Here is a 230,686-nt window from a genome sequence, read left to right as displayed (position 1 = left end):
GCTGGTTACGGCCCGGGCTTGGCTGCAGGGCTGCTGGCAGGCAGTCAAACGATTTCGGCCTCGATAGGCCTGGCGACTGACGCGATCGCTAGGTCCGGCATGAGCGCCGAAGAGATCACGCAGCAAACCGATCTGATTCCTGTCGCCTATGCGATTTCCTATATTTTTGGCACGGTTGGCACTGGTTGGATTTTAGTTTTCCTCGGGCCCAAGCTGCTGCGTATCGATCTGGCTGCGGAGTGCGCCCGCTACAAGCGTGAGATGTCGTCTGGGGAGCCCGAGTCAGGCATGGAAAGCGCTTGGCACCAGCATGAAATACGCGCCTACCGCATCCATGAGGGTGGCAAGGTTGCTGGCAAGACAGTTCACGACGCCGAGGCGCTCGCCGGTAACGAAAGGTTGTTTATCGAGCGGCTGCGCAGCGACGGTAAGCTCATCGAATTCGACGATACCACTGTTCTAAAACCGGGCGATGTGGTTGCCGTGTCCGGCCGGCGTGAAGCACTCGTACACCTGTCGCATGCCGCCGATGAGGTCGAGGACCGAGAGCTTATCGACATTCCCGTTGAAGCAGTCGAAGTGCTGGTCACCACGAAGTCGGTTAATGGCTCGAAGCTGATCGATCTCGCTTCTGAACCATTTGCCCGAGGGGTTTATGTCAATTCGATCCGCCGTGGCTCGAACGCAGTCAACATCCCTATCTTGCCGCAGACGCAGCTACACCGAGGCGACATTGTCCGCATCAGTGGTACCAAGGTGCACACTGACCGAGTCGTCGCAGCGCTTGGCTATGCTGATCGACCGGCCACGGTGACCAATATGGTGCTGGTTGGTCTGGGCATTCTTTTGGGGGGGCTCATCGGTTCGGTGGTCATTCCGGCCGAGGGCATTCCGATCACACTAGGCACCTCGGGTGGCGCATTGATCGCTGGCATCCTGCTCGGTTGGTACCGCACTGTGAACCCGAAGATTGGTAATGTACCGCAGCCAACACTGTGGTTCATGAACTCAGTTGGACTCAACGTTTTCATTGCGGTGGTCGGCATCACGGCAGGCCCGACCTTTATCGCCGGACTGCAGCAGGCGGGCTTTGCTCTGTTCTTTTGGGGCATGTTCGCCACCGCTGGGCCGATGATCCTCGCACCTCTGGTCGGCAAGTACCTCTTTCGCTTTGATCCCGCCATCAATCTCGGTTGCTGCGGCGGGGCGCGCACCTCGACCGCAGCCGCCGCGATGCTCTCCGAGCAAGCCAAGAGCGATATCCCCATGCTTGGCTACACGGTGCCTTACGCAGTGGGTAATACGCTCCTCACCCTCTGGGGCATGGTGATCGTGATGCTTATCAACTGAAGGGGCGTCTAATCCTGAAGCAATTCACCAGTTGAAGGGACAGAATATGGACAACGCTCAGTATGTATCGCTTGAAGGTCTCAGTCCTTTCGAGATTAAGGACGAACTTATCAAACTCGCTCGCGAGGAGGCGCAGCGTTCCTCTAGGATGTACCTCAATGCTGGACGCGGAAATCCTAACTGGATCGCAACCCGCCCACGCGAGGCTTACTTTCTGCTTGGCCAGTTCGCGGTCACAGAGTCCAAACGGGTACATGACGCAGCGTTTGGTATCGGTGGCATGCCGGCAGCGCCTGGCGTGGCCGAGCGGCTCGATACCTGGTTAGAAGAGCATAGTGACATGCCGGGCGCCGATACACTTAAGGCCTGCGTTGATCATGCAATCGCCGCTTTCGGTTTCGAGCCTGACGCCTTTGTACACGAACTGGTTGACGGGATTATTGGGGACAACTACCCAGTGCCGGATAGAGCCTTGTTGCATACCGAGCAGGTCGTACATGAATACCTGATGTGGGCGTTGTGCGCCGGTCATCGCCCAGAAGGCCGGTTCGACCTCTATCCAGTGGAGGGCGGCACGGCCGCGATGTGCTATCTATTTAAGACGCTCAAGGCCAATCGTCTGCTCAACCCCGGCGACACCATCGCTCTGGGTACGCCGATCTTCACGCCCTATATGGAAATGACCGAGCTTGAGGATTATGCGTTGAATTCGATTCATGTCCCAGCGATCCAGGAACATGGCTTCCAATTTACCGAGGAGGCCTTCGCCCAGCTCGAGGATCCTAAGGTTAAGGCATTCTTTCTCGTCAACCCAGGCAATCCGTCAGCGGTCGCGCTCAACAGTGAAACGATTGCGCGACTGGTCAAGCTGGTTCGAGAAAAGCGCCCCGATCTGATGATTCTGACCGATGACGTCTACGGCACCTTCGTACCCGACTTCGAATCGGTCATGGGGCATCTGCCACAGAACACCATCGGCGTTTACTCTTACTCCAAGTACTTCGGCTGTACTGGCTGGCGGCTCGGCGTGATTGCCGTACACGAGGACAATATCTTCGATCGTGCCCTTGCCGCACTGCCGGAGGAGATCAAAACTGAGCTCGACCGGCGCTATGCCACCCTCTCACTGACACCGCGTGCCATCAGGTTTGTCGACCGGGTCGTGGCCGACAGTCGCGATGTGGCGCTCAACCACACTGCTGGGCTATCGCTACCTCAACAGATCATGATGAGCCTGTTTTCTCTGGTCGAACTGGTCGACACCGAGAAGCACTATCAGAAGGCTTGCATGTCGATCCTCAAGCGCCGCTTCGACCTGCTCGTCAAGGGCATGGGCATCGAAGTCAGCCCGAGCAAGCGCTACGACGCCTACTATGGGATCATCGACTTCGAGTTTTGGCTGCGTCGCTACGTTGGTGAAGAGGTTGTTGACTGGGTAAAGACTAATATCCACCCTCTCGACATCAGCTTTAAGCTTGCCGAGCACCACGGGATCGTGCTGCTCAACGGTTCTGGGTTCGATGCGCCAAACTGGTCGGCGCGGGTTTCTTTCGCCAACTTAAACGATGAGTCTTATGAAGCCATCGGGCGCTCGGTACGGGCTATCGCCCGGGGCTACGTCCAGGCCTATCAAGCATCTAAGGGGGAAGTGAAGGCATGATTTTAGCCAGTAGGGTAGGCCACCCTCTTCATTTTTGGTCGGCGATCCTGCTGGTGCCAATGATGCTTTCGGGGTGCTCAATACATGCTCATTCGCCGACACTTTCCTTGTACGGTTCGTTCTTTCCTGTCTGGCTAATGGCGGCCCTGCTCGGAGTGATCTGTACAGTCGTCCTGCGGCTACTGTTCATCCGTGCCGGATTGCACGAGCATCTGCCGATGCCGCCGCTGACCTATCTCTGTGCGGCAATCTTCAGCGGCATCATGATATGGGCGTTTTGGACTGGAGTGCTGGCGCTATGAGCAACCAGAACGACATGGGTAACGAGAATGATACACCCGCACCACGCGGGCCCAGAATGCGAATGCTCCTCGCGCGCCTGATCGGCTTCGCGCTGATCGCTAGTGCCATTGTTGCTATCATCTTTGTGGCTATGCAGCGCACAACTACCCTGCGTACAGACCATGCCGAGGTGAGCGCCACGATTGTACCAGTATCGACCAACGTGCCGGGGCATGTAACTGAGGTTTTCATTGAGGACAATGTTTTCGTAGAAGCTGGAGATCTACTGTTTCGCATTGATCCAGAACCTTACGAGCTGCGAGTGGAACAGGCGCGCGCAATGCTACGCACTGCCGAAGCCGAACTCGAGACCGGTGGTCGCTTACTCTCCGTTCAACAGACCAATGCTGAGATTGCCAGTCGCCAGATCGATCGTGCCCGCAATCACGTTGATCTCACTCGTCAGTCGCTGCAGCGACTGGAGAACCTGCTGCCGCGAGGCATGGTGACCGCCCAGCAAGTTGATACCGCGCGCACGGTTCACGGGGATGCCTTAATCTCGCTTGATGAGTCATTGAGCCAGCAGTTGGCAGCGCAAACCATGATCGGGACGCTCGATGCCCCTCAGGCTCAAGTGGATCTGGCACGCACCAGCCTGGCACTGGCCGAACGCGAACTGCGCAGAACCGAAGTGCGCGCACCTATCTCGGGTCGCATCACTGGGCTTGATCTCGGTGTCGGCACGTATGTGGTGACCGGTGTTTCGCTGTTCTCGCTCATTGACACCGAAGACTGGGTGGTCACGGCTCTGTTTCGTGAAACCGAATTACCGCGCATCCGTGTCGGCGCGCCGGTCGATGTCTTCGTAATGTCGGCGCCAACGCAGCGCCTGAGCGGTCGTGTCCAGAGTCTCGGCTATGGGGTCAGAACCACTGATAGCATCAGTATTCTTGGCCTGCCGATCATTGACAGCTCGGTCGATTGGGTACGGGTCGCGCAGCGGTTTCCAGTCACCATCCGTCTCGAAGAGCCACCTGAAGCGCTAATGCGCGTTGGTGCCTCCGCTTCCGTCATCATTCATTCGGCTGAAGAGCATGAGTAGCCACGCTGCTACATCGTCGAACGGTATGTTGCAGGCAATTATCGACGACCTACGCCCCTATGACGGGCGTTTGGAGATGACGCTGCACATTGCGTTGCTATGCGGACTGACGGCGGTTGTTGCAATGGCGCTTCAGGTGCCTCTGGCGCTGCTCTCGTGTTATCTGATCTTCCTGATGTACCGAGACAATGCGGGCGAGAACATTGGGATTGGCGTCGGCCTGATCCTTGCGGCGACAGTCCTCATCGCTTTAAGTATCCTCCTCATGATGTTCGTCGCCGATGCGCCTGCACTGCGGCTGGCGATGATGGGAGCGGTGACCTTCGTCTTTATGTGGCTGGCACGGGCTAGCAAGCTGGGTGAGCCCGCCGGTCTACTGGGTTTCATCATCGTGTTTATCCTGACGTTCTACGACTACATCTCTATGCCGGAGTTGGTGTTGCGTGGCTTGGCCTGGGTATGGATGGTGGTCTTTGTGCCGATGGTACTGCTGGTTGTCCTCAACGTGTTTGTCGGCCGCAGCCCGCTGCGCCTTGTGCGCAAGCGGGTGCGTGAGCGGCTGTGCGAGTCGGCGCGCCTCATCGAAGGTGGTGATCCTGCACCGACCGACCGGTTGTTACGGGAAGGCAATGAGGCGGCCGAAAAGCATGCTGGTATGGCGCGTCTGCTTGCTTTGGTGTCGAAAAATGAGCACGACCGGCTCGTCGCGGAGCTCACGGCGAGCTTCGATTTGCTTGCTACCGCGCAGGCGGCTACAGCAGCAGGTCGATCCGAGCCCGAACTGGCTCCCTTGCTACGCCGGATGGCCGAGGGCTCGGTGCCGCCCCTGCCTGTGGGTGGTGGCCCGGTTGCCGATGCCGCCCGTACTTTCGTTGCCGCCCGCAGCGCCGCTAACGTAACTGGCCTCGCTCCCGCCGAGGATAAGAGTTCATTTCTGCAGCCGGATGCTTTCGAGAATCCTATTTACACTCAGTTTGCGCTCAAGGTGTTGCTTGCTGTCTTTCTGACCTATGCCTTGTACACCAGCATCGGCTTGTTCGAGATCCATACGGCGATGGTCACTTGTTTCGTCGTCGCCCTCGGCACCTCTGGCGAGACCTTTCACAAAAGTACCCTGCGTATTATTGGCTGCCTGATAGGGGCGGCGATGGGAGCCTTTGCTGTTATCTTCGTGATGCCGCACCTGAATGACCCTGGACACCTTTTCCTGCTCATCGCCACGGGCAGCCTGATTGCGGGCTGGGTAGCGATGGGGTCGTACCGCGTGCAGTACGCAGGCTTTCAAATGGCACTTGCCTTTTTCATCTGCGTACTGCCTGGATCACCACTGGAATTCGGGCCGAACTACGACCTCTCTGACGCGGGCTATCGAGTGCTCGGTATTCTCGTGGGCATCGGTATCATGGGGCTAGTGTTCTCGTTGGTCTGGCCGGAGAGTGCAAAGGATACCCGTGATAGTGAGACTGACGCAGCGCTCGGGGTTATGGTCAAGGTGCTACGCGGCGAGGATCGTCTTGCTGATGTTTATCACCATATTGGCGCGGCACACCATGCCCAGGAAGTGATGAGATTCGAGTGGCTTGGGCCTGCTGCTGGTCAGCAGACAGCGGGCGCCAAGCGACTCGTTGCCACTGAGCAGCTAGCACGACTGCTGCCGCTCATGAGTGGGCAGAACGCAGCTCTCCTTGCCACTGCTCTAGAGACAACTGAACACCCATCGGCGGATTCCTACACAGCCAATGGTACCAGTGACGCCATATATGACCGTGCACGAGTTCTGGTCGGGATACTGACAGGGGAAGGGAAAGTGAATGAGAGTTAAGCTTCATCGAATAGCGTTTTCCGCCATCTGTGCCGCAACAGCGGGCTGCGCGCAACAGACTATCCACCCGACCTCGCCCGACGCCTCGACTCCCCTGGGTTCGATGCAAACGGCAACCGGTGCCATGGATTTTTCTCTACCTGCCGATCTGTCGCTGGCAGGGGGGCAGGCCTCCACGCTCATCGGCCAGCAGCTGCCGACCGAACAGTTGGTCGCCATCGACCCAGAGCGGATTTACACTCTACCGGAGTTGATCGACATCGCTCAGCGCACTAAACCGGCCACACGCGCTGCTTGGCTGCGTGCCCGTGAAGCCGCACTTGCTGTGAATGTCGTCGAAGCTTCCTACTTGCCACAGTTGTCAGCCAATGTGCTAGCGGGTTATGAAACCGTGTCACGTCCCGAACAGGCAATTCCGGAACTCGGAATCGGAACAGGGCGATTGACCGCGACCGGATACCAAGTGATACCCAATCTTGCCGTGGAGTGGCTGCTGTTCGACTTCGGTGCGCGTGATGCCGCTATGGAGATGGCAGAGCAGGCTGCTATCGTCGGCAATATCGCTTTCCACGGCGCTCATCAAAGGGTCATCTTCGAAGTCAGCGAGGCCTATTTTCAATACTCGGCAGCACGTGCGGAAACACGCATCGACCGAGAGCGGGTGGAAGATGCCCGAACCTTACTCAGCGTTGCTGAAGGTCGATTACGAGAAGGCTTGGCGATTAGGGCGGAAGTTGCCCAAGCACGCCAGATCGAAGCCCGGGCCCAGTTCGATCTGACGCGGGCCGAAAGTCGCGAGGAAAGCACCCAGGCGGCGCTGATGCACGCCATGGGCTTGTCGCCAGCAACCGATATGCAGGTGGCGGAGCTCTCTGATCGGCGACTGCCGGAAGAGGTGCCGATGCCGCTCGAGGAACTGATTGAGACCTCTCTGGCTCAGCGGCCCGATATTCAGGCAGCGCTGGCCCGAGTGCGAGCTACCCGGTCCGAGGTGGATCTGGTGGCCGCGTCTTCTAGGCCTAAGATCGCGGCGGTAGCAGAAGTGGGTAGGGCAATTGGCGGTGTTAGCCTACGTGATAGTCGCTTCGGCGGGAGTGCCTCGATGAATAGAACACTTGACGAGGCCATCGCTGGCGTTGTGTTTACCATGCCCCTTTTCGATGGCGGTTTACGCCAGACACAAGAGCGGCAAGCGCGTATACAGGCCGAGGCCGCTCAACAGGATCTCCTTGAGATCCGCAACTTGGCTGCACAGGAAATTGTCGAAGCCTACAGCCTTCTTCACAGCAGTCTAGCGGCCTACACGGCCTCGGGCCCACTGCTCGAAGCCGGCCGAGAGACCTATGAGACTGCGCTTGGGCTTTACGAAAATGGCCTCGCGACGCTGGCTGAGGTCAGTCAGTCTAAAATCGGTCTAAACGACGTTCGTCTGCTACGTGAGCAAGCCTTTGCTGATACCTTCGCTGCTGCGACAGCCCTGGCCTTCGCGACGGGGCGGCTCACCAATCGCGATGTGCCGACCCAATTGTGATGTTGCGTTCGATGTGTGGATTAGCGCTCTGGTCTACAGTGTTGATATAAGATGCGTATACACTGTGCCCAGACGGATCATTAACAAGCATTGGAGTGCATGAGATGAAACAGTTTTTGTGGGTAGCTGCAGTTGTATTCCTCGCTGCTTGTGGCGGGGAGTCTGAACCGGAATCGGAACCGGCAACGGAGGTCGAGATCACCGGTGAGGCGCATTACATGGAACGGATTATGATGCCACCCGACTCGGTTCTCGAGATTGCACTGGTCGATGAGGTTAGCGGTGACCGTTTGGTTGTCGAGCGAATGGAAGATGTGGGGGCCCCACCTTATCCGTTTGACTTGCGCATCGACCAAGACTTGATGAGCTCGGATAATCAATATCTGCTGCAGTTGACCCTGTACTTGCCCGATGCGACTCCCCGGTTTTCGGCTGAAGTGCCGGTTTCATCAAATCAGACCAACGTATCGGAGGTCAGGCTGATCGGCGTCGATTCCAGTGCACAGGGAATGGGCTCAGAAACGTTGGCCGTCGAATGGCACTCTTTCCAGTGCGGTGATGTTGCCGTGGACGCAAACTTTGAGATGGACGATCAGGTCACCCTGTCCTTGCCCTGGGGCAAAGCCGAGCTGCCTTTGGTGCCCGCTGCATCAGGGGCTCGATATGACGACGGTGAAATTGAGTTTTGGACCCGGGGTACCGATCAAGCCCACTTGACCATTGCCGATGATGACAGCGTCGAGTGCTCGCTGCGCGACAGCATGTCTCCTTGGACCCAGGCGATGCTCGATGGTGTTGATTTCAGGGCCGTGGGTAACGAGCCGGGTTGGCACGTCGAAGTCATGGAGGAAGAAGGAACCATGCTCCTGACACTTGACCATGGCGCCAATCGCCACGTTTTCGAGGATGTCGAGGTGTGGGCTGACCAGGCAGGCTACCACGCTGAATCTTCGGATCATGAAGTCACGGTCACGCTTGCCCCAGAGCCTTGCCAGGACAGCATGGTGGGGTGGACCTTCCCCTTCACGGTCAGTCTTGATATCAACGGGCAGGCACTGCAGGCGTGCGGTCGCTTTCTGCACTGAGCTCCCTGAGGGGAATTCTTAGCCACGGGTATCTTGGGCGTCTCAATCTCGTCCCTATTTCTCTTGGTTCGACCCCGGAGCGTGGCGTTTACCACAGACTGGAGATGAGCAATGACAAATCGTTCCCACAGCATGAATGATGAAATCTACGGTTCTAGCACGCTGGCGCAGCCGCTCCCCAAATCTGGGTTCCCCGACGATGAGCAATCGCCGCGCTGGGTCTGCGCTGCCGTGCGCGACGAATTGATGCTGGACGGCAATGCACGCCAGAATCTCGCAACCTTCTGTCAGACCTGGGAAGAGCCAGAAGTGCACGAGCTGATGGATGCATGCATCGACAAGAACATGATCGACAAGGACGAATATCCGCAGACTGCCGAGATTGAGGCACGTTGCGTCCGCATGCTAGCTGATCTCTGGAACGCGCCCGAAGGGCCGGCGACGGGCTGTTCGACGACGGGCTCGAGCGAGGCCGCTATGCTCGGTGGGCTGGCCATGAAGCGGCGCTGGGAGGCCAAGCGCCGCGCGGATGGTAAGCCAACCGATAAGCCCAACCTCGTGACTGGTCCGGTTCAGGTCTGCTGGCACAAATTCACCCGCTACTGGGATATCGAGCATCGTGAGATCCCGATGGAGCCGGGACGGCTGCTGATGACCCCCGAGGAAGCTTTAAAATACTGCGACGAGAACACGATCGGCGTGGTTCCGACCCTCGGCGTGACCTTTACCGGTGAGTACGAGCCTGTGAAGGCCGTTAGCGACGCGCTCGACCAGCTGGAGCGCGACACCGGTCTTGATATCCCGATCCATGTGGATGGTGCCAGCGGAGGATTTTTAGCGCCATTCTGCGCACCAGATATTGAATGGGATTTCCGCCTTCCGCGGGTGCGCTCGATCAACGCGTCAGGCCACAAGTTTGGTCTCGCGCCCCTAGGGGTGGGATGGGTGCTGTGGCGTCAGGAAAGTGACCTACCTGAGGAGATGATTTTCTGGGTCAATTATCTGGGCGGTAACATGAAGGACATTGCCCTTAATTTCTCACGGCCCGGCGGTCAGATTGTGTGCCAATACTACAACTTCGTCCGGCTTGGCCGCGAGGGCTACGAAAAGGTGCATGGGGCCTGTTATGACAGCGCGGAATACCTCGCTGCTGAGATCGCTGCATTGGGCTCGTTCGAGATCGTTTTCGACGGAGATCGCAGCCGCGGCATCCCTGCGGTGTCTTGGAAGCTGAAAGATGGCAGTGATCCAGGCTTTACGCTGTTTGATCTTGCCGACCGCTTGCGGGTGCGTGGTTGGCAGGTGCCAGCTTACACACTGCCCTCGAATTGCGAGGATCAGGCAATTCAGCGCATTCTTGTGCGCAACGGCGTCAGCGGGGATTTATGCTCGCTACTGATCGATGACATGAAAGCGGCATTGGCGCATATTTCGGCCCATCCCAAGCAGGTGCCCCTCGCAGAAGAGGACGCCTCAGGATTCCATCACTAATATCGAAACCTGATAACGTTTGAAGTTACTGTTTCTGAAGCGGATCGCGGGTTTTCAACGGATCCGCTTCAGAGTGAAGGATAGAGTGAAAGCAAGCGTCTGCACGAGGTTGCACGGCAAGCCAACACTGAATAGGGCTTGCGTGTCTTTAAAGGATGTCGACCTCGATGGTCTACTGCTTGGCCTTCGCCGCAGCCGCGATCAATTGTCTTTCGAGTTCGAGAGTGAGGAAGTTCAGCGTGCCGCTGTCAGCGAACTTGCCGCTGACTTCGCCGGCGATTCCGTGCTCGACAGTCAGTTCGTTCACTAGGTTGAGCTTCAGCTGGGGGGCACCCTCGGTGAGGTCTAGGTCGCCCAGGTCGACCCAGACAATGTTAGGGCGGGTGGTCGACTCAAAGACGAAACGCTTGTTGGTCAAATCGCTGACAGTCTGCCAAAGGGTCTGGGACGCATCGGGCTTGCCGGGGTCTGGGATACGGAACGGCTGTGCGGCGTTACGGATGACGCTAAACATGGCCGCGATGGCCTGTAGCTGTGTCTGAGGCTGGTCCAGGCGACTCACGTAATACGTCGCACGGGCGAATCGGTCGCTTGCGAGGGTCGACCCAGGAAGGGGTTGGTCGCCACCAAGTCCACTGATGGTCCTGACCAGCTCAAGTTGCTGATCGTACGTAGGTGAGTTCGTCATCACGCGGTATTCGCGGCTGTGGTAGACCTTGGGCTTCCCATCACTGTACTCGATGATGCACGAATCGCCGGTGGCGTCATCAAGGGCCAGGTGGATCGCCGGCGGTGCCCCACCGGTGGGGTCCATCATTTGCACCACTTGAACGTCCGACTTTTCAATCCATTCGACGGCTTCTGCTACGGTGGCGTAGTTGTCGAGGAAGTACTGCATCCAGATGGCCTGACTTAACTGAGTGCGGCTGTCTTCTGGGGTGCCGTAGTCCGACTCCGCCAGCCACAGCACATGACCTGCCAGGCCAGCCTCATTCAGGCCATCGACCGAGATCATGTCGAAGGCGGTCGCAACGACGCTCCCGTACTTCGATGTCCACGTCAGCTTTCTCTGCACCCCATCGTCGCGTGTGATGCCTTTCGGCTGCGTCCACAGGTTTGTCATCAGGTCTTTGTGAAAGTCCATATTACGGCCGACGATGACCGCCCCGTTGGCATCTGGCCACACCACTCGTGTGCACATACGGCTACTCCTCTCGTTACATTGCAACTAACACATTGCCAGAATAGGCCCGACATTGCCCCTCCATGTTGTATAGGCAGTATACGTCACCTGCTGGGCGGTCGGCTTTAAAGGATTGGCCCCAGCATCGCGATGGTGTTGTTGATTAACCGGCGGTGACGGGGCCAGTTGGCAACATCATCAGGGTCAACACGCACAGCGCTGTCGAGGTAGTGCTGCTGACGTTGGCGGATCTGCTGGGTCAGCTCTGAGTCGTAGATCAGGATATTGTTCTCGTAGTTGAGCTCGAAGCTGCGTCGGTCCATGTTGGCGGAGCCGATGAGGCTGATCTCACCATCGAGAGTGAGTGACTTGGTGTGCAGTAGGCCACCGACGTACTCGTAGATTTGCACGCCGGCGGTAAGTAGTTCGGCGTAGTAGCTGCGGCTGGCAGCGGCTACTACGCGGCTGTCATTGCGTTGAGGGAAGATAATGAGAGTCTCCACGCCGCGACGGGCGCTGGCACAGAGCGCGGCCTGTAAAGGTTCATCCGGCACATAGTATGGCGTGGTGATAACTAGGCTACGGCGGGCACTGTATATCAGCGCTTCGAACATCTCTGGCATAGCCGAGTCGCGTACCGTGGGGCCGGTGCCGATTACCTGGGCGCTGATGCCAGGCTGGGTGGTGGGGAGCGGCCTGAGCAGTAGAGCGCGGATGTCGTCGTCGACATGCGTCATCCAGTCGCTGGCGAACAGGTGCTGGTTCTGTCGCGCGATCGGCCCTTCGAAGCGGATCATAAGATCGACCCAGGGGGCGTACTTGGCCTTGACGAGAAACTCAGGGTCGGCGCAATTTTGGCTACCGCAGTAGGTAATGTGGTCGTCAATGACGACGACTTTGCGGTGATTGCGCAAATCGATGCGACCGCCGAGCACACGCAGGATCGGATTGCCGATGGGCAAGGCGCGTGCTAGCCGAACGCCAGCAGTTTGCATCGCCTGCCAGTGCTTGGAGTGGATCATGGCTCGCGCGCCAAGGTCATCGGCCATGGCGCGGCATGTGACGCCACGCGTGGCGGCACGCATTAGAGCCTTGGCGACTTTGAGGCCGTTGCCATCGGGCAACCAGATGTAAAACAGCAGATGAACATGATCCTGGGCGGCGTCGATATCAGCAACCAGCGCCTCGATGACGTCATTGGAGTCATGCATGAGTTGGGCGTGGTTACCGCCGACCGGTTTAAACCCGCTGATGGAATGGCCCACCTGAAACAAGTGCTGGTAGCGTTTCGGGATCTGAGGAGCTAGGTTGGGTGAATCGTCACCGGGCACTGCCTGTGATGTTGGTGTTTGCGCGAGTACCGCGCGCATCCGCTCGGCGCGCTTGCGGCCAATGTTGGTCTCGCCGAATAGTAGATAGGCGATGATACCGCCAATGGGAAGGGCGATGATGACTACCACCCAGGTCAGCCTTGCCCTTGGGTCGCGGTGTGGCTTGAGCAGAACACGAATGATCAGCAGCCACTGAATCATTAAATGCAGCACAACGCTGAGAGCAGTGAAAACGATAGAGTCGCTGATGCCATTCATTTTAAGTGTGCTTCCTCATGTCGATACGGCAGGGAAATCAACACTAACCGCCTATTCGTCCCCAGGCGGCCTGCGCTGGTCTGACACTGAACCGTCAGTGACTCATTGTTCCTTTAATTGCTTTATTGGCCACCAGCCAGCCTGTCGGTACCCTGGAAGGTAGCAGTCGCTGCCTTGGTTGAGAGTACGGAGTGTCGTTAAGTTTAGCCTAATAAAGAAAAAGGGTGCCCGCGATGGGCACCCTTTTTCGGTGACGGTTTTACTAACGACATTAAGCGCGTTTTTTAACCGCTTTTTTGGATTCGCCCTCTTTGCTGTCGTTGGCATCGCTTGGCTGAGGTAGCGAAGGCAATGATTTTGCAAGCATATCGACACTATGGCGATAGTAGAGCTGGCTCTTGTTGTGCTCCCCCAGGCTTGCATAGAGGCGAGCAAGTTCGGCGCATACTTCACCATTGGGGCGTTGCCGCTGGCTGGCTTCGAAATACTCTAGAGCTTTTTCCCATTGGCCAGTACGTAGTGAGAGGCGGCCACAGGCCAACAGTAGCTCTGGGTCATTGGGACGCTCTTGCAGCCACTTTTCCGCTTTTGCTAGCTGGCGCGCAGCATCAACGTTAATCAGGCCATAGCGCTTAACCAGACGGGCATCCCAGTGGTTATCCAGTGAGTGGTTAAGCAGGCGCTCAGCAATCGGCTCTTCGTTTGCTTGTAAAAGCGCTTCTGTGTAGAGCACGATCAGCTCGGTATTGCCGCGTAGGTACTCCGGCATATCGGCCCACAGGCCGCGCACCCGTTCGATATTGGTCGGGTTTTTAGCTTCGAAAATAATCAGTTCACGGTAAGCTTTGAATTCCAGCTGCTCGCGTTCTTGCTGGGCAATCAGCTTTTGTGCAGCCAGACGCGGGATCAGGCGGCGTAAGCCTTCCCAATCATTAACGCTAAGGTGTACTTGCTTAAGCAGCTTCAACACTTGGGGATGGTTGGTCAGCTTCTTATCCAGGCGGCTTAGAATGGCAAGCGCTTCTTCGGGTTGCTGGCGATCAATCATCAGTTGGGCCTGCATCAGGCCAATGGCGGTGTCAGCACCGTCGGTCGTGAGCTGAGCCTGGTTCAAATGCTCCTGGGATTTCTCATGGTGGCCTTGGTAGTGAGCTGCCAGTGCAGCAGAAAGGTAGTTCACCAAAGGGGTGCTTGAGTCGCCAGCAGCACCGACCAAGGCTTTCTCTGCTTTTTTCCAGCGGCCTTCCGTTAGGGCAACTAAACCATACACGGTACGCTTCATCGCACGACGGTTGCGAGCACGGCTATTCCAGGTACGAAAGCGGCCTAACGGGCGAATAATGCCGGCAAGTAAGCGTAAGGCAAAGTGCAGTACGATGAAGGCTCCCAGCAGAAGCACCAAGCCAAACCAGAATGACGTTTGTACAGAGGTGTCACCTACCCGTATCAGCCAATAACCGGGCACTGACATCATCAGGTGCCCGAACAGTGCGCCGACCGCCAGGCCGGCAACAATTAGCAGAATAAGTTTTCTCATGCACCACCTCCACCTTGGCGACGCGACTCAAAGCGGTTTTCAATGAAGCCAGCCATTGCTTGTTGAGATGCACTGATGTCCGGTAGCTCAGGCTGTACCTGGACCTGCTTTAGCTCTTGCAGCCTCGCAATAACCCGTTGGGTAGCCTCGCTTTCGGTGTCGTAGTACCCGTTTAGCAGCGTCAGCGCTTTATCGATACTTGCTTCGAAGAGTTCTTGCTCTTCTTTCAGCAGTGCCAGCTGTGACTGCTCAAGAATTAAACGCACGCTCTGGCGTAAGTAGGACTCTTGTTCTGGTGTGACTAGCGTTTCCAACGCGCCGTCATGTTGGCGGATAACAACCAGATCTTTCAGTTCTTCACCGAAGCGAGCCAGTTGACGCTGGAAGGTGCCGGAGGGCGGCTGCTCAATGCTGGATGTGACAGCGCGCTCTTCAATCTCTTGTGAAAGACGTAGGCCAGCAATGCGCTCTTGCTGAGCATTCAGTGCGAGATAAATACCGGTGCGATCTACCTGCGGAACGTCATCCAGGGCGGCAAGCTCATTGGCGATTTCACGACGTACAGGTGTTAAGGCTGGGTTGTCGGCATCTACTAAGCGAGCATCAGCGGTGCGTAGCAGGGCAGCTGCACCATCTACGTCACCCTCTAGCTGCAGTCGCTGGTTCGCCAAACGTAGCAGGTAAGCGGCTTCTGCATGGAGCCAGTCGCGTTCGTCAGCGTCCTGCTCTTGGGAAAGCTGCGCTAGCACGTTGTCTAGTGTGTTATTGACGTCGCTGCGGTAGCTGTCTAGCTCACTACGCAGTTCACTCAGCGTGCTGTCCAGCGCTTGGTTGCGTTCAGTCTCGCTACTTTCAATACGCGCTGCTAAGTCGCTGACAGATTGCTGTGTGGCGCTGTTTTGGGTTTGCTGGGTAAGTTCGTCAATACGCTGTTGCTGACTATCCAAGCGCTCCCAGCCTTGCCAAGCGACAAAGCCAACGGCGAGTGCCAGGATAATCACCAGCACAATGGCGATAGCACCGCCTTTACCGCCACCTCCGCCACTGGCGGGTGGTGTGGGCGGCACTGCTTTTGCTGTGCTGCCAGAGGCGGATGTGTTGCTATCGGCCTTCTTGGTATCTGACGGTTTGGCATCCGTTGATGATGAGGTCTCAGCGGTAGAGGTGGGCACTGTATTGGCGTGAGTCGCGTTGTTGCCCCCTTTATTGTTGCGGCGACGCGAGCGGCTGTTCTTAGCGGCATAAGAAGACGCAGAGGTGTTGCCTGGCGCTGTCGTCTCACTGTTCGCCGAGGCTGACGCTGGTGTGGCGTCGCCTGAAGATGCATCGGCAGACGCGTTGTTGACGCCTTCCTGATCGTTTGGTTGTTTGCTCATCTGTCGCTAGCCCTTATTAAGTTCCTTGATCGACATCGGCACCCTTAGGGTTGCAGAACCGACTCAACACCGCTGCCAGCGCAGCCGGCGTTGCTCCCGACGCCACTTTTAAGTCACAAAAACCCAGTGTACCGGCCAGTTTAGCTAAACGGTGACTGGAAACGATTAGCGGTTGGTTCAACGCTGCTTGTTCACACCATTTTGCCAGATGTTCAAGCAGTTCGCCGCTGGTCGCGATTAACGCTCGGTAATTGCCTGTTAACAGGCGCTGTTGCATAGCGGGCGTTGGTGGTTGATATACACGTCGATAAACGGCTAGCCGGGTAACGTCGGCGCCTCGTGCTCTTAATGTATCGGCTAACAGTGTGCGACCTCCTTCTCCAGCCACCAACAATATCCGCTGACGTGTCAGCGTTTTGAGTGAGGCAAGTGACAGCAGCGCTTCACTGGTGTCCTCACCGTGACTTAGTGGAGGAATATGCACACGCACGCCTAGTTGCTCAAAAAGTACACTCGCCGTTGAACGACCTACGCTGTAAAAGTTCATGCCGATAGGCAATTGCGGCCAATAGCGGTCAAGTGCGTCGCTTAAACAATAAGCGGCATAGGGACTCACTACCACTATCTTATGGTACTGATCGATATCCATCCACACACGACGCTGAATGTGATCTTCAGGCAGCGGCTCTAAGCGCATGACATCCAACTGCTCAACACAGGCTCCTTGTTCACGCAGTAATGCCGCTAACGCATTGCCACGATCGCCAGGTCGGCAGATCAGTACCGGTTGACTCATACGTTGTTGCCATATACCTCAGCTAAAATATCACCTGCCCCTTGGTCTAGCAGGTCTTCGGCGATACGGATACCCAGGGCTTCTGGCTCATGGATGGAGCCGCTGCCTTCAGCACGTAGCACCTCAGTGCCCTCTGGGTTGCCCACTAACCCTCGTAGCCAAATGGTCTCATTGGCTTTATCCAGCACCGCATGCCCCGCAATAGGCACTTGGCAGCCGCCTTCCAGGCGGGTGTTCATGGCGCGCTCGGCGCGAACACGGGTAGCGGTGTCGGGGTCATCTAATGGGGCTAGTAAACCAATTAACTCTGGATCGTGCAGGCGACACTCGATGCCTAGTGCCCCTTGACCACATGCGGGTAAGCAAACTTCAGGAGGAAGGGCTTGGGCAATGCGTTCATCAAGCCCTAAGCGCTTTAAACCAGAGGTGGCTAAAATAATGGCATCAAAATCACCCGCGTCTAACTTTGCCAAGCGGGTCTGCACGTTGCCGCGTAGACTTAGGATCTGTAGATCAGGGCGCGCTTCGCGCATTTGCAGACCACGGCGTAAACTGGCAGTGCCGATTCGCGCACCCTCAGGTAGCTCTTCTAGGCTGTTATAGTGGTTCGAAACAAATGCGTCAGTGGGATCAGCACCCTCTAAAATAACGGAAAGGCCTAGTCCTTCGGGAAAATGCATGGGGACATCTTTCATCGAATGAACGGCGATGTCGGCGCGGCCATCGAGCATGGCGTCTTCTAATTCTTTGACGAAAAGACCTTTACCGCCGATTTTTGAAAGAGGGGTGTCGAGAATTTTATCGCCTTTCGTGGAAAGCGCGATGAGCTCGACTTCCAAGCCGCTGTGTGCCGCCATTAAACGGTCGCGGACGTACTCTGCTTGCCACATGGCTAACTGGCTTTTACGCGTAGCGATGCGCAATTTAGTAATGGATGACACGTTATTCTCCCTTTGTCGCTGACACTGTGCGACGAACTATGATAAGTCTCATCATAAAGCACCCAGGCACACAGTAAAAATAACCGGCCTAATTTATGACAGCGCTGTGGGTCATTCACATGTTTAGGTAATGCCATGCCCTTTGTTAAACCTCAAGGCAAGCTAGACCACTTTTTCCTGCTGTCACAAGACTTATTCTGCTGCATTGATTTCGCGGGCACACTACTTAATGCCAACCCGATGTTCGAAACGTTATTGGGCTATGCAGCTGGTGAGCTGGTGGGCAAGTCATGCGGCACGGTCGTTGAACCGAGTGATATTGCGGTCATTGAAGCAGCGTTAGCACGTTTGCAGTCTCACGAAAAAGTAACGCCGTTTGATGTGCGCGCCTTAACGAAAAGCGGAAACGTCTTATGGCTAGAAGTCACGGCCACCGTGGGCGACCAGGTTATCTATGTCATCGCCCGAGATATTTCGCGTCGAAAAACCATCGAGAAACAGCTAACTCGTAATCAGCGGCTTTTTCAAATCGTCGGAGAGACCGCGCTGATTGGGGGCTGGTATGTTGATATGTCCGAAAGGCTGCCCATTTGGTCGAATGAAGTGTGTCGCCTGCATGGGGTTCCTGAGGGGTTTCAGCCCACCATTGAAGAAGCCATTGGCTTTTATGAACCGAGCTCTCAGCCACGTATCCGTCAGGTATTTGAAGCCTGTTGCGAACAAGGGCTTAGTTTTGATGAAGAGTTGGAAATCATCACTCGGCAAAAGCAAAGGCGGTGGGTAAGAGTGATCGGCAAAGCCATGCGGGACGAGTTGGGGCGGATTATTCAGGTGCAGGGCTCAACCCAAGACGTTACTGAGCGCAAAGCGACCGAACGACAGCTCACGCTGCTTGAGCGTAGCGTTGAATCAAGCACTAACGGTGTTGTCATAGTAGATGCCCAGCAGCATGATTTACCCATTGTCTATGTGAACGCGGCTTTCGAGCGCATTACTGGGTATTCGCGCGATGCGGCACTTGGCCAAAACTGCCGTTTTCTTCAGGGTGAAGGGACAGATCCCACTACCCTGAAGAAACTGCGCAAAGGGATCCATGCCCAGCAAGAAGTGCATGTCGTTATACGTAATCATCGCCGCAATGGGATGCCATTTTGGAATGACCTGTATATCTCTCCCGTGCGTGATACAGCCGGTATTGTGACGCACTTTGTTGGTGTGCAAAACGATATCACGACCCAGCGTGAGTATCAGGCCCAGCTTCGACATAATGCCAGCCATGATGCATTAACGGGGTTACCTAATCGGCTGTTACTTGATCAGCGGCTGGCGAAAGGGTGCCTACTGGCGAAGCGATATCACCGCTACATCGCCGTGCTATTTGTTGACCTCGATGACTTCAAGCCGATCAATGACACGTTAGGACATGATGTAGGCGACTACATTTTAATCGAGGCCGCCAAGCGTCTTGAAGAAGAGCTGCGTCCTTGGGATACCGTGGCGCGTTTTGGCGGTGATGAATTTATCGTTTTGCTGCCTGATTTAGCTTACGAGAAAGATGTCATGCAGGTGGTTGAGCGGCTTCTCGCTTGCCTTTCAGCGCCCTACTGGTATCGAGGCAGTGAACTGCGCATTACCGCGAGTATGGGCATTGCCACCAATGACGGAACAATAAGCGATCCCCGCCAGCTTATTCAGCAAGCTGATTTGGCGATGTACAAAGCCAAACGGCAAGGGCGGAACACCTACCAATGGTATACCGATGAGCTGAATCGCAAGGTCGCGGAGCGGGTCAATTTACGTCATGCACTGCAATACGCTATTGAGCAGTCGCAGTTTGAGCTGCACTACCAGCCACAAATACATGGCCCTTCCAGCCGAGTGACAGGTGTGGAAGCACTGATCCGCTGGTACCACCCTGAGCGTGGCAACATCCCTCCTGGGCAGTTTATTAGCTTGGCAGAAGACACTGGTCAGATTATGCCGATCAGTGAGTGGGTCTTGGAGAGAGCCTGCCTTGATGCAGTCAAATTGAATGCGAATGCCACGACCCCAGTGACCATGGCGGTTAATATTTCGCCCATGCAGTTTCAACGGCCAGGGTTTTTGGCATCTATTCAACAAGTGCTAGAGAAGAGTGGCTTAGCGCCTGAGCTATTAGAGCTGGAGCTGACCGAAGGCGTACTAATGGATAGCACCGAACACGCCATACAGACGTTGAAAGACTTGGGTTCGCTGGGTGTGCATATTGCGCTGGATGATTTTGGAACGGGGTTTTCGAGCCTCAGCTATCTGAAGCGTCTACCGATCAACAAGCTTAAAATCGACCGCTCCTTTATTCGCGATGTCGTCAACGATTCCCGAGATGCTGCAATTGTCGATGGCGTGGTAACCATGGCAGCCAAGCTGGGTTTGGAGGTGTTAATCGAAGGCGTGGAAACAGCAGAGCAGTATGCGTACCTCAATGCCCGCCATAGCACGCATTTCCAGGGCTTCTACTTTGCCCGTCCGATGCCATTGTCAGCGATCAGCACCTACCTACAGGAATCTCAGCATCCCCATAATGATTCAGAGCCACACCCCACTTGAAAAACGACTAAAAAACGGCATGCCGCTGAGTGCGGTGACTCTGGTACACTTTCTTATAACGAATCCCTTAGTTTTGTCAGCAGGATATGTCTCCGATGAGCCAAGCTACGAACCAGTCTTGGGGCGGTCGCTTTAGCGAGCCCACCGATGCTTTTGTTGCACGCTTCACCGCGTCTGTGAATTTCGACCAGCGCCTGGCGCGCCAGGATATTCAGGGCTCTATTGCCCACGCCACCATGCTGGCTCGGGTCGGTGTGCTGACCGACGATGAGCGTGACGCTATCATCAACGGCCTCACCGAGATTCAAGGCGAAATTGAGCGAGGCGAGTTCAACTGGTCGGTACCGCTTGAAGACGTGCATATGAATATCGAAGCACGACTGACTGATAAAATTGGCATTACTGGTAAAAAGCTGCATACCGGCCGTTCGCGTAACGATCAGGTGGCAACCGATATCCGTCTGTTTATGCGCGATGAGATCGACGTGATTGAAGCGGAGTTGGTTCGTCTGCGTGAGGGCATGATTGAGCTTGCCGACCGTGAAGCCGATACTATTATGCCGGGCTTTACCCACTTACAAACGGCGCAACCGGTTACCTTTGGCCATCACCTACTGGCGTGGCAAGAGATGCTAACCCGTGACCACGAGCGCCTGCTGGACTGCCGCAAGCGAGTTAATGTCATGCCTCTGGGTGCAGCGGCGCTGGCAGGCACCACGTATCCCATCGATCGTCACGTGACGGCAGAACTGCTTGGCTTTGATCGTCCAGCAGAAAACTCGCTAGATGCTGTCTCTGATCGCGATTTCGCTATCGAATTCACCAGTTTCGCCAGCATTCTGCTAATGCACTTGTCACGGATGAGTGAAGAGTTGGTGCTATGGACCAGTGCTCAGTTCGACTTTATTGATCTACCTGACCGCTTCTGCACCGGTTCTTCGATCATGCCGCAAAAGAAGAATCCAGATGTCCCCGAGCTGGTGCGTGGCAAAACAGGCCGAGTCTATGGCCACCTGATGGCGCTGCTAACGCTGATGAAGTCTCAGCCCCTGGCTTACAATAAGGATAACCAGGAAGATAAAGAGCCGCTGTTTGACGCCGTTGATACCGTGCGCGACTGCTTAAAAGCATTTGCCGACATGGTGCCTGCTATTGAGCCGAAAAAAGACAGTATGTATGAAGCCGCACGGCGCGGATTCTCGACCGCCACTGACCTTGCGGATTACCTGGTACGCAAAGGAGTAGCCTTCCGCGATGCTCATGAAATTGTCGGCCAGTCAGTAGCTTATGGCTTAAAGACCAAGAAAGATCTATCGGAAATGACCCTTGAAGAACTGCAGCAGTTCTCTGCCACGATTGAGCAGGATGTGTTTGAGGTGCTCACACTGGAGGGTTCAGTGGCCGCCCGGAATCATATTGGCGGTACGGCGCCTGACCAAGTGCGTGCTGCTGCCAGCCGTGCCCGTGGGGCGCTGGCGTCGCTGAAAGGTGCCGCATGAAGCGTTGTGTCACCACGTTTAGTGCGGTGCTGCTGATCACGCTACTGTTAGTTGGTTGTGGTCAGAAAGGACCGCTTTATTTGCCAGATGAAGCGACTGCTGAGCAGGAGGGGTAATGGATCACTTTAACTACCGCGATGGCGTGCTATTTGCTGAAGACGTCCCGCTTACTCAGGTCGCCGAAGAGCTGGGCACGCCCTGCTATGTCTACTCAAAAGCGACGTTAGAGCGCCACTTTCGAGCCTATACCGAAGCACTGGGTGGCCATCCTCATCTGATTTGTTATGCGGTAAAGGCCAACTCTAATTTAGCGGTACTGGGCCTGCTTGCTCGGCTGGGCGCTGGGTTTGATATTGTCTCGATTGGCGAGCTTGAACGCGTGCTGAAAGCGGGCGGCGACCCGTCAAAAGTGGTGTTTTCGGGCGTTGCCAAGCAGCCTCACGAAATGGCGCGTGCGCTAGAAGCAGGCATTAAATGCTTTAACGTTGAATCTCGTCCCGAGCTTGAACGCCTCAACGCTGTGGCGGGGGAGCTTGGCAAGGTGGCACCCGTTTCCCTGCGGGTCAACCCGGATGTAGATGCAGGCACCCACCCGTATATTTCGACAGGGCTAAAAGATAACAAGTTTGGCATTCCCGTCGATGAAGCGCTGGATGTTTACGCGCTGGCCGCCAGCTTGCCCCACCTGCGGGTGAAGGGTCTTGATTGCCACATTGGCTCTCAACTAACCGAAACCGCCCCGTTTTTGGATGCCCTAGAACGCCTGTTAGTGCTGATGGAGCGGCTGCGTGAGCGGGGTATTGAGATCGATCATTTGGATCTAGGCGGTGGCTTAGGTGTGCCTTACCGTGACGAGACGCCTCCCCAGCCGTTTGATTACGCTAGCCAGCTACTAGCGCGCCTTTCCCGTTGGGAAGGTGGAGAAACACTCACGTTGCTCTTTGAACCAGGGCGCTCGATTGCGGCTAACGCTGGTCTGATGTTGACCCGCGTGGAGTTTTTAAAACCCGGCGAAACCAAAAACTTCGCGATTGTTGATGCCGCCATGAATGACCTGATCCGCCCAGCGCTGTATCAAGCATGGCAGGCCATTGTGCCGGTGGATACTCGGCAAACGCGCAGCAGAGCGGTATACGATGTGGTTGGCCCTGTCTGCGAAACCGGTGACTTTCTCGGCAAAGAGCGCGAACTGGCAATTGCCGAAGGCGATTTACTGGCCGTTCGATCGGCGGGCGCTTATGGCTTTGTGATGGCATCTAATTACAACAGCCGCCCGCGTCCGCCGGAAGTGATGGTCGATGGCAGCAGCATCCACGTGGTGCGTGCACGGGAGAGCCTGGAAAATTTGTGGGCCGGTGAAGCGCTGCTACCAGAAGGGGAGCGCTGATGCTGCTCCACTTCACCAAAATGCATGGTCTGGGTAACGACTTTATGGTGGTGGACCTGGTCACTCAGCGTGCTCGCTTGCGCGATGAGCAAATTCGCCAGTTGGCGGATAGGCGCTTTGGTATTGGCTTTGATCAGCTGTTGATCGTCGAGCCGCCCCGAGACCCCGATATGGATTTTCGCTACCGTATCTATAACGCTGACGGTAGCGAAGTCGAAAATTGTGGTAATGGCGCGCGCTGCTTTGCACGCTTTGTTCGTGATCAACGCCTGACCCATAAGCACGAAATTCATGTAGAAACCGCTGGAGGGCCGCTGGTGTTGAATGTGCAGCACGACGGTATGGTGCGTGTTGATATGGGCAGGCCGCGCTTTAATCCTGCCACACTGCCGTTTGAAGCGGCGGGTGATCAGCCATTGCATCGTGTTGACGTGGAAGGCGACACGCTGGCGCTTGGGGTGGTGTCAATGGGCAACCCTCATGCGGTGCTACAGGTCGAGAACGTTGATAGTGCCCCCGTTGAGCGTCTAGGGCCGTTGCTGGAGTCCCATGCCCGCTTTCCCAAGCGAGTGAACGTGGGCTTTATGCAGGTTGTGTCACCCAGCGAGATTCGTCTGCGGGTGTATGAGCGTGGTAGTGGCGAGACGCTGGCCTGTGGTACCGGTGCCTGCGCAGCAGTGGCCAGCGGCATTCGTCAGGGGCTTTTAAAAAGCCCAGTAGACGTTCACCTGCCGGGCGGCCAGCTAAGTATTGAGTGGCCCGACCCAGAAGGATCGCTGGTGATGGTTGGCCCTGCCACCCGCGTCTTCGACGGCCGTGTTACTCTCAACTAATTCGAGGAGAACGGCGATGTCTCAAGCCCCCGAGCCACGCAAAACGCTTGACCCTGATCAAGTGGCGTTTTGGCTAGCTCGTCACCCTGATTTTTTTGTGGGACGTGAAGGGCTTCTTCAACAGCTCACGGTGCCGCATCCCCATATTGATGGGGCAGTGTCGTTGTTAGAGCGGCTGGTGTTTGATTTACGCCAGCGTGCTGAAACGGCAGAAGGTCGCCTGGAGCACCTGCTAGAAACTGCACGGCATAACGAGTCTCAATACCGCCGCCTGCGCGAAACGCTGCTGGCGCTAGTCGAGGCGCAAGACCGCGATGCGCTGGCCCAGGCGCTGGCAACTCAGCTAAGTGAGCACTTCCAAACACCTATGATGGCATTATGGTGCCCTGCCTCACTCAGCGATAATGAACCAACGCCGCCACAGCCACCGCGCCATGTATTAGATCAGCACGCTAGCGCACGTTTGGCGGCGTTGCTAGATGGCCGCACTAGCCGCTGCGCTAAGCTAAGTGTGAGCGATTGGAAGTGCTTGTTGCCGCATACCAAAGCCCCCCGCAAAGCTGGCTCCTGTGCCATCTCACGGCTTTCCGCGGGTGAGCAACTTGGTTATTTGTTACTTGCCAGCCCTGACCCCGACTGCTATCGGGCCAGCATGGACACCTTATTCACTGAATACCTTGGTGATTTTGTGTCGCGGCTGTTAATACGCCTTGGGCACCATGGGTAGTAACCCACTTGAAAGGCAGGTGGCGAGCTACCTAAGCGCACTTGCTGCCCATGCAAGCCCTGCGACGGTGGCAGCTTATCGCCAGGACTTAACCGCGCTATGCCGATTCGTTGAGCAGCAGGGCGTGACCGATGGTGCGGCTTTAACTACAGCGCTGCTCAGGGCTTTTCTCGGCGCAGAGCGCAGCCGTGGACTCGCGCCCAGAAGTCTTGCACGCAGGCGCGCGGCGCTATCGCGCTTTGCCGACTACCTTGTGCAGCAGCAGGTGCTCGCTGATAACCCTGTGGGATTGCTACGCACGCCAAAGCAGCCCAGCCACCTTCCTCGGCCGCTGGATGTTGATGCACTGTCGCAGTTTTTGGATATGCCCCATGATGGCACTCCCCTGGCCGTACGTGACCAAGCGATGCTGGAGCTGTTTTACTCCAGCGGTCTGCGCCTCGCTGAGCTAGCTGCGTTGGATCTTGGCCACTTAAATGCCCACCATGTGCGCGTCATAGGTAAAGGAAGCAAGCCGCGCCAAGTACCGGTGGGCAAACGTGCCGATCAGGCATTAAATGAGTGGCTGAAATGCCGTAGCCTGCTGGCGGCTGACGCTGAAATAGCACTATTCGTGAGTCAACGTGGCCAGCGATTAGGGCATCGTGGTATTCAAAAGCGTTTGGCACAGCTTTCCGTTGTGCGTGGCTTGCCCGAGCATTTGCATCCCCACCGGCTGCGCCACTCATTTGCTAGTCACCTGCTGGAGTCTAGCCAGGATTTACGCGCGGTTCAGGAATTGCTTGGCCACGCTAATCTGTCGACGACACAAGTCTACACGCGTCTGGATTGGCAGCACTTAGCCGAAAGCTATGATGCCGCCCACCCTCGCGCTAAACGCCGCCCTACCCGGAGTTAACCATGGTTTCTCTACAAGCGATTACGTTTGATTTGGATGATACGCTGTGGGATAACCAAGGGGTTATGCTGAAAACCGAAGAGGGCCACTACCGCTGGTTGCTTGAGGCTCTCGTGGCGTGGCGCGCTAAACGCCAGGAAGCCCCCTTAGCGTTGGGCTATGAACAAGGGCTGGCAGATTATCTACAGCGCCGCCAAGCGTGGGCGCAACAAGTACCGGAACGCCGAGGCGACTTTACTTGGTTGAGGCTGCGCGCGTTGGAAGAGCAACTAGAAGCTCACGGTCTGACGCGCAGTGCTGCACTGCTGTGGGCCGCGGCGGCGATGAACGAGTTTCATCGCCTGCGGGTACAGGTCACGCCGCATCCTGAAGCTGCAGGGCTATTATCCACGCTAGCCGAGCGTTACCAGCTAGCCGCTATTACCAACGGTAATATACATTTAAAGCGCCAGCCGTTAGCCGCGTACTTCCCTGTGGCCATTGCCGCTGGCGAATTGCTGGCACCGAAACCAGACCCAAAGCCATTTCTCACGGCACTTGAGAGGCTGAATGTCGTGCCGCAGCGTGCTATGCATGTGGGTGACTCCTGGCAAGAGGATGTGGTACCCGCTCAGCAATTAGGTATGCATGCCGTGTGGATTGCCCAGCAAGGCGATCAGCCACTGCCCGCACGGGTTCACCGAATTGCCCATGTAAAAGAGTTGCCAGAGGTCATTCAGTGGTTAGAGAAGCGCCATTAATACGTGGTTTATTCCTGTCGCGTGGTTTCTTCCGCTGGCGTATGTAACCAGTGGTCGAGTTTCTGAGAAAGCGTGTCGACGCCATCACGTTTCAATGACGAGAAGAGCTGTACCGAGACGAGGTCTTCCCACTCTTTTAAGCGCGAACGCACTTTTTGCAGCGCAGCGCTAGCAGGGCCTCGTTTCAATTTGTCCGATTTGGTGAGCAGAATATGCACAGGCATTTCCCGCTTATCGGCATAGCTGAGCATCATTTGGTCGAACTCGGTCAGCGGGTGGCGCACGTCCATTAGCAGTACAAGGCCACGCAAACTAAAACGGCCGCGTAGATAGTCAGACAGGTGCTGTTGCCACTCTAGTTTCACCGCTTCAGGCACTTTAGCGTAGCCGTAACCGGGTAAGTCGACCAAGCGACGCGATTCGTCGTTCATGATGCTGAAAAAGTTGATCAGTTGGGTGCGCCCAGGCGTGCGCGAGGTACGCGCCAGCGCTGTTTGCTGAGTCAGCGCATTGATCGCGCTTGATTTGCCAGCGTTGGAGCGCCCGGCAAACGCCACTTCCGCGCCAGTATCGTCTGGGCAAAGCGCAAGGGTCGGGGCACTGACCATAAAGCGGGCAGTGGGGTAGTTTAGTCGAGAGACTGGGCTATCATGGGGGGTAGGCATGGATTAATCCTGAAAAACAGACATATAGAACGGCCCCGCTTCACCATTTTAGGTAGGTGAAGAGTGGTACCGCGACGAATTACCCCAAAAGCAGTCCTGGACTTGCATTCCCGCCGCTAGGGTGATTCGTTATAATGCAAGCGGTTTATAACTGCGACCTGGGGCGCTAGTGTACCATCGCGCTCTAGCCTGCAGCGACCAACACGACATGTTGTTCGTTTTGGCGGAGCTGACCCTGGTAAAGTGCTGAACCTGGGCAGCGCCCAGGGTGCGTACCAGTCAATAATCAAACGGCATAGTGGAATAGCAATGAGAAAGTTACTGGCAAGCCTGGCAATTACCATGGGTGCCGTTGGCACCGTATACGCTCAAACCGACTACCAAGCCGATGCAGACTCGGCAGCTGGTCGTGAACTCGCCCAGACCTGCGCAGCCTGTCATGGTCAAGCGGGTGTCAGTCCATCGGGCGCTTTTCCAAACCTGGCAGGGCAGCAGATGTCCTATCTGGCCAAGCAGATCAAGGATATTCGTGACGGTGATCGCATGGTTCCCACTATGGCAGGGCAAGTCGATGACTTCTCCGATCAAGATGCCTGGGACGTAGCGGCTTTTTATGCGGGGCAAGATGCTAACCTCGGCCAGACCAGCGATGAGGATGCTGAGCTGCTTGCGCGGGGCGAAGAGCTTTATCGGGCGGGTGACATGGCGAAAGGCATACCGTCGTGTAGCGCCTGCCATACACCTACCGGCGCAGGTATTGGCAGCGCAGTATACCCAGCGCTTTCAGGCCAGCATGCTGAGTATACCATTCAAACCCTACAGGACTTTGCTTCCGGTGAGCGTTCAAATGACCCGAACAATATCATGCGTGATATTGCGTCCAAAATGAGTGACAACGATATGGAAGCCGTAGCGAACTATCTGTTAGGGCTGCATTAAACGCGATGCGTTAGGTTCCTCATCTAGCCTAACTAACTTGGCAGGGTGGGGAACCTGTGGCTGTTATCTGCAGTCACAGCCTTCGCTTATCCTCGGAGAATTCTCGCTATGTTTAAAACGTTAATGACCGCGTTGGCTGGTTTAGGTCTTTCTGCTGCTGTGAGTGCCCAAGAGTTAGTTGAAGGGCAGCACTACACACTCCTTGAGTCACCTGTGTCGACCCAAGTAGAAGAAGGGCAGATTGAAGTGACTGAAGCGTTTTGGTTTGGTTGCCCTCACTGTTACCGCCTGCAGGCACCAGTAAGTGAGTGGTTCGAGACGCTTGAAGATGATGTTAGCGTTGTGCACTTACCGGCCACTATGGGTGGTGACTGGAATACCCATGCAACGGCGTTTTATGCAGCTGAATCTTTAGGTATCAGAGACGAGTTACATGCGGATTTCTTCAGCGCTATCCACGAAGATGGTCGTTCGTTAACGGAAGCTGATGAGATTGCTGAGTTTTTCTCGAATTATGGTGTGAGCACCGAAGAAGCAAAGCAGGCGCTGGGCGCATTTAGTGTACGCAGCGACGTTAATAAGGCACATAGCCGCATGCGTGAGATGCGCCTGATGGGCGTGCCAGCACTAGTCGTGGATGGCCGCTATGTGATTACTCCTAGCACCGCGGGTAGCCTCGAAAATATGCCGCAAATTGCGGATGCCCTCGTTGAGCGGGTGCGTGCCGAGCGCGCAGAGTAATAGTGTTGGAGCATGGACATGCAGGTGGGCCAATACGCTCGCCTGCATCACCTACTGCTTCCTCTCTGGTTGAGAGGGGCCATATACGCCTGTTGACATTTAATCTGCAGGTGGGCATTCAAACGTCGGCCTATCATCACTACCTGACGCGTAGCTGGCAGCATGTGTTACCCCATCCGGAGCGGCTTAAGCGCTTGGCGTTGATGGGTAGCGTGTTGGAGAAGTTTGATGTTGTCGGGTTGCAGGAGGTTGATGGTGGTAGCTTTCGTTCAAGCCGCGTCAACCAAGTGGAATACCTCGCTGCACAAGCTAGATTTCCCCATTATTTTCAGCAGCTAAACCGCAACTTAGGGCAGTTTGCTCAGCATAGTAATGGGTTACTTTCCCGTCTGGTGCCGTGTCATATTGAAGAGTATCGGCTACCGGGCATGTTGCCCGGGCGAGGAGCGATTCACGCACGCTTTGGTGAAGGCCCCGACGCCTTACATATCTTTGTCGCCCATCTGGCACTTAGCCACCGTGGGCGGGTGCGCCAGTTGAACTATCTGAGTGATATTATCGAGCCTCTGCGCCATGTTGTTGTGATGGGAGACCTGAACTGCACGCCTGAGCAGTTGCACGCTCACGAACGGTTTAGCACCTCGCTGCCGCTTCACCCAGTAAAGCCGCTGCTCAGCTATCCATCTTGGCAGCCGCGCCGCGCCCTGGATCATATTTTGCTGTCGCAGACCCTTGAAGCCGCCGACGTGCGCGTGCTGGATCACCTGTTTTCTGATCATTTGCCAATTGCGGTGGATTTACCGCTGCCTAGCGCCTGTCTTGACGCGTTGGCTAAAGCCGATGCTAGGCGTTTGGAAAAAAAATCTAGCGAGTAGCCTCTCATGTAGAGTATGGCAGACGCATATGGCGAACCTTCATTTCGAAGGTCAGCTCAGAGGGTGACGGCAGGCCCAGAATCAGCGATGATTCTGGGCCGCTGCTTATTTATGTAGGGATTCTTCTAATGAACAATAATACCCTGGAACCATGGTTACTACGTTGGCTTGACGGTTTAACCGAAGGGGTTGGCCGAGCAGTAGCCTGGCTAGTGATTATTATGATGGTGGTGCAGTTTGCCGTTGTCGTTATGCGCTACTTCTTAGGTGTTAACAGCATCGTGATGCAAGAGTCGGTGATGTACATGCACGCTGCCGTGTTTATGTTGGGAGCCGCATGGACACTGAAGCGTGATGGGCACGTCCGTGTAGATATCTTTTATCGTCGTTTAACTGCCCGGGGTCGAGCCTGGGTCGATTTTTTGGGAACGCTACTGTTATTGATCCCTGTTTCACTGTTTATTGCGGTGAGCAGTTTTCAATACGTGCGCAGCAGCTGGGTCATCATGGAGCGTTCGCCAGATGGCGGTATCCCGGGGGTCTTTCTGCTGAAAACACTCATTTTGGCGATGGTTGGGCTGCTGCTTGTTCAGGCAGTGGCGCAGCTAATACGCCAATTGCTTATTATTTGCGGCAAATTACCCAATGTACCCCACGGGCATGAGGAGGTTATCTAGTGCTAGCACTTTTATTAGACTTCATGCCGTTGGTGCTATTTGCGACGGTATGCGCGGTGCTGATGCTAGGTTACCCAGTGGCTTTGTCATTGGCGGGAACCGCGCTGGCGTTTGCAGGCCTTGGGTTATTGCTTCAGTCGATGGGGGTTGCTGTTCCCTTTGAGTCGCGCATGATGAATGCGATGCCTAATCGGCTATACGGCATTATGACGAATCAAACGCTGCTTGCGGTACCGCTATTTGTCTTAATGGGCGTTTTGTTAGAGAAGTCACGGGTCGCTGAAACGCTGCTAGATGCAATGGCGATGGCGTTTGGTGGGCTGCGCGGCGGTCTGGGGATTTCGGTTGTGATTGTCGGTATGTTGCTGGCGGCATCCACCGGTATTGTCGGCGCAACAGTCGTCACAATGGGCTTATTATCGTTACCCACGATGTTAAAACGTGGTTATTCGCCCGCCTTGGCAACCGGCACTATTTGCGCGACTGGTACGTTGGGTCAGATTATTCCGCCTTCCATTGCATTGGTGTTATTGGGCGATGTGTTATCAAACGCCTATCAGCAAGCGCAACTTTCGATGGGCGTGTGGAGCCCAAAAACGCTCTCCATTGGTGACCTGTTTATTGGCGCACTGGTGCCGGGGTTACTGCTGGTAGTGGCTTATATTACTTATCTGCTCATCGTGGCATGGCTAAAGCCTGATGCTGCCCCCGCTGCGGATCGTGCCGCTTTAAAAGCAGAACTTGGCCATACTGGCAGTATTTTGCCGCTGTTACTAAAAGGCTTACTGCCACCTGTCTTATTGATTGTTGCCGTTTTGGGGTCCATATTAGGCGGTTTTGCGACGCCCACGGAAGCCTCTGCGGTAGGTGCGTTTGGCGCACTGTTATTGGCAGCCGCCAACCGTCGTTTGAACCTTGTCATGTTGAAAGAGGTACTCCACTCCACGGCACAAGTGACCAGCATGGTATTCCTCATTTTGATTGGGGCAACGCTGTTCTCATTGGTATTCCGTGCTTATGGCGGTGAAGACCTCGTTACCGAGTTATTTGAATCGATGCCTGGCGGCGTTGTTGGCGCCACATTAGTGGTCATGCTGGTCATCTTCTTGCTCGGCTTTATCCTCGACTTTATTGAAATCACCTTTGTTGTTGTACCTATCGTAGGCCCAGTGTTACTTGCCATGGGAATTGACCCTATTTGGCTTGGCATCATGATCGCGGTGAACTTGCAAACGTCGTTCTTGACGCCTCCTTTTGGGTTTGCGCTGTTCTATTTGCGGGGCGTCACACCTCATAGCGTGCCTACCTCCGCCATTTACAAAGGGGTGATTCCGTTTATCCTGCTGCAGCTAGGTATGCTGCTGGCGCTGGCATTTTTCCCGGGAATTGCCACTTGGCTGCCGTCTATCATGTAAGAGGTGTGTATGACCCAGATAGTCAATGTACTGACCATTGCTGGTTCTGACCCTTCGGGCGGCGCTGGCATTCAGGCGGACCTGAAAACCTTTTCTGCACTGGGCACTTACGGCACCAGCGTAATTACTGCGCTCACGGTGCAAAACACCTGCGGTGTTGCATCGGTGTACCCTGTGTCGCCCCAGGCAATACGGGAGCAGCTAGAGCATTTGCTTGGTGATGTTGCCATTGATGCAGTCAAAATTGGCATGGTAGCCAGTCGTGATGTCGCTGAGGTAATTGCTGACGTGCTTCGCCAGCACCGTCCTCGCTGGATTGTATTGGACCCGGTGATGGTGGCTAAAAGCGGCGATATTCTGGTCGATGATGCTGGCATCCGCGCGGTGCGAGATATTTTGGTGCCTCTGGCGGATGTTGTGACCCCGAACCTGCCGGAAGCGGCCGTCTTACTAGATGTTGAGCCACCAACAACACTCGATACGATGGAGGCGATGTTGCCTGGCTTGCTTCAACTGGGTGTGCCCTATGTGGTCCTTAAAGGCGGACATTTGCGTGGTGAAACCTGCCCTGACCTATTGGCAACGCCGAGCGGTCACACCTGGTTGCCCGCCTCGCGAATTGCCACCGACAATCTCCATGGCACCGGCTGCGCACTTTCGTCTGCGATCGCGGCTTGTTTAGCGAAGCTACCCATGGATGCAGGTATCGATGCTCCGACCCAGGCCATTAGCGAAGCAAAGCAGTGGCTACATGCCGCGTTAGAAGCGAGCGTCAGACTAAGCGTCGGTAATGGTCGAGGGCCGGTACATCATTTTCATGCTTGGTGGTGAAAACATGTCGTCGCTTAGGAAACGCGCTGTTTGGCACAGCAGAAGATAGAAGATGCCTTGCGATATGCGCAAACGGGCACCATGCTGAAGGTTGCCCGTTTGATTGCCTGTCAGGCTGAGCTGTTCGGCCAAGGAGTTGCCCAATGTCTCGCACGCTGCTTTTTGCCACAGACCTTTCCGAGGATAACCGAGCCGCATTCGCTCGTGCCCTGCGTTTAGCTTACGCCCAGGGCGCGCAGCTGGATATTCTTCATGTGCTCGATCCCTACCTGCCCCACCGCATGCTTCATGACCTTGAACGCGCCGTTAATGAGGATATCAGCGCTACGCTGACGGATTTGCGCGAGGACTACGCCCTGGAAGAGCCTTCGCTGATGATCCAAACGGTGGTGGGTTCTCCTCATGTTGAAATTGTTCGTGAAGCCCATGAACGCCATGCATCGCTGATTATTTTAGGGATGCACCGCAAGCGTGGCCAGAAAGACTTGCTCGCGGGCACCACCTTAATGCGTGTACTGCGCAGCGCGCCCTGCCCTGTGGTTGTTGCGTCTTACCTGCCTACTCAGCCGTGGCAGCATATTGTCGTGCCGGTTGATTTCTCGCTGACGGCTCGGCAAACCATTAAAGAGGCGCTAGTTCGGTTCCCCGAAGCCAAGTTGACACTGCTGCATGCCTGGAGCCTGCCTGGAGAGCGGGAGCTGGGTACCCAAGCTTACTATGCCCACTGGCGTGACTACGAAGTGACGCGTCTGCGCGAAGCACTAGATAGCGAAGTGGAAAGCCTAATGCGAGAGTTAGATAGCGTTCCCGATATCGAACTGGTACTGGAGCCCGGCCAGCCCTGCGATGTATTGCACGACTATGTGAAGTGTCGCTCGCCTGACCTTGTGATGCTCGGCAGTCGTAGCCGCCCGCATCAGCCTAACCCGCTTATCGAGATGTTGTTGAGTGAACCTCACTGCGATCTTATGTTGTGCCGGCCTTGGTAAATGTTATACGGAACCTTTATGTGTCTGGCGTGTATGTATAGCTAGCAGGTGTTAGCGAACATGCCGCGCAACTGGGAGGTTCTGACTGTGTTTTTACGTGAAAAAATAGGTGAGAGAAAAAGTATCGGTTTAGGTGTCATGCTCTTTGGAGCCTCAGTGCTCTTCGCGCCGCTGGCGTCAGCCGCGAGCGTGACTGAGCGAGGCGAACGCTTCGACCGAGTGGTGGAAGATAATGGCCAACGTTATGCATTAATCGGTAGCGGTGTATTCCGTTATATGATCTGGACCGCTTATGCAGGAGCCTACTATCAGTTGGAGGCAACGCCTGAGCCCCAGCCACTAAGCAATACGCCTCGCCGTTTAGAGCTGGCTTACTTTCATGACATCGATGCGAGCGATTTCGCCGAAGCGACCGAAAAAACGCTCAAAGAGTCACTTACGTTGTATGAGTTTAACCAAATCCAGGAGCCTCTTGAGCGACTTAACCGGCGCTATCGCGATGTGACGCCCGGTGACCGCTATCTGCTTAGCTGGGACGGTGAACTGCTGCAGTTAGCACTCAATGGAGAAACGTTGCTTGAAGAAGACAGCGCTGAATTTGCCAGCGCCATGTTTGGTATCTGGCTAGGCGAGCGTCCGCTGAGCAAAGGCTTTCGCGACGCGTTGCTCGGGCAAAACTAAACGAAAGCAATGCTTTGCCTGAAAAGTTAGCTTGTGCTTACACTAGTGCCAACAGCGGATAATAGGGCAAGGAGTAAGCGTGAAAGCACTGATTCAACGGGTCAAAAATGCCAGCGTAATAGTAGATGGCATGGTGGTAGGGGCAATTGATCAAGGGTTGCTGGCGCTGGTAGGCGTTGAAAAAGGTGATAATGAAGCAGATGCTGAAAAATTACTTCATAAGTTGCTTCACTACCGCGTCTTCAGCGACAACGACGGCAAAATGAACAATAACTTACAGCAGGCTAATGGAGGCTTACTGCTAGTATCTCAGTTCACTCTGGCCGCCGATACTCGAAAGGGGCTGCGGCCTAGTTTCTCTAGCGCAGCACCGCCTGAGGAGGGAGAGAGGTTGTTCGATTATTTGGTGGCTAATGCCCGCGCCGGTTGGCCTAACGTTGCCACCGGCCAGTTTGGTGCTGATATGCAGGTGGTGCTGGTTAATGATGGGCCTGTGACCTTTTTGTTAGAGAGCTAGCTAGCAGCGTCCGAAAGGTTAAGCACTGTCGCTGGCCAGTAGCTCAGTCTCCATGGTTTCTAGTGCTTCTTCAGCGGCAAGCCACGCTTGCTCGGCGCTATCCAGTCGGCTTTTAATGTCCGCTTGTTTAGCGAGCACCTGGGTGAGTTCTGTTTTACGTGTACTGTCGGTATAGAGTTCTGGGTCGGCAAGTAACATCTCTACTTCTTCAAGTGCTTGCTGCGCCTTCTCCATGGCTTTTTCAGCGTGATCACGCTGCTTTTTTAGTGGGCGTAACTTTTCACGCAATTCCGCTGCGGCCTTCCGAGTGGCCTTGCGGTCACCGCTGGGTTGTTGGTTCTGACGCTCATTTTTCTCGCTGCGCGAATCTCGGCGGCTCTCTTCCAAACGGGCCTTCAGCCATACTCGATAGTCGTCGAGGTCGCCATCGAAGGGTTCTACCCGATGGTCGGCAACCCGCCAGAACTCATCGACCGTGGCGCGCAAGAGATGTCGGTCGTGGGACACCAGAATGACGGTACCCTCAAAACTTGCCAGCGCCTCGGTCAGCGCCTCGCGCATTTCCAAGTCCAAGTGGTTGGTTGGCTCATCGAGTAGCAGCAGGTTGGGTTTTTGCCAGGCGACCAGAGCCAGCGCCAAGCGCGCTTTTTCACCACCGGAGTAGGTGGCCACTTCGCCAAAGGCGTCATCGCCTTTAAAGCCAAAGCCACCGAGGAAATTGCGAATTTCCTGGTCGCTAGCGGTGGGAGAGAGTCGCTGTACATGGACAAACGGCGTCGTGGTCACGTCCAGGCTTTCCAGCTGGTGCTGGGCAAAATAGCCAATGGCCAAATGTTCGCCAGGCACCCGCTTACCCGCCAACAGCGCAAGCTCACCGGTCAGTGATTTGATCAACGTCGATTTACCCGCGCCGTTGGGGCCTAGCAGGCCGATGCGGCTACCGGGTAATAGCGTAATGTTGACCTTCTCTAATTGGGCGACATCGCCTGCTTCCCCGCGATAGCCGAGGGTGGCTTGGTCAAGCACGAGCAGCGGGTGTGACGTCTTATCAGCGGCGGGCAAGGTGAAGTGAAAGGGAGAGTCTGTGTGGGCGACGGCGATATCCCCCATACGCTCCAGCATTTTTACACGGCTTTGCGCCTGCTTTGCTTTCGTTGCCTGGGCGCGAAAGCGCGCAATAAAACGCTCAATTTCTTCGCGGCGGGCCTGCTGTTTGGCCGCTTCGGCTTGCTGTAGGGCGAGCTTTTCAGCTCGTGTGCGCTCAAAGCGGGAGTAGTTACCACGGTAAAGCTCGAGTGTTTGGTGATGCATGTGCACGATGTGGTCGCACACAGCATCGAGAAAGTCGCGGTCGTGAGAAATCAGCAGCAGTGTACCTGGGTAGCGGGTTAGCCACTGTTCTAGCCAAAGCAGGGCATCGAGATCCAGGTGGTTGGTCGGCTCATCCAGCAGTAATAAATCAGAAGGCATAAACAGCGTGCGGGCTAGATTCACCCGCATACGCCAGCCGCCGGAAAAGTCTGACAGGGGGCGTTGAAGATCCGTCTGCACAAAACCGAGCCCCACCAGCAGTTGTGACGCCCGTGATTCGGCGGTGTAGCCATCCAGGGTTTCGATAAGCCCGTGTAGCTCGGCTTCTCGGTGCGCATCATCTGCTTTGCGCGCGGCCAGCAGATCCGCTTCCGCTTGTCGCAACGCATGATCGCCATCCAGTACGTACTCCACAATAGGACGATCCAGGGCTTCAACTTCCTGTGCCATGTGGGCAATCCGCTGGCCACCGCTCATTTCAACATCGCCTTGGTCGGGGCCGAGCTCGCCTAGCAGGAGTTTGAATAAGCTCGACTTACCGGCGCCGTTTGCCCCGATAATGCCAGCCTTTACGCCGTTGTGGAGCGTAAGGTCAGCGTTATCGAGTAGTGTTTGTGTGCCCCGTTGCAGGGCGACTTGGCGCAGTGCGATCATGCATTCTCCCGAAAAAGTGGGTAAATCAATGTTCGATTCTAACCGATTCCAGCGCTTACAGCAGGCTCCGCTATGGGATTTTGCACTGACGTTTTATGCCCAGCCCGAGGTAGAGCAGGCAAGCCTCGTTCTGCAGGACAGTGCAGCAGTTGATGTGTGTGAGCTTCTAGTGCATGGCTGGCTCTACCAGTACGGTCTTCAGACAACGCCAAACGCGCTGGCAGTGGAGCGCAAAGCGCGTGAGCGTTGGCAGCAAACGGTCACTGTTACGTTGCGGCAGCTGCGTCGTGATCTTAAACCGCAGGCAATCGGCAATGAGGCCATTGCCGAGCTGCGAAAGACGATTAAGCAGGCAGAGCTTCAAGCCGAGCGTGAAAACCTTCAACGCTGGCAGCAGTGGGCACTGCAAGCTTCAGAGAATAACCACCGATTAACAAACTGTGCCATAAGTAAGCACGATGTTGCGAAATGGCTGCAGAGTAAGCTGTTTTATCGCCTACTTGATTCCGATGGCTCATTCGTGTCACCCGTGCGCGAGGAGTGTTGGGAGGCACTTAATACGCTAGCGAGGCAGCTTGACCACCACGAGCGACCGCGCTAGCCTGAAATTAAGCTATTTTTGAATAACGCGTGTTACATCATTGTCCTGATAGCTGAATTCATAGCTGCGCTTCGTTTTTTACTATTCTGGGAAACACAGTTTTAAGAGGTGATTTTCTGGACGTAATTAGCGATGAAAGCCATCAATAAAAAGCTATCGGTAATGTGTAGCGTGTTAAAAAGTGGCACGCATTATACAAAAATTAGATTCTTGCGCACTCGTATAGCGCGCTTACCACTGCAAGGGGAACTCTGCATGAAGGCAAGCAAAACTGTTTCTACTCGTTCAGTAACTACCAAGTTAATGACCACCGCAAGCGTTGGTGCCTTGCTGTTCGGCCTAAGTGCTGCTGCCCAGGCGGACAACTGGCGTTACGCTCATGAAGAGTATGAAGGCGATGTGCAAGACGTTTTCGCCATGGCGTTTAAAGAATATGTTGAAGATAACTCTGACCACACCGTTCAAGTTTACCGTTTCGGTGAGCTAGGTGAGTCTGATGACATTATGGAGCAGACTCAGGCGGGCATTCTTCAGTTTGTTAACCAATCACCTGGTTTTACCGGTGCGTTGATCCCTGAAGCGCAAATCTTCTTTGTGCCTTACTTGCTGCCAACCGATGAAGAAACCGTTATCGAGTTCTTCAACTCAAGTACCGCCATTCATGAAACCTTCCCAGAACTATATGCCGAGCAAGGCTTAGAGCTTCTAAAGATGTACCCAGAAGGCGAGATGGTCGTCACACTGGATGAGCCGATTACGACGCCTGAAGAGCTGCGCGGTAAAAACATCCGTACTATGACGAACCCGCTACTGTCGGAAACATATCGCGCCTTTGGAGCCAGCCCAACACCGCTCCCATGGGGTGAAGTATATGGCGGCTTGCAAACCAACATTCTTCAGGGCCAAGAAAATCCGATCTTCTGGATTGAGTCAGGTGGTCTTTACGAGGTCTCTCCGCACTTGATCTTTACCGGTCACGGCTGGTTTACCACCGCAATGATGGCGAACCAAGACTTCTATAACAGCCTGTCTGAAGACGATCAACAGCTAGTGCGTGATGCCACTGAAGCTGCTTATGAGCACATTCTGGAGCACATTTCTGGCTTGGCAGATGAGTCGCTAGAGAAAATTCAGGCGGCATCGGATGAGGTGACGGTGACTCGTCTGACTGAAGAGCAGATTCAAGCCTTCCGTGATCGTGCGCCTCAGGTTGAGGAGCGCTTCGTTGAACTGACCGGTGAGCGCGGCGCCGCTTTGCTGGAGCAGTTCAAGCAGGACTTGGAAGCCGTACAGAACGACTAACCTTAAGCGTTAATCAGCATTGTTTGTATAGGGGTAGCCGTTGGCTGCCCCTTTTTCATTAAAGGCCCCTGCGGCCAATCAGCGTTGAATGGTTGGTAGTGGTTAGTCGTTACAGTGTAGAGGGTTATGTATTAGCAACATATGCCTTAAACATGTCGACGCTAGACAGACGCTGACGTAATAAACAGGGCGCAGTAGCGTCAGGGGAACCAAGAGGAGCATTTGCGATGGATATGAGCGAAGACGATATTGCCGAAAAAAAATATCGCTCGATGCTGCCTGGTCCACTTGGAGTGCTAGATACCTGGATCAGTAAGGCAGAGGCATTTATTTTAGCCTCTGGGGTAATTTTGATGGCGATTAACACCGTAGCCAATGTCATTGGACGGTTTGCCTTTGGAGAAAGCCTCCACTTTTCCGAAGAAGTCAATCGGATGCTAATCGTTCTGGTGACCTTTGCCGGTATTGGCTATGCAGCTCGTCATGGGCGACACATTCGCATGTCAGCCATTTACGATGCCTTACCCACAGGGGGGAGGCGCGCGCTGATGATCTTTATTAGCCTGTTTACTGCACTGGTGATGTTTGTGCTGTGTTACTACTCCGTCGGTTATATCGACACCATTATGGGTCGTGGCCGCAGTCTTCCGTCTACCGGTATACCTGCTTGGTGGATGTACGTCTGGGTGCCCGTCGGTTTTGCAGTAACCGGTATTCAGTACGTCATGACGGCCTATACCAATATGATCTCGAAAGATGTCTATCTTTCGACCCATGTGGTGGACGGTTACAAAGATACTGAAACGGAAGTTTAGCCAGCGAGGAACGACCCATGACTGCAACAATCATTACCATCATGATCGTGCTGCTGCTGCTCGGCTTCCCGATGATGATTCCTCTTATGACTGCCGCTTTTGTCGGCTTCTTTATGAGCTTTGGCGGCTTGGGGCAGATGGAAACGCTGATTCAGCAGATGATGCGCGGGATCAGCCCCACGGCATTAATCGCGGTGCCAATGTTTATTTTGGCGGCAGATATAATGACACGTGGCCAGTCGGCGAACCGCCTGATTGATATGGTGATGTCGTTTGTAGGCCACATCAAAGGCGGTTTAGCGGTAAGTACGGCAGCATCCTGTACGTTGTTCGGTGCCGTGTCTGGTTCTACTCAGGCCACCGTCGTAGCGGTGGGTTCTCCACTGCGCCCCAGAATGCTCAAGGCGGGTTACAAAGACCCCTTTACCCTTGCACTGATTATCAACTCCAGCGACATCGCTTTTTTGATCCCACCCAGCATTGGCATGATCATTTATGGGGTCATTTCGCAAACCTCGATTGCTGAATTATTTATTGCAGGTATCGGCCCAGGCTTACTTATTCTTGGCATGTTCTCGATCTACTGCATCATTTATGCAATCGTCAATAAAGTACCTACAGAGCCAAAAGCGTCGTGGAGAGACCGCTTAGTCGCGGTTCAAAAGGCGTTATGGCCGCTAGGCTTCCCTGTATTGATTGTCGGTGGTATCTACGGGGGAGTGTTCAGTCCTACGGAGGCTGCCGCTGCATGCGTGCTATACGCAGTTCTGCTTGAGTTCGTCATTTTCCGCTCCTTGAAACTGCCAGATATGTTCACTATTGCTAAATCAACTGGCTTGATTACGGCGGTGGTCTTTATTCTGGTAGCCGCGGGCAATGGGTTCTCGTGGATTATCTCATTTGCTCAGATTCCCCAGGCGGTATTGGGCGCTTTTGGCATAAACGAAGCAGGGCCAGTAGGTGTATTAATCGCTATTTCGATAGCGTTCTTCGTGGCCTGTATGTTTGTTGACCCGATTGTGGTGATTTTGGTGCTGACGCCGATCTTTGCGCCGGCCATTGCCGCGTCAGGGCTTGATCCCGTGTTGGTGGGTGTGTTGATTACGCTGCAGGTAGCCATAGGCTCGGCGACTCCGCCCTTTGGCTGCGATATATTTACCGCGATTGCGATATTTAAGCGACCCTACTTGGAAGTGATAAAAGGGACGCCGCCTTTCATTTTCATGCTGGTATCGGCGGCGGCACTGATCATCGCATTCCCGCAAATTGCGCTATTCCTGCGTGATCTTGCCTTCCGCTAAGCAGTCACAAGGAGAACGCGGATGTTTAACCGCATTTTAATTCCAGTGGATGGCTCGAAGGGGGCGATCAACGCGTTGGAAAAAGCCGTTGGCTTGCATATGCTCACTGGTGCGGAGCTGTACCTGCTGTGTGTATTTAAGCATCACAGTTTGCTTGAAGCGTCGCTTTCCATGGTGCGCCCTAATAAACTGGATCTTCCGGATGATGCACTCAAAGAGTACGCGACAGAAATTGCAGTACACGCAAAATCCTATGCCGTCGAGATGGGAGCAGACAGTGCGCGAGTAAGGGCGTTTGTGAAAGGTGGGCGCCCGTCCCGCACTATTGTGCGTTTTGCTCGCAAGCGAGAGTGTGACCTTATTGTGATAGGCGCCCAAGGCACCAACGGTGATAAAAACCTGCTAATGGGCAGTGTTTCTCAACGCGTCGCGGGTGCGGCACACTGCCCCACGCTGGTGGTGTAATACGCTAAACCTCCACTCACTTCTGTGGTCTGAACAACACCCGTCGTTTCAGGTAATGCAGCCTGAAGCGGCGGGTGTTAGTCTTTGAGGCATTCAACACATTTGGCGCGTAGCGCATTGGATAAGGTTTTTTTCATGAAAGTATTGTTCTCTTCAACCGCTCTTGCGGGCTTGCTACTGGTTGCTCCGTTTGCAGCAGCGGCACCTGAAACTGATGAACAGCGTTTGGCCTACAGCTTGGGTGTGACCCTGGGCGAAAGTATGCAGGCAGACATTGAAGATCTCGATCTCGATGCCTTCACGGATGGCATGCGTGACGTGTTTGATGGCAATGAACTCGCGCTAAGCGAAGAAGAGATGATGGAGGCGCTAGTTGTTTTCCAAGAGCGTTCTATGGAGGCACGCGAGCAAGAAGCAGCGGCAATCGCTCAGTTAAACCTGGAGGAGGGGCAAGACTTCCTGGCAGAAAATGCTGAGCGTGATGATGTTGAAGTCACCGAGTCTGGCTTGCAATATGAAGTGATTGAGTCAGGTGATGGCGCATCCCCCGGCCCAGAAGACACCGTCGAAGTTAACTACGAAGGTATGCTTCTGGATGGCACTGTATTCGATAGCTCCTTTGAGCGTGGCCAGCCGATTAGCTTCCAGGTGAATCAAGTCATTGAGGGCTGGCAAGAAGCCCTACAGCTGATGAGCGTTGGTGACAGTTGGATACTCTATATTCCTGCTGATCTTGCCTATGGTGAAGGCGGACAAGGCCCCATTGGCCCGAACGAAATGCTGACGTTCCGCGTTGAACTACTAGGCGTCGAATAAATGATGGCTTCCGCCGCGTGCAAGTCTCGCTTGCTGAGTGTGCTGGTACTGCTGGGTAGCAGCGCTGCCTACGCAGAAACAGGTGAAGAGCCTAGAGGACTGCCTGCATTGAGCGCCGCAAGCGATCATGCCAGCGTCGTCGGCACTTCCTCTGGTGGCTATATGGCCACTCAGTTGGCTGTTGCATGGCCTGAACGCTTTAGTGGCGTCGGTGTACTCGCGGCGGGACCTTGGAGCTGTTCCCAGGGCGCATTAAGTTTGGCACTTAACCAATGTATGAGCACTCGCCGCGGCCCTCCCTCTTTGGATACGTTAGACCAGAGGTGGGAGCGCTATGCGTCGCTTGACCAGGTCGGGGATCAGGAAGCGCTTAGTCAGCTGCGTGTCTTTGTATGGCACGGAGAAGCGGATGATGTCGTTTTGCCTGAACTGGGTGGCCTGCTAGCCGAGCAGTGGCAGCGCTGGCTCGTTTCACCTAAGCAGTTGCGCTATGTACGTAGCGAAAATACGGGACATGGCTGGCCTATCAGGCTACCAAAACATGTGGACGCTAACCCCCAGGCATTTGGCGGTTGCCGCCAAGGTGGGGGAAGTCATGTGCTGGCCTGCGATGAAGACGTGTCGGGCGATATGCTAACGTGGCTTTATCCTGATCGCGAAGCTAATGCCAGCGAAGGCGAGTTAATGGCGTTTGACCAGTCCGACTACGCTGTTAAAGGTTTTGCTGACGTGGGCTACGTTTATATTCCCAAGGCCTGCGAAGAGGGTGGTTGTCCGGTGACGGTTGCACTGCATGGTTGCCAAATGAGCGTTGATGCCATTGGCGATACTTTTGTACGTCACAGTGGACTGAACCATTGGGCCGCGGAGCATGGCCAGGTGGTGTTATATCCACAGGCGAAAAGCAGCATGGCCAACCCCCAAGGGTGCTGGGATTGGTGGGGCTTTTCAGAAAGTACGTGGCAAATCAATCCGCTTCATGACACGCGAGAAGGCACTCAAACTCGTGCATTAATGAAAATGTTGGATCAGCTGCAAAGTGCTCCATAACAGCTGCACGTGGCTAACCTCCCAGGGTGTTCTCCAACGCCGACACTAGACCATGAGGCGTTGGAGAATACAGCACTCGCTGCAGAACATCGCCTTCACGGTTTACCAAAAATAGCGATGCGCTGTGATCGATGGTGTATGCCATAGCGGAATCTGGCGCTTCAACCCGCCGCCAAATAACGCCATAGCGTGCGGCGACTTCCTCTAGCTGTTCTTGGCTGCCCACCAAACCGATAAACTCATCGCCAAAGTACTGCATATACTCTTCCATGCGAGCCAACGTATCGCGCTCGGGGTCAACGGTGATCAGGATAGGCACCACGCGCTCCCGCTGTGCGTCGTTAAGCTGGTTCAACGCCTGGCGCTTAACGGCTTGGTTCATTGGGCAAACGTCGGGGCAGTAGGTATAGCCGAATGACACAATGGCTATATCGTCTTCATCTAGCTGAAAGAGGGAGAAGTCACCCTGAGTAGACGGCATTTCTATAGGGCCGCCTACCACGTCGCCGTCGTCGGTTTGGAATGCAAACTGGTAAAGGCCGATAGCGGAAACGGCCAGCAATGCGAGTAGTAGGACTAGGCCCAGCCATAGCAGTTTACGATTGTTTGATTTAGCGGCCATGCGCATTAACTCCTGATCACGTCAAAGTCGAACCAGCTACCCAGTTTGCCTTCTGGTGTTTCTAAAATGACCCGCGCCCGCCAGGGCATCACTTCTTGGGTACAGATACCGACTTGCCCTTGGCCATGGAACCGGCCGCTCGCAGCAGCTGTTAACCCAAAACGATGCAAGCCCATGTCCATATTGCGGCCAATAAAGTCGACGGTTACTTGGCTTGGCGAGAGTCCATTCACTTCTACTTCCAGCGGTAAGATATCAAGTGCCTCTATGCGGCCATCAGCACCAATGGTCAGCGTTAGCTGACCTTTAGCACCTAGCGTTGCTGAACATGGGCCTGTATGCAAGTCACAGTTCGCATTTGGGCTAAACCACACAACATCACTGTCATCGCGTAGCCAGTTGGCGAACACGTACCAAGTGCAAGCCGCCAGCGCGAGGCCGGTGATCAGAATGAACACTTTTAGCGCTGGAAAACCCGTAAAGTAGACAGGTTTAGACAATTTCTTCATGGCAGAATGGTCGCTACGCAGGCCGAAAGGCGGAAGTTCGTTTCATGGTAACAGCAATTGTACAGATGTCGCTGTGCTGGGATGTCGCAGTCATTGAGGAACACTAATGGAGAGCATTACTGGGGCATTGGGGCCGCTGTTTTTATTAATTTTGCTGGGTGCCGCCATTGGCTATGGCCGCTGGCCAAACACAACGTTCTGGCCACAAATTGAACGGCTGATTTACTTTGTGTTGTTTCCCGCGATGCTGGTGGGGATCTTGGCAACCGCCGATGTGAGCCAAGTGCCGGTTGGGCGCTTAGCGTTGGTACTGCTCGGCACTATGGGGCTTTTTGGACTGCTGCTATGGTACTTTCGTGGTTATCTGGGGCTAACACCTTCAGCGTTTACCTCAGTGTTTCAAGGTGCCGTGCGTTTTAACACCTACGTGGGAGTAGCAGGAGCAGCGTCGCTGCATGGCAGTGTGGGGGCGACTACTGCCGCCGTGGTAGTGGCAATCATGGTGCCGGTAGTGAACGTAATGTGCGTTGCAAGCTTTGTAGTGGCGGGCACGCTGGGAAGTGGAAGTCTTGGTCAAAGTACTCGAGCGCTGGCCAAAAATCCGCTGATTTTGGCCTGCTTGGTGGGGATTGGGCTCAATCTGTCTGGGGTTGGCTTGCCCGGGTGGAGCCGAGATACAGTAGAACTGTTAGGTCGTGCGGCGTTGCCGCTAGGACTGGTTGCCGTGGGGGTGGCGCTGCGCCCAGCGGCACTGCTGCGGTTTGATCGTGGCGTGATAGCTACCAATGGTATCAAGCTGCTGTTAATGCCTGCGTTAGTGCTGCTATTGGCATGGATGGTGGGATTAGATCCCATCAGTCGTGATGTGGCACTGCTGTTTGCAGCGTTGCCTACCGCCACATCTGCCTACATTCTTGCTCGCCAGTTGGGTGGTGATGCAGAGCTGATGGCGGCGATTATTACGGGGCAAACATTATTAGCGATGTTGACGCTGCCCTTTTGGTTGCAGTTGGTCAGTTAATACACACGCCTAGTCTAAAAATAAATAAAAAGTATTCGCATTTGGGTTGACGGAGTAAATGAGAATGATTATATTGTGATTGTCAGCGTTTGATGAGACGTTGGCAACCACGACAGAAACCGCCAGTTTCCTGTCATGGTTTCTCCCTCTCATTGCTAGTCACGGTCTTTTGCCGCTCCCCTTGGAGCGGCTTTCTTTTTTTCTAGTGACTGTGTTTGCTGAAACATTGGCAACCACGACGCTATTGCAAAGATCAGCGCCAGTTTCCTTTTATGGTTTCTCCCTCTTCTCATTGCTAGTCACAGTCTTTTGCCGCTCCCTTGGAGCGGCTTTCTTTTTTTCTAGTGACTGTGTTTGCTGAAACATTGGCAACCACGACGCTATTGCAAAGATCAGCGCCAGTTTCCTTTTATGGTTTCTCCCTCTCATTGCTAGTCACGGTCTTTTGCCGCTCCCCTTGGAGCGGCTTTCTTTTTTATAGCGACATCTTTCTTTGACCTCGGTGAATACTGTCGGCGTTGTTTAGGCAGACAATAGGCAAATTGCCTATGCTGACCTTTAGTTCCGAGCCAGGAGAGCTGACATGCGCGTTGCCGTTTTTAGCGCCAAACCTTACGACCAAACCTTTCTTACCCGTGCCAATGCCGCGAAGCGTCATGAACTCTGCTTTTTTGATGCGCGCTTAACCGTCGATACGGCGCCTCTCGCGAAAGGGTTTGAAGCTGTATGCGCTTTTGTAAATGACCATTTGTATGCGGATGTTCTAGAGCAGCTACACAATAGCGGCATACGATTGATAGCACTGCGCTCGGCTGGGTTTAATCATGTTGACTTGGCGACGGCCGAGCGTTTGGGAATTACCGTGGTGCGGGTGCCCGCCTATTCACCCCACGCGGTGGCCGAGCACGCGGTCGCCCTTGTGTTGAGTCTGAACCGCATGACCTATCGCGCTTACAACCGAGTGCGCGAGGGTAACTTCGCTCTGGATGGCCTACTGGGGTTTGATCTGTTTGGGAAAACCGTTGGGGTGATTGGTACTGGGAATATTGGGCTGATTTTTGCTGACATCATGCATGGTTTTGGCTGTCGCATCGTTGCCAGTGACCCATTCCCAAACCCACAGGCGAAGCCGTTTGTGGAGTACGTGCCGCTGGAATCGCTTTACGCTCAGGCGGATATTATCTCGCTGCACTGCCCGCTTACCCCTGACACCGACCACCTGATTAACGCCGATGCCATTGCGCAGATGAAACAAGGCGTGATGCTAATTAATACGGGTCGTGGGCGAGTAGTGGACACACAGGCGGTGATTGCCGGGCTAAAAAACGGTCGTATTGGTCGCCTGGGACTGGATGTCTACGAAGAGGAGGAGCAGCTATTTTTCGAGGACCTATCGGACAAGATGATCGATGATGATCAGTTCATGCGTTTGACAACCTTTCATAACGTGCTGATTACTGGGCATCAGGCGTTTTTCACTAACGAGGCACTGACCAATATTGCCGAGACCACATTGGCGAATATCGACGCCTTCGAAAGTGGTAGCGGTACGCTGCATCGCGTCGTTTACGATAAGCGAACATAAACGACGCTTAGCTACCTTTAATTGCTACTTTTAAACGTCACGGCGGTAGATCAAATCCCACACGCCGTGGCCAAGTTTTTCGCCACGAGCTTCAAACTTGGTGAGCGGCCGGAAGTCTGGGCGCGGCACGTAGGGCGCTGTTTCTGAGCTAGCGGTATTCGCGTAGCCGGGTGCGGCGTCCATCACCTCGGCCATCCACTCGGCGTAGGCTTCCCAGTCGGTTGCCATGTGGAAGGTGCCACCAAGCTTTAAGCGCGTACGAATAAGCTCAACAAACGCGGGCTGTACAATGCGTCGCTTGTGATGCTTCTTCTTCGGCCACGGGTCGGGGAAAAACAGCTGCAGTGTGGTTAGCGAGCCTTCAGGCAGGCACTGCTCCAACACCGCTAGGGCATCTTCGCGGTACACGCGCAGGTTGGTTAGGCCGCGTTTATCTACCTCATCTAGCAGCTTGCCCACCCCTGGTGCGTGAACCTCAATGCCAATAAAGTCAGTATCTGGGTGGCGCTCAGCCTGCTCGATGAGTGAGTTGCCCATACCAAAGCCGATTTCCACCACCCGTGGTGCTTGGCGGCCAAACAGGGCGTCAAGATCCTGACGCCCATCGGCAATCGTCAGTCCTAAGCGTGGCCAGACATCTTCTAGGCCACGATTTTGTGCTGGTGTCATGCGCCCTGCGCGAATCACGTAGCTCTTAATGCCCCGCCGGTGCAGTGGGGCATCGGCGCTTTCAGGGCCAGTAGCGCTGCTTTCGGGTGTGGTGTCGTTCGTATCGGTCATGATGTCTCTGTATCAGCCGTTAATCCGGCCTGCAAAAGGCGAAGAGGGGTCGGCGCTCTGGCGGCGCGGCATACGACCCGCTAAGAAGGCATCGCGGCCAGCTTCTACGGCCAGTTTCATGGCGTTAGCCATACGCAGCGGATCGCGGGCGTGGGCGATAGCGGTGTTGAGCAGCACGCCGTCGCACCCTAGCTCCATTGCCATGGCGGCGTCAGATGCAGTGCCAATGCCAGCATCCACTAGTACGGGTACACGGCTTTGCTCAACAATCAGGCGTACATTATGCGGGTTTTGAATGCCGTGCCCCGAGCCAATCAACGAACCTAGCGGCATGATAGCGCAGCAGCCCATAGCTTCTAATTCACGTGCCACAATGGGGTCGTCGCTGGTGTACACCATCACGTCGAAGCCGTCAGCCAGCAGTGTTTCGGCGGCTTTTAGCGTCTCGACCACATTGGGGTAGAGCGTATGATCGTCGCCGAGTACTTCCAGCTTGACTAGGTTATGGCCGTCTAACAGCTCGCGCGCCAAACGGCAGGTGCGCACAGCATCTTTGGCGTTGTAGCAACCGGCGGTGTTGGGCAGCAATGTGTAGCGCTGGGGGGAAACCACATCGAGTAGATTAGGCGCGTCGGCGTCCTGACCTAAGTTGGTGCGGCGTACGGCAAAGGTGACAATTTCTGCACCGCTTTGGGCAATGGCCGCGCCGGTCTCAGTAAAGTCTTTGTACTTGCCAGTACCCACCAGCAGGCGGGAGCTGAACTCGCGTCCAGCAACGGTAAACGGTGTATCAGTCAGTGACGTCATAGCGGTTCCTTGTGAAAGCAAAAACGGGTGACGGGCTACGCTAGCCGCCGCCGATGGCGTGAACGACTTCTATTTGGTCGCCATTGGCTAACTGCGTTTGAGCAAGCTGGCTTTTAGGCACGATCTGTTCGTTAATTTCCACAGCGATACGGCGTCCGGTCAGGCCTAGTTGCTCAATCAGATCGGCGGCACTAAGTCCGGCTGCCAGCGTATGCGATTCGCCATTGAGCGTCAGTTGTATCGACTCATTAGGAGTAGGCATAACGGTAAGTGTCCCATTCGGTGAGGCAAAGCAGTGTCTATTGTAGCGGTTTCGTACCGCTCAAGGTATGTAACAACGTTAATCATGTCAGTGAAATATCGAGTGCGTATGTCGAGGACTTATCCAAAGCACTTATCCCAAGTACTTATAGTAAGTATTTATAAACAGGAGTAACGCATGCAGCGAGCAGACAAACCCTGGTGGTGTTTAGTGGCCCTCTCGGGGGCGTTAATGGTGATAGTAGGGGCCTATGCGGCTCACGGGTTGGCATCGCGTACCAGTGCTGCAATGGTCGACATCGTCGAAACCGGCGTGCGTTACCAAGCTTGGCATACCCTAGCCATGTTGGCGGTATTGGCTTGGCGCAATCACTCCCCGCAACGAGGGCAGCACATAGTGTTGGCGCTATGGGCGTTAGGCATCACGGCGTTTTCAGGCTCGCTTTACCTAATGGCACTGGCAGGCCTGAGCGCTGGTATTGTGACGCCCATCGGTGGCTTGCTGCTGACAGCAGGCTGGTTAGGATTAGCCACCACTGCGCTATTCAGCCGCTAGCGCGGCGGTTGGCCAGCTGGGTTGTCTGGCAGCGCATAGCTGGCGGTAATATGCGCAACGGGTTTAGTGTCATCGCTAGCAGAGAAAATCTGCACTTCGCCTACCGCTAAGCGGCGGCCTAGCTTGATGAGTTTGGCGTGAGCAATAATATCGTGCTCGCCTGAGGCGGCGCGCAAGAAGTGGCAGTTCAAGTCGCTGGTGACCGCCATCGCTTCAGGACCTATTTGTGCCAAAATGGCCACATACAGCGCCACATCTGCAAAGCCCATCATGGTAGGGCCAGACACCCGTGGGCCAGGGCGAAGGTGCTCATCGCCGATGGTTAGTCGAAGTGTGGCTGTCATCTCGCCGACGCGTTCAATACGCCCCATTCGCTGGGGAAACACGTCATCAAGAAAGTGCTCAATCTGCTCGGCGGTCATAACAGTCATTGTTGTTTTCCTTATATAAAAAAGCCCCGAGGCATGCGCCTCGAGGCTGATGACAGCGTAAAGCGCGCTTACTTCGCCTTATGCACCTGACGCCACTCGTGGAGTAGTGGCTCGGTATAGCCAGAAGGCTGTACGCGGCCTTTGAAGATCAGGTCTGAGGCTGCTTTAAAGGCTGTTGAGTCCTCAAAGTTGGCGCTCATGGCAGTGTAGGTGGGGTCGCCAGCGTTCTGCTCATCCACCACCTTGGCCATCCGCTTGAGTGTTTCTTCCACCCGTGGCGCGTCAATAATGCCGTGGTGTAGCCAGTTGGCGATATGCTGGCTGGAGATACGCAGCGTGGCGCGGTCTTCCATCAGCCCCACGTTGTGGATATCCGGCACTTTTGAGCAGCCTACGCCGTGTTCTACCCAACGAACCACATAGCCAAGAATGCCCTGGCAGTTGTTATCCAGCTCTTGCTGAATTTCTTCATCCGACCAGTTGGCATTTGCCGCCACTGGCACAGTTAGCAGGTCATCTAAAAAGTCGGGTTCGCCCTGGGCTTCCAGCTCGCGCTGAACGTCCGTTACGTTGACTTGGTGGTAGTGAAGCGCATGCAGTGCCGCTGCCGTGGGAGAAGGCACCCACGCGGTATTCGCACCTGCCTTCGGGTGACCAATTTTCTGCTCTAGCATATTGTGCATCAGGTCTGGCATGGCCCACATGCCTTTACCAATTTGGGCACGACCACGCAGGCCGCAGGCTAAGCCCACTTGCACGTTATTCTTCTCGTAGGCGGTGATCCACGCAGCGCTCTTCATATCGCCTTTGCGAACCATCGGGCCTGCTTCCATGGCGGTGTGCATTTCATCACCGGTGCGGTCAAGGAAGCCGGTGTTGATGAACACAACCCGAGAAGCTGCTTCAGCAATACACGCCTTCAAGTTGACGGTGGTGCGGCGCTCTTCATCCATGATGCCCATTTTCAGGGTGTCACGGCTCATGCCTAGGATGTCCTCAACGCGACCAAACAGCTCGTTGGCGAACGCGACTTCTTTGGGCCCGTGCATCTTCGGCTTAACGATATACACGGAACCGGTGCGCGAGTTGCGCGGCTGGTCGGCGTCTTTCTTCAGATCATGCAGCGCCAGCAGTGAAGTCACCACCGCATCAAGGATGCCTTCTGGCAACTCGCTGCCATTCTCATCCAGAATCGCCGGCGTGGTCATCAGGTGACCCACGTTGCGAACGAACATCAGCGAACGACCGGGCAGTTTAACGGTGTTGCCATCGGTAGTTTGCCAAGTGCGATCAGCGTGCAGCGTCCGCTTGAAGGTCTTACCACCCTTGTCGATGCTCTCTTCCAGATCGCCCTTCATCAGGCCGAGCCAGTTGCTATAAACACCGACTTTATCTTCAGAATCGACGGCGGCAACGGAGTCTTCACAATCCATAATCGCAGTCAGCGCTGCTTCCACAACCACGTCTTTTACGTGAGCGGGGTCGGTTTTACCGATCGGGTGACTGTCATCAATCTGGATTTCCAAATGCAGGCCGTTGTTGGTCAGCAAAATGGAGTCAGGGGCCGATGCATCGCCGTTAAAGCCGATCAGTTTGCCGGAATCTTTCAGGCCGGTTTCGCGGCCACCGTCCAGACTAACCACCAAATGGCCGTCACGAATAGCATATTTCACCGCATCTCGGTGAGAGCCAGTGGCCAGCGGGGCAGCACGATCAAGCACGCCGCGAGCATAAGCGATAACTTTCTGACCACGCTTCGGGTTGAAACTGGTGCCTTTTTCAGCGCCGTCTTCTTCTGAGATTGCATCGGTGCCGTACAGGGCATCGTACAAGCTGCCCCAGCGCGCGTTGGCTGCGTTAAGGGCGTAACGGGCATTGCTAACGGGTACAACCAATTGTGGACCCGCTTGAGCGGCAATTTCACGATCCACATTGGCGGTGGTGGTTTTAACACTGTTCGGCGCTTCAGCCAGATAACCTGCTTCTTTCAGGAAGCTGCGGTAAGCGGACATATCGCTCACCGGGCCGGGGTTTTCACGGTGCCAAGCATCAAGTTTTTCTTGAAGCGTTTCGCGCTCTTCGAGTAGTTGGCGGTTTTTTGGGGTCAAATCGTGAAAAAGGGCATCGACACCAGCCCAGAAGGCGCTCTCGTCGACGCCGGTGCCCGGCAAAGCCTGCTCGTTGATGAAACGGTCCAGGTCGGCTGCCACCTGTAAACGGTGGCGCGTGATACGCTCGCTCATGAGGTTCTCCTGTAAAGGTGCCCGTGGTTAACTTTTTTATTACAGTCAGCTTATCACGGTCAGGTAAATGTATATTTGTGGAAAATACTTCCACATCTACGGTGGCATGTAAACAGCGTGGACCCTAAAGCGGCAAAATGCTCGACCAAATGATGAGAACGGTAGAAGTTGCTGCTGTCGCTCAGCCAATGGAAGTGTGGCGCTCACGGAGAGACGTTGATGCATAATTTCCAACACTTGGAAGGCTTGTTTAGGCAAGCGGCAGGCGAGTCGTTGCTCTCCCGGTTATCCCCAGGAGGAACACTGACACAGGCCATGCATGACTACTTTCGCCACTATGGCTTGGAAACGCTATTAAACGACACCAGCGAGGTACATGCTGGGTTTGTCGATACTGGGCGCTTTGCCTTGTGGTGCCAGGTCTGGAGCCCACCGGCCCCCACTGGCACCGCGTTTGTGATTCACGGTTACTTTGACCATTTAGGCCTTTACCGCCATTTGCTCGGCTGCCTATTGGCCAAAGGGTGGCGGGTGGTGTTGTGGGACCTTCCCGGTCACGGTCTTTCCAGCGGCCCGCGGGCAGAAATCGAAGATTTTGACGATTATCAGCACTGTCTCGCGCATTTGCAGGCGACACTACATGCCCAGGGCATGGCTCCCAAACCGTGGCTAGGCGTCGGACAGAGTACTGGTGCGGCGATATTGGCGACCGACGCGCTTACCCGTCGTGAGGCGGCAGGCTGGGCAGGTATCGTGCTGCTTGCACCGCTGGTGCGTCCCTGGCGCTGGAGCCAGTCTAGCTGGCTGCATCTTATTGCCAGCCCCTTTTTAAAAGAGCTGCCGCGTAAATATCGCCCTAATTCTACTGATGAGCAGTTTACAACGTTTCTGCGTGACCAAGACCCGCTTCAACCTGAGCGGTTAAGCGTTACGTGGATAACCGCGATGCGACGCTGGATGCCGCGTTTGCTGGCACTGGCACCCAACCCGCTGCCGACGCTGATTTTGCAGGGTGAGCAAGACTTGACGGTAGACTGGGAGTGGAACCTTACAGTACTGGAGGAGAAGTTTCCCAATGCCGAGATCCACCGCCACCCAGAAGCCCGACACCATTTGGTTAATGAGGCTGAACCGATTCGGCGAGAGTTGTTTGATGCATTGGATAATTTTGTCGAGAACGTTCACTAAGCCCCTTTCAATAGCCTATCCAGCTGTCGGTAGCCGATGGCTTCGATAAAGTGCGGCTGGCTGGGCTTGGGTTCGCCTTGTAGGTCGGCTAGAGTCAGTGCGACTCGCAGGACGCGGTGGTAAGCGCGGGCGGAGAGCTTGAGCTTTTCTAATACGCCTGCCAGCCAAGCGCGTTCTTCGTCGTTTAACGCGCAGGCGGCTTCTAGGGCTTTGCCACTCAGTTGGCTATTGAGCGCGCCCCGCGCCATTTGGCGCTCTCGGGCGGCCATCACTCGCTCGCGCACGGCGCTGGAAGGTTCACCCTGAGTCTGGGCGGTGAGCTGCTCGGGCGGTAGGGCGGGCACTTCTACTTGTAGGTCAATACGGTCTAATAGTGGCCCAGAAAGCCGCGCTTGGTAGCGCTGAATCTGGCTGGCGCTGCACTGACAACGCTGGCGTGGGTCGCCTAGGTGCCCACATGGGCAGGGGTTCATCGCCGCAACGAGCTGGAACTGCGCTGGGTAACGGCGCTCATGGCTAGCACGTGAGAGGTGAATTTCCCCTGTTTCCAGGGGCTGCCTTAATACTTCGAGCACGTTGCGGGAAAACTCCGGCAGCTCGTCTAAAAACAGCACGCCGTGGTGAGCAAGTGAGATTTCCCCAGGTTTGGGTTTTGAGCCCCCGCCTACTAGTGCGGCGGCGCTGGCGCTATGGTGGGGCTGACGAAACGGCCGCTGGCCCCAGTCTGCTTCCAGGGGCAGCCCACACACTGAACGTACGGCGGCCACTTGCAGCGCATCGTCTTCGCAAAGCGGCGGTAAAATGCCCGGTAAGCGGCTAGCGAGCATGGTTTTACCGGTGCCTGGAGGCCCTGCTAACAGCAAGTTATGGCCACCAGCGGCCGCCACTTCCAGCGCGCGGCGTGCCTGCTGCTGGCCGCGCACGTCGGCTAAATCGGCAATGGGGGCAGTGGATCTCACTGAGGCAGACAGCTGGTGGGGCGGGATTTTCTCTTGCCCCAGCAAATGAGCCACGACTTGCCATAGGGTGTCGGCGGGTAGCACCGGTAAATCGCCCGCTAGTGCGGCTTCATCGGCACAGGCGCGTGGAATAATCAGTGCTTTATTGACGCGCCGTGTGGCAAGGGCAAAAGGCAATACGCCGGGCACGGCGCGTAGTTTGCCATCCAGCGCCAGTTCGCCAGCGCACTCCATGCCTTCTAGCGCATCTACGGGAATCTGGCCGGAGGCAGCCAAAATGCCGAGCGCAATCGGCAAATCGAAGCGACCACCCTCTTTAGGCAGGTCGGCAGGGGCAAGGTTGAGGGTAATCCGCTTGGTGTTGGGGAAATCAAACCCGGCATTGATCAGTGCGCTGCGCACCCGCTCGCGGCTCTCTTTGACGGCGGTTTCCGGTAGACCCACTAGCGTTAGTCCCGGCAACCCGTTTGCTAGATGTACCTCAACGTGCACCGCCGGTGCTTCCAAACCCACGCCCGCGCGCGTGGCAACAATCGCAAGTGTCATGGCGTTCCCTCGCTCATTAATGTTTCCTTAATACCTCTAAACCGTACGTTATTGCCACCGTTTAAACCTAGTGCTCTTAAGGAGAAGGTAGTGTATTACGGGATAAATCCTTGTATGACGAGAGGATAGGCGTAGGCGCGTGCGTTGGCGGTATCGTGTTATGGCGTTAGAGAGGGTGACGTGTGGTGAGGTTGTCTGCTAGCTGCTCTCTATTGGTGCTTTTGTAGTACGGCAACAGCAGTGAAGTGTTATTAAAGCAGCGGCAAGGATAGCTTGCCGCTGATAAAAGCGCCTGAATTACTCTGAGTTTTTAGGGCTACTTGGTGTTGCGCTGTCGGGTTGAGCAGGTGCTGGCGGCGCCTCTGCTTCAACGGGAGTGGCGCTCGCGGAGGTAGACGCTTCAACTGCTGCTTCAAGGCTGGCCACTTGGCGTTCCAGTGCTTCAACGCGTGCGCGCGTGCGCTGCAGCACATCCATCAAAATATCGAAGTCTTCCCGTGACACCAACTCCAGACGGTCAAAGGCGCCGCGCACCACTTGCTGTACGCCTTTTTGGATGTCTTCCGGGGCTTGGGACGCGTTCTGTAAACGGTCTCCAATTTGCTGTGCTAAACGACTAATGCGGTCTTGGGGCACCATCACGTTCTCCTTAAATGCCACGCGTCAATGTGAGCTGCTTACAACAATATTAATAAGGATACGCAACCCACCGCTATTACGCATGTGTCGTTTGCAATTAAGGCGCATGTTGCACTGCATCGAAATGGAGCGCCTTACTTTTATTAATGTTCCTTTATGGTGCAGGCACATGATTGAGCGCGCGCAGGTATACCCCATACCTTCTGTGGATTATTAATTTATATAAAACAACCTGCTGACTTTTAAGCGAAAAAACTTGGGTGGCACGGTATGCGCATTGACGAGGTAGGCATCTTATTCGGGCGGCGCTGCCGCTACCTAATCCAGCAGGGGAGATCTGGGATGAAACTCATCACCGCCATCATCAAACCATTCAAGCTTGACGACGTTCGTGAAGCGCTCGCCGATAACGGTGTTCAGGGCATTACGGTGACTGAAGTCAAAGGCTTTGGTCGTCAAAAGGGGCACACAGAGCTGTATCGAGGTGCAGAGTATGTTGTTGATTTTCTACCGAAAGTAAAGGTTGAAGTTGCCGTTGATGATGGTCGCTTGGAGAGCGTTCTTGATGCTATTTGCAGCGCAGCTAACAGCGGCAAGATTGGTGACGGCAAGGTGTTTGTGACGCCGTTAGAAGATGTCATTCGTATTCGTACAGGTGAGCGTGGTGCTGATGCGGTGTAAATCACGCGCCGAACAGCACTGACCTTAGTACGCATCATTTCTTTTAGCATAACGGGGAACACCTCATGAATGAGTTAGCTGATTTGAGCTACGCGATCGATACGTTTTATTTCTTGATCTGTGGCGTGCTCGTAATGTGGATGGCCGCTGGCTTCTCTATGCTTGAAGCGGGCTTGGTTCGTTCCAAAAACACCGCAGAAATTTTGACCAAAAATATCGCGCTGTTCGCGATTGCCTGCACCATGTATCTGCTGGTGGGTTATTACATTATGTATTCAAGCGGTGAGGGTGGCTTCTTGCCAAACCTCGGCTTCTTGATCGGTGCAGAAAACAGCATAGATGCGGTGACCGCAGGCGGTGATGATGCGCCTTACTACTCTATGCGTTCTGACTTTTTCTTCCAGGTAGTGTTTGTCGCAACCGCCATGTCGATTGTGTCCGGTGCCGTTGCCGAGCGTATGAAACTATGGGCATTCTTGGCCTTCGCCGTTGTGATGACTGCCTTTATTTACCCAGTATCTGGTTACTGGACCTGGGGTGGTGGCTGGTTAGATGCGGTAGGTTACTCGGACTATGCGGGATCTGGAATTGTCCACATGGCGGGCGCTGCTGCTGCGTTAGCGGGTGTATTGATCCTGGGTCCACGTAAAGGTAAATACGGTAAAGATGGTTCTATCCATGCAATTCCGGGCGCTAACATGCCGCTGGCAACGTTGGGTACCTTCATTCTGTGGATGGGCTGGTTCGGCTTCAACGGTGGTTCTGAACTGAAAATGTCTGATGTTGGCTCCGCTAATAACGTTGCACAGGTATTTGTGAACACCAACGCGGCCGCTGCGGGTGGCGTGCTTGCCGCACTGATTCTTGCCAAGCTATGGTTCCGTAAAGCGGATCTCACGATGGCCCTCAATGGTGCGTTGGCTGGCCTAGTGGCGATTACGGCTGATCCATTGTCACCTTCTGCATTGAGCGCTGTCATTATTGGTGCCGTGGGCGGTCTGATCGTTGTTGTCGCGATCATTACGCTGGACAAACTAAAGCTTGATGACCCGGTTGGTGCGATCTCGGTGCACGGTGTTGTGGGTATCTGGGGTGTGCTGGTGGTGCCGCTAAATAATAGCGATGCCTCTTTTGGCGCACAGCTGATCGGTATCGTTGGTATCTTTGGCTGGGTATTCGTTGCGAGCCTGGTGGTATGGCTAGTGCTGAAAGCCATCATGGGTATCCGCGTTAGCGAAGAAGAAGAGTATGAAGGTGTCGATATCGCTGAGTGTGGTCTTGAAGCCTACCCCGAGTTTAGCGTTAAGAAATAAGCTTGCACTCATGCAATGAGCAAGCGTGCTCTTTTGGCCTCCCTAACCGGGAGGCCTTTTTGTCTTGGCACATTCTCGCGGCACATTTGCGGTGATTTTTTATTCTCTGCCAGTAGCGGTGTATGCTTAATAGTAACGGGCTTGGCTAACTGCAGTGGCCCGCCAACCTTTGATAAAAGGCCACCAAGCTAGAGGATGTCGCAATGAAATTGATCACAGCCATTATCAAGCCGTTTAAGCTTGATGACGTACGCGAATCGCTCTCTGATATCGGCGTGCAGGGCATTACGGTAACGGAAGTGAAGGGCTTTGGCCGTCAGAAAGGCCACACAGAGCTATACCGTGGTGCAGAGTACGTGGTGGATTTTCTGCCTAAAGTAAAGTTGGAAGTCGCGGTAGATGACGATATGGCAGAACAGGTAATCGATGCTATTACCCAGGTTGCCAATACGGGAAAAATCGGCGACGGCAAAATCTTTGTGATGCCGCTGGAGCAGGTGATCCGTATTCGTACTGGTGAAACCGGTAAAGACGCGGTTTAACCGCGACGGGCGCTCAGTCGCCTAAAGTTACCAAAACGCCCCGCTAAATAGACAGTTTAGCGGGGCGTTTCCTTGTTAGCGCTGGTGTTATGAGCGCCACTGATTGTCGAGCTAACTTTTCACAGCTTTTTTTGCCTACTTCTCGACAAAGGCTCGCTCAATCACGTAATCGCCTGGCTCGCCCATGCGCGGGGAAATATTCAGGCCCAACTCGTCCAGCAGTGCGCTAGTGTCGTCGAGCATGGCGGGGCTGCCGCAAATCATCGCACGATCCTGGCGCGGATCAATTGGCGGAAGACCGGTATCTTCAAACAGCTTGCCGCTGCGAATGTGATCAGTCAGGCGTCCCATGGTGTGGAACTCTTCACGGGTGACCGTGGGGTAGTACACCAGTTTCTCGGCAATTTCTTCGCCCAGATATTCGTGAGCAGGCAGCTCTTTGGTGATGAAATCGGCGTAGGCCAGTTCAGATACCTCGCGCACGCCATGTATCAGCACCACTTTTTCAAAGCGCTCGTACACTTCAGGGTCTTGGATCAGACTCATAAACGGTGCAAGGCCAGTACCGGTGGAAAGCATGTAAAGGTTGCGGCCAGGAAGCAGGTCATCGCATACCAGCGTGCCTGTAGGTTTGCGGCTGACCATGATTTGGTCGCCAACTTGAAGGTGCTGCAAGCGCGATGTGAGCGGGCCATCGGGCACTTTGATGCTGAAAAATTCCAGATGGTCTTCGTAGTTGGGGCTGGCAATGGAGTAAGCGCGCATCAGCGGTTTGCCGTTCACTTCCAGGCCAATCATCACAAATTGGCCATTTTTGAAGCGCAGGCTGCGTTCGCGGGTGGTGCGAAAGCTGAACAGGGTGTCGTTCCAGTGGTGAACGCTGAGGACTTCTTCCAGGGCAAACTTGCTCATGCTGACTCCTCCAAGGGCAGAGTGGCTTAAGCCTCGTCCGCCATATTCTAAAAAAGAATAAAAAATAGCTAAATATGATGCTGCTAATTCTAAATACAGGGTGGTATATCTGTTAAGTGAATTATACTGATAACCCTTATCTAAATAATAGATATAAAGTTTCCTGAGCAGATGAGTCATTGCCATGCATTACACGTTGCGCCAACTGGAAGTTTTTGTCGCGGTTGCCCAGCACGAAAGTGTTTCACACGCGGCGCGCGCCCTCGCGATGTCGCAGTCCGCCACTAGCACGGCGCTGGCTGAGCTTGAGCGGCAATTTGATTGCCAGCTGCTTGATCGTATTGGCAAGCGCTTAAAACTGAATGCGCTGGGTTTTCAGCTGTTGCCGAAAGCAGTTGCCCTGCTGGATAGAGCCGAAGAAGTAGAAGAGCTGTTGCGAGGCCAGCAAGGGGTCGGGGCGCTGGATGTGGGAGCGACGCTGACCATTGGCAACTATTTGGCCACGCTATTGATCAGCGATTTTATGCAGCGCCACCCCGGCAGTCGTGTGCGTTTAGCCGTGCGAAACACACGACACATTATCGAGGGGGTGCGCCAGCATTCGCTTGATCTGGGGTTGATAGAAGGCCAGTGCGACGATGATATGATCATCAGTCAGCCCTGGGTGGAGGATGAGCTGTGCGTGTTCTGTTCGCCGCGCCACCCGCTGGCGGGTCGCGAGCATCTAGAGCTGGAACAACTGCTGCGTGAAGACTGGATTATGCGCGAGGAGGGCTCTGGCACTCGCATGACCCTTGAGCACGCCGCGCGGCATCGGCGTAGCCGGTTTAACACCCTGCTGGAGCTTGAGCATACCGAGGGCATTAAGCGGGCGGTAGAATCGGGTCTGGGCATCGGCTGCGTTTCCAGGCTAGCGCTGCGTGATGCTTTCCGGCGTGGCAGCTTAGTGCCGCTGCCAACACCGGAGTTAGACTTAAAACGTCAGTTCACCTTCATTTGGCACCGTCACAAGTACCTAACCACGGGGGTGCGTGAGTTCTTGCGACTGTGCCGAGAGATGACGGCGGGCGCTAAGCGCAGTGATGATATTCCGCTACCGCCGATTCCTTAGTCACTCAATACGATGGTAAAGCGTTGGTCGAGTTGACAGTTAGAGGAGCCGAAGGGTGTTGAGACAGCTTGAAGCTGCTGATGGTGCCCGTAAGATGGTCGGCCTGCTCTTTCAGCTGTTCGGCGGCGGTGGTGGACTCTTCCACCATGGCAGCATTCTCCTGGGTCATACGGTCAAGTTCAGACACGGCAATATTGATCTGCTTGATGCCATCGCTCTGCTCACTAGTGGCGGAATTGATTTCCTCTAGCACATCGGTAACGCGGGTGATGTGAGCGACAATATCCTGCATGGTGGCGCCTGCGTTTTGCACTAATGCAGTACCGTTATTCACTTTGCTTTGTGAGTCTTCAACGAGTTTTTGAATATCGTTGGCAGCTTCACTACTGCGTCCCGCCAGTTTGCGAACTTCGTCGGCAACCACGGCAAAACCGCGGCCATGCTCGCCTGCCCGGGCGGCTTCTACAGAGGCGTTAAGGGCCAGTAAGTTGGTTTGGAAGGCAATGCTGTTCATTAACGTAACGATTTCGCCAATTTTATGGGAGGCCTGGGAAATGTCTTCCATCGTGGTGACCACATTGGCGACCGCTTGACCGCCCTCTTTAGCGACTTTCGAGGCCGTATGGGAGAGCTGGTTGGCTTCTTGGGCCGAAGCGGCGGTGTGCTCCACCGTGCTGGTTATCTGTTCCACCGAGGCGGATGTCTGCTGCAGGCTAGAAGCCGCGTTATCGGTACGGCGAGATAGATCCTGGCCGCCCAGGGCAATTTCGTTAGCGGCATGGTGCACCGACTCACTGCTGGTGCGCACATCAATCAAGACCGCTTCCATTTTGCCTACGAAACGGTTGAAGGCACCGCAAATCTGGGCCACTTCATCGCGGCCTTGTTCTGGTAGTCGGCGGGTCAGGTCCCCTTCGCCACTGGCGATGTCATTTAAAGCATCTCGGGCTCGTTCGAGGCCGGTGAACGCGCGCTTGAGCCACAAGCTCAGCAGCAGAGCGGTGACAGTAATGATGGCGATTAACGTGAACAATGAAGACTTGAGGATGGCGCGCAGCCCTGCAGTGGCTTCACGCTCGTCTAGCGCCACGCCGAGCTCCCAGTCGGTACCGGCGATAGAGGTCACTGAGAGTCGTTTAGTCTGGCCGTCGACTTGGATAGGCTTCCATGCATCCCGAGCCGCGCTCAGTTGCTTGATAGCCGCAGGGGATAAGGTGTCGCTAATTCGACTCAGAGGCTCAAGTGCCAACGCAGCGTCGGGATGCGCAATCACCGTCTCGCCACCGTGACTCAGAAAGGCAAAGCTCGAAGGTGTCGGCTGAATAGCGTTGACCTGGCTGACGAGGTTGTCGATGACGACATCGCCGCCGATCACCCCATGCAAACGTCCATTGTGTTTGACCGGCGTCGCAAAGGTAACCACTAGCTGATTGCTGTTGGCGTCCACGTAGGGCTGCGAGAGGATAGTACGATCCTGATCTGTTGCTGCTTGGTACCAGTCACGCTGTCGAGGGTCATAATCACTGCCTGGTATCCAGCCATCGGAAGACAGGTGGCTACCATCGGGTTGGCCGAAAAAGGCCGCTAGGAAGCCGCCGGACTCTGCTAACTGGATGAGAGGCGCAAGCGGGTCATTATCGATCACGGGCATGCGCGCTGCTTCTAGTATGGCGGTGCGGGCATCAATCCACTCCTCAATTGCCAGGGCGTTACCCTGTGAGATGGATGCCAGCTGTCGGGCTACCTGTTGGTCGTTATGTGTCTGCAAGGTCAGATAACTGACCGAGGCATTAATAGTCAGTGCTAGCGTGATCACCAGCAAAGTGATCATCATGATGCGCAAGCGTAGGGACGACAGCATTAATTAAGTCTCGCTATTTAGGTAAAGTCAGGTCGGAAGTTGACCGCTTGGTAGGTAACATCTGCTGTCATGCTATCGGCGTCGATTGATACGACTTTAGGTGTAGGTTGCGGTGAGTGCAGATTTTTAGACGAGGAAAGCACGCACGGTCTTAAGGCACGCGAAGAATGGAGACATCACAGCGGGAGCCTCAACATAAGGCCTGGGCAGGGTAATGACCGCCGGAGCCAAGCGTAGCGATAATATTTCGCTACTGTCGACGCCCTGGCGGCCTGATTTTATAGCAGTTTAGTGCTGTGACAGCGCTGGCGCTGGCAGTGTGTGCTGGTGGCTCTGGGTGTGGCGGCTGTCATGTGCTTCAAGCGTGAAGCCACCCACCAGTGCATCGAGCCGATCCGCCTGATCTTTTAGCTGTTCGGCAGCGGTGGTGGACTCCTGCACCAGAGCAGCGTTTTGCTGAGTCATCTGGTCTAGGTCGGTGACGGCAATGCTTACCTGACTGATACCGTCGTTTTGCTCTCTCGCCGCCGTGCTGATATCGCCAAGCATTTGGGTGACTCGCGTCACGCTTTGAGCCAGCTCATGCATGGCTGCTTCGGCATCACGCACCATTTGGGTGCCGCTTTCTACCTTGCCCGCCGAAGCATCGATGCGTTGGCGAATATCTTTGGCGGCGTCGCTGCTGCGCGAGGCGAGTTTACGTACCTCATCAGCCACAACAGCAAAACCACGGCCATGCTCTCCAGCACGGGCAGCTTCTACGGAAGCGTTTAGCGCGAGCAGATTAGTTTGGAAAGCGATGCCATCAATGACACTGACAATGCTCTGAATTTCATCAGAGTTGGTGCGAATATCCGTCATCGTGGCGACCACCTGCTCAAACGCACTATCAGTACGGGACGCTAGCTCTGACGCCGTTTGGGAAAGCCCACTGGCTTCCTGAGAGGCGTGGGTGGTGTGACCAACGGTACTGCTGATCTCTTCCATGGCAGAAGAGGTCTCTTGCAGGCTGGAAGCGGCCTGTTCGGTACGCCGCGATAGATCGTGCCCTCCTTGGGTAATCTCATTGGCCGCATGGTTGACTGCTTCGCTGCTGCGACGTACATCCAGCAAAATGGCTTGGATTTTTTCAGCGAAGGCATTGAATTGTTCTGCCACGGCTGCGCTTTCATCGCGTCCATGAACCGGCAAACGTTGGGTAAGGTCGCCATGCCCTGTCGCGATCTCTTCCATACGGTTAGCCAGGCGCTTAAGAGGACGTGCGATTCGTCCACCAATCCACCACAGTGCGCCGACACCAATGGCTGCCAGTAGCAGACCCACCAGTGACATGCCTAGCGTGTTTTGCTGGCGCTGCTCGCTGAGTACGTCTTGCAAAGCGTTCAGTTCGGCCAGTGCCACTGACTCAGGGAGCTGTAGTACCAAGACCCAAGGCTGGTCTGTATTGCCAAGGGTGATGGGCTGATAGCGCTGAAGCATACCGTCGGCCATGCTGCTATGGAGGCTGCCCTGTGACACTGCCTGTTTAATACCTGCCAATAGCGTGTCGCTTAGCGAATCGCTAGCGGGTGATCCTAGGGCTTCTTCGCTAGCGGTATCGGCTACCAAGCCGCCACGCCCGGCTACCAGTGTCATTCGTCCCGCACCATCATAAAGCGTCTGGTTAGCATCGCTTAATAAGGTTTGGATAAAGTTAAGCGCCAAATCAATCCCTGCCACCCCACGAAATTCACCATCTACCAAGATGGGGGCATTGAACGAGGTGACTAGCTGGGTCTCGCCGCCGAAATCATAAGCCGCGGGGTCGATAATACAGGGAGCCAAGGTTTCACGCGGGCACAGATAGTACTCACCTTCGCGCACGCCGCTGGCAAGGGGAGTTTCGCTCTCCATGTCCTCACCTAGCGGTAGTATCGCCAGCTCGCCATCATCAGTACGGTACCACCAGGGCATAAATCGGCCGCTACCGTCATGGCCGTAGCGTTCGTCACCCGCGTAGCGAGCGTCACTGCCAAAAGCGTTGGGCTCCCAGCCAATATAGGCATCCAATAGTTCAGGATTATCGGCGACGGTTTGGCGTACGAGGTTTGATAGCTGTCGACGGCTTAAGTACAGCGCGCGTTGGCCTTCTGCATCTTCCATGCCCATTAACGCATTGGTCGTGGCGAGTTGGCTGGCCAGCGTCATCGCTTTGTCCAGCTCGCGTTGAATGCGTTGGCCTTCCGCTTCGGCAATGGCGTTTAAGCGGGCATCCAGCGCGCTTTCCATAAGCTCACTGGTGTGCTCATCCACGGTTTGTTGGGTGTGAGCGGCGGCGATCAGGTTATACATCACCATGGCGGCCACAATGGCTAACAGGCAAGGGCCTGCTAGTGCCACGACAAAAGAGCGTAACGAGCGAAAATGCATAGTGTAATCCCTAGGCGGTATGGCGACGTTGGCTGTTAGGTGCTTGATAGGGCACTTGCAAAGCAGTCGGAGCGGTGTGGGACAGTTTAAAACTGCTGATAGTCCCCGCGAGATGCTCCGCTTGTTCTTTCAGCTGTTCGGCGGCGGTGGTGGACTCTTCAACCATCGCAGCGTTTTCCTGAGTCATGCGGTCAAGCTCGGCAACGGCAATATTGACTTGATTAATGCCGTCGCTCTGCTCGCTGGTGGCTGCATTAATTTCCTCAAGTACATCGGTAACACGAGTTATATGGGCGACAATATCCTGCATCGTCGCCCCCGCATTTTGTACCAGAGAGGTGCCGTTGTTGACTTTGGATTGCGAATCCTCGATCAGCTGTTGAATATCGTTGGCGGCTTCGCTACTGCGTCCCGCCAATTTGCGAACTTCGTCGGCAACCACGGCAAAGCCGCGACCATGCTCGCCTGCCCGAGCCGCTTCCACTGAGGCATTGAGTGCCAGCAGATTGGTTTGGAAGGCAATGCTGTTCATTAGCGTGACAATTTCACCAATTTTATTAGAGGCTTGGGAAATGTCTTCCATTGTCGTGACGACATTCGAGACGACCTGGCCGCCTTCCTTCGCGACGTTTGAAGCTGCATGGGAAAGCTGGTTAGCTTCTTGGGCGGACGCTGCCGTGTGCTGAACGGTGCTGGTGATTTGCTCAACCGACGCAGATGTTTGTTGCAGGCTGGAGGCGGCGTTATCGGTGCGGCGTGATAAATCCTGACCGCCCATGGCAATTTCGTTGGCTGCATGATGAACGGCTTCACTGCTCGTGCGGACGTCAATCAACACGGCTTCCATTTTGCCGACAAAACGGTTGAACGCACTGGCAATTTGGGTCACTTCGTCGTTGCCTTCTTCCGGCAGACGTTGGGTTAAATCTCCTTCTCCCGAGGCAATGTTATCCATCGCATTACGCACGCCAAGCAGGCGGCGAAGCATCAAGGACAACAGCACACCAAATATAACGGCGGTAATGGCCGCGACAATCAGCAGGGTGATAATCGAGGTAGTCGCAATGGCGCGTAGGCCAGCAGTGGCTTCGTGTTCATCAAGCGCCACCACCAACTGCCAACCACTGTTGCCACCCACGCGGCTGCCCATAAGCAGCTTATCGCTGTTTTGCAGCTCAAGCGCTTGGGGCTCATCGGCTTGGATAATCTGAGCTAAGTTGTCGTTGGTCAGGTCTCTGCTCAACACCGAAGAGGGCTCAAGCGTTAGCGCGGCGTCAGGGTGTGCAACCAGGGTGCCATCTTCGGTTGTCAGAAAGCCAAAGCTGGAAGGCGTTGGGGAAATATTAGCAACAATATCAATAACATCACCGATCGTAATGTCAGCCCCAATAACAGCGACAAGCTGCCCATTGCGGTAGAACGGGCGTGCAAAGGTAACAATCAACCCACCTGATTGGGCGTCGATATAAGGTGGCGTGATAATGGTGTCCTGGGCCTTGGCCGCGTCCTGATACCAGGGGCGTTGGCGAGGGTCGTAATCACTGGGTGGCTGCCAGTTATCAGAAAAAACAGCGTCAGAGGTAGATGGGTAGGCGATATAGGCGGTCATGAAACTACCGGAATCAGCCAACTGACGCAGTGCGGCAAGCGGGTCACTACTGTTTACGGCATCCTCCATGCTGGCCAGCATCGTGTAGCGGACGTTAAACCATTCATTGATCGCCTGAGTGTTACCGTTAACGACGGCACTGAGGTTGCGGCTTACCTGTTGGCTATTGTGATGTTTGACGGTGGTATAGCTGGCAATGCCATTAATGATGAGGGCTAAAATAATGGCCGTGAGGGCAGCTAATAGAATGCGGGCTCGCAGGGAGGAAAACATGGTCGCTCTCTAATTCGTCAAGGGGTCAGACGACTATCGGCGAGAGCGACCACTTCTTTAGTAGAAAAGCCTCGGCAATGCTAAATGTTGTTAGCGCAGGTCGCTAACCGCGTTTTGAATATCGCTCACTGACGCTTTGCTGAGGTCTTTCGATAAGGTGTGAATGACCAGCTTTTGAGTGGCGTTATCTAACTTATTGCGCAGTAAACCAAGAAATTTGGGTGGCGCCACCATGATCAGCTTTTCCATGCTGTTGCCGACGCGGGCACTGTATAGGCGCTGAGCCACCTCTTTGGCGAATAGCTCATTTTCATGCTTAGATGCAGCGCCCTCCTCACCAGACGAGCGCGATGATGTTGACGTTGATTCATGGACATCGGCACCGCGGCTGTCGGTGATCAAGTCGCCTTCATGCAGCCTTCCTGCCGCGTGGACAAGGCTTTCATGCTCGGCGAGATTCAACGCATCACGGGTGAAAATACGTGCGCGGGCGGCATCAGCTACCACAATATAGGTGGTCATCGTCATACGTCCTCCTTGCCGTTAGTAGTCACTTAACCATGGCAAGCGTTTGGCGTTTGGTCAAACGCTTGCGACAGGTTATAGCACCTTGCTACGGAGTAAGCTGGTAATTGCCTCGCCAATCAGTACCAAGACGATAATCGCCATTAGAATGGTGGCGACGGTTGGCCAGGCAAAAGTATCGATAGCACCTTGGAGAATTACGCCGATACCCCCAGCGCCTACCAATCCCAATACCGTGGATTCGCGAATGTTGATGTCCCAGCGCAAAATGACGATAGCAAAAAAGGCGGGCATCACCTGGGGCACGATGGCGTAGGCAACCACTTTTGCCTTGGAAGCACCGGTAGCTTCCATCGCTTCCACTGGTCGGCGGTCGATTTCCTCAATCGCCTCACCCATTAACTTGCCGATAAAGCCAATTGAGCGAAACACAATTGCTAAAATCCCAGCCAGTACGCCTGGACCAAAAATAGCCACGAACAGTAGTGCCCAGATAATCGTATTGACCGAACGGCTCGACACCAAAATAAAGCGTCCCAGCCACAGGCAAGCACGGTTAGGCGTGGTATTTTGAGCAGCGATATAGGACACAGGCAGCGCTAAAAAGATCGTTAGAAAGGTTGCCAAGGTAGCAATATGCACTGTTTCCAGCAGCGCGTTGAGAATGTTGTTAAGCCCTGCTGGGCTAGGCGGCCACATGCGGGCACCTAAATTGGAAATTTGGTTGGGGGCATCCCAAACCCACGGCCAAAAGATATCGATATCGCGAACTGCCCAAACGACCAACATGAGCGTTGCGAGCAGAACGCCGTAGCGAATCAGCCGTGTTTTGCGGTTATAACGCTGCCAAATCCGGTCGGCAAGTTGCTGTGCGTGATCTACCATATTTTTTTCCTCACCCAGCCGCTAATGCCTTCACTAAGCAAAATAACCGCGATAATGATCAGTAAAATGGCAAAGGCGAAGTCGTAGTCGTAGCGCCCAAAGGCATTCATTAGCGTGCCGCCAATACCACCAGCGCCGACAATGCCGACCACCGCAGAGGCGCGCAGGTTACTATCGAGTTGGTACATGGAAAGGCCTACTTGACGCGGCAGGATTTGCGGAAAAACCGCATAAAACAGCGTCGCTAAGTAGCCAGCCCCTGTTGCTCGCATTGCTTCAACCTGCCCCCAGTCGATCTCCTCAATCTCTTCGGCGAGTAGCTTGCCGACAAAGCCAATGGAGTAAAGGGTAAGCGTTAGAATGCCTGCTAGCGGCCCAAAACCGACTGCTGCCACGAATAAAATAGCCACAATCACTGGGTGGAAGCTGCGCGAGATAATAATCACCGAACGGCCAATTAAGTAGATCGGCAGGGGGGCAATATTACGTGCGGCCATCACCGCAAAAGGAATTGAGAGCAATACACCTAAGAGCGTTGCCAGGATGGCGATTTGGAAGCTCTCTTTAAACCCGGTGAGCAGTAGGCCGAAGCGCTCAAAGCTGGGAGGAAAACCACCACTAAAGATGCGCGCTGCCCGTGGGAGGCCTTCGGAGATACGCGCCCAGTTAAACGGCAGCGAGCCGAACGCCCATACCAGATAAACCACCGCCACAATGAAAATCCCGTAGCGGAGCAAAGGGTTGGCGATAAAAGGTGGTTTTTTCCAAGTGCGAGGCACACTGGGTTGGGGGTCAGGCGGAGTCATGGCGTGCTACCTCCGCTGAGCTTTGTGGCTGTTCGGAAACCGTTTCATCCGGTGCTTCAATACCGCCATAAATGGCATCTAGCGCGTCTTTATTGAAGTCGGCGGGCAGGCCATCGAAAATCATCTTACCGTGGCGCAAGCCTACAACGCGTTCGGTATAGGTTTTGGCTTGTGCCACATTGTGAATGTTAATGAGCACCGGCAGCGAAAGCTCACTGGCAAGGCTCTGTAGCAGCATCATGATTTGTTCGGAGGTACGCGGGTCTAGTGACGCAGTTGGTTCATCGGCCAGCAGTACTTCAGGCTCTTGCATTAACGCCCGTACCACGCCTACCCGCTGGCGCTCGCCGCCGGACAGCTCATCGGCGCGCTTATTCGCGTAATGGGCAATGCCAACGCGCTCCATTAGGCTAAAGGCGCGCTCAATATCGGCTTGCGGGTAGCGACGCGTGATTGCTTGGTAGAGGTTGACGTAGCCAAGCCGCCCGGCCAATACGTTTTCCATCACGGTGAGACGGTCAAGTAAGTTAAAGCCCTGGAAGACCATGCCAATTTTGCGTCGAGCGCGACGCAGTTCGGCACCTTTCAGGTTAACCAGCTCCGTGCCGTTGAGTTTGATCGAGCCTGAAGTAGGTTCCACCAAGCGGTTGATACAGCGCAGCATCGTGCTTTTACCAGCCCCCGATGCACCTACGATCGAAACAACGCTATTGCCCTCTACCTTGAGATCAAGGCCTTCAAGCACAGGCTTACTTTGGCCATAACGTTTGACCAAGTTACTAATTTCCAGCATGGGTTCGCTTCCATCAATAGACGAAGGGACGCGCCGCGAGCAGCGGCGCGGCACGCATTACTCTAAGTTTTCACGCGTATAGCGAACGTCATTGGCGGCTTGGATGGTGCGAATCACCTGCCAGTTATCTTTGTAGTTAATGGGGATGAATTTCTCGACCCCCTCAAACTCATTGCCAAGCTCGGTGCCGACAAAATCGAAGGTAAAGAACGCCTCTTCGATTTTCTCAACCAAGTCTGGATGCAGGTTATGGGCATAATTATAAGAGGTCGTCGGGAAGCGATCGGATTCATAAATCAGCCTGACATCTTCCTCATCGTAGAGACCGCGTGCGGCCATGCGTTCGACAACTTCAGAGGCAACCGGCGCTGCATCGTAGTCTCGCGCTACGACACCCAACATGGACTGGTCGTGGCTACCCGAGTAAACCACGTCATAATCCTCGTCGGGGGTAATACCAAGCTCTGGCAATAAAGCACGAGGCGCTAGATTACCGGAGTTGGACGTTGGTGAGGTGTGGGCAACGCGTTTGCCTTTGAGGTCTTCTAAGCTTTCGATGTCTGAATCGACATGAGTGAACAGCTGTAGCGTATAGCCGAACTGGCCATCATCCGACCCCATTAGAGCGAAGGGCACCGCGCCTGCCAGGTTAACGGCAAATGGCGTTGGGCCGGTTGAGAAGCCTGCAATATGTAGCCGACCGCTGCGCATGGCTTCGACCTGTGCCGCGTTAGATTGAACAGCAAAGAAGCGCACATCGCGCTCGGTGACTTCAGATAAGTGGTCTATAAAGGGCTGCCAAATATCCGAATAAATGGCAGGATCTTCGACTGGTGTATAAGCAAAAATAAGCGTGTTTGGATTTGCCCACTCTGACTCATCACTTGGCCGATCAGCGACCATGTCACCATTTTCATCGCAGTAAAGGGTATCAAGGTCACCGCGTTCGCATTCCGCGAGGGCAGGAGGAGAGAGCAGTACGAAGGGGAGTAGTGATGCAGCCGTGAGCATAGCAAGCGGGCGCTTGCGGAAGCGTGATGTTTGCATAGTTAGCCTCGCGTTATTTTTGTGTTGTGCTGTCCACTATCGAGTAGGGGACTTTCTTTTGCTTAGCGTGCGTTTCGTAAGTGGACATTTGTAGCACTAGATGTTTATTTTTCGAAAATTAACTTTTTCAATTTAGGATTTGTTACAAAGCGATGTCAAACACTTTCATAACTTCCTCCTACCATTGGCGAAACCGCTATCTCTTGATGCGCCATGGCCATAGCCAAGCGAACGAACAAGGGCTCATTATTAGTTCGCCTGAATGGGGCGTGCCCAGCTTTGGGCTTTCTGAGCAGGGCGAGCAGCAGCTGGCCGAGTTGGTGGCGCGCTGGCAGGGGCTAGCGCCTACTCGGGTGGTGCACTCGGATTTTTTGCGGACAACACAAACCGCTGAAAGAGTTGCCAGTGCCTTTGGCTTAACGTTGGAGAAAGACGAACGCCTGCGAGAGCGTTATTTTGGCGCATTAGATGGCCAAGCGGATCGCCATTATCCCGATGTATGGGCGTTAGATGCTCAGGATGCTGACCATCAACAGCATCAGGTGGAGGCGGTAAGCCATGTCTCCAAGCGTATGTGCGCAGTGATTGAGGAGTTGGAGCGCCGCTGTGAAGGCGAGACGGTGCTAGTGGTGAGCCATGGCGACCCATTACAAATACTGCTCACAGCGCTTGCCAACAAACCGCTGACGCAGCACCGCGAGCAACCTGCCCTGCAGCCTGCCAGTATTACTCTGTTAGGGAGTTAGTCGGTTTCTTGCGCGGGTGGAATCCAGGCAATCATATCCACCTCTACGTCGGCACCACCGGCAAGGCCGGTGACGCCAATACAGGTTCGGGTAGGCAGTGGCTGCTTGAAGTAGCTGGCGTAGACGCTATTAACCTCGTCAAAATGACCCATATTGGTAATAAATACCCGTGACTGAACCACGTATTCAAAGCAACTGCCGACTTCTTCCAACACGATAGCTAAGTTTTGCATCACCCGGTGGGTTTGTTCGGTAAACGTGCCCAGTAGCATTTCATTGGTTTCCGGCACGGTGGGCATCTGGCCGGTAATAAACACCAAATCGCCCACTCGGCAGGCGTGGGAAAAGGGAGCAATCGGCTGTGGGGCGCGGTCAATAAATAGCTTTTCCATCTTAAACGGTCTCTCTTGGGTCGATGAGTCGGTGTCGCTAGCTATACACTAAAGACAAAAATGGGCCTTCAAAGAGGCCCACTGTCTTACCAAGAGCTGTACTTAGTGCCCCAGAATCTGGCTTAAGAATAGCTGGGTACGCTCTGATTGCGGGTTATTGAAGAACGGCTCGGGGGCGTTTTCTTCAATGATTTGCCCTTGATCCATGAAGATCACACGGTCAGCGACGGTTTTGGCAAAGCCCATCTCGTGGGTAACGCAGAGCATGGTCATGCCTTCTTTCGCCAGCTCGACCATGACGTCCAGCACTTCCTTGATCATTTCCGGGTCAAGCGCGGACGTGGGTTCATCGAACAGCATCACATCGGGGTGCATACACAGCGAGCGGGCAATAGCCACCCGCTGCTGTTGGCCGCCCGAGAGCTGGCCTGGGTACTTCTTGGCCTGCTCGGCGATGCGCACCCGTTCGAGGTAGCGCATGGCCTGCTCTTCGGCTTCTTTGCGAGATTTTTTCTGCACCCACATCGGCGCGATACAGCAGTTTTCCAGCACCGTTAAGTGGGGGAAGAGGTTGAAGTGCTGGAACACCATGCCTACGCTACGGCGGATCTGTTCGATACGTTTGACATCTTGGGTGAGCGGTATACCACCTACCACGATATCGCCCTGCTGGTGCTCTTCCAGGTGGTTAATGCAACGAATCAAGGTTGATTTGCCCGAGCCAGATGGCCCGCAAATGACGATACGTTCGCCACGCCTGACTTCCAGGTCGATATCGCGCAACACGTGGAAATCGCCGTACCATTTGTTCACGCCGCGCATTTCAACCATCAGGTCAGAAGTACTGGTGTCAGAGATGTTGGTGGCTGTTGTCATGTCTTTTTCCTGCTAAAAATCGTTAATAAAAGCGGCGTTAGCGCTTGTGGCCGGTGTGCAGCTTGCGTTCTAAGTACTGGCTATAGCGCGACATGCTGAAACAGAAGACCCAGAACATGAAGGCTGCAAAGACATAACCTTCCAACGAGAAGCCCAGCCAGCGTGAGTCGGACAATGCCGCTTGTACGATCCCCAATAGGTCAAATAGACCGATGATCATTACTAGCGTGGTGTCTTTAAACAACGAGATAAAGGTATTAACGATGCCGGGAATCATCATCTTCAGTGCTTGGGGGAGCACGATAAGCCCCATGCGCTTCCAGTAGGTCATCCCTAGCGCAGCGGCGGCCTCTTCCTGACCTTTAGGGATAGCCTGTAAGCCACCGCGAATAACCTCTGCCATATAGGCGCTTTGGAATAGCGTTAGACCGATCAGTGCCCGCACCAGGCGGTCGACGCTCATTTCGGACGGTAGGAACAGTGGCAGCATTACCGAGGCCATAAAGAGGACGGTAATCAGCGGTACACCGCGCCAGAACTCAATGAATACCACGCAGAAGCTTTTGACAATTGGCATATTGGAGCGTCGCCCCAGAGCCAGCACAATACCGATTGGCAGCGCACCTACCATGCCCACGGTTGCCAGTAGCAGCGTCAGCATCAAACCACCCCAACGGTGTGTTGATACGCGAGGTAGGTCGAAATAACCGCCGTGTAGCAGTACATAAGCAATGACGGGGAATCCCACCAAGGCAAACACGGCCACCCAGCGCTTGAAAGGCAGACGAGGAATGGCCAACCAAGCAATTAGCGTAAAGAACCCCGCGAATACAATATTGGCACGCCAGATCTCCGAGCGTGGATATAGGCCATAGATAAACTGAGTAAAGCGGGCATTGATAAATACCCAGCAGGCCCCTTCACGAGAGCAGTCGTCACGGGTGCTGCCCACCCAGTCAGCGTTGATAAACGCCCACTGCACGGTGGGAACAACGAGCAAATACAGAATGTAAAGGCCAATCAACGTAAAGAGAGTATTGACCGGCCCGTTGAACAGGTTGGTGCGCAGCCACGCAACAGGCCCAACAGCGCTGCTGGGGGCTGGCCGCTCTTTAATGATTGTTTGATTATGAATCATGTAACGTTCCTCACCGTGGCCTAGCGTTCAACCAGCGCCACACGGGCGTTGAACCAGTTCATAAACATGGATACCAGCAAACTGATAGTCAGATAGACGGCCATGGTCATGGCAATGACCTCAATGGCTTGGCCTGTCTGATTCAGCGTGGTGCCTGCAAAGACCGAGACAAGGTCTGGGTAGCCAATGGCGGTTGCCAACGACGAGTTTTTGATCAAGTTTAGATATTGGCTGGTCAGCGGGGGGATGATGACTCGCAGTGCCTGAGGAATCACTACCAAGCGCAGTACCAGGTTACGAGGGAGGCTAAGCGCTTGGGCGGCTTCCGTTTGTCCATGGGAGATGGCTTGAATCCCAGAGCGAACAATTTCGGCGATAAACGAAGCAGTATAAATCGATAGAGCAAGCCAAAGCGCTAGGAACTCTGGAATTATCGTGATACCACCACGGAAGTTAAATCCTCGAAGCTCTGGTATGTCCCAGGTAATGGGGACGCCGGTAGCGACGAGCACTAACAGTGGCAAGCCAAAAATTAGCGCAAACGAGATCCAGTAAGCGGGCAGGCGTTTGCCAGTGGCTTCATGGCGTCGCTTGTTCCAGATCACCAGCGCAATACTGGCAATGATGGCTAGGATAAACGTCGCAGGAATCAAGCCAAAGCCTGATTCAAACAGTGGCTCAGGCAGATAAAGCCCGCGTACGTTGAGGAAGATAACTTCACCAAATGCCAGGCTATCGCGGGCACTCGGTAGCGTACGCAGCACGGCGTAATACCAGAAGAAAATTTGCAGCAACAGTGGGATATTACGAAACGTTTCGATATAGGCATTGGCTAAACGTGCCAGCAGCCAGTTCGGTGACAGGCGGGCAATGCCAACAATAAAGCCGATGATAGTAGCGGCTAGAACCCCTAAGCCACCCACCAACAGCGTATTCAGTAAGCCAACCAGGAAAGTACGGCCATAAGTGCTCTGGGACGAGTAGTCGATCAGACTCTGTACAATCCCAAAGCCAGCGGTGTTGCTCAAGAAACCAAATCCAGTGGTGATACCGCGGGCGGATAAGTTGTCTTGAACATTACCGACAATATAGAGCAGGAAAGCTGCTACAGCAGCCACGAGGAGTAGCTGGAAAATGAGCGCTCGTTTGGCGCGATCTCGCCAAAACGGCGGCTTGTGGCCAGCGGGGCGAGTGTTAGGTCTTACGGACATGGGAGGCGTCTCCGCGATACGGACGATCAATCAAATGGCCCGCCAAGGCCCCTGAAATGAAGGGCGGCGGGCCGGGGTCAAACGAGACGCTTAGCGAATCGGTGGTGCGTACTGAAAGCCACCTTGATTCCATAGGGCGTTTACGCCGCGCTCAATTTCAAGCGGAGAGTCCATGCCTACGTTGCGCTCAAAGCTTTCGCCGTAGTTACCCACTTGGCTAAGAATGTTGTAAGCCCAGTCAGCTTCTAAGCCCATGCCTTCGCCGTAGTTGCCATCCTGACCAAGCAGGCGAGCAATATCCGGGTTCTCAGATTCCAGCATTTCTTCGGCGTTTTCACTGGTAACGCCGTACTCTTCACCGTTCAACATGGCGAAGAGCGACCACTTCACAATGTTAAACCACTGGTCGTCACCTTGGCGGACAACGGGGCCAAGCGGCTCTTTCGAGATAACATCAGGTAGGATCATGGCACCAGACGGATCGTCTAGCTGAATACGCAGTGCGGCGAGCTGGGAGGTGTCGGAAGTGAGAACGTCACAACGGCCAGCCTGGAAGCCACCCACGGTTTGTTCAGAAGTGTCGAATACGATGGGATCAAACTCCATGCCATTCGCACGGAAGTAGTCGGCCAAGTTCAGCTCGGTGGTGGTGCCAGACTGGATGCAGATGGCCGCGCCATCTAGCTCAGAGGCGCTGGAAATACCCAGGTCAGTCGACACCATAAAGCCTTGGCCGTCATAGAAGTTAACGCCAGTAAAGTTTAGGCCCAGGGTGGTATCGCGGGTGGTCGTCCAGGTGGTGTTGCGCGACAGTACGTCCACTTCACCAGACTGCAGGGCAGTGAAGCGCTCTACAGCGTTCAGGGAAATGTAGTTCACCGCGTCTGCATCGCCCAGAACGGCAGCCGCAACGGCGCGGCATACGTCAACATCGAGGCCCTGCCAATTACCATCGTCGTCTGGCGCGGAAAAACCTGGCAAGCCATCGCTGACACCACACTGTACAGCACCACGTGAGAGGGTATCCGACAGCGTACTAGCTTGAGCAGTCGCAACGCCAGCAATTGTGATGGCACCAGCGGAGGCCAGCAGTACCAAGTGTTTTTTATTTAGCATTGTAGTTCCCCTTCCTATATTTAATGTCGTTATGCATGCAGATGCATGACACTAAAAGCTAGCAAGGAAGATGCCAGAAAGGATATGTCTGCATATTCAGCGCTTTTCAACGCAAAATGAGCGACTTATACGAAAGAATGGGTGCAAAAAAGAACATTAGCGGCTACCGGATGCCCTGTTTTGGTGCGTAGCCGCTAAGTTCGCCGCTTGTTTCACTTATCTAGCGTTAGCGAATTGGTGGTGCGTACTGAATACCGCCATCACTCCATAGGGCGTTTAAGCCTCGGGCAATGTTGAAATCAGAGTCTGCACCGACGTTTCGGTCGTAGATGTCGGCATAGTTGCCCACCTGTTTGACAATTTGATACGCCCAGTCAACGTTGACGCCCATCGCTTCGCCAAAATGGCCGTCTTGTCCGAGTAGACGCATGACATCAGGATTTTCAGAACTAAGTTGTTCGTCAACGTTAGCTTGGGTGATGCCCAGCTCTTCCGCATTGAGCATGGCAAACAGCGACCACTTCACAAGATTGAACCACTGGTCGTCACCCTGACGAACGGCGGGCCCAAGCGGCTCTTTGGAAATGATTTCGGGCAACACCAGCGCCATACTGGGGTCTGCCAGTTGCATGCGCTGAGCGTACAACTGAGACGCATCGGAACTTAAAACATCGCAGCGACCTGCTTCAAAGCCAGCGATGGACTGTTCGGGAGCGTCGAACACCACAGGATCATAGGTCATCCCGTTGATGCGGAAGTAGTCTGAAAGGTTGAGCTCGCTGGTGGTGCCTGACTGGGTGCATACCGCTGCGCCATCGAGCTCTTTGGCGCTTTGTACGCCTAGATCACTGGCCACCATAAAGGCTTGGCCATCGTAATAGCTGACGCCGGTAAAGTTCATTCCCATCGTCGTGTCACGGCTTGAGGTCCAGGTCGTGGTGCGCGATAGAACATCAACTTCGCCAGACTGTAAAGCGGTGAAACGCTCTACCGAGTCGAGTGGTACGAAATCCACTTTTGTCGCGTCGCCAAGCGCCGCAGCGGCAATGGCACGGCATACATCGGTGTCCAGGCCTCGGTATTGGTCGTCGTCATCTAATGACGAAAAGCCTGGCTGGGCAGCGTTAACGCCACAGCGCACGCTATCGCGCTCTTTAACGGTTTCCAGCGTGCTGGCCATCGCTACCGTCGGTACCAATATACCGATTCCTACTCCCAACCAACGAACGGTTTTCATTTGTTATTCCTTAACGTGAAAGGGCAAGTAAACGTAAGCACATAAAAAAGGCCGAGCAATGCTCGGCCTTGTTGGCTATACGCAGTCGCAGGTTTATGCGAAGGCTTTACGCATAAAAGGCGGCAGCGATAGCGCACCACGGTGAGCATCACCTGTGTAGTACTGTAGCGGCATTTCGTGCTCAGCGGCAGCCTGTTCGCGGAAGCTTTCAACGCTGGTCGCTTTACCGGCCAGCGTGACACTCCACCAGCCAGACGGATACACCGGCTGTGGGAAGGGCAGTGTGGCCACGCTATCAAAGCCCGCTTCACGCATGTCGTTGCGCAACTCGCGAATAATAGAGCCGCTGTGGTACAGCGGTGATTCGCTCTGCTGAACCATCACGCCGCCACTTTTTAGAATACGGTGACAGCGCTTCAGAAAGTCGGTTTTAAACAGACCTTCGGCAGGGCCGACGGGGTCGGTAGAGTCGATGATCAGCACATCGATGCTCTCATCAGCAGCATCGTCTACCCACTTCACACCATCGGCAAACAACAGCTCGGCACGTGGGTCACCGTTGGCTTCTACTAGCGCCGGGAAGAAACGCTCGGCGGCTTTGGTGACTTCTTCATCGATATCGATTTGGGTCACTTTTTCAACGCCAGGGTGGCGCAGCACTTCTTTTAGGGTGCCGCAGTCACCGCCACCAATAATCACTACCCGCTTGGGGTCTTGGTGGGTGAACAGCGCTGGGTGAGCAATCATTTCGTGATAGAGAAAGTTGTCGCGATCAGTCAGCATCACGCAGCCATCTAGCACCATCAGGTTGCCGAAGGTTTCCGTGTTATACACTTCCAGGTGCTGATAGGGGCTTTGTACATCCAGCAACTTTTCGGTGACTTTCAGCGAGAAAGCGCTGCCGTGGCTATCAAATACTTCGGTAAACCACTGGTCGTCGCGTAAATCGCTCATTAGTTGGCTCCTGGGCGCGTGGCGTTCGTTTGAGTAGGAATGCCTTGATGATACTGCGGGCTTAAATCGTGCAACGCCTCCATAAAGGCGGTGACGTTATCAGGGTTGGTAAACTGGCTAATGCCGTGCCCAAGGTTGAATACATGACCAGGGCCGTGGCCGTAGCTTTCCAGCACGCGGGCAACTTCCGCGCGAATGGCAGAAGGCCGGGCGAACAGTACGTTGGGGTCGAGGTTGCCCTGCAATGCCACTTTATGGCCTACCCGTGCGCGGGCATCGGAAAGCTCGGTAGACCAGTCGATTCCCAACGCGTCGGCACCGGCGCAGGCGATATGTTCCAGCCATTGGCCGCCATTCTTGGTAAACAGAATGACCGGCACGTGGCGGCCATCGTGCTCACGAATCAGGCCGGAGACAATTTGCTCCATGTAGCGCAGCGAGAATTCCAGGTAGGCGGGGGTGGAGAGTGCGCCGCCCCAGGTATCAAAAATCTGTACCGCCTGAGCGCCTGCGCGAATTTGCGCGTTCAGGTAGTCAGTGACCGACTGTGCCAGGGTATCCAGCAACTGGTGCATGGTGTCTGGCGTATCGTAAAGCATGGTTTTCAGGTGGCGGAAGTCCTTGCTTGAGCCGCCTTCCACCATGTAGGTAGCCAGCGTCCAGGGGCTGCCCGAAAAGCCAATCAATGGCATGCGACCGTTCAATTCACGACGAATGGTCGATACCGCGCGCATCACATAATCGAGATCGCGCTCGGCGTTGGGCACCGTTAACGCCGCAACCTCTTCCGGGGTGCGCACCGTTTTTCTGAATTTCGGGCCTTCGCCAGTTTCGAAATAGAGCCCCAAGCCCATGGCGTCGGGAATCGTCAGAATATCCGAAAACAGGATGGCGGCGTCGAGCGGGTAGCGCTCAAGGGGCTGCAGGGTGACTTCACAGGCCAGGTCATGGTTGCGGCATAGATCCATGAAGCTGCCAGCATCGGCGCGGCTGGCGCGATATTCTGGCAGGTAGCGACCCGCTTGGCGCATCATCCACACCGGAGTGCGGTCAACGGGCTGGCGAGCCAGCGCGCGAAGAAAACGATCATTTTGCAAAGGTGTGGTGGTCATAAACACTTGCTCTTGAGAAATTTGCCCGCATTGTAAGGGAGTCATTGTACTTGAAGATAGGAATTGTACGTAAAGATAGGGGGGCGTAGAGGCTCCCTTGGTGGGGGAAATCGTCGCACCCTGCTCATACCGTGAGGCCGCCGCCGCTTCCTGGTAAACTAACTGCTTATTTTGCCAACACCGGTGTGGTTAGCTGGTTTGGTTAATCAACGAGGTAACCTGTGACCATTCGCTTCATTGCCGCTTCCCGGCTGCCCACTCCTTGGGCCACATTCACCATGCACGGTTTCGAAGACGAAGCCACGGGTAAAGACCATATCGCCTTAACGCTAGGTGATGTGAGCGGCGGCGAGCCCGTATTGGGACGCGTGCACTCAGAGTGCCTAACCGGCGATGCACTGTTCTCAATGCGCTGTGACTGTGGTTATCAGCTGCAAGAAGCGCTAAAGCGTATTGCTGAAGAGGGGCGTGGCGTACTGCTTTACCTACGCCAGGAAGGGCGTGGTATTGGGCTGCTGAATAAAATCCGCGCTTATCATCTGCAAGACCAAGGTGCCGATACGGTCGAGGCGAACGAACAGCTCGGCTTTGGTGCCGACATGCGCCGCTATGACCTGTGTGTGCCGATGCTCAACCACCTGGGTATCACGGCATTAAAACTGATGACCAATAACCCGCGCAAGGTGGATGCCTTGACCCGCGATGGGGTGAATGTGGCAGAGCGCCTGCCGATCACCACGGGGTTGAACCCACACAACGAACACTACCTCTCAACCAAAGCTGGCAAGCTGGGGCACATGATGGCCTTAGACGATTTCAAGCATGCCAGCGACGTCGATATTGAGCGTAAGGAGTAATCTCCAAGGCCATCACAAGCAGCGTTAACCCTTAGTGGCTGCCTGCTCTTTCTCTGCCGCGCGCGCCAGTGCTGGGCGACCCGCATGTCGTTTGCTGTAGGCAACCAGGGATTCAGGTAAGCGGTGCTTCATACTGGCCGCCCACATCAGGGTGTGGGTAAAGAAGATATCTGCCAGGGTGAAGGTATCGCCGACCAACGTTTCCTGACCATGGTAGCGACGTTCCAGCGCTTGCAGCGCGCGTTGAAATTCCCACGCAGCGGTAGGCAGAATGGTCGGTACACGCCGTTCTTGAGGGAGTGCAAATTTATGCTTGGCCTGTAGCCAAAGCGGTTGCTCGATTTCGGTGACGATAAAGCTTAGCCACTGGTCGACTTGCGCTCGTTCAGCGGCACTTTCTGGAAGAAGGCTGCCATCACCGTATTGCTCGGCTAGATAACGGCAGATAGGTGCCGATTCAAACAGCGTTAGCTCGCCATCTTCAATAACCGGCACCTTGCCATCTGGATGACGGGCTAGGTGTTCAGCGGTTTGTCCCTCGCCTTTATCCAGCGCTACATGCTGGCAGCGGTATTCCAGACCAAGCTCTTCAAGTGTCCAGGCAACCCGCACCGAACGAGAATTAGGAAAGCTATAGTGCGTGATCATTCATCGGCTCCATGGCAGTGTAGATAAGCTTTTTATAAACGAGCTTTTATAGTTAAGCATCTACTGTAGCGAGTGCCTGGATGGCTGTCACGCGCTACTGGTCCCGTGCGCTGCGGATGCGCTCGTAGGCGTTGCCAATTTCGCTGGTGCGCGCTTGAGCCACTTCGCGCATGCTATCGGGTAGCCCCTTGCCAGCCAGTTTATCTGGATGGTTTTGGCTCATCAGACGGCGATACGCCTTTTTAATGTCGGCGTCGCTGGCCTCTTCACTGACCCCTAGTACTTGATAAGCATCTTTAAGGGCCTCTGCACTGGACCCTTGTGAATTCGCGGCGGCACCGTGAAGCATGGCTTCTATCTGTTGAACTTCCGCTTCACTACAGCCTACGCCGCGGGCCACGCGCAGAATCATCTCGTGCTCTGCTGGGTGAAGCACGCCGTCGGCCGCGATAGCGGTTAACTGAACCTGTAAAAATACTTGGCGTAATATCGGCTGGCGCTGGGTCAGGCGGTTAACGGCAGCCAACTCTGCATCCAGATTGAAATCGTCGGCGCGTCCACGCTCAAAGGCGGCCCGTGCTCTGGCACGCTGCTCGCCTTGCAGGTGCATTTGGTCGAACAGTTTTTCGGCCAAGCTCAGTTCGCCATCGGTGACCTTGCCGTCGGCTTGGCACAGGCAGCCCATCACCGAAAAAATCGATTCCAAAAAGCCTTCTTGGATGCGCATTCGGGCGATGTTTAAGCGACGTTTAATACGCCGCCCCAACCACCAGCCCAAAACGCCCCCCGCTAGCAAGCCCCAGGAGCCGCCAATGGCTAGGCCAATCAGGGCAAACAGAATAATCAGAAATAGCATGGCACTCTCAACGGTCTAAAAGTAAAAATTACGGAAGGCGGGCACGAATGGCGCGCTCTATACCGTCGGCATCCAGCCCGCAGTCGCGTAGCAGTTCGGCGGGGGTGCCATGCTCAACAAAGGTGTCAGGCAGGCCTAAATTAAGCACTTCGATTTGTACGCCTTCCGCGTGGAGCAGCTCGTTCACAGCGCTACCTGCGCCACCGGCGATAACATTCTCTTCCAGGGTAACCAGCAGCTCATGCTCATCAGCAGCGTGGAGGACGGTCTCTCGGTCCAACGGCTTGATAGAGCGCATATTGATGTGCGTTGCGTTAAGTTTTTCGGCCACTTCAGCAGCGGCGCTGTTAACGCTACCAAACGCCAGCAAGGCAATGCGCATGTCTTCGCTGGTGCTCTCACGTCGCACGTCTGCTTGGCCAATGGGCAGTGCGTCTAAGTGCGCTGGAATGTCTGCGCCAGGACCGGTGCCGCGTGGGTAGCGAACGGCAGCAGGGCCTGGGTGATGGTAGGCGGCGCTTAGCATGGCGCGGCACTCTGCTTCATCAGCAGGGGCTAAAATCACCATGCCTGGGATGCAGCGTAAAAATGACAAATCCATGCTGCCGTGGTGGGTTGGGCCGTCTTCACCCACTAGGCCTGCGCGGTCAATCGCAAACGTGACGTCTAAATTCTGGACAGCCACATCGTGAATAAGCTGGTCGTAGCCGCGCTGTAAGAACGTGGAGTAAATCGCCACGACAGGCTTCATGCCTTCACAGGCCATACCAGCGGCAAGGGTCACCGAATGCTGCTCGGCAATGGCGACATCGAAATAGCGCTCTGGATATTCCTGGGAAAAGCGAATTAAATCTGAACCTTCACCCATGGCAGGGGTGATACCCATCAGTCGTGAATCGCTGGCGGCCATATCGCACAGCCAATCGCCAAACACGTTGCAGTACTTTTTCTTGGCCGCCACCTTAGGCGCTGCCGATGGTTTCACCAACGGCGCATTGGCAGTGGCGTTAGGCTTTTCTAGCTTGGTAATGGCGTGATAGCCAATCTGGTCGGCCTCTGCGGGCAGAAAGCCTTTGCCCTTGACCGTTTTGATATGTAGAAACTGTGGGCCGTCCTGGTCGCGCAGATTGCGCAGGGTTTCAGTCAGCGCTTCCAGGTCGTGGCCATCAATGGGGCCGATATAGTGGAAACCCATTTCTTCAAACAGCGTGGCAGGGCTCACCATGCCTTTCATATGCTCTTCGGTGCGTTTGGCAAGTTCGAGCGCGCCGGGTAAATGAGAGAGCACTTTTTTGCCCTCTTCACGCATCTTAAGGAAGGGCTTGCTGGATAGCACGCGAGCGAGATAGGTGGCGATGCCGCCAACGTTCTCGGAGATCGACATTTCATTGTCGTTCAGTACCACCAGCATATTGGCGTTCACGTGGCCTGCATGAGCCAGTGCTTCAAACGCCATGCCCGCGGTGAGTGCACCATCGCCAATAATGGCACATACCCGGCGCGGGTCATTTTGGGCGTTGGCAGCCAACGCCATGCCCAGGGCGGCCGATATTGACGTACTGGAGTGGCCCACCCCGAAGGTGTCGTATTCGGATTCTTCGCGACGCGGGAAGGCGGCCAAGCCGCCGTATTGGCGAATGCTGAGCATCGCATCACGTCGTCCGGTCAAGATCTTATGCGGGTAGGCCTGATGGCCCACGTCCCATACTAAGCGATCTTTGGGCGTATGGAAGACATGGTGCAGCGCGACGCTAAGCTCGACCACACCCAGGCCTGCGCCGAAGTGGCCGCCCGTCATGCCAACGCTATACAGCAAGTAGGCACGCAGCTCATCAGCCAGCTGGGCAAGCTGTTTAGCATTCATGGCCCGCAGCGCAGCGGGATGATCAAAAGAGTCGAGCAGCGGCGTCGCTGGCCGCTCGCGGGGAATCTCGTCGAACAGCTTCATAGGCATGTTTTCATGGGTATGTTATTAAAGGCATCGTTTAGTGGTCGCGCTCGATCATGTAGCGGGCAAGGTCGGCCAGCGGTGCGGCCTGCTCGCCAAGTGGGGCGAGAGCGGCAATGGCCTCTTCAATCAGCGTATTTGCCTTGCGCTGTGCGCCGGACAGACCCAGTAAACTGGGATAGGTCGGTTTAAAACGTGCTGCATCAGCGCCGGATATTTTACCCAGCGTGGCGGTATCGCCTGTCACATCAAGGATATCGTCATGAATCTGGAAGGCTAGACCAATGGCCTGGGCGTAGCGAATCAAAGCGGTTAGCCGGGGGTCGTCCTCATTGACAGCGGTCAATCCCCCTAAACGTACGGCAGCCACAATCAGTGCGCCGGTTTTGTGGGTGTGCATATGGGCCAAGGCGTCTACGTCCGGATGACCTCCCACGGCGGCCAGGTCTAGTGATTGGCCTGCGACCATACCATCTCGACCAGAGGCAACGGCCAACGTAGTGACCATACTACCAAGCCGTGGGTGGGGATTACTGGCCAAGACTTCAAAGGCCAACGCCTGTAAAGCATCACCCGCCAGAATCGCAGTGGCCTCGTCAAACGCCTTATGTACCGTAGGCTGCCCGCGCCGTAGGTCGTCGTCGTCCATGGCAGGCAGGTCATCATGAATCAATGAGTACGCATGAATCAGCTCAATCGCTGCTGCGGGGGCGTCTAACGCATCTTCCCGCGCACCTAGCGCTTTACCGGCAAGATACACCAGTAATGGACGCAGACGTTTACCCCCTACCAGAAGGCCATGATGCATAGCGGCTTCAAGGCGCGGTGCAATAGCAGGGCGGGTATCAAACAATGCAGTGAGGGTGGCTTCCACTCGGGCATTGCTTATTTGGCGCAGCGTAGCAAGCTGAGAGGCGTTAGCAGTCGTTACCATGGCGGCGTTTCCTCGTTGTCGCTGTCGTTGCTGTTGTCGAGGGCGTTTGCCATACCTGAACTGCTCGCAAACGAGGTGACCTCCAACTGGCCGTCTTGATCCTCGCTTAAGGCACGTACTTTCAGCTCAGCACTATCAAGGCGTTGCTGGGCATCGCGGGTCAGCTGCACGCCCTGCTCAAAAGCCGCCAGTGCATTTTCCAATGAGAGTTCGCCGGACTCAAGGCGTTCCACAATGGTTTCAAGCTGTGAAACCGTTGTCGCGAAATCTTGTACAGGTGAAATGTTGTCGCTCATTGGGTAATGCCTACCGTTTTGCTGGTGCCCAGACGCTACTATAAGGGCGGCGAGTGTGGCTACAGTCGTGTTATCAAAGATAAACGCACAGTATACACCGAGGCGAGGGGGTGACGTCTGCCCTCAAGCAGGGTCAATTCTTCGACTTGCGCCGCGTTCATCTTGTAAACGCACACTTTTCATCATCTCAAGACGCCGAGAACGGCATGTGCTGTGCTACCATATTGGCCTTCCGTGAACCGATACACGGCGCATGCCGCCGACCATAGAGGTTGATTCAGCCATGGCCAAAACGTCCCTGGACAAGAGCAAGATCAAGATCCTGCTGCTCGAGGGCGTCCACCAAAGTGCGGTGGACAATTTTCATAACGCAGGTTACGAGAACATCGAGCACCTGCCGACATCGCTAGATGAAGCGTCGCTGATTGAAAAAATCCGCGATGTCCACTTCATCGGCATTCGCTCGCGTACGCAATTGACTGAGCGCGTATTTGAGGCGGCAGAGAAGCTGGTGGGCGTTGGCTGTTTCTGTATCGGAACGAACCAAGTTGATTTAACGGCAGCTCTTAAGCGCGGCATTGCGGTGTTTAACGCGCCGTACTCTAATACCCGCTCTGTGGCGGAGCTCGTGCTGGCAGAAGCTATTATGCTGCTACGTGGCATTCCAGAGAAAAATGCTCGCGCCCACCAAGGCGGCTGGCTGAAATCAGCGAAAAATTCCCACGAAGCGCGGGGCAAAACCCTGGGTATCGTTGGTTACGGCAGCATTGGTGCGCAGCTCTCGGTATTGGCCGAATCGCTAGGCTTCAACGTCATTTACTATGATGTGATCACTAAGCTAGGGATGGGGAACGCGAACCAGGTCGCGAGCCTTGAGCAGCTGTTGCAGCGCTCAGACGTAGTCAGCTTACATGTTCCTGACCTGCCCTCTACGCGTTGGATGATTGGCGAGAAAGAGATTGCGGCCATGAAACAGGGCGCCATCCTGATTAACGCCGCTCGCGGTAGTGTTGTTGAGATTGAGCCGTTAGCGGCAGCGATTAAAGCTGGCCAGCTGAATGGCGCTGCGATCGATGTTTTCCCCGTCGAGCCTAAAGGTAATGATGAAGAGTTCCAGAGCCCGCTACGTGGCCTGGAAAATGTGATTTTAACGCCGCATATCGGTGGCTCTACCCTGGAAGCCCAGGAGAATATCGGTATTGAAGTGGCAGAAAAGCTCATTACCTACTCCGATAATGGCACGACCATCACGTCGGTCAACTTCCCCGAAGTGGCGCTCCCTTCACACCCAGACAAGCATCGCTTGCTGCATATTCATGACAACGTGCCCGGCGTGCTATCGGAAATCAACCGCGTATTGTCTGAAAACGGTATCAACATTTCAGGCCAGTACCTGCAAACCAATGATAAAGTTGGCTATGTGGTGATTGATGTCGATAAAGCCTATGGCCCCCAGGCGTTAGAAGCGTTGAAGAAAGTTGAGCACACACTGAAAATTCGCGTGCTTTACTCGGCGCACAACAGCTAGACAATACTGTCAGTGTAACCATCTAAAACGGCCCCTCTTTCGGGGCCGTTTTAGGTTTCCAGGTTTCTAGAGTTGAGCGGTTGGGACTGGTCTAGGCTAAATCGAACAGCAGCACCTCAGCCGCTTGGCCTCCGGCTACGCTGAACGATTCACCTGGTTGAAATGCGGCAGCATCTCCAGCACTAAGGGGGGCACCGTTAACGTCGATCGTGCCTTTCACCACATGCAGCCAAGCATAGCGTGAAGGCGGTGCAGCCGCCTGTTCGCCAGCGTCGAACAAGCCAGCGTAAAGATTCACGTCCTGGTTAACGCTCACCGACCCTTCGCGACCATCTTGAGACGCGACTAGGCGCCACTGGCCTTGGCGTTCAGCGGCAGGAAAGGCTTTCTGCTCATAGCTAGGGGCAATGCCACGCTTGGCCGGCTCAATCCAAATTTGCAGGAAGTGCAGCCCGTGCTCTTTAGAGTGGTTAAACTCGCTATGTAGTACGCCAGTGCCTGCAGACATACGCTGCACATCGCCTGGGCGCATGACTTCACCGTTACCCATATTGTCGCGATGCTCCATTTCCCCTTCCAGTACATAGGAGATAATCTCCATATCCCGATGGGGATGAGCGCCAAAGCCATTGCCAGGGGTTACCCGGTCTTCATTAATTACCCGCAGCGATCGGAATCCCATATGGTTAGGATCCACATAGTTGGCGAACGAAAAGGTGTGGAAAGAACGCAGCCAGCCGTGGTCGGCGTAGCCTCGCTCGTTAGAACGGCGGATGTGCATAGCGTGCTCCAAAAACATCATTAAGAATAATGTTCAATATACGCCCGCTCGCCTGAGCCGTGGGGTGAAGCTTTTTAGACGGTCAGATCGAATAAATCGACGATTAATTTGCTAGACTATGCGCGTTTATTTACCCGGTCCGCCCTTTGCGAGGGCGACTACCAGGAGAATTCCATGACGGAAACCACCCAAACACCGCCGATTGTGGTCGCGGCGCTATATAAATTTGTCACGCTGAACGACTTTGAAGCGCTGAGAGAGCCACTGCGCCAGACGATGATCGATAACGGCGTCAAAGGCACGCTGCTGCTCGCCAAAGAAGGTATTAACGGCACCGTGGCGGGCACTCGCGAAGGCATTGATGGCCTGTTGGCTTGGCTGACCGCCGACCCCCGCTTAAGCGATATCGACCATAAAGAGTCCTACTGCGATGAAACGCCGTTCTATCGCACTAAGGTGAAACTGAAAAAAGAGATCGTCACCTTAGGCGTGCCGGATATTGATCCCAACGATACCGTCGGAACCTACGTGGAGCCGGAAGATTGGAACGATGTGATCTCTGACCCAGAAGTGCTGGTCATTGACACCCGTAACGATTACGAAGTGGCGATTGGTAGCTTTGAGCGGGCGATTGACCCGAAAACGACCACCTTCCGTGAGTTTCCTGAGTACGTGCGCGAGCACTACAACCCGGAAAAACACAAGAAAGTCGCCATGTTCTGTACCGGCGGTATCCGCTGTGAAAAGGCTTCCAGCTTTATGCTGAAAGAGGGCTTTGAAGAGGTTTATCACCTAAAAGGTGGCGTGCTGAACTACCTTGAAAAAGTGCCGGAAGAGCAGTCTTTATGGCGCGGTGAGTGTTTCGTGTTTGATAACCGCGTCACCGTGCGTCACGACCTAAGCGAAGGCGAGCATGAACAGTGCCACGCCTGCCGGATGCCGATCTCAATTGCTGATATGCAGTCGCCGGCTTACGAGCCGGGCATCAGCTGCCCCCACTGCATTGACTCACTCCCCGAGAAAACCCGCGCTGCCGCCCGCGAGCGCCAACGCCAAATCGAGCTGGCCAAGGCCCGTGGCGAACCCCATCCGCTTGGTTATAACCATCGCAAAGACGTGCGCGCAAAAGCGTAAATAGCGTGGCTTTCTGCATGGCAGGAGGCCGCTTTGGTCGAGCCCAGCTAATACTGGCCTATCCACAGGCGCGCTACCATTGGTGGAATTTGTTTCCGTAAACGCGACAGCGGCCACGTTGGCGCGTTATCCTCACCCACTTTATGCCTTCAGGAGAGGCGTCTTCAGGAGAGAGCAAGGTGAGTGAAGCAAAGCGCAGGTCAGTTGGGCGTCCGGCGGGGACCACCAAAGCGAGTGGTGGGCATAGCCAATCGTTGGTGCGTGGCCTCACGATGCTTGAGTATTTGTCAGCGAGCCCGCTAGGGTTGGCCCTATCAGAGCTAGCGGAAATGGCCGATCTCGCACCTTCTACAACCCATCGCTTGCTACAGGCACTGCAAAGCCAGGGATTCGTGACTCAAGAGAGCGATCAAGGGCTCTGGCGTATTGATGTAAAAACCTTTCGCATCGGTAACAGTTTTCTGGAAGCACGTGATGTCGTTGCAAAAAGTCGCCCCTTTCTACGCCGCCTAACGGCAGAAACGGGGGAGACCGCCAATCTCGGCATTCGCGATGGTGCAACAGCGGTATTTCTTGCCCAGCATGAGTCGCCGCAGATGATGCGAATGATTACCCGCTTAGGCTCGCGGGCGCCGCTGCATGCTTCAGGGGTGGGTAAAGCCTTGCTGGCTTGGATGAGCGAAGATGAGCGTAGCGAGCTACTGAAAGGGTACGACCTTGCCCGGGTGACTGAAAACACCCTGCATCAACCAGATGCGCTATTGGCCGAAATGGCCACTATACGTGCCCAAGGCTTTGCCTGCGACCGTGAGGAACACGCGGTGGGCTTACACTGCGTTGCCGCCTGTATCCATGATGAGCATGGCACGCCGCTGGCAGCGATTTCGGTGTCCGGGCCAATGGCTCGTATCCCTGAAGAGCGCTTGTTGGCGCTGGGGGCGCTTGTGCGTACCGTTGCCGATGAGATCACCTTACAGCTTGGCGGCCATCTGCCTCGGTGAGTGAGGTTTTGTTGATGGGTGCTTCAGCGAATCGTTTCAGCTAGCCAAGGCGACAGCGACGATGTTCAGTTTATTCTGGGTGGCGCTGGCCAGTGCCACGCTCTTGCCTGGTGGTTCTGAAGTTTGGCTAGCGAGGCTTTGGTGTCTCGGCGAGCCACCAGTCGCCCTATGGTTTGTGGCGACGGCTGGTAATACGTTAGGCAGCATGGTTAACGTTGTGATGGGGCGTTATGCTCGCCAGTTCCAAGATCGTCGTTGGTTCCCTGCGTCACCTGCTGGCTTAGCGCGGGCAGAGCGTTGGTACCACCGTTTTGGTGAATTCAGTCTGCTGATTTCCTGGGCGCCTGTGATTGGCGACCCCCTTACCGTGCTGGCGGGTGTGTTCCGGTTACCCTGGTGGCGAGCGCTATTATGGATTGTGGTTGCTAAAGGCGCGAGATACGCGTTAGTACTCGCCCTAGCTCACTATTGGCTAGCGCCTCTTTGTGGTTAGTACAGGGCATGGGGCGTAGCCTAAATGTATCGGTTATTCAACATCGCTTGCGTTGATCAAAATCGGCGGAGAGCGCGCTTGTCTTAAGCCACCTATTAATTCTCATGTTACCCTGATAATTCTTTTATAGGCTTGCATCGCCAACGTGTGCGCTAAAATAGGGTTATTGACAGCAAGTGACTAAAGTGAATAAAACACTCATCCAAAGGGAGATTTAGGTGTGACGCCATTACGTTTATTCCCCTGGCTAGGCGTCTGGATACTGATGCTATTTGCCTTTCTAGCAACACCTGCGCTGGCGCAAACTACGCCAAGCACTGACGATAGCGTTGCCGCTGAAGAGCAGCCTTCTTATGCGGCACTTGCTGACTTGCTTGAGGATGAGCAGGGGCGCCAGGAGTTGATTGAGCTGCTGCGAAATCAGGCATCAGGGTTGCCTGAAGTGTTGGCAGTGGAGCTCTCTCCTGAAGCAGCCGCTCAAGGTAGCAGTATGGCACCTGAGGATGTCTCGCTGCCTCGCCAGCTTGCAGAGCTAACCAGTCGTATTGTTAGTGATATTGGTGGGCAGTTTGAGCAAACTATTACCATTATTGGCAATCTGTTTACTGGCCAAGGTGCCGGTACGTTTGATTCGGAAGCCTTTTTTAGTGCGGCGTTTAACCTGGGTATCGTGATTGTTGCAACGTTTGCAATATTTATGATGTTCCGCCGCGTTGCTAAGCCACTATTTACTAAAATTAGTGGTTGGTCGCTGCATGGCAGTGGACTGACACCTGTACTGCGCTTGGTGCTATGCGTTGCGCTTGCGGCTGTTGTGGATGTATTACTGGTCGCTTTAGCGTATGTGGGTGGTAACTTACTGGCGGCATTTGCCGTTGGGGAAACAGGCGAGCTTTCTACCCGTGCATCGCTATTTTTAAATGCCTTCCTGGTGATTGAGTTGCTCAAAGCCGCCATGCGGATGCTGTTCTCCTCACGCTATGAAGGGCTGCGGCTGTTACCTATTTCAGCCCGCGAGGCATCTTATTGGAACCGCTGGATAGCGCGGCTGATTGGTATGGTAGGTTACGGGCTACTGGTGGTGGTACCGTTGGTTAACTTCTACTTGGCTGTCGCTTTGGGCCAAGCAGTGGGCACATTAATTATGGTGATGGCATTTATCTATGCTGTCGCGGTGGTACTCAAAAATCGTACTCGCTTGCGAGACAACATCGATAAAATGGCTGGGCGTGCGACGATGACCGCCAGTCGGGTATCGCTGCATCTGTTTGCTCGCACTTGGCACCTGTTTGCGCTGACCTATTTCCTAGTCGTGCTGGTATTGACGCTGACTCGTTCTGAGGACGCGCTACCGTTTGTGCTGTTTGCTACACTGAAAACCTTGGCTGCTGTCGTTATAGGGCTACTAGTGTCGATGTTCCTGACACAAACGATTGGCCGTCGTATCCAGCTTTCCGATGATTTGCGTCGCAAACTACCGCTGCTGGAAGTGCGCTTAAACAGCTACGTGCCCAATGCGCTGCGTGTACTGCGTACTGTGCTGTTAGTGGCGGTCATTATGGTCGTGCTGGATGCCTGGGGAGTGTTTAATTTAGCGGCTTGGTACGCCTCGGACCGTGGCGCTAATCTGGTTGGTAACCTAGTCGGCGTGGCGGTCATTTTGCTAGTGGCCTTTGGGGTCTGGCTGGGGCTGGCGAGTCTTATTGAGCACAAACTTAACCCAGAGACAGGGCATGGCGAGCCGTCTGCGCGTGCAAAAACACTGCTGAGTTTGTTCCGTAACGCCTTGGCCATTGCCATGGTGACGATTACCGGCATGATTGTGTTGTCGGAAATCGGCATTAATATCGGGCCGCTGATTGCCGGTGCCGGTGTTCTCGGTTTAGCGATTGGTTTTGGTGCCCAAAAACTGGTGCAAGATGTGATTACCGGCATCTTTATTCAGGTAGAAAACGCCATGAATACCGGCGATGTGGTGACCGTTGGCGGCGTAACGGGGACAGCCGAGCGGCTGAGTATTCGTTCGGTAGGTATTCGTGATCTGTCAGGCACTTACCACATCGTGCCCTTCTCCAGTGTTGATACCGTTTCAAACTACATGCGTGAGTACGGCAACCATGTGGGTGAATACGGCATTGGCTATAACGAAAGCATTGATGAGGCTATCGAGCAGTTACAGCTGGCATTTGAAGATCTGAAAGCCAGTGAAGAGCATAGCCATAAGTTGTTGGCTGACCTGACGGTTGCCGGCGTCACCGCGCTTGCCGACAGCTCTGTCAATATTCGTGTGGTGATCAAGACAACGCCGGGCGATCAGTGGGGCGTTGGCCGTGCCTACAACCGACTAGTGAAGTTGCGTTTTGATGCAGCCGGTATCGAGATACCGTTCCCACACACCACGCTCTATTTCGGTGAAACCAAAGGTGGCAAAACGCCTCCCGCCAATGTGCGTGTGTTGGAGTCCACCGCAGAGCGCAAAAAAGTTGAAACGTCGCCGGTTCGTCAAGAAAATGAACGACCATCGGGTCAAGCCGCTCAGGAGTCTCAGGCAACCAACGAGCCTGACCACCTAAAGCCAGACCATAGTGATGTTGACGATCTGTAAGTAGTGCTCACCGAGACGACAAAGCCGCCCAAAAGGGCGGCTTTGTTGTTGGTACATCATATGTGGTCAGTATTAGTTAGAGCACTCACAACATTTACAAATTATCTAAGTCGGGAGCCTGTAGCGGCCGCACAATCTTAATTTTTTCTGTCAGCAGCGCTTTCATCAGTGAAAATACCATGGCAAATACCATGATGAAGATGGGGAGGCCGATCACGGTAATTACCTGCTGTAGTGCCACTAGCCCGGCATCACCCGCCAGGACGATCAGCATAGCGGCAACAGCACCCTCGGAGACGCCCCAGAATATCCGTTGATGGATAGGGCCAGGCTCAGTATCACCGGTACACAGCAGGTCGATGACCAGCGAAGCCGAGTCCGAGGAAGTCGCAAAGAAAATGGCCACAATCACCACAGCAAGTCCTTGAATCAACGTCGCAGCGGGGAAGTGCTCGAAGAACGCGAACATTGCTAATGGCACGCTCTCCATAACGGCGGCCGTCATCATGCCAGCTTGATCGCCCAACTGTTCACGAGCGGCAGCGCCGATGCCGTCGATTTCCATAGCTGACCAGCCAAAGATGGCAAACCACACCAGCGTGAATACCGAAGGTGCAAATAGAACGCCAAGGACAAACTCACGAATGGTACGACCCTTGGAAATACGTGCGACAAACAGGCCGATAAAGGGAGACCAAGTCACTGTCCAGGCCCAGTAAAAGACGGTCCAGTTGCCTTGCCAGCCCCAGCTGCCTTCTTCACGGGTATATTGCGCGAGAGTATCGTTCCAGAAAGATAGGGGCACAATATTAGATACGTAGATACCTAGCGTTTCAATAATGCCGCGTAACAGAAAGACGGTAGAACCTGTAAACAGTACGAACAGCATCAACCCTACTGCCAAACCAATATTGAGATTGGAAAGCATTTTCACGCCTTTATCCAATCCGCCGGCGATGGACGCCACCGCGACTGCGGTCAACACGGTAATGATGAGCACCTTACTGGTCACGCTGTCGGCAATGCCAAATAGCTCGCTTAAGCCTGCATTAATCTGAGAAGTACCCAGTCCGATGGAAACGGCCACGCCAAACAGCGTGCCAAGCACCGCAAAGATATCAATGGTTTTACCGATAGGGCCGTAGATGCGCTCATGGAGAAGCGGATAGAACACCGAGCTGACACGCACCGGCAGGTCATAGCGGTAAATAAAGTAAGCAAACGCTAACCCTGGCAGCGTAAAAATGGTCCAGGTATGTAAGCCCAAGTGGTACAGCGAAAAACCCATGGCTTCACGAGCGGCTTCCACCGTGTGTGGTTCAATATCCCCATGGGGAGGGTTGGCAAAGTGGAATACTGGCTCGGCTACCCCCCAAAACATCAATACTGTGCCAATACCACCGGCAAACAGCATGGTGAACCAGGAAATATTGCCGTAGGCAGGTCGGTCATCTTCTTTGCCTAGGCGGATATTTCCGTAGCGGCTCAATGCCACCCAAAGCAGAAAAACCAGCCAGAAGCTAACGCCGAAGATAAAGAACCAGCCCAGATTAGTGACTACCCAGCTGCGGCCTGTGGCAAAAACGTTTCCGATAGCCTCGGGTGCAATGATTAGCGCCATCAGAAATAGCAGCATCAATCCTGCAGAGACAAAGAAAATGGTGGGGTCTGTGCGCAGCCCCAGCCGTTGTGCGAGTTTTTCCATAAAGAATTCCTGTTTATTGTTGGAATAGTCGACTCGAAGGGTTGTATGCCAGCTGAAAACAGACGACTTTTAGGAGTCTACCGACAATCCTTCTGCGCATGGAAGAAGGGAAATGTGGCCTTTAGTTAAATCGTCCAGCGCTTACCAGTGACCCATAAAAGAACTGCCGGATGCCTTTAACAGGCACCGGCAGAGAGCAATCGATAAGGGGGGCGTTCTGTCGTTCGGATAGTTGTTTAGATGGAATGGAATAGTTTAGGTGGAATAATTGCTTAGTTGGAATAGTTCTCTGAGTGACGCCCTTCAAGATTGATCGATTCGCCACCGTCGACGAATAGAATTTGCCCAGCAACGAAGTCATTATCCATTAGGTAGTGCAAGGCTTGTACAAGGTGGGTTGGGCTGCCCTGGTGCTGAACGGGGATACCTTCAATACGCCATTGAATATAGTCGCTGGTACGTTGAGACGCGGGCAGTACCACACCAGGAGCGATGCCATTAATGCGCAGGCGCGGCGCAAACTCCAGTGCCGCCATGCGTGTCATATCGGCAAGGCTCTTTTTGGACAATAAATACGCCGCATAGGGGTATTGGTGGTAAGCCACTTTATTGTCAATGATGTTGATGACCTGTCCGTTCTCGACGGCGTCTGCAAAGTGCCGAGTCAGCAGCAATGGCGTAAACATATTGACCCTAAACTGCGTTTCCAGCATGGCCATGTCGGTATCTGCAATGGGGGCAGGTTCATAGGCAGATGCGCTATTAAGCAGCACATTTAGACTCGGGAACTGCTGTTTGGCAGCGACCACAAGCTCTTCAAGAGAATCGTTCAAAAAATTACAGGGCAGTATTTCGCAGCGCCGACCTTTGGCTTGAATCGTCTTGGCGACGTCTTCAGCTTCAGTGCGTGAGCTGTTCACGTGTAAGGCAATATCATAGCCCTTATCCGCCAGGGCTTCGGCGAAAAAGCGCCCCAAGCGCGTCGCGCCACCAGTTACGAGTGCAGCAGGTGTGCTCATCTAGGGTTCCCCATAATGGTTTAACGGTTCATCGTATTAAGCTAAGCGTTAAGCATGACTTTCTGCGTGAGCGTAGCGTTTGTCAATAACTTGTACAGAGCTTGCACAAATTAGCAGGCCAGCTAATCTTATAGACATATACATAATTCGATCATCGCTCTTGGGTTATGCCTCCATGACGAGGGCCTTTAAGATTAGGAAGTAGCTATGCAACACATGTTGTTACAAACGACCCCTGGTGCGGCCCACCATGAGTGCCTAATCTCTTTGGGCACCAATATTGAGCCAGAACACCACTTTGTTGAAGCGTTGACCATTTTGCGCAGCGAATGTGAGCTCATAGCGAGTTCAGAGGCGATTCGCACAGCCCCGGTGGGTTACCAACACCAGCCCGACTTCCTAAATGCAGCGCTACTCGTGCGAACACCCCTGGTTTACGACGCCTTCCGCGCTTACTTAAAAGACGTAGAAAATCGTCTTGGGCGTGTACGTGGCCCCATTAAATCAGGGCCGAGAACCATGGATTTAGATATCGTGGCGTGGGATGGGGAAATCATCGATGAAGGATACTATCAGCATAGCTATGTGCGTCGTCCAGTCGATGAGGTGCTGACGGCCAGTTGCCGCACGCTTAAGCAACGAGAGCATTCATGATTTTGGCGTGATGGCCGATAGTAGGTCTATAGCCTCCATAATGTGGGCAGGCTAACCTTCCTCGGAGGCGCACGTTGTTAAGCCTAAATACGAACCTGATGTCTCTCATCGCGCAGAACAATTTGCGCGGCAGTCAGCAAGCCATGCAGACGGCGATGGAACGGCTGTCCTCTGGGTTGCGCATTAATAGCGCTAAAGATGACCCGGCAGGGCAAGCGATCGCTAATCGTATGGGGGCTCAAATTCGGGGTATGAGCCAAGCTATCCGTAATACCCACGATGGTATTTCCATGGTGCAAACAGCGGAGGGCTCGCTCGACCAAATTAACGATAACTTGCAGCGTATTCGTGAACTGAGTGTGCAGGCGGCTAACGGCACTAACTCTTCTGATGATCTGGTCTCAATCCAAGATGAAATTGGTCAGCGCCTAGAAGAGATTGATCGCATTGCCGGGCAGAGCAACTTCAACGGCATCGGGTTGTTTGATAGCACCAAGGTGGTAAATATTCAGGTAGGTGCTAACGATGGCGACAGCATTGCCGTTCGCTTCGAAGGCATGAATAGGCAGGCATTAGGGCTGGAAAGCTATAGTGTTTTAGATGATGGCAGCGCAACGGATAACCCGCTAAAGGCGATGGATGACGCTATCAAACGAGTGGATCGCCAGCGGAGCTATTTAGGCGCAGTGCAAAATCGCTTCGAAAGTGTGATTGATGGCCTCAATACCAACATTATCAACACGTCTGCTGCTCAGTCGCGTATCCAAGACGCTGATTATGCCCGTGAAGTTTCCAATCTAATTCGCGCGCAAATTCTACAGCAGGCCGGTATCGCTATTTTGGCTCAGGCCAACCAGCAGCCGCAGATGATTCTGCGCCTACTGGAAGGTCTATAACATAAGGACTATCAACCGTTACTCGATAATGCCTTGCTCGCGCGCCATGGCGTAGGCTGCTTGAGGACCGTTCCATAGCGATGGAAGCAAAATCAGTGAAACAGGAATCGCAGTAATCACGATAAACTGCTGTAATGCGCCAATCTGCCCAGCGCCCATATGCAACAGCACCGCCGCCATTAGCGCCATGGCAATTCCCCAAAAGGCTCGCACGTAGGGGCTTGGGTCATCATGGCCAGCTCCCACTACTGCAATGGCATAACTCATCGAATCACCTGTGGTGGCCACAAAAATCGTAGTTAGTAACAAAATTGCCAGCGCCATCCAGGTGCCGCCGGGTAGTGCTTGGGCCACGGTGAGTGTCGCCACATCAAACTGGAAGTTATTCAGCGCCTCAGTCAGGTCGATCACGCCTGTGAGCTGGTAGTAAATGCCCGAACCGCCAAGTAGGGTAAACCATATGGTGGTAGCAATGGGGGCGAGTACCGCCACGGCAAGAATCATCTCGCGAATACTACGCCCACGTGAAATACGCGCCACGAAAATCGCCATCAGCGGTGCATAACCAATAAACCAAGCAAAGAAAAAGACCGTCCACCACTGCATCCACCAGTCGGGGGCAGTGTCGGCAGTCATGGTAGCCATGGTGAAGAACTCACTCATATAAGCACCCATGCTCGATACATAGGTGTTGACCAAAAATAGCGTGGGGCCAAACACAATAATTACCGCACCAATAGCCAGTGCCAGCAGTACGTTAAAGCGACTAAGCAGTTGAATGCCTTTATGAATACCGCTCATGGAGGAGAGCACGTAAATGCAGCCGAGTACCGCTAGGATAATGAGTTGGCCAGGGTAACCTTCGGGGAGGCCGAACAGCTCATGTAAGCCAAAGCTGACCTGTGTGGCCAGAAACCCAATGGGGCCAACCGTACCTGCTACCAGCGCAATCACGCAGCAGGCATCTACCAAGCCACCAAGTGGGCCGCGCATGAGGCGCTCGCCAAAAACAGGGTAAAGCAGCGTGCGCGGCTTTAATGGTTGACCTTTTACGTAGTGCGCATGGGCGAGCACTACTGCGGTTAGCGAGCCAAGTACTGCCCAGGCTAAAAAGCCCCAGTGCATAAATGACTGCGCCATTGCTCCAGCGACTGCGTCGGCAGTGCCTGCTTCAGAGTCAAATGCTGGTGGTGTCACTACAAAGTGATATATCGGCTCGCCGGCGGCAAAGAACACACCGCCACCCGCAAGCAGGGTACACAGAATAATCGACAGCCACTTAAACGTGCTCATTTCTGGTGCATCAAGGTTGCCGATTTTGGCCTTCGATGCAGGGGAAACGGCTACGCCTATGGCAATGAAAAAAGTTAATAAAAGCAGCAGCTGAAAATAGCTGCCAAGCACCAGTGCCGTCCACGCAAAACCAGCGCTAATCGAATTAGCGACTAAATCAATGTCGTAAAAGGAGAGTGCAAGAAAGGCCACAATGAAGCCAATACTGAGTAGCAGCACGATGGGGTCGCCAAGGGAAAACCGCGAAGGACCCTCGCTATTTGGGGCAGGTTGGTTCATTACGAACACCTATGTTTGATGTAATGAGAGGTCGAGAAGCAGAGCATTGAGCTTAGAAAAACCAGGCGTAGGTAGGCTTAATACCTAGATATGCTTGATTTTTAAAGCAAAAAAAAGCGCCATTCATTGAATGGCGCGAGGACAGGAAACTGAGAGCATTATATCGTGAATATAGACGAAGGTCTAATGATAAGGGAGAAAAATGCATAAAAATGGTGCGCCAAGGTGTGGGTGTGCACCATGATGGACATAATCGTGACAGCAGTGATTGCTTGGAAAATTAGCTAACTATCTGATAGTGATTGTAAATAAGTTCTAGTGCTGATGGCAAAGTAAGCAATGACGCTTCACCAGCGATACAGCAGCGAGGCGCTGGTGGTGGAATCCGTGCGTTCGCTGGCATCTTCAGGTGGCTGGGAGTTGTGCTTAATCTCATGGGATAAACGTAGCGAAAGACGTGAATTAAGCCGTGCCGTTAACGCTGTTAGTGAACGTGACGTAGTGTTTTCATGGGTATATTCCACCGATACTTCCTGGGCAATATCCGCATAATTAGAAATCCCAAATCGATAGTCGAGCGCCGTGTAGGCGACAGCGAGCCGCTCGTTCTCATCATCACGCAGCCGGTCATGACGATAACCAGGCCCCGCTTCCAAGGAAAGGTAGTGGCGCCCATCCAACAATTGCCGGCCATAACCACCTACGACTGAAAGCTGCTGGTCGTAGCCGGCAAACCGATCCTTCTCCCAACGGGCAAAGCCAAATAAATAGTGTGGGCCGTTAAAATCATAGCGCTCGCGTCCTGCGAATAAGTACTGCTCGGCACTTGTCTTGCCATCCTTGCTGACGTTTCGCACTTCACCGCGTAAGGAGTGGGTAAAGTCGCCAGTGAGCCATGTTAAGCGGGTTTTGCCGATCAATGTTTGACTATTGGTATTGCCCGAGAGGTGGGTAAAGCCAAGTTCAGCATCACCGCTAAAAATAGGCGTGTCTTCTTGTGGTGGGGGTGGCGCGTAAAACGGGCTAGCGGCAGCAGTAGCTGCCCATAACAGGCAGCTAGCTAGCACGGTATTTCTTAAAAGGCTTAGCACGGAACTCCTCCTTGAGTGTAGAGCGGTGCGAGCGATTGAACAGGGGTGCGCATATTGAGTGATGTGAGTGTATAAGTCGACGCGAAATAAGAGGTTGCTATATAAGCAAAATTACAATGAAGTGTAACGACTAACGTCGTTTGGCGCTGCATGCCATAATGACGCTGTCGCGCATTGTGAGTTCCGCTATGACTGCTCCCCGCCCCCGTATGCTAGTTGAATTACAGCGCTGGCGTCGCCCTCGTGCTAAGCGCCGTTGGTATAAGCGTAGCTTCCGGTTGCAGGTTATGCTGCTAGTGGGCTTGCTGTTGGCGGGTATGTTGCTTGCCCAAGGCACTTATTTAAATCACCGCAAAGCGGAAATCATTACCTACCAAATGGGCGAGCGAGCGCTGGCTGTTGCCAAAACCGTGGCTGGCATGCCGCAAATTGTTAATGCGTTTTCGACACCTGATCCCTCATTGATTATTCAGCCCCTTGCTGAACGTGTGCGCCAAGAAACCGGTGCTCGCTATGTAGTGGTGGGCAATGCGCAGTCGATTCGCTACTCGCACCCTGTGCCCGAACGTATCGGCTTGCCGATGGTGGGGGGAGATAACGACCAAGCGTTGATTTATGGTCAGTCCTATGTGTCAGAGGCGACCGGCAGTTTGGGCACGGCCATGCGCGGTAAAGCGCCTATTTGGGACGAAGAGGGCAATATCATTGGTGTGGTGTCGGTGGGCTTCATGCTTGAACGGGTGGATATCGATGTCGCTCGTCACACCAATATCGGATGGGCTCTGATAGTACTGATGATTGTATTGGGATTTGCAGGGGCCTACTGGTTATCACAGCACCTTAAAAAAATTATCCTCGGCTTAGAGCCTCATGAAATTGCCCGTTTAGCGATGGAAAAAGAGGCCATCTTGCAATCGATCCATGAAGGCATTTTAGCGGTTAACCGCGACGGACAGATTACCTTGGTCAATCAGCAGGCGCGGCGCTTTTTAGGGTTGCCCGATGAGCAAGTATTATTAGGCCAGCCGATTCGAGAGGTGGTGCCCAACTCAAGGCTATTAGAGGTGTTAAAGCACGGCGAGCAGGAGTTTGATCAGGAAATGTGGCTAGGAGATCACCCAGTGGTGGCCAATCGCGTGCCTATTCTGCATGAGGGCGAGATTGAAGGTGCTGTGTCGACGTTTCGTAGTCGCCGTGAAATTATTGATCTTTCACAGGCATTGACTCAGGCCAGTCGGGATGTCGATATGCTGCGTGCCCAGGCGCATGAATTTTCCAACAAACTCTATACCATTTCCGGCCTGTTGCAGCTTAATCGGATCGACGAGGCGTTAGCGCTTATCCACCAGGAAACCGAGCGAGCCCAAGCGCAAATGAGTTTTTTGATGCGCCATGTGGCGGATGCGGTGTTAAGCGGTACGCTACTGGGTAAGCTTACCCGTGCCCGTGAGCTGGGCGTTACACTGGAAATTGATGAGCAAAGCTCGCTTTCCTGTGCGCTGACGGTCACCGGGCAGGAAGTAATGATGAGTGTGGTTGGCAACTTATTAGATAATGCCTGTCATGCAGCCCTCAATGGCCCAAACAGCGATGCACCAAACGTGCGACTGTTTTTCACCGACTTGGGAGAGCAGTTGCTCATTGAGGTAGAGGACAATGGTGCAGGTGTGCCCAGTGAGCACGCGGAGTCAATCTTTCAAGAAGGTTTTTCTACTAAAACTGGCAAACATCGTGGCATTGGTTTAGCGCTCGTCGCGCGGCTTTGTCGTCAACATGGCGGGGCGGTGACGCTAGAAGAGAGCGAATTAGGCGGTGCGTGTTTCATTGCCGTGCTGGACCGTTCTCTTTGTGCTCAAACGGACACTATTTCTTAATCATAATAATGACGCCAGCAAGAGGAATCACTATGTCTGCGACGCAATACGGTATTTTGGTCGTCGAAGACGACTTTCGCATTGCAGATATCCACAAAGCCTTTATTGAGCAGAGCGAAGGGTTTTATGTGGTGGGTATGGCACGCAATGGTAGCGAAGCCAAAGCACTGATGGCTCAGCATGCTGAGGCTATCCAATTGATCTTATTAGATGCTTACTTGCCTGACGTGGAAGGCCTGGAGCTGTTATGGACCATTCGCCGCGACTATGTGCATGTGGATATCGTCATGGTAACCGCCGCCCGTGAAGTAGAAACAATCAGTGAAGCGTTACGCGGTGGTGTCTTTGATTATCTGATTAAACCCATTGAAGCGGCGCGCATGAGCCAAATGCTGACTCGCTTTCGTCGCGAGCGAGAAGCACTGGCCAATCGGGCTGAAATGAATCAAGACGAGCTGGATCATGTGCTGGCTCGCCTTCAGCCGGGGGAGCCCCAGCGGCTTGCCACACGCGCATTGCCCAAGGGTATCGACCGCTTAACGCTGCGCCGAGTTATCGATTCGCTAGCCGCCGAGCAAGAGTCGCAGACGGCGATGCAAGTAGCGAAAGCGATGGGAGCCAGCCGCTCAACCGCGCGACGTTATTTGGAGTTTTTGGTGGCTGAACAGGCCGTTAGTGCAGCGCTTGGTTATGGCGATGTCGGACGTCCTGAACGGCGCTATCGGTTACTTGAAACAGCGCAAGGGTGGCTAGAAGCACTATGACGTGATGGGCAGTGAACAGAATGAACAAAACGCACACAACGCACATTTTGTTATTTATGGTCACAAACTTGTCTCAGAGAGAGACACTCTTCTAATGTTTAAAGCGTAACCACCATATAACAACGCGATTATAACAACACAAACTAATGTGGAGAACGCCCATGACCACGCTTTCACTGAAGCGCTTTGCCGTGCTTGCCCTACCGATGGCTGCTCTCGCCATGACAACCTCTGCTCACGCCGATGAGTGGACGCCTAGCCGCTCAGTCGAGTTCGTTGCACCCGCTAACCCAGGTGGCGGTTGGGATACCTTGGTACGTACGGTGTCTCGCGTGTTACAAGAAGAGCAGCTTGCCGAGCGTAATTTTGCTGCCATTAACGTTCCTGGCGGCGGTGGTGCTGTCGCATGGGCACAAATAGCCCGTGATAGCGGCAATCCTCATAAACTGTTCGCAACCAGTCCGCCGATTATTCTGGTGCCACTGGCTGGCGCATCGCGCCATGATCACACCGACTTTACCCCGATTGCCCGACTCATTACGGATTACTCGATCATTTTGGTGGAGGCTGATTCCGAGTATCAAACCATCAACGACTTGTTTGATGCGCTGAAAGAGAACAACAGCCTCAGTATCGGTGGCGGTAGTGCACCAGGCTCCATGGACCATATCTCGGTGGCGGGCTTGGCTTCAGCTGCGGGCCTGGATGCCTCTTCGGTGAATTATATTCCCTTCTCGGGTGGTGGCGACGCCATGACCAATCTGATGGGTGGTCATGTTGAGGCGGTCATTACTGGTGCAGGCGAGGCGGTAGGTCAGTTAGGTGAGGGCAGTCAGCTACGTGCGCTAGGCGTCTCTTCTCCTGAACGCTTAGGTGGTGGCTTAGCCGATGTGGCCACTTATCAAGAGCAAGGCGTGGACTACACCTTTGATATCTGGCGCGGCGTGATGGGCGCTCCTGATATGCCGGAAGAAGCGGTTGCCTATTACGAAACCCTGTTTACTGAGATGTTAGAGACTGACGGTTGGCAGCAGGCGCGTGATCAGCTGGGTTGGCTGGATGCTTACCAGGATAGCGAAACCTTCGGCGCTTTCTTGGATGAGCAAAAAGAGCAATTTAGCAGCGTGCTAAGCGACCTGGGTCTATTGCGCCAGTAACCTGCCGCGTTAGCTGATACCCCATGAAGTCTCTCGGCGGCGGCCTGTCGCCGGGATCTTACGTCTGATACCGCGAGGACCTGAGCTTAATCGCGACAGCTCCTTCGGGGAGATTTCACATGACTCGTTTCAATACCAACCAATGGCTGGCGCTTGTATTAGCGCTGGTGGCTGCCGCCTATCTGGCAATGGCGTGGCAAATTCCTAACTTTCCGCTGCCGCGGCCAGTCGACTCTGACTTGTTTCCCAAAGTGCTGGGTATCTCTCTGCTGCTACTTGCGGTGTGCTTGTTCTTTGAAAAACCGAGTGCTGTTGCCGGTGCCGACGAAGTGGATGAAAGCAGTCACGGCCCGTTGCTACTAACGCCTTGGGCAAGGGTAGTGGTGACGGCTATTGCCGTTGCAGCTTACGCATTATTGTTGGTACCGCTTGGGTTTGTGCTGGCGTCGACACTGTTATGTTTCGGTTTGACTGCCTATTACGGCTACCGTCGCCACGGGGTTAGCTTGGCAACATCGCTGGGGATAGTGTTGGCCCTATACATCACCATGACGCGGGTAATGGATGTTTATCTACCCACCGGTGTGCTGCCGTTTTAATGACGGCGAAATAACGCACGGTTAGCGGTTTTATTGAGAGATACGCCCATGGATGCCTTTAACAATTTGATGTATGGCTTTGGCATTGCGCTAGAGCCAATGAATATCGCTTACGTATTTGCTGGTGTATTTGCCGGCACAATTATCGGCATGCTGCCCGGCCTTGGGCCGATCAGCGCACTGGCATTAATGATCCCGATTACCTTTGCCATGGAGCCCTCTTCAGGGCTGATTTTGATGGCTGGGGTGTATTACGGTGCCATCTTTGGTGGTTCTACTTCTTCTATCCTGCTCAATGCTCCGGGCGTTGCAGGAACGGTGGCCACCTCGTTTGATGGTTACCCTCTGGCCAAACAAGGCTTGGCAGGTAAAGCGCTGGCGATTGCCGCTTACTCCTCCTTTGTTGGCGGCACTATTTCGATTGTTTTCTTGATGTTGGTAGCACCGCTGCTGTCTAAGGTCGCGGTGAGCTTTGGCCCTGCTGAATACTTTGCACTGATGGTGCTGGGGTTGACGGCCGTGGTATCGCTTTCCGATAAATCACTGGTAAAAGGTCTGATTGCGGCGGTGATTGGGGTGATGATTTCGATCATCGGCATTGACCTACAAACCGGAACCGAGCGCTTTACCTTTGGTTCTGCCCACTTGCTTGACGGTATCGACTTCCTGGTAGTGGCGCTGGGTATTTTCGCCTTGGCAGAAGTATTTTATATGTTGCTGCGTGGTGGTGGCGGTAAAGAAGCGCCGCGTAATGCGATTGGTTCGTTAAAATTGAGCCGAAGTGAAGTAAAGCAGATAGCAGGCCCTGTTAGCCGTAGCTCGGTATTGGGTTTCTTCACTGGTGTGTTGCCAGGGGCGGGCGCGACGATTGGCTCATTTCTTGGCTATAGCATGGAAAAACGCATTGCCAAAGACGGCGATACTTTTGGTAAAGGCAACATCAAGGGCGTAGCCGCGCCGGAAGCGGCAAATAATGCGGCGTGTACCGGCTCGTTTGTACCGCTTTTAACCTTAGGTGTGCCGGGGTCTGGCACAACGGCCGTCCTGCTGGGGGCGCTGCTGGTAATGGGGGTCACACCTGGCCCGATGATGCTGGAACAGCGCCCAGATGTGTTCTGGGGGGTTATCGCCAGTATGTATATCGGCAATATTTTCTTGCTGGTGCTTAACTTGCCGCTGATTCCTCTGATCGCCAAGATTCTTGACCTGCCCAGGCCGCTTCTGCTGTCGCTGATTCTTATCTTCTGTATGGTCGGCGTGTACGGCATGAGCTTCAGTATATTTGACCTGCTGCTGCTGCTTGGTTTTGGCCTGCTGGGGCTGGGGATGCGTTTATTCGGTTTCCCTGCTGCACCGCTGATTCTGGCGCTGATTTTAGGCAACATTATGGAAGAGTCCATGCGCCGTGCGTTGCAGATCTCGGGAGGCGACTGGATGACGTTCATTGATAAACCTATTTCGCTGTCGCTGCTGCTGATCGCGCTGCTATCGCTTGCGTTACCGTTACTAAAAAAGCGTCGCAAAAAAGTGATGTAGCCAGTGCTGAGCGACGGCTAACGAGCCCTCCTGCGATTAAAAGCGCCCTAGTTACCTAGGGCGCTTTTTTATCGGTAGCTCACCGGGCACCTTGTTGGTGCGGGGTATCGTCGTGGTGCATGGACGGTGTGCATTTTTCAGAAGCTAGCGCGCCACGATAGTGCGAAGCGTGCTAGAGCCGCCGTTATATTCAACGCTAACTGATTGATTTAATTTTTTTTAAAGTTGTTGGTTTTGAAGTGGCGCAAACCTTGCAGATCATTATTGCTAGTGGATGCGACAGGTCTATCAATCCCCGCGATCGCCTTGTGCGATGGGAAGATGACTTGGCCGCGACGCTCATATAACGAGCCCTTCTTATAAGGGGCGCAAGGAGGTTCAAGTGACCACACTGAAGCGCAAGACACACCCGCGTACTGTTGGCCGTTTCGCTACTGCTTTAATCGCCGCCGCCGTCATGGGGGCCAGTGCTCAAGCAGTTGCCCAAGATGACGACCCGATTAAGGTCGGCATCCTGCATTCACTCTCTGGCACCATGGCCATTAGTGAAACCGTCCTTAAAGACACCGTTGAAATGTTGATCGAACAGCAAAATGAAGCCGGTGGCCTGTTGGGTCGTCAGCTTGAAGCTGTTGTGGTCGACCCTGCTTCTAACTGGCCACTGTTTGCGGAACGCGCTCGGGAACTGCTGGCACAGCATGAAGTAGACGTGGTGTTTGGTAATTGGACCTCCGTATCTCGCAAAGCCGTATTGCCTGTCTTCGAAGAGTTGAACGGCCTGCTGTTCTACCCAGTGCAGTATGAAGGCGAAGAGTCATCTGAAAACGTCTTTTACACCGGCGCAGCACCCAACCAGCAGGCGATCCCTGCGGTTGAGTATCTAATTAATGAAGTCGGCATTGAACGCTTTGCGCTTGTCGGCACCGACTATGTTTATCCGCGCACCACCAACCGCATCTTGGAAGCATTCCTCAAGGATGAGCACGGCATTGCGGAAGAAGACATCATGGTCAACTACACGCCGTTCGGTCATTCAGATTGGCAGAATATCGTGTCAGAAATACGTCGCTTTGGTGAAGAGGGGAAACCCACGGCGGTGATCTCAACAATTAACGGCGACGCCAACGTGCCGTTTTACACCGAGCTTTCTAACCAAGGCATCGACGCTGCCGATATCCCGGTCATCGCCTTCTCAGTGGGCGAGCAGGAGCTCACCGGTATTGATACGGGGCCGCTGGTTGGCCACTTGGCAGCCTGGAACTACTTCATGAGCGTCGATACTGACGACAACTACGACTTCATCGATGCCTGGATCGACTACACCGGTGACGAAGATGCCGTGACCAACGACCCTATGGAAGCGCACTACATTGGCTTCAATATGTGGGCCGAAGCGGTGCGCAAAGCGGGCACCACAGACGTTGATGCGGTGAAAGACGCCATTATCGGCGTGACGGTGCCGAACCTCACCGGCGGCTATGCGGCGATGATGCCCAACCATCACATTACCAAGCCGGTACTGATTGGTGAAATTCAGGACAACGGCCAGTTCGATATCGTCTGGCAAACGCCGTCTACTGTGGCGGGCGATGCATGGTCTGACTACCTGCCAGGATCGCGTGACCTGATTGCTGACTGGCGTGCACCGATGCGCTGCGGCAACTTCAACGTTGTGAACGGCTCGTGTGGTGGTAGCACCGCCGCAGAAGAAGCCGAAGCGGCTCTTGCTGAGTAACTAAAGCGATATATAGCAGGGAAATGACCGCAGTTAACGCCGTGGTGTCAGGACAGGTTGAAGCGAGGGGCTTTCGCCATGGCTGGAAAATGTTCCGGACCGTTCCAGCATTTCCGCCATCCATGGCGGTCAGATGGCGAAAGTAGCGCCCATGGATGGGCTCACAGCGCCCTCGCGGAAACTTGTTCTTGGCACCGTTATATTCAGTTCCCCCTTTTTGTTAACCAAAGGAAGAACCCCATGAGGCGTTTCCTTTCCTTAGGGTTGCTGTGCCTGCTGTTGTTCAGCGTCACAGTCACCGCTCAGGCACAAACAAGCGCCACCGTTGAGGCTGATGACGCAGCGGCGCTTGAGCTACTAGAAGCGCTGGACGTGCGTTCCTATCCTGCCAAAGGCGAAGCAATTATCGCTATTTTGCAAAGCGATGATGAGCGCGCTCGCGACTGGTTGCAGTCATTGTTAGATGGTCGCTTACAGCGCACTGACGATGGCCGCTTCGTGGTGGTGCTCGAAAACCGAGGCCGCGATTGGCCAGTTGCTGATGCCTTAACCGGCGAGCCACTTGGCGACATGTCTCGGCGTGATTTAGACCGTATCGGTATCAACAATGCCCTGCGTAATCAGTTGCGTAGCGCTATTGCTGTGGTGGATCTCTATTCACCAGACGTAGAGCGCCGTCGCACCTCGGCTACCCGGCTATTGGGTGAGGTCGACGAAGAGCTGGCCGCACCGCTCAGTGAACTGATCGCTGAGGAAGAAGATGCTCAGGTAAAGCGCAGGCTGACCCAAGCGTTGGCTATTTACCAAGTGGAAAGCGGCGAGCTGGAAGGGGTGGAAACACTGCGAGGCAGTTTGCACCCACGTGTTCGGGTAGCGCTTAACCGAGCCGCTAATGGCGATGACCCGATTATCGCCGATGCCGCCAATGAAGCGCTGATCAGCATTGAGCAAAATCTAAAAATAAACCGTGGTCTGGAAACGCTCTACTTCGGCTTAAGCCTGGGTTCGGTGCTAGTGCTCGCGGCAATTGGGTTAGCGATCACCTTTGGCGTCATGGGCGTAATTAATATGGCTCACGGCGAGCTGATCATGTTGGGCGCTTATACCACCTGGGCAATGCAGCAGTTATTGCCCGGACAACCAGGTTTGGCGTTGATCCTGTCGATTCCAGCAGGCTTTATGGTTGCAGCGCTGGCGGGGGTTGCCATCGAACGTAGTGTGATTCAGTTCCTCAAAGGCCGCCCGCTGGAGACCCTATTAGCAACCTTTGGTATCAGTTTGATTCTTCAACAGCTGGTTCGCACTGGTATTTCGCCGCTTAACCGCACGGTCATTACCCCTGAGTGGATGAGCGGTTCATTGGTGGTCAATGATGCACTATCGCTAACGCTCAACCGTATGTATGTACTGGGTTTTGCGCTGGTGGTGTTTGCAGGCCTGATGCTGATTATGCGCCGCACGCGACTTGGGCTGGAAGTGCGTGCCGTGACTCAAAACCGCGCTATGGCACGCTCCATGGGTATCCGCGCAACGCGGGTCGATATTATGACCTTTGCATTGGGTTCCGGCGTGGCAGGCTTAGCGGGCGTTGCGTTGTCGCAGCTTACCAACGTCGGCCCCAACCTTGGGCAGAACTACATCATCGACTCTTTCATGGTGGTGGTGTTCGGCGGCGTAGGCAATCTTTGGGGAACGCTGGTCGCTGGTCTATCGCTTGGGGTCATCAATCAGGTGCTGGAACCCTGGGCGGGTGCGGTGTTGGCCAAAATCATCGTGCTGGTGTTTATCATTCTATTCATTCAAAAACGCCCGCGTGGACTCTTCCCGCAGAAGGGCCGGGCTGCGGAGGGCTAAGCGATGTCATTGACGACAGAATCATCGACAAATTTTTGGCTAACACGCCCGTTCAGCGAACGCTCAACGCAGATCTTTCTCTCTGTGCTGTTAGCTGCATTGGCACTGGTAACAATCTTGCACGTGGCGGTGCCGCCGGATAACCCGCTGCATGTGGGGGCATACACCGTTAACTTGTTCGGTAAGTATTTAAGTTATGCGCTGCTAGCTGTTGCCGTGGACTTGGTGTGGGGTTATCTCGGTATTTTAAGCTTGGGGCATGGGGCGTTTTTTGCCATCGGCGGTTATGCCATGGGCATGTACTTGATGCGCCAAATTGGTGAACGCGGCACCTACGGCCACCCAGTATTGCCGGACTTTATGGTGTTTTTAAACTGGGACAGCCTGCCCTGGTACTGGCTTGGCTTTGATATGGCCTGGTTTGCCTTTGCGATGGTGCTGATAGCGCCAGGGTTATTAGCACTAGTGTTCGGGTTCCTGGCCTTTCGGTCGCGGGTAACCGGCGTCTATTTGTCGATTATTACCCAAGCATTAACCTTTGCCCTGATGTTGGCGTTTTTCCGCAACGAGATGGGCTTTGGTGGCAACAACGGCTTAACCGATTTCCGCGAACTGCTGGGCTACAACCTGCGCAGTAACGACACCCGCTTAGGGCTGTTTATTGCCACCGGCGTTGCGCTGGCGCTGGGCTACATCCTGTGCCGCGCGATTGTCACCAGCAAGCTAGGCCGAGTGTGCGTGGCAACCCGGGATGCCGAGGCGCGCACGCGTTTTATTGGCTACCGAGTCGAACGCTTCCAGCTGTTTGTGTTCGTGGTTTCCGCCATGCTGGCAGGCTTAGCTGGTGCGCTTTATGTGCCTCAGGTGGGCATTATCAATCCTAGCGAATTCTCGCCAATTTTCTCGATTGAAATCGTGCTGTGGGTAGCGCTGGGTGGTCGCGCCACGCTATATGGCGCGGTTATCGGGGCGATTCTGGTCAACTACGCTAAAACAATTTTCACCGGTGTAATGCCCGATGCATGGCTGTTTGCCCTGGGCGCGATGTTTGTCCTTGTTACTGTGTTTCTGCCGAAGGGCGTGGCAGGGTTATTTCGCTATCTCAAACGCAAAACCCGTGACGACCATCCGCCCAAGGAGGCAACCGCATGAGCTTATTGCAATCGCTAACCACGCGGGATCGGGTGTTTGATTTTATGGCGCCTCAGGCGTCGCCGGTGGATGTGCGCCATGGCCCGATTCTGTATATGGAAGATGTCTCAGTGAGCTTCGATGGCTTCAAGGCGATCAATAACTTGAACCTGACCATTGATGACGGCGAGCTACGCTGCATTATCGGCCCCAACGGGGCCGGTAAAACGACCATGATGGACATCATTACCGGCAAAACGCGCCCCAATGAAGGCAGCGTGTGGTTTGGCAGCCGCCATAATCTGCTGCAAATGAATGAACCGGATATCGCTAGCTTGGGGATTGGCCGTAAGTTCCAAAAGCCCACGGTATTTGAAGCGCTTAGCGTGTTCGAAAACCTGGAGCTGGCGATGGCGGCGGACAAGCGAATTTTTCCCACGCTAACCGCTCGTATGACCGGTGAAATTAAAGACCGCATCGATGAAGTGCTAGGAACCATTGGCCTGATCGAGCTGCGTTTCCAACCGGCAGGTATTCTCTCCCACGGCCAAAAGCAGTGGCTGGAAATTGGCATGCTGTTAATGCAGCGCCCGCGATTGTTGCTGGTAGATGAACCCGTTGCCGGGATGACAGAACAAGAGATGGAGCGCACCGCAGAGTTGCTGACGGGACTGGCGGGTAAGCAGTCGGTTGTTGTGGTAGAGCACGACATGGGCTTTGTACGTTCCATTGCGCGTAAAGTGACCGTGCTTCACCAAGGCAGCGTGCTGGCAGAAGGCAGTATGGATCAGGTCGCCAGTGATCCCAGCGTGGTCGAGGTGTATCTGGGTGCGGATGACGAGGAGGCCGCCTGATGCTGGCAATCGAACAACTCAACCAGTTCTACGGGGAAAGTCACACCTTGTGGGATTTAAATCTCGACGTGCCTGCAGGCCAATGTACCTGCGTGATGGGCCGTAACGGGGTGGGTAAAACCACCTTAATGAAGGCCATCATGGGTGAAGTGGCGGTGACAAGTGGCCAACTGCGCTACCAGGGCGCTGGCGGCGAGATTGAGCTGACCAAAAAAGCCGTGGAAGCGCGCTCTCGTTTGGGAATTGGTTTTGTCCCCCAGGGGCGGCAGATTTTTCCGCTGCTTACGGTGGAAGAGAATCTACGCACCGGCTTGGCAGCGCGCAGCGATGGGCTGAAAAAAATCCCCGAGCGCATCTATGAGCTGTTCCCTGTTTTAAAAGAGATGAGGCATCGCCGTGGTGGTGACTTATCCGGCGGGCAGCAACAGCAGCTAGCCATTGGCCGCGCGCTGGTGATAGAACCCAAACTGCTGATTTTGGATGAGCCAGGGGAGGGTATTCAGCCCAACATTGTGGCACAAATCGGTCAGGTGATTCGCCAACTGATCAAAGAGGATGGTCTGACGGTATTACTGGTGGAGCAGAAGCTGCCCTTTGCCCGTAAATACGCTGACCGCTTCGTGATTATGGATCGCGGCCGTCCGGTCGCCAAAGGCGATATCGCCGCGCTTTCCAATGAACTAATTAAGCAACATTTGACCGTCTAAGTTATCCACAGCCAGTTTCACTGGCACCCGCCACTGTCTTATTCACAGCGTTGTCTGATTCACAATCGTGCCCCACTCAAGGCAATGGCGGGCTTATGATGAAAAACCTGAGCTGAGTACGCATTGGCACTATTATTTTGCGTGTAAGATGATGCGTCTTCTTAATAATAATTGGGTGCGCAATGCGCTATAAAGATAAACATCAGCTCGCCGCCGAATGGCAAGTGCTTTTAGAGCGCACGCCAATATTGCTGCGCCAAGCAGTGGAAACGTTGGTAGAGCTCCACTGTGACCGCTTTGCGGATCATTTTTATGGGGTAATGCTGGAAGATCCCCATGCGTCGCTTTTTCTCTCCAATGACCAAGTGCGGGAGCGTTTAAACCCGTCTATGCGGCGGTGGCTGAAAGCAATGTTTGCCGTTGAACAGGTCGATTTTTACGGCTTGGTAGAACAGCAGGAGAAAGTAGGCCATGTGCATGCCCGCGTCGATATTCCCATTAATTTGGTGCTAAACGGGGCAAGGCAGTTAAAACAGGCATTTTATCAACAAATTAACGCTACGTTTGCCACGCCTCTATCGCCAGGTGATGCATCCGTCTACATCTCAGATCATATTGATATGGCCATGGAAATCATGAGCCACGCCTACTCAGTCGCCAATGACCGCAATGCACGCACCGAAGAAGCGTACAAGCTATTTGCTCTTACCCAGAATATTGGGGACGAACGCGAGCGTCAGCGCTCTGCGTTATTGAACTGGGAAAATGAGCTGATGTTTGCCGTTGCTGCGCAGCAGGAAACGGCGACGCTGCCCAAGCTTTCCAAATCGGAGTTTGGCTTGTGGTATTTTCACAAAGCCTGCCATGCCTTTGAAGGCTCGCCAGAAATCAACACGATTTCGCGCCATATTCGCCAAGTGGATCAAGAGTGGCTTGTTGCACTGGGGCTAGATGACATGACCCAACGGCTTAATGCCCTGAGTGATATTCGCGATGCAGCGCGCACCATTTTAATGCTACTGGACGACGTGCTGGAGCGTGCCTCGGGACTAGAAGCAGGGCGCGATAGCCTGACTCGCCTGTTGAATCGCAAGTTTCTTCCCGTGGTGCTGAGCCGGGAAATTGAAATTGGCCGCCATTCAGAAAAACGCTTTGCCCTGCTGATGGTGGATATAGACCACTTCAAGGCGATTAACGATACCCACGGCCATGATGCTGGCGACAATGTGCTGCAGCAGGTGGCCAGTATCCTCGATCGTTCCACCCGTGGTGGTGATTATGTATTCCGTATGGGTGGCGAAGAGTTTTTGATTGTGTTGGTCGACACTGATCAAGATGGCAGCCGACTATTTGCCGAGCGCCTACGCCGTGCAGTGGCCAAAGAACCCATGCTGGCCGCCGCCGATACGCTGCTTAACGTAACCGTCAGTGTGGGTGTAACGCTTCACGACGGCCACCCTGATTATCAGCGTTCAATGCAGCTCGCTGATCAAGCCCTTTACCAAGCGAAACGTAGTGGGCGTGACCGAGTGGTCGTACAAAACGCATAAATGTGCGATTGCGGTGCAGGCTGTCTTGGCTTTGACTTTTGTGGTGCAGAAAGGGCGGGGTGAGACTGTCTTTTTCCACCTCTCGCGGCTGTTGAAGCGGAGTGTCAGCCTTTTTCACCATTTTGGCGCATTCCTTGCATTTCAAGTTGAAATGTTGATTAACAGGAAGCAAACGCTCCCATGATTCTGTGCGAACTCGCGACACCTGCCGCTGGCTCGGGTCACCGCTTTGACGAAGAGCGCCATTGGGCGGCATCGCTGGCGCTTCGCTTTGCCAACCGCGATGGCACAACACGGCTGATACAAGCGCGTCACCAGGGGCCGCTGAGAGTGCAGCGCCCGTTTTACCCTGAAGGCAGCACAGAAGCCTGCCATGTGTACGTGTTGCACCCGCCCGGCGGCTTGGTCAGCGGGGATGCACTAACGATTAGCGCCCACATCGAGCGTGGTGCCCACGCGCTGCTCACCACACCTGCGGCCAACAAGCTTTATAAAGCTGACAGCCAGGGCGTCGCTTGGAACCAAAATACCGAACTTAACGTGGAAGATGGCGGCATCCTTGAATGGTTGCCCCAGGAAACCATTGCCTTTGACGGCTCTAAGGGCACCCAGCGAACGCATATTGCGCTGAATGGCAATGCCCGCTGCCTGGGCTGGGAAATCATGGCGCTGGGCCGCCCAGCAAGTGAGCTACCCTATGTATCAGGCCGTATTGAGCAGCACTTTCGTTTAACCCTGGATGGCAAGCCGCTGTGGCTTGAACGCCAACCGTTAGACCCAGCACATCCGCGTTTTAACGGGCGCTGGGGACAGGGGGGCGCCACAGTGCAAGCCACTTTGTGGGTGGTTGGTTTAGAAGATGCCGGTGCGGCGGTTGATGAGCTACGCGAAGCGCTGCCGGACAACCCTCGCTGGGCAGTTACCGTACGCCATGGCGTTCTGCTGCTGCGCTACCTTGGAAACTCCCGTAATGAAGCCTGGGCGCTGTGTGAACAGGCCTGGCACCTATTACGCCCGCGCTGGATCTCACGTGCCGCCCACACACCGCGCATTTGGTTAACCTAAACGTTGTGCAGCAGGTGCTAAATAAGTTACTTACACTAATGCAAATGAAAAGCTTTTGCATTAAAGTGGTGATTTATGGCTCGCACCGAGATGCGCAATGTTGTCCAACGTTTCACTCCCCTCTTATTGGGTGCTTTTCTTCCGCATCCTGGCCGCGACGCTTGGCGGCTATATAGTCGCTGCACTGTTCTCGGTAGCCGCGCTTAGCTTACCGCTAGATATTATGATGTCTCTGCGTATCGGAATGATGGGGAGCTTCATTATTTGGGCGGGCGTGGCTACCTGGTCGTTTATCACGCCGAGCCTAGTACGCCTTTGGGGCGCTATTGGTCTCGCTGCTTGCGGCCTACTGTTGGTAGTTAGCTATGGCATCCACTAAGCACAGCGTGAGGCGTAACATGGCTCAGCTGCACACATGGTGTGGCTTGTTAGCCGCTTGGCTGCTGTTTGCCGTTTTTCTGACGGGAACACTGAGTTACTTCAAAGAGAGCATCTCGTTTTGGATGCAGCCCGAACTACCGAGTGTCGCCGCGAACGCTGAGTGGGAGAACCGACGTCTGGCTGATTACTGGCAGCACTATCTTGCTGAACATGCCTCATCAGCGAGAAGCTGGCAGATTACCTTTCCTAATGAGCGCATGTCGGTCTCGACAGCCGTTTGGTTTGGGGCGGATGGGAGAGAGCAGGTGGTGCTGGACCCAACCACCCTGGCGTTGGTAACCCCGCGTGAAACGCGTGGGGGGGATTTTTTCTACCGATTCCATTTTCAATTGCATCACCTCCCCGCCGTCTATGGCCGCTGGATCATTGGTATCGCCACCATGATGATGTTCGTGGCAATCATCAGCGGCGTGATAACCCATAAAAAAATTCTGCGCGATTTTTTTGCTTTCCGACCCCAGAAGGGCGCCCGTAGCTGGCTAGATGCTCACAATGCATTTTCTGTCTTAACGCTGCCTTTTCAGCTAATGATTACCTATACCGGCTTGATAACGCTCATGTCACTCTATATGCCTTGGGGAGTAGAACGCGCATTTCCCGATGCTGATGAACGTCGCCAAGCGATCAGTGAACTGCATGCCTTTCCCCTCTCTGACTCAGCCACAGGGCAGCCCGCAGCGTTACACGCCCTTGGCGAGCTGGTCAGCGATGCCGAAAGATATTGGCAGAAGCCGGTGCAGTCCGTGAGGGTCAGTCATCCCGGTGATGCAGGTGCGCGTGTCGTGGTATGGCAGAGTGCCCACGAGGCGTTATCGGCACACCGCCCACAACGCATCTATGAGGCAAGTTTGGGCGCGTTGTTAGCAGAGACTCAGTCGCAACGTGTTGATGAACAAGCACACGGCGTTATGGTGGGGTTGCATGCAGGACGTTTTGCCGACTGGGGTATGCGCTGGATCTATTTTGCGTTGGGCGCTGCTGGGTGTGGCATGGTGGCAACCGGGCTATTGCTATGGACGTCAAAGCGTAAGTACAAGAAGGGCAGTGTGGTGGGGATATGGTGTGTCGAGCGGCTTAACATAGCGACGCTGGTCGGCATGCCGATTGCAGTATTGGCCTTTTTCGTCAGCAACCGACTTTTACCGGTGGCGCTTAGTGGGCGTGCTCAATGGGAAATCCACATTTTCTTTGCCGCCTGGCTGCTCGCGTTGCTACATGCGGTCTTAAGGCGCTCTGCCTCACAGGCGTGGCGGGAACAGCTAACGCTGACCGTTATCTTGTTGCTTTGCCTGCCGCTACTGAATGTTTTAACCCCCTCCTACAGCGTTCTAGATGACCTAGCTGCAAGTAATTGGCAGCGCGTTAGCGTTGACCTGATGTGCTTAGTCGGCGCGCTGATCATCGGATGGCAGATGAGACGAGCCGCTAAAAAAGCGCTTTCCCGTGTGCAGCCCATTCAGGTGGCATCATGATGCTCATCACGATTCTGGCACTCTGTACGCTGGGTTTTGCGTTAATTGCGCTATCGGATAGCCGCCATCGCCGCCGTTGCGGCTTTAAGTCTGTTCAGCAAAAACCTTGGTCCTGGGTGGGAAGCGCGGTACTAGGTGGGCCGCTTTGGTTGGCAATGGAAACCTGGAGCACAGGGCTTGCAATAACACTGTGGCTAGGCTGCCTAAGTATCTCGGCAGGGTGTGTATTTGTTGGTCTGGCGGTGATTGAGCGTCACCGCCAGTGGCAGTAGTCAACCCAGCGCTTGCAAGCGCCGATACGTGCTTAATCTGCGCATCCCCAAGGGCAAATAGCTTCGATCACTCACCAATCCCAGTTGATGGACATAACGGCGCTACGAGGTTCGCCAATCCAGTATTGGCTGTAGAAACCAATTTGCTCGTAGTAGTCCTTATCAAACACATTATTGATGTTCAATTGCGCGCTTAATTGATCGTTGAAGCGATAGCGTGCCATCAGATCAGCAACGGCGTAAGCGTCTTGCCCAACCTTCACCTGCCCATTGGGACTGGACGTGTTCCGCCAAATATCGCTTTGCCAGCGTGCCCCGCCTCCTAGTGTTAAGCCACTCCATGCGCCCGGCAGTTGGTAGGTGGTAAACAGTTTGATCTGTTGGCGTGGGTGAGAGGTATTGGTGCGCTTGCCGTCGGCATTTTCTGCATTGGCAAGCGTGTAGCTGGCACTCAGGTTCCAGCCAGTCGCCACTTCGCCAATCAACTCGACCTCTACGCCATTGACCTGGTTTCCATCGACACTACGGTGGGCTGACGTTCCAGGCTGGCCGATTACGTCAACGCCAGGAATAGCTTCAGCGACGTTGTTTTGATCCGTTCTAAACAGCGCAATGCTGCTATCTAGTTGGCCATTCAGAAGGGTTGCCTTAGCGCCTAGCTCATAGCTACGACCCTGGATGGGATCGAGTAGAGAGCCATCCTCACGCCGGGCATTCTGAGACTGGAAAATCTCGGTATAACTCGCGTAAACAGACGCGTAGTCATTAATATCGTAAATAATGCCCGCATAAGGCGTTAATTCATTGCTGTACCGGTATTGCCGCTCAGTTCCATAGTAGGTCTGATCCAGTTCCCAATCGCTCAGGCGTACGCCTAAAATGAGATTAAGCGGGTCACTCAGCGAAAAGCGCGACACCATATAGCCACCACTTTGCGTTACCTGCATCTTATCCGAGCTATTGAACGCTCCCCACTGAGGCTTGGCCACCACACTGTCTCGCCAATTAAAGTAACTACCCGTGGAGGGCGGCGCACCAACAGGCGTGGCCAGTTTTATCTCAAAGTCATCCTTATTATGCATCCAGCCAATGCCCAGCTCATGTTGACGGCCGAATAAGCTGAAATCACCTTCGGCCGTAACGTTCACGGTTTGTTGAGTACGATTGCCGCGGTAATTCAAGAAGGAGCTGGACATACCGAGACCTGTCTCCCTGTCTGGGAAGCCGCCGCGATAGAGGTATTCCATACCGTAGTTGCCATCGTTATGGCTAACGGCGGCGCGTAACGTCCAGCCGTTATCCAGTTGGTGGCTAAGGTCAGCAAACACGCGGGTGGTCTCGTTATAAAACGTTGACCAGTGGGTGTTGTTCGATGCGCTGCGGTCAAAGTCCGTTCGGCTACCGTCAGCATAAAAGGCCGGGACACTGGCCCCTGCGCCGACCGTTTCGTTGTGCTGATATTCAACACCTGCTGTCAGTTGAGTAGCGGGTGTAAGTTCGCTGCTGATAACGCCATAAAGCGTCTCATGGCTATCTTCGAGATGAGAGATAAAGCTATCGCTCTGGCCTTTGGCCACGACAAAACGAGCGCCTGTCGTACCATCACTGCTTAACGGTACCGACACATCAGCAGTTGCACGACGACGATCCCAACGGCCGATGCCTGCGGAGACAGACGCGGCAGCCTCTGGTAGTGGTCGTTTGCGAATGAAGTTAACGCTTGCCGAGGGCTCGCCAGCGCCGGTCAACAAACCGGTTGCCCCCCGAACCACCTCAACTCGGTCATAAATCGCCGCATCCCAGTCGGTATCGCCAAAATTCCAAAAGTGGCTAAGCGGGATGTTTAGTCCGTCAAACTGGACGCTGCGTATTGAGAAACCACGCGCGGCATAGCTAATACGGTTGCTGTCAGCTCGGCTTGGCGAAATGCCAGGTACTTGGGCTAAAACATCTCCCCCTGTTTGTACAGCACGATCGTCGATTTGTTGGCGAGTAATAACACTCGTTGATTGAGGGGTCTCGCGTGGCGTCAATGAAAGCCCTACGGCACTTCGGCTAGCGGGAACTGTGTAGCGTTGTGTTCCTTCACTGTTGGAAGTGAGGCGCTCACCGGTCACTAACAAATTGTCTAATGTTTCGTCAGGAACGTCAGCGAAGGCAAGCAAGGGATAGGAAAGGATAAGGGCAGTGCATGTGAGTCGATATGAAAAAGGCATGGAGTGGTTTTCCAAAGAGGGTGTTGCCAAGATTTGGTTTTAGTAATGAGAATTATTCCACTTTGGATCCATAGGCAGTTATCCTTATCGCGCTAATTATTATGCGGAAACAGCAAGGGGATAGCGGTTGACGATGGTTGATCGCACTACTTTGGTGCGAATGAGGGGGTGATTAATTAGCTTGGTGCAATTTTAGCGCGACAAAGATAATTTCAGTTTTTTGTAAGATGTTGAATAATATTGGTTATTTTTCTTATTCACCATTTTGGTACGACGGTTGCGCTACATTGCTTCAAATAGGTGTGCTCGATTTTCGATAGTCTGGGAGCGTTGTTCCGAATCCTGCACCGTCGTTTCTGTTGAGCGCTCCCACTGATCAAGCCAATGGAGCCCCCATGGAACTGACCCCACGAGACAAAGATAAGCTGCTGCTGTTTTCTGCCGCCCAGCTTGCCGAGCGCCGCAAAGCTCGCGGCCTAAAACTTAACTATCCCGAAGCCGTGGCGCTGATCAGCTTTGAAATTATCGAAGGTGCCCGTGACGGCAGAAGCGTTGCCGATTTAATGAGCTACGGCCGTGAAATCCTTAGCCGTGATGACGTGATGGATGGCGTGGCGGAAATGGTTGATGAAGTGCAGGTAGAAGCCACCTTTCCGGACGGCACCAAACTCGTGACCGTTCACACGCCAATCAACTAGTCGTCAGCAACCAGGAGGCTGCCATGATTTCCGGCCCAATGATTCCAGGACAGTATCAGTTAAAAGACGGTGATATTGAGCTATGCGTGGGACGCGAGCGAATCACTGTAGAGGTGGCCAATACCGGCGACCGCCCCATTCAGATCGGCTCTCACTACCACTTCGCGGAAGCCAATCCCGCGTTGGTATTTGATCGCAGCAAATCCCGTGGCTTTCGCTTAGATGTGGCAGCGGGCACCGCGATTCGCTTTGAGCCTGGCCAGACCCGCGAGGTTACGCTAATTCCCTTCGTCGGTAAGCGCGAAATTTACGGCTTCCGTGGCGATGTGATGGGTGCGCTCGATGGAGATAAACAATGAAACCGGTTAACAAAATCAGCCGGCAAGCCTACGCCGATATGTATGGCCCCACGGTGGGCGACCGTGTGCGCCTGGGTGATACCGAGCTGTGGATTGAAGTGGAGCAAGACGCTACCCACTACGGCGATGAGGTGAAGTTCGGCGGTGGTAAGGTCATCCGCGACGGCATGGGGCAAAGCCAGCGTAACGACGCCTCGGTGATGGATACGGTGATTACCAACGCGCTGATTTTAGACTGGTGGGGCATTGTGAAAGCCGATGTCGGCCTGCAAAACGGTCGTATCGCGGCGATTGGCAAGGCAGGTAATCCCGATACCCAGCCGGATGTGGATATAGTGATTGGCCCCGGCACCGAAGTGATTGCCGGTGAAGGTAAAATCCTCACCGCTGGCGGCATCGACGCCCATATTCACTTTATTTGCCCCCAGCAGATTGAAGAAGCGCTGATGAGCGGCGTGACCACCATGCTGGGCGGTGGCACTGGCCCTGCAACGGGCTCTAATGCGACGACCTGCACACCTGGGGCGTGGCATATCGGCAAAATGCTGCAAGCGGTGGATGATATGCCGATGAATATTGGCCTGTTGGGCAAAGGCAATGCCAGCCTGCCGGAAGCGTTGGAAGCGCAGCTGGAAGCCGGTGCCATGGGGCTCAAGCTCCACGAAGACTGGGGCACCACACCTGCTTCCATTGATACCTGCCTCAGTGTGGCAGAAAAGTACGATGTGCAGATCGCGATCCACACCGACACACTCAACGAATCCGGCTTTGTGGAAGACACCCTGGCGGCGTTTAAAGAGCGTGGCATTCACACCTATCACACCGAAGGGGCAGGCGGCGGTCACGCGCCGGATATCCTGACCGCCTGCTCAAAAGAGTACGTGCTGCCGTCCTCCACTAATCCGACGCGGCCTTATACGGTTAACACCATCGACGAACACCTGGATATGTTGATGGTCTGCCACCACTTGGACCCCAGTATTCCCGAAGACGTGGCCTTTGCTGACTCACGTATTCGCCGTGAAACCATCGCTGCCGAAGATATTCTCCACGACCTGGGCGTGATCTCGATGATTGCCTCGGATTCCCAAGCCATGGGGCGCGTAGGCGAAGTGGTCTGCCGTACCTGGCAAACGGCCCATAAAATGAAAGTGCAGCGCGGTTTATTGCCTGAAGATGAAGCGTTGGGCGCTGATAACCTGCGCGCCAAGCGTTATATCGCCAAATACACCATTAATCCCGCCATTACCCACGGCATTGGCCATGAGGTAGGTTCCATCGAAGTTGGCAAGCTGGCCGACTTAGTGCTCTGGAAACCGGCGTTTTTTGGCGTTAAGCCCTCGCTGATTTTAAAAGGCGGCATGATTGCGGCGGCGCCCATGGGCGACCCCAATGCGTCGATTCCTACCCCTCAGCCGGTGCATTATCGCTTTATGTTTGGGGCGTTTGGAAAGGCCGCCAGCCAAACCCGGCTACACTTTGTTAGCCAAGCAGCCATTGATGCGGGAGTTAAAGAGCGCCTGGGTCTGCATAGCACGTTGTCGGCATGCAAGAACGTGCGCGGCGTGCGTAAAAAAGATATGAAGCTCAACGACGCCTGCCCAGAGCTCACCGTTGACCCACAAACCTATGAAGTGCGCTGCGATGGCGAGCTACTCACCTGCGAGCCCGCCACCGAACTGCCGCTAGCCCAGCGTTATCACTTGTTCTGATAAAGGAGCCCTTATGCTGAAACTGATAGAACGTTTAGGGCCGGTGGAAGAGCCCGCCGCCAGCGACACGCTGACACTGCCTTTTGAATTGCGCATTCGCGGGCGCCTAAAAGCCCAAAGCGATAGCGGCCGCGAGCTGGGACTGTTTCTAGACCGTGGCCCGGTGCTGCGCGATGGCGAAGGCTTAAAAGCTGAAAGTGGCGAAGTGGTGCGCATACGTGCCGCCATCGAGCCGGTGGTGACCGCGCGAGTTAGTGCTGGTTTGCCTCTAGCGCGGTTGGCGTACCATCTTGGCAACCGCCATGTACAGCTGGCGCTGGGCGAAGACGAAAAGGGCGACTGGGTGCGTTTTCCACCCGACCATGTGCTAGAAGAGCTGGCGGAACTACTGGGGGCTAAGCTTGAGCATCACAACGCCACCTTCGACCCTGAACCAGGCGCCTATAACCAAGTAGGTGGCGGCGGGCATTCTCATGGTCATGGGCACTCCCATGACCACGACCATTCACACGCGCATGAGCATCATCATGCCCACTGAGCATGCCGCACCAGAAAGCCATGATTTAGCCCTGCTAGGGCTAATGCAGCTGGTCAGCCCCGCGCTGCCCATCGGTGCCTTTGCGTTTTCCCAAGGGCTGGAAAGTGCCTTTGAGTTAGGCTGGGTAAGTGATGAACAAAGCCTTTCTGAGTGGCTTTCTGGCGTACTGGAAGATGGCCTAACCCGCTGTGAACTGCCGCTGATCGCGCGCTTGTACACTGCCTTTGAGCAGCAGGACAGCGATGCAATCGCCCTGTGGGATGAGTGGCTGGCAGCTACCCGAGAAACCGCTGAACTCGCCGCCGAAGACAGCCGCTTGGGCGCTTCACTTAAGCGCCTGCTGGGCAGCCTGGACTTATTACCCCGCCAGGATGAGCGAAGTGAAGGCTGTCTGACGCCTTTATTACCTACCCATGCAGGCTATGTGACGCTATTTAGCTATGCCGCCTACATGCGGGGCGTGCCCCCGCGCCAAGCGCTGTTAGGGTTTGGCTGGGCGTGGCTAGAAAATCAGCTGGCGGTAGCTTGCAAAGCACTGCCCCTGGGCCACACCGCCGCACAGCGGGTGATTGAACAGCTGCGCACGGAACTGGTGGCGGCCGTCGACCAGGCACTGTTGCTGGAAGATGATGATCTTGGCCCGGTACTGCCCGGCGTGGCGCTGGCAAGCGCTCTGCACGAAACACAATATTCACGCTTGTTTAGAAGTTAAACGTTTATCTATTCTAAATGCTTATTAGTAGGAGAGAACAATGACGCACTGTTTACGTGTAGGTGTGGGTGGCCCGGTGGGTTCCGGTAAAACCGCACTGCTCAAGCAGCTCTGTTCGGCACTACGGGATTACTATGATATCGCTGTCGTAACCAACGACATATACACTCGCGAAGACGCCGACTTTCTGCTCAAACACGATGCGCTACCTGCCGACCGCATCCTTGGGGTGGAAACCGGCGGCTGCCCGCATACCGCCATCCGCGAAGATGCCTCAATGAATCTGGCGGCCATCGACGAACTGCACGCCCGCCATCCAAAACTAGAGCTGGTACTGGTGGAGTCCGGTGGCGACAACTTATCGGCCACATTCAGCCCTGAGCTTTCCGATCTCACGCTGTACGTGATTGACGTTTCCGCAGGCGATAAGATCCCCCGTAAAGGCGGGCCAGGCATTACCAAGTCAGACCTGCTGATTATCAACAAGATTGATATTGCCGAGCAGGTACATGCCTCTCTTGAGGTGATGGAACGCGACTCGAAGAAAATGCGCGGCGAACGCCCTTTTGTGTTTACCAACCTCTACGATGGCGTTGGGCTTGAGGAGATCATCCGCTTTATTCTCGATAAAGGCATGCTGGAAGAGCGCCGACCCCAGGCAGAAACGGCATAAACGTTGCGAGTATCGCCCCCAATAAAAAACTGCCCTGCCCCAAAAGGGGGCAGAGCAGTCAAAAAGACGTGGCTAGCGGCTTGCTAAAACGGGCCGTCCCTGGCCACCACACCCCTACAGTGAACGGGGAGGCCGCAGATATCCTTAACGTAGGTTATGAAGCCTTATGTTTTGGCATTAATAGGCTGTTCATACAGTAAAAAGTACTCGAAATAGCTAAAGGTGGTACCGGTTAGGCCGATAGGAAATACATAAAACTACTAATAAATTCTTTCCTATGACCTACTGAGAAACGCTTAATGGCAACTCCACCTTCATCTTCGACGGCGACCTCGCAAAAACGAAGCCTTAGCCTACAAGCTAAAGTGCTGACGCTTGTCCTGCTACCGCTTTTCATCGTGACCGCAGGGCTAGTCGCGTTTAACGCCTATGAGCGCATTCAAAACACCCGCGATACGCTGGCGAATCAGCGTGAGGTGCTGATTGAAGAGCGCCGCAATGCAGTGCGCGACATTGTTCAAGTAGCGACGACCGCCATTTCCCCCATTTATGATCAGGCGGGTGCCAATGATGAGGAAGCCAAGCAGCAGGTAGCAGAGATAGTGCGCGCCATGCGCTTTGAAGGTGACAACTACGTTTTTATCTATGACTTTGATGGTAACAATATCGTGACGGCCCCCGCGCCAGAGCGTGAAGGTACCAACATGATAGACGTCAGAACTCCGGACGGTAACTATCTCATTCGCGATGTCATTCAGGTTGCCAAGAGTGGCGGCGGTTTTCATAGCTATTTATGGGAGTACCCAGGCACCAATGACATTGAGCCCAAGCACTCTTATATAGACCGACTAGAAAAATGGGACTGGATGATTGGAGCGGGTGTTTACGTCACGGATGTTGATGCTGTCGTTGCCGAACTTGAGGCGACCGCCAATGCGGATCTCCGCCAGTCCATCTTGTTCGCTATTTTGTTAGGTGCTGTCTTATTGGTGGCAGTGGCACTGCTCGCGTTTGGCTTTGTACGCCGCACTGTAGGGCCGATTAAACGCACCGCCAGCGCTATGCACGATATCGCTCAAGGCCGTGGTGACCTTACCCGCCGCTTAGCGGTAGAAAGCAATGACGAGGTTGGTAATTTGGCGGTTCAGTTCAACGCTTTTGTCGAGCGCATGCAGGAAACCCTGCGTGATGTGCGCCGAAGCACCATGAGTGTTTATCACTCAGCAGGGGAAATTTCCCATAGCTCCGAGGAACTGGCCACTCGCACTGAGCAGGCCGCCGCTAACCTGCAAGAAACCTCGGCTTCCATGGAAGAAATCACCTCGACCGTGAATCACAGTGCGGATAATGCCCAGCAGGCCAATCAGCTGGTGCAATCCACTGCTGAAGTGGCTCACCATGGTGAGGAAGCCATGGGGCAGGTCGAGCGGACGATGCACGATATTAACGACTCCGCGACGCGTATCAGCGAAATCATCACCATGATTGACGCCATCGCTTTCCAAACCAATATTCTGGCACTTAACGCCTCGGTGGAAGCCGCACGGGCGGGTGAACATGGCCGTGGCTTTGCAGTCGTCGCGCAAGAAGTACGCACACTGGCTAGCCGCTCTAGTAACGCGTCGAAAGAGATCCGCACGCTGATTGATAGCTCTGTTAAGCACACCCACACTGGTGCTGAGCTAGTGCGTAAGGCGGGCGCGACGATGCATGACATTGTGGAAAGTGTCTCCAAGGTGACCGATGTGATCGGTGAGATTACGGCTGGCGCCAAGGAACAAAGCAGCGGTATTGGCCAGATCAACACCGCCGTCGCGGAAATGGATACCATGACCCAGCAAAACGCTGCCATGGTGCAGGAGTCCACCACGGCTGCTGCCAACATGCGCCGTCATGCGGAGCACCTCAATGAGCTGATTAACACCTTTGTACTCGGCGATGATGAGCCACAAGCCTCGCCGACACGACAAGCACCAAGCCAGCCGCGTCACACACTGCCTTCTGGCGCGCCAAGTACGCCCCAGGAGCTCAAGCGCCCCGCGCTCTCTTCCAAGCAAGCCCCTGTTAAAGCAGGGAACGACGATTGGGAGGAGTTCTAAGCCTTACGCTGTACTCACTGCTGGCTGAAAATACACGTTGTTAAAAAGCCAGCAGTAGCAAATAGGTGAAGTAGAAAAAGGGGCTGCCACATGGCAAGCCCCTTGTTCATATCAACGCATTTCATATCAACGCATTTCAGCTCAGCGTTAACTGCTTGCTAACTACCCGACCAGCCCAGCAGGATCGGTACGTAAACCACCAATAGCAGCACGCCAATCAACCCTAACAGATACGGGATAATCGCCTGGGTGATGCGCTCCAGCGGTAGCTGAGTGACTGACGAAGCCACATAAAGGTTGATTGCCACTGGTGGGGTAATCATGCCAATCGAAAGCCCCACCACAATAATCAAACCAAAATGGATCGGGTCGATCCCCAACTGCAGTACCAGCGGCAGCAGCACCGGGGTAAGAATAATCAAAGCGCTAGCGGTTTCGATGAACACCCCCGTTAGCAGAATAACCGCCACTACCAGCAGCATAATCACGTAGGGGTTGGTGGAAAGCGACAGCACCGCCTGGGCAATCGCGCCGGGTACCTGCCAGCTTGAAAGCGTCCAGCTGAGTACTGCTGACATGGCTATCACCAGCATAATCACCGCGGTGGTCATCGCCGAGCGAATCAGCAGCTTATACACCTGGGGCAGAGTTAAATCCCGATACACAAACAGCGACACCAGCAGCGCGTAGTTGACCGCCACCACCGCCGCTTCCGACGGCGTGAAAATACCCGAAAAGATACCGCCCAAAATAATCACCGGCGTCATCAGCCCCCAGCTGGCCGCTTTTAGCGTGCGCCAAATGGTAGGCAGCGACAGCGGTGTGCCTTTAGGATACTGGCGCTTATAGGCCTGAGTGATGGCGATAGCCATCAGTCCCAGCCCCATCACCAGCCCCGGCAAAAAGCCGTTCAAAAACAGCTTCGATACCGACTGCTGAGCAATCACCGCGTAGATAATCATCGGCACCGAAGGGGGAATCACAACACCAATCGTGCCGCTGGCGGCAATTAAGCTCGCCGCAGAGGCAGGGTCGTAGCCTTTACGCTTAAGCTCTGGCACCAGGCTTGAACCCACCGCGGCAGTGGTGGCCGCACCAGAGCCGGAGATAGCCGCGAAGAACATGCCCGCCATCACCGAAACAATTGAAAGTCCGCCGCGCATAAAGCCGACTAACGAATCGGCAAAGCTCACCAACCGCTCGCTGACCTTACCCTGGGCCATTAAGTCACCGGCCAGAATAAACATCGGGATAGCGACCAGGGCAAACGAGTTAATGCCCTGGAACATCTGTTGGGTGACCACCATCAGTGGCACACCCGACTGGTACAGCGCATAAAGCGTGCTTGCCCCAATCGCAAACGCAATCGGCACGCCCAGCAGCATAAACAGGAAGAACAGCCCGAACAGCACCAGAGTCATAGTGGCTCCTCCGGCGCGGCGACCGTCGGCTCACCGTTCACCAGTACGTCAATCATATCCACTAAGGCGTACCACGCCATAATGGCCGCAGAAAGCGGTATAACCGCGTAAACGTAGGTCATCGATAGCCGCAGCGAGGCGGATTTCTGAAAGCTCTGCACCTGCATATAGCGGTAACCAATCACAATCAGCATGATCATAAACGCCAGCACCACGGCAAGTGCCGCTAAGCGCGCCAGTTTGCGCAAGGGCAGGGGAAGCGCATCCACCGCAAAGGTCACAGCGATATGCCGCCCGCGTTGGAAGGCCAGCGTGCTGGCTAAAAATGTAATCCACACCAACAGAAAGCGCGCGACCTCTTCTGTCCAGCTCACGGCGCTGAACAACACCCGCGACACAATCTGCAGCGTAATCACGCCAATCAATGCTGCCATGCCCGCAAACACCACGGGCTGGATGATGGCATCCAGCCCGCGCTCAATGCGTTGCAGCAGCGTCAAAAGAGGCTGTGCAAACGCCATCACTGATTCAGAGCCTCCTGAATACGTGGTAGGTAGTCACCGAACTGCTCGCCATACTTCTCGTATACAGGCGCCACCGCCGCTTGGAAGGCTTCGATATCCGGCGTTTCATTAATTTCCATACCGGCTTCGCGTAGCGCCGCCAACTGGTCGGCTTCCATATCCGCATTCATCTGACGCTCATGCTCGGCAGCTTCTTGGGCAGCTTCTTTAAGCACAGCCTGTGCGTGTTCTGGCAGCTGGTTCCAAACGGGCATGCCCATCACAAAAATCGCCGGTGCGTACGTATGGCGCGAAAGGGTCATATAGTTCTGGGTTTCATTCAGCTTGAACGAATGGATAACGTTCACCGGATTTTCCTGGCCATCGATGGTGCCCTGCTGCATGGCGGTCAGTGCTTCTGTCCACGCCATGGGAATAGCATTGGCGCCCAGCTCGCGGAAGGTATCGGTGTACACCGGGTTTTCCATCACACGAATGCGCAGGCCATCCAGGTCTTCCGGTGAATTCACCGCCCGCTCGCTGTTGGTTAGGTTGCGGAAGCCGCGCTCGGCGTAGGCCAAGCCTTTCAGGTTCACGTCAGACAGCTTATCCAGCAGCTCCTGGCCGATCGGGCCATCTAGCACGCCATAAGCGGCTTCTGGGGAAGGGAACAGGAACGGCAGTTCAAACACCGCCATCTCTTCCACAAAGTTGGCCACCGGTCCGTTGGTAATCACCCCCATCTCTACCGTACCGATCTGCATGCCCTCCAGCAGCGTGCGTTCGTCACCCAATGAAGCGTTGGGGTAGATATCCACGGTCACCGCGCCTTCAGTGCGCTCGGCAACCAGTTCTTGGAATTTAACCGCTGCAATATGGAAACCATCCTGCTCGTTAACCACGTGGGCCAAACGCAGGGTGACAGGGTCCATATCAGCAAAATCAGCGGCATTCGCGGCGCTTACCAGTGCCAGTGAAATGCCCAGTGCCAGCGTGTTACGTGCAAAAGTTTTCATTTTATTATGTTCCCAGTTTCACTAAGGATAGGAAGTGCTTTCAAAGCATGCACTAGAGAAACGAAAACGGTCAATCAAAGCGCCTGTAAAACCCCTGACTCGCTGGACACAGCGCGTCCACGCGGGTACGATACGCACCCAAAGCGCCCGTAGCTCAGTTGGATAGAGTGTCGGCCTCCGAAGCCGAAGGTCGTAGGTTCAATTCCTACCGGGCGCGCCAAAATGCATAAAAAAGGGTCTGCGAGAAATCGCAGACCCTTTTTTGTGCGCGCTAAGTTTATTCCTCTGGTGGACCCATGATAGCCAGATTGGGGAAGCCTTGATAATCCTGATCTCAAATCTGACTTAGTAGGGCTGCATCAGATTTTTCAGCTCATCCGCGCGTTTGGTGGTTTCGTTGAGTAAGCATGAGTTGGCATTGATGCGGGCTAGCGTTCCCCCTTCTGGATCGGCATAGAAGTCGCAGTTGGCTTCCTTGTATGTAATCCATGCGCGCTGGGCGGTAAGCAACTGGTCGCGCCGTTCGCTGCTCAACTGACTACGAAGCTGCTGGTAGTTTTCATTGAGTCTCTGATCCTGACGCTCATATTCGTTTGAAATGCAGGTGACCATATCGAGAGTGCTATAGGCTTGCTGCATGCATGCCTCATACGAGAGCGATGTTTTGTTACCGTAAGCGACAGTGCTAGCCAGTAGAGTAGCGACGAGTAAGGGGAGGTGAATGTATAGACGTTGCATAGCGCTATTTATCTCTTTCAATGATGTAGTGTAATCATGGATATAAGAGTGAGCTGTCTTTAATAGCCATCATCTGCGCGTGGCTGCAGGCTCCTGACCAATGAGGAACATGGCTACAGCTTCTATTATTAGAGTAGCTAATTATTCTAAGGTTGATACATAGCTTGGCGATTAACTGACACAGGTTCTATCGAAAAGCACAGAAGAGGGCACCGAGACGTGCCCCCTCGATTTTCATCAGATCACGCTCACGAAAACCAGTGATTTAAGAAAATGAGAAATGCAGGTAAGACACTGCCAGACGCGCCAGAATGAACGAAAAGGGTCTGCGAGATATCGCAGACCCTTTTGCGTTTTGCCTGTTATCGGCCAAGAGCAAGAGCGGATGTTGAGGAAATACTGATATAGCGCCCAATTAAGTTGTGAGCAACACAGCCACCTTACTCAAACCCTGCACGGTAATCACCAAACAAATTGAAACCAAAAGCGCCAAGTGTTGCGAATCAGCTTGAATTGTTTGTTATGTTATGTTTTGTTCTTGATCAGTTCAGCATGCCTTGTTCAGATGCTCTCTTTATGTTGTTCAATGGTTCCGAGCAGCCCGAGAAGTATATATTGCGGCGTATTTCAGAGTCCATTTTCAAGACCTCTTGTACTGCATAACCTAAAAACTCTATGTGACTCTCCGGTTTGAACTCAGGACTTTTTCTGACCATAGATATCATTTGAGCAAATAAGTCTGAGTCAGTATCTCGACCCGCCTGGTTTGTCAGCTCCCAGCACACATAGGCCATTGCGATTGGACTTTGGCTCATGTCTTTAGGCATATTACTACTCACATTGCTATCACACTTTATCTTTTTCAGCACCCATAAGGCTAGCGACTCATCTGGACGGAATGTATTCTTATTTTGGTTCTGAGCCCACTCAATTTTCTGGCATGAATTATAATGTTCAGGAGCTTTAGCCATTTCCCAAAAACCATTAGCAAAAATCCAAAGGCAAAGCGCCAAAAGAAAACCCAAATACTTCATTATGTACTCCTACATTAAATTATTGCCACTGGGTTGAAAGCCCATGGTAAAAAAATAACGCCCAGCTAAGCGGGAAATTGGAGCGCAGCGTAGATTGATCCGCTGCAGCTGTTTGTTAAAGGGTACTGGCAGGACGCCACCATTCATATGCCAACCCACTTATCAAAACAAATGAGGCTATGTATAAGATTGAAACGACAACTGTACCTTTTATGGGCGTACCAAATTTATAAGTTCGTAGGGATAACCAAAACCAAAACGACCGACCTTGAACGCCCGATACAACCAAAGTAGATGAAGCCATATAGACGAGTGAAAGAAGGATGAATAGCCATGAGCCATATAAGACAATAAACCCCATAACTTGAAAAAGAAGAAAAGAGATTCCCTCGGTACCATAGGTTTTAAGGAGACCAGTAAAACCTGATTCTGTAGCCACTTGCTGAAGGTTAGTTATTCCATCTGGCGAGTGAATTGGATTTAATGACAGGTACAAGATTGGTAAAGCAGACAATGACAGAACGCAAACAGCAATAGTATATATGGCCCACCCGCGACCAGAAATTGTCCCTTTTAATAAAGAAAATACTACTGTTGCCAACCAGAATCCGAAGAGTGACGTTGCAGCAATAACTGAGTAGTCCAATACTTGATCTTGAAAACGAGCATATCCAACAGACAAGAAGATTAGCCCTATTGAAAAAATCCAGATAAAACCATCATCACCAGACGGTCTTGTACTAGCAGGCCTATTGGCAGGTGCGGATTGCTGATTCGGGTGCCTATCCAATTCAGACTGAATTAATTCCTTTACTTCAGTTAAAGTTAGCCCTTTGCCTATCTTGGGTCTTTCTTTTTCAGCGCTTCCACCTCTCAGCATTATGGCGAGAAGAACTCCCCCTAAGACTGTTACTGATAACGGCGACCAGAATACGTCCACACCCCGTGCTGACGCAAAAAAGGCAATTAACTCCTGAAACAATGTACGGTCTCCTTCCTCGATTGGCCTTTAACGCTGAGCTCACCGGTGGCCTTTACAGAGCGAAGCGGCGTAAAGGCCATCCGAGTGGCGCGGCTGGTTAGGGCTTCACTCCAGTCCAAGATCCTTCAGCGTGAGCTCGTTGACATTTTGCCGCTTTCTAAATGTGTCGATCAGAACCCACGAGTTAGTTTCGGTGTCGTAATACTCCCAAAACTCCCACCCGTTTGTGCTTGAGGCAGAACCTTTCGCACCAGCTAGCTTCTTCGCGTGAATCCCAGCAGAGGACGGGTTATCAAAAACTTCATCGTCAAACTCAATACCTTCTGAAGTGACTTTAGCATCAAATTTAAATGCTTTATTGCCACCTCTCGGCTTGTAGGTCGCACGAAGGTTTCCGAAAGGAATCGTGGCACCACGGAATGAAGCAAACCCCTTTTCACTGGTCGGTGCTTCTGGCCTTGCCCCCTCTTGATCTGAACTTAAGGCCTGTTCAATCAATCTCTTAATTACGCTACTCGGGGTATCGACAAATGGTTTTGCCAAACGCTGCAGCGCTTCGAATACATCTCTATCCAACTCAATGCTTACGGTATTAGCTGACATAACAACCCTCACTCCAAAGAAACTATAGTTACTATAGTTTACTCCAAGTAAAGGCAAGAGTTTTTTGCCCTAACAGTGATTATACGCCCCCCTACATAACCTGAATGAACTCGGCGGCGCGTTCACTCAGGTTATGCCGCCTTTCATTCACGCCTATCCCACTGAAATTTAAATAAATTAAGTATAAATAGGCAGCATGGCATAGATTATCGTGCCGGCTGCATAACACTGCTGAACCAGCATACCGCTTCTACCGGGACGTCAGCTTTGAGCCGTTAGCAGCCTTTATACCTAGTTCTCTACTAAACTTAACCTAGCACAAGCTGGTTTAGCAGGCTGGGGCTCGCGAGAATAAGTTTCAACGGTTCCCTTTTCCTTCAGTTCGCGCTGGGCGTACTACCAATGCCTACTTCGCTGAGATCCTCGTGGGTTAGGCCGTGGAACAGTTAGCTGCCACTGCACCCTCAACGCTTGGCAGCTCCCGAGTGATTCACGTCTCATCTTGGATACCCTGTTTTTAGTGATACTATTCTGGGTATTTGCATCTTGTGATTTGCGTTCCACGCATAAGGGTGGCCGAGCAATGTTGGGATTCCTGCAGGGATTTTCCTATGGTCTTTTTATGACCTGCCTGCCCTGGCTGTTGGTAGGGCTCTTCAATCCTGGCTTGGCGATTCCGGTGGCGGCGCCCGGTCGGCTGCATGTTATTTTGCGCTATTGCCTGACAGTGCCTTTCATCAGCATGTTGCTGTGGCTGACCTCGCTGTGGGGCGGTTTCAGCCCAAGCCTGCTGGGGTGGCTGGCGGGGATTGTCGCTATCCCGGTGGCACTGCCCATTGAGCGAACCCTGAGAGGCTGGCTGGCCCGCCGTCGCGCGCGTCGTCAGCAGGCCGAAATGACCGCCAGAGCGCAACAACGCCGTGCTCAACAAGCGCGCAATGCCCATGAAGCAGGCGTGTTGGTGCTCAACCCGGCAGCGCCGCCCGAGGGAGCCGATGATTTGGTAATGGCAATGTGCCACGCTAAACAGCGCTTGCTCGACGTTCAGCGTCCTGATCTGGCGATCCTGGCTGACCGCCTCTATAGCCGTTACCACCATGTGATGGAGGTGCTCAGTGGCCGATTTCAACGTGGTGAGCTGGCTTTTGAGCGCTCGCAAGGCTTGGTCGCGCAGGTGTGTCTTGGTTCGGTAGATACGCTGACCACCATGGCCTCTCAGGCGCGCAGCGTGGTGAGTGTGGACGGTAATTACGTTCGCGACCGTCTGACACGGGAAAGCCAGCGATTGAGTACGGAAGAACGGGCTGCCTTGATGCGGCGTCTGGATCTGCTCGGCGAGACTGAAAAGCGGCTTCAGGAGCTCTCGGCTCAGGTGGAGTCGGCGTTGACTGTGCTCGACGACACGGCCGTTTCCATGGCGCGTATCGAGACCGCACGCCCTCAGGCATCGGTCACCACGGAGAAAGCACTGGATGACTTGCGCCATTTCGTCGAAGGCGCGGGTCGCTATGCGCGTAAAGATTAATTCGATAGCGTACTGCCATATGGTTTTTAGGAACGGTTTCAAGAACGATTTTCAAGGACAGTGGAGATGCCAATGACTCAGCCATCCGATGACACAGGTCGCCTTTCCTTACCGTCAGTCGAGGAGATTGCTGACGCGGTTACCTCCGATGATCCCGGTGCTGATCCTGAACTTGAGGCCATGGCTGAGCGCTTTGTCACGGAAATTCTGGCTGAAGGTGACGAAGCTTCGGTGGTTAACCAGCGTCGTGCCGTGGACGAGATGGGGCTTGAGCTGCAGCAGCAAGCGGCCCACCGCAGTGCCATGCTACAGACGCCACTGCGACAGCTGGCGCATCAAGGCGACGAAGGCGGGCCAGTCGCCAAGGCACTATCTGATCTGCGTGGGCGCATGGAAGGGCTTGACCCTGCCCGCCATCGTCTGGCACCGAGTGCCCTGGATCGTGTGATGGCGATTATTCCTGGCCTCGACAGCCGCCTGCAGCGCTACTTTCGCAAGTTTGAGAATGCTCAGCAGGCGCTGGATTCGATCATCGACGAGTTAGAGAGCGGTCGCGACATGTTGCATCGTGACAACCTCACCTTGAACGATGACCAGCAAGCCCTGAGGAACATTTTGTCCCAATTGAACCGCCAGGTTACGCTGGGTCGCCTGATTGACCGTCGCTTGAAAGATGACATCGACACGCGCGCTGTCGATGATCCGCGGCGTCACTTTCTTGAGGAGGAACTGCTCTTTCCTCTTCGTCAGCGCATCGTCGATCTTCAGCAGCAACTGGCTGTTAGCCAGCAAGGCGTACTGGCGCTGGAAGTCATCATTCGCAACAATCGGGAGTTGATGCGTGGGGTAGACAGGGCCATTAACGTCACTGTCTCGGCGCTCACCGTTGCGGTCACCGTGGCGATGGGCATGGCTAATCAGCGCCTAGTGCTGGATCGCATTGAAGCCCTCAATACCACCACCTCGCAGATGATTGGCGGAACCGCCAAGGCGCTGCGTCAGCAGGGCGTGGATATCCAGAAGCGTGCTTCTTCGGCGATGCTCGATATGCAAATGCTGGAAGACGCTTTTGGTGAGGTGATGGGCGCCATTGATGATCTCTCGACCTATCGCCAAGAAGCGCTGCCGCGGCTGGATGAGCAGATTGACCGACTGGCGACCTTGTCCAAACAGGGCAGCGCCTCCATCGAGCGCCTCCGCGAAGGCAGCGAATCGCACCTACAGGACGACCGAAAAGGCGGCTGATCGCGTTGTATCACCTAGTCATCTGGCCGCAATTCCTTGGGGCTGGGTGGGCTGCCGACGCGTACTTCGCTGAGGTCCTCGTGGGCGAGGCCGCGGAACAGTGAGAACATCATGGCAAACACCAGAATAAACATCGGTAGGCCAACCACGGTAATCACTTCCTGCAATGCGCTAAGCCCTGCATCGCCCGCCAGCACGATAAGCATGGCTGCCAGCATACCCTCAGAGACACCCCAAAATACCCGCTGGTGCCAAGGGCCTGGGTCCGCTTTGCCGGTACACAGCATATCGACAACCAGCGACGCGGAGTCTGATGACGTGGCAAAGAAGATGGCGACGATCACCACCGCTAAGCCCTGGATTAAGGTGGCGGCTGGGAAGTTTTCGAAAAATGCGAACATGGCGAGCGGGATACTTTCACCCACGGCAGCGGATAGTGCACCGGCCTGATCTCCCATGGCTGCTCGGGCTTCAGCGCCAATCCCATCGATTTCCATTGCCGACCAGCCAAAGATGGCAAACCAGACCAGCGTAAAGATGGAAGGCGCGAACAGTACCCCAAGGACAAACTCGCGGATGGTTCGCCCACGGGAAATGCGCGCCACGAAGATCCCGATAAAAGGTGACCAGGTGACTGTCCAGGCCCAATAGAACACCGTCCAGCTGCCTTGCCACCCCCAACCGCTGCCGTCATTACTGGTATAGCTCGCCAGCGTGTCATTCCAGAATGCCATGGGCAGCAGGTTCGATATGTAGAGGCCAAAGGTCTCGACTACGGCACGCAATAGGAAAACGGTCGATCCGGTAAACAGTACAAACACCAGCAGGCCGACGGCCATCCCGATATTGATATTGGAGAGTCGTTTCACACCGGCATCCAGCCCCGCGACAATCGACCCTACAGCGACAGCTGTCAGAACAGCGATGATGATCACTTTTGTCATCACGGCATCCGGTACACCAAACAGCTCCGTTAGCCCTGCATTGATTTGCTGGGTGCCCAGGCCAATGGAAACCGCCACACCAAAGAGGGTGCCAAGAATGGCAAAGATATCGAGGGTTTTGCCGACAGGACCGTAAATACGCTCGCCGATCAGTGGGTAGAAGACCGAGCTGAAACGCATTGGCAAGTTGTAACGATAGATAAAGTACGCAAACGCCAGCCCTGGCATAGCGAAAATCGCCCAGGTATGTAGCCCCAAGTGATAGATCGAAAAGCTGATGGCATCGTCGGCGGCGGCCACAGAGAACGGTTCGACATCCGGCCGTGGGGGTGTTGAAAAGTGGGAAATAGGCTCGGCCACGCCCCAGAACATCAATACTGTGCCGATACCGCCCGCGAACAGCATGGTAAACCAGGAGATATTGCTATAGGCCGGCTTCGCATCGTTGCCACCGAGGCGGATTGCCCCGTAACGGCTGAGCGCTACCCACAGCAGGAACGCCACCCAACTCGTTACCCCTAAAATAAAGAACCAGCCAAGGTTAGTAACAATCCATTGCCGTCCTGCGCCGAAGGCTTCGCCTATTGCGCCTGGTGCAACCAACAGCGCCACCAGGAAAAGAATCATGATCCCAGCAGACGTGAAAAAAATGGTGGGATCTGTCTTGAGGCCCAGCTTTTTCGCAAGAGCATCCATCATTTATTCTCCCAGTGCCTTTTTAACAGCCGTCTTTTCAATAATTGTCTTTTCAACAACATAGGAGTTATTCGAGGATCACGCCAAGCGCCACTCATAACGAGCAGCTCAGTGAACAGGTGGGTTACATGGTTGGTTAAGGTTGCGTGCTGACTTTCATCTACAGCTTATTCAGAGTGCAGTTTAATCTTCTGTATTTTTGTTTGGATGTGGAATTTTACGCTGCTTTGCCCAGTGCTGGCGGTGTCTTCGATAATGGGAGTGCCCACGCCTGAATGATAAGCTCTTGGGCCTGTACAAACGCGACCTTTGAGGCAACATCACTGTGAGCAGAAAGATTTGGCTGCGTGCCCTGGTCCTGGCGTCTTTGATGGTGCTGAGCCTTTTGGGTCTATGGTGGTTATGGCACTGGCAGTACAGCCAAGCCCACGCGGATGCCCAACGCCACGCTAACAATCGCCTTGCTCTCTACGCCAGCAGCCTGCAAGGCGCGCTAGAACGCTTTACTTATCTGCCCGACCTGTTGGCGCGACAACCCCTGGTGCAGGCCGCTCTGCTCGACTCCGCCGAGGTTTTCCTGCCCCAGGTTAATGCCCATCTTGCCCAGGTGGCAGAGAGCTCTGGCGCGGAGTTGATCTTTCTAGTGGATAACCAGGGAATGACCTTGGCCAGCAGTAATTATGACCTTCCTGAAAGCCTGATCGGCCACGACTACCGCTTCCGTCCCTATGTCCATGACGCCCTGGCTGAGGGGCGCGGGGAGTTCTTCGCTATCGGTAGCACCACGGGTCGCCCAGGTTATTTTATTGCTGCCTCAGTGGGCCAAGAGCGGGAGACAGCCACCGGGGTGCTGGTGGTCAAGGTCTCGCTGGAAGCACTTCAGGAGGATTGGCGTCGAGCGGAAGAAAACGTCATTTTGTCGGATGCCAATGGCGTTGTGATACTTTCTAGCCGTGAGAAGTGGCGCTTTCATCACCTTGATGGGCTCTCTGGTGACGCTTTGGAGCAGATTAATGCCCAGCGCCAATTTCTTGATAAACCACTGCCCCCACTAGGTCAGCGTCTGGGTGACGATACGCGGGTAATAGGCAACCAAGGGCAAGGCGGGGGCGAACGTTTTCTGGTCGCTTCCTTACCGCTTTCCACACTGAGTTGGTCGATGCATTACCTGAGCCCAGTGCGCCCGCTTTATATTAGTGCCCGCAACATACTCCTGGCTGGCTTAGTCACACTTTCCGCTCTCTTATTGTTCGGCTTGTGGCTACGTGAACGACAAAAACGTCAGCAGATGCGCGATGCACAGGCGAAAATCATCCAGCAAACCAATGTCCGCCTTGAAGAGCGTGTCCAGGAACGCACCCAGGCCTTAGAGGATGCGCAGGCGGAATTGGTCCAAGCGGGTAAATTGGCTGCCTTGGGTACCATGGCCGCAGGGATTGCCCATGAGCTCAACCAGCCTCTTTCTGGCATACGCACTTACGCGGCCAACGGCGAGCGGTTGCTGGCACTAGGCCGCGAGGAAATGGCAGGCGACAACTTTCAACGTATTCAGGTATTGAGCAAACGTCTCGCTCGGCTAATTGAGCAGCTCCAGCTCTTCGCTCGCAAGGGAGGGAGCCGAGAAAGCGTGGATCTCCCCGCCAGCCTGACCTTCGTACTGGAGCTTCTGGAGGAGCGTTTTCAGCAGCAAAAAGTGCGCCTGGAGCGTGACGGTGATTGGCAGCAGTCACTGTTGGTACGTGGCGATGAAATTCGCCTTGAGCAGTTGCTCACCAACCTGCTGCGTAATGCGCTGGATGCCTTGAACGACACGCCGAATGGCATCATTCGACTGCATGTCGAGGTAACGCCGGCGCAAGTACTTTTGACTATCCATGACAACGGCCCCGGCTTGCCTCACGAAGTTATCGAACAGATGTTCGACCCGTTCTTCACGACCAAACCGGTTGGTGAAGGCCTCGGGCTGGGGCTGTTTATCAGTTACGGCATTGCTCAGGATCTTGGCGGTAAACTCAGCGCTGGCAATCATCCCTCTGGAGGCGCTTGGTTTCGTCTGGCATTACCGCATGGTGAGGAGACACCTTCATGACGCAAGCAGCTTCTAGCCCCTTATCTCGTATCCCTGCCGCTTCTCTGCCCGTCTGGCTGGTGGAAGATGAAGCCGATGTCCGTGATTCACTTTGCCAATGGTTGGAAGTGTCAGGATTAGAGGTCCGAACGTTTTCACGTGCCCGCAAGGCCCTTAGTGCGCTTCAGAACGGCCAGCAATGCGGTGTTGTTGTCAGTGATATCAAAATGCCTGAGATGGATGGCCTGGCCTTGTTTGCTGCCGTGCAAGCACTCAGCGCTCCGCCCCCGGTGATTCTGATTACCGGCCACGGTGATGTCCCCATGGCGGTTGCCGCGATTCAGCAGGGGGCTTGGGATTTCGTGCAAAAGCCCTTCGACCCTGAACGCCTTGAAGAGTGTGTACGTCGGGCGCTGGAGCATCGCGCCCTAGCACTGGAAAACCTACAGTTACAGCAGGCGTTACGCCATAACTATTTGAGCACGCGTCTGCTCGGCGACTCTGCGCTTATGCAAGAGCTGCGGCGCCAGGTGGAAAACCTGGCCGCTAGCCGCGCCAACGTGGTAATCAACGGCGAAACTGGCAGCGGCAAGGAAGTCGTGGCTCGCGCATTGCACGATTTCGGCACCGGTAGCCAAGGCGCTTTCGTGGCGTTGAACTGTGGCGCTATGAACAGCGAGTTAATTGAATCAGAGCTGTTCGGGCATGAAAAAGGGGCCTTTACCGGGGCGGGAGAGCGGCGCATAGGTCGGCTGGAAACCGCCAGCCACGGCACCTTGTTTCTGGATGAAATAGAGTCACTGCCACTGTCTGCCCAGGTCAAACTATTGCGCGCACTGCAGGAAGGCGAAATTACTCGGCTAGGCAGCAACCAAGTGATCCGCTTGCACCTTCGGGTCGTGGCGGCCAGTAAAGAGAACTTGCTGGAAATGGTATCGAAGGGAGATTTTCGCGAAGACCTGTATTATCGCCTGGCGATTGCCGAGCTGGCGATTCCCCCCTTGCGCGAGCGCCGTGAAGATATTCCCTTACTGTTTCGCCACTTCTGCCATCAAGCCGCCGACGTTCACGAAAGGCCAATGCGCGAGCCCACAACAGAGCTGCTGACCGCCCTAGGTAATCATCGGTGGCCAGGAAACCTACGCGAGCTGCGCAATATCGCCACGCGCTTTATTCTGGGGCTGGATTTGCCCTGGCAAAGCTCACCTATGCCGCCACACCAAGCGTCTGCGCTTTCTTCGCGCATGGAAGCATTTGAGGCTACCGTCTTGAAAGAAACGCTGCAGCGCCATAACGGCAATATTCAAGCGGTACTCGACGAACTCGACCTGCCTCGCCGCACGCTCAATCAGAAAATGCAGCGCCACCAGTTACGCCGCGAAGACTTTCTCGCGCCCTAATTATCGGGTCGATGCATCGGCCATTTTTTGCCGATGAGGGTAAAACGCATCGGCGAAAAATGGCCGACAGACGGGCAGCCATCTTCGCCTTTTGTCGTATAGAGAAAAATGTAGGTAATTGATTTTTATATCTTTGCTTAAAGTTGGCTGGCTTCTCGCTCTATTGGGAAGGGAGTAGTGATTACTCCAACAATTCCAATAAGCTGGGAGCAACACCATGCTGAAACGCCAATTTCTTAAAACCGCTCTTTGTCTCGCTACCGCCGCTGCCCTAGGCGTCAGTGCCTCTGGCGTTACCGCCCAGGAACCTGCCGAGGGCGGACAATACATCATGGGCACCGCCACCACTGGTGGCACGTTCTATCCGGTAGGTGTAGCGCTTTCCACGTTGATACGTGTCAAGCTCGAACCCACTCATGGCATTTCCGTTTCCGCCATTAGCTCGGCGGGCTCCGCGGAAAACTTGCGCCTGATGGATGATGATCAAGCCCAATTCGGCATTCTCCAAGCGCTCTATGGCGCTTGGGCGTGGTCTGGTGAGGGGCCGGTGCCCAAAGCCTATGACAACGTGCGCTCAGTTTCTATGTTGTGGCAGAACGTTGAGCACTTCGTGATGCGCAACGCACTTGTCGATACTGGCACTATCGATGATCTGGCTCGGCTGTACGGACGAGGCTTCTCCATCGGTGCGCGTAATTCCGGTACTGAAGGCTCTGGTCGGCAGATTCTTGCCGGTCTGGAAATAGACCCGCAACAGATGAACATTGCCTACCTGGGGTACAGCGCCAGCGCTGATTCCATGCAGAACGGCAATATAGATGGTATGAACATACCGGCAGGCGTTCCGGCCTCTGCCGTGACCAGCGCCTATGCCAATATGGGCGATGACATTACCACGCTGAACGTGACCGCTGAGCAACTTGAGCGCATTAACAGCCAGTACCCAGTGTGGAGTGCTTTCGACATTCCCGCCGACACATACCCCGGTCAGAGCTCCCCGATCAGCACTATTTCCCAGCCCAATATTCTGGTGGTCAATGCCAATGTTCCTGAGGAGCATGTGTACCAGATCACCAAGGCAATGTTCGAGAACCTGCCGTTTCTAAATAACATTCATCCTGCAACGCGTGATATGGCACTGGAAAAAGCCCTCGACGGCCTGCCGATGCCACTGCATGCCGGTGCCGCACGCTATTTCCAGGAACAAGGCATTGATATTCCCGAGCATCTTCTCGAAGGCTGATGGCCTATCGTCCTGCATCTGCCTGGCATAAGCCGGGCAGACGGCCTCCCTATGCCTTACCTAGTTTCACGAGGTACACCATGAGCCATTCGACACCTGATACGGTGCGTGATGAATCCGCAGACAGCGCGACAGAGCGTCTCGAACACCCTTGGCTTGGCCAAATTCTCAGTCTGCTTGCGATCATCGTTGCCCTGTCGCATATCTATTTCAATACCCTAGGCACGGTCTCAGAAATCTGGGTCAGTGCATTGCATTTCGGCATGTTCGGTCTGTTGTGCGCTCTTTCCGTGCCTATGTTCAAAGCGCGCTCTGCAACTGGTCAGCGCCTGTTACTTGCTGTTGACGTGTGCCTTGGTTTAGCTGCCCTGGGCTGTGCGTTTTACTTGATTGGCTTCGAGGATGCACTCTATGCCCGTGGGGTACGCTTCTCTCTGGCCGACTGGGTCGTTTCTATTACTGCCTTGGCATTGGTACTTGAATTCGCTCGCCGGACCACCGGCTGGTTTATTCCGCTGCTGTGTATTATTGCGCTAACGTACGTTGCCTGGTGGGGGCGCTACGTAGGCGGGGTGTTTAATTTCCCTGGGTTGAACTGGGAAACCGTACTGTTTCGCAGTTTCCTTGGCGGCGACGGCATGCTGGGCTCGATTGCGCGGATTTCCTGGTCCTATGTCTTCATGTTCATTCTCTTCGGTGCCTTCCTGGTACGTTCCGGCGCAGGAGAGTTCATCATCGAGCTGGCGCGTTGTGCCGCTGGCCGCTTTGTGGGTGGCCCAGGGTTTGTGGCGGTATTTGCTTCAGGGCTTATGGGGTCAGTCTCTGGTTCTAGCGTAGCCAATACAGTCTCTACCGGTGTAATCACTATTCCCTTAATGCGTAAGGCCGGTTTTCCACCGCGCTTCGCTGCTGGCGTTGAAGCTGCGGCGTCAACCGGGGGCCAGCTTATGCCTCCCGTTATGGGTGCGGGTGCCTTTATCATGGCCTCTTACACCCAGGTGTCCTATCTCACCATCATTGGTGTCGCTGCGCTTCCTGCACTGCTGTACTTTCTCTCGGTGGCCATGTTCGTGCGCATCGAAGCCAAGCGTAGCGGTACCCATCAGGCAGAAACGGAACAGGCTCCTAGACTGATTGATGTGCTGAAGGGCGGTTGGCACTACTTGCTGCCGCTAGTGATTCTGGTCGTGGCGCTTATCAATGGTTTCACACCCACTTACGCCGCCGGTATTGCTATCGTGTCGGTGGTCGTGGCTTCCTGGCTATCACGTACTCCCATGAAGCTGCAGGCAATCATCGACGCCTTGGTACTGGGCACCCGCAACATGGTTGCCACCGCCATTCTACTGCTGACGGTTGGATTGATCGTCAATGTGGTGTCGACGACCGGCATTGGTAACATCTTTTCGTTGATGATCTCAGACTGGGCGGGTGGCAGCCTGTTAATCACCATTGTGTTGATCGCGTTGGCCTCCCTGGTACTAGGTATGGGCCTACCGGTGACGGCCGCTTATATCGTACTGGGCACGCTATCGGCACCGGCGCTGTATGGCTTGATGGCGGAAAGCCAGCTGTTAGAGCTGATCATGGCCGGTGATTTGCCTGAGCAGGCGCGTGCGATCTTTATGCTTGCCGCGCCTGATGCTTTAGACGCGCTGAATGCTCCGATGGACGCCGCCAGTGCTCAACAGCTATTGGCAGTGGTGCCGGATGATTTCCGTTCACAGCTTTACGAACAAGCGCTTTCGCCGCACATGATATCGATGATGCTGGTGGCGGCACACATGGTGATTTTCTGGCTCTCCCAGGACTCCAATGTAACGCCCCCAGTATGCCTTACTGCCTTCGCTGCGGCGGCTATCGCTAAAACGCCGCCGATGCGTACCGGTTTTACCGCCTGGAAAATCGCCAAGGGTCTCTACATCATTCCCTTGCTGTTTGTGTGGTCGCCAATGATCACTGGGACACCGACCGAGATGCTGGTCGTGTTTGCCTTCGCGTTATTCGGTATTTACGCCATTATCGCCGGGCTGGAAGGCTATCTGGAAAGCGAGTTGCCCTGGTGGCTGCGTCTAGCCATGTTCCCCATTGGTGCTTTAATGCTGTGGCCCCACGGAAACTTGCTACTGGACTTCTTGGGCTTGGCACTGTTTCTGATCACTCTGGTGTGGAGTGCCAGACGTGACCGCCAGATGGTTCATGCGACAGCCTGACTCTAGGCGAGCATAACGAGGGCAGCCCTCTTATAAATAGCGCTCAAATAAATGCCGCCATCAAAAGATGGCGGCATTCCAATGAAAACCGAGCTTTTAATCAACGTGAGTGATGGGCTCACGGTCGGGGTCCACATACCAGGGCAAGCCGAGGCGTGTATTGCGCTCTAACTCAGCAATTACCTGGGCGCCCAGCAATAAAATAATGGCGCCGATTTCCAGGCTGAGTAGCACGATGATCAGCGTGGCGAGTGAGCCGTAAACGACGTTGACGAAAGAGAGGTGGGTAAAATAGTAGACCAGCAGCAACCGCACCCCTTCCCATAGCAGTGCCGCTACGAAACCGCCGACCACCGCTCGGCGTAACGCGATACGCACCACCGGCAGTACCTTATAGATAGCGCTGAACAACAAGAAGACCCCAGCAAAGCTGAATAAGTTAAGTACCGGTTCGGAAAACCCAGAAAACGGCAGTTCTCTCTCAAAGAGCGCCATGATCAGTGTATTGAGCGAGCTGGCCAGGGTAACCATCAGTGTTAAGGCCATTAGCCCCGCACCGAGCACCAGCATGAAGGCGTAAGGCAGCATCACGGACACCCAGGCGCTACGTTTGATATGAGGGCTTTCAGGGGCATGGAAGATAATCGCTAGTGCATCTTCCAGCATGCGAAAGGCGAAGGAGCTGAAGAGCAGCAAAATGGGGAAGCTAAGAATGCCAATGACATCGCGGGAATCCAGTAGGCTGCGAACGGCGTCCATTAAGACCCCGGCATGAGCCGGTGCCAGGTGTCGCGCTTGCACGGAAAGAACGTTAAGCAAGTGCTGCTCATCCACCACTTGCGTTAACAGTACGACCAGCACAGCAAATAGCGGCACGATAGAGAGCAAAATGTTGTAACCCACCCCACCCGCAAGCAGGATGCCGCGGTTTTTCAGGAAATGGCACAGTACTCGCCAGGCGAATTGGGCTAGCCGAGGCAGCAAGAGCAAAACGGCATTGAGTACTGTTTGGTTGCGTCCCATCGCTTGCCATTCTCCTTGTACGCCAATGCTATGCCCTGGCGGTTTGATTGTTCAGCGACAACAGGTGTCAGACGACAGACTGACGCACAGACAATCAAAATGATAGGCAATGATGGGGCTAGCACGACAGAATGAATTGCCCGATGCCTCTTTCCTTGGATATCAACTACTAACTAGTGGCTTGGATCAGTGCTATAGCTTGCGAAGCCGCCAGAGGAAGAAACTACCGCCAATCAGTGAGGCAATGATGCCAGCGGGGATCTCGTCGGGGAACAGTAGTTGGCGGCCTAGCCAGTCTGCTACCACCATCAGCAGCGCGCCTAGCAGGGCGGCGCTGATAAGTTGGCTAAATGCCCGACTAAACCCCAGCAGGCGTGCCATATGCGGTGCCAGCAGGCCGACGAAGGAGAGTGGCCCAACCACCAGGGTGGCACAGGCGGTGAGCAGAGCCACCAGCAGTAATAGCCACAGCCGTGCTCGGTTCAGGCGAATGCCGAGGGCCTGGGTGCTGGCTGCCCCAAGCGGTAGGATATCTAGCCAGCGGGAAAAAGGCAGGGTCGCAAGGCTGAGGATCAGTGCCACAGCGGTCACCGCCAGGGCGATGCCTGCTTCGACATAATAAGTGGAGCCGGAAAGCCAAGCCAGAATCAGCTGGCCACGAGGATCGCCGCTGGCCAGTACGATGGCACGCACGGCATCGAAGAGAGCGGTAATAGCTACCCCGGTCAGCAGTAGTCGCTCTGGATGAAGGCCACTGCGGCGATTGAGTAACACAAGCACGGCTAAACTGGCCAAGGCACCCAGTGTGCCCGCTGCCAACAGGGTTAGGTTTCCCGGCGCTGGTAGCAGGAAGATCGCCGCCATCAAGGCCATGGCGCTGCCGCTGCTAATACCCAACAGTTCGGGGCTGGCCATGGGGTTGGCGGTCAGTCGTTGCAGTAAGGTGCCAGCCAATGCCAACAGTACGCCGCTGGCAGCCGCTGTGGTCAGGCGTGGCCAGCGCCACTGAAGGATCTCCCAGTTCGTCAGCCATTGCCAGCCTTGGTTGCCCTGGCCCCAGTACAAGGCGACGATCATCGCGATGACTAGCGCTAGGGCGATTCCGGTGGCGAGGCGGGCAGGGGCGGGGTGGCGAGGGCCAAGCCCTGTCGCGGCGCGGGGTGGCCCATCACCGTTTAGGCGCAGGCGCGGTATCAGCCACAGTAGCAGCGGGGCACCCAATGCAGCGGTGGCGGCGCCGGTGGGAATGAGGGTCGGCAGCCAGACGTTGGCGCTTTGCAGCAGCAGATCAGTGATGGTCAGCAGCAAGGCCCCGAGCAGAGTGGAGGCCAGCAGTCGCGCCGCCAGGCCGCGTACCCCTGCCAGACGCACCATATTGGGTGCTGCCAGGCCGATAAAGCCGATGACCCCCACGACGCTGACCACGCTGGCTGTGAGAAAGATGGCTAGCCCCAGAGCGGACAGACGAAGGTGCTTGAGGCGAACCCCTAGGCTGGTCGCGCTGGCGTCATCCAGCGCTAGCGTTCGTAAAGGTTGTAGTAGCACAAGGCTAACTAGCAGACCCAGGGCTATGCGTGGGGCGAGAAAAGCTGCATCGTTCCAGCCATCCTGGGCAAGCGCGCCAGCGCCCCAGATCAGTAGCCCCTTAAGCTCCTCTTGGTGGAAGAGTAAGAGCACCAGGGCCAACGCGCCGAAATAGAGATTGACCACTAGGCCTGCCAACACCACGACCAGTGGTGCCAGATGCTGCCGCCAGGCCAGTGCCATGACCAGCCCCATCCCCAGGCTACCTCCGGCCAGCGCTACCCACTCCCGCCCCAGTACCAGTAAGCCAGGTGCCATGAGGGTGGCAGCCATCAGAGCCAGGTTGGCACCGCTGGCCACCCCCAACGTGGAGGGAGCCGCCAGCGGGTTGCGCAGTACCTGTTGCATCAACACCCCAGCTAGGGCCAGACCGCCGCCAGCCAGTAACGCCATGGCCAGGCGTGGCCACCAGACGTAGTGCAGCACCAAGCTTGTGGTATCTCCAGGCGTCACCGCGAACAGGGCTCTCCAAGCCTGGGCTGACCCCCCCTGGTCGGAAAGCGAGGTAATCGCCAGTCCCAGCATCAGCAAGCCTAGCAGCGCAAGCCCCATCCAGGGGGCGAGGCGCATTCGATGCGAGCGGCCAGTTAGCATGGACGATGTCATCATGGCTGGGCCTCCAGAGCGCCGACCAGTGATTCGGCGAAGCGCGTTGCTGAGGGCAGGGCGCCGAAGCTCCATACGGGGGGCAGGCGGATAACGCGCTGGGTGGCGACGCTCGGTAGATGTTGCCATAGGCCACTGTTGGCGAGCTGCTCCTCAACGCCTTGGGGATAGGGCTCCACCACGACGAGTCGCGCGTCGATGGTGGCCAGCGCCTCCAGGCTCACCAGACTGAAGCCCCAAGCATTGGTCGATCCCTGCCATGCATTCTCTAGACCCAAACGCTCCAGCACCATTTGATAAAGACCACCTTCGCCGAAGACCCGCACGTGGCGGGCATCCATAAATTGCACGATCAGCAGTGGCTCTGTGGTTTCTGGCAGCCGCTCGCGCAGCGATACAAGGCTTGCATGGGTTGCTTCGATCAGTGATTCGCCCGCGGCAGGGTCATCGATAAGGTGGGCTAGCGTTTGGGTTAGGGTCAGCATTTGTGGCCAGGGGGCCTCGTTAGGGGTATAGAGAGCCAGCTCGCTGACCGGGGCGATACGCTCAAGGCGTGGCCGCTGGTTGGCGAACATCGGTGAAATCAGAATGCGCTGGGGTGCCAGGGCAGCCAGTCGCTCCAGGTTGGGTTGGCTGCGCAGCCCCAGGTCGATGACCGAATCAGGCAGTGATGGCTCGCCTACCCAGGCGTGGTAGGCCGAGACCTGACCCACCGCTATTGGCGGGTGGCCCAGGGCTATCAGCGTTTCAGCCAGGGTCCAGTCAAGGCTGGCAAGGCGCGGACCACTGCGCTCGGCCTGGGCGAGGGGCGCGGCAGCGAATAAAAGAAGGGCTATTAACAGGGCTATCAGAAGGAACAGACCAAACGAGAAGGCCCGTGACAGTAAGCTTATCGGTAGCATCTTTCAGGGCACCACCGCCATCGGATAGGCACCACTAGGATGAGGCACCACGTGCATCGGCAGGCCATAAATGGCCTCTAGGGTGGTGTTATTCATCAACGCCTCAGGCTTGCCCTTGGCCAACAGGCGGCCGCTGTGCAGAGCCACCAGATGGTCGCAGTAGCGGGCGGCCAGATTGATATCGTGAAGCACGATGATCACTCCCAAGTTAAGTTCTGCGCAGAGGCGGCGAATCAATTCCAGCACGTCCACTTGGTGGGAGATATCCAGTGCCGCCAGGGGTTCGTCAAGCAGCAGGAAACCACTGCCCTGAGCCAACAACATGGCGAGCCAGAGCCGCTGACGTTCGCCGCCGGAAAGGGTGTCCACCAAGCGGTCGGCAAAGCACTCGGTTTGGGTCAGCGCCAAGGCGCGTTCGATGGCGGCAATGTCCTCGGCACCGTGGCGACCCAGCAGGCCGTGCCAGGGGTAACGACCCATGGCCACCAGTTCGCGCCCTGTCAGGCTATCGACGGTGGGCAGGTGCTGGGGCAAGTAGGCGACCCGGCGGGCAAATTCGCGCTGTCCCCAAACAGGCAAAGGGCGACCGTCGAGATGTATCTCGCCGCTGCTAACTGGCTGCTGGCGAGCCAGCAGCTTGAGTAGCGTCGACTTGCCTGAACCATTATGGCCGATCAGGCCATGCACCAGGCCTTCGCTAAGGCTCAGCTCGGTGGGCTGCAGAAGACGCTTTCCATCCACTGTGAAGGTGGCGGCATGGGTTTCGAACATGGTGATTTTCTCTGCATGTCAGTTAGCGGCGTGCCGGAGCCGCCATTGATCACGACAACGGCGGCTAACGGGTTATCAGAATGCATAATGGAAAGAGGCCGTGACACTGCGTTCGGCACCGAAGTAGCAGAAGTTCAGGTCGTAGCAGGAGGCCACGTACTCTTTGTCCAGCAGGTTGGTGACGTTGAGTCGTGCCGACATGTCCGTGAGGCCCAGGCGACCCAGGTCATAGCCCAGGGTGGCATCGACCAGAGTGTAGTCTGGCACCTTCTCGGTATTAGCGTCATCGGCTTGGATATCGGCGTGATAGCGAATGCCAAGTCCAGTGTCCAGGCCAGTAAGCGCGCCGGACTGGAAGGCATAGCTGCCCCACACGGCGAGCTGGTGGCGCGGTATTTGGTTGCTGCGGTTGCCTTCATTGGCGTCGCCGGTCTTCTCCAGGGTCACGTCGGTGTGGCTGTAGGCGGCTTGCAGGGAGAAGGCATCGGTTAACTGGTGATGCGCCTCCAGCTCGACACCACGGGACTCGATCTTGCCGGTGGCGCGGTGGAAGGTTTCGTTGGGCAGCTTGGTGGAGACATTCTCCTGGGTGATATCGAACAGCGCGATGCTGTAACGATCACGAGTGCCTGGCGGCTGATATTTCAGGCCGAGCTCAACCTGTTCGCCCTCAGAGGGAGCCAGCAGGTCGCCGTTTTGGTCAGTGGTGCTATTGGGGCTGAAGGAGGTGGTATAGCTGATGTAGGGCGCTAGGCCGCTGTCAAAATGATAGAGCAGACCGGCGCGGCCGCTAAACTGGGTGTCATCCAGTGTGCTGGCGGAACCGCTATCCGGGTCGGTGTTGGTGATATCGACCCAGTCGTGGCGCAGGCCCAGGTTGGCGTGCCAGTTGCCGATGGTCATCTGGTCTTGTAGATAGAGGCCGGTCTGTTCAAGTTCACGGCGTTGGCGCGTTTCTGGGTTCATCGCACTGGGGCCAGCGCCATAGCGAGGGTTGAAGGCATCAATGGTCGGGAAGGCCCCCGAGGTCCAGGTGACGTCGTTGTCGCGCTGCTGATAATCCAGACCCAGCAACAGGGTGTGATCCACGCCACCGGTGGAAAGTCGTGCCTCTAGCTGGTTGTCGACGGTTAGAGCGTCGAGCGACTCATCGGCGCCGGAATAGTAGCGGTTGAGCTCGGTGGCCGAGGCCCAGCCAAAGGCGTAGACCTGATCTAGTTCGACACTGCTTTCGGTGTAGCGCAGCCGTTGGCGAGCACTCACAGCATCGTTGAAGTGATGCTCTACTTCGTAGCCCACCATGACCTGGTCACGCTGGAATTTTTCGAAGGCTGCCTCGCCCTCAAAGAAGGTGTTCGAGATGCGTCGGCCGTTGCGATCTACCACCGTACCTTCATAGGGAAGCCCCGAGTGGTACCCCCCTTCTGGATCACGCTGCAGATAGGCATGCAGGTTCAAGCTGGTGGCATCGGTGATATCCCAGGTGAGCTGGGGGGCGATGGCATAGCGCTGTTCTTCTGTCGGGCCGAACTGAGTGTCGGCGGCTCGCGCCAGGCCGGTGAGACGGAAGGCGAGGCGGTTCTCGGCATCCAGCGGACCAGTAATATCGAACGCGGCGCTGCGATTGGCATTGTTACCGAGGCGCAGGCGCAGCTCACCGCCAGGTTCAAATGATGGACGGCGGCTTGTCTGGGCGACCAGGCCTCCGGGAGAGGCGCGCCCATAGAGCACTGAAGCGGGGCCCTTGACGACCTCGATAGACTCCAGGAACCAGGGATCGACCGAAAATGAACTGAAGGATCCCCCGTCACTCATCACTTTGAGACCGTCGAGGAAGGTATTGTTAATGCTGCCGTCGGCGAAGCCGCGCAGTACCAGGTAATCATAGCGATTGGAGGCACCGATCTGGTTAGTGAAGACCCCAGGGGTATAGTTGGCGGCGCGCTGGACGCTTTCGGCTCCGCGGGACTCCCAGTCATCCCGCTCGACCACCGAGACGGCCTGAGGCGTCTCGATGAAGGGCGTCTCAGTCTTGGTGGCGGCGCTGGCGGTCACCGTCAGGGTTTCCAGGGGGGCATCGGCCAGTAGCGGCATGGAAATAGAGGCTGTGGCCAGCGCGACGGCCAGTGTCAGGCGATTTAGCTGTGGCATGGATGATTCTCGGTGTGAATTCTTTTGGTAATGAGAATTATTCCATTTTGTTGGCGTGCTGAGTTATGCGCGCTGAGCGATTTGTTATGCGCGTGACGCAGGTTGCGTTCATTGATGGTGCCTCGTCAGGGTGCTGGGAGACACACCGAAAGCACGGCGGAATGCGGTGGTAAAGTTGCTGGCATGACGGTAACCGCTCAGATGCGCGGCTTGTTGGATGCTATGCCCGTCGAGCAGTAGTTCCCGAGCCAGAGACAGGCGCATGCGACGCAGGTAGTCGATGGGTGAACAGCCGTAGGCAGTCTTGAAGCGACGCACCAGGGTGCTAGGACTCATCGCGGCACGTGCTGCCAGCACTTCCAGACGATGTTCCCGTTCGGGGGCTTCCTCAAGCAGGCGGCGAACCGACTCCAAGCGGCTGGGTGACGCTGTTACCTGAATGCTTTCGCGGCTGGGCGGTGCCTGCCCCTGAGCCAGCAGCTGCAGCGCGAGCCCCTGGAAGAGTAGCCGCCGGGGTAGGCCAGTCAGAGGCGAGTGAAAACTCTGCTCCAGGGATAGGTTCAGTGCGTGAGTGAGTGACCAAGTGCTGGATGGCTCTGCCGGCAAGGTTTCGCCGCACCACTGGTGCATGGCCGTCTCGTCTAGTGACAGGCAGAGAGTGCGCAGTCGCTGGCCCTCGGGCTGGTAGGCGTCGAGGACTTGCCGGTCGTTCAAGCACAAGGAATGAGCCTGCCCGGCCGTCAGCCAGCGCTGTTCTGTGTTTGATCCCAGCCGCACGCGGCCCTCTATCACCACCACGAGCAGCCGCGCTGCCGAGCCCAGCGAGTGTGATGCATAAGGGTGAATCACATCGATGTCGGAGAGCACCAGCTCGACGCCGGGAAAGAGCACTATTTCCTCTACCCGACCTTGGGCGACGGACATCTGGGCGGCCCGTTCCGGCGGGCATGCCGTTGCTGGGAAACGATACTCAATGCAGTAGCGGTGGCCGTAATCGAGAAAATCCGCAACGGTCATCCGATAGATGGCAGCCCTGGTCATCTCCTCATCCTCCGGTCAGTGGCGACACTTGCCCTGGTTCAGTGGACAGTTGCCGCAGTAGCCGAGCTCTGGCATCAGATAGCGGATACAGCAGAGGCGTCGGCGGCGCTCGGTTTTCGTCCCATGGGTACCTTGTAGGTAGCGCACCGGCTGGAAGAGAGGATTGCGGCGGCCATCCGGCAGGTGGCGGTTGGCCATGAGCTCCCTGGCCGGCTCAGCTACGTCGGCCTCTGCCAGAGGGTGCGCTTGCAGAGCCTCGGCGAAGTGCTCGAAGTAGTTGCCTGCGTTGCTCCAGAACACCTTTGGAGAGGCTCCTGAGAGTTGCGCCAGGGTCGTGATCAGTGGGGTGAGATGACCTTCGATTAGCGTTGAGAAACGCGTGAATGCGTCCTGAGAGGCCAATGGCTTCCCTGCATGATGAAGCCACAGGCGTCGTGTCTGCCCCTCGGGAGTCAGTTCGAGATGAAGGTCATCCAGACCCAGGGGTAGGTCACGTTCCAGCAGTAGGTTGGCGGCCAGGGCGGCTGAAATCACTGAGCTGAAGTGCCACTTTGACCACAGTGAAGCCACGGCACGACGGTCGCCGCGGCCATACTGAAGGGTGAAGCGCTCCAGCAGAGGCGTCAGGTAGCTGGGGGAAAGCAACTTCCAAGCAGGCAAGGTATAGGGGCCGTCGGGGGGAACTCCCAGGACGGGGGGCAGCAGGCCTTCCAGAGGGCCGAGATAGAGTGTCGTCAGCGCAGGGGGCATGGCTCACCACCAAGAATAATTTCCAGATAGTAATATGAATGCTAATCATTAGCAATAGCGTCTACTCTTGGCACAGTGATGTAGTGCCGACCAGCTCACTGCGGCATCGCTCCAGCGCCTGGGTGATATAGCGCCCCGCCATGCGTTCAGAGACCCCAAAGCGTCGGCCAATCTCGGCTTGGGTCAGCCCTTCCAAGCGGTGCCAGGTCAATGCCTGGAGAAGCCGTGGTGGCAACGATGCCATAGCTCGCCGTAACTGGCGCTGACACAGGGCGCTTTCGGTTGCCGTTTCTGGGCAAGAGTAGGGACAGGCGAGGCAGAGACGAGGATCATCGAGTGGCTGGTGGTCGATGCGTGAGTAACAGCGACGATGATGATCAATCATTAGGTTATTGGCGATGCGGAACAGGTAGGCGCGTGGCTCTTCAAGGCCCTCGTTGCATGGCCGTTGGCTCAGGCGCAAGAACGCCTCCTGACAGAGGTCATCGGCGAGGGCAGGACAGTGCAGCCGTTGTCGTAAATAGCCATTCAGATCACTGGCGTGCATTCGATAAAGACGGGTGAGGTCCAGATGGTCGGTCATGGGAACACGATCATGGTGTCAGGGGCTCGAATGGTGTTGGTTCTTATAGGGCCCGCCCTTGCAGCGGGCCCAGTGTCGTCATAGTTCAGGTTAGTTCCAGCTGTTGGGTTGCCCTTGCGCAGGCGATGGGGTGGAAGGCGGCAATGGGGTTGGCGAGGTTGCCTGCGAATTTCAGGTTTTTTGCTGGCTCTGCCAAGTCGAGCATCTGCTGGTGGTCGCTGAGTTGCAGTCGGTTTAGGCAGGAGAGTACGAACTCTGGCGCGAAGAGATCGTGCTGGTGGAACTTCTCAGCGAACTCAGGGTGGTCCTGCTGGTAATCAACGACGCAGCGTGCCACCCGCTCCCAGAAAACGTCTTCCGTTATGTCGCCTTGCTCGACCAGAATTCCCGCCATAAAGCGTAGGAAACAATCAAACACATCGGTGAAGATCGACAATACCTTGAGTGACTTGGGTATATCGAGGCGGATTCGAGAAATGGCCTCGGGCAGTTCCACCTCGGTGTTCATGATGGCGATCTCCTCGGCAATGTCCTTCATGATGGCGCGCACCGGAACACCATCCTTGAGCTGCAAAATCAGGTTCTCGCCGTGAGGCATGAACACCAGATCATAGGCATAGAAACAGTGCAGCAGCGGGCGAAGGTAAACCCTTAAGTAGCAGTCCAGCCAGCTACTGGTGGAAAGCCCGGAAATCGTGATCAGTCGCGGCAGCAGCGCGCGTTGATTTGCATCGACATGCAGCAGGGCGGCCATGGTCATCAGCTGCTGGCCGTCGCGCTGGTAGCGCATGGGGCTCTCCCGCCAAAGGCAGGCTAGCATCTTCTTGTAGGCACTGTGGCTATCGAAGACTGGCTCGATAGCGTCGCGACGAAAGCCGATAGCGGCCTCCTCGCGGAGGATCGTGAAGCTCTGGGCACGAAGCTCAGGGTCGCCGTCGACCAGTGCTTTGATCCAGTCGTTAATGGTCGGTGTGGCGCGCATGTAATTGGGAGAGAGACCACGCATAAAGCCCATGTTGAGAATCGACAGTGCTGTCTTCACATAGCGCCGATTTGGCTGGCTCACGTTGAACCAGGTACGGATCGACTGCTGGGCCTGATACTGATCGTGACCGTAGCCCAAGCAGACGATGCGGTTCCGAGCTACCTCAGCGGCGAAAGTGATGGATAGCTTGTGGAACCACTGCCAGGGATGAGCGGGCATCAGCAGGTAGTCCGTGGGGTCGAGATGGCGCTCTCCCAGCCGTCGGTGAAAGTCATTTACTGTTGCTGTGCCGAGCTCCTCGCGCAACAGTGCCTCGTAGTCTAGGCCTTCGATGGCACTGAAATGAGCGTCTTCGCGATGTACTGCGAGCCATACCAGGGTGATGGGCGCTGCGGCTTCTGGGGCAAAGGCGTGGTAGTCAACGGCGTCGAAGCCCATGCGGCCATTATTAGCCACGAACACAGGGTGGCCCTCCGTCATGGCGGCCTCCAGTGTCTGGAAGTCGGCATCGGCTAACCCATCGGCATCTGGGCGGTTGCTGTCTAGCTTGTAGGCGCTGCCGAACAGGGTGCTGGCAATCTCTTCCAGGTAAACCGGCAGCATCTCATTGCTGATCCCCAGGGGCTGGCGGAATTCGAGGATGAAGTGCTGCGCGTCGATCTCAGCTGAGACGTCATCGACCCGCTTATCGAGGGAGTCGAGGTCGATCATCCAGTGATCCAGCGCCAGACGACGGGCGCGGAAGTGGTACTCGACCGCCGTGTTCGGGGCAGCCAGCCGGTAGTCGCCGTTGCCTTTGGTATCCACGTGCAGTGCCTCGGGGGCCAGCAGGCGCTCATGGGAGAACTCAGCAATCGCCTTGCGGGTCAGCCAGCGGTTGGCCTGAGCCCAGTGGTCGGGGGTTAGGTGGGAAGTGACCCGTGTGGGGTTGGCGGCCAGTACCTGGGTGAGGCGCGGGTTTTCGCGGCTCACCGCCGAGGCGAACGCTTCTCGGTCGCAGAAGGCGAGGTGAGCGGTCTTCTCGGGCAGCTGCACTTCGCGTTCGTAAACAAAACCTACTCGGCGGTTGAGCGGATGTATCTTGCGGTTGTTGACGTCCGGCTCTACCACGATGCGCCGTGTGTCGGGGTCCTCAAACATAAAGGCCAGGATGGTGGTGATCACCTGGACGCTGAAGCCGGTCAGCGGCGTCTTGGCAGGAGCCACCAAGAAGTGCATGCCGCGGTCACCCTCGGCCACATCATAGTGCTCTCCGATAGGGTCGTGGCGCGGGTCGTAGCACTCCACCAGAAAGGCAGGTTGATCGTTGAATAGCCCCAGGTAGCCCTGTGCTTGGTTGCTTTCCTGCAGGTCGCGGTAGAAGGCGAGCACGCGTTCAGCAGAGTGGCCCTGCATACCCCAGAAACTTGCTCGGGGTGCGGTAACCCAGTCATGTACCAGGGGTAGGTCCTCGGGCAGGTGCAGTGGGCGGAGGCTGAAAGACCCCAGCCCTTGAGCGTGGCGGCTGTAGGTGATGCGAGTGGTCGGGGTCGGTTGGAAGAGATTCATGGTCAGGTCCTTGCAGAAACGGGATCAGTTGGCTGTGCTTGGCTCGACGATGGCCCGGCCAGCAGCAAGCGATAGGCGAGGGCGCAGAGGGCGAAACCTAACGCCGCGACGAAAAAGGGGCTGGCCAGGCCCTGGGTGTCGACCAAGCGACCAGCGCCCCAGGAGGCGATGAGCACGCCGAGCCCCTGGAAGATATGGATTTTGCTGAAGTCGCTGGCGTAGCGTTTTGGTGTGCTGAGCTGGAAGAGGCGTACTTCCAGTCGCACAGAGACGCGAAACAGTGCCCAGCCGAGTAGCAGCCGACCCGCTAGGATGGCGATAACCTCGCCACTGGCTTGGAGCAGCAGGCCCGTGAGGCCGATTGCCAGTGGGATAACGATGGCCGCACCGCTTGGGCGTCGGCCCAACAAGTCGAAAGCCAGCAGCGCTACGGCGACACCGCCGGGAATCGCGAAGACCGCGCCAGCCAGCGTCGCACTCGGTTGGCCCGAGGCTAGCGCCCAGTACTGGGCGAAAAAGGGTCGTGCCAGATAGGCGCTGAAGGTGAACAGCAGCATCACCACACCCAAGCGCAGAATAGCGCCGTTGGCGCTGGGGGAGGTTGGAGTGGCGGGCGCCGCGTGGGGCACTTGTCCGCGGCTGAGCAACAGCAGGCAAACCGCCACCTGGAGAATATCGCTCACCGCCATCAGCTGGAACACGCGAGCCGGCTGCCAGAGCTCCAGTACCAGGCCGCCCACGATGGCACCGAGAATGCCGCCAGCATGCACCACCACTGAGAGCATGCCGATTAGAGTGGCGTGGCGCTCCTGGGGCTCGAAGTGCATGAGGTACGGGTAGACCAGCAGGTAACTAGCCTTGGCCACCAGCATGGCCAGCGACAATCCCCAGAAAAGCGGCAGTGAGGTGACCAGCGCGCAGGACAGGCTCAAGCCGCCGGCGACGAGTTGGGTGCCCACCAGCAGCTGCAGGGTGCCGAACCGCCGTGCCAGCAACGCCCAGATAGGCAGTGCCAGCATTACCACCAGGCAGCTCATGGCTAGGTAGCTGCCGACGTGGGCAGGGTCGGTCACACCAAAGCGCTCGGCGAAGAACTGCGGATAGAAGGGCAGTAGCATGGAGTCGCTGACCACCGCTACGGCGGTGACACTTACCAGCCAGGGCGTCGGTCTCATGCAGGCTCCGCGTCCATCGGTTCAAAGACAGCCTCACTTGGAGCGCCGAAGTGCTGGTAGGCGATGCGCTTCTCGATGGGGTAGACCTCTCTACCGGTCAAGGCGCGGATGATGCAGGCATTGCGATAGGGTCCCATGCCCAAATCCGGAGCCACCAGGCTGTGGGTGTGCAGTTCGGCGTTCTGCACGAAGAGCTCGCCGCGCCCGCCGTCGATGTCATAGAAGCGGCCTACGGCATAGCGTCCGGCGGTGTCGAAGGCGATGCGCGAGGTGATAGGCGCTAAGAAGTCTGGCATATGGTAGCGGTAGCCGGTGGCCATGATCAGCGCTGGGGTGCGGTGACGGTAGTGGCGCTGCTGCTCGGTGTGCCACAGGGTCAGGTCGTATTCGCCGCGCTCGGCATCATAGCGGCAGGTTTCTAGGTTGGTGTTGGTGAGCAGGTCAGAGTGAACCTCGCCGCCTAGCGCCTTGGCGTAGCGCAGGTCGTAAATTGCATCAATCAGCTCCAGGTTGATGCCCTTGTAGAGGCTCTTTTGGCGCTGCATTAACCCGTTGCGGGTGGCTTCGGGCAGGGAGTGGAAGTAATCGATGTAGTCCGGTGATGTCATCTCCAGGGTCAGTTTTCCATACTCCAGTGGGAAGAAGCGGGGCGAGCGGGTGATCCAGTCGAGGCGATAGCCGAAGCGGTCGATGTCAGCGAGCAAATCATGGTAGATCTCGGCGGCACTCTGGCCGCTGCCAATCAGGGTGATAGCCTCCTGGCGCTGCAGCTCGGCCTTGTGCTGCAAATACTCGCTGGAGTGCAGCGGGCGTGGGTCTACTTCTCGGCAGCCCTCCGGCAGATAGGGGCTAGTACCGGTGCCAAGCACCAGTCGCCGTGCCAGATGGATCTGCGCCTCGCCGCTATGGGTGTCGCGGCAGCTCACCCGGTAGACCCCTGCGGTCTCGTCGTGATCGATGCGAGTCACTTCGGTGCTGAAGCGGATGCTGTCTAGTTGGGCGGCTGCCCACTGGCAGTAGTGGTTGTACTCCTTGCGCAGCAGGAAGACGTTCTCGCGGATATAGAAGTTGTAGAGCTTGCCCTGTTGTTTCAGGTAGTTGAGAACGCTGAAGCGACTGGTGGGGTCGGCCATGGTGACCAGATCTGACATGAAAGGCGTCTGCAGAGTGGCATCTTCAAGCAGCATTCCGGGGTGCCAATCGAAGCAGTCACTGCGTTCGAGGAAGAGGCCATCAAGTTCATCAATTGGGTCGGTGAGGCAGGCTAGGCCAAGGTTGAAGGGGCCAAGGCCAATGGCGATAAAGTCGTGGACAGTCTGTGTCATGGTCGTATCTCGCTGGAGTCAGGAAGCAACTGCGCGGGTTGGCGTCTGGGCATCGCACCATGCTTGGCCGTGGTGAGAGATGCGCTCGATGATGGCCACCAGATCTTTGAGACTGGTATCCGGGTTGAGTAGGGTGAACTTGAGATAAAGCCGCCCTCCGACGCGAGTGGCGGCAATTACCGCTTCGCCGTTGCGGGACAGTGTCGAGCGCACGTGGGTGTTGAGCTCGTCTAGCTCTGTTTCGTGTCGTTCTGGTTCATGTCGTTCTACTTCCTGCAGGCTCGCGGGGCGGTAACGGAACACCACGGTGCTCATGGGAGGATCGAGCAGCACCTCGAAGTCTGGGTGGCGGACTAGCTCGTCATGGACTTCGCTGGCCAAATCGATGACCCGCTCGAACATCTCGCCCAGCGCATCGGCGCCCATGATGCGCAGGGTCAGCCATGGCTTTAGGGCATCAAAGCGCTTGGTCGTCTGCAGACTCTTGTTGACCTGGTCTGGGGTGCCGGCCTCGGCTTGGCAGCGTGGGTTGAGGTAGTCAGCGTGGTAGGTGACGTGGCGCAGGTCGCTGCGTCGCCGAACCAGGAAAGCGCTGCAGCTCACTGGTTGAAAGAAGGTTTTGTGATAGTCGATGGTGACCGAGTCGGCGTGCTCGATGCCCGCTAAACGGTGACGGTAGCGTCGCGAGCACAGCAGCCCACCGCCGTAGGCGGCATCCACGTGTAGCCAGATACCATGCTCCCGGCAAAGTGCGGCGACCTCCTCAAGGGGGTCGATGCTGCCGAAGTCGGTGGTGCCAGCAGTGGCGACTACGGCGATAGGAATCAGGTTCATCGCCACGCACTCTTCTAGGCGCGTCTTGAGGGACTCGGGGCTCATACGGTAGTGGTCGTCGCAAGCCACCGGCATCACCGCCTGATAGCCAAGCCCGAGGATCGCCGCTGATTTCTGCAAGCTAAAGTGACTGACCTCCGAGCCGAGAATGCGCAGCCGCCGAAAGTCTGCCGACAGGCCCTCATGCTTATTGCCGCCATGCCCCTCAAGAGACGCTCCGTAATGGTCTCGGGCAATCATCAACGCCATCAGGTTCGATTGGGTACCACCACTGGTGAAGACGCCATCGGCGTCCTGGCCCAGGCCGATTCGGGCAGCTGTCCAGTCGATGAGCGACTGCTCGACGAAGGTGCCTCCGGCGCTCTGATCCCAGGTGTCCAGAGAAGAGTTGATTGGTGAGAGAATCGCCTCGGCGAGGATGCCTGGTAGCACAACGGGGCAGTTGAGGTGTGCCACGTAGCGAGGGTGGTGGAAGTAAACGGCATCATCCAAGTAGAGCCGTGACAACTCTTGCAGAGCAGGCTCCAGGCTGCCAAGCGGGGCGTCAAGATCGACGGCTTGGAACAATCCGCGCAGCTCTTCTGGGCGAGCGCCGGTAAAGGGGCGGTCTACTTGAGCTACCTTGCGTCTTACTAAGTCGATGCAACGGGTGGCCTGTTGCCAATAGGCTTCTGAATGGCGGGCACTGAACAGTTGGTTTGTTGCCAGCGGGGCGAATGCGCTGCTGAGGGGCTTGCTCTCGTCTAGAACCTTTGTCGTCATGGTGTCATCCCGTTTATCCGTTGCGCTGCAAAGCAGCAGGTTCGCCGGTAGCTATTGATTGCATCTCTCTGTGGTGCTGAGTGTTAGCAACGCCAGTAAATTTAATGAAATGATAATCATTACATTTTTCTCATAACAAACGACGTATCAGCCGCCGCTTTCTGAACCGACAGAGGCAATTTTTTTGTGAGGTGGCAGACACCAGTATCTAACGAGGAAAAGGAGGGCAAATGAGTGTCGCGATTTATAGGCGTCAGAAGACGCCTGCCTGGCCATCGCGAGTAGGTGTTAATTGATAATTGCTAGAGAGGGGGAGGAAGCTGTAATACTGGCAGAACAGAGGTGATTTAGCAGGGGCGTAGCTAATAAACGGCATTAGGCAAGCCGTTTCATCAGTTAAGAAAATTAAAAGAGTTTAATTTAATATCAGTTTAACCAATGCATACATTACTTTCTTGGTCTTCAAACACCGGTATTGCGTCAAGTTTATCGAAGGCGCCCGTTAAACAGTTGCCTGTTTTACTATCAAACGCTGCTCCATGGGCGCTGCATAGCAAACGGCTCCCATCTGATGAAATGATACTCTCTGACCGGTAATTTAGAGGTAAGTACTGGTGGGGGCAGGCATTGACGTAGCAATAAATAGCACCCTCTAGGCGCGTTACAATGACAGGGAAAGATCCACCGCTGCTAATAATTTCCAGGCAGTGTGTTTTACCTTCTTGTATGAGGTTAGAAGGACAAACAATAGCCCCCTCTTGGGGGGCATTCGCATAGTTACGCCAAGCGTCGTGCACAGGGTTTCCTTTTTACTGTTTAGCAGTACTAGTCAGCAGTGCTTTGCAACACGCCTCGGTTGATTTGATCCTCTTCGATGGATTCAAAAAGTGCTTTAAAATTGCCCTCTCCAAACCCATCGTCGCCCTTACGCTGGATAAACTCGAAGAAGATCGGACCAATCACCGTTTTTGAGAAAATCTGTAGCAAAATTCTGGTTTCACCACCGCCCACAACGCCTTCGCCATCAATCAGAATGCCGCGCTTGCGAAGTTTATCGAGGGGCTCCTGGTGATCTTTTACGCGCTCAAGTGATTTTTCATAATAGATGCTCGGTGGGCCAGGCATAAATTCAAGCCCCGCGTCAGCGATTAAGTCAGTGCCGGTATAAATATCGTTCGTTGCAATGGCGATGTGCTGAATACCTTCGCCATTATACTCACGTAAGTACTCTTCAATTTGGCTGTGATCGTCGGCACTTTCGTTAATCGGGATACGGATTTTGCCATCGGGAGACGTTAATGCGCGGCTGGTAAGGCCGGTGACTTTACCGGTGATATCGAAGTAGCGTATTTCGCGGAAGTTAAAGGTATCGTGATAAAACTTATACCACGTGTCCATGTTGCCACGAATAACGTTATGAGTGAGGTGGTCAAGATAGTAAAAGCCAAACCCTTTAGGCTTAGGATCTTCCTCATCTAACCACTCAAACTCGCTTGAGTAACAGCTGCCTTTTTCGCCATACGTATCAATAAAGTAAAGCAGCGAACCGCCAATGCCAATAACGGCTGGTGCGTCGATAGACTTATTGCCAGTGAACTCTTCAGCACCTAAATCAACGGCACGTTTTAGGGCATGCTGAGCATCAACAACACGCCAAGCCATTGCCGGTGCACATGGGCCGTGCGCTTCAATAAACGCTGATGCATGGGAGTTAGGCTCACTGTTAAGCAGGTAGTTGATGTCACCCTGACGATAAACAGTGATTGACTTGTCACGATGTTTGGCAACGGGAACGAAGCCCATTTGCCGAAACAGGCTGTCTAATTTTTCCGGCTCAGGATGGGCAAATTCAACAAATTCAAAACCATCGGTGCCCGCTGGGTTTGTATCGCTTATGGTTACTTTTGGCGCGTCATGAGGAAAAGGTCCCATCGCTGTCTCTCCTATTATTGTCTTGTAAGTGAACAAGCTCAGTATAGGGAAGAGGCAGTGCAATTAGGTTGCAAACTAACCTAAGATAACGCCAAATAGCGCACAGCTTGTGCGCAACTGGAGTGTTCTATGCACGGGATTTCTTTAGATCGTTATGATCTTGCAATTTTATCAGTACTGCAAAAGAACTCAGCCCTCACCAATTCAGAATTGGGGGAGCGTGTCAGCCTGTCTCCCTCTCAGTGTTCCCGGCGCAAAGCGCGGTTAGAAGCCGAAGGGGTGATTAAGGGGTATTCGGCGAGGCTTGATGCCTCCAGCCTGGGGTTTGGCTTGCGTGCCATCACCAGAGTGAATCTCAAAGCGCATGGTGAGAGCATGGATGATGATTTTGTCACGTTACTGACGAAGCACGCCATGGTGCGTGAGGCTTATTCTGTGTCGGGGGATGCGGACTATGTATTGCACGTTATCGCCAAGGACCTCACCGAGTTTTCAGACTTTATTCATCATCATTTATTGCCTCATCCTAATGTCACCCAGGTTCGCTCTGAAATCATACTGCGTAGTATGAAAGAGGAGCAGGGACTGCCGGTGAGTGGTAGCTAGGCTCTGTCCGAAATCGCCGACTTTTCAGGCAACGCCTAATCAGAGGCTTGTTAAGTAAGTGATTTTTTATGCCCTGAGGGTTCTATGCGTCTTAAATTTTACTGTCAGAATCGAATCGGCATTCTTCGCGATATAGTGGCTCAGTTTGCCGACTACCGAATTAATGTCGCGCGGGGAGAAGTCGGGGGTGATCAGGGCAATACCATCTATTTGCATGTCCCGAAATTACTCAATGCGCAGCTACTGACGCTTAAGCCGGTATTAGAAGCTATTCCCGGCGTGTTTGGGGTTAAGCGCGCTAATTTGATGCCCAGTGAGCGCCGTCATTTGGAATTGGATGCGCTGTTATCCTCGCTTTCTGATCCCGTCATGTCGATAGATATGCAGGGTCGGATTGTGGCGGCTAACCGTATCGCTGTGCAGGTGTTGGGAGTGCGCGTTCAAGAAGTGCCAGGGCTCTCGTTGGACCGTTATCTTGACGAAGTGGATCTTCCCGATTTGATTCGCCGCAACAACTCACGCATCAATGGGCTGCGGATCAAGCTGAAAGGAGATACCTATCTTGCCGATATCGCGCCACTGCACACCGAAGACACCAAGGTAGACTCATTAGCTGGGGCGGTCGTGACGTTACACCGTGCCGACCGTATCGGTGCACGTATTTATCAGGTGCAGCGTCAGGAGCTGCGTGGCTTTGAGGCCATCTTTCAGTCGAGTTCGCGATTAAAGGGCGTGATTAACGAGGCACGTCGCATGGCGCCACTGGATGCACCGCTGCTAATTGTGGGTGAAACGGGGACAGGGAAAGAGCTGGTGGCCCGCGCTTGCCATTTGGCAAGCCCGCGCGGGCAAGCACCGTTTGTGGTGCTTAACTGTGCTGGGCTCCCCGAGTCAATGGCCGAGACAGAGCTTTTCGGTTACGCACCCGGTGCCTTCGAGGGCGCTCGGCCGGAAGGCAAGCTTGGCCTTCTTGAGCTTAACGAAGGCGGCACGGTCTTTCTTGATGAAGTCGGCGAAATGAGCTCACGGTTGCAGACGAAGCTGTTGCGTTTTCTTCAGGATGGCGGCTTCCGGCGTGTGGGTAGCGAGGAGGAAACCTTTCTGGATGTCAGAGTGATCTGTGCCACTCAACAAAACCTGCCACAGCTGTGTAGTGAAGGGCTGTTTCGGCTGGATCTTTATCACCGGCTCAATGTGCTTTCGCTACAGGTGCCACCTTTACGTGAATGCCTGGACGGCATCGAAGAGTTGGCGGCCTATGTGCTTGATCGTGCGGCGCGTCAGATAGGCTGCCCTTTGCCGGAGATTTCGCCCGCTGCGCTTGAAAAAATCACCCGCTACGACTGGCCAGGTAATGTGCGTCAGCTGGAAAATGTGCTGTTCCAGGCGGTGTCGCTGTGTGAAGAGAAGACCATTGAGCCGGTGCATTTGCGCCTTCCTCACAGCGAAGCGTCTTCTGAGATGGCGGGTATTCCGTTAGAGGGAAGCTTGAGCGACATGCTGGGCGAGGTGGAAAGAAATATCTTAAGTACGCTGTATCAGCAGTACCCCTCCAGCCGCCAGTTAGGAAAGCGGTTGGGTGTTTCGCACACCACCATTGCCAATAAGCTCAAACGTTACGGCATTGGTGCCCAAGACAGCATTTGAAACAGCACTTGAAACAGCAGGTGAGACCGCGTTCAAGATGCTACTTAAGAGAATTCTTAAAAAGTCCTTATGACAGTCAAATTAACTGTCACGATTTGTTTACGGGGTGTCAGGAAAATGCAACGGCTGGTCCCCGCCCTTCGGCATTTTTTTATAAGTGTAACGATTAGTTTACGGTTGGGTTCCGCTTATACGAGCAGTGCCGCGCCGAATGCGATTTAACCCCATTCCTGCCCTATGGCTATCTCCATAGACTCTTTATAGATTGCTCTTTATGACTGGTTGACCGCAGTTGGTTGGCTTTTATAGGCAGCTAATCGCTCTTAACTAGCTGTTTTAGCTGCTCATAATAAATAGCCTAAAAACAATATAAATTTATAAGGTTTCCCAATGACAACGACAAAGACGCCCCCAAAAACGCTGTGGCTAGGCCGCTGGGGGTTTGTACTGGCAGCCACTGGTTCGGCAGTGGGCCTGGGTAATATCTGGAAGTTTCCTTACATCACTGGCGAGTTCGGCGGTGGCGCTTTTGTGCTGGTCTATTTGGCCTGCATATTGGCGGTAGGTGTTCCTATTATGATGGCTGAGATCAGCTTTGGCCGCCGTGGAAGGGGCAGCCCGATTGATGCTATCCGCCGTGTGGTACACGAGTCAGGCCGCGGTAGTTTCTGGTCGATCTTCGGTTGGATGGCCATGCTCTGTGGGTTCATGATTCTGTCGTTCTATGTGGTGGTCGCTGGCTGGTCATTCTCTTATCTGTGGAAAATGCTGAGCGGCGGACTGGCGGGCAATAGCGTCGATGACATGACGGCAATTTTCGCCGCGAATAATGCCAATCCTTTCACGCTAGGCGCCTGGAGCACACTGGTGACGGTGCTGACCATGTTCATCGTGGGCAAGGGCGTACAAGCGGGCATTGAAAAGAGCGTTAGTTGGATGATGCCGGGCATGGTCATCATGCTAGGCATACTGATTGGCTACGGTGCTTTCTCTGGTGGTTTTGCTGACGCCTGGTCTTTCCTGTTTTCGTTCAATACCGAAGGGTTAAGCAGTGAGGGATTATTAGCGGCACTGGGGCATGCCTTCTTTACCTTGTCGCTGGCCTCCGGTGCGATTCTTACCTACGGCTCTTACTTGCCAGACGGGCACTCTATTGCGCGCACGACATTCAGTGTGGCCATTGCTGATACCGTTGTCGCCCTGATGGCTGGTTTGGCTATTTTCCCGATTATTTTCGCTAACGGAATGAACCCTGGCGAGGGCCCTGGGTTGATTTTCATGAGCCTTCCACTGGCGTTCCAAGCGATGCCCTTTGGCACGTTGTTTGGCATTCTGTTCTTTTTAATGCTGTCGATGGCGGCGCTTACGTCGTCGATTTCGATGATCGAGGCGACAGTGGCCTGGCTCACTGGAAGCAAGGGAATGACGCGTAAACAGGCATCGTGGGGCGTAGGTATTGTGCTGTGGTTGGTGAGCACCCTGGCCATGCTGTCGTTCAACATTGGTGCTGACTGGTCGCTGGCTGGGCGAAACTTCTTTGGCTGGTTAGATTACTTAACTTCCCGCTGGATGATGCCGCTAGGTGGTTTAGGTATGGCACTGATGGCAGGCTTCCTGCTGCGTAATGAGATATTCAGGGAAGAGCTAGGGCTGACCCGCACCCAGCACACGCTGTGGCTGTTTATGGTGCGCTACGTTAGCCCACTAGGCATCGTGTTAATTTTCATCGATGCGCTGGGTCTTGCCACTCTACAAGTAGGTACTCAGTGGCCGTGGTTACTGGCGCTGCTGGCGCTTGTCACCGTGGTGGGAGAACTCGCTAGCCCGCGACTGCGTCACCAAGCTTCCTGAAACCATCGCTGAAACAAGGCTAAGGTAAAAAGCGCTCCCATCCAATGTTGATGGGGGCGCTTTGTGTTAGAGGGATACGTTGCTGGAGCTGGAGTATCAATCAACACGCTTCACTGTGCCGCTAAGGTATCAAAGGCAGTTGCGTTGGGGCATAAGCGGCGGCACTCATCAAGCTCGGCACTGGCTCGCATTGCTTTCCAACAATCGCCAACGGCTGCGCAGGCGTTGCAGGTGTCACGCAGTGCAACATAGTCGGCATGATTGATCACTCCGCCTTCTTCAAGCGCACTCTTCTCAAGCGCACTCTCGTTAAGCCCAAAGCGCTGCATCATGACTGGCATCAAGGTGTTGGCTGGACGGAAATGCGCCGGTTGGCCTGCCGCCAGCTGCTTTGCCACTGCTTGCTCAAAGCGTGGTTCTAGCGGTCTCTCCAGATCATTGATAAGCGCATCATAGCTAGCGCCTGCTTCCTGTTTTACGTTGCGCGCGAGCGTCGCGGTTGACGTTGCATAGCAGCGTTCTGTCAGGCGTCCCCACCAAGAGGTGGTTTCTGTGTTCTGGGCAGTATCCATGGTCATTCCCCTTCAGGTGTTCTTGATGATGACATCAGTATTAACCGGCGGGAGATGGACTATCTTGACGCGGATCAAATTGGTTTCAAATGAAACAGGTGGGCAGGGGAATGGTAGAGAAGTCGCTGCTGGTATGGCGTCATCAGACTGTGAGTGCTGCTCTCGCCGCCCATCAGCAGCGGCGAGAGCGGTTAACCTACCAGCTCAGTGACTAACAACACTCGTTGCGATACTTTCTTCAGCCGCTGCATTGACTAACTGTTCATGAAAGAAGGCAAGCGCTGCTGGTGCGTCCACATCACGGCTCTTCACTGACTCGCTCCAGGCATCCTGCAAGTTGCTAGTGACACCCCGCAGGTAATCAATGTCTTGTTCCGATGCTTGGGTAAAGGTCGCGCCATTTTCTTCACCAAATTCAACGCCGCGCTGGTCGGAAACATCCATCATGTAGCCAAATAAGCGTGAAAGCCGTTCACCCGATACGCTCTCAATCGCCACTCGGTCTTCATCCGACACTTGGTCCCAGAACATGGGGTTCATCACAATCGCAAAGCTGCCGCGATAGAAACCGCCGTCTACGGTAAGGGTGTGCGGAGCCACTTCAGCAACGCGAAAGCTGCGCAAGCTTTCAAGCGTTAGCATCGCACCGTCAACAACACCCTGGGATGCCGCTTCGTAGGTGCCAGTCGGAGGAATGGCAACACCGGTCACCGACATTGCCTCGGCTAAGCCACTCATCACTCCGCCGCCAACGCGCAGTCGTTTGCCAGCAAGCTCATCGATTGAGCTTATTTGATCACGGGTAAATATTTGACCTGGGCCATGCACGCCCATCCCCACCACATCTACGCCACGGTGCTCATTGGCTTGCTTTAAGTATTCTTGATGGGTATGCCAATACGCAGCGGAAGCATCTTCTGAAGAGAATTCCTCAAACGTAGGGAATTCAGGTAACTGAGTTGCTAGAAAGCGGCCCGCCATATGGGCGTGAAAAATCCAGCTGGCATCCGCAATACCATCAGCCACGATCTCCATTTGTGCGGGAGGCGGTCCCATATCGTGCACCACTTCCACCGTGACGCGGTCATCCGTGGCTTCTTCAATCCATGCCTTCCAGGTTGGCCAAACAATGGTATTAACACCGTGATTAGGCCCGCCCCACGTGCTGACGGTGATCGTTGCCTGGGCAAAGGAAGACATACTGAATGCCATGCTAGAAGCTGCGATGGCACCCACGAGAAAGCGAGCTGATTGTTTCATGTCAAAACTCCAGAGCCGGCGCTAATAAGCTTTTTATTCGAAAACCTAGCGCCTGTGTTGTTGTTGGTAACGTTGTTATTCGTAACGCCTAACCCCGAGCAATTAGCGCCTTCTTGGGCAGCGTAAATCACACCGGTTACCATGCCTTTAGATAGTTTCAATAGCAACTAATTTGAGATTGGTTGAATTGAGACTTAAGTCTTAATTCTTGAGGCTCTGGGCACTACCTATAAAGCTCTCTGTGCTTGGCAGTCATGAATTCGCTTGTCTGGCTTCAACGAATCGGGATAGCGGTCTCTTCTTTGATATTACGTAGCACGAAATTAGAGCTGACCTGGGAGATCCCATCCAAGGTGAATAATTTTTCATTCAGAAAGCGGTCATAAGCCGCCATGTCCTCGATCACTACTCGCAATACGAAATCGGCGTTGCCGGTGGTGGCATAGCACTGCAGCACTTCTGGATATTGCAGAATGCGATTTTCGAACTCGACGGTATTGTCGATGTGGTGGCGAACCAACGTCACCATGACCAGTGCTGATAGTGGTTGGCCCACTAGGCTGGGCTCCACCAACGCCGCAAAGCGGCGGATAACACCACTCTCTTCCAAGGCCTTTACGCGTCGCCAACAGGCAGCGGGGGAAAGCCCGATCTGTTCGGCGAGCTCATTGTTGGTAATGCGCCCCTGTTGCTGAAGCAGGGTAAGAATGCGCTGATCATGCCTGTCTAAGGTGATTTCTTTGGTTGCTTCTTTCATAGTGCCATTTCATTTATTTGTGGTTTGCTGAATATCATTGCGTCAAAACAAAAAAAATGAAAGTAATGATTAATAACCAGGCTTTTGAAGAGTGAATTAGCAAGCACCTTTAGTGCGCTCTTGGCTAGACTCAAGCGTATTACAACCATAACTCTTCAACCGTACTGGTGATCTATCATGACAACCCCCTCAGTCACTGAGCAGGCGGGTTCTATTACCCCGCCTCTCGATGCTGCACTCGATAACGCTGCTCTTGATGACTATGCACTGGCTGACCGCTATACCCGCGGAGAAGGCCGTGTTTTTCTGACTGGCACCCAGGCATTGGTGCGCATCGCCTTACGCCAAGCCGAGCTTGATCGTCGCGATGGCCGCCATACGGCAGGGCTCATCAGTGGCTATCGTGGCTCGCCCTTGGGCGGTGTAGACCAAGAGATTTGGCGGGCGAAAGCCGCTATGGAAGCGCATCACATCGATTTTGTCCCTGCGATCAACGAAGACCTGGCCGCCACCATGATGCTTGGTTGCCAGCAGGTGGAAACGGACCCTGAGCGGCAGGTCGATGGTGTCTTCGGTATGTGGTACGGCAAAGGGCCAGGCGTTGATCGTGCGGGCGACGCGTTAAAGCACGGTAATGCCTACGGCAGCTCACCGACTGGCGGTGTGCTGGTGGTCGCGGGTGATGACCATGGGTGTGTGTCGTCCTCAATGCCACACCAGTCGGATGTCGCCTTTATGGCGTGGTTCATGCCGGTGGTGAGTCCCGCGTCATTGGCGGAATATGAACGCTTTGGGCTGTGGGGCTATGCACTGTCACGCTTCTCGGGTTGCTGGGTGGGTTTCAAAGCCGTTTCTGAAACCGTAGAGAGCGGCGCATCGGTGGACGTGCCACCTTTGCCTGAGTATGTAACGCCGGATTTCGAAATGCCGGAAGGCGGGCTGCACTATCGCTGGCCTGACCTGCCGGGGCCGCAGCTTGAGACCCGTCTTGAGCACAAGCTGGCCGCCGTTCAGGCGTTTGCCACGGCCAACCCGATTGATCAGTATTTATTTCGCCAAGAACAGGCGACGTTTGGGCTGGTTACCACAGGCAAGGGCCACCTGGATTTACTTGAGGCGCTGCGTTTATTGGGGCTGGATGAAGCGAAGCTGCGTGAATTGGGGGTGGAAATATACAAGGTCGGGATGGTGTGGCCGCTCCATCGCCCCGGTATTCTTGAGTTTATTCATGGCAAGCGCGAAGTGCTGGTCATTGAAGAGAAGCGCGGCATTATTGAAAGCCAGTTGAAGGAATACATGTCGGAACCCGACCATCCAGGCGAGGTCATCGTTACCGGCAAGCAGGATGAAACTGGCAAACCGCTGATTCCCTTTGTTGGAGAGCTGGGTCCGCGCCTCTTGGCAGGCTTTGTCGCCGAGCGTTTAGCGCGCTTTTTCAAGATTGATTTTAGCGACAAGCTGGCAACCGTTGATGCTTGTCAGGCAGGCGTTAAAGAGCTTGGTGGTGTACGCCGCATGCCGTATTTCTGCTCTGGTTGCCCACACAACAGCTCGACCAAGGTTCCTGAAGGCAGTAAAGCCCTGGCGGGGATCGGTTGCCACTTTATGGCCTCGTGGATGGACCGCAGCACCGAATCGTTAATTCAGATGGGTGGCGAAGGCGTTAACTGGGTGGGCAAGAGCCGCTTTACCGGCAATGGCCATATTTTCCAGAACTTAGGCGAAGGCACCTGGTTTCACTCGGGCTCCATGGCGGTGCGCCAGGCAGTGGCTGCCAACGTCAATATTACCTACAAAATTCTGTTCAACGACGCGGTTGCCATGACGGGCGGCCAACCCGTGGATGGGCAAATCAACGTGCCCATGATTGCCCGGCAATCGCTGGATGAGGGTGTTCGCCGAGTCATGGTGGTCAGTGACGAACCGGAGAAGTACCGGGGGCATGAAAAGGAATTCCCTCAGGGAGTTACCTTTCACGGCCGCGAAGAGATGGATACGCTACAACGTGAACTGCGCGAAATTCCTGGCTGCACCGTGTTGATTTATGACCAGGCATGCGCGGCTGAAAAACGCCGTCGGCGCAAGCGTGGTTTGATGGAAGACCCTGCCCGCCGAGTATTCATTAACCATCATGTTTGTGAAGGTTGTGGTGATTGCTCCGTACAGTCCAACTGTTTATCGGTGGTGCCTCGCGAGACCGAACTAGGTCGTAAGCGCAAAATCGATCAGTCGTCCTGCAATAAGGACATGTCCTGCGTCAGTGGTTTTTGCCCCAGTTTTGTCACTGTTGAAGGTGGCGGGCTGCGTAAAGGCCAAGGGGTCGCTGCCGATAACGCCTTTTGGCAACGTATATCGCATTTGCCTAACCCTGCCATTGCCCCTTTGACGTCCCCTTATGACTTACTGGTGGGGGGCGTTGGTGGCACAGGCGTGGTGACCGTTGGGCAGTTGATCACCATGGCAGCACACCTGGAAGGAAAGGGCAGCAGCGTGCTCGACTTCATGGGGTTTGCGCAAAAAGGCGGGGCAGTCCTTAGCTATGTGCGTCTGGCATCTCAGCCCAGTGAACTGAATCAGGTACGCATCGAAGCCGGTCAGGCCGATGCGATGATCGCTTGCGATATGGTCGTGGCCAGTTCGCAGAAGGCGCTGAATGTGCTGCAGCCGACCACCCGTATCGTGGCGAATCTGGCCGAGCTAGCCACGGCGGATTATGTCCTTTATCGCGATGCGGATATGCAGCCCAGTAAGCGCCTTAACATGCTGCGTGAAGCGGTAGGAGACGCACGCTTTGCGTCTCTGGATGCCAATCGCCTAGCTGAACAGCTGCTAGGCGATACGGTATTTTCCAATATGATGATGCTCGGGTTTGCCTGGCAGCAGGGGCTGGTGCCGCTTTCTGAACCTGCGCTGCAGCGTGCTCTGGAGCTTAACGGCGTCGCCGTGGAAAAGAACCGTCAGGCATTTGCCTGGGGCCGCTTGGCAGCAGTGGAGCCCGACTACCTTCAGCAGCATTTGGACACGATGCCGCTGTCCGCGAATGCCACACTGGACGACGTGGTTGCGCGTAATAGTCGCCACCTGGAGCGCTATCAGAACCGTGCCTGGGCTGAGCGTTACGTTACCCAGGTAACGAAAGTGCGTGAAGCAGAAGCCGCGCTAAACGGTGGCCAATCGTTGAGTGAAACCGTCGCCCATCAGCTCTATCGCTTGATGGCGTATAAAGATGAGTATGAAGTAGCGCGCCTTTACACCCAGAGCGATTTTCTGGATGAGGTTAAAGCAACATTCTCGGGTGATTACCGGTTAACCTTCCATTTGGCACCGCCGCTGCTGGGTGGTCGTAAAGATGCGCAAGGGCGTCCGGTGAAACGCCGCTTCGGTCCCTGGGTGCTGAAGGCAATGGGCGCGTTGGCCAAGATGCGCGGTTTGCGCAATACCGCGCTTGATCCTTTCCGCTTTAGCGCTGATCGTAAGCTCGACCGCGCCTTATTGGCTGACTACGAGCAGTTGATTGATGAGTTAGTGACTCGTCTTGATGGCACGAATCACGCCACGGCCTTAGCGCTTGCTAAGCTGCCGGAAGAGATTCGTGGTTTCGGGCCAGTCCGCGAAACTGCCGCTGAGAAAGCCAACGAGCGCCGTGAGACGTTGTTGAAGGAACTACGTGAAGGTCGCTCGAAGACCATCGCTGTCGAAGCTGCTTAAGGCAACTCAATATAGGTAAAAAAGGCCACGCAATGCGTGGCCTTTTGCTAGGTAGATACAGTTGATTCAACTACGCCTCTTTGTGGCGGCGTACCAGCAGCCAGTGGCTTAGCAAGGCGAGCAGCCCCATCAGCCCGATCGTCAAAGCCATGGTGCGCGAGCTGCCGTCGTGGAATTGCCCGACTAATCCACCCACCACTGCGGCAATCGTCATCTGCAGGAAACCAAATAAAGAAGACGCCGCGCCTGCACATTGGGGGTTGGGCGCCAGTGCACCGGCCATTGTTTGTGGCATCAGAATACCTACCCCCAGCATAAACACCATATGCGGTCCCACCACCGCCCACGGTAGATGGATACCAACGGCAGCCAAGCCAGCCATGATCACGCCCCCTGTCGCGCAGACGACGGTGCCCAGGGTGATGAGTTGATCACGACCCAGACGGTGGCTATAGCGGCCGCTGACCAGCGTCCCGACGAAGAAGCCTGCGACAATCAGCGTGAACAGCACGCCATACAGGGTAGGGGCGACTCCCATGTACTCAATGAGCACAAAGGATGAGCCAGAAAGGTACGCGAACAGCCCAGAAAAAGCGGCAGCATTCACCAAGGTGTAGCCAATAAAGGCGCGTTGGCTCAGCAGTAGGCGAAAGTTTGCCAGTATTGTTTTCGGGTGAATCGATTGCCGCCGCTCCTTCGCCAGCGGTTCGGGCAGCATCAGTATCAGTACCGCCAGCATCACCGCCGCGTAGAGCGCAAGCACCACGAACACCGATTCCCAGCCAAAAAACAGCAGTAACCCCGCGCCTACTACAGGAGCCAGAGCAGGGGCGAGCGCCATGGTGCTTGCCATGTAGGCGAGGATACGCCCGGCCTCGATGGGGCCATGGATATCACGCACCGCTGCCCTGGCTAGCACAGGGCCAGCAGCACCGCCGAAGGCTTGTAGAAAGCGGCCTGCCAGTAACCACTCGACGCTCGGCGCCCAGGCGCAGAGTAGGCTCGCCGCGAGAAACAGCGATAAACCCGCGATCATCACCGGTCGGCGGCCAAAGCGATCAGAGATTGGCCCGCACAATAGTTGGGCCAGAGCGAATCCAGCCATATAGAGGCTAAGGGTCAGCTGGATGCGGTCTGGGCCAGTATTCAGCGCTTCTGCCATGGCGGGCATGGCAGGTAAATACATATCCGTCGCTAGCGGACCGAGCGCAGTCATCGCGGCGAGAGCTATGACGGTGGCGGTAGAGGGCAGCTTTAGCACCCCTTAACTCCTTATGGTTGGACATGAGACGGGCGCCTTCCCGAGTGGAAAGACGCCCGCTTATGTTAGCCTGCTTAGTTTGGCTTAGCTTCAGCTTAGTTGGCGTCAGGCTGTGCCTCGGGTGCGGCTTTTTCGAAGGCTGGCAGCGAACGACAATTGGCAGCGATGCGCTGGATCGTCGGGTAGGCTGACAAATCGCACTCGAAGCGTTCGGCGTTATAAACCTGGGGAATCAGGCAGATATCCGCAATCGTTGGGGTGTCGCCGTGGCAAAAATCGCCGCTGCTGGCGTCAGCAGAGAGCGTCGCTTCCAGGGCTGCGAAGCCCTCGGTAATCCAGTGGCGATACCACGCTAGCTTAGCCGCTTCATCCACACCCAGCTCACCCACGAGATACTTGAGTACCCGCAGGTTATTGAGTGGATGAATCTCGCAAGCCACCGACTGGGCAAGCGCGCGAACCCTGGCGCGTGCTAACGCATCAACCGGTAGCAGCGCGGGCTCGGGGTGTACCTCATCGAGATACTCGCAGATCGCCAGCGATTGGTTAACTACTGAGCTATCGTCCAGTACCAGGCTAGGTACCATCCCCTGAGGGTTGCGAGTCAGATGCTCGCCACCACGTTGCTCGCCTTTCACCAGATTGACTGGGACCTGATCGTAGTCCAGGCCCTTAAGGTTCAAGGCGATACGCACCCGGTAAGCAGCCGACGAGCGGAAATAGCCGTAAAGCGTCGTCATGTTGCCTTCCTTATGTTGGCTTTATTTGGGCTGGTACTTCACGACTTGCTGATCGATGGTACCAAATATGTTGTTGCCTTCGCGGTCAAACATCTCGATGCGAACCCGGTCACCAAAGCGCATAAAGGGGGTTTTCACCTGGCCGTGGAGTATCTGCTCGACCATGCGCACTTCGGCCAAGCAGCTATAGCCTACGCCACCATCAGCCACCGGTTTTCCAGGGCCGCCGTCGGGGTCTGGGTTGGAAACAGTGCCCGAGCCAATCACAGCGCCCGCGCCGAGATAACGGGTCTTGGCGGCATGGGCAACCAACTGAGGGAAGCTGAAAATCATATCGGGACCAGCTTCTGGCTCGCCAAACTTCTCGTCATTCAGGTGCACGGTCAGCGGCAGGTGCACTTTGCCATCCTGCCAAGCATCGCCCAGCTCATCGGGGGTCACCGCGATGGGCGAAAAAGAAGAGGCGGGCTTAGCTTGGAAAAAGCCGAAGCCCTTCGCGAGTTCACCTGGAATGAGGCCGCGCAGGCTCACATCGTTAACCAGCATTACTAGCTTAATATGCTTGGCGGCTTCCTCGGGGGTAACTGCCATTGGCACGTCGCCGGTAATGACCGCAATCTCACCTTCAAAGTCGATACCATGCTCTTCACTCACCGCCTCGATATCTTCGGTGGGTGCCAGGAAACAGTCGCTACCGCCCTGGTACATGAGCGGATCGGTCCAGAAGGTTTCGGGCATCTCGGCATTACGTGCCTGGCGTACCAGCTGGACATGGTTCAGATAGGCGGAGCCGTCAGCCCACTGATAGGCACGCGGTAACGGGGAGTGAAGCGCACGCTGGTCAAGCTCAAAAGCTCCGTCGGCATCGCCACTATTCAGTTGCGCATAGCGCGCCTCCAACTGAGGGCTAACCACTTCCCAACTTTCGAGGGCTGCCTGAAGTGTGGGGGCAATATCAGCAGCGCTCACCGCGCGGGAGAGGTCGCGGGAGACGATGATAAGTTCTCCGTCGCGGCCTTTGTTAAGTGTTGCAAGTTTCATGGTTATTCAATCCTTGTTGTCAACGTGGGGCTCGAAACAGCCCCACATGAAGAAATGGTGTTAGGGCTGGCTTGGGTCGAAGTGCGAACGCAGTGTCGACCAAACATCCACATAGTCACGTTGGCGGAAGTCAGCATTCAGAGCCGCAGGGGTCGGATGGAAGAAGTAGCGGCTTTCAAACATGAAGGCCAGTGTATCCCCTAGGAACTGTGGCTTCAGCTCAGCGTTGGAGGCTTTCTCAAATGTCTCAGCATCTGGGCCGTGTGGCGACATGGAGTTATGTAAGCTGGCGCCGCCAGGGGTGAAGCCTTCCGCCTTGGCATCGTACTCGCCATGAATAAGCCCCATAAACTCGCTCATCAGGTTGCGATGGAACCAGGGCGGCCTGAAAGTGTTCTCAGCAACCATCCAGCGCGGCGGGAAGATCACAAAATCAAGATTAGCCATTCCTGGGGTATCGGAGGGGGACGTTAATACAGTGAAGATTGACGGATCCGGATGATCGAAGCTCACCGTATTGATGGTGTTAAAGTTAGCGAGATTATATTTATACGGCGCGCAGTTGCCGTGCCACGCCACCACATCTAGCGGCGAATGGTTGAGCTTTGTCTCCCAGAAACGACCAGAGAACTTAGCCACTAAGCGGTAGTCGCCTTCCAGGTCTTCATAGGCTGCCACGGGGCTTTGGAAGTCACGCGGGTTGGCTAAACCGTTAGCCCCAATGGGGCCGAGGCCGGGTAGCTCTAAAGGACTCCCGTAGTTCTCGCAAATATACCCCCGTGCAGCGTCAACACCCTGCGCTTTACGCACTTGGAATTTCACGCCACGTGGAATAACGGCAATTTCACCGTTATCGACCTCGAGTTCACCAAACTCGGTACGCAGACGAATAGCGCCCAGTTGCGGAACGAAGAGCAGTTCGCCATCCGCGTTGTAGAAAAACCGCTCGGTCATGTCTTCATTGAACGTATAGACATGCACGCCCACGCCAGCTTGGGTTCCGGCATCTCCGTTGACCGCAATGGTAAACAAGCCATCGATAAAATCAGTCGGCGCATCCGGTATCGAAACGGGGTCCCAGCGCATTTGGTTAGGGTCCGCCGCGGGCTTGTCTAGCGGGGCTGTGTGTACGTTGTTATTTTCCAGTGGCTGATATGCGCTCTGAACAACCGAAGGGCGAATGCGGTAAAGCCAGCTGCGAAAGTTTTGATGACGCGGTGCTGTAAATGCGGAACCAGTGAGTTGTTCTGCGTATAAGCCGTAAGCACACTTTTGCGGGGAGTTTTGCCCAATCGGCAGGGCTCCCGGCAGCGCTTCGCTTGAAAAGTGGTTATGAAAGCCGTTTTGATATTTCAGTTGTTCCGTCATTGTTAAGACCTGCTTTATTTGAACGTTATTTTGTTAAATCTATATTTTCATAAACCTATGGCGCGGCTATTGATCACCGCTACCAACCGCATGGGAAATCGCTTCTTCAAGCACGGCTTGTTCGCCGATGTGATTAGCCAGTAACAGGATCAGGCGAGCATTGATGCGCTCGCTCTCAGCCTCGCTGCGGTCGCGATGTAACGCCGTGAGCGCAGCGTAAAAGGCGTCCGGGTCAGTGAAGTTCGGATTCAGTTCAAGCTTTGGCATGGCAACTTTCCTGGAAGGTAGTGTCAGCGGTACCAGCAAGATGAACGCCTAGCGCGCGGTCTAACGCGTCGTCAACCCTGCGGGCAGTGATGGCGTGCCAGCGAGCGGCAATGTGCTGATCAGGACGAATAAGGTAACCGGCACCTGCTCTCAGGCCGTATCGTTGGGTCACTAATCCTTCAAGATCGTCCACGACGGTAGTGCGCGGTAAAGCGCTAAGCTCATCTGGTGCTGGACCAACGACCACCAGGCTTAAATCAGTGCGACGGCCTAACAGCTCTCTCAACGGTGCGGCAAGTGTGGCGGCGTGCCTATCATCAACACGGCCGTCGAGTAACAACACAAAACCATTACCAAATTGATTGAGTAGCCAGGCGTTCTGTTCTCCCAATCGAATGGGCGCGTCCTTGGTTGGACTACCTGGGCGCAACTCGCTTGGGCCACCATCAACATCGGGCGTATTCAGCGGTGAGTTGTCATAGCGACACGGCATGGAAAGGCGGCCACTGTTGACCAGACTACGTGCGAAGGCATGTTTCTCAGCCAGCTCCAGCGTCACATCGCGGAACACTTGGCTGATATGGCTCTTCGGGGTAATAAAATCAGTGGCGCGGGTAGAGTTAAGGATGTTTTCTGCCGCGCCGTGCTGGCGCTCGGTGTTGTACGTGGACAAAAGCGTCGTTGGCGCCTGCTGTTTGAGAACGCGGGCCAATTTCCAGGCTAAGTTTTCCACGCCCTGTAGGGCTCCATTCGCTCCCCTGGCACCAAAGGGGGATACTTGATGAGCCGCATCGCCCATAAATATCACGCTGTGATGAATGAAGTTATCCATCTTGCGGCAACGGAAGGTATAGACACTGGCCCACGCAAGCTCAAACTCCACGTCTTGGCCAAGCATTGCCTGTACGCGTGGGCGAATGTTCTCTTCTTTCTTTTCTTCTTCCGGGTCAGCGTCCCAGCCTAGCTGGAAGTCGATACGCCAAACGTTGTCCGGCTCTTTGTGCAGCAGCACCGACTGATTGGGATGGAAGGGCGGATCAAACCAAAACCAGCGCTCTGTTGGGAAGTCAGCCTTCATCACCACATCAGCAATCAGGAAGCGGTCCTGAAATACCTGGCCTTTGCACTCTAGGCCCAGCATGTCGCGGATTCGGCTGTTAGCGCCATCCGAAACGAGGAGATAGTCACAGGTCAGCTGGTAATCACCATCCTGAGTTGAGACCTTGATGGCGGTGCTGTCAGGCTGAGCATCGACATCGATGACCTTATGCTTCCAGCGAAGATCAATTTGCTCAGCAAAGTCGTGGGCGCGGTTGACCAGAAACTCTTCAAAGTAATACTGCTGCAAGTTAATAAAGGCGGGAATACGGTGGCCATCTTCTGGCAGCAGGTTGAAGTCATAGACCTCGCGATCCTGAAAGAAAACGCGGCCGTGCTGCCAAGTGACGCCTTTTTCAAGCATCGGCTCGACGCACCCTAAGCGGTCGATAATTTCCAGTGAACGCTTGGCAAAGCACAACGCCCGCGACCCCACGCTAACGGTGTTGTTATCGTCCAGGACAATCGAATTAATGCCTTGCTGAGCCAAATCGATGGCGGCGGCGAGGCCGCTAGGTCCGGCACCGACAATCACCACTGGGTAATGGCGAACGTCTTGAACATCGAGTTCAGACGGGCGTCGGTAAGGATAGACAGGATTTTTATAGGTTGTTGGCATCTATTGCTCCCCTACAGCGTCGGGTGCGTTACACCCGGCAGCTGGGCATGATAGAGGGTGTCTCTAGTAAGCACTTACTGATTTTCGACGGCGTCCTGCAGCGAGTGCCACATAGCGGTATCGCGCTCTGCCGTCCAGATGCGGGGATCCGGGTATTCGCCGCCTGCCTCGTCGTAGCAACGAGTGATATCGAAGGGGACGCAGTGATCGAAGATGACCCAGTGGCCATACTTCGGCTTCAGTAACGCGTAAGTTTCGGCGTAGCACTCAGAGAGCGATTTGCCCGCCGCCTTGCCCGCTTTGACACTTCCATACATGTCATTCAAGAAGTCGCGGGTGCCTTGAATGGCTTCCTGGCACTGCTCGGCAGTTTGCAGGGCATCGCCACGGCCGGGTACCAGCTTTTGGGGCTGCATGGCCTGCAGGCGGTCAAGCGTGGCTGGCCAGTCTTCGTGGTAAGCATCGCCGGTGTATGGGGTGGCGCCATACTCAACCAGGTCACCGGCAAACATCACTTTTTCTTTCGGTAACCAGACGATGGTGTCGCCCTTGGTGTGTCCGCGGCCCAAGTGGATGATCTGTACCTCGCGCTCACCCATAAACACCGTCAGTTTTTCCTGGAAGACAGTAGTTGGCCAGGTTAAACCAGGGACAGAATCGACCCCTTTGAACAGGCGGGGGAAGCGGCCGACTTCTGATTCATAGTCTTGCTGGCCACGCTCGACAATTAGGTCATAAGTGTTCTGGCTCGCGTAGATATTCTCAGCGTTATATGCAGAAGCCCCAAGTACACGCACCGCATGGTAGTGGCTCATGACCACATGCTTAATCGGCAGGTCAGTGACCTCACGAATACGGCGGATAACATCCTGGGCCATGATGGGCGTAGCCTGGGTGTCGATGACCATTACGCTGTCATCGCCAATCACAATACCGGTATTGGGATCACCTTCGGCCGTGTAGGCGTAAAGCCCTTCTGCCAGCTTGATGAAACTGATCTGTTTCTCTTCGGTATCGGCATGGGATGCGAATTTCTTGCTCATGGTATCTCCGGTGCTATCAGGATGATTCAGGTATTCATTGGAATGTTGTATGTCAGGAGGATAGTTTCTAATGAAACTAAATGTCCAGTATTCCATCGATGAGTCAGCCTAGCTTTTGCATGAAATTAACAATAACTCTTAATAAATCAGATGATTGTTGTAATATGCTACCTAAGTATAATAATGAAAATCGGCAAATTAGTTGCAAGAGAGAGTATCTGGCGGCAGTGTTCTACCTTATTCTGCTAGGGGCTTTTCCTAATAGGGGCAATCTACTGCTGATCACGTCCTTGTGTAGTGAAGGCTGTTAAGCGGCGATCCGTGTTGTTGCGAACTGGGTTATTGCAAACAGAGTTATTGGGCGGAGCTAAGAGGACTCTCTTCCTCGAGGTGGTCAGTATGATAGGCACGTTGCTGGTGCCTACATTCCCAGCTATCGTGCTGATTTTTGTCATCACCACCCCTGACGAACGGTGGCTCTAGGAGAAATACAATGACGATGGATAAAGCAGACGGCGAGGCATCTCTGGAATCTTTAGCCAGGGCAGAGCTGGATCTCAACCAATTTTTACCCTATCAGCTTAACCGTTTAGCTGACCGCATCAGCCAGGCGTTAGAGAAGCTTTATGCCGAGTCCTATGAGCTCAACATCGCCCAGTGGCGTGTGCTTGCATGGCTTAGCCACTGTGATGATTTAACCGCTAAGAAGGTCTGTGCCTACACCAATATGGATAAGGCGCGTGTGTCGCGCGCTATTCAGTCGCTGGAAGAGCGTGGACTGATAAGCCGCACACCAGCACAGCAGGACCAGCGCCAACATGACTTACAGCTGACAGATACTGGGCAAGCGCTACTCAATAAGTTGGTGCCAGAAGCTCAGGCGTGGGAAGCCGATCTGGTGTCGACTCTGAGCGTTGGTGAGTATCGTGATTTGCTTAATACCATGCGCAAGCTTGAACGGCAGCTGGAGAGGATTGGCTAAAGACTAGACACAGAAAAGGCGGGGCCAGATGACAGATGGGAAGCCGTATTTTTTCAGTGGTGTGTCGTTAGTGGCTCGATAGACAATATTTATGTAACGAAATGCTGGGCGAAAAATTACCGCTTGTCGTCATTGATAGTGACCCATGAAATCAATGCTTATGATTGTAAGTGGCTGTAATTAAATTAAATCATATATATTGCTACTTAAGTATTAACATCTATTAGTCGATGGGGCGTTGCACGATCCACGTATCTGCAGGCATTGTGAGCAATAACGTGATTCACATAATTGGTATATAAAAAAAATAAAGTATCACGTTCTGCGCTTCCACTTCGTGATGACCAGAGGAAAGAAAAAGTGAATAAAACAACAAACCTGATGATCGGCGCTATTGCCGCCGCAACGCTGAGCACCTCCGCCTTTGCACAAACGACTATCACCGTGAGCACCTGGGCTGGCCCTAATCACGGCATCAACACCATGGTATGGCCAACGTGGAAAGCGTGGATTGAAGAAGCAACGGAAGGTCGCGTAACCGTAGACGTGATACATGATATGGGGCCTCCAGCTTCCCAGATGGAAATGGTGGCCGATGGTATCGCCGATGCGACCTGGGTTTTCCACGGCTATAACACTGGCCGCTTTCAGCTAACCAAGCTTCCGGAATTCCCCACCTTTCAAGACTTTTCATCAGAAAATGCGTCTAGTGCGTATTGGCGCACGCACCAAGAGTACCTGGCCGCCGCTGGCGAACACCGTGGCGTTGATGTTGTTGCCGCGGGTGTCCATGGACCCGGCTGGATCTTTAGTAGCGAGCAGTACGAAACGTTAGAAGACCTTAAAGGCAAGCGCATTCGCGTCGGTGGTGGCGTGATGGGCGATCTCTCCAATGCTCTGGAACTGACCGGTGTTGCCTTACCGCCTACCGGGGTTTATGAAGCGGGTTCTCAGGGCGTCATTGATGGAGCCATGCTTGTTCCTGAAGGGCTTCGCAGCTTCCGTGTTGCGGAGATTTTCCCTTACACCCTCAAAGTAGATGGCGGTTTCTATCGCGGCAGTTTCACCATCGTCGTCAACCCCATGATCTGGGATGAAATGTCTCCTGAGGATCGTGAGGCCGTTGAATCAGTCTCTGGTGAGCGCTTGTCTCGCTTGTTCGGCTACATGATGGATGTATCGGATGTGCGTGGCGTCGACTTTGCAGAAGAGCTTGGTCATACCTTTACCGAACTCGGTAGTGATGACCTCGGCACGCTACAAAGTATGAGTGACAGCATGATTACTGAGTGGGCTGAGTCTGTCTCAGAGAACCGCAACGTTGATGCGATGGCCGCTATCGAATTCTATCGCGAGCAGCTGATTGCTGCAGCCGAAGAAGAGAGCGTAAGTAGCCTAGTACCTTAAGACTTAGCACCTTAAGACTTAGCACCTTAAGACTTAGCACCTGATAACTCTAAGTAAGTACTTACTGGCGCTAGACGGAGAGCGACCATGCAAACCCAAATGGCACGTGCTACGCGCGTTAGTCGGGTTCTGCAGATGATGCTAGAGGGGGTGGCAGGCGCTACCCTCTTTGGCATGATGCTGTTGACCACTGCTGACGTAGGCGGCCGCTACTTTTTTAACTCCCCCATCCTTGGCACCGTTGAATTAACCCAGCTGATGCTGGCAGCGCTGGTATTTCTGTCGCTGCCGGTCGTTTGTTGGCGTCAAGAGCATGTCGCTGTTGATCTGCTTGATGCGGTTTTCCCAGCAAAGCTTGTCTGGATACGTGAAGTGATCGTCAACCTGATCGTGACGGCCGCCCTTTGGGTGATGGCTCAGCGCGTGTGGGCACTGGCGGAGCGCGCCTTCTCATGGGGAGACGTGACCGAGTTTCTGCGTATTCCACGCGGTTATTTGATCGGGTTGATCGCTATCATGCTGGCGCTTTCAGCACTGTTGACTCTCGTGCGAGCCGTTTTCTATTTGCTCGAAGGGCTCAAGGTAATCGAAAAAGGTGGCCCATTGAGTAAAGGAGAGCCCCATGACTGAAGCGTTGTACGGTTTCGCAGTGTTGCTGTTTTTAGTGTTCCTGCGCGTGCCTCTGGCGTTTGCGATGGGTATCGTCGGTTTTGCTGGGTTCTATTTGCTCACCGGTAACTGGAATGCTGCTGAAGCCATGGCGGCGCGCCGAGTGGTAGATACCGCCATGGATTATGGCCTGTCCGTTATTCCACTGTTCATTCTAATGGGCAACTTTGTTTCCCATGCAGGATTGTCCGATGCCTTATTTCGAGCATCGAATGGCTTTTTAGGTCACCGCAAGGGTGGCCAGGCGATGGCGACGATTGTTGCCTGCGGCGGTTTTAGCGCGATTTGCGGATCGAGCTTAGCGACGTGTGCGACCATGGGTCGAGTCGCCATGCCGCAAATGCGCAAGTATGGCTATAAGGATTCGCTTGCCGCTGCCTCCATCGCTGCGGGTGGCACCTTGGGCATCTTGATACCACCCAGCGTCATGCTGGTGATTTATGGAATTCTGACCGAAACCAGTATCCGCGAGCTGTTCGCGGCTGGCTTTATCCCCGGCATTCTTGGCATCTTTCTTTATATTGGTGCCATCAAGTGGGTCCTCTGGCGCGACCCTAGCGCCGGCCCTGCCGCAGAAAAAGTGCCGTGGGCTGAGCGGATTCAAGCACTAAAAAGTGTAGGCAGTACGCTAGCGCTGTTTGTACTGGTGATTGGCGGTATTTACCTGGGCGTGTTTACGCCCACAGAAGCAGCCGGAATCGGCGCGATGGGTGCGTTTCTGATTGCATTGACGCGTCGGGCGCTGACACCACAAGTGTTGATGAATGTGTTGATGGATACCGTGCGTACCACGGCGATGCTATTTGCAGTGGTGTTAACGGCGCTGATCTTCGCTAACTTTATCAACCGTGCGGGGCTACCTGGCGACCTGCTGGCGCTGGTTAACAACCTGAATGTGGCACCCTTTGTGGTCATTCTGGTGATTATCGCTATCTACGTGATACTGGGCTGTGTGTTTGAAAGCATGTCGATGATGCTGCTAACCGTGCCGGTGTTTTTCCCAGTCGTCGCGGGGTTAGGCTACGACTTGGTATGGTTCGGTATTCTTGTGGTTATCGTTATCGAAATCAGTTTGATAACGCCCCCTGTTGGTATGAACGTGTTCGTATTGCGAGCCGTATTGCCGGATGTATCAACGGGCACTATCTTCCGCGGCGTCACCCCGTTCTGGGTCGCAGGTACCATACGCGCACTGCTAGTGCTTATCTTCCCCGCCATCGTGCTGTTCCTACCACGACTGCTGTATTAAAACGGTTTTATTAACTTTCGTACGATACAAAAAAATGACAGGGCGTTTGCCCTGTCATTTTTTTGCCTTGCTTTTATGTCTGGCTATTAGGCTGAGCCGTTACTGGCGCTTTGCGACCAGCGTTAGAATGTCATAGCTGGCGACCAGCTCATCATGTTGATTGGTCACCGCGACGTCCCACATCACCACGCCCTGGGGGTGTCCGTCGGGAGAAGTTCGTCCCTGATCAATCTTGCGCTTACAGGTGAGGCGGGCGCGGATGGTGTCGCCAACCAGCACAGGCGTAATAAAGCGCAGCGTATCCAGGCCGTAGTTAGCCAATACGGGACCTTCGCCTGGGTAAACAAACAAACCAGCAGCTGCCGACAGTACAAAGTAGCCGTGGGCAATGCGTTGGCCAAATTGGGTCTCTTTTGCGGCAATGTCGTCGAAGTGCATGTAAAAGTGGTCGCCGGAAAGGCAGCCAAAATTGACGATGTCGGCTTCAGTGACGGTGCGGCGGTGAGTTAACAGTGACTCGCCAACCTGCAGGTCGTCGAAATGGCGGCGGAATGGGTGGATATCGTTCTCGATCACCTTCGCGCCACGCACATACTCCCCTGTGACTGCCGCGAGCATGGTCGGAGAGCCCTGGATAGCGGTACGCTGTAGATAGTGGTGAACAGCGCGAATGCCACCGAGCTCCTCGCCACCGCCTGCGCGGCCGGGCCCGCCATGCTTGAGCATCGGCAGCGGAGAGCCGTGGCCAGTGGATTCCTTTGCTGCCTGGGCATCCAGGATCTGCAGGCGGCCATGTTGGGCGGCCAGCACAGGGATCATTTCGGCAGCAATGGCGGGGTCTTTTGTGGTCAGCGTGGTTACCAGGCTGCCCTTGCCCTTGGCGGCGATGGCCAGGGCTTCGTCAATGCCGCGATAGGGCATTAGCGTCGCGACAGGGCCAAAGGCTTCGATGTCGTGAGCGCCGCCGTCGTTCAACGGGTTGCGGTTGATCAGCAGGTGGGGAGTGATGAAGGCACCGTTTTCAACACCCAGGCCGACAGGCTTGAAGCTGCCGTCTTTACCGAAGACACACTCGCTGGTTTCTAACAGTTTTTCGATTGCATGATTAACGTCTCTCAACTGGTCACGGGAAGAGAGCGCGCCCATGTGCACACCTTCTTCATGAGGGTCACCGACCACGATGTTGGCAAGGCGCGCCGTGATTGTGTCTGCCAATGCATCGAGATGCTCGGCGGGCACTAAAATTCGGCGGATCGCGGTGCATTTCTGGCCTGACTTAGCGGTCATCTCTTTGACGACTTCTTTAGCAAAGATATCGAACTCTTCGTCTTCAGGACTTACATCTGGCGCCATAATGGCGCTGTTGAGCGAGTCCGCCTCGGCGTTAAACGGAATGCTCTTGGCCATGATGTTAGGGTGGCTTTTCAGCATTAGGGCAGTGCTTGCCGAGCCGGTAAAGGTGACAAAGTCCTGCTCTTCCAGGTGGTCGAGTAGGTCACCGGCTCCACCGATCACTAGTTGCAGCGCACCTTCCGGCAGCAGGCCAGAATCGTTGATGACGCGCACGGCCGCTTCGGTCAGGTAGCTAGTCGCCGTTGCCGGTTTGAAGATACACGGCATGCCTGCCAGAAAGGCGGGCGCGAACTTCTCCAACATGCCCCAGATAGGAAAGTTGAACGCATTAATATGCACAGAGACACCGCGGCGGGGTACCAGAATGTGGGTGCCGTTGAAGTGGTTCTCTTTGCCTAATTGTGTCACCGGACCTTCGTGGGCCACATTGCCGGAGGGCAGTTCCTTGCGGCCCGTGGAAGCGTAGGTAAACAGGGTGCCGAAACCACCGTCGATGTCGATCCAGGAGTCGGCCTTGGTGCAGCCGGTGTGGTGGGAAATCGCATAAAGCTCACGCTTACGCTCTTGGATATAGGCGGCCAGCGCCTTAAGAATGGCGGCCCGCTGCTGAAAATCCAGTGCCAGAATGTTTTTCACGCCGGTGTTGCGGGCGTACGCCACCGCTTCGCGGAAATTGATCTCTTCTTGGTGAGTATGCGCAACGGTGGTGCCGTTAATGGCGCTGATAAGGGCTTTGGACTCGGTCTTTCCGAACCACTGGCCTGAGATGTAACTTTGCAAAACTGGCATTGCGTGTTCTCCCGTACAACATAAACAAAGCCGACGCAGTCGCCGGCTTGGAAGTGGGTGGACTAGGGGTTATACCTCGTCAAAATCGAGCACCACTTTGTCGCTGATCGGATAGCACTGACAGGACAGTACGTAGCCGGCATCTATTTCGTAATCTTCCAGGGCATAGTTGGCATCCATTTCCACCTCACCTTCGATCACTTTTGATTTACAGGTGGAGCACACGCCAGCCTTGCATGAGAACGGCAGGTCGGCGCCGTGCTCGTTACCCGCGTCCAAAATATTCTGGGTATTGCGGGGCAGGTTATATTCGATGGTGCGGCCATCGATGATCACTTTGATGTGCGAAGTTTCTGCTTCAAGCTGACTGGCTCTGGTTGCCTGGCGGCGTTTGGCGCCTGCTGTTGGTAGCCCAGTAGTGAACAGCTCAAAGTGCACCTTCTCCTTTGGCATTCCATGTTGGGTCAGGACATCGCGCACGATCTCGGTCATCTCTTGCGGCCCACAGATAAACGCAGCGTCGAGCTTGGGTACGTCTACCCAACGGTCAAACAGGGCGTTGCACTTATCGGCATCGATACGGCCGTTGTAAAGATCGATTTCATGTTGTTCGCGGCTGAACACGTAAATGATGTTGAGGCGTTCGAGGTAACGATCTTTGAGATCCTGCAGACGTTCGCGAAACAGTGTGCCCGTGGTGGAGCGGTTGCCATAAATCACGGTAAAACGACTTTTTGGCTCGCTTTCCAGCGTAGTGGCAACAATCGACATAATGGGGGTAACGCCGCTGCCAGCGGTTACCGCCAGATAGTTCCCTTCACGGCTAGGGTCGAGAGGCACGAAGAACTTGCCCTGTGGTGGCATCACTTCCAGGCGATCACCAGGCTGCAATTGCTGGTTGGCAAAGGTGGAGAAGCTGCCGCCTGGCACCAGCTTGACGGCGACTCTTAGCTCATGTTCGTGGACGCCGGTGCAGATTGAATAAGAGCGGCGGACATCCTCACCTTCGATGTCGCGGCGCAGTGTCAGGTACTGCCCTTGGGTAAAGCGAAAGGCGTCCAGCAGGTCGTCGGGAATGTCGAAAGCAATGGAAACGGCATCATGGGTTTCCTTGCGTACATCCTTGACGGTCAAGGCGTGAAATCGGCTCATGGGAAATGGTCTCGTCGTTTTACAGACACTTGAAATAATCGAAAGGCTCCAGGCAATCGCGACAGCGGTAGAGCGCCTTGCAAGCCGTAGAGCCGAATTCGCTGACGCGTTCGGTCGCGTTGCTGCCACATAAAGGGCAGGGCACGACCGGGTCAGACTGCCCCGTCAGGCTGCGCTTGCTAGCACTTCCTACCGGTGGTGCGATGCCGTAAGCACGCAATTTTTCACGCCCGGCTTCGGTCAACCAATCGGTGGTCCAGGCAGGTGAAAGGCGGCGCTGAATCAGTGGGTCTGAGTAGCCAGCGGCCACCAGCGCTTCATGGATATGCTGTTCGATGACTTCCGTCGCCGGGCAGCCGGAGTAAGTTGGCGTCACGTTGACCGCCAACCGACCGTCCACCCAATCGATATCGCGCACAATTCCCAGCTCAACCACGCTGACCACCGGCACTTCTGGGTCTGGCACTTGCTCTAAAACCGCCAGTACGGCGTCGATATCGCCTTTTTCACCGGCGGGTGGCAGCCCGCGACGGTCGCTGCCGATCAAGTCACTTGAAGGCCAGTCATCGATAGGGCCGTCCGACGGTGGGTTACCAGGCGGTCGCATCGGGATATGCCCTCGGCAGGTATTGCATTTCCGCCAATAGAAAGCCCAGGTGCTCGGTGTGATGGCCGACTTTGCCGCCGGTATACATCCAGGCGTCGTAGGAGGGACGCTCCAGCGTGGCTTCCTCAAGCACCTCTTCCACCGTCGCTTTCCAGCGAGCGGCAATGGCTTCAGGGTCAGGCGCGATGCCAGTCTCTATCATGGCCTGATCAATCTCGTCGACCTGCAAGAGCTCGCCGGTGAACTGCCAAAGGTTGTCGAGCGCGCGCTGCATACGGGTGTGGCTCTCTTCGGTGCCATCGCCCAGGCGAATCACCCATTCTGAGGAGCGGCGTAGGTGGTACGTTGCTTCCTTAAGCGACTTGGCTGCTACTTCAGCAATGCGAGGGTCACTGGAGTGAGTCAGTCCATCAAGCAGGTGAACGTGCCATGCATCGAATAGAAACTGGCGTCCCATGATGTCGGCGAAGTCGCCGTTGGGCTGCTCGGTGATCAACAGATTACGAAAGTCCTGGGCGTCGCGGCGAAAGGCCAGATGATCGGCATCGACATTGTCATTCATCAGTTCAGCCGCATAGCCAAGCCAGTTGCGCGCCTGACCGAAGAGGTCGAGCCCTACATTCATTAAGGCCAGCTCTTCTTCCAACGCCGGGGCCTTTCCACACAGCTGTGCGTGGCGCTGGCCAAGCACCAAGGCGCTGTCGCCAAGGCGTAGCAGGTAATCGGTCAGCGGTGCTTGTGTTTTTTGAGCTACGTTTTTTTGAGCTGGGTTTTGCATCACAGCCTCCCTTACATGTGGCCGACTTCTTTCGGCAGTTTGTAGAAGGATGCGTGGCGATAGACCTTGTCGTTAGACGGGTCAAACAGCGGCTCTTTCTCATCAGGAGAAGACGCGGTGATTTCGCTGGCCGGAACCACCCAGATGCTAACGCCTTCATTGCGACGGGTGTAAAGCTCGCGGGCATTTTCGATTGCCATGCAGCGATCGGCGGCGTGTACGCTACCGACGTGCTTGTGATTAAGGCCGTGCTTGCTGCGTATAAAAACTTCGAAGAGGGGCCAGTCAGCCATGAGAGATGCCTCATTGGTCAGAGGAGCCCCGTAACGCGGGGCTTCCGATTGTTTTAAAAGCTAGGGTTTTAAAAGCTAGATTTTGAAAGACAGTTTTTAAAAGTCAGGCGGCTTTGCGTTGACGCTTGGCGGCATAAGCCACGGCGGCTTCACGCACCCAGGCACCGCTATCGATGGCGCTGCGACGTGCTTCGATACGCTCGCGGTTGCAGGGGCCGTTGCCTTTCACGACGTCGAAAAACTCCTGCCAGTCGATTTCACCGAACTCATAATGACCGGTCTCTTCGTTATATTTGAGATCCGGGTCAGGGGCGGTGCAGCCCAGCAGCTCTAGCTGCGGTACGGTTTGGTCGAGGAAGCGCTGGCGCAACTCATCGTTGCTGTGACGCTTGATCTTCCAGGCCATCGACTGGGCGCTGTTGGGTGAGTTTTCGTCGGATGGCCCGAACATCATTAGCGATGGCCACCAGAAACGGTTGATGGAGTCCTGCACCATGGCTTTCTGGTCGTCAGTGCCCTCTTGCATCATGGTCAACAGAATTTGATAACCCTGGCGCTGATGGAAACTCTCTTCCTTGCACACGCGGATCATGGCGCGCGCGTAGGGGCCGTAAGAGGTGCGCTGCAGCGGTACCTGGTTGACGATGGCCGCGCCGTCGACCAACCAGCCGATGGTGCCCATGTCAGCCCAGTTGAGCGTTGGGTAGTTGAAGATGCTGGAGTACTTGGCGCGGCCATCGTGAAGCTTGTCGATCTCTTCGTCGCGGTCGGCACCCAGCGTTTCCATGGCGCTATAGAGGTACAGGCCATGACCCGCCTCATCCTGAATCTTGGCCATTAGCTGCAGCTTGCGCTTAAGGGTCGGCGCACGTGTCAGCCAGTTACCTTCCGGCAGCATACCGACGATCTCGGAGTGCGCGTGTTGTGAGATCTGACGGATCAACGTCTTGCGGTAGGCGTCCGGCATCCAATTCTTGGGTTCTATTTTAATTTCATCATTGATGCGCTCCTGGAACTGGCGTTCCTCAGGGCTCATCTCATCAAGCGTTTTGAGTTTGTTAGAACCGGTTTCAACGAGCTGCGCGTACATAGAGACCTCCGCGGCGTCGGACTATCAGGGAGTGTGGCTTATCTTGCTTAAAGTATAGTGACACGAAATATTTTATCAATAACTATTTTTATGTGTCACTTTAAGACTTTGTGATTACGGATAAAGCCAATATGGTTGGTTTGTAAAGGAAAAATGGCTAAGAGTAAGTGATTCTTAATGTTCTATTTTTTTCATCAAAGCTGGTTGTTTGGGTATGAAAAAGCCCTTGCAGGGGTTGCCTGCAAGGGCGTTGGTCTAGTATCTCAATCGATGGCAATACGAGGCTTTAAAGCGCTAGTGGCTGAATCAGCGAAGATCTTTGACGCGTCTAGCCTTGCCTAGCGAGCGCATCACGCTCTCTACTGGGCACACCTCAACCTGGGTGCTGATACCAATATACGTCTTGATGGCATGCTGGAGCTGTTTTGCGGCATCTTCACAAGCTGTGGGGTCGCGGGCGATGTCATGATGATTCGCCTCTACCCGCACAAGCACCATATCCATATTGCCTTGGCGGCTGACTTCGATCTCGTAGTGGGGTGAAAGCGACGCAATCTTTAGCAGTTGCTCTTCGATCTGGGTGGGGAACACATTCACACCGCGAATGATCAGCATGTCGTCGCTGCGGCCAGTGATCTTGTCGATGCGGCGCATGGGGCGGGCGGTGCCCGGCAGCAAGCGGGTCAGGTCGCGGGTGCGGTAGCGAATCACCGGCAGGCCTTCTTTGGTTAGGGTGGTGAACACCAGCTCGCCGTATTCGCCGTCTGGCAGAACGTCACCGCTGATCGGGTCGATGATCTCGGGGTAGAAATGGTCTTCCCAGATGGTCGGGCCATCTTTGGTCTCCAGGCACTCCATGCCCACGCCGGGCCCCATTACTTCAGAGAGGCCATAAATATCGAGGGCGTCAATGCCCAGGCGCTGCTCTAGGGCCGTGCGCATGCTGTCGGTCCAGGGTTCGGCACCGAAAATGCCAGTGCGTAGGGGCAGCGTGCGTGGGTCGATGCCTTGGCGCTCCATCTCGTCTGCGATGTTGAGCATATACGAGGGGGTGACCATGATGATGTCCGGCTGGAAATCACGAATTAACTGAACCTGTTTCTCAGTCTGGCCGCCCGACATGGGGATGACCGCACAACCCAAGCGCTCGGCACCGTAATGCGCGCCCAGTCCGCCGGTGAACAGGCCGTAGCCATACGCCACATGTACTTTGTCGTTGCGGCTGCCGCCAGCGGCACGGATCGAGCGCGCCACCACATCGGACCACACATCAATGTCCTTCTGGGTGTAGCCCACCACCGTCGGTTGCCCGGTGGTGCCGCTGGAGGCATGGATGCGAACGATCTCACTCATCGGGGTGGCCAACATGCCAAATGGGTAGTTGTCGCGCAAATCAGCCTTGGTGGTGAACGGCAGTTTGGCGAGATCCGCCAGCGTCTGGATATCGTCGGGATGTACCCCAGCCTTGTCGAAAGACTGGCGGTAGAACGGCACATTGTCGTAAGCGTGCTTTAGGCTCCACTTCAGGCGCTTGACCTGAGTGGCGCGCAGCTCGTCGACGCTGGCGGTTTCCAAGGGGTCGAGAGTCGCAGTGTCGATACGCGTAGCGGGCTGATTCATCAGGGTCTCCGGTCAAGCAAGTTGTTATTGGGCTACGTTTTATGGGCCATGGCCAGGATAAGGGGCTTATAAGCGCTCAATGATCAGAGCAATGCCCTGTCCAACACCAATACACATGGTGCATAGCGCAAAGCGTCCTTGCCGACGTTCGAGTTCATGCAGGGCGGTGGTTACCAATCGAGCGCCGCTCATGCCCAGCGGGTGGCCGAGTGCAATGGCACCTCCGTTGGGATTGACGTGTTCGGCATCATCGCTTAGTCCCAAGTCGCGCATGACTGCCAACGCTTGAGCAGCAAAGGCTTCATTGAGTTCGATCACGTCCATTTGTTCGAGGGTAAGCCCGGCCTGGGCAAGTACCTTACGGGTAGCGGGAGAGGGGCCGAACCCCATAATGCGCGGTTCCACACCAGCGGTGGCCATACCCACCACACGAGCGCGTGGCGTGAGGCTGAAACGTTCAGCCTGCTCGGCAGATGCCAACAGCAGCGCACAGGCACCATCGTTAACCCCAGAGGCATTACCTGCTGTCACGCTGCCGCCTTCGCGGAAAGGCGTGGGTAGCTTGGCAAGCTGCTCGGCAGTTGTGGTAGCGCGCGGGTGCTCATCGGTATCCACCACCAGCGGGTCTTGTTTGCGCCGGGGGATTTCGACCGGAACAATCTCGTCGGCAAGGCGGCCAGCCTCGATAGCGGCAGCGGTGCGCTGTTGGCTGCGCAGGGCGAAGGCGTCCTGGTCTTCCCGGGAAATACCAAACTGTTCCGCCACGTTTTCAGCGGTTTCGGGCATGGAGTCCACGCCGAACTGGGCTTTCATGGCACGATTGATGAAGCGCCAGCCGATGGTGGTGTCGAAAATATCGGCTTGGCGTGAGAAGGCTTGTTCGGCCTTGCCCATCACGAAGGGCGCCCGGGACATCGACTCCACCCCTCCGGCGATCATCAGCCCCGCTTCACCGGTCTTGATGGTGCGGGCGGCATTGCCTATTGCATCCATGCCAGAGCCGCACAGCCGGTTAATGGTGGTGCCGGGCACTTCAACCGGCAGCCCGGCAAGCAGTGCAGACATACGTGCTACGTTACGGTTATCTTCCCCCGCCTGGTTGGCGCAGCCGTAAAAGATATCGTCAATCAATGACCAGTCGACGCCTGGGTTGCGTTCCATCAGGGTGCGCATGGGAATGGCCCCCAGGTCATCGGCACGCATGCTGGAAAGAGCGCCGCCGTAGCGGCCTATTGGGGTGCGAATGGCATCAATGATCAGTGCGTCTTTCATTGGTTATCTCCAGCAGCAGTATTTTCTGCGTCAGTATCTTCCAGGCGGCGTACGCTGCCGCGAATTTTGTAAGAGCGTCCGCGGAACAAGGCAACGGTATCGCCGTGTTGATTGCGCAACGTAATGTCGTAAATGCCGGTGCGCCCGCGGCGGCTGCGCTCTTCGGCGGTGGCGGTGATCTCGTCGCCTAGCTGACCAGGGCCGAGATAGTCGATACTGCAGCCAGCGGCGACGGTGGCTTCATCGTAACTGTTGCAGGCAAACGCAAAGGCGGAATCGGCCAGGGTAAATAGAAATCCGCCATGGCAGTTGCCGTGCCCTTGCACCATGTCTTGACGCACGATCATGGTCAGTTCGGCGAAGCCGGGGGCCACGCGAGTAATACGCATGCCCAGCCCTTGGCTGGCATGGTCGCGGGAAAACATCGCGTCTGCACAGGCTTCCGCCAGCTGCTGTGGGGGCAGTTGGGTATCACTCATGAAAACTTTCCTCGCTCAAGGCGTTGCGCCGCAGCAGAAACGAGCTGCGATAGCGCTCTTCGCCGTAGCTCTGCTGTAGATGCGTCAGGGTACGGTGAACGAAAGGCAGGCCCAGTGAGTCTGCCCAGGCCAAGGGGCCGCGGGGGTAGTTGACGCCAGCCTGCATGGCCAGGTCGCCATCCTTGGCACTGCAGACACCCTGGAGTACGGCGTCGGCAGCTTCATTGGCGAGCATAGCCACGGTGCGCAATATCACCAGCCCCGGGGTGTCGGTTAGCCAAGTCACGTCCATCCCCAAGCGTTGGAAGAACGCCGTTGCCAGTTGACGAGCTTCGGGCGATGTCATGTGGCTGGCAGCAAGTGCGATAGCGCTGGCGCTGCGGTAGTCCAAGCACAGATCGAACAGTACCAGGGCGTCGAGCCCTTCATTGACCGCGCGCTCGGCGGCGCAACGCCCGTCGCTAAGGGCCAGAACCAAGCCGCCCAGGTATAGGCGAGGGGTGCCGTCTGGTTGGAGTGATTCGCGACGAACTACGTCGAGCCCAGCTTCCTGAGCGCGTTCCAGCAGCGGAGCGACCACACCAGGGTCGCCCTGCACGACAAGTGCTGGTAGTTCCGCGTTTGCTGGGGCGGCAAACTTAGGCTGTGGCTTCGCAGTGTTTTCACCCACGTAGTCAAAAAAGCCTTGGCCGGATTTGCGCCCCAAGCGTCCGGCTTCCACCAGTGCTTGCTGTACTAAGGACGGCTCGAAGCGGGTATCGCCGTAGTAGGCATCGAACACCGAGCGGGTCACCGCGTAGTTAACGTCATGACCAATCAGATCCATTAGCTCGAAAGGCCCCATACGGAAGCCACCCGCCTGACGCAGCAGCGCATCTATCGTGGCAGCATCGCTGGCACCTTCCTGCAGCAGTCGTAGCCCTTCGGCATAGAATGGCCGTGCCACGCGGTTAACAATGAACCCAGGGGTGGAGCTGGTATGCACTGCGACCTTACCCCAGGCAACGGCGGTGTCATAAAGGGTATCGGCAACCTCGGTGGTGGTGGCTAAGCCAGACACCACTTCCACCAGCTTCATTACGGGGGCGGGGTTGAAGAAGTGCAGCCCCGCCATGCGTTCAGGGCGTTCAAGGTTCGCTGCAATGGAGGTGATCGATAGTGACGAGGTATTACTGGCGAGCAAGGTATCCGGTGAGCATAACGCTTCGAGCTGCGCGAACACCTGACGTTTGATCTCAAGGTTCTCGACGATAGCTTCGATAACCAAGCGGCTGTCGGCCAAGGCATCGATAGCATCGGCGGGCTGCAGGCGAGCGACGACGTTATCCACATCGCCTTGGGTCATCTTGCCCTTGGCGACGCTCTTTTCCAGCTGGCGGCGAATGTTATCAATGCCCGCTTTGGCAGCACCCGGAAGGTTGTCGTGCAAGACCACCGAGTGACCAGCCTGGGCAGCAACCTGAGCAATACCGGCACCCATGGCACCTGCGCCAATCACACCAATAACGGCAGACGTGGGAAGGGCTGGCATATCACTCTCCCTTGAAGGTGGGGCGACGTTTCTCGATAAAAGCGCTGACGCCTTCGCGGTAGTCTTCGGTACGCCCGGCAAGGCGCTGTAGGTCGCGTTCCAGGTCGAGTTGCTCGTTGAAGCTGTTATCGCTGCTGGCGTGCAGGGCGCGTTTGATCAGTGCCAAGCCGCGCGTCGGTTGAGTGGCTAGGTGGCGAGCCATGTTCATGGCTTCTTCCTGAAGCGCCTCATCATCGACGCAGCGCCAGATCATGCCCCACTGTTCGGCGGTCTCGGCGGGAAGCTTGTCGCCAAGCATTGCCAGCCCCTTGGCCCGCGCCATACCCACCAAGTTAGGCAGTGTCCAGGTGCCGCCGGAGTCTGGAATTAATCCAATCTTGCAGAAGGCCTGAATGAAGCTTGCCGAACGAGCAGCCAATACGATGTCGCAGGCCAGGGCGATGTTGGCGCCGGCACCTGCGGCCACGCCGTTCACCGCACAAATAGTCGGGAACGGCATGTCTTTAAGGGCGCGCAGCATAGGGTTGTAGCGTTTCTCAAGCGACTCGCCGAGGTCGGGAGCTTGCTCGCCGGGCGCGACGCTACGGTCAGAAAGATCCTGACCAGCGCAGAAGCCGCGGCCGTTGCCGGTCAGTAACAAAGCGCGAACGCTTGAGTCCTGGCGCACGGCCTTAAGTGCTTTGCGCATTTCAGCATGCATTTCAGTATTGAAGCTGTTCAGGCTGTCGGGGCGGTTCAGCGTGATACAGGCGACGCCATCTTCCACGGTGTAAAGCAGGGGCGCTTGGCTCATGGGTAATATCCTTGTGTCAGTGCCCTTGAAAAGTGGCAGGTCGTTTTTCTTGGAAGGCGCGAATGCCCTCTTCGCGGTCGGCGGTTCCCGCCAGTAAGGTGAACGCATGGCGTTCAAAGCGCAGGCCGGTGGCTAGGTCGGTATCCATCGCTTTGTGTAACGATTCCCGTGCCAAGCGCACGGCCAGCGGTGCCTTGGCGGCAATGCGTGTTGCAATTGCCATGGCGCGCTCTAGCGTTAATTCGGGCTGGGTAATCTCGCTAATCAGGCCAGCTTCGAGGGCGTGGCGAGCGGAAATAGGCTCGCCGGTCAGCACCATCTGGGTGGCCAGTGACTTACCCACCGCCCTAAGCAGACGCTGTGTGCCGCCAGCGCCTGGCATGATGCCCAGGTTGATTTCCGGTTGACCGAACAGGGCGTTTTCACCGGCGATGATGATGTCGGCATGCATAGCCAGCTCGCAGCCACCGCCCAACGCGTAGCCATTGACGGCGGCAATGATCGGTTTGCGAAAACGCGTAATGGTGGCCCAGTGGTGCTGGCGGGGATCTTCCAGCATGCCCACCAGATCGCGTTCAGCCATTTCGTTAATATCCGCACCGGCGGCGAACGCTTTCGCATTGCCGGTAATCACTACGGCGCGAACGTTGTTGTCACTATTAGCGTTGTTCAAGGTGTCGGCGAGCTCGCCGAGAAGTTGCGTATTAAGCGCATTCAGTGCTTCTGGGCGATTCAGCGTGATGCATAAAACGCCTTCCTGGGGTGGGGTTATTTTTAGCGTAGTGGGCATTTTTACCTCAGTTCGGCCTGTGGCGCACAGGATGAATATCTGCCGAGTATAGGTTTATTTTGATACGCATCAATATTGTTTGGTTGTTATTAATGTGTCGCTTGCTGTTGTTTTTGATAATTTATTCCTTTTTAACAACAGCTTGTCTGTGTTTTTAGCGAATGCAAGAGTGTTATTAGACCATGGTATGAAAGGCGGGAGCGTGGCTAAAAAAGTGATCTTTAGCCAGTATACATCGAGTTTTTTGATCGTGGTGGGCTAATTCTTAAGTAAGCGGTGCCAGGGAAAGCGTTTGATGTTTTGTTACGGGAAAGATAGTCTTCTTGCCTATAGCGTATCAAAAAAATAAGTGAGTGCAGGAGCGCCCCATGACGCAATCAGCGCAGCAGATGTTCGACCTTCATCGTGAGATTCTTGATCAGGCTGTCGACGCCATTTCTAGCCGTAATTTCTGGACGCCCTATCCAGAAAGCATGCGGAAATACCCTGAGGATGCCGTTAAAGCGGCGCCGTCGACATTCGAGTCACTACTTAATCAGCCATTTACACTTAACGGTGTTGGCAGCACCCAGCAAGTGGGTGGCGAAGTGTCACCTTATGGTTTTGAACTCGGCATTACTTATGACCAGCCAAACCCCGACGAGCTGATAGCGGCCATGCAAGTAGCAATGCGTGACTGGCGGGATGCCGGGGCGCAAGCGCGCGTGGGGGTGTGTCTGGAAGTCCTGTCGCGCCTTAATGCCATGAGCCCAGAGATCGCCCAGGCGGTAATGCATACCAGCGGCCAGGGGCCGATGATGGCGTTTCAGGCCGGTGGTCCGCATGCTCAGGATCGAGGTCTTGAAGCCGTGGCGTACGCCTGGCAAGCAATGGCTCAGATTCCCGCTACCGCGAAATGGATTAAGCCCCAGGGCAAACATGACCCCATCGCCATGGATAAGCGTTTTCACATCGTGCCGCGGGGTATCTCGTTGGTAGTGGCCTGCTCTACTTTTCCCACCTGGAATACTTATCCTGGCTTGTTTGCCAGTTTGGCGACGGGCAACCCAGTCATTCTTAAGCCGCACCCTGGCGCTATTTTGCCTGTGGCGATGACCGCACGGGTTGTTCAACAGGTACTGGAGGAAGCAGGCTTTGATCCTTGTCTGGTTAGCCTGGTACCCGACACTGTCGATGCGCCGCTGACGAAAACGCTGGCGCTTGACCCTGCGGTAAAGCTGATCGATTTCACTGGCTCCAATACCTTCGGCGATTGGCTGATAGATAACGCCACTCAGGCTCAGGTGTTCGCTGAGAAAGCCGGTGTCAACACGGTCATTATCGACAGCGTGGAAAACCTCAAAGCGGTCACGGCGAATCTTGCTTTCTCGCTGAGCCTTTATTCTGGACAGATGTGCACAACCCCTCAGGCTATTTATGTGCCCAGAAACGGTATTGAAACAGCGGATGGCCATTTGAGTTTTGACGACGTGGCGGCAGCGCTTGCCAAAGCCGTCCAAGCGTTTCTGAGCGACAACGATCGAGCCTGTACGGTGCTGGGTGCTCTCCAGTCGATGGACACACAAGCTCGGATTGATAAGTGCCGTGGTTTGGGCGAAATAGCGTTGGATAGCGAGCCGCGAGCGCACGCTCAGTTCCCCGACGCTCGTATTCACACGCCGCTTATCCTTAAGGTGGATGCAGAGCAGAAGGCTGCCTATAGTGAGGAGCGCTTCGGGCCCATCAGCTTTGTTATCGCGACTGAGAACACCGCGCATAGCATTGAGCTGGCGCGTGACGTGATTCGGGAAAAAGGCGCGATAACCCTAGGTGGCTATACGACTGATGAGGCAGTGGCCGAGCAGTTCGAAGAGCTGGCGATGGATGTGGCCGCTCCGCTTTCTCTGAATCTAGATGGGGGGATATTCGTCAACCAGTCGGCTGCTTTCAGTGACTTTCACGCCACAGGCGGTAATCCGGCGGCCAATGCTTCCCTATGTAACCAAGCCTTTGTCGCCAGTCGTTTCGTGGTGGTGCAAAGCCGTCGCCACAGCCAATCCAACTAACGGAGAACGTGATGCCTTACTATCGACTTGAAGGGGTGACGCCGGTGGTGCACCCGACGGCTTATGTTCACCCGACAGCGGTGTTGATCGGGGATGTGATTGTGGGCCCCGGCTGTTATGTGGGCCCCGGCGCGGTGATGCGCGGTGATTTCGGTCGCCTGGTGCTGGAAGAGGGCGCGAACCTTCAGGATACCTGCGTGATGCACGGCTTTCCGGGTTGCGTCACTAAAGTCGAGAAGGATGGCCATATCGGCCATGGCGCGGTATTGCATGGCTGCGTGATTGGGCGTGATGCCATGGTCGGCATGAATGCCGTGGTGATGGACGGCGCCAACATTGCGGAGCGATCTATCGTTGCGGCAGCAGCATTCGTCAAGGCAGGCTTCGAGTGTGAGCCACAGTCGCTGGTGATGGGGGCACCTGCAAAGGTTAAGCGCCCGCTGAGTGATGAGGAATTTGCCTGGAAACAGCAGGGTACCCAAGAGTATCAGCGTTTAGTGACCCGTTGCCGTGACAGCTTGGAGCCTTGTGAACCGCTGGCAGAACTTGATGCTGACCGGCCAACCTTGCTGGCCGGTGATACACAACCTAAGCAGCAGACGCTGGATAAGTCGCCACAACCATGAACTATTCCAGCCCGCCGAAGCGCTGGTAGAAGCTGGGGCCGGGGGCTGGTAATGGGCCTTCGGCAGTTTCTAGGTGCCTGTCTAGCCAGCGCTCTGCGCGCTCGTAGAGCAACCGATAGAGGTTGCGACAGAGCTGATGGGCATAGCGGCCTTCCCACGCCGTAGGGAGCAGTTCGTCAGGCAGTAGGGGGTCACGTAATTGAACCTTGCGATACTCGTGAATCAGCAAGGTACGAGCAATGAAGCACTCTTCGTGCCCTAAATGGTTCTCTGCGTTGAGCGCATTCCACAGTGGGCGAAACTTAACCAGAAACCGCTGATACAGCTCGGCGAGTTCGTCGAGATTCCAGCTATCTCTGACCTGCAGGCGCAGCGGCTTACTGGTCATGGGCTCCATGGTCTGTGTCTGCATTACGATCGTGTCGTCGGCGGCATCAAGCTCTTGCAAGGCCACCATGGTTTCCGCGCATGACAGCGTGGGATGTGCCAGAACGCCCTGAGCAAAACTACCAAAGCCGAGCCATTCAAGCTCATCACGAATCTGCGGGCGTCGATCTGCAGGCAGCTGCGTCAGCAGCGCCAATGTCCACTGGCCCGACCAGGGTGGCTGGGCACCGTGATAGACGCGCTTGAAAGCTTGTTCAAAGCGGCGTCGCCCAGGGCCACTCAACCGGTAGTAGCTGCGACGACCGACCTTTTCACCGCGTAGCCAGGTTTCATGGGTCAGCCGGTAAACCGATGTGCGCACCAGCCGCTCATTGATACCGATGGGCTCCACCAGTTTCGACAGACTGCCCAACCACACAGTACCGCCCCGCGGAACGATAGAGTCGCCATAGACGGTAATAATCAGTGAACCGGCGCGAATTGGCCGACGCTTCTGGAAGTCATCAATAAGCGTAGCGACGCAGTCTTTAGCTGACGACATGGTGAATGTTGATTCCCTTTGCGATGATGTTGTCGCTAAAAACGACAGAAAATATAGCCAATATAGAAGATTATCGTATCACGTTTTTTTGTGATTTGGCCTGGAGCGTTGTCAGGGTTAGTCCCGTTCAGCAAGGCAGTTAGGCGCTCGTCCTCGTTATGAGTGGAGGTCTTGGAGAATGCTAATGAGCAGTTCAAGATTTTCTGCTTCATTGTCTTTTAGCCAAATGCAGTGCGACTCATGCGTGATAGAAATATCAGCTAAAGGCAGAAAGCTGACGTTAGAAAACTGCGTTTCAATCAGCGATTTTGGTACCAGCGCTACTCCCATGCTGTTGGCGACCAACGCGATCACGGTCAGCCACTGTGACACTTCGTGCGTTACATTTGGGGTTAGATCGGCAACGTGGAACAGGCCCATGATGCGGTCGTAGTAGTGAGGGGAAAGGTCACGGCGAAACGTGATGAATGAATCACTACACAAATCTTTGAGGCGGATTGATTGCCGCTTCGCTAACGGATGATGACTGGGTACGCAGCCAAGCAACGGTTCACTGGCCAGTGTCAGCTTTTTCAGCGTATCGGGGAGTGGCATGGCATGAATAAAACCGATATCGAGCTGTCCAGACTCTATTCCCTCAACCTGATCGGATGAATTACGCTCCAGCAGTTTTACCTCAATGCCTGGGTGTGCCGATTTGAGCTTTTGTAATGCAAGCGGCAAGCCGCGGAATAGCATGGCGGGCGTAAAGCCGATTCTCAAAATACCCGAAGCACCCTCTGCGATGCGCTGCATCATGATGCGCGACTCTTCCAGTTCCTCAAGCAGGCGCCTTGCTTGCCGCTGAAATACCTCACCCGCAGTTGTTAATTTAACGCTCTTACTACTTCGCTGAAGCAACGTTACGCCCAGCTCGTCTTCGAGCTGGCGTAGGCTCGCACTTAGCGGCGGCTGCGAGATATGCAGTTTTTCAGCGGCCCTCCCGAAATGCAGTTCTTCGGCCAACACCAGGAAATAGCGCAATTGTCGAAAGGTGAGTGCCATCTGAAGCTTCCGTCGTTATGAGCAGAGTTATGACAAACGACCTCAACGATACAGTAAATAGTATCGATAGATCCTTAAAGGGTATTGGATGCCCAGTGTGAATGGTTACTAGTATGCGAAAGACGCTATCGAAACTATAACAAGGAGAATCGGTATGTCGAACGCTATTCACCGCAATATTCCAGATAACCGTGGACACAATGCCTTTACCAGTGACCCCGAGTTATCCAGCCTGTTAGATGTTTATCTAGATTCAGACTTGCGCCAGCATACCGCACCTTTTTTCGATGAGTTAGGCAAGCTGGTGGGAGATGAGCTTGAAACCTTGGCGCTGGCTGCGGATAAAAACCCACCGATCCTTCATCTGCGTACCCGCAACGGGGCTGATACTCAGCATATCGAAAAACACCCTGCCTACCAGCGACTAGAGCACTACGCATACTCACACTTTGGCCTGGCGGCAATGTCACACCGTGGCGGTGTGCTGGGCTGGTCAGAGCCGATGCCGCCGGCGGTTAAATACGGTTTGACCTTCTTATTTGTGCAGGCGGAGTTTGGATTGTGCTGCCCGCTGAGTATGAGCGACTCGCTGACACGCACGTTACGCAAGTTTGGTTCTGAAGCGTTAATTGCCCAGTTTATCGATCACCTGACCTCCCAGGATGAAGCGCAGCATTTTCAAGGGGCCATGTTCATGACCGAGCAGGATGCAGGGTCAGACGTTGGCGCGATTACCACGGAAGCTCGTTACGAGAACGGTGTGTGGCGTCTCTATGGGGACAAATGGTTCTGCTCTAACCCAGATGCTGACTTGGCCATGGTCCTGGCACGCCCGGAAGGTGGGCAGGGCGGTACGCGTGGGTTGACGCTATTTTTACTGCCACGTCGTTTGCCTGATGGCCGTTTGAACAACTACCGCATCCTGCGTCTTAAGGACAAGATGGGTACCCGCTCCATGGCCAGTGGCGAGATTTCCCTGGAAGGCGCAGAAGCCTATGTGGTGGGGGAAGAGGGTAAAGGCTTCAAGCACATGACCGACATGATCAATATGTCGCGACTTTCCAACGGCGTGCGCTCTGCTGGCCTGATGCGTCGTGCGATGAATGAAAGCCTGTATATCGCACGTAATCGCCATGCGTTTGGTCGCCACTTGATCGAGCTGCCGCTGATGCAGCGCCAATTGCTCAAGATGATGCTAACCGCCGAGCAGGGGCGCAGCATGGTGTTCCACACAGCCGAGTGCCTGCGGCGAGCGGATAAAGGCGATCAGGAAGCCGCAAAACTGCTGCGCATTTTGACGCCACTGATCAAGTTTCGTACCACCCGGGATGCCCGTAAGGTCACCACTGATGCTATGGAGGTACGGGGTGGGTGTGGCTATATCGAAGAGTGGTCGGATGCCCGAGTAGTGCGCGACGCCCATTTAGGATCGATTTGGGAAGGCACCAGCAATATTGTCGCGTTAGACGTGTTTCGTTCGATTCGTCGTGAAGGCACCCTGCCTGTTTTGAGTGACTACCTGCTTCGCCTGATCGATGCTTCCGCCCTGGCCGAACGAGAGCGCTGCTTACTCAAACAAGTGCTGGATAAGGCTGGTCTGGCGGCGGAGAAAGTAGCGGAAAACGCCAATAACGAGCATGAAGTGCGACGCATTGCCAGTACGCTTTATCACGCCACCTCGGCGGTGTTTCTTGCCTGGGAGGCGCAGCAGCAATGTGATAATCAGCGCCGCGCCGCTCTGGCAGCGCTAGTGTTGCGCTACAAGCTGCTACCACAGGATCCGACTGTCATTGATAGCGTGCCAGCAGAGCATTGTGCTGAGCTGTTGGTAGAGCAGCCTATGGGGGCAACCCGTGTCGCGCAGTTGATAGCCACTCTAAACCTTTCTGAACCTACCGCTGAGCGAGTGCCAGAGGAGGTGTCATGAGTACACCTGCTGCTTCTTTAAGTGGTATTCGTATTCTTGATCTAAGCCGAGTGCTGGGCGGCCCTTATTGTACTCAGGTGCTGGCGGATCATGGTGCGGATGTGATCAAGATTGAGCCGCCGCAAGGCGATGAAACACGCGGCTGGGGGCCGCCATTTCAAGGCGACGCCTCTTCCTATTTTCATGGCCTGAATCGTGGCAAGCGGGGTATGGCGCTTGATCTGCGCCAGGATGAAGGTCGCGCCTTATTGCTGGAGTTGCTTGAAAGCGCGGATGTACTGGTTGAGAACTTCAAACCAGGCACCTTGGAAAAGTGGGGGCTGGGATATGACGTTCTGGGTGCTCACTTTCCGCAGTTGATTCATTGTCGAATCAGTGGTTTTGGGGCTGATGGTCCGATGGGTGGCCTGCCCGGTTACGATGCCGTGATTCAGGCCATGGCTGGGCTGATGAGCGTTAATGGTGAGCAGGGTGGGGATCCCTTGCGAGTGGGCTTACCGATTGTGGATATCGTGACGGGGTTGAATGCGGTGATTGGCATTACTTTGGCACTGCATGAGCGGACGCGTAGTGGTCAAGGCCAGTTTGTCGAAGCTGCACTGTTTGACTCGGGATTGTCGTTGATGCACCCGCATTTCCCGAACGTGTTCTATGGGGGCCCAGCCCCTCAGCGTACCGGCAATGCGCATCCAAATATTGCTCCCTACGAGGTGTATAAGACCGCGACGCAGCCACTGTTCTTAACGGTGGGCAACAACGGCCAGTTCGCCAAGTTGTGCACTGAATTGGGCTGTATCGAGCTGATCCAAGACTTGCGTTTTATCGATAACGGTACGCGTCTGGTCAATCGTGAGGCGTTACGTGAGGCGTTAGAAGACGCTATGCAGCATCAGGATGGCCTGGTGCTAGCGGAACGTCTGATTCAAAGCGGCGTGCCCTGTGGCCCTGTGTTGGAAACCTCCCAGGTGCTTGCCCATCCTCACACGGCACATCGGAAAATGATTGTTGAAATTGGCGCTTACAAAGGCACCGGATCGCCGATCAAGTTAAGCCGCACACCTTGTCACTATGAGCGCCCACCCCCCACCTTTGCGCAGCACACGGAGGACATACTCATCGATATCGGCACTAGCCCCGAGCGGGTCGAACGTCTAATTGAAGAGGGTATTACGCCGACAGAAAAGAAACGCTAAACACGGCTTGTTTTGTAGCACGGCAATCTATCACTAACAACGTCAACAATAAGTGAGACTTCATCATGAAACGTACTCTATTGAACGCCAGCATTATTGCCGCTTCTTTTTCATTCTCCCTGTTCACGCTGGGAGGCGCAGCGACTGCTCAGAATCTGCCCGATACCATGACATGGACGGCTTATGATGTCGGCTCCCAAGGCCACTCGGAAGCTTCAGCCATTGCCGATGCCTTTGGGCGCGCCTATGACACGCGTATTCGTATTCAGCCTGCCGGATCCGCCATTGGCCGCTTGCAGCCGCTTGTTTCAGGGCGTGCTGATTATGCGTTCCTGGCGACCGAGTCATTCTTTGCATCGGAAGGCACCTTCGACTTTTCCGAGCGGCGCTGGGGGCCCCAGAATCTGCGCGCTGTCGCTGGCAGGCCTTCTTCTTTTGGTATTCCTACTGCTGCCGATGCGGAAATCCACAGCCTTGCAGATCTGCGTGGCAAACGCGTTGCGTATACCGCGGGCAATCCTTCCGTCAGTGTCAAATGCGATGCCATCCTGGCTTTCGCAGGGCTAACGCGCGACGACGTTGAAGCGGTGATGTTCCCTGCTCACAGTGCTGCCATGAGCTCACTGGTTCAGGGGCAGGCCGATGCAGCGTGTACAACAACGACGGCAAGCCAACTCTACGAGCTTAAAGAGTCGCCCAGAGGGCTGCGCTGGGTGGATATCCCGGCTGACGATGAAGAGGGTTGGGCGCGTATGAATCAGGTGGCGCCGGTCTTCCAACCGTTCACCGAGACCATCGGTGCCGGCCTGTCTGACGATGCCCCTGCTAATATGCTGGCCTATCGCTACCCCATTATTGTCGCCATGGCTGATAAGGATGACGACGAGGTGTATGCCTACATCAAGTCGTTGGATGAAGCTTACGACCTCTACAAGGATGCGACGTCAGCCATTCATCGCTGGTCGATCAAAGATTCTGGTGTCCCACCGATTGATATCCCTTTCCATGCTGGTGCCGTGCGCTATATGCAAGAGCAGGGCCTGTGGAACGATGACATGGATGCCTGGAATGAAGCACGTATCGCGCGTCTTGAAGCCTTGCAAGCTGCGTGGGAAAGCACGCTGGAAGAGGCTGGTGACTTTGATGACGAGGCCTTCAAAGCACGTTGGGAAAAGCGCCGTCAGGCCACACTTGACGAACTTTAAGTGCTTAGAGTCCGAGGCCACTGGCCCCGGCTGCAATTGTGTCTATAGGTAACGGCCATGACGAATAACAGCGACAACAATACATCACGGCTCAACAAGGTTTCGCGCGGCATCGTTATGCTCCTGGGGTTGGCAGGGCTGCTGATGGCCATCAACCAGACGTTCTCGCTCGCTGTGTTGGGCTTTACTCCGCTGGGAAATGCCTTTCTTTACTACTTGATCGGTATTTTTCTTGCGTCGGCGCTGTTGTGTTATCCGGCGCGGGTCGCTGATAGCCAGCGCCTGCCTTGGTATGACTGGGGGCTGGCAGCGACCGCATTAGGGTGTGCCATTTACCTAGGTATGAACGGTCTGCGCATGATGCAGGAAGGTTGGGAATTTTTTGCACCCACCGAGGCGACGGTCATTGCCAGTATCATGGTACTGCTGGTGCTGGAAGGGGTGAGACGCTGCGGTGGGTGGGCGATTTTTGCGGTGGCGCTGGTGTTTGGCTTGTACCCCATTTATGCAGGGAATATGCCGGGTTTTCTATGGAGTAACCCTTTTACCCTCGGCGAAACCATTCGCTCCCATGTGATGGGCGTGGAAAGCATAGTCGGTGTGCCCATGCAGGTGGTGGCCAATCTGATCATCGGTTTTGTAGTGTTCGGCATTGCCCTGACGATTACTGGTGGTGGACAGTTTTTTATGGACTTTGCCACTGCGCTTATGGGTAAAAGCCGGGGGGGGCCTGCCAAGGTAGCGGTGGTTTCCAGCGCGTTTATGGGCAGCCTTTCGGGCAGTGCTGTGTCCAATATTCTGACCACCGGTGCCATTACTATTCCGGCAATGAAACGCAGTGGCTACTCTAAGGAGTATGCTGCGGCGGTCGAGGCATGCTCTTCCACAGGCGGTACCTTGATGCCCCCCATTATGGGAGCCGTAGCGTTCATTATGGCCTCATTTCTAGGCGTCAGCTATTCCGAAGTGATGATTGCTGCCCTATTGCCAGCCATACTTTTCTATATGGCCCTTATTCTGCAAGTGGACAATTATGCTGCTCGTAACGGTTTGAAGGGTATGCATGCGGATGAGATCCCCAGCATTTGGCCAACACTGAAGGCTGGCTGGCCCTACCTGTTAAGTCTGGCGTTACTGATTTACATGCTGCTGGTGATGCGCTTGGAAAGCTACGCGCCGTACTACGCCACGCTTGTTTTGCTGGGCATCTCGTTGTTTCGACGCCAGCAACAGTTAAATATCCAAAAAGCGCTGGATTTTCTCTTTCAGCTAGCAAAAAGCATTGGCAACTTGGTAGCCGTGCTGGCAGGTATCGGTCTTGTCGTTGGCGGACTCTCTTATACCGGTGTCGCGGGGTCGTTTTCGCGCGAACTACTGCTTTATGCTGGCGGTAGTATTCCACTAATGCTGGCGGCTGGGGCGATCACAAGCTTTGTGCTCGGCATGGGAATGACGGTCAGCGCTTGCTACATTTTCCTCTCCATTTTGCTGGCGCCTGCACTGGTCTCGGCAGGGCTTAACCCGCTGGGTAGCCATTTGTTTATTCTTTACTGGGGCATGCTTTCGTACATTACGCCACCGGTGGCATTGGCAGCGATTACCGCGGCGGGCGTGGCCGGTGCCAACAATACGAAAACCAGTCTGCATGCCGTGCGCCTGGGTGGCATCCTGTTTGTGTTGCCCTTCCTGTTTGTTCTCAATCCCGCGCTAATTTTGCAGGGCGAGCCGCTGCGTATCGTCTTATCGTCCATCACCGCCTTTGTCGCGATCTGGCTGGTGGCCGCCGCGATGGAAGGCTATCTCTATCGGGTGGGGGGCATTGGCTATGTTGCACGCCTATTCCTGCTGCTAACGGCAATGCTGTTGATCTACCCTGGCCTGGCGACAGACATCGCCGGCTTCACCGCACTGGTAGGGGTTTATGGCGTGTATTGGGTCATGCAGCGCACGAGGCCTATTGATCATGCGGTATCCTCACCGGAGAGACTACTATGACCGCCTGCGTTACCTATCAGCGTTATGACAGAGTGGGGGTTATTTGCATCTCTAACCCGCCTGTTAATGCCCTCAGCTATGCGGTGCGCAGCGGCTTAATGGTTGCCTTTGGGCAGGCAGAGGCTGATCTGCAGGCGAAGGTACTGGTGCTGTTGGCCAAGGGACATACCTTTATTGCTGGTGCGGATATTAACGAGTTTGGTAAACCTGCCCGCGCTCCGTTACTGCCCGATGTGATTTTACGCATCGAGGGCTGTATAAAGCCGGTTATTGCGGTGATGCACGGCACAGCGCTAGGCGGTGGGTTGGAAGTTGCCCTGGGGTGTCATCTGCGTGTTGCGCTGCCCAACACGCAAGTAGGGCTGCCTGAAGTCCAGCTTGGCCTTATGCCCGGTGCTGGTGGTACACAGCGGCTACCAAGGCTGGCAGGGGTTGAGACTGCACTGGATATGATGACTCAAGGGCGCTTTCTTGATGCGCAAGAAGCCCTTGCCAGCGGCATTATCGATAGATTAAGTGAAACCACCGACGTGCTGGAAGCAGGCTTGCAGGCCGCACAACGGGTGATCAAAGAAGAGCAGGCAACCCGGGTAACGCGAAACTTGCCAGCGCCACAGCCCGTTCCTGGCCTGATCCACGCAAAACGCGCTCAGTTGGAGGCTGAGGCAGGTGAGTTATTTTCACCGCTGCGCATTGTAGAGGCGGTTGACTACTGCACAACCGCCGCCTCCTTTCAGGAGGGGGGTCGTCGTGAACGCGAGTTGTTTCTAGCCTGTATGAGTTCGCCACAGCGCGCTGCATTGATACATCTGTTTCTTGCTGAGAGGCAGGCATCTCAGGTGCCTATGGTGTCAGGCGATGTCGAGCCTCATCGTCATATTGCATTACTGGGTGAGCACCCTTTGTTTGAACATTGGGCACGCCGCGCTAACAAGGTGGGTATTGGTGTTGCAGACAGGCTTCTGCCGGAAACAACTCTGTGTCTGATGAGTTGCTGTCACCTGGGAACGATATTGCCACCACAGATTACTGGGGTAGCGGTGCTGGATTTGAAGGAACCCATTCCCGAAAAAGCTGATATGACGTTAATAACGTCGTCACGCAGCCACTTTGGTGAACTAGTGCGACAACAAGCGTCAGCGCACGAGCAACAGCGTGCGGCACTCACCTTAAAAGCGTTAAAGCTCCCGCTGATTGTCAGCTCGGGCGAGAGTCTTGTGCTTGCTATGCACACGGCTATTCAGGTATCCCCAGATACTGACATGCAAAACGTATTGGAGCGATTCTCCCACGATTCAAGGCTGCGTGCAGCGAGTTATCGCTCATCGGATATCGACCTTCTCGCCGTTGAATTCTTTGCCTACCCGCGCCATCTGGGGGGGCCTTGTTACCAGGCTTCACTCGCCGTTCAAGGTCTCGCCGACAGCAGCTCAGCCGATGAAGCCTGCTATTAAAAAAACAACCAACACGCTAGCGAAGAGAATGTTTATGGCCAATGACACATCACTCCAATCGTTCAATAAAATCGGTGTGGTTGGTATGGGAACCATGGGGCGCGGTATTGCCCAACTCACAGCTGAAGCAGGGCTAAACGTGGTTTTGTTTGATGTCCACGCAGAGGCTACTAGAGAGGCAGTTACGTATATCAGCACGCGATGGCAGCGGCAGGTGGAGAAAGGACGGATGACGGAAGATCAACGTCAGCAAAACGGGCAGCGCTTGATTCAAGCGACAGAGCTGACCGACTTGGCGAATTGCGACGTTGTGATTGAGGCGGTCGCAGAAAAGCTCGCTCTCAAGCAGTCTCTGTTCCGTGAGCTGGAAGGTATTGTCGGCTCGCAGACAGTGTTGGCCACCAATACCTCATCGTTTTCCGTCACCGAGATTGCATCCGCCTGTCACTTGCCTGAGCGCGTTATTGGTCTGCACTTCTTTAATCCGGTGCCTTTGATGAAAATTATTGAAGTCATTCCCGGGTTACGCACCGCCGCTGATGTTCTTGCCCGCGCGCTCACCCTAGGCAAGATGATGGGGCACTTTACCGCTCAAACTACCGATACGCCGGGATTTCTGGTCAATCATGCGGGGCGCGCTTTCAGTACCGAGGCGTTACGCATTATTGGTGAAGGTGCGACAGACCCCGCCACGATCGACCGTATCATGGTGGATCAAGGCGGCTTCCGTATGGGGCCTTTTATGCTGCTCGACCTGATCGGACTCGATGTTTCTCATGCGGTCATGGAGTCTATCTACCAGCAGTTTTATCAAGAGCCGCGGTGTCGTCCTTCACCGCTGACACGCCAACGTTTGGCCGCCAATCTACTCGGTCGCAAAACCCACGAGGGGTTTTACCGCTATGGTGATTCAGGCGTAGAAGTGCCTCCTGAACCAGCTATTGCCGACGCGCCACCTCGACCAGTGTGGGTCAGTCAAGAAGATCTGTGTGCGGCTCTCGCTTTGGAAACCCTGGTGGAAAAGGCTGGCTGGCCACTGGAGAAGGGGGCTACCCCTTCTGAGCAAGCCTTGTGTTTGCTAACACCACTTGGGGAAGACGCCACACACTGCGCCCATCGGCAAGGTTTGAATGCACGCCAGTGTGTCGCCATCGATACCTTCGCCGGTTTAGACAAGCGCCGCAGCCTGATGGTTACCCCGATTACCGACGCCGCTGTCGCTCAGGCAGCTCAGGCACTTCTCCATCACGATGGCACGCCGGTCAGCACGCTGAATGACAGCACCGGCTTTGTGTTACAGCGCATGGTGGCCTGCATCGTCAATATCGGTGCGGAAATTGCCCAGCAACGTATTGCTGCCCCGGCCACCATTGATCGAGCAGTCGAATTGGGGCTTGGCTACCCGTTGGGCCCACTGCGTTTAGGGGATCACTACGGTGGCGAGCGGGTACTGACGATCCTGAATAATCTCCAGTCCGCGACCGGTGACCCACGCTACCGGGCCAGCCTGTGGTTAAAGCGGCGGGTAATGCTGGGCGTCGATTTAACCACGGATGAAGGACTTAACTACGGAGAACAGCAATGAACGATGCTTATATCTACGACGGTCTGCGAACCCCATTTGGTCGTCATGGAGGTGGCCTGGCGGCCGTCCGTCCGGATACGCTTTTGAGCCATGTACTCAGCGTGCTGGTAGAACGCAACGCTTTCAAGCCAGAGCAATACGAAGATGTCCTGGCCGGATGTACCAATCAGGCGGGAGAGGATGCCCGTAATGTGGCGCGTCACAGCGCGCTGTTGGCAGGTTTACCGGTTGATGTGGCTGGGCAAACGGTAAATCGCTTGTGTGGCAGCGGTTTGGCCGCAGTGATTGATGCCGCTCGCGCTACCAGGTTAGGTGAAGGGGAGCTTTTCCTGGCAGGCGGTGTTGAGTCTATGTCGAGAGCACCTTATGTGTTGTCTAAAGCTGAAAATGGCTATGCCCGCAATCAGGTCATATTTGACTCGGTGATTGGCGCGCGTTTCCCCAACCCGAAGATCGTGGAGCGCTTTGGCAATGAAAGCATGCCAGAAACCGCCGATAACATTGCGCATGAATTGGCTATTAGTCGTGAAGCGAGTGACAGCTTTGCGGCACGCTCCCAGGCTAATTATTGCCGTGCGCTGAAGGAAGACTTTTTCCAGGCGGAAATCCTGGGCGTCAATGTCCCCCAAGGACGCAAGAATCCACCCCTTGAAATCAAAGCAGATGAGCACCCGAGGCCGAGTAGTGATGCCGGCCAGCTAGCACAACTCCGGCCGCTGTTCGAACAGGGAGTGGTGACGGCTGGCAATGCATCAGGTATCAATGATGGCGCGGCAGCGCTGGTTGTCGGGAGTCTTGGGGCGGGAGAACGTGCTGGGGTGCGTCCACGAGCCAGAATCGTTGGTGGCGCTGTGGCCGGTGTTGCACCCCGGATCATGGGGCTTGGGCCGGTGCCTGCTAGTCAGAAGGTGTTGTCCCGCGCAGGGCTGCCACTTGAACAGATGGATGTTATCGAAATCAACGAAGCCTTTGCGGTTCAAGCGCTTGGCTGCGCTAAACAGCTTGGCTTAGCGGCTGATGACAGCCGATTGAATCCTAATGGCGGGGCGATTGCGATTGGGCATCCGCTGGGTGCTTCCGGTGCTCGGCTTGCCTTGACAGCCATGCGCCAACTCGAGGTGATCAACGGGCGCTATGCGCTGATTACGATGTGTATTGGCATGGGGCAAGGTGTCGCTATGATTATCGAACGCTATCGTGACCAGTAGCTTTTCTCGCTTGTAGGCATGGCGCGGCATAAACAAACCCGCCAGAACTCCCGCCGTGCCGACCTTTCTTGTGAAAGGGTGGTGGGGACGAGGCATAAAGGGCTTATGATATAACTGTGCCTTTAAGTCAATAGAGGTTAAAGAACACAAAATCGACATTGGAAACATGCTGTTGCGACTTCTTATGAAGATATAACACTAATTTCAATGGTTGGTTATGAAAGCCCTGCTATACTCTCTCGGCTTTTAAAAATAGGGTCTCTTAGCGCCATTCCGGTCTTTCTTAGCCCGTATGATGTGCTGCTAGGCCTTGGCTGTCGTTTGAAGGGAAATGAAGTGTTCCATGACAATAAAATAAAAAGAAGCAGTTATAGGTTTGCACGCCGACGGCTATGTTTATTGGAAGTTACTTCCATTTTTAAAGCGTTGATGTATCTAGAGAGGAGGCTTGTTGATATTTGTTAAATACTCAGCGGAGCAGTAGAGAAAGAAAATTAAAACGCCAGAAAAAATTAAAAAATAACGATAGGAATGGTTGTGATGATTTTAGGGCTTACCTTGCTATATGTCGGAGCAGTTCTTTTTGTGAACGGAATATGGCTGCTAGGAAAAATTGGTGACAAAGAAGTATCTGTCATCAACATCATGGTTGGTGTGTTGAGTTTTATTATTGCTGTTTATTTGATTTTTCGAGAGCCGGATAATTCTGCGGCTATTAGCGCTGGTGCATTTACTTTGCTGTTTTCTTTTACTTATCTTTGGGTTGGTGCTAACCAGTTTTTAAAAGCGGATGGCATAGGGCTTGGGTGGTTCTGCTTTTTTGTCAGCATTACGGCAGCGTTTGTTGGAGTGAGTTCAATTAGTGATATAGGCTTCAACTTTGACCTGTGGAATACCTTTAGCTGGTTTGCATGGTCTGCATTGTGGTTCAGTTTTTTTTGCTTGCTAGCGTTGGCGAAAAAAATACAGCGATCAGTTGCAATTTACACACTCTTTTGCGCGATTTTTACGGGTTGGATTCCTGGCGTTATGATACTGCTAGGTGTGGTCAATACATAGTGGTTGCTGTGTTAGGAGCGAATGATGAAAAGAACATGGTTAGGTCATCTAAGTGTAGCGGCCGCAGCTGGGATTTTACTGCTGCCGGTAGCGCACGCAGCAGAAAGACTTTGCGAGGACAAAATAAGTGCCGTACGACAACAGCTTGAGCAAGCTCAAGCACACGGTAATCACCATCGTGTTCGAGGATTGCAGCGTTCATTGCAATCCATAGAGGAGAATTGCACGAATGAGAAAGTGCTTGCAGAGGCTGCCGAAGAGGTACGAGAGAGCCAAGAAGAGGTACGTGAGCGTGAGTTAGTGCTTGAGGAGGCACTTAGAGAGGGCGACGAAGATAATATTCAGAAGCGACGTAAAAAATTAGCAGAAGAAGTGCGTGAGCTTGAAGAGCACACTCAGGAACTGAATTTGCTGCAGCAGCGTATTAACGAATAGTCAGCATGGGTCATGGTGCCTTGTTGACGTGGGCTATAGAGGGCTGAAGCAGTATGTGTAAGTCGTCAATGCTGGGCCGATTCCCAGGTGCATGCAGACACCAAGTATCTCCGTGACTTCTGGTGGAAGTGCCACATTAGTCTCCCAGGGCTGGCATCGAGTAATGACATCGCCCCAAGCCGTCGGAGATTAAACACATGCCGAAAAATGGCGAGAACAGTGTACGCGTGCGAAACTAATTCCTGAGAAGCCCAAATAGAGCAAGAAACAACCAACGGGAGTAACGCAATGAGGTCGCTCCAAAAACGTATAGGCCCTATGGTAGCCGTGCTGCTGATGGTAACCCTGGTCAGTGGGTGCCGCGGGCAGCTAACAGTGACAGTGCCACTATCCATGTTGGCGAACAATCCGACTGCCTTTGACGACAGTCCAGTCGTTACCCAGGGCGTAGTGCGGCATTTTAATGACCCCCTTCACTATTGGATAGAAGATGAGCATCTCAATCGAGTTGAGATATTCCCTCACCAGCAAATAGCCCCATATCTAGGTGAAGCTGTGGAGGTCGAGGGCCAGTTCCACTTCTCAACGAATGAGGGGCGGCGGCTGATCCTGGCGCGGGTCGATCAGTTGGAAAGCGAATAGAGGAGAGGCACTTGCACATGGAAACTACCGTTTCTGTAGCCAAGTGACTTTCTGGAAGATTTAATTTAGTAAGAGTGACCTATCGATCGCTATAAATTCACTGGCTTCATTCATTAATGACGCTGCGGTTAACTGAGGGACACCATATACCTCAACTTTTTTACCATGCATAGAACGAATTTTATTTGCTAAAATATCGAAGTCTCCATCGCCCGATACTAATACGATAACATCTGCCAGCTCAGCGTATTCTATAGCGTCGAGAGTAATGCCAACATCCCAGTCGCCTTTCGCAGAACCGTCTGAACGTTGGATAAAAGGTTTTAGCTTTACATTAAATCCAATCGCTCTGAGTATGTTTTGAAACTCCCGTTGCTTTTGGTCACCTCTATCAATGGCATAGCAGAAAGCAGCCAGAACGTCTCTGTTAGCAGTTGCTTTCGCCCAAAACTTATTATAGTCGAAGTTTTTACCATACGCTTCACGCACGGTGTAATATACGTTTTGGATGTCTACAAATATCGCGACTTTTGTCATGAAATATGATTTTTCTCGTTAGTGATAAGGGAAGGTTTTAGTTTGGATGTGCGGCATAACACTCTAGTCTTCACTATTTTTTGAAAGTAGTGCTGGCCTTTTCCTCAATACTAACACTGTAGACGCGCTGGGCAACGCGGGTATGCCTATTCGCTAAGGATAACCAGTAAGTCTCATTGCATTCAGGCATCAATCACTGAACTGGGTGATATGCTCTACAAAACGTCGTACCTTGGCGAGTTCCCCTAAGTGCTCCGGATAAACAAGATAGTAAGCACTTTCACTGAGCAACCTATACGGCCAGGCGAGTGTTAGTCGTCCACCTTCCAGCTCTTCATCGACGGTAAAGTGAGGAACCAGCGCGACCCCTCCGCCTGCCATTGCCGTTCGTACCAGCATAGGAAAGGTCTCGAAACGAGTGCCATGATAGCTACGGTCAGTGATGACTTCTTGGTTTGCAAACCACTGGTGCCACGCGTCAGGGCGTGTCGAGAGGTGAAGCAGCGGCAATCGTGTTAAGTCATCCACTGAATGGATGGGGTGCTGAGCCAGTAATTCTGGAGCAGCAACCGCGACCATATCCTCACCAATAAGCTTATGACAAGCAAGACTTGGCCAGCTGCCATGCCCATAAAACAGAGCAATATCGATATCTTGCTGCTCAAGATCGAAATCTTTTACTCGGTCATGAAACTCCAAACTAATGCCTGGGTTCGCGGCTAGAAAGGGGGGCAGCTTATTTGCCAGCCAGCGGCTACCGAAGCTAGGTAATGTGGCGATTTTAAGAACCTCGCTATTGCCGCTGTAGGTCATTATCGCTTGCGTCGACATCTCAATCTGAGTGAGTACTTTACGTACATCACTTAAAAAAATGGCACCTTCTGGGGTAAGCAACAGGCTACGCCGCACACGGCGAAATAGCTTATGTTGCAAGGTGGTTTCGAGGTGCGCGACTTGTTTGCTGACAGCACTTTGCGTGAGGTTCAGCTCGTCTGCTGCCCGAGTAAAACTCATATGACGTGCGGCCGCTTCAAAGCACTGCATAGCCGCCGTAGAAGGAAGATTACGTGATGCCAAACCAGTCGCTCCCAGCAGAGTGAATCGCTTAACGTGAGCCAAAGTGTAAGTACTATTCCCCATAGTGCTGTTTGTTGCAGAGTAAATCCAATATTAGTCGTGGCTATGCATTCCTATTTGGCATGTATTTAGCGTTTTTTTTCGTTTGTGGTCTGTCATGTGAACCTGTTTGATAAGGGGATGGCAATTTCAAGCGCGTTTACGACGATGGATTTTTCCTACGTCAGCAGTGCAATAGGCAGCCTGCGCAGTGTGCTGGTGGCGATTGCTTATGCTTAGAGACCTTGAAGACGTATCGCAGTGGTCGGAGGTGAGCTTGTCTCTGACTATGCCAACCGCACGGTATTGGCGACGGATAACTCCCAGTAATAGGCAATAGAGAGCAACGAAATGACTCAATCGAACCTTCTTTCAACCAATGATGTTCGCGACCGCTTCTCTAAGGCGATGTCGGCCATGTACCAAGCAGAAGTGCCGCAGTACGGCACGCTGCTTGAACTTGTCGAGCACGTTAACCAAGAAATGCTTAGTCAGCAGCCTGAACTTCATCGCCGCCTGGAAGCGCAGGGTGAGTTGGCTCGTTTGAGCGTAGAGCGCCACGGAGCTATTCGCGTAGGAACCGCTGCAGAGCTTTCCATGCTGCGCCGCTTGTTTGCCGTTATGGGCATGTATCCGGTCGGTTATTACGATCTTTCTGAGGCGGGTGTGCCGGTTCACTCAACCGCCTTTCGGCCTATCGACGATGACGCGTTGGCGGTGAATCCTTTCCGCGTTTTTACCTCGCTGTTGCGTTTAGAGCTCATTGAAAGTGAGGCGCTGCGCCAGCGTTCAGCAGAGATTCTGGCCAAGCGCGATATCTTTACCCCAGGGGCGCGCAAACTTATCGAGCGTCATGAAACCCAGGGTGGGCTCACCAGTGAAGAGGCCGACCAGTTCGTAAAAGAAGCCTTGGAAACCTTCCGTTGGCACCAGGATGCGACGGTCGATCTGGAGACTTATCATGCGCTTCATGATGAGCACCGTTTGATTGCCGATGTGGTGTGCTTCCGTGGACCGCATATTAATCACCTGACGCCGCGCACCCTGGATATCGACGAAGTACAGCGTCGGATGCCGGAGATGGGTATGAACCCCAAAGCCGTCATTGAAGGGCCGCCGCGTCGTGAGTGCCCCATTTTGCTGCGCCAAACCAGCTTTAAAGCGTTAGAGGAGTCGATTCGCTTTGCCGGTGACGCGCAAGGCACTCATACCGCTCGCTTCGGTGAAATTGAGCAGCGTGGAGTGGCGCTAACACCAAAAGGTCGCGCGCTTTATGACCAGTTGCTTAATGAAGGCCGCAAGCAAACCGCAGGGTTGGATAACGACGCACACCAAACGGTTATGAAAAACGTATTCGCCAAGTTTCCTGATAACGACGAGGCAATGCGCCGTGAGGCGTTAGCGTATTTTCACTATCACCTGACCGAGAAAGGGCAAGCCGCTAAAGACGCTGGCAGTGCCGATATCGATGCGTTAATCGCCCGGGGGCTGGTGGAAGCACAGCCGATTACCTATGAAGATTTTCTGCCGGTCAGCGCTGCGGGGATTTTCCAGTCGAACCTGGGCGGTGCAGAGAGCGCAGCCTATGCCGGAAATGCTAATCGCAATGCCTTTGAAGAGGCGCTGGGTGCCCAGGTGACAGATGAGTTATCGCTATATGCAGAACGCGAAAACGCTTCCAAAGCGAAGGTGTTCGCAAGTTTAAAAGGCTAACCCATCGTTTATCAAAAACGCCAGCACAGGGATGTGCTGCAGTTGTTCTATGAATTCAGATTGTCGGCTGTTAGGGCGACGGGTAACTGGTCGGGTAGACGCTTTAGTTCCTCTAGGGGCATGGGGCGTGCGAATAGGTACCCTTGGAGTAGGTCGCAGTGACGGCGGGTGAGGTCTTCTTGCTGTGCGCGGGTTTCAATGCCTTCCGCGACGACTTGCATATCCATATGGTGTGCCATGGTAATGACGCCCTGGACAATGGCGGCCATGCGTCGGTTTTCTAGCGTCTTTTGCACAAAACGGCGGTCTAGCTTGACCTTATGGGTGGGTAAGTCGCACAGGTAGCTGAGGCTTGAAAAGCCGGTGCCAAAATCGTCTAGGGCGACACGCACGCCCATGGCTTTAAGCGTCTGCATGAGCTCAATAATGGGGTCTGTGCCATCCAACAAGACGCTTTCTGTCACTTCCAGTTCAAGGCGTTCTGGTGGTAAACCGGTTGCCTTTAATGCGTACTTTACTTCGTCAAGAAAGCCGTCGCGGCAGAATTGCAGCGAGGAAATATTCACCGCCACTGAAAGCACTCGGTCACTTTGTTCGTTCAGTGCCGCAATTTCTCGGCAGGCTTGGAGAAGTACCCAGCGTCCCAATGGGATGATTTGTCCTGTCTGCTCAGCAAGGGGGATGAAATCACCTGGGGCGATTAAGCCAAGCGTGGGGTGACGCCAACGTACTAATGCTTCAACGCTGCGTATGCGGCTGCTCATGGCATCGACCAGGGGCTGGTAGTGCAATTCAAAGTGCCCTTCGCTAAGCGCAGTGTGCAAGTCGTGCCGCATGGCAACACTATGTTTAACGCTCTCCGCTTTTCGCCCACGGTACCATTGCCAAGTATTGCGCCCTTGGCGCTTGGCTTGTTCCAGCGCTAAGTTTGCGTGTTGGAGCAGGCTATAGGGGGCTACGACGGTAGTGGTGGCGTAGGCAATGCCGATGCTGGCGCTGAGGTGAACCAGTTGACCCTCAAGCTCAATAGGCTCCGCAAGGGTGGTGAGAATGCGTTCGGCTAATAGGTTAATCGTGGCGTCGAGGTCATCTTTTACACTCAACAGCAGCGCAAACTCATCTCCCACTAGCCTAGCTGCCATGGCAGGAGGGCTAACCAAGCCCTCTAAGCGTTGGGCAACGGTGATTAACACGCGATTAGCCACGTGGTGACCCAGGCCATCGTTAATGGCTTTAAAACCATCGAGGTCCAGCTGCATGACTACCAGCGTTCCAAGGTGTGGCCCTAAGGTGTGAAGCTGAAAACGGCTGGCTAATTGTTCTGTGAAGGCGGAGTAGTTGGGCAAACCGGTAAGCAAATCATGGGTTGCCTGGTAGGCCAGCTTGGCTTCCTGGGCTTTTTCATGGGTGATATCCTGATGAATGCCGATGAAGTGGCTACAGGCGCCACGTTGATCAAACACTGGGCTGACCACAAGGTGATTCCAAAAGAGCTCGCCGTCTTTGCGATAATTTAGCAGCGTAATACTCACATCACGCTGTTCGCACATAGCGGTACGAATAGCGTCAATCGCTTCAGGGGCTGTATCGGGGCCGTGCAGAAAGCGACTGTTATTACCGATGACTTCACTATGCTCGTAGCCGGTAATGCGCGAAAAGGCTGGGTTTGCGAACACAATCGGCATGCCAGCCTGTTGCGCATCCACCATGATAATGCCGCTGGGACTGGCCTCCATCCCTCGTTTTAGTAAGCGCATCTCTTCGGTTTGTTGTTTGCGTTCGGTAACGTCGCGGCATATTCCATAAACCCCCACAATCACGCTGTCCACTACTACGGGGAAATTGGTAATTTCTAAATGGTAGTGATGGCCGTTGGCATGCTTGCCAACGGTCTCGTAGGTAATGGCGTCGCCACGGCAAGCACTATCAAACGCTTGCTGGGTAAGCTCCCGGAAAGAGGGGACAATAAACTGGTTAAAATGTAAGCCTACTAAGTGAGACGATTTATATCCGGTAATGCTTTCAAGTGCTTTATTACAGCGCTGAAAGTGTCCGTTAAGATCAAATTCGTAAACGCCGTCAGGGTGATTCACAAACAAGGAACGATGCCACTCAAAAAGCGTGCGATGATGCTGTTTATCTCGGTGCCGCAAAAGCACCAGTGCCGCGAGACTGGCACTTCGGGCTAGGGAGTTCTGTGCGTTTTGTGAAGGTGTTGCGGGGTGGCGGTAATAGGTGGCAAAGGTGCCCAGTACTTCGTCGTTAGCGGAAAGGATGGGCATTGACCAGCAAGCGCGCAGCCCTTCTGCGTGGGCTAATTCGCGAAAATCCTTCCAGTTAGGGTCAGTGTCAATATCGTCAGTGACTACCAGCTGTTTTTTAAAGGCGGCTCTTCCACACGTTCCAATCGCGGGGCCAATCTCAATGTTTTGCATGTGAGCGATGTAGTCAGCCGAAAAGCGCGGACTAGGAACGAGTCTCAACGTGTTCTGCGCCGGATCGATGCGCATGATGGAAACCAGCGCGTCAGGCAACATCAATTCTGCCCACGCAATCAGTGCCGCCAGTGTTGTATTGAGTGGTGCTCCGGCGGCGGTCAGCTCGTGGATTTCCTGCTGGGCTTCTAGTAGCGGGAATTCATGGTACATAACGCGCCCCTTTCATGCATAAAACCAAAGGGTCTTATGACTGTTTTTTGTTTAATTCTGACGCGTGGCCGTGCAGCACGTAATATGTACCATGTAATTAAACATAGGTGATAGCAACGTAAAAGTGCTCCTCCTTTATGCTAATTCTCGCGGTATCCGACTAAAGCTATTTCATCTCCCGCCGATGATAAAAGATGCCCAGAAAAATAATCTAAGGAAGTCCCCCCATGCGTCTTGAGTCCAGGCCGTCGTTATTCAGTCCCTTGACAAGCCTTCAGCTCTGTCTCACTGAGGAATGTTAATGGTTGCACCATTGCCTCCAAATGAAGCAGATCGTTTGCGTGCGATGTGGCGCTATATACGTCATAACCAGGCACCTGACGCAGTTTTAGACGCTATTACCCGTTCGGCTGCCAAGTTTTTTGACGTGCCGATTGTGTTGGTCAGCTTGGTGGAGGAGAACAGTCAGTGGTTCAAAAGCCAAGTGGGCCTCGATATTAGCAGTACCCCCCGGGACGTCTCATTCTGCGCTTATGCCATTTTGGAAAACGAGCTTTTGGAGGTGGCAGATGCCACTGTAGATGCTCGTTTCCAGGATAATCCCCTAGTGACTGGCCCTCCTTATATTCGCTATTACCTGGGAGCGCCGTTAGTGACGCCCGACGGGTTTTCGATTGGTACGCTGTGCCTGATAGATTACCGCCAAAGGGTAATAAGTGATGAACATAAGCGTCACTTGCAGGTTTTAGCCCATCAAATCATGAGTCATCTGGAATTGCAGCGGCTTCAGCGTCTTGAGCAACTTATTAATCACGCGGGGCTTGGTATTTGGGAACTCGACGTGAGTTCCAATGCAATGTGGGGAAATGATGAGTTCCAGCGCTTACATGGCGCTGCTCCGTTGACACCAGGCCACCGCCTTGAGCTTGCAAGCCACTATTTGCCTGAAGATCGCGATACGCTGGAAAGTGGGCTGGAAAGAATTGTTCAGCAAGGTATTCCTTTCGACGGCTGCCTACGTTTGAAAGCTCCCGGCGAAACGGCGGTTACCTGGGTGCATGTAACGGGCGCCTCAATCGAGGATAGGGTGCCTGCCCGCCATATTATAGGCACCCTGCAGGACATTACCCCTCTTCAGCAAAGTAGGCACGAGCTAGAGTGGCGGCACCGTATCGATGACCTTATCACTCGCCTACAGGCGAGCATTATTGCTGGGGATAATATCTCTGCTTCGTTTTCAGACGCACTGGAGGCGCTGCTGTCGCTAACGGAGAGTGAGTATGGGTTCATTGGGGAGGTATTTAAGGATAAGAATGGCGAGCCGTTCCTTAAGACCCATGCCGTTACTGATATTAGTTGGGATGAGGCCTCTCGGGCACTTTACTGTAAGGCACAAGCGGACGGTTTAGTGTTCTCCCAATTGGACTCCCTCTATGGCCATGTTCTGCGCACTGGCGAGCCTCTGATTAGCAATCGGCCTTCCCATGATCCAAGGCGTGGTGGGCTGCCTAAAGGACATCCTTCCCTCGATACGTTGTTGTGCCTGCCGGTTTCAGTGGAAGGCGAGATGGTTGCCATGCTAGGGCTTGCCAACTGCGCTGAGGGGTATAGTGAGGGCACGCTTGTGTCGCTTGAGCCATTGCTCAGGCCGCTTGGTCAACTGATTCACGGTTTACGACTGCGCCGTCAGCACGATGAAGCCTGGCAACGCTTGGAGCTATCCTCCAAGGTGTTTTCCAGCAGCCGTGAGGCAATCATGATCTCGGATGGCGACAACCGTATTATTGAGGTCAATGAGGCATTTGAGCGAATTACTGGCTATACCCGTGACGAAGTCCTTGGCAAGAACCCCCGGGTCTTATCGTCAGGGCGCCAAACACCTGCCTTTTATCGGGCGCTGTGGGCGTCTTTGAACAAAAAGGGATATTGGCAGGGGGAAGTGCTCAATCGACGCAAAAACGGCGATCCGTTGCCAGAGATGCTGTCAATTTCAGTGGTGCGCAATGAGGCAGGTGAGACTAGCCACTATGTTGCCGTTTTTTCTGATCTGACACACATCAAGCAGCATGCAGATGAGCTGTTTCGAGCGGGGCATGTGGATCGTCTAACCGCGCTACCCAATCGTAGCCATATGATTGAGCTTATGCATGAGGCGCTCGATAGCTGCAAGCCAGATGAGACTTTGGCCATAGCAGTGCTCGACTTAGACGGGTTTCATGAACTCAACTCGAGATTCGGTCGAGCGGGGGCTGATCGGATCCTGCTGGCCTTGGCTGGGCAGTTGGTTGATGCGCTAGGGTCAGGTGATCTTATCGCTCGCATCGGGGGAGACGAGTTTGCCTTTCTACTGCGCCGGTTTGAGGGTAGCCTCGAGCGTTTAGAGTTCATACTTCAACAGGTGGCGAAGCCACTGAGAATACCCGAAATAGGTATCACTGATGAGGCGCCGCTGAGGCTAACAGGCAGCCTAGGCGTTACCCTGTTTCCTACTGATCACAGTGACTCTGACACACTGCTACGTCACGCCGATCAGGCGATGTATCGCGCTAAAATGGTGGGCGGCAATCGTTTCGTCCTCTTCAACCCTGAGCGCGAACAAGAGCTTAAAGACCTTCAAATGTGGCGTGGACAAATTGCACGTGCACTCGATGCGGGTGAGTTTGTGCTCTTTTATCAGCCGCAGTTTGATCCGGTCATTCAAAAGGTCACTGGTGTGGAAGCGCTAATCCGCTGGCAGCACCCTGAGCGTGGGCTGCTGGCACCCGATCAGTTTCTACCCGCGATTGCCGGTAGCGAGCTAGAGCTAAGCTTCGATGCATGGGTGCTAGAAACTGCGTTGCAGCAGATGGAGGAGTGGCATGCCAGTGCCATCATGCTTGAGGTATGCATTAACCTGAGCCCCCAGTCACTTACCCGAGCCGACTTCTTCGATACTCTGCAGAACGCGTTAGCCGCACACCCCGATGTGTCGCCAGCGCTGCTATGCCTTGAAGTGCTGGAGTCGGCTGCTCTGGACGACCTGCAAGCAGCAACACAAGTCATGCGTGCCTGCCGTTCACTAGGCGTGAATGTCGCCTTGGATGATTTTGGAACGGGGTATTCGTCGCTGACCTACCTACGTGATCTACCGGTAGACATGGTTAAAGTAGATCGCAGCTTCGTCATCAACATGTTGGAGCGTGAGCATGATTTGGCCATTGTTGAGAGCGTTGTGTATTTGGCTAAACGATTCAATAAAAAAGTCGTCGCGGAAGGGGTTGAGAGTAACGCTCACGTCAAACGACTGACACAAATGGGCTGTCATTTGTTGCAAGGATTCGGTATCGCCCGTCCCATGCCGGCAAAGGCGTTGCAGACGTGGTACGAACATCCCTCAAAAATGCTCAAAGAACTCAACCTTACCTGATAGCTAGTCCCCTGTGTGGTCAGAAGACAGCGCTACGACAGTCTATAAATGTCCATCAGAATGAATTAGCAAAGGGAAATAAACTGCTAATTTAACTGAAAAGTAGCGTTGACTTATACAGGGCGGGTCTGTGATTATAAAAAATAATTAACATTTCAAAGAAAAGCCCGATAGCGGGAGGGTGTGTGTCTGCGCGTCGAAATACAGCCGTCATTTTCGGCATGTTAGCCAGTTTTTCCTGCTTGCAGAGCTATAGCCAACCTATTTATTCAGATAGCTTGGATAGTTTTGCTGCAAAGCTGTTGTGTAGTGATAACGCTGGCTGCCCTCCCTCGCAAAGCACAGCCCCCAGTAACCCCTTGGTAATCGAAGGCACCGTTCTGCCTGATGATGCTGCCCGTGGCGTTGATGAAGAACAGGCCTTTTTCATTCAGCAGGGCGCTTACTTAAATCAAGCGGGTGACCTGGTATCGCTTGAAGGCAGCGCTATCGTTGTAACGCTGCCAGAGCGAGGCCAATTAAAAACGGGTAGCGCAACGGCAGTAGTAACAGCGCCGCTATCAGCTCCTGTCATTATCACTATACCGAGCGAAAAAAGATAATAATGCGTCACTACCTGAAAAATGGGAGGGCTTGGCTTTGGCTACTCTTCGTACTTAATGTTGCCTACTTAGTTTATGAATTAGCGTTTAACAGTCGCCTGGTGGATGCATCGGTTGCCCGCTTATCGAGCGGTGATATTAGAGCGCTGGAATTAGAGGGGCGGATACTGTCGGGTATCGGCCTTAGCTTGCTGCTACTACGCCTGATCACATTAAAAAATAAGTCAACCAAGTTGTTTATAAAGCAGGTGGCGTTGGCGATTGCCATTGGCTTCCCAGTCATGTTTTTTGGTCAGCGCATCTTAGTTGATGTATTGATTGATCGCACTTCTGCCGAGCAGCGCATGGATGCTCAGCATCTTCTCCTGATGAAACGGGGTCTTGCCACTAACTCACTGCAGTTGGAGGGTATTGCGTTTGATGAAGAAGATCTCGATTCACCTCATACGCGTAGCTTTCTTTCTGTATTAGGGCTGATGACGTTTGTCTCTCCCGCCTTTGTTGATGATCTCAAGGCAGAGGCAGAACGCATTATCCATCAAGTAGCGACAAATGAGGCGAGTAAGGAACTGCCAGAAAGCTACCAAGCCTATGAAACGTTGCAAGGGTCTATCCGTAGCGCATGGGATGCGTATAAAACGATTTCGGATAATTATTGGGCAGCCCAGCAAGAGATCTCCAGTCACGCTGAGCAAGCCTGGCTAGACGTGCAAGAAGACCTGTTAAGCCAATGGCAAGATAATCAAATAGAAGGAAGTGAAGAAGCTTTTACTCGTCAGGTGCTGACACTGCAGCGCAGTTTGGCAACGTATTTTAATGCCCGACAGCGATGTGAAAGTGGCCGTTTTAGAAATGAGTGTATTGTCCGAGTTGAAGAGATCTACCGTGAAGAAGTGGTCGATAACTTAGGACACTATATTGCTCCCACCGACTGGTGCTATACCCCCGAAGTAGTGATCCAAAATGTCCGTCGTGGTAACCGCTTTGTTACTGAGCAGCGAACCGTTCAGCGCTGTGAAGACCTCTCTTACGATCATTTGAATGGGAAGCTAGCCACCGTTTTAGGTGCGCCTGCTTCTTATGCACACTTTGTGGCGAGTGATGACGTTGCTGCTCAGATAAGGCAGGCAATGCTGGCGCAGGATATTGAACTACCCAGTGAATGGCGTGCAAACGACCGTGAGGGGTTTCTTGAGGCGATCATTGCAGGGCAGTCTCATGAGATAGGAGAGCAAGCAGGTCAGTCCATGCAGCAACATTTAGGTGCGTCGCTGCCGCTTGATTTGAATGCCGACGCTTTTATTGCCTCTCAGCCAATTCAGGACCAGTTACACGAAGCATTACAACCACGCGATGAACAGATGGTCATCACGTTAGATCTGACGCCAGAGCAGTTCAGAGACCAGATACTGTTGCCACACTATTTAGCGTACGCCGAAGCAGAGCGGCAGCGGTTATATGACGACGCACAGTTGCTCGCGAATGGTCAGCCTAGAGAAGATGAAGGTAAGCAGTACGTTCGAGCGCTCATCGTGCCCCCGATTGCAATGGGCTTTTCGCTATTTTTTGCGTTAGTGAATGCGATTGGTTTGGCCGCAAGCGTTCCTGTACTGATGGATTCCAAGCGTCGCTGGTTACCCCACGTTATCAAAGTAGGTGGGCTAGTGGTCGTTGTCACTATTCCTATGCTGAGTAGTGCAGCGGTGACGCAAACCGCAACGTACCGCTACTTTAATGAGGAATTTCAGCGTTCAATGACCACCGGGGGGGCGTTATTTGCCACGTGGGTAATCCACACCCAGCCGGCGATCTATTCGATAGGGCGCTTCACTTCCTATTTTGCGCCCCCGTTGGTAAGTGGGCATTCCAACGCCATAGAGCGTCCTGGAGACGCTAACCAGGAAAGCGAAGCAACGCCTGGCTCTGCGGAAGAAGCCTCGGTAGAAACGCTGGCTGAGCCAGCCGCTCCATCCTCTTCTCCTCCCGCCGCCCAGGAAGACGGCAGCCCTATGGCTTTGCCAGATGACGGTAGGCCGTTAGGCGTGGTGCATTTAGATGCCTCGACACCGTTAGAAAGCCAACTAGCCACACGGCATGAAAACATGCCCCATCACGCGGCACTTATTGATGTCCAGCAGCTCAGTGACGGCAACTGGGCGATCCATCGTTCTCCGGTTATCACTGGCGAAGGTACCTGCCTCACCAATTTCTCAAGAGCGATGGATATTAGTCGAGTAAATAGCCTTCAGTGGCGCGCAGCCCGGCATGGCGACTGTGGTAGCGACGCGATTGCGAAACGCCCCGTTAGTATTCCTCTTGCAGCTGATTTTGCTCGTGTTATCCAGCGAAATGAAGATGGCATCGCGTTATGGGCGCATTTCCAACCTACGCTCTTGGGCGAAGTTAATTGTCATGCAGTACGTCGTGAGGCCGACCAAATTGCCGATGTGCTAGGGGCCCATCGGTTTACCGCTGCCGCCAGTACGCCACAGGTGCTTAGCTGTTTTGCGCGGCATGAACGTCAGTATGGCCTTGCTTATTTCGGGCCTGAGTATGGTGAGCCCCAAGCAGAAGGGGATAGCCAGCTTCGTCGTATGAGCTTGGCCGACGTTCAGCGCCTGCGTGAGCGCGCCAGGGGTGTCGGCTATCGTCCTCAAGCCTTAACACTATCGGAAACAGCGTTGGAAGGCATTCAGGGCGTGCTGACCAAGGGAGACTGGCTAGTGGTTCATCAGAGCCACACCAATACAGGCGTATTCACCTTTTCACAAACTCACGACTTACGCTATGGCGTTTTTGGGGCGAGACAACTGCCAGCCAGCACGGCAGGCCAAACACTAGACGTGATAGTGACAAGGAACCACGAATGATCATGAAAAAAGCGCTGAAATGGGCGGGAGCCATCGCGGTAGGGGTAACAACATTCTCTGCTGCGCATGCTAACGATTTGGTGGTCGAACCCTTCGCACAATCAGCATTAACGGAAGAGCAAAAGCAAGCCTGGCAATATTACATTGCCCAGGAAAGTGCTCAATATGGTTGCCAATATGGCGATGATATTCGCTTGCAGGAAGATCCTCGAGGAACCTTGCAGGCATTAGCCAATGGTGACGTCATGGATCCTCTCCAGGTGACGCTACGCACGTTTCTTTTTGCCGGAGAGAACGTTCAAACGCTGTTAGCGCGCAATATGGTGATTGCGAGTATGGAGTGTAACCCTGTCTATTACTTTGATGGGGAGCTAATTGGCCATCCGGTACTGCCCTTTGAAGAGCATCTCGACATCTTGCTTTCCAAGTTAAGGCAAACACCAGAGTTAAGCGCGCACATGGGTTTTTTGCGTGGTACCAAAGCGGCAGCAATTGATGCGCGTTGGTTCTGGGCGTTTTATCTATTAGATGGCGACCATTATCGGTTGCTAGGCCAGAACGTTGACACCATTCAACAAGTCGCGCGCATGTTTGTCGGCAGCTTAGCCAACGTGATGGAAGAAAACGCGTTTTGGTTGATATACGACAATGTGTTTAACCAGGGTATCTACGTTGAAAATACCAACGAGTGCCAAGGTGAACAAGCCGAGCCTAATGCCGACGTTGTGGTTGATAAAAACATCGCCTGGGAAATGGTTGAAGCCTTTTACCGAGAGGAAGGTATTTCAAGCCGGGGAAGTTGGCGGCCAGCCGTTCAGCAAGAGGGAGATGGCTATCAATTGGCTGAATCAACCACCATTGAAGACCCCATCAACCCCTATTTTAATGTAAGTCGCCGCGTCACTATAAAGCCACAGGAGTGCCAGTAAATGTATTTTAAGGCCCTATTTACCGCCGGGGTAATATCGCTGTTTTCACTGCCCGCCAGTGCATTCGCCCAGGTTGCTTGCCAAGATGATGAGCGGCTCTATTCATTTGCTGACTATATCGATGAACGGCAGGCAGGCACGTCTGAGCCTTTGCAGTTAACCGTGGCAACATTTTTAAACCTGACGCCAAGGGCGAGGGAAGTGATCGGTGACAATCTACGCTTACTGGATAGTGAGTGTCGCCCGATGCAAGTCAGCGAAGGTGAGCCGCCATTTAGAATCGAAATGCCCTTCTCGACACTGTATATGGGCTTTTATGATGCCGTCCTAAGAGGTGATGACAGGACGCAGAAAATCCTGCTCAATAGCTTTCGTGCTGAGCCTGTCGATCCTATGGAGTTCATTAGTTACTTTACGGTGATTGATAGCGGCAACGAAGAGTTAATGGAGCGCTTGGCAAGAAGTGCGGGAATTAATATGCACACGGCTTCTTGTGACGACGAAACAAAATACCTGCACTTCGCTGATTTGTTTGTACGTTTTGGTGGAAGCGTTTACGGCGAGCATGGAAAAGCTTGGATTGTATCCGGTGGCCAACCCCAAGTTACTTCTGTTGATGCAAATTTGAGCCAGGAGTATACAAGCCTAGCTGGAAGACGTTGTGGCGTTTCAAAAAACTCCGTGTTGTCAGTAGCGGAAGCGGCTGGTGCGATCACCTTTGATTTAGGAAATAGCGCTGTTGATCATTGGTGGCATGGAGATAAATTACGCAATTTCTATACAGAAAAACATACTCAATGGCTTGAGCAAGGCGCTCCTGATGCTGTGCCTGCAAGCCTGTTCGAGTAAGCCGAAAGCACGCCTACCAAGATAGCGGCAGCATAAGGCGTTGGTGTAATAAAAACGCTTTATGCTGCTAGTTAATTAGATAAATACTTTTCTGAGTTGATTAGGAGCTAGCGCTGATGCGCAGCCGCGTCCATTAAAAGCCCTTCTCAGCGCAGCAGGGTAGAAAATATAAATTAAAAAAGGGAAATAAATGAAACGTACCTATAAGCCACTGTGCACGATGCTTCTAAGCAGCGCGATTTTGTATGCCAGCAATGCGGCAGGCTCAACAGTCGATTGGACACCCTTGCTTGAGTCGTGGGAAGACGGGTGTGACCAGTCTGAAGAGTGGGGAGATCTACGCCGAAATCTGGTTACCTATTCAGGGGATTCGCTCTACCCCGACGTTAACAAGATTGTCCTGCCTGCTGTTTATAAAGAAGGCCTTGGGGAAATAGATTTATTTGAGCGCAACCGAGATTATAGCGGCTACCGTTTAGCAGCAAAAAACGGTGAGTACTACGGCCTGCCTGTTGAAGGCTTCGTTTTTTATCTTGGCAACTCAAATGGCATTAACGTGCTTTTGGTTGAGTTTTCAGCGCCCATTGCCGACGTGCAGGAAAGGCTTTCAAGCGTTGAATATTCCTTGGTGAATCATGACAGCGGCCCCTATCAGGCGCAGTTGATTACTGACGAAGAAGCGGGCAAAGCCATGCTGATGTGCGATTTAAGCGTTTAAAAAATATTTTAAAATTGCTTTTTAAAGCAGGTGGCTGGCTATAGCCAGCCATGAAGGTCGTAAGTTGCTGTTATAAATGCTTTAAGTATTTAATAAGTTGTTGCATTTGATTTTGTATTCAAAATAAATACCCCATAATTAATGCCGTTATCTGCTTAATTTATATCTTTTTTGTATCTGCTGTTGACGTGAGCACTATAGAAGCGCAAGCTGATAGCAGTTGGTTAGCAAGTCGAACGTTGTCAGCAGTATCGAAGCATTTTAGCGTTGAGCCTGGTGAAAGTTTCTTGTTCTGCCCTCTGTAACTCGGGTATTTCCCCGGCATTAATTTCGCTAAATCGAGGATTTCGATCATGGCAACTGGTACCGTAAAGTGGTTTAACGACACTAAAGGCTTCGGCTTTATTTCTCCTGAAGTTAGTGGCGACGATCTGTTCGCACACTTCTCCGAAATTCAAGCAGAAGGCTTTAAGTCCCTGCAAGACGGTCAGAAGGTTTCTTTTGACGTCACTCAGGGTCAAAAAGGCCTTCAAGCTTCTAATATCAAGGTTGTGGAATAAACCCCATGCTGCGATATTAGCTACCGACTAGCTCGGTAAGCTTAAAAAACCCCGCCAAGTGCGGGGTTTTTTGTGTTTGTTTACTTTTGCTCACTGTACTTTCATTGTCTGTGAGTTCATCCATAGCCATCCTTAGGTTGTTCTCACAAGATGACTACACCAATCACGTTTTTTGTTCTTCGGTGTGGTTCGATAAAAAACTAATATATATGGTTTTCATTTCCTTCACTATCGATTAGCTACTGCTGTTTTCTCGAACAACAGCGCATCAGCATTGCTCATCTCGGATGTTGCTACGACAATAATCCAAGTGAATTTGTATACATGCAGTAGACGGCTGTGGAGTACTCGGTATGAAGACTTTGTCGAACATGGGGTTTGCCCTATTTGGTGCAGCGCTGGTGGCGATTAGTTATGGGCTTGCGCGCTTTGCGTTTGGCTTATTTGTACCTTCCATTGGCGCTGAACTAGAGCTGACCGCGTACTTGGTTGGTATTATCGGGGCGCTGCCGTTTATTAGTTTTGTATTGGCCACGCTGTTTGCACCACTTGCAGCAGATCGGCTCGGTGCGCGTAATTTGGCGGTGCTATCGGGTGGGTTCGGTGTGGCCGGCCTTGTCTTGATAAGTCAGTCGTCTGGTGCTTTATCGCTCGGTGTGGGTGTGTTTGTCTGCGGGATTTGCACTGGTCTGATGATGCCCGCTCTGACTGCTGCTATGCAGGCGTTGGTGAGCCGAACAATGCATGGTCGCGTTAGCTCTATTATGAATGCAGGCACCAGTATTGGCATTATTGTAGCAGTGCCGACGGTTGTGTTCTTGGCTGATGCTTGGCGCTTTACCTACTCGAGTTTTGCTGTTTTGGCGGGCTTGGGGGTTATTGCAGCGTGGTACTTTATCCCTTCGGTTTCACGGATTGTGCCGGCGAATGCGGCACCACCGCCGCCGATCACGCGACAGCAGTGGTCGCGCCTTACCCGGCTTTCTCTATTCGCTTTCGCCATGGGCTTTGTGGCTGCGCCGTACTGGTTGTTTGCTCCAGATCTGGTGGTTACCCTCGGTGCACTATCTCCACATCAAACCGGTTGGCTTTGGTTTGCTGTGGGGGTTGCAGGTCTAGGGGGGGCCGTAGTGAGCGATTTGGCTGACCGTAATAACCCTCCTATTACGCAAGCATTGATGCTGATGATGCTGTCCTCAAGCTTAGTGTTGCTTGCTGCTAGCCCAAGTCAGCTAGGGTTGGCGATGTTTTCGGCCATGGTATTTGGCCTTGCTTACATGAGCTTAACGGGACTGTATCTGATGACCGGCATTCGTCTATTGCCGGGGCGACTTTCCCTGGGGCCAGTATTGCCTTTCATGGCCTGCGCGCTTGGGCAGGCAGCAGGATCACCGGTTGTTGGTGTGCTGGTGGATGGTTTTGGATATGCCTATGCGTTTTCGATATTTGCGGTTATTGGCATTGTGGTGGCGATTATATCGCCAGCTTATCCAGGTCATATTGATTACTGGGCAGATTGGACAGAAGAGAGTGCAGAGGAAGAATTAGGGCAAGAGGAGCAACCTTCCGCTGAAGAGACCGGTCTTCAAGCAGCGTATGACCACCAGTTGCTGGATGAGAATGGTGAGCCCATTGAACCTGCCGCTGAAGAATCCAATACCTCCTAACAATCGTATTGCTGCACTAGCACGGTGGTCATTTGCTTACCGGCGCCTTTTGACTCTGTACATAGCGCTATCGGCATGGTTGAGCAATGTGTCGGCATCTTCCCCATCAGCGGGATAACAGGCTACGCCGATGCTGCAGGAGGGCATACTTATCCCGCCGAATTCGGCGCCCAACGGCTCGGCCATGATGGTGATGATTTGATCTATCTTACGTGTAACGGCTTCCATTGAATGGATGTCCGTCAACAGAACAGTGAACTCATCGCCGCCCATCCGAGCTACTGTATCGGTTTCACGTACGCAGCCTTCCAGCCGTCGTGCCACCGCACAAAGTAAATTGTCGCCGGTCGAGTGTCCATAGACATCATTGATACCCTTAAAGTCATTAATATCAATAAAGAGCAACGCTAAGCCGCTCTGGTGCCGATGGGCTGCATTTAAGCTCGAGTTTAGCCGGTCATAGAACAATGACCGGTTAGTCAGTTTCGTCAGCGGGTCATGATGAGCAAGGAAGCGTAACTCTGCCTCGGCTTCCATTAGAGCCGTTACGTCCCGCGCGACACCGATCCGCACTCCATCCTCTTCGGACCAGCGAGCCGACCATAGAATGTGGACGATACCGCCATCTTTACGAAGGT

Annotated in this window: 202 protein-coding genes and 1 tRNA gene (2 of these 203 running past the window's edge); 108 read left to right on the top strand and 95 right to left on the bottom strand. The window is 54.5% G+C overall.

Features of this window, described 5'->3' with window-relative positions:
• From aspT to gad, 8 genes are all read left to right on the top strand, one after another.
• Positions 1-1,350: the 3' portion of an aspartate-alanine antiporter gene (gene aspT, locus HZS79_RS05700; RefSeq protein WP_202932325.1), read on the top strand. The gene continues 345 nt to the left of window position 1, outside the view; the window shows 1,350 of its 1,695 coding nt (coding positions 346-1,695); its start codon lies beyond the left edge, outside the window; it ends in the stop codon at positions 1,348-1,350.
• A 46-nt stretch (positions 1,351-1,396) separates the two neighbouring features.
• Positions 1,397-3,010, top strand: coding sequence for a bifunctional aspartate transaminase/aspartate 4-decarboxylase (locus tag HZS79_RS05695; RefSeq protein ID WP_179927287.1), 1,614 nt, complete (start codon positions 1,397-1,399; stop codon positions 3,008-3,010).
• Positions 3,007-3,312 (top strand): YtcA family lipoprotein, encoded by a 306-nt coding sequence (locus HZS79_RS05690; RefSeq protein ID WP_179927286.1) that lies wholly within the window; start codon positions 3,007-3,009, stop codon positions 3,310-3,312. The genes HZS79_RS05695 and HZS79_RS05690 overlap by 4 nt, the downstream gene beginning before the upstream one ends.
• Positions 3,309-4,394, top strand: a complete 1,086-nt coding sequence (locus HZS79_RS05685) for an HlyD family secretion protein (RefSeq protein WP_179927285.1) — start codon at positions 3,309-3,311, stop codon at positions 4,392-4,394. The genes HZS79_RS05690 and HZS79_RS05685 overlap by 4 nt, the downstream gene beginning before the upstream one ends.
• Positions 4,395-4,419: 25 nt before the next feature.
• Positions 4,420-6,216, top strand: coding sequence for an FUSC family protein (locus tag HZS79_RS05680; protein WP_238401394.1), 1,797 nt, complete (start codon positions 4,420-4,422; stop codon positions 6,214-6,216).
• Positions 6,206-7,747, top strand: a complete 1,542-nt coding sequence (locus HZS79_RS05675) for a TolC family protein (protein WP_162218019.1) — start codon at positions 6,206-6,208, stop codon at positions 7,745-7,747. Before HZS79_RS05680 ends, HZS79_RS05675 begins: the two co-directional genes overlap by 11 nt.
• Positions 7,748-7,851: 104 nt before the next feature.
• On the top strand, positions 7,852-8,832 hold the full coding sequence (locus HZS79_RS05670; RefSeq protein ID WP_281373456.1) for an MliC family protein: 981 nt from the start codon (positions 7,852-7,854) through the stop codon (positions 8,830-8,832).
• Between the two features lie 111 nt (positions 8,833-8,943).
• Entirely contained in the window at positions 8,944-10,323 is a 1,380-nt protein-coding gene (gene gad / locus HZS79_RS05665) for a glutamate decarboxylase (RefSeq protein WP_179927283.1), read from the top strand.
• Positions 10,324-10,495: 172 nt separating this feature from the next.
• Here the strand turns inward: gad and HZS79_RS05660 are convergent, their stop codons facing one another.
• The 6 genes from HZS79_RS05660 to hemC form a co-directional block, all read right to left on the bottom strand.
• On the bottom strand, positions 10,496-11,524 hold the full coding sequence (locus HZS79_RS05660) for a linear amide C-N hydrolase (RefSeq protein WP_179927282.1): 1,029 nt from the start codon (positions 11,522-11,524) through the stop codon (positions 10,496-10,498).
• A gap of 107 nt (positions 11,525-11,631) precedes the next feature.
• Positions 11,632-13,095, bottom strand: a complete 1,464-nt coding sequence (gene cls / locus HZS79_RS05655) for a cardiolipin synthase (RefSeq protein WP_179927281.1) — start codon at positions 13,093-13,095, stop codon at positions 11,632-11,634.
• A gap of 271 nt (positions 13,096-13,366) precedes the next feature.
• Positions 13,367-14,632, bottom strand: coding sequence for a heme biosynthesis HemY N-terminal domain-containing protein (locus HZS79_RS05650; protein WP_162218014.1), 1,266 nt, complete (start codon positions 14,630-14,632; stop codon positions 13,367-13,369).
• Entirely contained in the window at positions 14,629-16,008 is a 1,380-nt protein-coding gene (locus HZS79_RS05645) for a uroporphyrinogen-III C-methyltransferase (RefSeq protein WP_179927280.1), read from the bottom strand. Before HZS79_RS05645 ends, HZS79_RS05650 begins: the two co-directional genes overlap by 4 nt.
• A gap of 16 nt (positions 16,009-16,024) precedes the next feature.
• The gene (locus HZS79_RS05640) at positions 16,025-16,804 is read right to left on the bottom strand and encodes a uroporphyrinogen-III synthase (RefSeq protein ID WP_162218013.1); all 780 of its coding nucleotides are present in this window, start codon (positions 16,802-16,804) and stop codon (positions 16,025-16,027) included.
• Positions 16,801-17,745, bottom strand: a complete 945-nt coding sequence (gene hemC / locus HZS79_RS05635) for a hydroxymethylbilane synthase (RefSeq protein ID WP_162218012.1) — start codon at positions 17,743-17,745, stop codon at positions 16,801-16,803. Before hemC ends, HZS79_RS05640 begins: the two co-directional genes overlap by 4 nt.
• Before the next feature lie 135 nt (positions 17,746-17,880).
• On the opposite strand from hemC, the gene HZS79_RS05630 reads away from it, so the two are divergent.
• The 8 genes from HZS79_RS05630 (at position 17,881) to HZS79_RS05595 (ending at position 26,415) form a co-directional block, all read left to right on the top strand.
• Complete coding sequence (locus tag HZS79_RS05630; protein WP_179927279.1) at positions 17,881-20,331, top strand: sensor domain-containing protein; 2,451 nt, start codon at positions 17,881-17,883, stop codon at positions 20,329-20,331.
• Between the two features lie 95 nt (positions 20,332-20,426).
• Positions 20,427-21,830: an argininosuccinate lyase gene (gene argH / locus HZS79_RS05625; protein ID WP_179927278.1), complete on the top strand. Its 1,404-nt coding sequence runs from the start codon at positions 20,427-20,429 to the stop codon at positions 21,828-21,830.
• Entirely contained in the window at positions 21,827-21,946 is a 120-nt protein-coding gene (lptM, locus tag HZS79_RS05620; protein ID WP_162218009.1) for an LPS translocon maturation chaperone LptM, read from the top strand. Before argH ends, lptM begins: the two co-directional genes overlap by 4 nt.
• A complete protein-coding gene (gene lysA / locus HZS79_RS05615; protein ID WP_179927277.1) occupies positions 21,946-23,217 on the top strand; it encodes a diaminopimelate decarboxylase in 1,272 nt (423 codons plus the stop codon). The genes lptM and lysA overlap by 1 nt, the downstream gene beginning before the upstream one ends.
• Complete coding sequence (gene dapF, locus HZS79_RS05610) at positions 23,217-24,050, top strand: diaminopimelate epimerase (RefSeq protein WP_179927276.1); 834 nt, start codon at positions 23,217-23,219, stop codon at positions 24,048-24,050. The genes lysA and dapF overlap by 1 nt, the downstream gene beginning before the upstream one ends.
• Positions 24,051-24,066: 16 nt before the next feature.
• Positions 24,067-24,777, top strand: a complete 711-nt coding sequence (locus tag HZS79_RS05605) for a DUF484 family protein (RefSeq protein ID WP_179927275.1) — start codon at positions 24,067-24,069, stop codon at positions 24,775-24,777.
• Complete coding sequence (locus HZS79_RS05600) at positions 24,770-25,675, top strand: tyrosine recombinase XerC (RefSeq protein WP_179927274.1); 906 nt, start codon at positions 24,770-24,772, stop codon at positions 25,673-25,675. Before HZS79_RS05605 ends, HZS79_RS05600 begins: the two co-directional genes overlap by 8 nt.
• A 2-nt stretch (positions 25,676-25,677) precedes the next feature.
• Positions 25,678-26,415 carry an HAD family hydrolase gene (locus HZS79_RS05595; RefSeq protein WP_162218004.1) on the top strand — a complete coding sequence of 246 codons (738 nt, stop codon included), beginning with the start codon at positions 25,678-25,680 and terminating at the stop codon, positions 26,413-26,415.
• A gap of 8 nt (positions 26,416-26,423) precedes the next feature.
• Here the strand turns inward: HZS79_RS05595 and yihA are convergent, their stop codons facing one another.
• The gene (yihA, locus tag HZS79_RS05590) at positions 26,424-27,080 is read right to left on the bottom strand and encodes a ribosome biogenesis GTP-binding protein YihA/YsxC (protein WP_179927273.1); all 657 of its coding nucleotides are present in this window, start codon (positions 27,078-27,080) and stop codon (positions 26,424-26,426) included.
• A gap of 309 nt (positions 27,081-27,389) precedes the next feature.
• On the opposite strand from yihA, the gene HZS79_RS05585 reads away from it, so the two are divergent.
• The 9 genes from HZS79_RS05585 to dtd all read left to right on the top strand — a co-directional run bounded on the left by HZS79_RS05585 (position 27,390) and on the right by dtd (position 34,745).
• A complete protein-coding gene (locus tag HZS79_RS05585) occupies positions 27,390-28,019 on the top strand; it encodes a c-type cytochrome (RefSeq protein WP_179927272.1) in 630 nt (209 codons plus the stop codon).
• Between the two features lie 108 nt (positions 28,020-28,127).
• Complete coding sequence (locus tag HZS79_RS05580; protein ID WP_162218001.1) at positions 28,128-28,760, top strand: thiol:disulfide interchange protein DsbA/DsbL; 633 nt, start codon at positions 28,128-28,130, stop codon at positions 28,758-28,760.
• Positions 28,761-28,792: 32 nt separating this feature from the next.
• Positions 28,793-29,635 carry an endonuclease/exonuclease/phosphatase family protein gene (locus HZS79_RS05575; protein ID WP_162218112.1) on the top strand — a complete coding sequence of 281 codons (843 nt, stop codon included), beginning with the start codon at positions 28,793-28,795 and terminating at the stop codon, positions 29,633-29,635.
• Between the two features lie 128 nt (positions 29,636-29,763).
• Positions 29,764-30,312, top strand: coding sequence for a TRAP transporter small permease subunit (locus HZS79_RS05570; protein ID WP_162218000.1), 549 nt, complete (start codon positions 29,764-29,766; stop codon positions 30,310-30,312).
• A complete protein-coding gene (locus HZS79_RS05565; protein WP_162217999.1) occupies positions 30,312-31,727 on the top strand; it encodes a TRAP transporter large permease subunit in 1,416 nt (471 codons plus the stop codon). The genes HZS79_RS05570 and HZS79_RS05565 overlap by 1 nt, the downstream gene beginning before the upstream one ends.
• A 9-nt stretch (positions 31,728-31,736) precedes the next feature.
• The gene (gene thiD, locus HZS79_RS05560) at positions 31,737-32,558 is read left to right on the top strand and encodes a bifunctional hydroxymethylpyrimidine kinase/phosphomethylpyrimidine kinase (RefSeq protein ID WP_162217998.1); all 822 of its coding nucleotides are present in this window, start codon (positions 31,737-31,739) and stop codon (positions 32,556-32,558) included.
• A gap of 143 nt (positions 32,559-32,701) precedes the next feature.
• Complete coding sequence (locus tag HZS79_RS05555; RefSeq protein WP_179927271.1) at positions 32,702-33,547, top strand: universal stress protein; 846 nt, start codon at positions 32,702-32,704, stop codon at positions 33,545-33,547.
• Between the two features lie 60 nt (positions 33,548-33,607).
• Positions 33,608-34,228, top strand: a complete 621-nt coding sequence (locus HZS79_RS05550) for a chalcone isomerase family protein (RefSeq protein ID WP_238401392.1) — start codon at positions 33,608-33,610, stop codon at positions 34,226-34,228.
• A 79-nt stretch (positions 34,229-34,307) separates the two neighbouring features.
• A complete protein-coding gene (gene dtd / locus HZS79_RS05545) occupies positions 34,308-34,745 on the top strand; it encodes a D-aminoacyl-tRNA deacylase (protein WP_162217996.1) in 438 nt (145 codons plus the stop codon).
• A gap of 18 nt (positions 34,746-34,763) precedes the next feature.
• On the opposite strand, the gene HZS79_RS05540 is transcribed toward dtd, so the two are convergent.
• Positions 34,764-36,710: an ATP-binding cassette domain-containing protein gene (locus HZS79_RS05540; protein WP_162217995.1), complete on the bottom strand. Its 1,947-nt coding sequence runs from the start codon at positions 36,708-36,710 to the stop codon at positions 34,764-34,766.
• A 28-nt stretch (positions 36,711-36,738) separates the two neighbouring features.
• Between HZS79_RS05540 and HZS79_RS05535 the strand changes: the two genes are divergently transcribed.
• The 7 genes from HZS79_RS05535 (at position 36,739) to HZS79_RS05505 (ending at position 43,060) form a co-directional block, all read left to right on the top strand.
• Positions 36,739-37,311 carry a TIGR02444 family protein gene (locus tag HZS79_RS05535; RefSeq protein ID WP_179927270.1) on the top strand — a complete coding sequence of 191 codons (573 nt, stop codon included), beginning with the start codon at positions 36,739-36,741 and terminating at the stop codon, positions 37,309-37,311.
• Between the two features lie 255 nt (positions 37,312-37,566).
• Positions 37,567-38,613, top strand: coding sequence for a TRAP transporter substrate-binding protein (locus HZS79_RS05530; protein ID WP_162217993.1), 1,047 nt, complete (start codon positions 37,567-37,569; stop codon positions 38,611-38,613).
• A gap of 227 nt (positions 38,614-38,840) precedes the next feature.
• On the top strand, positions 38,841-39,428 hold the full coding sequence (locus HZS79_RS05525) for a TRAP transporter small permease (RefSeq protein ID WP_162217992.1): 588 nt from the start codon (positions 38,841-38,843) through the stop codon (positions 39,426-39,428).
• 17 nt (positions 39,429-39,445) lie between these two features.
• Entirely contained in the window at positions 39,446-40,729 is a 1,284-nt protein-coding gene (locus tag HZS79_RS05520; protein ID WP_162217991.1) for a TRAP transporter large permease, read from the top strand.
• 21 nt (positions 40,730-40,750) lie between these two features.
• Positions 40,751-41,194 (top strand): universal stress protein, encoded by a 444-nt coding sequence (locus tag HZS79_RS05515; RefSeq protein ID WP_162217990.1) that lies wholly within the window; start codon positions 40,751-40,753, stop codon positions 41,192-41,194.
• Between the two features lie 135 nt (positions 41,195-41,329).
• Complete coding sequence (bamJ, locus tag HZS79_RS05510; RefSeq protein WP_162217989.1) at positions 41,330-42,010, top strand: BamJ family beta-barrel-assembly machinery protein; 681 nt, start codon at positions 41,330-41,332, stop codon at positions 42,008-42,010.
• On the top strand, positions 42,011-43,060 hold the full coding sequence (locus HZS79_RS05505; RefSeq protein WP_179927269.1) for an alpha/beta hydrolase-fold protein: 1,050 nt from the start codon (positions 42,011-42,013) through the stop codon (positions 43,058-43,060).
• A gap of 13 nt (positions 43,061-43,073) precedes the next feature.
• On the opposite strand, the gene HZS79_RS05500 is transcribed toward HZS79_RS05505, so the two are convergent.
• Positions 43,074-43,682 (bottom strand): SCO family protein, encoded by a 609-nt coding sequence (locus HZS79_RS05500; RefSeq protein ID WP_179927268.1) that lies wholly within the window; start codon positions 43,680-43,682, stop codon positions 43,074-43,076.
• A gap of 5 nt (positions 43,683-43,687) precedes the next feature.
• Positions 43,688-44,191, bottom strand: coding sequence for a hypothetical protein (locus HZS79_RS05495; protein ID WP_162217986.1), 504 nt, complete (start codon positions 44,189-44,191; stop codon positions 43,688-43,690).
• A gap of 106 nt (positions 44,192-44,297) precedes the next feature.
• Here HZS79_RS05495 and HZS79_RS05490 point away from each other — a divergent pair, with 106 nt between their 5' ends.
• On the top strand, positions 44,298-45,212 hold the full coding sequence (locus HZS79_RS05490; protein WP_179927267.1) for an AEC family transporter: 915 nt from the start codon (positions 44,298-44,300) through the stop codon (positions 45,210-45,212).
• A gap of 583 nt (positions 45,213-45,795) precedes the next feature.
• Positions 45,796-46,797 (top strand): 2-hydroxyacid dehydrogenase, encoded by a 1,002-nt coding sequence (locus HZS79_RS05485; RefSeq protein ID WP_162217984.1) that lies wholly within the window; start codon positions 45,796-45,798, stop codon positions 46,795-46,797.
• Positions 46,798-46,827: 30 nt separating this feature from the next.
• Here the strand turns inward: HZS79_RS05485 and trmB are convergent, their stop codons facing one another.
• Genes trmB through thiS form a run of 3 tightly spaced genes read right to left on the bottom strand, consistent with a single transcriptional unit; the run spans position 46,828 to position 48,646 of the window.
• The gene (gene trmB, locus HZS79_RS05480; protein ID WP_162217983.1) at positions 46,828-47,577 is read right to left on the bottom strand and encodes a tRNA (guanosine(46)-N7)-methyltransferase TrmB; all 750 of its coding nucleotides are present in this window, start codon (positions 47,575-47,577) and stop codon (positions 46,828-46,830) included.
• Positions 47,578-47,589: 12 nt separating this feature from the next.
• Positions 47,590-48,384 (bottom strand): thiazole synthase, encoded by a 795-nt coding sequence (locus tag HZS79_RS05475; RefSeq protein ID WP_162217982.1) that lies wholly within the window; start codon positions 48,382-48,384, stop codon positions 47,590-47,592.
• Positions 48,385-48,424: 40 nt separating this feature from the next.
• On the bottom strand, positions 48,425-48,646 hold the full coding sequence (gene thiS, locus HZS79_RS05470) for a sulfur carrier protein ThiS (RefSeq protein ID WP_162217981.1): 222 nt from the start codon (positions 48,644-48,646) through the stop codon (positions 48,425-48,427).
• 177 nt (positions 48,647-48,823) lie between these two features.
• Between thiS and HZS79_RS05465 the strand changes: the two genes are divergently transcribed.
• Positions 48,824-49,201 carry a DUF423 domain-containing protein gene (locus HZS79_RS05465; protein WP_179927266.1) on the top strand — a complete coding sequence of 126 codons (378 nt, stop codon included), beginning with the start codon at positions 48,824-48,826 and terminating at the stop codon, positions 49,199-49,201.
• Here HZS79_RS05465 and HZS79_RS05460 read toward each other — a convergent pair.
• Together HZS79_RS05460 and HZS79_RS05455 are read right to left on the bottom strand one after the other, a co-directional pair.
• A complete protein-coding gene (locus tag HZS79_RS05460; RefSeq protein ID WP_162217979.1) occupies positions 49,198-49,632 on the bottom strand; it encodes a PaaI family thioesterase in 435 nt (144 codons plus the stop codon). The two genes, HZS79_RS05465 and HZS79_RS05460, sit on opposite strands and share 4 nt — an antisense overlap.
• A gap of 68 nt (positions 49,633-49,700) precedes the next feature.
• A complete protein-coding gene (locus tag HZS79_RS05455; RefSeq protein WP_162217978.1) occupies positions 49,701-51,875 on the bottom strand; it encodes a malate synthase G in 2,175 nt (724 codons plus the stop codon).
• A gap of 219 nt (positions 51,876-52,094) precedes the next feature.
• On the opposite strand from HZS79_RS05455, the gene HZS79_RS05450 reads away from it, so the two are divergent.
• Positions 52,095-53,063, top strand: coding sequence for an alpha/beta hydrolase (locus HZS79_RS05450; RefSeq protein ID WP_162217977.1), 969 nt, complete (start codon positions 52,095-52,097; stop codon positions 53,061-53,063).
• Here HZS79_RS05450 and HZS79_RS05445 read toward each other — a convergent pair.
• Both HZS79_RS05445 and HZS79_RS05440 read right to left on the bottom strand, forming a co-directional pair.
• Positions 53,060-54,568, bottom strand: a complete 1,509-nt coding sequence (locus HZS79_RS05445; RefSeq protein ID WP_179927265.1) for a YifB family Mg chelatase-like AAA ATPase — start codon at positions 54,566-54,568, stop codon at positions 53,060-53,062. The two genes, HZS79_RS05450 and HZS79_RS05445, sit on opposite strands and share 4 nt — an antisense overlap.
• Before the next feature lie 297 nt (positions 54,569-54,865).
• Positions 54,866-55,207 (bottom strand): accessory factor UbiK family protein, encoded by a 342-nt coding sequence (locus HZS79_RS05440; protein ID WP_162216857.1) that lies wholly within the window; start codon positions 55,205-55,207, stop codon positions 54,866-54,868.
• 342 nt (positions 55,208-55,549) lie between these two features.
• Between HZS79_RS05440 and HZS79_RS05435 the strand changes: the two genes are divergently transcribed.
• The 3 genes from HZS79_RS05435 to glnK all read left to right on the top strand — a co-directional run bounded on the left by HZS79_RS05435 (position 55,550) and on the right by glnK (position 57,743).
• Positions 55,550-55,888: a P-II family nitrogen regulator gene (locus tag HZS79_RS05435; protein ID WP_027337181.1), complete on the top strand. Its 339-nt coding sequence runs from the start codon at positions 55,550-55,552 to the stop codon at positions 55,886-55,888.
• A 65-nt stretch (positions 55,889-55,953) separates the two neighbouring features.
• A complete protein-coding gene (locus HZS79_RS05430; protein WP_162216858.1) occupies positions 55,954-57,201 on the top strand; it encodes an ammonium transporter AmtB in 1,248 nt (415 codons plus the stop codon).
• 203 nt (positions 57,202-57,404) lie between these two features.
• Complete coding sequence (gene glnK, locus HZS79_RS05425) at positions 57,405-57,743, top strand: P-II family nitrogen regulator (RefSeq protein WP_007112362.1); 339 nt, start codon at positions 57,405-57,407, stop codon at positions 57,741-57,743.
• Positions 57,744-57,878: 135 nt separating this feature from the next.
• Here the strand turns inward: glnK and HZS79_RS05420 are convergent, their stop codons facing one another.
• Complete coding sequence (locus HZS79_RS05420; protein ID WP_162216859.1) at positions 57,879-58,655, bottom strand: ferredoxin--NADP reductase; 777 nt, start codon at positions 58,653-58,655, stop codon at positions 57,879-57,881.
• A 184-nt stretch (positions 58,656-58,839) separates the two neighbouring features.
• Between HZS79_RS05420 and HZS79_RS05415 the strand changes: the two genes are divergently transcribed.
• Positions 58,840-59,766: a LysR family transcriptional regulator gene (locus HZS79_RS05415; RefSeq protein WP_162216860.1), complete on the top strand. Its 927-nt coding sequence runs from the start codon at positions 58,840-58,842 to the stop codon at positions 59,764-59,766.
• A gap of 4 nt (positions 59,767-59,770) precedes the next feature.
• Here HZS79_RS05415 and HZS79_RS05410 read toward each other — a convergent pair whose 3' ends face one another.
• The 8 genes from HZS79_RS05410 to phnD form a co-directional block, all read right to left on the bottom strand.
• Positions 59,771-61,627: a methyl-accepting chemotaxis protein gene (locus HZS79_RS05410; RefSeq protein ID WP_179927264.1), complete on the bottom strand. Its 1,857-nt coding sequence runs from the start codon at positions 61,625-61,627 to the stop codon at positions 59,771-59,773.
• A gap of 288 nt (positions 61,628-61,915) precedes the next feature.
• Positions 61,916-64,036, bottom strand: coding sequence for a methyl-accepting chemotaxis protein (locus HZS79_RS05405; protein WP_179927263.1), 2,121 nt, complete (start codon positions 64,034-64,036; stop codon positions 61,916-61,918).
• Positions 64,037-64,046: 10 nt separating this feature from the next.
• Positions 64,047-65,918 carry a methyl-accepting chemotaxis protein gene (locus tag HZS79_RS05400; RefSeq protein ID WP_162216863.1) on the bottom strand — a complete coding sequence of 624 codons (1,872 nt, stop codon included), beginning with the start codon at positions 65,916-65,918 and terminating at the stop codon, positions 64,047-64,049.
• 90 nt (positions 65,919-66,008) lie between these two features.
• Positions 66,009-66,440: a host attachment protein gene (locus tag HZS79_RS05395; protein ID WP_162217187.1), complete on the bottom strand. Its 432-nt coding sequence runs from the start codon at positions 66,438-66,440 to the stop codon at positions 66,009-66,011.
• A gap of 78 nt (positions 66,441-66,518) precedes the next feature.
• Complete coding sequence (phnE, locus tag HZS79_RS05390; RefSeq protein WP_162216864.1) at positions 66,519-67,328, bottom strand: phosphonate ABC transporter, permease protein PhnE; 810 nt, start codon at positions 67,326-67,328, stop codon at positions 66,519-66,521.
• Positions 67,322-68,134 carry a phosphonate ABC transporter, permease protein PhnE gene (gene phnE / locus HZS79_RS05385; protein WP_162216865.1) on the bottom strand — a complete coding sequence of 271 codons (813 nt, stop codon included), beginning with the start codon at positions 68,132-68,134 and terminating at the stop codon, positions 67,322-67,324. Before phnE (HZS79_RS05385) ends, phnE (HZS79_RS05390) begins: the two co-directional genes overlap by 7 nt.
• On the bottom strand, positions 68,121-68,927 hold the full coding sequence (gene phnC / locus HZS79_RS05380; protein ID WP_162216866.1) for a phosphonate ABC transporter ATP-binding protein: 807 nt from the start codon (positions 68,925-68,927) through the stop codon (positions 68,121-68,123). Before phnC ends, phnE (HZS79_RS05385) begins: the two co-directional genes overlap by 14 nt.
• Positions 68,928-68,984: 57 nt before the next feature.
• The gene (gene phnD, locus HZS79_RS05375) at positions 68,985-69,974 is read right to left on the bottom strand and encodes a phosphate/phosphite/phosphonate ABC transporter substrate-binding protein (protein ID WP_162216867.1); all 990 of its coding nucleotides are present in this window, start codon (positions 69,972-69,974) and stop codon (positions 68,985-68,987) included.
• A 152-nt stretch (positions 69,975-70,126) separates the two neighbouring features.
• Between phnD and HZS79_RS05370 the strand changes: the two genes are divergently transcribed.
• Positions 70,127-70,720 carry a histidine phosphatase family protein gene (locus HZS79_RS05370; protein ID WP_179927262.1) on the top strand — a complete coding sequence of 198 codons (594 nt, stop codon included), beginning with the start codon at positions 70,127-70,129 and terminating at the stop codon, positions 70,718-70,720.
• On the opposite strand, the gene HZS79_RS05365 is transcribed toward HZS79_RS05370, so the two are convergent.
• From HZS79_RS05365 to hemE, 8 genes are all read right to left on the bottom strand, one after another.
• Positions 70,717-71,112 carry a RidA family protein gene (locus HZS79_RS05365; RefSeq protein ID WP_162216869.1) on the bottom strand — a complete coding sequence of 132 codons (396 nt, stop codon included), beginning with the start codon at positions 71,110-71,112 and terminating at the stop codon, positions 70,717-70,719. The two genes, HZS79_RS05370 and HZS79_RS05365, sit on opposite strands and share 4 nt — an antisense overlap.
• Positions 71,113-71,214: 102 nt before the next feature.
• Positions 71,215-71,943 carry an amino acid ABC transporter ATP-binding protein gene (locus tag HZS79_RS05360; RefSeq protein ID WP_162217188.1) on the bottom strand — a complete coding sequence of 243 codons (729 nt, stop codon included), beginning with the start codon at positions 71,941-71,943 and terminating at the stop codon, positions 71,215-71,217.
• Positions 71,944-72,025: 82 nt separating this feature from the next.
• Entirely contained in the window at positions 72,026-73,126 is a 1,101-nt protein-coding gene (locus tag HZS79_RS05355; protein WP_162216870.1) for an amino acid ABC transporter permease, read from the bottom strand.
• 20 nt (positions 73,127-73,146) lie between these two features.
• Positions 73,147-74,337 carry an amino acid ABC transporter permease gene (locus HZS79_RS05350; protein ID WP_162216871.1) on the bottom strand — a complete coding sequence of 397 codons (1,191 nt, stop codon included), beginning with the start codon at positions 74,335-74,337 and terminating at the stop codon, positions 73,147-73,149.
• 90 nt (positions 74,338-74,427) lie between these two features.
• Entirely contained in the window at positions 74,428-75,453 is a 1,026-nt protein-coding gene (locus tag HZS79_RS05345) for an amino acid ABC transporter substrate-binding protein (protein ID WP_162216872.1), read from the bottom strand.
• A gap of 226 nt (positions 75,454-75,679) precedes the next feature.
• Positions 75,680-76,690 carry an amino acid ABC transporter substrate-binding protein gene (locus HZS79_RS05340; protein ID WP_162216873.1) on the bottom strand — a complete coding sequence of 337 codons (1,011 nt, stop codon included), beginning with the start codon at positions 76,688-76,690 and terminating at the stop codon, positions 75,680-75,682.
• A gap of 93 nt (positions 76,691-76,783) precedes the next feature.
• Positions 76,784-77,644 carry a polyamine aminopropyltransferase gene (gene speE, locus HZS79_RS05335; protein WP_162216874.1) on the bottom strand — a complete coding sequence of 287 codons (861 nt, stop codon included), beginning with the start codon at positions 77,642-77,644 and terminating at the stop codon, positions 76,784-76,786.
• Positions 77,644-78,756: a uroporphyrinogen decarboxylase gene (gene hemE / locus HZS79_RS05330; protein WP_162216875.1), complete on the bottom strand. Its 1,113-nt coding sequence runs from the start codon at positions 78,754-78,756 to the stop codon at positions 77,644-77,646. The genes speE and hemE overlap by 1 nt, the downstream gene beginning before the upstream one ends.
• Before the next feature lie 221 nt (positions 78,757-78,977).
• On the opposite strand from hemE, the gene ribA reads away from it, so the two are divergent.
• Complete coding sequence (ribA, locus tag HZS79_RS05325) at positions 78,978-79,613, top strand: GTP cyclohydrolase II (RefSeq protein WP_162216876.1); 636 nt, start codon at positions 78,978-78,980, stop codon at positions 79,611-79,613.
• 24 nt (positions 79,614-79,637) lie between these two features.
• On the opposite strand, the gene HZS79_RS05320 is transcribed toward ribA, so the two are convergent.
• The 5 genes from HZS79_RS05320 to HZS79_RS05300 form a co-directional block, all read right to left on the bottom strand.
• A complete protein-coding gene (locus HZS79_RS05320) occupies positions 79,638-80,261 on the bottom strand; it encodes a glutathione S-transferase family protein (protein WP_179927261.1) in 624 nt (207 codons plus the stop codon).
• 94 nt (positions 80,262-80,355) lie between these two features.
• Positions 80,356-81,117: a co-chaperone DjlA gene (djlA, locus tag HZS79_RS05315; RefSeq protein WP_179927260.1), complete on the bottom strand. Its 762-nt coding sequence runs from the start codon at positions 81,115-81,117 to the stop codon at positions 80,356-80,358.
• 28 nt (positions 81,118-81,145) lie between these two features.
• Entirely contained in the window at positions 81,146-83,071 is a 1,926-nt protein-coding gene (dxs, locus tag HZS79_RS05310) for a 1-deoxy-D-xylulose-5-phosphate synthase (protein ID WP_179927259.1), read from the bottom strand.
• Positions 83,072-83,102: 31 nt separating this feature from the next.
• Positions 83,103-83,999: a (2E,6E)-farnesyl diphosphate synthase gene (gene ispA, locus HZS79_RS05305; protein ID WP_162216880.1), complete on the bottom strand. Its 897-nt coding sequence runs from the start codon at positions 83,997-83,999 to the stop codon at positions 83,103-83,105.
• Positions 83,993-84,295, bottom strand: coding sequence for an exodeoxyribonuclease VII small subunit (locus HZS79_RS05300; RefSeq protein ID WP_162216881.1), 303 nt, complete (start codon positions 84,293-84,295; stop codon positions 83,993-83,995). Before HZS79_RS05300 ends, ispA begins: the two co-directional genes overlap by 7 nt.
• Before the next feature lie 283 nt (positions 84,296-84,578).
• Between HZS79_RS05300 and serA the strand changes: the two genes are divergently transcribed.
• Complete coding sequence (gene serA, locus HZS79_RS05295; RefSeq protein ID WP_162216882.1) at positions 84,579-85,823, top strand: phosphoglycerate dehydrogenase; 1,245 nt, start codon at positions 84,579-84,581, stop codon at positions 85,821-85,823.
• A 91-nt stretch (positions 85,824-85,914) separates the two neighbouring features.
• On the opposite strand, the gene HZS79_RS05290 is transcribed toward serA, so the two are convergent.
• Positions 85,915-86,604 carry a pirin family protein gene (locus HZS79_RS05290; RefSeq protein ID WP_179927258.1) on the bottom strand — a complete coding sequence of 230 codons (690 nt, stop codon included), beginning with the start codon at positions 86,602-86,604 and terminating at the stop codon, positions 85,915-85,917.
• A gap of 174 nt (positions 86,605-86,778) precedes the next feature.
• Between HZS79_RS05290 and trhO the strand changes: the two genes are divergently transcribed.
• The 4 genes from trhO (at position 86,779) to ybiO (ending at position 91,837) form a co-directional block, all read left to right on the top strand.
• The gene (gene trhO / locus HZS79_RS05285; RefSeq protein WP_162216884.1) at positions 86,779-87,738 is read left to right on the top strand and encodes an oxygen-dependent tRNA uridine(34) hydroxylase TrhO; all 960 of its coding nucleotides are present in this window, start codon (positions 86,779-86,781) and stop codon (positions 87,736-87,738) included.
• Between the two features lie 179 nt (positions 87,739-87,917).
• A complete protein-coding gene (locus HZS79_RS05280) occupies positions 87,918-88,739 on the top strand; it encodes an IclR family transcriptional regulator domain-containing protein (RefSeq protein ID WP_179927257.1) in 822 nt (273 codons plus the stop codon).
• A gap of 61 nt (positions 88,740-88,800) precedes the next feature.
• Complete coding sequence (locus tag HZS79_RS05275) at positions 88,801-89,232, top strand: YqaA family protein (RefSeq protein ID WP_179927256.1); 432 nt, start codon at positions 88,801-88,803, stop codon at positions 89,230-89,232.
• Positions 89,233-89,452: 220 nt separating this feature from the next.
• Complete coding sequence (gene ybiO, locus HZS79_RS05270) at positions 89,453-91,837, top strand: mechanosensitive channel protein (RefSeq protein WP_179927255.1); 2,385 nt, start codon at positions 89,453-89,455, stop codon at positions 91,835-91,837.
• 94 nt (positions 91,838-91,931) lie between these two features.
• Here ybiO and HZS79_RS05265 read toward each other — a convergent pair whose 3' ends face one another.
• Together HZS79_RS05265 and HZS79_RS05260 are read right to left on the bottom strand one after the other, a co-directional pair.
• Positions 91,932-93,542 (bottom strand): BCCT family transporter, encoded by a 1,611-nt coding sequence (locus HZS79_RS05265; RefSeq protein WP_179927254.1) that lies wholly within the window; start codon positions 93,540-93,542, stop codon positions 91,932-91,934.
• Between the two features lie 272 nt (positions 93,543-93,814).
• A complete protein-coding gene (locus HZS79_RS05260; protein ID WP_162216889.1) occupies positions 93,815-94,561 on the bottom strand; it encodes an SDR family oxidoreductase in 747 nt (248 codons plus the stop codon).
• A 207-nt stretch (positions 94,562-94,768) separates the two neighbouring features.
• Between HZS79_RS05260 and folK the strand changes: the two genes are divergently transcribed.
• The gene (folK, locus tag HZS79_RS05255; RefSeq protein WP_179927253.1) at positions 94,769-95,215 is read left to right on the top strand and encodes a 2-amino-4-hydroxy-6-hydroxymethyldihydropteridine diphosphokinase; all 447 of its coding nucleotides are present in this window, start codon (positions 94,769-94,771) and stop codon (positions 95,213-95,215) included.
• A gap of 74 nt (positions 95,216-95,289) precedes the next feature.
• Positions 95,290-96,111 (top strand): flagellin N-terminal helical domain-containing protein, encoded by an 822-nt coding sequence (locus tag HZS79_RS05250; RefSeq protein WP_162216891.1) that lies wholly within the window; start codon positions 95,290-95,292, stop codon positions 96,109-96,111.
• A gap of 18 nt (positions 96,112-96,129) precedes the next feature.
• Here the strand turns inward: HZS79_RS05250 and HZS79_RS05245 are convergent, their stop codons facing one another.
• Together HZS79_RS05245 and HZS79_RS05240 are read right to left on the bottom strand one after the other, a co-directional pair.
• Positions 96,130-97,683, bottom strand: a complete 1,554-nt coding sequence (locus HZS79_RS05245) for a BCCT family transporter (protein WP_162216892.1) — start codon at positions 97,681-97,683, stop codon at positions 96,130-96,132.
• A gap of 347 nt (positions 97,684-98,030) precedes the next feature.
• Complete coding sequence (locus HZS79_RS05240; protein ID WP_179927251.1) at positions 98,031-98,774, bottom strand: DUF481 domain-containing protein; 744 nt, start codon at positions 98,772-98,774, stop codon at positions 98,031-98,033.
• A 188-nt stretch (positions 98,775-98,962) separates the two neighbouring features.
• On the opposite strand from HZS79_RS05240, the gene HZS79_RS05235 reads away from it, so the two are divergent.
• The 15 genes from HZS79_RS05235 (at position 98,963) to HZS79_RS05165 (ending at position 115,785) form a co-directional block, all read left to right on the top strand.
• Positions 98,963-100,648, top strand: coding sequence for an ATP-binding protein (locus HZS79_RS05235; RefSeq protein WP_179927250.1), 1,686 nt, complete (start codon positions 98,963-98,965; stop codon positions 100,646-100,648).
• A 32-nt stretch (positions 100,649-100,680) separates the two neighbouring features.
• Positions 100,681-101,412 (top strand): response regulator, encoded by a 732-nt coding sequence (locus tag HZS79_RS05230; protein ID WP_162216895.1) that lies wholly within the window; start codon positions 100,681-100,683, stop codon positions 101,410-101,412.
• Positions 101,413-101,573: 161 nt separating this feature from the next.
• Entirely contained in the window at positions 101,574-102,569 is a 996-nt protein-coding gene (locus HZS79_RS05225; RefSeq protein WP_162216896.1) for a Bug family tripartite tricarboxylate transporter substrate binding protein, read from the top strand.
• A gap of 119 nt (positions 102,570-102,688) precedes the next feature.
• The gene (locus HZS79_RS05220) at positions 102,689-103,168 is read left to right on the top strand and encodes a tripartite tricarboxylate transporter TctB family protein (RefSeq protein ID WP_162216897.1); all 480 of its coding nucleotides are present in this window, start codon (positions 102,689-102,691) and stop codon (positions 103,166-103,168) included.
• A gap of 48 nt (positions 103,169-103,216) precedes the next feature.
• Positions 103,217-104,704: a tripartite tricarboxylate transporter permease gene (locus HZS79_RS05215; protein WP_162216898.1), complete on the top strand. Its 1,488-nt coding sequence runs from the start codon at positions 103,217-103,219 to the stop codon at positions 104,702-104,704.
• Positions 104,705-105,086: 382 nt separating this feature from the next.
• On the top strand, positions 105,087-106,439 hold the full coding sequence (gene urtA, locus HZS79_RS05210) for an urea ABC transporter substrate-binding protein (RefSeq protein WP_179927249.1): 1,353 nt from the start codon (positions 105,087-105,089) through the stop codon (positions 106,437-106,439).
• A gap of 240 nt (positions 106,440-106,679) precedes the next feature.
• Complete coding sequence (urtB, locus tag HZS79_RS05205; RefSeq protein ID WP_179927248.1) at positions 106,680-108,293, top strand: urea ABC transporter permease subunit UrtB; 1,614 nt, start codon at positions 106,680-106,682, stop codon at positions 108,291-108,293.
• 3 nt (positions 108,294-108,296) lie between these two features.
• The gene (urtC, locus tag HZS79_RS05200) at positions 108,297-109,445 is read left to right on the top strand and encodes an urea ABC transporter permease subunit UrtC (protein ID WP_179927247.1); all 1,149 of its coding nucleotides are present in this window, start codon (positions 108,297-108,299) and stop codon (positions 109,443-109,445) included.
• Entirely contained in the window at positions 109,442-110,278 is an 837-nt protein-coding gene (urtD, locus tag HZS79_RS05195; RefSeq protein WP_162216902.1) for an urea ABC transporter ATP-binding protein UrtD, read from the top strand. The genes urtC and urtD overlap by 4 nt, the downstream gene beginning before the upstream one ends.
• Positions 110,278-110,985, top strand: coding sequence for an urea ABC transporter ATP-binding subunit UrtE (gene urtE, locus HZS79_RS05190; RefSeq protein ID WP_162216903.1), 708 nt, complete (start codon positions 110,278-110,280; stop codon positions 110,983-110,985). The genes urtD and urtE overlap by 1 nt, the downstream gene beginning before the upstream one ends.
• A 182-nt stretch (positions 110,986-111,167) precedes the next feature.
• Entirely contained in the window at positions 111,168-112,535 is a 1,368-nt protein-coding gene (locus HZS79_RS05185; protein WP_162216904.1) for a diguanylate cyclase, read from the top strand.
• Between the two features lie 180 nt (positions 112,536-112,715).
• Complete coding sequence (locus tag HZS79_RS05180) at positions 112,716-113,600, top strand: urease accessory protein UreD (protein WP_179927246.1); 885 nt, start codon at positions 112,716-112,718, stop codon at positions 113,598-113,600.
• Between the two features lie 97 nt (positions 113,601-113,697).
• Positions 113,698-113,979, top strand: coding sequence for a DUF3649 domain-containing protein (locus HZS79_RS05175; protein WP_179927245.1), 282 nt, complete (start codon positions 113,698-113,700; stop codon positions 113,977-113,979).
• A 19-nt stretch (positions 113,980-113,998) separates the two neighbouring features.
• The gene (locus tag HZS79_RS05170) at positions 113,999-115,513 is read left to right on the top strand and encodes a PepSY-associated TM helix domain-containing protein (RefSeq protein WP_179927244.1); all 1,515 of its coding nucleotides are present in this window, start codon (positions 113,999-114,001) and stop codon (positions 115,511-115,513) included.
• Entirely contained in the window at positions 115,510-115,785 is a 276-nt protein-coding gene (locus HZS79_RS05165; RefSeq protein ID WP_162216908.1) for a DUF3325 family protein, read from the top strand. Before HZS79_RS05170 ends, HZS79_RS05165 begins: the two co-directional genes overlap by 4 nt.
• A gap of 71 nt (positions 115,786-115,856) precedes the next feature.
• Here the strand turns inward: HZS79_RS05165 and fauA are convergent, their stop codons facing one another.
• The gene (fauA, locus tag HZS79_RS05160) at positions 115,857-118,001 is read right to left on the bottom strand and encodes a TonB-dependent alcaligin siderophore receptor FauA (RefSeq protein WP_179927243.1); all 2,145 of its coding nucleotides are present in this window, start codon (positions 117,999-118,001) and stop codon (positions 115,857-115,859) included.
• A gap of 395 nt (positions 118,002-118,396) precedes the next feature.
• Between fauA and HZS79_RS05155 the strand changes: the two genes are divergently transcribed.
• The 7 genes from HZS79_RS05155 to HZS79_RS05125 all read left to right on the top strand — a co-directional run bounded on the left by HZS79_RS05155 (position 118,397) and on the right by HZS79_RS05125 (position 124,792).
• A complete protein-coding gene (locus tag HZS79_RS05155; RefSeq protein WP_009723133.1) occupies positions 118,397-118,699 on the top strand; it encodes an urease subunit gamma in 303 nt (100 codons plus the stop codon).
• A 38-nt stretch (positions 118,700-118,737) separates the two neighbouring features.
• The gene (locus tag HZS79_RS05150) at positions 118,738-119,058 is read left to right on the top strand and encodes an urease subunit beta (protein ID WP_162217189.1); all 321 of its coding nucleotides are present in this window, start codon (positions 118,738-118,740) and stop codon (positions 119,056-119,058) included.
• The gene (gene ureC / locus HZS79_RS05145; RefSeq protein ID WP_179927242.1) at positions 119,055-120,770 is read left to right on the top strand and encodes an urease subunit alpha; all 1,716 of its coding nucleotides are present in this window, start codon (positions 119,055-119,057) and stop codon (positions 120,768-120,770) included. Before HZS79_RS05150 ends, ureC begins: the two co-directional genes overlap by 4 nt.
• Positions 120,771-120,783: 13 nt before the next feature.
• Complete coding sequence (gene ureE, locus HZS79_RS05140; RefSeq protein ID WP_179927241.1) at positions 120,784-121,308, top strand: urease accessory protein UreE; 525 nt, start codon at positions 120,784-120,786, stop codon at positions 121,306-121,308.
• On the top strand, positions 121,298-122,020 hold the full coding sequence (locus HZS79_RS05135) for an urease accessory protein UreF (RefSeq protein WP_179927367.1): 723 nt from the start codon (positions 121,298-121,300) through the stop codon (positions 122,018-122,020). The genes ureE and HZS79_RS05135 overlap by 11 nt, the downstream gene beginning before the upstream one ends.
• A gap of 40 nt (positions 122,021-122,060) precedes the next feature.
• Positions 122,061-122,693 carry an urease accessory protein UreG gene (ureG, locus tag HZS79_RS05130; RefSeq protein WP_179927240.1) on the top strand — a complete coding sequence of 211 codons (633 nt, stop codon included), beginning with the start codon at positions 122,061-122,063 and terminating at the stop codon, positions 122,691-122,693.
• A gap of 299 nt (positions 122,694-122,992) precedes the next feature.
• Positions 122,993-124,792, top strand: coding sequence for a methyl-accepting chemotaxis protein (locus HZS79_RS05125; RefSeq protein WP_218927937.1), 1,800 nt, complete (start codon positions 122,993-122,995; stop codon positions 124,790-124,792).
• A gap of 158 nt (positions 124,793-124,950) precedes the next feature.
• On the opposite strand, the gene HZS79_RS05120 is transcribed toward HZS79_RS05125, so the two are convergent.
• From HZS79_RS05120 to HZS79_RS05110, 3 genes are read right to left on the bottom strand one after another with little or no spacing between them, the layout of a single operon-like run.
• A complete protein-coding gene (locus HZS79_RS05120; protein WP_162216914.1) occupies positions 124,951-126,213 on the bottom strand; it encodes a TRAP transporter large permease in 1,263 nt (420 codons plus the stop codon).
• A complete protein-coding gene (locus HZS79_RS05115) occupies positions 126,210-126,734 on the bottom strand; it encodes a TRAP transporter small permease (protein WP_179927365.1) in 525 nt (174 codons plus the stop codon). Before HZS79_RS05115 ends, HZS79_RS05120 begins: the two co-directional genes overlap by 4 nt.
• Positions 126,734-127,732 carry a TRAP transporter substrate-binding protein gene (locus HZS79_RS05110; protein WP_179927239.1) on the bottom strand — a complete coding sequence of 333 codons (999 nt, stop codon included), beginning with the start codon at positions 127,730-127,732 and terminating at the stop codon, positions 126,734-126,736. Before HZS79_RS05110 ends, HZS79_RS05115 begins: the two co-directional genes overlap by 1 nt.
• A gap of 143 nt (positions 127,733-127,875) precedes the next feature.
• Here HZS79_RS05110 and HZS79_RS05105 point away from each other — a divergent pair.
• A tRNA-Arg gene (locus tag HZS79_RS05105) sits at positions 127,876-127,952 on the top strand.
• A 125-nt stretch (positions 127,953-128,077) separates the two neighbouring features.
• Here HZS79_RS05105 and HZS79_RS05100 read toward each other — a convergent pair.
• From HZS79_RS05100 to HZS79_RS05085, 4 genes are all read right to left on the bottom strand, one after another.
• Positions 128,078-128,371, bottom strand: a complete 294-nt coding sequence (locus HZS79_RS05100) for a lysozyme inhibitor LprI family protein (RefSeq protein WP_179927238.1) — start codon at positions 128,369-128,371, stop codon at positions 128,078-128,080.
• A gap of 641 nt (positions 128,372-129,012) precedes the next feature.
• On the bottom strand, positions 129,013-129,504 hold the full coding sequence (locus tag HZS79_RS05095; RefSeq protein WP_179927237.1) for a hypothetical protein: 492 nt from the start codon (positions 129,502-129,504) through the stop codon (positions 129,013-129,015).
• A 115-nt stretch (positions 129,505-129,619) separates the two neighbouring features.
• Positions 129,620-130,486 carry a hypothetical protein gene (locus HZS79_RS05090; RefSeq protein WP_179927236.1) on the bottom strand — a complete coding sequence of 289 codons (867 nt, stop codon included), beginning with the start codon at positions 130,484-130,486 and terminating at the stop codon, positions 129,620-129,622.
• Between the two features lie 105 nt (positions 130,487-130,591).
• The gene (locus HZS79_RS05085) at positions 130,592-131,089 is read right to left on the bottom strand and encodes a hypothetical protein (protein WP_179927235.1); all 498 of its coding nucleotides are present in this window, start codon (positions 131,087-131,089) and stop codon (positions 130,592-130,594) included.
• Between the two features lie 583 nt (positions 131,090-131,672).
• Between HZS79_RS05085 and HZS79_RS05080 the strand changes: the two genes are divergently transcribed.
• Together HZS79_RS05080 and HZS79_RS05075 are read left to right on the top strand one after the other, a co-directional pair.
• Positions 131,673-132,614, top strand: a complete 942-nt coding sequence (locus HZS79_RS05080) for a cobyrinic acid a,c-diamide synthase (RefSeq protein WP_179927234.1) — start codon at positions 131,673-131,675, stop codon at positions 132,612-132,614.
• A 72-nt stretch (positions 132,615-132,686) separates the two neighbouring features.
• Positions 132,687-133,859, top strand: coding sequence for a toxic anion resistance protein (locus tag HZS79_RS05075; RefSeq protein WP_179927233.1), 1,173 nt, complete (start codon positions 132,687-132,689; stop codon positions 133,857-133,859).
• 14 nt (positions 133,860-133,873) lie between these two features.
• On the opposite strand, the gene HZS79_RS05070 is transcribed toward HZS79_RS05075, so the two are convergent.
• The gene (locus HZS79_RS05070; protein WP_179927364.1) at positions 133,874-135,499 is read right to left on the bottom strand and encodes a BCCT family transporter; all 1,626 of its coding nucleotides are present in this window, start codon (positions 135,497-135,499) and stop codon (positions 133,874-133,876) included.
• 325 nt (positions 135,500-135,824) lie between these two features.
• On the opposite strand from HZS79_RS05070, the gene HZS79_RS05065 reads away from it, so the two are divergent.
• The 4 genes from HZS79_RS05065 to HZS79_RS05050 all read left to right on the top strand — a co-directional run bounded on the left by HZS79_RS05065 (position 135,825) and on the right by HZS79_RS05050 (position 142,423).
• On the top strand, positions 135,825-137,588 hold the full coding sequence (locus HZS79_RS05065) for a sensor histidine kinase (protein WP_340159012.1): 1,764 nt from the start codon (positions 135,825-135,827) through the stop codon (positions 137,586-137,588).
• A complete protein-coding gene (locus tag HZS79_RS05060) occupies positions 137,585-138,967 on the top strand; it encodes a sigma-54-dependent transcriptional regulator (protein WP_179927232.1) in 1,383 nt (460 codons plus the stop codon). The genes HZS79_RS05065 and HZS79_RS05060 overlap by 4 nt, the downstream gene beginning before the upstream one ends.
• Positions 138,968-139,184: 217 nt before the next feature.
• On the top strand, positions 139,185-140,210 hold the full coding sequence (locus HZS79_RS05055; RefSeq protein WP_179927231.1) for a TAXI family TRAP transporter solute-binding subunit: 1,026 nt from the start codon (positions 139,185-139,187) through the stop codon (positions 140,208-140,210).
• Positions 140,211-140,290: 80 nt separating this feature from the next.
• On the top strand, positions 140,291-142,423 hold the full coding sequence (locus HZS79_RS05050; protein ID WP_179927230.1) for a TRAP transporter permease: 2,133 nt from the start codon (positions 140,291-140,293) through the stop codon (positions 142,421-142,423).
• A gap of 96 nt (positions 142,424-142,519) precedes the next feature.
• Here the strand turns inward: HZS79_RS05050 and HZS79_RS05045 are convergent, their stop codons facing one another.
• The 5 genes from HZS79_RS05045 to HZS79_RS05025 all read right to left on the bottom strand — a co-directional run bounded on the left by HZS79_RS05045 (position 142,520) and on the right by HZS79_RS05025 (position 149,403).
• Positions 142,520-143,446, bottom strand: coding sequence for a YihY/virulence factor BrkB family protein (locus tag HZS79_RS05045; RefSeq protein WP_162216941.1), 927 nt, complete (start codon positions 143,444-143,446; stop codon positions 142,520-142,522).
• Positions 143,447-143,638: 192 nt separating this feature from the next.
• Positions 143,639-145,639 carry a Fe(3+)-hydroxamate ABC transporter permease FhuB gene (gene fhuB / locus HZS79_RS05040; RefSeq protein ID WP_371829564.1) on the bottom strand — a complete coding sequence of 667 codons (2,001 nt, stop codon included), beginning with the start codon at positions 145,637-145,639 and terminating at the stop codon, positions 143,639-143,641.
• Positions 145,636-146,538, bottom strand: a complete 903-nt coding sequence (locus HZS79_RS05035; RefSeq protein ID WP_179927229.1) for an ABC transporter substrate-binding protein — start codon at positions 146,536-146,538, stop codon at positions 145,636-145,638. Before HZS79_RS05035 ends, fhuB begins: the two co-directional genes overlap by 4 nt.
• A 3-nt stretch (positions 146,539-146,541) precedes the next feature.
• Positions 146,542-147,309, bottom strand: coding sequence for an ATP-binding cassette domain-containing protein (locus HZS79_RS05030; protein WP_179927228.1), 768 nt, complete (start codon positions 147,307-147,309; stop codon positions 146,542-146,544).
• Between the two features lie 75 nt (positions 147,310-147,384).
• Positions 147,385-149,403, bottom strand: coding sequence for a TonB-dependent siderophore receptor (locus HZS79_RS05025; RefSeq protein ID WP_246311420.1), 2,019 nt, complete (start codon positions 149,401-149,403; stop codon positions 147,385-147,387).
• Here HZS79_RS05025 and HZS79_RS16810 point away from each other — a divergent pair.
• Entirely contained in the window at positions 149,324-149,491 is a 168-nt protein-coding gene (locus HZS79_RS16810; RefSeq protein WP_246311424.1) for a hypothetical protein, read from the top strand. The genes HZS79_RS05025 and HZS79_RS16810 overlap by 80 nt on opposite strands.
• A gap of 77 nt (positions 149,492-149,568) precedes the next feature.
• Here the strand turns inward: HZS79_RS16810 and HZS79_RS05020 are convergent, their stop codons facing one another.
• The 9 genes from HZS79_RS05020 to hppD form a co-directional block, all read right to left on the bottom strand.
• Positions 149,569-150,501 carry an AraC family transcriptional regulator gene (locus HZS79_RS05020; RefSeq protein WP_179927226.1) on the bottom strand — a complete coding sequence of 311 codons (933 nt, stop codon included), beginning with the start codon at positions 150,499-150,501 and terminating at the stop codon, positions 149,569-149,571.
• Between the two features lie 15 nt (positions 150,502-150,516).
• Positions 150,517-151,251, bottom strand: a complete 735-nt coding sequence (fhuF, locus tag HZS79_RS05015) for a siderophore-iron reductase FhuF (protein WP_179927225.1) — start codon at positions 151,249-151,251, stop codon at positions 150,517-150,519.
• A 61-nt stretch (positions 151,252-151,312) separates the two neighbouring features.
• Positions 151,313-151,834: an RNA polymerase sigma factor gene (locus HZS79_RS05010; protein ID WP_162216947.1), complete on the bottom strand. Its 522-nt coding sequence runs from the start codon at positions 151,832-151,834 to the stop codon at positions 151,313-151,315.
• Positions 151,835-151,919: 85 nt separating this feature from the next.
• A complete protein-coding gene (locus HZS79_RS05005) occupies positions 151,920-154,367 on the bottom strand; it encodes a GNAT family N-acetyltransferase (protein WP_218927936.1) in 2,448 nt (815 codons plus the stop codon).
• A 2-nt stretch (positions 154,368-154,369) separates the two neighbouring features.
• Positions 154,370-155,542: an MFS transporter gene (locus HZS79_RS05000; protein WP_179927224.1), complete on the bottom strand. Its 1,173-nt coding sequence runs from the start codon at positions 155,540-155,542 to the stop codon at positions 154,370-154,372.
• Entirely contained in the window at positions 155,539-156,867 is a 1,329-nt protein-coding gene (locus tag HZS79_RS04995) for a lysine N(6)-hydroxylase/L-ornithine N(5)-oxygenase family protein (protein WP_179927223.1), read from the bottom strand. The genes HZS79_RS05000 and HZS79_RS04995 overlap by 4 nt, the downstream gene beginning before the upstream one ends.
• A gap of 18 nt (positions 156,868-156,885) precedes the next feature.
• Positions 156,886-158,463, bottom strand: coding sequence for a pyridoxal phosphate-dependent decarboxylase family protein (locus tag HZS79_RS04990; protein WP_179927222.1), 1,578 nt, complete (start codon positions 158,461-158,463; stop codon positions 156,886-156,888).
• Positions 158,464-158,894: 431 nt separating this feature from the next.
• Positions 158,895-159,260, bottom strand: coding sequence for a Rieske 2Fe-2S domain-containing protein (locus HZS79_RS04985; RefSeq protein ID WP_179927221.1), 366 nt, complete (start codon positions 159,258-159,260; stop codon positions 158,895-158,897).
• Between the two features lie 28 nt (positions 159,261-159,288).
• The gene (gene hppD, locus HZS79_RS04980; protein ID WP_162216953.1) at positions 159,289-160,395 is read right to left on the bottom strand and encodes a 4-hydroxyphenylpyruvate dioxygenase; all 1,107 of its coding nucleotides are present in this window, start codon (positions 160,393-160,395) and stop codon (positions 159,289-159,291) included.
• A gap of 129 nt (positions 160,396-160,524) precedes the next feature.
• On the opposite strand from hppD, the gene HZS79_RS04975 reads away from it, so the two are divergent.
• The 3 genes from HZS79_RS04975 to HZS79_RS04965 all read left to right on the top strand — a co-directional run bounded on the left by HZS79_RS04975 (position 160,525) and on the right by HZS79_RS04965 (position 164,499).
• Entirely contained in the window at positions 160,525-161,001 is a 477-nt protein-coding gene (locus tag HZS79_RS04975; protein WP_162216954.1) for an Lrp/AsnC family transcriptional regulator, read from the top strand.
• An 84-nt stretch (positions 161,002-161,085) separates the two neighbouring features.
• The gene (locus HZS79_RS04970) at positions 161,086-162,648 is read left to right on the top strand and encodes a sigma-54-dependent transcriptional regulator (RefSeq protein WP_162216955.1); all 1,563 of its coding nucleotides are present in this window, start codon (positions 161,086-161,088) and stop codon (positions 162,646-162,648) included.
• Positions 162,649-163,038: 390 nt separating this feature from the next.
• On the top strand, positions 163,039-164,499 hold the full coding sequence (locus HZS79_RS04965; RefSeq protein ID WP_162216956.1) for a sodium-dependent transporter: 1,461 nt from the start codon (positions 163,039-163,041) through the stop codon (positions 164,497-164,499).
• Positions 164,500-164,609: 110 nt separating this feature from the next.
• On the opposite strand, the gene HZS79_RS04960 is transcribed toward HZS79_RS04965, so the two are convergent.
• From HZS79_RS04960 to HZS79_RS04950, 3 genes are all read right to left on the bottom strand, one after another.
• A complete protein-coding gene (locus tag HZS79_RS04960) occupies positions 164,610-165,071 on the bottom strand; it encodes a hypothetical protein (protein WP_179927220.1) in 462 nt (153 codons plus the stop codon).
• 204 nt (positions 165,072-165,275) lie between these two features.
• Positions 165,276-166,331: a TRAP transporter substrate-binding protein gene (locus tag HZS79_RS04955; RefSeq protein ID WP_179927219.1), complete on the bottom strand. Its 1,056-nt coding sequence runs from the start codon at positions 166,329-166,331 to the stop codon at positions 165,276-165,278.
• A gap of 274 nt (positions 166,332-166,605) precedes the next feature.
• The gene (locus HZS79_RS04950) at positions 166,606-167,088 is read right to left on the bottom strand and encodes an Lrp/AsnC family transcriptional regulator (protein WP_038479138.1); all 483 of its coding nucleotides are present in this window, start codon (positions 167,086-167,088) and stop codon (positions 166,606-166,608) included.
• A gap of 177 nt (positions 167,089-167,265) precedes the next feature.
• On the opposite strand from HZS79_RS04950, the gene HZS79_RS04945 reads away from it, so the two are divergent.
• A complete protein-coding gene (locus HZS79_RS04945) occupies positions 167,266-170,796 on the top strand; it encodes an indolepyruvate ferredoxin oxidoreductase family protein (protein ID WP_179927218.1) in 3,531 nt (1,176 codons plus the stop codon).
• A gap of 70 nt (positions 170,797-170,866) precedes the next feature.
• Here the strand turns inward: HZS79_RS04945 and HZS79_RS04940 are convergent, their stop codons facing one another.
• The 7 genes from HZS79_RS04940 to HZS79_RS04910 form a co-directional block, all read right to left on the bottom strand.
• Positions 170,867-172,057, bottom strand: a complete 1,191-nt coding sequence (locus tag HZS79_RS04940) for a Bcr/CflA family efflux MFS transporter (protein ID WP_179927217.1) — start codon at positions 172,055-172,057, stop codon at positions 170,867-170,869.
• Positions 172,058-172,152: 95 nt separating this feature from the next.
• Complete coding sequence (gene maiA / locus HZS79_RS04935) at positions 172,153-172,797, bottom strand: maleylacetoacetate isomerase (RefSeq protein WP_162216961.1); 645 nt, start codon at positions 172,795-172,797, stop codon at positions 172,153-172,155.
• 21 nt (positions 172,798-172,818) lie between these two features.
• On the bottom strand, positions 172,819-173,838 hold the full coding sequence (locus tag HZS79_RS04930) for a fumarylacetoacetate hydrolase family protein (protein ID WP_179927216.1): 1,020 nt from the start codon (positions 173,836-173,838) through the stop codon (positions 172,819-172,821).
• Positions 173,839-173,898: 60 nt separating this feature from the next.
• Positions 173,899-175,206, bottom strand: coding sequence for a homogentisate 1,2-dioxygenase (gene hmgA / locus HZS79_RS04925; RefSeq protein WP_179927215.1), 1,308 nt, complete (start codon positions 175,204-175,206; stop codon positions 173,899-173,901).
• Between the two features lie 66 nt (positions 175,207-175,272).
• A complete protein-coding gene (locus tag HZS79_RS04920) occupies positions 175,273-175,473 on the bottom strand; it encodes a DUF2783 domain-containing protein (RefSeq protein ID WP_162216964.1) in 201 nt (66 codons plus the stop codon).
• Positions 175,460-177,190, bottom strand: a complete 1,731-nt coding sequence (locus HZS79_RS04915) for an FAD-dependent oxidoreductase (RefSeq protein ID WP_179927214.1) — start codon at positions 177,188-177,190, stop codon at positions 175,460-175,462. The genes HZS79_RS04920 and HZS79_RS04915 overlap by 14 nt, the downstream gene beginning before the upstream one ends.
• A 74-nt stretch (positions 177,191-177,264) precedes the next feature.
• A complete protein-coding gene (locus HZS79_RS04910; RefSeq protein WP_162216966.1) occupies positions 177,265-178,233 on the bottom strand; it encodes an MBL fold metallo-hydrolase in 969 nt (322 codons plus the stop codon).
• A 493-nt stretch (positions 178,234-178,726) separates the two neighbouring features.
• On the opposite strand from HZS79_RS04910, the gene HZS79_RS04905 reads away from it, so the two are divergent.
• From HZS79_RS04905 to HZS79_RS04890, 4 genes are all read left to right on the top strand, one after another.
• Positions 178,727-179,215, top strand: coding sequence for a MarR family winged helix-turn-helix transcriptional regulator (locus HZS79_RS04905; RefSeq protein WP_162216967.1), 489 nt, complete (start codon positions 178,727-178,729; stop codon positions 179,213-179,215).
• Positions 179,216-179,575: 360 nt separating this feature from the next.
• A complete protein-coding gene (locus HZS79_RS04900; RefSeq protein ID WP_179927213.1) occupies positions 179,576-180,622 on the top strand; it encodes a type 2 periplasmic-binding domain-containing protein in 1,047 nt (348 codons plus the stop codon).
• Between the two features lie 87 nt (positions 180,623-180,709).
• A complete protein-coding gene (locus tag HZS79_RS04895; RefSeq protein ID WP_162216969.1) occupies positions 180,710-181,252 on the top strand; it encodes a TRAP transporter small permease in 543 nt (180 codons plus the stop codon).
• A complete protein-coding gene (locus tag HZS79_RS04890) occupies positions 181,245-182,540 on the top strand; it encodes a TRAP transporter large permease (RefSeq protein WP_162216970.1) in 1,296 nt (431 codons plus the stop codon). Before HZS79_RS04895 ends, HZS79_RS04890 begins: the two co-directional genes overlap by 8 nt.
• Before the next feature lie 99 nt (positions 182,541-182,639).
• On the opposite strand, the gene paaZ is transcribed toward HZS79_RS04890, so the two are convergent.
• The 12 genes from paaZ to paaF form a co-directional block, all read right to left on the bottom strand.
• Positions 182,640-184,682 carry a phenylacetic acid degradation bifunctional protein PaaZ gene (gene paaZ / locus HZS79_RS04885; protein ID WP_179927212.1) on the bottom strand — a complete coding sequence of 681 codons (2,043 nt, stop codon included), beginning with the start codon at positions 184,680-184,682 and terminating at the stop codon, positions 182,640-182,642.
• Positions 184,683-184,751: 69 nt separating this feature from the next.
• A complete protein-coding gene (gene paaE, locus HZS79_RS04880) occupies positions 184,752-185,834 on the bottom strand; it encodes a 1,2-phenylacetyl-CoA epoxidase subunit PaaE (RefSeq protein WP_179927211.1) in 1,083 nt (360 codons plus the stop codon).
• 19 nt (positions 185,835-185,853) lie between these two features.
• Positions 185,854-186,441 carry a 1,2-phenylacetyl-CoA epoxidase subunit PaaD gene (gene paaD / locus HZS79_RS04875; protein WP_179927210.1) on the bottom strand — a complete coding sequence of 196 codons (588 nt, stop codon included), beginning with the start codon at positions 186,439-186,441 and terminating at the stop codon, positions 185,854-185,856.
• Entirely contained in the window at positions 186,425-187,219 is a 795-nt protein-coding gene (gene paaC, locus HZS79_RS04870; RefSeq protein WP_179927209.1) for a 1,2-phenylacetyl-CoA epoxidase subunit PaaC, read from the bottom strand. Before paaC ends, paaD begins: the two co-directional genes overlap by 17 nt.
• Before the next feature lie 11 nt (positions 187,220-187,230).
• Positions 187,231-187,512 carry a 1,2-phenylacetyl-CoA epoxidase subunit PaaB gene (gene paaB / locus HZS79_RS04865; protein WP_009101609.1) on the bottom strand — a complete coding sequence of 94 codons (282 nt, stop codon included), beginning with the start codon at positions 187,510-187,512 and terminating at the stop codon, positions 187,231-187,233.
• Positions 187,513-187,615: 103 nt separating this feature from the next.
• Complete coding sequence (gene paaA / locus HZS79_RS04860; protein ID WP_179927208.1) at positions 187,616-188,602, bottom strand: 1,2-phenylacetyl-CoA epoxidase subunit PaaA; 987 nt, start codon at positions 188,600-188,602, stop codon at positions 187,616-187,618.
• A 306-nt stretch (positions 188,603-188,908) separates the two neighbouring features.
• Positions 188,909-190,222, bottom strand: a complete 1,314-nt coding sequence (gene paaK / locus HZS79_RS04855) for a phenylacetate--CoA ligase PaaK (RefSeq protein WP_179927207.1) — start codon at positions 190,220-190,222, stop codon at positions 188,909-188,911.
• Positions 190,223-190,288: 66 nt separating this feature from the next.
• Positions 190,289-191,494 (bottom strand): 3-oxoadipyl-CoA thiolase, encoded by a 1,206-nt coding sequence (gene pcaF / locus HZS79_RS04850; RefSeq protein WP_179927206.1) that lies wholly within the window; start codon positions 191,492-191,494, stop codon positions 190,289-190,291.
• Positions 191,491-191,973, bottom strand: a complete 483-nt coding sequence (paaI, locus tag HZS79_RS04845) for a hydroxyphenylacetyl-CoA thioesterase PaaI (protein WP_179927205.1) — start codon at positions 191,971-191,973, stop codon at positions 191,491-191,493. The genes pcaF and paaI overlap by 4 nt, the downstream gene beginning before the upstream one ends.
• Positions 191,966-193,504, bottom strand: coding sequence for a 3-hydroxyacyl-CoA dehydrogenase PaaH (gene paaH / locus HZS79_RS04840; RefSeq protein ID WP_179927204.1), 1,539 nt, complete (start codon positions 193,502-193,504; stop codon positions 191,966-191,968). The genes paaI and paaH overlap by 8 nt, the downstream gene beginning before the upstream one ends.
• Position 193,505: 1 nt before the next feature.
• Positions 193,506-194,297 carry a 2-(1,2-epoxy-1,2-dihydrophenyl)acetyl-CoA isomerase PaaG gene (gene paaG, locus HZS79_RS04835; protein WP_009723071.1) on the bottom strand — a complete coding sequence of 264 codons (792 nt, stop codon included), beginning with the start codon at positions 194,295-194,297 and terminating at the stop codon, positions 193,506-193,508.
• Between the two features lie 16 nt (positions 194,298-194,313).
• The gene (paaF, locus tag HZS79_RS04830; RefSeq protein WP_009723070.1) at positions 194,314-195,087 is read right to left on the bottom strand and encodes a 2,3-dehydroadipyl-CoA hydratase PaaF; all 774 of its coding nucleotides are present in this window, start codon (positions 195,085-195,087) and stop codon (positions 194,314-194,316) included.
• Positions 195,088-195,455: 368 nt separating this feature from the next.
• On the opposite strand from paaF, the gene paaN reads away from it, so the two are divergent.
• Positions 195,456-197,132, top strand: a complete 1,677-nt coding sequence (paaN, locus tag HZS79_RS04825; RefSeq protein WP_179927203.1) for a phenylacetic acid degradation protein PaaN — start codon at positions 195,456-195,458, stop codon at positions 197,130-197,132.
• An 11-nt stretch (positions 197,133-197,143) separates the two neighbouring features.
• A complete protein-coding gene (gene paaY, locus HZS79_RS04820; protein ID WP_179927202.1) occupies positions 197,144-197,758 on the top strand; it encodes a phenylacetic acid degradation protein PaaY in 615 nt (204 codons plus the stop codon).
• Position 197,759: 1 nt separating this feature from the next.
• Here paaY and paaX read toward each other — a convergent pair whose 3' ends face one another.
• Together paaX and HZS79_RS04810 are read right to left on the bottom strand one after the other, a co-directional pair.
• Positions 197,760-198,686 carry a phenylacetic acid degradation operon negative regulatory protein PaaX gene (gene paaX / locus HZS79_RS04815; protein ID WP_179927201.1) on the bottom strand — a complete coding sequence of 309 codons (927 nt, stop codon included), beginning with the start codon at positions 198,684-198,686 and terminating at the stop codon, positions 197,760-197,762.
• A 156-nt stretch (positions 198,687-198,842) separates the two neighbouring features.
• Positions 198,843-199,730, bottom strand: a complete 888-nt coding sequence (locus HZS79_RS04810) for a LysR family transcriptional regulator (RefSeq protein ID WP_179927200.1) — start codon at positions 199,728-199,730, stop codon at positions 198,843-198,845.
• Between the two features lie 154 nt (positions 199,731-199,884).
• On the opposite strand from HZS79_RS04810, the gene HZS79_RS04805 reads away from it, so the two are divergent.
• From HZS79_RS04805 to HZS79_RS04760, 10 genes are all read left to right on the top strand, one after another.
• Positions 199,885-201,657, top strand: coding sequence for an acyl-CoA dehydrogenase family protein (locus HZS79_RS04805; protein WP_179927199.1), 1,773 nt, complete (start codon positions 199,885-199,887; stop codon positions 201,655-201,657).
• The gene (locus HZS79_RS04800) at positions 201,654-202,850 is read left to right on the top strand and encodes a CaiB/BaiF CoA transferase family protein (protein ID WP_179927198.1); all 1,197 of its coding nucleotides are present in this window, start codon (positions 201,654-201,656) and stop codon (positions 202,848-202,850) included. Before HZS79_RS04805 ends, HZS79_RS04800 begins: the two co-directional genes overlap by 4 nt.
• Before the next feature lie 65 nt (positions 202,851-202,915).
• Entirely contained in the window at positions 202,916-204,055 is a 1,140-nt protein-coding gene (locus tag HZS79_RS04795) for a TAXI family TRAP transporter solute-binding subunit (RefSeq protein ID WP_179927197.1), read from the top strand.
• A gap of 57 nt (positions 204,056-204,112) precedes the next feature.
• Positions 204,113-206,050 (top strand): TRAP transporter permease, encoded by a 1,938-nt coding sequence (locus HZS79_RS04790; RefSeq protein WP_179927196.1) that lies wholly within the window; start codon positions 204,113-204,115, stop codon positions 206,048-206,050.
• Entirely contained in the window at positions 206,047-207,504 is a 1,458-nt protein-coding gene (locus HZS79_RS04785) for an enoyl-CoA hydratase/isomerase family protein (RefSeq protein WP_179927195.1), read from the top strand. Before HZS79_RS04790 ends, HZS79_RS04785 begins: the two co-directional genes overlap by 4 nt.
• Positions 207,505-207,538: 34 nt before the next feature.
• A complete protein-coding gene (locus HZS79_RS04780; protein WP_179927194.1) occupies positions 207,539-209,089 on the top strand; it encodes a 3-hydroxyacyl-CoA dehydrogenase in 1,551 nt (516 codons plus the stop codon).
• Positions 209,086-210,297: a 3-oxoadipyl-CoA thiolase gene (locus tag HZS79_RS04775; protein WP_179927193.1), complete on the top strand. Its 1,212-nt coding sequence runs from the start codon at positions 209,086-209,088 to the stop codon at positions 210,295-210,297. The genes HZS79_RS04780 and HZS79_RS04775 overlap by 4 nt, the downstream gene beginning before the upstream one ends.
• 540 nt (positions 210,298-210,837) lie before the next feature.
• Complete coding sequence (locus HZS79_RS04770) at positions 210,838-211,356, top strand: AmiS/UreI family transporter (protein WP_179927192.1); 519 nt, start codon at positions 210,838-210,840, stop codon at positions 211,354-211,356.
• Between the two features lie 24 nt (positions 211,357-211,380).
• Complete coding sequence (locus HZS79_RS04765) at positions 211,381-211,791, top strand: DUF1090 domain-containing protein (RefSeq protein ID WP_162216982.1); 411 nt, start codon at positions 211,381-211,383, stop codon at positions 211,789-211,791.
• 288 nt (positions 211,792-212,079) lie between these two features.
• Positions 212,080-212,433, top strand: coding sequence for a hypothetical protein (locus HZS79_RS04760; RefSeq protein ID WP_179927191.1), 354 nt, complete (start codon positions 212,080-212,082; stop codon positions 212,431-212,433).
• A gap of 60 nt (positions 212,434-212,493) precedes the next feature.
• Here HZS79_RS04760 and HZS79_RS04755 read toward each other — a convergent pair whose 3' ends face one another.
• Both HZS79_RS04755 and HZS79_RS04750 read right to left on the bottom strand, forming a co-directional pair.
• Positions 212,494-212,970 (bottom strand): NYN domain-containing protein, encoded by a 477-nt coding sequence (locus HZS79_RS04755; RefSeq protein ID WP_162216984.1) that lies wholly within the window; start codon positions 212,968-212,970, stop codon positions 212,494-212,496.
• A 189-nt stretch (positions 212,971-213,159) separates the two neighbouring features.
• Complete coding sequence (locus HZS79_RS04750; RefSeq protein ID WP_162216985.1) at positions 213,160-214,047, bottom strand: LysR substrate-binding domain-containing protein; 888 nt, start codon at positions 214,045-214,047, stop codon at positions 213,160-213,162.
• A gap of 390 nt (positions 214,048-214,437) precedes the next feature.
• Between HZS79_RS04750 and hglS the strand changes: the two genes are divergently transcribed.
• Positions 214,438-215,799, top strand: a complete 1,362-nt coding sequence (gene hglS / locus HZS79_RS04745) for a 2-oxoadipate dioxygenase/decarboxylase HglS (RefSeq protein ID WP_179927190.1) — start codon at positions 214,438-214,440, stop codon at positions 215,797-215,799.
• A gap of 47 nt (positions 215,800-215,846) precedes the next feature.
• Here the strand turns inward: hglS and HZS79_RS04740 are convergent, their stop codons facing one another.
• Positions 215,847-218,447: a bifunctional diguanylate cyclase/phosphodiesterase gene (locus tag HZS79_RS04740; RefSeq protein WP_179927189.1), complete on the bottom strand. Its 2,601-nt coding sequence runs from the start codon at positions 218,445-218,447 to the stop codon at positions 215,847-215,849.
• 301 nt (positions 218,448-218,748) lie between these two features.
• On the opposite strand from HZS79_RS04740, the gene HZS79_RS04735 reads away from it, so the two are divergent.
• From HZS79_RS04735 to HZS79_RS04700, 8 genes are all read left to right on the top strand, one after another.
• Complete coding sequence (locus HZS79_RS04735; RefSeq protein ID WP_179927188.1) at positions 218,749-221,853, top strand: sensor domain-containing phosphodiesterase; 3,105 nt, start codon at positions 218,749-218,751, stop codon at positions 221,851-221,853.
• Between the two features lie 185 nt (positions 221,854-222,038).
• Positions 222,039-222,455, top strand: a complete 417-nt coding sequence (locus tag HZS79_RS04730; protein ID WP_179927187.1) for a hypothetical protein — start codon at positions 222,039-222,041, stop codon at positions 222,453-222,455.
• Between the two features lie 2 nt (positions 222,456-222,457).
• The gene (locus HZS79_RS04725) at positions 222,458-225,325 is read left to right on the top strand and encodes a hypothetical protein (RefSeq protein ID WP_179927186.1); all 2,868 of its coding nucleotides are present in this window, start codon (positions 222,458-222,460) and stop codon (positions 225,323-225,325) included.
• A complete protein-coding gene (locus HZS79_RS04720; protein WP_179927185.1) occupies positions 225,322-226,254 on the top strand; it encodes a hypothetical protein in 933 nt (310 codons plus the stop codon). The genes HZS79_RS04725 and HZS79_RS04720 overlap by 4 nt, the downstream gene beginning before the upstream one ends.
• On the top strand, positions 226,255-227,103 hold the full coding sequence (locus tag HZS79_RS04715; RefSeq protein ID WP_179927184.1) for a hypothetical protein: 849 nt from the start codon (positions 226,255-226,257) through the stop codon (positions 227,101-227,103).
• 190 nt (positions 227,104-227,293) lie between these two features.
• Positions 227,294-227,821, top strand: a complete 528-nt coding sequence (locus HZS79_RS04710) for a hypothetical protein (protein WP_179927183.1) — start codon at positions 227,294-227,296, stop codon at positions 227,819-227,821.
• Between the two features lie 353 nt (positions 227,822-228,174).
• Complete coding sequence (locus HZS79_RS04705) at positions 228,175-228,381, top strand: cold-shock protein (RefSeq protein WP_038478993.1); 207 nt, start codon at positions 228,175-228,177, stop codon at positions 228,379-228,381.
• A gap of 353 nt (positions 228,382-228,734) precedes the next feature.
• Complete coding sequence (locus HZS79_RS04700; protein WP_162216989.1) at positions 228,735-230,048, top strand: MFS transporter; 1,314 nt, start codon at positions 228,735-228,737, stop codon at positions 230,046-230,048.
• 36 nt (positions 230,049-230,084) lie between these two features.
• Here HZS79_RS04700 and HZS79_RS04695 read toward each other — a convergent pair whose 3' ends face one another.
• Positions 230,085-230,686, bottom strand: partial view of a sensor domain-containing diguanylate cyclase gene (locus tag HZS79_RS04695; RefSeq protein WP_162216990.1) — the 3' portion only. The gene runs 250 nt beyond the window's last position; only the last 602 of its 852 coding nucleotides appear in the window; the start codon falls outside the window, past its right edge; its stop codon occupies positions 230,085-230,087.

Source organism: Vreelandella zhaodongensis (genome assembly GCF_013415115.1).
GTDB classification, from domain to species: Bacteria; Pseudomonadota; Gammaproteobacteria; order Pseudomonadales; family Halomonadaceae; genus Vreelandella; species Vreelandella zhaodongensis.
This window is presented reverse-complemented; position numbering and strand designations above follow the sequence as displayed.

Coding starts and splice junctions, on each gene's coding strand:
- HZS79_RS05695 (WP_179927287.1), top strand. CDS start 1,397: ATGGACAACGCTCAGTATGTATCGCTTGAAGGTCTCAGTCCTTTCGAG.
- HZS79_RS05690 (WP_179927286.1), top strand. CDS start 3,007: ATGATTTTAGCCAGTAGGGTAGGCCACCCTCTTCATTTTTGGTCGGCG.
- HZS79_RS05685 (WP_179927285.1), top strand. CDS start 3,309: ATGAGCAACCAGAACGACATGGGTAACGAGAATGATACACCCGCACCA.
- HZS79_RS05680 (WP_238401394.1), top strand. CDS start 4,420: ATGTTGCAGGCAATTATCGACGACCTACGCCCCTATGACGGGCGTTTG.
- HZS79_RS05675 (WP_162218019.1), top strand. CDS start 6,206: ATGAGAGTTAAGCTTCATCGAATAGCGTTTTCCGCCATCTGTGCCGCA.
- HZS79_RS05670 (WP_281373456.1), top strand. CDS start 7,852: ATGAAACAGTTTTTGTGGGTAGCTGCAGTTGTATTCCTCGCTGCTTGT.
- gad (WP_179927283.1), top strand. CDS start 8,944: ATGACAAATCGTTCCCACAGCATGAATGATGAAATCTACGGTTCTAGC.
- HZS79_RS05660 (WP_179927282.1), bottom strand. CDS start 11,524: ATGTGCACACGAGTGGTGTGGCCAGATGCCAACGGGGCGGTCATCGTC.
- cls (WP_179927281.1), bottom strand. CDS start 13,095: ATGAATGGCATCAGCGACTCTATCGTTTTCACTGCTCTCAGCGTTGTG.
- HZS79_RS05650 (WP_162218014.1), bottom strand. CDS start 14,632: ATGAGAAAACTTATTCTGCTAATTGTTGCCGGCCTGGCGGTCGGCGCA.
- HZS79_RS05645 (WP_179927280.1), bottom strand. CDS start 16,008: ATGAGCAAACAACCAAACGATCAGGAAGGCGTCAACAACGCGTCTGCC.
- HZS79_RS05640 (WP_162218013.1), bottom strand. CDS start 16,804: ATGAGTCAACCGGTACTGATCTGCCGACCTGGCGATCGTGGCAATGCG.
- HZS79_RS05630 (WP_179927279.1), top strand. CDS start 17,881: ATGCCCTTTGTTAAACCTCAAGGCAAGCTAGACCACTTTTTCCTGCTG.
- argH (WP_179927278.1), top strand. CDS start 20,427: ATGAGCCAAGCTACGAACCAGTCTTGGGGCGGTCGCTTTAGCGAGCCC.
- lptM (WP_162218009.1), top strand. CDS start 21,827: ATGAAGCGTTGTGTCACCACGTTTAGTGCGGTGCTGCTGATCACGCTA.
- lysA (WP_179927277.1), top strand. CDS start 21,946: ATGGATCACTTTAACTACCGCGATGGCGTGCTATTTGCTGAAGACGTC.
- dapF (WP_179927276.1), top strand. CDS start 23,217: ATGCTGCTCCACTTCACCAAAATGCATGGTCTGGGTAACGACTTTATG.
- HZS79_RS05605 (WP_179927275.1), top strand. CDS start 24,067: ATGTCTCAAGCCCCCGAGCCACGCAAAACGCTTGACCCTGATCAAGTG.
- HZS79_RS05600 (WP_179927274.1), top strand. CDS start 24,770: ATGGGTAGTAACCCACTTGAAAGGCAGGTGGCGAGCTACCTAAGCGCA.
- HZS79_RS05595 (WP_162218004.1), top strand. CDS start 25,678: ATGGTTTCTCTACAAGCGATTACGTTTGATTTGGATGATACGCTGTGG.
- yihA (WP_179927273.1), bottom strand. CDS start 27,080: ATGCCTACCCCCCATGATAGCCCAGTCTCTCGACTAAACTACCCCACT.
- HZS79_RS05585 (WP_179927272.1), top strand. CDS start 27,390: ATGAGAAAGTTACTGGCAAGCCTGGCAATTACCATGGGTGCCGTTGGC.
- HZS79_RS05580 (WP_162218001.1), top strand. CDS start 28,128: ATGTTTAAAACGTTAATGACCGCGTTGGCTGGTTTAGGTCTTTCTGCT.
- HZS79_RS05570 (WP_162218000.1), top strand. CDS start 29,764: ATGAACAATAATACCCTGGAACCATGGTTACTACGTTGGCTTGACGGT.
- thiD (WP_162217998.1), top strand. CDS start 31,737: ATGACCCAGATAGTCAATGTACTGACCATTGCTGGTTCTGACCCTTCG.
- HZS79_RS05555 (WP_179927271.1), top strand. CDS start 32,702: ATGTCTCGCACGCTGCTTTTTGCCACAGACCTTTCCGAGGATAACCGA.
- HZS79_RS05550 (WP_238401392.1), top strand. CDS start 33,608: ATGCCGCGCAACTGGGAGGTTCTGACTGTGTTTTTACGTGAAAAAATA.
- HZS79_RS05540 (WP_162217995.1), bottom strand. CDS start 36,710: ATGATCGCACTGCGCCAAGTCGCCCTGCAACGGGGCACACAAACACTA.
- HZS79_RS05535 (WP_179927270.1), top strand. CDS start 36,739: ATGTTCGATTCTAACCGATTCCAGCGCTTACAGCAGGCTCCGCTATGG.
- HZS79_RS05530 (WP_162217993.1), top strand. CDS start 37,567: ATGAAGGCAAGCAAAACTGTTTCTACTCGTTCAGTAACTACCAAGTTA.
- HZS79_RS05525 (WP_162217992.1), top strand. CDS start 38,841: ATGGATATGAGCGAAGACGATATTGCCGAAAAAAAATATCGCTCGATG.
- HZS79_RS05520 (WP_162217991.1), top strand. CDS start 39,446: ATGACTGCAACAATCATTACCATCATGATCGTGCTGCTGCTGCTCGGC.
- HZS79_RS05515 (WP_162217990.1), top strand. CDS start 40,751: ATGTTTAACCGCATTTTAATTCCAGTGGATGGCTCGAAGGGGGCGATC.
- bamJ (WP_162217989.1), top strand. CDS start 41,330: ATGAAAGTATTGTTCTCTTCAACCGCTCTTGCGGGCTTGCTACTGGTT.
- HZS79_RS05505 (WP_179927269.1), top strand. CDS start 42,011: ATGATGGCTTCCGCCGCGTGCAAGTCTCGCTTGCTGAGTGTGCTGGTA.
- HZS79_RS05500 (WP_179927268.1), bottom strand. CDS start 43,682: ATGGCCGCTAAATCAAACAATCGTAAACTGCTATGGCTGGGCCTAGTC.
- HZS79_RS05495 (WP_162217986.1), bottom strand. CDS start 44,191: ATGAAGAAATTGTCTAAACCTGTCTACTTTACGGGTTTTCCAGCGCTA.
- HZS79_RS05490 (WP_179927267.1), top strand. CDS start 44,298: ATGGAGAGCATTACTGGGGCATTGGGGCCGCTGTTTTTATTAATTTTG.
- HZS79_RS05485 (WP_162217984.1), top strand. CDS start 45,796: ATGCGCGTTGCCGTTTTTAGCGCCAAACCTTACGACCAAACCTTTCTT.
- trmB (WP_162217983.1), bottom strand. CDS start 47,577: ATGACCGATACGAACGACACCACACCCGAAAGCAGCGCTACTGGCCCT.
- HZS79_RS05475 (WP_162217982.1), bottom strand. CDS start 48,384: ATGACGTCACTGACTGATACACCGTTTACCGTTGCTGGACGCGAGTTC.
- thiS (WP_162217981.1), bottom strand. CDS start 48,646: ATGCCTACTCCTAATGAGTCGATACAACTGACGCTCAATGGCGAATCG.
- HZS79_RS05465 (WP_179927266.1), top strand. CDS start 48,824: ATGCAGCGAGCAGACAAACCCTGGTGGTGTTTAGTGGCCCTCTCGGGG.
- HZS79_RS05460 (WP_162217979.1), bottom strand. CDS start 49,632: ATGACTGTTATGACCGCCGAGCAGATTGAGCACTTTCTTGATGACGTG.
- HZS79_RS05455 (WP_162217978.1), bottom strand. CDS start 51,875: ATGAGCGAGCGTATCACGCGCCACCGTTTACAGGTGGCAGCCGACCTG.
- HZS79_RS05450 (WP_162217977.1), top strand. CDS start 52,095: ATGCATAATTTCCAACACTTGGAAGGCTTGTTTAGGCAAGCGGCAGGC.
- HZS79_RS05445 (WP_179927265.1), bottom strand. CDS start 54,568: ATGACACTTGCGATTGTTGCCACGCGCGCGGGCGTGGGTTTGGAAGCA.
- HZS79_RS05440 (WP_162216857.1), bottom strand. CDS start 55,207: ATGGTGCCCCAAGACCGCATTAGTCGTTTAGCACAGCAAATTGGAGAC.
- HZS79_RS05435 (WP_027337181.1), top strand. CDS start 55,550: ATGAAACTCATCACCGCCATCATCAAACCATTCAAGCTTGACGACGTT.
- HZS79_RS05430 (WP_162216858.1), top strand. CDS start 55,954: ATGAATGAGTTAGCTGATTTGAGCTACGCGATCGATACGTTTTATTTC.
- glnK (WP_007112362.1), top strand. CDS start 57,405: ATGAAATTGATCACAGCCATTATCAAGCCGTTTAAGCTTGATGACGTA.
- HZS79_RS05420 (WP_162216859.1), bottom strand. CDS start 58,655: ATGAGCAAGTTTGCCCTGGAAGAAGTCCTCAGCGTTCACCACTGGAAC.
- HZS79_RS05415 (WP_162216860.1), top strand. CDS start 58,840: ATGCATTACACGTTGCGCCAACTGGAAGTTTTTGTCGCGGTTGCCCAG.
- HZS79_RS05410 (WP_179927264.1), bottom strand. CDS start 61,627: ATGCTGTCGTCCCTACGCTTGCGCATCATGATGATCACTTTGCTGGTG.
- HZS79_RS05405 (WP_179927263.1), bottom strand. CDS start 64,036: ATGCATTTTCGCTCGTTACGCTCTTTTGTCGTGGCACTAGCAGGCCCT.
- HZS79_RS05400 (WP_162216863.1), bottom strand. CDS start 65,918: ATGTTTTCCTCCCTGCGAGCCCGCATTCTATTAGCTGCCCTCACGGCC.
- HZS79_RS05395 (WP_162217187.1), bottom strand. CDS start 66,440: ATGACCACCTATATTGTGGTAGCTGATGCCGCCCGCGCACGTATTTTC.
- phnE (WP_162216864.1), bottom strand. CDS start 67,328: ATGGTAGATCACGCACAGCAACTTGCCGACCGGATTTGGCAGCGTTAT.
- phnE (WP_162216865.1), bottom strand. CDS start 68,134: ATGACTCCGCCTGACCCCCAACCCAGTGTGCCTCGCACTTGGAAAAAA.
- phnC (WP_162216866.1), bottom strand. CDS start 68,927: ATGCTGGAAATTAGTAACTTGGTCAAACGTTATGGCCAAAGTAAGCCT.
- phnD (WP_162216867.1), bottom strand. CDS start 69,974: ATGCAAACATCACGCTTCCGCAAGCGCCCGCTTGCTATGCTCACGGCT.
- HZS79_RS05370 (WP_179927262.1), top strand. CDS start 70,127: ATGTCAAACACTTTCATAACTTCCTCCTACCATTGGCGAAACCGCTAT.
- HZS79_RS05365 (WP_162216869.1), bottom strand. CDS start 71,112: ATGGAAAAGCTATTTATTGACCGCGCCCCACAGCCGATTGCTCCCTTT.
- HZS79_RS05360 (WP_162217188.1), bottom strand. CDS start 71,943: ATGGTTGAAATGCGCGGCGTGAACAAATGGTACGGCGATTTCCACGTG.
- HZS79_RS05355 (WP_162216870.1), bottom strand. CDS start 73,126: ATGATTCATAATCAAACAATCATTAAAGAGCGGCCAGCCCCCAGCAGC.
- HZS79_RS05350 (WP_162216871.1), bottom strand. CDS start 74,337: ATGTCCGTAAGACCTAACACTCGCCCCGCTGGCCACAAGCCGCCGTTT.
- HZS79_RS05345 (WP_162216872.1), bottom strand. CDS start 75,453: ATGCTAAATAAAAAACACTTGGTACTGCTGGCCTCCGCTGGTGCCATC.
- HZS79_RS05340 (WP_162216873.1), bottom strand. CDS start 76,690: ATGAAAACCGTTCGTTGGTTGGGAGTAGGAATCGGTATATTGGTACCG.
- speE (WP_162216874.1), bottom strand. CDS start 77,644: ATGAGCGATTTACGCGACGACCAGTGGTTTACCGAAGTATTTGATAGC.
- hemE (WP_162216875.1), bottom strand. CDS start 78,756: ATGACCACCACACCTTTGCAAAATGATCGTTTTCTTCGCGCGCTGGCT.
- HZS79_RS05320 (WP_179927261.1), bottom strand. CDS start 80,261: ATGATCACGCACTATAGCTTTCCTAATTCTCGTTCGGTGCGGGTTGCC.
- djlA (WP_179927260.1), bottom strand. CDS start 81,117: ATGCTATTTCTGATTATTCTGTTTGCCCTGATTGGCCTAGCCATTGGC.
- dxs (WP_179927259.1), bottom strand. CDS start 83,071: ATGCCTATGAAGCTGTTCGACGAGATTCCCCGCGAGCGGCCAGCGACG.
- ispA (WP_162216880.1), bottom strand. CDS start 83,999: ATGGTAACGACTGCTAACGCCTCTCAGCTTGCTACGCTGCGCCAAATA.
- HZS79_RS05300 (WP_162216881.1), bottom strand. CDS start 84,295: ATGAGCGACAACATTTCACCTGTACAAGATTTCGCGACAACGGTTTCA.
- serA (WP_162216882.1), top strand. CDS start 84,579: ATGGCCAAAACGTCCCTGGACAAGAGCAAGATCAAGATCCTGCTGCTC.
- HZS79_RS05290 (WP_179927258.1), bottom strand. CDS start 86,604: ATGCACATCCGCCGTTCTAACGAGCGAGGCTACGCCGACCACGGCTGG.
- trhO (WP_162216884.1), top strand. CDS start 86,779: ATGACGGAAACCACCCAAACACCGCCGATTGTGGTCGCGGCGCTATAT.
- HZS79_RS05275 (WP_179927256.1), top strand. CDS start 88,801: ATGTTCAGTTTATTCTGGGTGGCGCTGGCCAGTGCCACGCTCTTGCCT.
- HZS79_RS05265 (WP_179927254.1), bottom strand. CDS start 93,542: ATGGAAAAACTCGCACAACGGCTGGGGCTGCGCACAGACCCCACCATT.
- HZS79_RS05260 (WP_162216889.1), bottom strand. CDS start 94,561: ATGAGCACACCTGCTGCACTCGTAACTGGTGGCGCGACGCGCTTGGGG.
- folK (WP_179927253.1), top strand. CDS start 94,769: ATGCAACACATGTTGTTACAAACGACCCCTGGTGCGGCCCACCATGAG.
- HZS79_RS05245 (WP_162216892.1), bottom strand. CDS start 97,683: ATGAACCAACCTGCCCCAAATAGCGAGGGTCCTTCGCGGTTTTCCCTT.
- HZS79_RS05235 (WP_179927250.1), top strand. CDS start 98,963: ATGACTGCTCCCCGCCCCCGTATGCTAGTTGAATTACAGCGCTGGCGT.
- HZS79_RS05230 (WP_162216895.1), top strand. CDS start 100,681: ATGTCTGCGACGCAATACGGTATTTTGGTCGTCGAAGACGACTTTCGC.
- HZS79_RS05225 (WP_162216896.1), top strand. CDS start 101,574: ATGACCACGCTTTCACTGAAGCGCTTTGCCGTGCTTGCCCTACCGATG.
- HZS79_RS05220 (WP_162216897.1), top strand. CDS start 102,689: ATGACTCGTTTCAATACCAACCAATGGCTGGCGCTTGTATTAGCGCTG.
- HZS79_RS05215 (WP_162216898.1), top strand. CDS start 103,217: ATGGATGCCTTTAACAATTTGATGTATGGCTTTGGCATTGCGCTAGAG.
- urtB (WP_179927248.1), top strand. CDS start 106,680: ATGAGGCGTTTCCTTTCCTTAGGGTTGCTGTGCCTGCTGTTGTTCAGC.
- urtC (WP_179927247.1), top strand. CDS start 108,297: ATGTCATTGACGACAGAATCATCGACAAATTTTTGGCTAACACGCCCG.
- urtD (WP_162216902.1), top strand. CDS start 109,442: ATGAGCTTATTGCAATCGCTAACCACGCGGGATCGGGTGTTTGATTTT.
- urtE (WP_162216903.1), top strand. CDS start 110,278: ATGCTGGCAATCGAACAACTCAACCAGTTCTACGGGGAAAGTCACACC.
- HZS79_RS05185 (WP_162216904.1), top strand. CDS start 111,168: ATGCGCTATAAAGATAAACATCAGCTCGCCGCCGAATGGCAAGTGCTT.
- HZS79_RS05180 (WP_179927246.1), top strand. CDS start 112,716: ATGATTCTGTGCGAACTCGCGACACCTGCCGCTGGCTCGGGTCACCGC.
- HZS79_RS05175 (WP_179927245.1), top strand. CDS start 113,698: ATGTTGTCCAACGTTTCACTCCCCTCTTATTGGGTGCTTTTCTTCCGC.
- HZS79_RS05170 (WP_179927244.1), top strand. CDS start 113,999: ATGGCTCAGCTGCACACATGGTGTGGCTTGTTAGCCGCTTGGCTGCTG.
- HZS79_RS05165 (WP_162216908.1), top strand. CDS start 115,510: ATGATGCTCATCACGATTCTGGCACTCTGTACGCTGGGTTTTGCGTTA.
- fauA (WP_179927243.1), bottom strand. CDS start 118,001: ATGCCTTTTTCATATCGACTCACATGCACTGCCCTTATCCTTTCCTAT.
- HZS79_RS05155 (WP_009723133.1), top strand. CDS start 118,397: ATGGAACTGACCCCACGAGACAAAGATAAGCTGCTGCTGTTTTCTGCC.
- HZS79_RS05150 (WP_162217189.1), top strand. CDS start 118,738: ATGATTCCAGGACAGTATCAGTTAAAAGACGGTGATATTGAGCTATGC.
- ureC (WP_179927242.1), top strand. CDS start 119,055: ATGAAACCGGTTAACAAAATCAGCCGGCAAGCCTACGCCGATATGTAT.
- ureE (WP_179927241.1), top strand. CDS start 120,784: ATGCTGAAACTGATAGAACGTTTAGGGCCGGTGGAAGAGCCCGCCGCC.
- HZS79_RS05135 (WP_179927367.1), top strand. CDS start 121,298: ATGCCCACTGAGCATGCCGCACCAGAAAGCCATGATTTAGCCCTGCTA.
- ureG (WP_179927240.1), top strand. CDS start 122,061: ATGACGCACTGTTTACGTGTAGGTGTGGGTGGCCCGGTGGGTTCCGGT.
- HZS79_RS05125 (WP_218927937.1), top strand. CDS start 122,993: ATGGCAACTCCACCTTCATCTTCGACGGCGACCTCGCAAAAACGAAGC.
- HZS79_RS05120 (WP_162216914.1), bottom strand. CDS start 126,213: ATGACTCTGGTGCTGTTCGGGCTGTTCTTCCTGTTTATGCTGCTGGGC.
- HZS79_RS05115 (WP_179927365.1), bottom strand. CDS start 126,734: ATGGCGTTTGCACAGCCTCTTTTGACGCTGCTGCAACGCATTGAGCGC.
- HZS79_RS05110 (WP_179927239.1), bottom strand. CDS start 127,732: ATGAAAACTTTTGCACGTAACACGCTGGCACTGGGCATTTCACTGGCA.
- HZS79_RS05100 (WP_179927238.1), bottom strand. CDS start 128,371: ATGCAGCAAGCCTATAGCACTCTCGATATGGTCACCTGCATTTCAAAC.
- HZS79_RS05095 (WP_179927237.1), bottom strand. CDS start 129,504: ATGAAGTATTTGGGTTTTCTTTTGGCGCTTTGCCTTTGGATTTTTGCT.
- HZS79_RS05085 (WP_179927235.1), bottom strand. CDS start 131,089: ATGTCAGCTAATACCGTAAGCATTGAGTTGGATAGAGATGTATTCGAA.
- HZS79_RS05080 (WP_179927234.1), top strand. CDS start 131,673: ATGTTGGGATTCCTGCAGGGATTTTCCTATGGTCTTTTTATGACCTGC.
- HZS79_RS05075 (WP_179927233.1), top strand. CDS start 132,687: ATGACTCAGCCATCCGATGACACAGGTCGCCTTTCCTTACCGTCAGTC.
- HZS79_RS05070 (WP_179927364.1), bottom strand. CDS start 135,499: ATGGATGCTCTTGCGAAAAAGCTGGGCCTCAAGACAGATCCCACCATT.
- HZS79_RS05060 (WP_179927232.1), top strand. CDS start 137,585: ATGACGCAAGCAGCTTCTAGCCCCTTATCTCGTATCCCTGCCGCTTCT.
- HZS79_RS05055 (WP_179927231.1), top strand. CDS start 139,185: ATGCTGAAACGCCAATTTCTTAAAACCGCTCTTTGTCTCGCTACCGCC.
- HZS79_RS05050 (WP_179927230.1), top strand. CDS start 140,291: ATGAGCCATTCGACACCTGATACGGTGCGTGATGAATCCGCAGACAGC.
- HZS79_RS05045 (WP_162216941.1), bottom strand. CDS start 143,446: ATGGGACGCAACCAAACAGTACTCAATGCCGTTTTGCTCTTGCTGCCT.
- fhuB (WP_371829564.1), bottom strand. CDS start 145,639: ATGATGACATCGTCCATGCTAACTGGCCGCTCGCATCGAATGCGCCTC.
- HZS79_RS05035 (WP_179927229.1), bottom strand. CDS start 146,538: ATGCTACCGATAAGCTTACTGTCACGGGCCTTCTCGTTTGGTCTGTTC.
- HZS79_RS05030 (WP_179927228.1), bottom strand. CDS start 147,309: ATGTTCGAAACCCATGCCGCCACCTTCACAGTGGATGGAAAGCGTCTT.
- HZS79_RS16810 (WP_246311424.1), top strand. CDS start 149,324: ATGAAGGGCGTCTCAGTCTTGGTGGCGGCGCTGGCGGTCACCGTCAGG.
- HZS79_RS05025 (WP_246311420.1), bottom strand. CDS start 149,403: ATGCCGCTACTGGCCGATGCCCCCCTGGAAACCCTGACGGTGACCGCC.
- HZS79_RS05020 (WP_179927226.1), bottom strand. CDS start 150,501: ATGACCAGGGCTGCCATCTATCGGATGACCGTTGCGGATTTTCTCGAT.
- fhuF (WP_179927225.1), bottom strand. CDS start 151,251: ATGCCCCCTGCGCTGACGACACTCTATCTCGGCCCTCTGGAAGGCCTG.
- HZS79_RS05010 (WP_162216947.1), bottom strand. CDS start 151,834: ATGACCGACCATCTGGACCTCACCCGTCTTTATCGAATGCACGCCAGT.
- HZS79_RS05005 (WP_218927936.1), bottom strand. CDS start 154,367: ATGAATCTCTTCCAACCGACCCCGACCACTCGCATCACCTACAGCCGC.
- HZS79_RS05000 (WP_179927224.1), bottom strand. CDS start 155,542: ATGAGACCGACGCCCTGGCTGGTAAGTGTCACCGCCGTAGCGGTGGTC.
- HZS79_RS04995 (WP_179927223.1), bottom strand. CDS start 156,867: ATGACACAGACTGTCCACGACTTTATCGCCATTGGCCTTGGCCCCTTC.
- HZS79_RS04990 (WP_179927222.1), bottom strand. CDS start 158,463: ATGACGACAAAGGTTCTAGACGAGAGCAAGCCCCTCAGCAGCGCATTC.
- hppD (WP_162216953.1), bottom strand. CDS start 160,395: ATGGGACCTTTTCCTCATGACGCGCCAAAAGTAACCATAAGCGATACA.
- HZS79_RS04975 (WP_162216954.1), top strand. CDS start 160,525: ATGCACGGGATTTCTTTAGATCGTTATGATCTTGCAATTTTATCAGTA.
- HZS79_RS04970 (WP_162216955.1), top strand. CDS start 161,086: ATGCGTCTTAAATTTTACTGTCAGAATCGAATCGGCATTCTTCGCGAT.
- HZS79_RS04965 (WP_162216956.1), top strand. CDS start 163,039: ATGACAACGACAAAGACGCCCCCAAAAACGCTGTGGCTAGGCCGCTGG.
- HZS79_RS04960 (WP_179927220.1), bottom strand. CDS start 165,071: ATGGATACTGCCCAGAACACAGAAACCACCTCTTGGTGGGGACGCCTG.
- HZS79_RS04955 (WP_179927219.1), bottom strand. CDS start 166,331: ATGAAACAATCAGCTCGCTTTCTCGTGGGTGCCATCGCAGCTTCTAGC.
- HZS79_RS04950 (WP_038479138.1), bottom strand. CDS start 167,088: ATGAAAGAAGCAACCAAAGAAATCACCTTAGACAGGCATGATCAGCGC.
- HZS79_RS04945 (WP_179927218.1), top strand. CDS start 167,266: ATGACAACCCCCTCAGTCACTGAGCAGGCGGGTTCTATTACCCCGCCT.
- maiA (WP_162216961.1), bottom strand. CDS start 172,797: ATGACGACGCTTTACGGCTATTTCCGCTCGTCGGCTGCTTACCGGGTG.
- HZS79_RS04930 (WP_179927216.1), bottom strand. CDS start 173,838: ATGAAACTTGCAACACTTAACAAAGGCCGCGACGGAGAACTTATCATC.
- hmgA (WP_179927215.1), bottom strand. CDS start 175,206: ATGACGGAACAACTGAAATATCAAAACGGCTTTCATAACCACTTTTCA.
- HZS79_RS04920 (WP_162216964.1), bottom strand. CDS start 175,473: ATGCCAAAGCTTGAACTGAATCCGAACTTCACTGACCCGGACGCCTTT.
- HZS79_RS04915 (WP_179927214.1), bottom strand. CDS start 177,190: ATGCCAACAACCTATAAAAATCCTGTCTATCCTTACCGACGCCCGTCT.
- HZS79_RS04910 (WP_162216966.1), bottom strand. CDS start 178,233: ATGAGCAAGAAATTCGCATCCCATGCCGATACCGAAGAGAAACAGATC.
- HZS79_RS04905 (WP_162216967.1), top strand. CDS start 178,727: ATGACGATGGATAAAGCAGACGGCGAGGCATCTCTGGAATCTTTAGCC.
- HZS79_RS04895 (WP_162216969.1), top strand. CDS start 180,710: ATGCAAACCCAAATGGCACGTGCTACGCGCGTTAGTCGGGTTCTGCAG.
- HZS79_RS04890 (WP_162216970.1), top strand. CDS start 181,245: ATGACTGAAGCGTTGTACGGTTTCGCAGTGTTGCTGTTTTTAGTGTTC.
- paaZ (WP_179927212.1), bottom strand. CDS start 184,682: ATGCCAGTTTTGCAAAGTTACATCTCAGGCCAGTGGTTCGGAAAGACC.
- paaE (WP_179927211.1), bottom strand. CDS start 185,834: ATGAGCCGATTTCACGCCTTGACCGTCAAGGATGTACGCAAGGAAACC.
- paaD (WP_179927210.1), bottom strand. CDS start 186,441: ATGCGACCGCCTGGTAACCCACCGTCGGACGGCCCTATCGATGACTGG.
- paaC (WP_179927209.1), bottom strand. CDS start 187,219: ATGCAAAACCCAGCTCAAAAAAACGTAGCTCAAAAAACACAAGCACCG.
- paaB (WP_009101609.1), bottom strand. CDS start 187,512: ATGGCTGACTGGCCCCTCTTCGAAGTTTTTATACGCAGCAAGCACGGC.
- paaA (WP_179927208.1), bottom strand. CDS start 188,602: ATGTACGCGCAGCTCGTTGAAACCGGTTCTAACAAACTCAAAACGCTT.
- paaK (WP_179927207.1), bottom strand. CDS start 190,222: ATGAATCAGCCCGCTACGCGTATCGACACTGCGACTCTCGACCCCTTG.
- pcaF (WP_179927206.1), bottom strand. CDS start 191,494: ATGAAAGACGCACTGATCATTGATGCCATTCGCACCCCAATAGGCCGC.
- paaI (WP_179927205.1), bottom strand. CDS start 191,973: ATGAGTGATACCCAACTGCCCCCACAGCAGCTGGCGGAAGCCTGTGCA.
- paaH (WP_179927204.1), bottom strand. CDS start 193,504: ATGCCAGCCCTTCCCACGTCTGCCGTTATTGGTGTGATTGGCGCAGGT.
- paaG (WP_009723071.1), bottom strand. CDS start 194,297: ATGAGCCAAGCGCCCCTGCTTTACACCGTGGAAGATGGCGTCGCCTGT.
- paaF (WP_009723070.1), bottom strand. CDS start 195,087: ATGCCCACTACGCTAAAAATAACCCCACCCCAGGAAGGCGTTTTATGC.
- paaN (WP_179927203.1), top strand. CDS start 195,456: ATGACGCAATCAGCGCAGCAGATGTTCGACCTTCATCGTGAGATTCTT.
- paaY (WP_179927202.1), top strand. CDS start 197,144: ATGCCTTACTATCGACTTGAAGGGGTGACGCCGGTGGTGCACCCGACG.
- paaX (WP_179927201.1), bottom strand. CDS start 198,686: ATGTCGTCAGCTAAAGACTGCGTCGCTACGCTTATTGATGACTTCCAG.
- HZS79_RS04810 (WP_179927200.1), bottom strand. CDS start 199,730: ATGGCACTCACCTTTCGACAATTGCGCTATTTCCTGGTGTTGGCCGAA.
- HZS79_RS04805 (WP_179927199.1), top strand. CDS start 199,885: ATGTCGAACGCTATTCACCGCAATATTCCAGATAACCGTGGACACAAT.
- HZS79_RS04800 (WP_179927198.1), top strand. CDS start 201,654: ATGAGTACACCTGCTGCTTCTTTAAGTGGTATTCGTATTCTTGATCTA.
- HZS79_RS04795 (WP_179927197.1), top strand. CDS start 202,916: ATGAAACGTACTCTATTGAACGCCAGCATTATTGCCGCTTCTTTTTCA.
- HZS79_RS04790 (WP_179927196.1), top strand. CDS start 204,113: ATGACGAATAACAGCGACAACAATACATCACGGCTCAACAAGGTTTCG.
- HZS79_RS04785 (WP_179927195.1), top strand. CDS start 206,047: ATGACCGCCTGCGTTACCTATCAGCGTTATGACAGAGTGGGGGTTATT.
- HZS79_RS04780 (WP_179927194.1), top strand. CDS start 207,539: ATGGCCAATGACACATCACTCCAATCGTTCAATAAAATCGGTGTGGTT.
- HZS79_RS04775 (WP_179927193.1), top strand. CDS start 209,086: ATGAACGATGCTTATATCTACGACGGTCTGCGAACCCCATTTGGTCGT.
- HZS79_RS04770 (WP_179927192.1), top strand. CDS start 210,838: ATGATTTTAGGGCTTACCTTGCTATATGTCGGAGCAGTTCTTTTTGTG.
- HZS79_RS04765 (WP_162216982.1), top strand. CDS start 211,381: ATGAAAAGAACATGGTTAGGTCATCTAAGTGTAGCGGCCGCAGCTGGG.
- HZS79_RS04760 (WP_179927191.1), top strand. CDS start 212,080: ATGAGGTCGCTCCAAAAACGTATAGGCCCTATGGTAGCCGTGCTGCTG.
- HZS79_RS04755 (WP_162216984.1), bottom strand. CDS start 212,970: ATGACAAAAGTCGCGATATTTGTAGACATCCAAAACGTATATTACACC.
- hglS (WP_179927190.1), top strand. CDS start 214,438: ATGACTCAATCGAACCTTCTTTCAACCAATGATGTTCGCGACCGCTTC.
- HZS79_RS04740 (WP_179927189.1), bottom strand. CDS start 218,447: ATGTACCATGAATTCCCGCTACTAGAAGCCCAGCAGGAAATCCACGAG.
- HZS79_RS04735 (WP_179927188.1), top strand. CDS start 218,749: ATGGTTGCACCATTGCCTCCAAATGAAGCAGATCGTTTGCGTGCGATG.
- HZS79_RS04725 (WP_179927186.1), top strand. CDS start 222,458: ATGCGTCACTACCTGAAAAATGGGAGGGCTTGGCTTTGGCTACTCTTC.
- HZS79_RS04720 (WP_179927185.1), top strand. CDS start 225,322: ATGATCATGAAAAAAGCGCTGAAATGGGCGGGAGCCATCGCGGTAGGG.
- HZS79_RS04715 (WP_179927184.1), top strand. CDS start 226,255: ATGTATTTTAAGGCCCTATTTACCGCCGGGGTAATATCGCTGTTTTCA.
- HZS79_RS04710 (WP_179927183.1), top strand. CDS start 227,294: ATGAAACGTACCTATAAGCCACTGTGCACGATGCTTCTAAGCAGCGCG.
- HZS79_RS04705 (WP_038478993.1), top strand. CDS start 228,175: ATGGCAACTGGTACCGTAAAGTGGTTTAACGACACTAAAGGCTTCGGC.
- HZS79_RS04700 (WP_162216989.1), top strand. CDS start 228,735: ATGAAGACTTTGTCGAACATGGGGTTTGCCCTATTTGGTGCAGCGCTG.